The sequence below is a fragment of the Nocardiopsis sp. NPDC007018 genome (assembly GCF_040635075.1).
In the GTDB taxonomy this organism is placed as follows: domain Bacteria; phylum Actinomycetota; class Actinomycetes; order Streptosporangiales; family Streptosporangiaceae; genus Nocardiopsis.
Window position 1 is genome coordinate 1 of sequence record NZ_JBEYHA010000003.1, and the last position, 200,347, is coordinate 200,347.

Genomic DNA, 200,347 nt, shown 5'->3' on the forward strand with positions numbered 1-200,347 from the left:
CCACGGCTACAACGCCGCGACCGGCACCTACGGCGACCTGACCGCCGAGGGCCCGGGGGGCGCTACCAACCGCTCCAGGGCCAGCGGACCAGACCGCCCACGCTTCTCTGGAGGGCGAGCAGGCCGTCGAAGAAGGTGGTCAGGAGCTCCACGAGGTTGCCCTCCCGCCACCACCAGACCAGCGCCGCCCCCGCCGCGACCACGAGCAGGACGTGCAGGACGGTCCACGAGTTGCGGAACGTCCGGTAGACCAGCGGGACACCGTCTCTCATCCCCTTCACGCTCACTCCCCCTCTCCCGCCGACACGGACTCCCGTGTGGGCAGCACGGCCAGCTTCGGATCGGTGGCGCGCAGCGCCCAGTCGAAGACCCGGACCGGATGGGACGGGTCGAGTCCGTCCGCCGCGCCCAGCGAGTTCACCGCGAAGTAGTGCGCGGTCCGGAAGTCCTGGTCGATGCGCCGCACGAATCCGCGCGCACCGTTCTCCTTCAGCCAGGCCCGGACGGAGGCCCCGTCCTCCGGGTCGATCGCACCGGCGTCGGGAACCCGCCGCAGCACGTCCAGCTTGGTGAGGACGACCGCCAGACGCTTGGCCTCCAGCCCGATCCCCGAGGCCCGGAGCCGGTCGACCACGCTCGCGTAGGCGTCCTCCTGGTCTCCCTGGGCCAGCGGGACCGCGTCCCCCTCGTCGGCGCGCCGGAGGCGCTCGTTCACCTCCGGGAGCGCCAGGGGGTCCAGGACGAACAGCAGGGTGTCGGCGGTGTCGATGTAGCCCAGCGACTGCGACCGGTCCCAGCTGACGAAGTTCTCCCCCGCGGCGTCCATGACGTGGACCTCGACCTCGCGCCCCCGCAGGGACAGGACGAGCGGAACCCCTTCGGGCCGGTCCTCCCAGGCGGTCTTGGCCACCCTCCGGCCGTGGGAGACCGCGGTGGTGGCGGTCCGCACGAACCCCTCGGCCTCAGGGGAGATCGGTGTGAGCGAGCCGGACAGCGCCTCGGCCCGCTCACCGAGTTCGACCACCCCGGTGGCCAGGAACTGGGTCTTGCCCGCACTCACGGCACCGATGACCGGCAGCGGAAGGACCCGCCGGGTTCCGCTTCCGTCCGGGGCGTCTCCCAGGCAGAAGGGGCACAGGGCGGTGAGCTGGCGGGCCGCCTTGCTGACCGTGACCGGCATCCGGGTCCCGCACCCGCACCGGCGGTGGGTGACGCCGAGGGGGCCGGGGCGGACGTCGTGGTGGACCGTCCCGCAGTCGGGGTCGGCGCACCGGTAGCTCGGCATCGGTGTGGCCCGGTAGCACTTGACGCAGTGCAGCTCGGCCTTCCGGCGCCGCTGGGCCAGTCGGCCGGACCAGCGGTACAGGAGGATGCCGAACCACTGCACGAGGTGCACGGCGCCGCCGAGGACCCGCATGATGAGGTACCAGCTCAGGACCGAGAGCCACACGCCGAGGGCGTAGCCGATGACGCCGGGCAGGAGGAGGAGCCCGATGATCCACCCGTCGAAGAGGAAGCGGACGGCGTCGCCGCCGATCCGCCTCGACGCCGCCAGCACCGCGTTGGCGTCCCGCTTGGACTGGTACGGGATGTAGACGGGCCAGGCGTGGTCCCAGCCGGAGTGCTTGGCCTGACCGCGCGGCGCCTTGCCCAGCACCTGCCCCGCCACGACGGCGTCGGGTGAGGCGATCCTGGGTTCCTCCTCCTCGCGGCCCGCGAGCACGAACGGGGGCAGGACGACACCCCTGAGGATGCCCAGCACCAGCCCCAGCAGGGAAGAGCCCAGCCAGATGACCAGAATCCACGCGAAGATCCGCACGAGGAGGGCGACGATCGTCCACACCACGAACACGACCAGGAAGATGACGGCCACGATGGCGAGGAAGCCCAGGCCGAGCATCGCCAGGATGAAGATGAGCTGAGGCATCTACCGTCCCCTCCCCCAACCGAAGGGGTTGCCCGGTCTGCGACGGTCACCCGACCGGTCCGACCGCCCCTTGAGGTACTTGTCCAGTTCGCTGCGGAACCGGAATCGGCCCCTGACCTCGCGGATCAGCTCCGGCTGTGTCTCGGCGATCCGGGCCAGGGCCGCGTCCGCCGCCTCCGCCACCGACGCGTCGGAGTCGGAGAGCAGTCGCAGGGCGCGGTCGACCACGCTCGGGGACCGGCGCTGGTCCGCCTGGCGCACGAGGTGGACCTGGATGGCCGCCGGACCCCAGGGAGTGACCGCGCGCACCATTCTGGTCCGTCTGCCGCGGTCGGCCCTCTCCCGCTCGGACCGTTCGCGGTCGGCCCCCTCACTCTCGTCGCCGCCCCGGCCGGTCCTGGGGGAGTCGTCGGTGCGCAGGATCTGGGCGCCGATGTCGGCCAGCAGGAACGGCACCACCGGCCGCATCTGGAGCAGGTCCGTCTCCAGGGTCTGGTCGGCCTCGTCACGGTTCTTGGACCGTGCGGCCTCCAGGACCCCCCGGGCCCGGAGGTACTCCGCCGCAGCCTCGGCGAGCGCGCGGTCCGGGGCGTCCCCCAGGACCTCCAGGAGCGGACTCCAGTCCGTCGCCTCCGCCCGGGCTCCCCGGAAGGGCGAGCGGGCCCGCTCCAGAGCCGTCCGCACCCGGACCTGGAGGGAGTTGGTGTATCCGTGGCGGGAGACCCAGGCCGCCCACAGGGCGGGGTCGTCCCGTACCTCGGTGCCGGTCAGGGCCAGTTGCCACGCCTCGGCGGGCATGGTGAGGGAGCGGACGATCCGCTCGCGGCGTTCGGCCACGGGCAGACGGCTGATCCGGCCCGCCTCGACCCAGCCACGGAGCTCCGGGCTACCGGCCTCCGCCACGAGGAAGTCCCAGTCCCCCCGCAGCAGCGACTCCACGGCCCGCTCGTCGTTGGCGTGGAAGGCGTCGCCGAGGCGCCGCGCGGTGGCCGCCGCCACCTCCTTCCCTCCGAGCCACGACCGCCACCGGTCCCGGCCCAGGTCCGGGTCGGTGAGCCACAACGCGGAGAGGTTATCGGCCGCCTCCGCCCGCGCCTCCTCGGTGACCGGGGCTCCGACGGCCCCGGCCGCGCCGAAGAGGTCGGCCAGGCAGTCGGTGGGGGCCGAGGCCAGCACGGTGCCCAGGAACCCCCCGGCCGCCGCGCGCTCCTCCTCCGACTCCCACTCGAGCGGGGTCGCGGCCCCGGACAGCTCCCGGGCGAAGGCCCCGGCGTGCCCGGGGGCGGCGGCGAGCGCCTCCAGCGCGGGCAGGAGCACGCCGCGGGCCACGTCGTCGGCTCCGATGCCGTGCGCGTGGCGTACGGCCCCTCCCGCCAGGGTGAACTCCTCCGCCGTGGTCGGGCCGTAGGTGACGGAGGCCTCGCTGAGTTCCTCGCCGTACAGGGCCAGGTCGTCCTCCATCCCGGCCCGGGCGAGCCGGTCGATCGCCGAGACCGCGGTGCGCCACGCCCCGGCACCGTCGGTGTCGGGGTCCGGTACCGCGACCAGCCGGGCGGCGTCGTTGGCCAGCTCGGCGCCGAGGGTGGTCTCCCAGCGCCGTGCGACCTCCACCGCGGTGAGGGCGTCGGCCGCGTCGTGGTCGCGGAACAGGGCGGCGCGCGCCCGCGCGACCTCGCTGGGTTCGAGGTCCGGGACCGTGCGGTCGCGCAGGTCGAGGACGTTCGCGGAGCCGAGGTCGACGGCGCCGAACCCGGGGCTCACCCCCACCAGGACCGCGTCGGTCCGCCAGGGGTCGTCCACCAGGGCCCTGAACCCGAGGGTCCGGGCCCGCTCGGACTCCACGAAGAGCGTTCCCAGCGCGATCCACCGCATGACCTCGTCGAGGTCGTCGTGCAGCAGCACCGTCTTGGTCGGGGCGGGTCCGAGGGCCGCGTCGATCATCGTCAGGTAGTGCGGGAGGACGCGTGCCGCCCACTCGTCACCGGTGACCATGTCCTGGAGGGCGTCCACCTCGAACTCCGGTCGGACCTCCAGCGGGGTCACCCACGGTTCGGGGGCGGGTCCGGCGGCCTTCTCCAGATTCCACTGGAGGGCGCCGTAGAGCTGGGCCGGCCGGTAGGGGACGAAGTCGCCCGGGTCGGAGGTGGCGATGACCTGGGTGACCTGGTTGCCGGGACGGCCGCTGTTGGTGATACCGGTGGACCGGCCCCGGGAGAGGTAGCTGCGCCCGTCACGAACCTCGAAGGCGCACGTGGGCGGGTGGTCGAGCGGATCGTGCCCCAGGTCCCAGGAGGGAACCACCCGGTGGAGCAGCCCCTCCCGGATGCGCTGGCGGTCCACCCCGGTCAGCCCCGGGGAGACCGCCTGGAAGTTGAAGCCGTCGACGCCGTCGATCGCCTCGCCCGCCGTGACGTCGGTGTAGGTCGCTGTCTCGAAACCCATCTCACGCTCCCGTCGACGGAATGAAGCCGCGCGTGGCCATGAGCCACAGCAGTGGTTCGGCGATGCGGTGGGGCAGGAGGCCGCGCTGGTTCACGCGCTGGGAGGCGTAGTCCGGTTCCGCCCCCAGGGCCGAGGCTCCGAAGAGCCGGAAGGAGCCGTAGTTGTGCTCCAGCTTCCGGAGGAGGCCCGCGCCTCCCCACTGTTGGATGAGCAGCCCGACGTGGTCGTGCACGGTCTGCCCTTCGGACTCGTCGAACACCGGCCGCTTCGACGAGGGGCTGCGCAGCGGGTGGTCCTCGTCGATCTGGTCGAAGAAGGCGTCGATCTTGGACACCACCACCGCGATGGGCTGCCGGATCTTCTTCGTGCGCTTGACGCCTCCGGTCGAACGCAGGACGGAGGTGATGGCGTCGACCACCTCCTCGGGCCCGGTCTCCACGAACCCGGCTCCCCTGGCCTCCGCACGCGTGCGGTTCTCCGGGAAGCCGAAGGGGTCCAACAGCAGGATGACGCCCGAGGTGGCGCCCAGGTAGCGCTGGGTCAGGGCCGCGTCGGTGGTCGCGAAGTCCTCACCCGCGTTGTCGTAGAAGGAGAAGACCGTGGAGGCGGTCCGCGAGGTCCCCAGCGGGCCCTTCTTCGTGTACCGCCACGAGTAGACCGCGGGCTCCTTGCGTCCGCTGCGGTTCTCCTGGGTCTGTCCGGGGACGGTCCCGCCGCCCCCGCTCATGAGCTGGTGGTAGACCCGCAGGTCCCGGGTGAGCCCGGACTTGCCGCCCGGGGCGTCGATGGCCGCGTCGAAGCGGTCCGCGACGGAGGTCTGGAGTTCGGCGTCAAGGACCGAGAGCATGACGGTCTTGCCGGACCCGCGCACGCCGACCATGCCGAAGAGGGCCGAGTCGGCGCCGTACTCGGAGGGCAGCAGTGAGTGGCACTCGGGGCACACCGGCGGCCCGGGTTCGGACCCGCAGTTCTCGCAGTTGCCGGAGAGGGAGGGCCTGGGCACCCCGGGCAGGAGGTTGCCCTTCTCCTCCCCGATGACGGGCCAGTACCCGTTGGTGTCGTTGAAGTGCCTGCTGCGGGCGGGGTCGACCCGCTTCTCGCAGGGTGTCCGGCCGGCCGAGTGCCGTCCGGAGCACCGGTAGGCGAGCTTTCGTGGGTTGATCTCGGTGTAGCAGTACGGGCACGGGGCCGTCGTTGTGAAGAGCACTGCGCCTCAGCCTCGCATCTGGCTTGTCGGGGGATCTTGCAACCGGGCGCCGCTTCCCGGCTCGACGAAGACCCGCACCCAGAACGGTGACGCGACCCTGCCGAGCCGGAGTTCGTAGGAGAGCGAGTCGCGGTCGGTGAAGTCCAGCTCCCGGCGGTCGACCACGGTCCCGTCGGAGGCGTCGCCCGGCATGAACTTCGCCTCCTTGAGGACCGTGACGGCCGGGACCCTTCCTCGGAAGTCGGGGGACTCGGCGGTCACCCTCACCGAGCCCTTTCCGCCCATCCAGGAGCGCTTGACCTCCAGTGAGTAGCGGACCTTGGGGGCGGGACCGCTCAGCGGGACGGGGACGGCCGCGGACGACCACTCCCGGTCCCCGGCGCGCACCACGGTGGACAGGGTGATGTCGCTGATCGAGTCGGCGTCCGGGACGCGCACCCCGCCGCCGTCGTTGTAGGCGGTCCGCGAGACACGGCGGGTGACCGGTCGGCCGCCCGCCCGCCAGGCGACCTCGATCTGGTGGTCGCCCTCGGGCCACTCCCAGGAGAGCCTGAGCTCGCCGCCCAGTCTCTCGGCGGTCGGTGTGCGCACCTGCGGCGCGGAGCCGGTGATCCGCGCGGTACCCACCAGGCCGCCGTCACCGTCCACGGTCACGGGAACCAGCAGGCTGACCTCGGGCAGGAGGTCGAACGAGCACACGGTGCGCCCGTCGGCCCCGCCGTCCTGGCGCAGTGTGAGCCTTCGGCCGCCCATGCCGGTCAGCCGGGCCCGGGGCAGCCGGGTCCCGCGTTCGATCCGTGCGGTGGGCGGTAGGGCCCACACCTCGACCGGGTAACCAGTGACCGTTCCCCAACTGGCCTGGTGACCGTCCGGGGAGGAGTCGATCCGCAGGTCGTCCACCGCACGGATGGTGCCCCGGGGGGTGGCGTCCGCGGTGACGGCGACCGACTCGCGCTGTCGGCCGTCGTCGGCCAGGTAGACGGCCGCGACGGAGAACCGGTACCTGGTTCCCAGGGTGAGACCGGTGACGGTCGTCTGCCCGGGCGTCGTGGGGCGGTGCGTCGTGCGCGTGCCGTCGGGCGCCGTCTGGGTGACGACGACGCCCAGGGCCTCCGACGGCACCCCCCACGAGAGAGACACCTGTGAGGAACCGGCGGAGGCGTCCAGGTCGAAGGGCGGGGGCAGGACCTCACAGGTGTCCGTCGCCGGAGCCGAGTGGAGGACTCCGTCCCGGGTGGCGAACACCGAGTAGCGCACCCGGGTGCCGACCGGCACCCGCTCGTCCCTGAAGACGGTGCCGGTGTGGCCGTCGGCGAGGAGTTCGCCGTCCCGGGGGTTGGCCGGGACCCCGCCGGTGGTCCGGACCACGGCGTAGCGCGCCGTGCCCTCCCCGTCCGCGCTCCACGACGCGACGAGCGCGCGCCCGTCCGCCCTCAGCGACAGGTTCGTCGGGGGAAGCGGGGGCAACCGTTGGAGCCGGTTGCGCAGCTCCTCGTCGCGGGTGTCGACGGACAGGGCCTCGCGCAGGGCGGCCGCGGCGGCCGCGTAGTCGCCCTGCTTGACGGCGGCGTCGTAGCGGACGACGCTGCGCCCCTTCTTGCGCTCGGCCTCCTCGACCCGCCGGGCGAGGCGTTCCCGCTCGGCGCGTTCGTCCTCCTCCGGTTCGGGGAGGCTGTCGAGCAGTCGGCGCGCCTCGCCGAGGGCGCCGTCGGCCAGCCGTTCGGCGACGTCGTTCGCGCTGAGGACCTTCGTGGAGGCGGACAGCTTGGTGACCAATCGGGCGGCGTCGGTCTGGTCCAACCCCCGCCGGCACAGTTCCTCGTGGACGGTGACGCGTGGCTGACCGCGCCGCAGCAGGCCCTCCACGGTCTCCGCCAGGGAGGACAGGACCAGGGCGTGCAGGTCGGCGGGGGACGCGCACTCGGCCAAAGCCGCCAGGCCGTTCTGGGCCGCCTGGCGGGCCCCCTCCTCGACCCGGGCCTCCTGCTGCTGGAGCAGTCCCCGGGCCCGGGCGACGTCCTTCGGGCCCAGCACGCGCGCGGGTTCACCGAAGGAGAGCTCGTCGACGACCCTGATCCCCTCGGGCCGCTCGGGGCGGGTCACCACGTCCACCAGGGTCCGGAACTCCGGGTAGTCGGTCACCACGCGCACGGCGGCGGGCACCCGGACCCTGGGCACCTCGAAGTCGGCCGCGACCCGCACACCGTGGGCCGAGAGCGCGTCGGCGAGGTCGTCCTCGGACACCCCGCCCAGGCCGGTACCGGCCGCGAGCTCTCTCACCTGCTCGGGCAGAACCACCCGGAGCGGGTGCTCCTGGGCCACCGCCCGGGCGAAGCCGTCCAGCTGCGCGCGCACGGCCTCGGTCCTGGCCCGGGACATCCCGGACCAGAACGCGGGATCGGCGACGGCCGCACCGGACGTGCGCAGCAGTTCCAGCAGCTTCTTCAGCAGCTGCGCCGATCGCCTGTTCTTGATCGAGGGACTGTTGAAGGCCGCCTCGACGCTACCGAGGTGCCGCTCCAGTTCGGCCCCGGTCATCGAGGGTTCCACGGCGAACATCCCGGCCACGTCCAACCGGGCCAGGGCGGTCGCCCCGTCCTCTCCCTGGACGTCCCGGATGGCCTGTTGGAGCACCGCCATCCGGTCCTTGTCCTTCTCCAGCGGGATCAGGACCGTCTTCCTGTACTGCTTGGCGTCGAACGCCACCCCTGCCTCCCCGTCCCTCCGGTAACCGCTCTCCGGCCGCGTCAGGAACGCAGCGCGAGACCGGAGACCTGCTTGGCCGCCTGCTCGACCTCGGCCTCGGAGAGCACCGACACCTGGGCCTCGACGTCGATGGTCCGGTTGCCGGTGGGCTCGAAGGCCGTGACCCGGGCCAGGCCCTCGGCGGTCACCGTGAGGGTGATCTCGACCGGGGACTCCTTGGGCATCGGTGGGATCTCCAGTGACTTCTCCTGGAGGAGCTGGTTGTCCTCCGGCGAGGGGGACTCCAGTTCGCCGCCCTGCTCGAAGAGCGCGATGGAGACCTCCTTCTGCCGGTCCTGGAGCGTCAGGGCGGTGATGGGGTCGAGCCGCACGGGGATGGAGTCGTTGGCGTGCACGAGGAAGCTGATGTACTCCTCGTCCTTGTCCGGGTCCAGGAAGCGCACACCGAGGCCGCGCGAGAGCACGTTCGTGACGCTCAGGGCCTTGGCCCCGCCGAGGAAGTACTTCTGCTCCGCGTTCGGGGCGACCTCCACCTCCGAGCCGTCGGTGGACAGGACCTCGTCCACGGCGGCCTGCCCGTAGATGGCGGCGCCCTTGGCCACGGCCAGGTCGAAGTCGCTGCGGGCCGGGTCCCAGCCGAGCTGCTCGCGCAGAGCGGTCTCGATCATGGGCATCTTGGCCGAGCCGCCGACCAGCAGCACGCGGTCGATGGTCAGGCCCGGCGTCTTGCCCTGGGCGGTGGCCACGGTCCGCTGGGCGATCTCCAGGGTCTGCCCGACGAGGTGGCGCGTGACGGAGTCGAACTCGTCCCGCGTGACCTCGACCTTCTCGTCCTTGTCCTGGTAACGGCAGCGGACCGTCGCCTTCTCCCGCTTGGTCAGGGACCTCTTGGTCTCCTCGACCTGGCCGAGGAGTTCGGCCTCGAACTCCTCCTCCAGCATGGGGTCCTCCTCGCCCAGGCCGGCCGCCTGGACGAACTTCTCCACGATCAGCTGGGAGAGGGCGGTGTCCCAGTCCGCGCCGCCCAGGGACTTGTTGCCGTCGACGGCGACGACCTCGACCCGGCCCGCCTCCGCCCGCATGACCGTGGTGTCGAAGGTCCCGCCGCCGAGGTCGTAGACCAGGACGGTCTCGGCGCTCTCCCCGCGGATGCCCAGCGACAGAGCGGCGGCCACCGGCTCGGTCACGATGCCGACCACCTCCAGGCCCGCGATCTGCCCGGCCTGCCTGGTGGCCTCCTTCTCCTTGACCCCGAAGTAGGCGGGGACCGTGATGACGACCTTGGTGACGTCCTGGCCGCTCTCGCTGTTGGCCGTGGCGACCAGTTCCTTGAGGATCAGCGCGGAGACGCTCTCCGGCGTGTACCGCTCGCCGTGGAAGTCCAGCGGGTAGGGGGTACCCATGTGGCGCTTGATCAGGGAGCAGGCGTGGTCGGGCGCCGAACGCTGTACACGCTTGGCCTCCTCGCCGACGACGATGTTGTTGCCGTCCTCGAAGTAGACCACCGAGGGGGTCGTCGGGTTGCTGTCGACGTTGGGGACGACTTCGGCCTGCCCGAGATCATTGATCCGGGCAATGGCGGAGTACGTCGTACCCAGGTCGATTCCGTACACGCTGTCACTCAACGTGAGACTCCTTCTTCGGAATTGGTCGTATGACACCCGTCACGCCCGGTCCGCGGCCGGTGACCGGTCCGAACAATGACGGAAGCACCCTACTGGGGCGGCTGGTAACGGTAGACGCTCACCTGCGCGGGAAGGAACACACGGTCCGCGTCGACATAGGAGAATCCCTGCCGCAGAACACGCTGGACGCGCTTGTCCAATTCGACGTCCGCCGTGGGGACGACGCGGGCCGCGTGGTGTTTCTTGGGATCGAACTCGACGAGGGGCGCGGCCTCCACGGATTCGACGTCGATGAGACCGAGCGACTCCTCGATCGCGTCCATGAAGAAGTCGAAGTCCTTTTCGGATTTCTCTCCGCGCTCACGCGCCCGTTCCGCGGCCTCGGCCGCCTGGGCGTGCAGGCCCGCGAACCTGCGCAGCACGGGCTTGAGCAGGGCCTGGACCTGGTCGCCCTGGAGCTGTTCGATCCGGCTCTGCATCTGCCGGATGATCTGTTCCTGGTTCTCGCTGCGCGCGTGGAATTTGCGCACCTGTTCTTCCAGGCCGCCGACGGCCGCCACCACTTCCCCGGCCCCGGACGCGGCCTCGGGGGATTCGGTGGGCGGCCCGTCGAGTTCGGGGGCCGGGGGAACGTCGGGCCGTTCCCAGGGCGCGGGCGACGGCCGCTCCGGAACCCGGGTTTTCGGCCCCCGTTCCTCCGGGTGCGGGGAATCGGGTGCCGCGACGAAATCGTCGCCGTCGGAATCCGCCTTCGGAACCCCGAAATCCCCGGTCAACGATTCGTCCACGTCTACCTCCCGAAGTGCCCCGTCCAGATCCGCGCCAAGTATGGCAGACCTGGATTGGCCGTTTCGGACCATTCCTTGGCACTTCGGCGCCACCCGTCCCGGACCTGGGACGATCCGGCGGGTACGTGGGAGAAGGGCTCCCGACCCGGGTCAGGGGACGATGCCGGTCATGCTGTCGCGGACCTCGGGCAGGAGCACCCTGACGGGCGCCGGTGTCACGGGCAGGACGCTCACGGCGTCGCCCGAGCGCAACACGCGGGCGGCGTAGACCGGACCGGAGTCCTCCAACAGCTCCAGGCGGACCGCGTACCCGTCCCGGGGGTCGGCCCCGGAGGGAGCCCCCCACCCCTCGGTGTCGGTACCGAAGACGTGGGTGGTCCCTGCGGCGACCTCGGCTCGGACGGCATCGCCCATACTCCCGTCGGCCGCGATCGGGGTGGCCACCACCTGGGCGTCCTCCTCCAGGGCGCCCAGGACCAGTTCCACGTCGACGCCCTCGGGCATGTCCGGGATGACGGCGGTGGTGTCCAGCGGCCCGGAGAGCGGGTCGACCGCGGCGGTGTAGGCGGTCTCGACGACCTTCCCGTCGTCGACGGTCTCGACCGACACCCCGGCGACGACGGGGGCGTCGGCCTCGACGACGACCGTTCCGGGGGCCTCCGCGAGCGCCCCTTCGAGGGAGAGCCAGGCCGAGGCGGCGGGCGGCACGTTGAGGGCCAGGGGCTCGGCTTCGGTGGCGTCGTCGGCGTCGGCCCTCTCGGTCACCACGCGCACCAGGGCCCGTACCGGCTCGTCACCGGGGGCCGCCACGAACAGTCGGCGCGTGCCCTCTCCCCCGGGCACTCCCGGGACGACCTGGACGTCGTCCGGCGCGCGGGTGGGCGGCACCCAGTCGCTGTGACCCGAGGAGTGCTCGGCGAGCAGGGAGGCGGCCACCCGGCCGGTGCTGGTGCGCACGTGCACGCCCAGGGCCCCGGTGTTCTGGATGAGCTCGGTGACGTCCAGCTCGGTCGACTCCCCGGGGTCGAGGTGGATTCCCCTGCTGTCCGGCGAGTAGGAGGGCCCCTCCATCGTGTAGATGTCGACGCTCACGGTGGCCCGGAAGTCCTCCGGGTTGGCGAGGTGCGCGGTGAGGGCCTCCAGCTCGACGTCGTCCGGGTCCTCGGCCCCGGGCAGCGCGAACCAGGTGCCGATGGACGGCGCCGCGCAGCGCACCTCGGTGATGCCGTCGTCGGAGACGGTGGTCTGCGCGGCGTCGAGCCCGGAGGCCAGGGACCCCTCGGCGCGCAGTGAGGTGGGCCGGGTCGCGTCGGAGACGTCGGTGCGCCAGACCCGCCCGGGTTCGGTCAGCTCCTCGCCCAGGGTCTGGGCCCCGGGGTCGCCGTCGACCTCGGCCAGGGGGACGGCCCTCAGCTCGCCCTCGTCATCACGGCTGACCCGGGGAGCGAAGGCGGCGACGGCGCTCTCGGCGTCGTCGGAGGCCTCGTGCGGAGCGGGACACACGCGAGCGGCCAGGTCCGGGCGGAGGGTGTCGGGTGCGGACGCGCCGATCCGGGCGTTGATCGGCTGGATCGCGAACGCCACTCCGAAGAGGGCGAGCAGCGCCAGCGCGACCAACCCGAACAGGGCGAACCGGTTCTCCACGATCAGTCGCATGTCCTACCCCTCCTCCTCGGTGCCCGCCCGGCGTCTGCCGGCGGCCCTGCGGGTCCCGGCCCGGCGGGTGCCACGCGTCCCCCGGCGCCGTCCGCGGACGGCGGGGAGCGAACCGGTGGTGGCGGGCCCGGTGTCGGGTCCGGTGTCCGGTCGTTCCTCCGGCTCGGAGGGGGACTCGACCCCGGCCTCCTCTGTTGTCGGGGACTCGGATCTCGTGACCCCGGGCCCAGCCGCCGCCCGGCGCGACCTCGCGCGCGACGCCCGGCGGGGGCGCCGGGGCCGTGGCATCGGGGTGGCCGCGATGAGCCTGCGCTCCTCCTCGGTGCGCACGCCCGGGGCGGCCAGCACCGCGACGATCAGCAGGAGCGCCCCCTGGGTGACCCGCCACGCGGTGTGCACCAGGTCGGAGTGCCACACGCGCAGCTCACCGCCGTGTACGGGCAGTTCCCAGGCCTGGGTACCGTTCTCGGTGTCCACGGGGGCGAGCGCGTCGCCGTCGAGCGTGGCCCGCCAACCGCCGTCGGCGGGTTCGGCGAGGGCGAGACGGCGGCCGGGGTGGCCCTCGTCGACCTCGGCGGTGAGGTCGTCGGCGGCGCCGCGCACGCGCAGCGCCTCGGCGTCGAGCCCGTCCTCGGAGACGGCGCGCAGAACGCCGGTGGGTTCGACGATCCGCCAGAGCCCGTAGTGGTCGGACAACGACTGCCGCCCCAGGCCGGGGGTTCCGTCGAGGGTGTCGACCATGGTGGCGTCGGCGGGACCGCCGAGTTCGGGCCGGGGGTAGAGGACGAACTGGACGCCGTGGTCGAGCAGGGTGACCAGCTGGTCGCCGCCCTGTCCCGCGGCGAGTTCGGCGACGGCACGGTCCATGGCCGCGCGGGTGGCCGTCTCGGGCACGATCCGCTCCTCCCCCAACCGGGGTTCTCGGCCCCGGGCCACCACGTAGTCGACGCTGCCGTCGTCGGCGGGGGTGACGACGACCGTGCGGGGCTCGGTGCCGTCCGAACTCACGCTCTCCAGTGCGCCGGGCACGGACCGGGGGGCGTCGGCGGTGACCGGCCCGTCCACGCCCTCCCACATCCACAGGGCCGCCGCCGAGACCGGGGTGGCCAGCGCCAGCAGGGCCACGGCCAGCGCGAAGTACCGGCGCAGGCCGCCCAGGCGGATCATGTCCCCGAAGGCGCGGGCGGCGGTGGCGGCGGTGAGGAGCACGGCGGTGGCGGCGAAGGCCAGCGCGACGCCCGGCCAGACCAGGGCGGCCGGGCCGCCGAAGTAGGGCTCGATGACGATCCTGCTGGTCAGCACGGCCACGAGCATGCCGAACAGGGCCAGGCTCCAGCCCGCGGCGACCAGCATCCGGTTGCGGAGCAGCAGCAGGGAGCACAGGGCGGCGGCGATGAATCCCGCGGTCACCCAGTACGGGGGCGTTCCGGGGCCGCCCGGGGAGAGCATGAGCAACTCGGCGGGGGTCGCGCCGGGGTTGGACAGCTCCGGCCGGTGCAGCCCCGCCTCCAGCAGCCACAGGCTCGGATGCGCCAGGAGTTCGAGGGTCCAGGGCATGAGGAGCACGGCGGGGGTGCCCAGGCTGATCGCCACGCTGACGAAGAGACGACGGCCCAGGTGGCCGAAGGCGACCGCCACCAGCACCCCGGTGACCAGGCACAGGAGCCAGACGAGGGGGACGAGGGCGGTGGCCACCGTGAGGGCGAGTCCCAGGCCCCACGCGGCCCGGCGGGACGGCTTGGGCGGCAGGGAGACGAGCCGGACCAGCAGCAGCCCGAGGACCGGCAGCAGGGCGTGGACCAGGGCGGTGCCCAACCTTCCCTGGGCGACGGCCCCGGTGGCCATGGGGAGCAGGGCGTAGGCACCGGCCATCCACAGGCGGGCGGGGCGGAAGCGCAGCACCTCACGGGCGAGCAGGTAGGCGGTGAGCCCGGCCAGGGGTACGCAGCCCAGCAGGATCACCATGACCGCGATCCACGGCTGTCCGAGGGTGACGGTGGACAACAGGGCCAGCAGCCCGACGTAGGGCGGCGCCGCCACCGCCGAGCCCGCACCGCTGTCGGGGTGCCCGGCCAGGTAGAGGTTCCACAGGTCGAGGGCGTTGCCCGTGACCGGCGGCAGGGCCCCGCCCGCGATCATGCCCCCGCCCAGGAGGAGGGAGCGCTCGGCGACCAGGGTCACCACGGTGAGACCGATGACCAGCAGCACTCCCGGTTGGAGGACCACGCGGCGGAAGAAGGAGGTGGAGTCGTCGGCGACGCCGTCGTCCTCCTCTCCCGGAGGCGCGGTGACCGCCTGGTGGCGGCCCGCGGTGTCGGCCATCCGCTCGCCGGTGAGCAGCGCGGTGACCGCGTCGGCGAACTGCCGCATCGCCACCCCCCGGGCCAGGAACGGCCGGATGGCGCTGTAGGTGCGGCGGCGGTCGCGGCGGCGCCGGAACCGGGCCCGGGCCAGTCGGAGGGGCCGCCCGTAGACGAGGGTGATCGCGGCCGCCTCGTCCAGGGCGTTCGCGGGCTGCTTGATGAGCAGGTACATGAGTACGCGCAGTACGGAGCCCACGGAGTTGCGCAGCAGAGCGAACAGCATCCCGCCGAAGGGCAGGTTGGCCAACAGCACGAACACGGCGTGCCTGCGGTCGACCCGGCGGGGGTGGTTGCGGGTGGCGGTGATGCGCCTCCGGCGGCGGGCCGAGGCCTCCGCGTGGTAGGCGACGGCGTCGGTGACCAGGCGCACCCGCAGCCCGGCGCCGCCGACCCGCCAGCAGAAGTCGATGTCGTCGCGGAACAGCGGCAGTGCGGGGTCGAACCCGCCGAGGCGCTCCCACACGTCGCGGCGGACCAGCATGCCGGCGCTGGAGACGGCCAGGACCTGCCGGGTGCCGTCGTGCTGGCCGTGGTCGAACTCGCGCTGTTCGAGACCGGTCTCGCGGCGGCCCGCGCCGTCGATGGTGACCCCCGCCTCCACGAGCAGTCGGCGGTCGAACCAGTCGCGGAGCTTGGGGCCGAGGACGGCGCTGCGGGGGTCCTGGTCGGCTGCCGCTAGCAGGTGTTCGAGGGCGTCCCGCTCCGGGGTGAGGTCGTCGTGGACGAGCCAGATCCACTCGGTGGCGTCGTCCTCGAACCCGTGCACGTCGGTGCTGGACCTGGGCAGGTCCAGGGCGGCCCTGACCGCGTCGCCGTATCCGGTGCGGGCGGGGAGGTCGATGACGGCGTCGGCGGGCAGGTGGTCGGCGAGGAGGTCGGGACTGGCGTCGGTACTGCCGGTGTCGGCGGCCACGACCCGCTGGACGGCGCGGGTCTGGCCGCGGAGCGCGGACAGGGTTTCCGGCAGCCATCGTGCGCCGTCGTGGGACACGATGACCGCGGTGACGACGTGGCGGGCGGAATCCAGGTCAGGCACGGCTGTGGTCGGGTCTCTCCGGGAGAAGGGGCGGGCCCGTGCGCGGGTCCGGTGTGTGCCGGCCTGGACGGTCGGCGGGCGCCTGGGTGCGCCGGGGCGGCTCGCGGACGCGAACGCGGGACATCACGATACGCCACCCCGCACCAATACGGACCATTTTGGCCCGGGAGACGAGGGGGCCCATAGTGGCGCATTCAACTCTCAGCGGACCTCTCGAACCAATCCTGTCCAAGGGCCCGAACGGCTCGTAACATGAAAAAGGCGCACCCGGGCTCGTGGCCCGGGCGCGCCCGACGCGTACCCCTACAGCATGTCCGCCAGGAAATCGAAATCTCCCCCGGCGGCCTTCTTCAGCCTGCGGCGCTCGCGCTCGGAGAGTCCCCCCCAGATGCCGAAGCGTTCGTCATGCTCCAGCGCGTATTCCAGGCACTCCGCACGTACCTCGCACGACTGGCAGACCTTCTTCGCCTCCCGTGTCGAGCCGCCCTTCTCGGGGAAGAACGCCTCCGGGTCGGTCTGCGCGCACAGGGCACGTTCCTGCCAGCCCAGATCTTCGTCCGAGCCGTGCGCCAGCGGGATGACCTCGCTCATGCGCACCTCCTGTTGCCCCCCAATAGATGTCCCCGACCCTTTTCGTCCCCCAGGTCGGGTGGAAATCCCACAAGGGAATTACACGTGTGCGCGTCACTGTGAGTCAAGCGCACTGCGTGGTAATCCACTGAATATCATGTCACGAGCCTCCAACGGCAGGCCCGCGATGTCCGTTCTGTGGATTACCACGCAATTCACGTACCTTCCCCAGGCGCGGAGAGCGTGGCGGCCCGGGCCGGTTCAGCGCTGGCCGTCGTTGCCGTACCAGTTCTGCTGACCGTCGGCACCGCCCTGTCCTTGCTGGTCAGAGCCGTATCCGGTGCCGGAGCCGTACTGGCTGCCGTAGGTGCCACCGCTCTGGTCGGTCGCCTCGGCCCCATTGTTCTCACCGGAGTTAAAGAATGGTTCAACTCCGGGCTCGGACGGGGTGTCCTGGGCCTGCTGGCCCTGGTCCTGGTACCAACCGTTGGCGATGGCGTCCTGGGCCTGCTGGTCGGCGGCGGGCTGCGGAGCGTACTGCGACGGGTCGTAGGCCTGGCCGTAGGCGGCCTGCTGGGCGGCGGCGTCCTGACCGTAGGCCGCCTGCTGACCCGAGGCGTCGTAGTTGTACGCCTGCTGCTGGCCCGACGCGTCGTAGCCGTAGGCCTGCTGCTGGCCCGAGGCGTCCTGGCCGTAGGCGGCCTGCTGGGCGGCGGCGTCCTGACCGTAGGCCGCCTGCTGACCCGAGGCGTCGTAGTTGTACGCCTGCTGGGCGCCGGTCCCGTACGCCTGCTGCGCGGCGGGGTCCTGACCGTACGCGGCCTGCTGCTGCGCGGCGGGGTCGTAGCCGTACGCCTGCTGCTGCGCGGCCGCGTCCTGGCCGTAGGCCTGCTGGGCGCCGGTCCCGTACGCCTGCTGCTGGGCGGCGGCGTCCTGACCGTACGCGGCCTGCTGCGCGGCGGGGTCGTAGCCGTACGCCTGCTGCTGCGCGGCGGGGTCGGCGGCCGGGTAGGCGGCCTGGGCGAAGGACTGCTGCGCACCGGTGGCCGGCGGGAACTGCTGCTGGTTGTACACCTGCTGCTGCGGCTGCGCGCGCGGAACCACGGTCGGGTCGTTGAAGATCTTGATCAGGTAGAACCCGAAGAAACCGAGCACCGCGCCCTGCGCCAGACGGCCCAGGAACCCGGCGAAGGCGAGACCCCCCTGACCCGGACGGATGTCGAGGAAGCCGCTGATCAGCGCGATGAGGCAGAACAGCAGGCCGACGCCGACCAGGATCATCGCGGTGAGGATCACCGGGAACGAGTTGGGGCGGGTGCGCTGGCTGGTCAGCACCAGGGCGATCGCGGCCACGAGCAGGAAGGAGACGGAGAACCCGTAGAAGGACCCACCGCTCTCCACCATGGCCTCGGCAAAACTGGAGTCCCGGAGGCCGGAGCCGATGATCACCGAGATGAGACCGGCGAGCATGTGGACGCCCACGGCCCCCAGCAGGACCCAGGCCCCGGGAAGGCGCAGGCGGTCGAGTGTTTCGTTGTTCAAGAGAGGTTCCCCTCTTCTGCTTCGCCGTCGCGTCGGAGGAAGCTTGGCATATCGTCGGGCTGTCGGGTGAATCGGCCAGAGCGCGCTCGAACGAACGTCGGGGACACCGAACGCGGGGCCGATGAAGTGGGATGGCGACCGCCGCCCGATGGTTCACACACCGTCGGTACCGGAACGGTCACGCCGGATCGTACCCACGGAGGGGCAGACGACCCATACTCGCCCCCAGCCTGCCAGACTTGGGCGCATGCGGATAGTCGTACCGGCTGGCGGTATCGGCGGCGCGCGTTTCCTCCGCGGTCTCAAGGCCGCCCTGGGAATCGACGCCGCGGCCGAATCGGACCAGGCCACAGACCACCAGATCACCGTCATCGGCAACACCGGTGACGACATCACCCTCTTCGGCCTCCGGATCTGCCCCGATCTGGACACCGTCATGTACACCCTCGGCGGCGGGATCAACGAGGAACAGGGCTGGGGGCGCACCGACGAGACCTTCACGGTCAAGGAGGAACTCGCCGCCTACGGGATGAAGCCCACCTGGTTCGGGTTGGGCGACCGGGACACCGCCACCCACGTCGTGCGGTCGCAGATGATCGCCGCCGGGTACCCGCTCTCCTCCGTCACCACGGCGCTGTGCGACCGCTGGAAGCCCGGCGTGCGGCTCGTGCCCATGACCGACGACCAGGTCGAGACGCACGTGATCGTCGAGGACGCGGACGGCCGCCGGGCCATCCACTTCCAGGAGTGGTGGATCAGACACCGGGCCGCACTGCCCGCCCAGCAGATCATCAGCATGGGCGCGGAGAAGGCCGCGCCCGCTCCCGGCGTCATCCGTGCCATCCGCAACGCCGACGCGGTGATCATCCCGCCGTCCAACCCCGTGGTGAGCGTGGGCTCCATCCTCAACATCGGGGGTATCCGCGAGGCCATGGCGGAGAAGACCGTGGTCGGGGTCTCACCGATCATCGGCGGCGCCCCGGTGCGCGGGATGGCCGACGCGTGCCTGACCGCCGTCGGCGTGGAGACCGGGGCCGGGGCCGTGGCCGAGTACCTGGGCTCCGACCTGCTGGACGGCTGGTTGGTGGACGAGGCCGACGCCGACACCGCCGTGGAGGGCGTGGAGGTGCGCTCGCGCCCGCTGTACATGAGCGATCCGGAGTCCACGGAGGCGATCGCCCGGGCCGCCGTCGACCTCGCCCTGGAGCTGTCCGAGCGCGGGGCGGGGGCACGGTGAGCGTCCAGACGCGGACCGAGCCGGCTCCGGAGTGGTCGCGCGCGCACACGCTGACGGTGCGCGGGCTGCCCGGCATCCCCGAGGTGCGCGCGGGTGACGACCTCGCGGTGCTGGTCGCCGAGGCCGTGGCCGCTTCCGGCCAGCCCCTCACCGACGGCGACGTGCTGGTCGTCACCTCCAAGATCGTGAGCAAGGCCGAGGGGCGCTCCCAGCCCGGAGACGACCGTGAGGCGGCGATCGACGCCGAGACCGACCGGGTGGTGGCGCGCATGGGCCACATCCGGATCTCACAGCACCGGTCGGGCCTGGTCATGGCCGCGGCCGGGGTCGACGCCTCGAACGTCGAACCGGGGACGGTGCTCCTGCTCCCCGAGGACCCCGACGCCTCCGCGCGCGCCCTGAGGGCTCGTCTGGCGGAGTTGTCGGGCGTGCGCGTGGGCGTGGTGGTCTCGGACACCTTCGGCCGCCCCTGGCGGCTGGGCCAGACCGACGTGGCGATCGGTGCCGCGGGCATCGTCCCCGCGCAGGACCTGCGCGGCACCGCCGACAGCCACGGCACGGTCATGGAGGCCACCATCAACGCGGTCGCCGACGAGGTCGCGGCCGCCGGCGAACTGGTCAAGGGCAAGACCTCCGGGGTGCCGGTGGCCGTGGTCTCGGGCCTGGGCCCCCTGGTCACCGAGGAGGACGGCCCCGGGGCGGCGGCGCTCGTGCGCCCGGCCGACGAGGACCTGTTCCGGTACGGCTCCCGGGACGTGGTGGCGGCCCGGCGGACCGTGCGCTCCTTCACCGACCGCGCGGTCGACCCGGCGCTGGTGCGGCGGGCGGTGGCCACCGCGGTGACCGCCCCGGCCCCGCACCACACGACGCCCTGGCGGTTCGTGTCGGTGGAGTCCGGGGACACGCGTCGTCGGCTGCTGGACGCGATGCTCGCCGCCTGGGTCGAGGACCTGCGCGGCGACGGGTTCACCGAGGAGCAGATCGCCCGGCGGACCCGGCGCGGCGACGTGCTGCGCGGCGCCCCCTCCCTGGTGGTGCCGTTCCTGGTCGCGGACGGCGCGCACCCCTACCCGGACGAGCGCCGGGCCGACGCCGAACGGTCGATGTTCCTCGTGGCCATGGGAGCCGGTGTGCAGAGCCTGCTGGTGGGCCTGGCCATGGAGGGCCTGGGTTCGGCGTGGATCTCCTCGACGATGTTCTGCGCCGACGTGGTGCGCGAGGTCCTGGACGTGCCCGAGGACTGGCTGCCGATGGGAGCCGTGGCCGTGGGGTACGCGGCCGAGGCGCCCAGGGAGAGGCCTCCCCGGGACCCGGACGCCTTCCTCGTGGTGCGCTGACCCGGGTCCGTGGCGGCGCGTCCTGCGGCGCGGCCCGGCCCCGCCCCGGCATGCTGGGGCGGGGTCCGGGGCGTCGGAGGGGGCAGGGGTGTCCGTCGAGCATTACGTGGTCGCCACGCTGGTCGTGGTGGTGGCGGTCATCACGGGGCAGCTGATCGCCGGACGCGTGCGCCTGCCGGGCGCGGTGGTGCTGGTGGTGTTGGGCATGCTCCTCGGGGTGGTGCCGTGGATGCACTCGATGTCGATCACCCCCGAGATCATCCTCCTGGTGTTCCTCCCGCCGCTGATCTACAACGCGGCGTTCTTCTCCTCCCCCCGCGACATGCGCGAACTGGCGCGGCCCATCATCGTGATGTCGGTGGGGGTGACCCTGGCGACGGCGTTCGGCCTGGCCGCCGTCATCCACCTGCTGATCCCCGACGCGGGCTGGCCCGCCGCGATCGCGTTGGGAGCGGCCATCGCCCCCACCGACGCGGTGGCGGCGTCCGCGATCCTCAAGCGGGCGGGCACGCCGCGCCGGGTGCTGACGATCCTGGAGGGCGAGTCCCTGATCAACGACGGGGTCGCGCTGACCCTGTTCAGCCTGGCGGTGACCGCCATGCTGCGACCGCTCACCCCGGGAGACGCCCTCCTGGAGCTGGGCAAGGTGGTGGTGGGCGGCCTGCTCTACGGCGCCGTGGTGGCGGTGGTGATCGCCTGGGGGCGGAGCCGGGTCCAGGACCCGTCGCTCCAGCTGATGACGGTGCTGGTGACCCCGTTCGTGGCCTACGTCCCGTCCGAGATGGCGGGGTTCTCCGGTGTGCTCTCGGCGGTGGTGGCCGGGTTCTACCTGGGCACGCACGGCGAGGGCCTGCTGCCGCCCCGGGTCAGGGTGAGCGGCCAGACGATCTGGGGAACCCTGGTGAGCCTGTTGGAGGCGATGCTGTTCGTGCTGCTCGGGTTGCAGCTGGACGCGGTGCTGCGGGCGGTGCGGGCGCACTACTCGATCGTGGACCTGGTGGTGGCGGCGCTTCTGGTGACCGTCGCGGCGATCGTGCTGCGCATGGTGCTGATGTTGTTCCTGACCTCGCTACAGCGCTTCCTCTCGCGGTCACGCATGTCGGTGTCGAACTTCCGGGAACGGGTGGCGATCAGCTGGAGCGGGATGCGCGGGGCGGTCTCGCTCGCCATCGCGTTGTCCCTGCCCGCGACGCTGGGTGGACAGGAGTTCACGGACCGGGGCGCGCTGATCTTCATCGCGGGTGTGGTCGTGATGGGCACGCTGGTGGGGCAGGGCAGCTCTCTGCCGTGGCTGCTGCGCAAGCTGGGGCTGACCGACGAACGCACCCGTCACCGGGAGTTCCTGAGGGCCGAGTACGAGATGGACTGCGCCGCCGTGCGCAGGGTGGACGAGATGCTCACCGACGGCGACATCGACGACCGTACGGCGGACGTCGTCCGCGGGGGGTTCAGCAAGCGGATCGGCCACGTGAAGGGGCTGCTGGACGGGGACGGCGACGACCTCGACCGGGTGAAGGAGTTCGCCCGGGACCGCAGGACCACGCTCACCCAGATCAACCAGGCCCGCCGCGACGCGCTCATCTCCCTGTACCGCTCGGGGGAGATCGACCACGACGTGTTCACGAAGCTGGCACGGGGCATGGACATCCGGGACAGCGGGAGCGGCCACTACGGGGTGTGAGTGGTACCGGGTCCCCAAGAAAACCGCAAACTTTCCTAACCATTTCCGTTGACTGCCGCCGAACACAACTTTAAGGTTTCTTAACAATTACCGGCTCACAGAGCACGCCTTCGTCACCCCGCTCGACGAAAGGAGCACTCCCCATGCTCAGCACCCGGAAGACCAGGCTCGCGATCCTCAGCGGCCTCGCCGCGATCGCCACCGCGTTCGTCACCACCGGTGGCGCCCTGGCCCCCGAACCCGCCCAGGCCTCGACCACCCCCGAGACCGTCGAGGCGCAACAGAACGGCCAGTGGCTCACCGGCTACTGGCACAACTTCGACAACGGCTCCACCGTGATGCCGCTCTCCGCGATCCCCAGCGAGTACAACCTCGTCGCGATCGCCTTCGCTGACAACCACCCCCAGCTCGACGGCGGCATCACCTTCAACCTGGCCAGCGACGAGCTCGACGGTTACACCGACGCCCAGTTCCGCGAGGACGTCGCCGCCATCCAGGCCGAGGGCCGCAAGGTGATCATCTCCGTGGGCGGCGAGCTCGGCCACGTGAACGTCACCAACCCCACCCAGGCGAAGAACTTCGCCGACACCACCCACGAACTCATGACGGACTACGGGTTCGACGGCGTGGACATCGACCTGGAGCACGGCATCAACGCCGAGCACATGACCAACGCCCTGCGCGACCTCAGCGACAGGACGGGTCCCGAACTCATCATCACGATGGCGCCGCAGACCATCGACTTCCAGAGCCCCAGCGCCGCCTACTACCAGCTGGCCGACAACATCTCCGACATCCTCACCATCGTGAACATGCAGTACTACAACTCGGGCTCCATGCTCGGCTGTGACGGCAGCGTGTACACGCAGGGCTCCAGCGACTTCGTCGCCGCGCAGGCCTGTATCCAGCTGGAGATGGGCCTGAGCCCCGACCAGGTCGGCCTCGGCCTGCCCGCCGTCCCCTCCGCGGCCGGAGGCGGCTACCTCGCCCCCAGCGGCATCATCTCCGCCCTGGACTGCCTGGAGACCGGCACCAACTGCGGCTCCTACTCCCCCGACACCCCCTACGGGCCGATCGGCGGCGTGATGACCTGGTCCATCAACTGGGACGCCACGAACGACTACGCCTTCGCCAACGCCATCTCGGCCCGACTCCAGTAACCCCCCGAACCCGCGGGACCACTCCCACCCGCGGTCAGCGCCCCGTCGCCTCACTCCCATCCCCGACGGGCCGCCCCCAAGGGGCGGGACGCCACCCCCCGGCGCCCCGCCCCTTTCCCGTGCGCGGCCCTCGAGATCAGAGCCAGAAATGTGACGCGCGACACACCATCAGAGCGTCCCCTTTCGGCCCCCGATCCGCCACTCATTCATGGCGGAGGGATCGGTCTCCGACACGACCACCAAGAGGAGTGTTCCCATGCTGCGGTTCTAGGGGTTCGCACTCGCGTTCGGCACTGATTCATCGGGGGAGCCCTGTCCTGAAACGGACGGGTGCCCCGATCGGTCAGGCCCAAGCCGAATGCCGAAGGGTCACGGGGAGAATCCCCGTACCCGGGAACAGAGGAGAGCGACCCCCATGCAGCACGTCACCACACAGCGGGACCTCCCGGACACCCGCCCGGAACACACCCTCGACACGATGATTCGGACCGCCTCGCAGCTGGCCGTCGAGTTCACCGGACGCCCCGGCATGTCCCACGCCGACATCGACGACGCCACCGCGCACGCCGTCAAGGAGGCCCACAGGGCGACGGTCAACGGCACGGAGATCCGGTCGCTTCGCGCCTGGATGAGGACCGTCGCCGAACGCTTCCACGCCAGGCAGGTCGGCGACCGGGAACACGAGTCCCTGGTGGAGGAGGTCGACCGGGCGTCGATTCTCGCCCATGACCCACGGCAGCTACCCGAGGAGCAGCTCGACCTCGCGGAGGGCACCAGGCTCGTCCTCGAACTCCTGGCCGCGCTCCCCCCGCTCCAGCGGAAGGCGATGACCCTCCACGCCCTGGGCGGGCTGCGGGTCGTGGACGTGGCCCAGGAGCTGGGAATCCCCGCCAGCACCGCGCGCAAACGCATCGTCCGGGCCCGTGAGGCCCTGCTCGCCATGGGACACGAACGCCTGAGCGAGGCTCTGGGACTGACCGAGGTGACCTCGAACCCCGGCGCCCGTCAGGGGAACTCTCTGAAAGAAGGGGAAGCGTGAACGACGAAACGCCCTCGGAGCTGGAATCCGCACTCGACCGCCTGCTGGCCGAGGCCGCGGACGACCTCCAGCAGGCCTGGAGGCGCCGCCTGACCCGCCGTCTGCTCGTCGACGGGGAAACGGAGCACGCGGAGCCGGACACCGAAGCGGACCGCGAGAACGCCCCGTAGTACCGGAGCGTCCGGAGCGCGGGCCGGCCCCGAGCGTGACCGGCCCCTCCACCCTGCCCCCTGACCGGAGACACCGGAGGTACACGACCTTGGCCGGGAGCCAGAAGTCCCCGTCACCCCCGTCCGACCACCAGCCCGCCCGCGTCAGTACGCGCGTCGCCCTCCTGGCGTTGATCGCGCTGATCTGCGGAGCCGCCACCGTCCTGCTCAGCCTGCACTCCGGGGTTCCCACCGGGCTCGCCCTGATCGCGGGCGCGGGAGCGGCGGCCGGAGCGTGGAAGTTCGGCGACGGCGTCATCCGCTGAACCACGGCGGGCGGGACGCCACCCCGGCGCCCCGCCCCCTTCTCGTCCGCGCCGGTCAGGCCAGGGGGAGCTGGCGACGCAGGATGCTGGGAGCCACCCCGTCGCTGGCCTCGGCCACGCGGCGGCGCTCCTGCGACACCGCCCCGTAGGTGGTGGTGCGCTGGCGGACCGGGCGGCCGGTGGGCTCCACGAGCGCCCTGATGTCGCTGATGGTCTTGTACGAGCCCTGGCCCGAACCGGCCATCCGGCTGATGGTCTCCTCCATGAGGGTGCCGCCGACGTCGTTGACGCCGCCCCGCAGCAGCTGGCGGAAGGTGTCCTCCGCGAGCTTCACCCACGACCCCTGGATGTTGTCGATGCTCCCGTGCAGGAGCAGGCGGGCCAGGGCGTGCACCGCGCGGTTCTCCCGCACGGTGGGGCCCGTGCGGGCCAGCCCGGCGAGGTAGATCGGGGCGTTCGTGTGCACGAACGGCAGCGGCACGAACTCCGTGAAGCCGGGCCTGCCGTTGCGCTCCATGGAGCGCTCCTGGAGCGAGCGCAGCAGCTTGATGTGCGCCACCCAGTGGTGCGGCGAGTCCACGTGCCCGTACATCATCGTGGACGTGGTGGGGATGCCCAGGTCATGGGCGGTCGTGATGACCTCGATCCACTCGCTGGCGGGCAGCTTGCCCTTGGTGAGCACCCACCGGACCTCGTCGTCGAGGATCTCCGCGGCCGTCCCCGGGATCGACCCGAGACCGGCCTCGCGGGCGCGGGACAGCCACTCGCGCACCGACAGGTTGGTGCGCGCCGCTCCGTTGACCACCTCCATCGGGCTGAAGGCGTGGACGTGCAGGTCCGGGACGCGCTCGCGGACGGCGGCCGCGATGTCGAAGTAGGCGGTCCCGGGCAGGTCCGGGTGGATGCCGCCCTGCATGCACACCTCGGTGGCCCCGGCCTTCCAGGCCTCCTCGGCGCGGTCGGCGACCTGGTCGAGGGACAGCGTGTAGGCGTCGGCGTCGGTGCGCCGCTGGGCGAACGCGCAGAACCGGCAGCCGGTGTAGCAGACGTTGGTGAAGTTGATGTTCCTGGTCACGACGTAGGTGACGTCGTCGCCGACGGTGTCGCGGCGGACCCGGTCGGCCAGGTCGGTGAGCGCCTCCAGGGCGTCGCCGTCCGCGTGCAGCAGGGCGAGCGCCTCGGCGTCGTCGAGCCCGGCCGGGTCGTTCTCGGCGCTGCGCAGGGCGGCGGCGATCTCGGGGTCCAGGCGTCGGGGCACCGCGCCCCGGCGGTCCACACCCGGGGCGAGTTCGTCCCAGTCGCCGTAGACCGCGTCGAAGTCGCCGCGCCGGTCGTCGGTGCGGCCCTCGGTGTCGATCCCCGTGTGCAGGTCGGTGCGGCCCGAGGAGACCAGGACCGCCTCGGGCTCCTGCCAGGGGCGGCCCACCAGGGGCGCGTCCTCACGGGCCAGGCCGGTCCGCGGGTCCACCAGGGCGTCGACGTGCTCGCGCAGGCGCGGGTCCACCCACGGTTCCCCCGCCCGGATGTACTCGGGGTACACCGTGAGGCGCTCACGCAGGGTGAAGCCGCTTGCGGCGGTGCGGGCGGCCAGGTCGTCGATCTGCGGCCAGGGGCGCTCGGGGTTGACGTGGTCCGCGGTGAGCGGAGAGACCCCGCCCCAGTCGTCGATGCCCGCGCGGATCATCAGCGCGTACTCGTCCACACCGCCCTGGTCGGCGCCGATGAGGTTGGGTGGGGCCTGCACGTGCGCCCGGGGACCCATGACGAGGCGCGTGACGGCGATGGTGGCGGCCATCATGTCGCGTTCGGCGTCGGGGCGGTGCATCATCGCGGTGTCCGGTTTGGCACGGAAGTTCTGCACGATGACCTCCTGGACGCCGCCGTAGCGGCGGGAGACCCCGCGCATCGCGAAGATCGACTCGGCTCGGTCCGCGACCGTCTCGCCGATCCCCAGCAGGATGCCGGTGGTGAAGGGAACGCTGGAACGCCCGGCGTCCTCCAGGGCGCGCAGCCGCACCGCGGGGTCCTTGTCGGGGCTGCCGTAGTGGGGCTGGCCCTTCTCGGCGAACAGCCGCCGCGAGGTGGTCTCCAGCATCATCCCCATGGAGGGGGCGACCGGCTTGAGCCGTTGGAGGTCCGACCAGGTCAGGACGCCGGGGTTGAGGTGCGGGAGCAGACCGGTCTCCTCCAGGACCATGATCGCCATGGCCCGCACATAGGAGAGGGTGTCGTCGTATCCGCGCGAGTCGAGCCACTCCGCGGCCTGTTTCCACCGGTCCTCGGGCCGGTCCCCCAGGGTGATGAGGACCTCCTTGCAGCCCGTCTCCGCGCCCCGGCGGGCGATCTCCAGGACCTCGTCGGGCGACATGTAGGGCGCCTCGACCCGGCCGGGGACCGTGGCGAAGGTGCAGTAGTGGCAGCGGTCGCGGCACAGGCGGGTCAGAGGGACGAACACCTTGCGGCTGTAGGTGATGACGGCGGGGCGGCCCGCCGCCTCCAGACCCGCGTCACGGACCCGCCCCGCGTACTCCAGGAGCCGTTCGAGGTCCTCGTCCCGGGCGTGCAGCAGCACCTCCGCCTCGGTGACGTCGAGGGTCTTGCCGTCTCGGGCGCGGGCCAGGGCCCTGCGCATCGCGGATGTCGTCGGTGTGGGCATGGGGGCAGGGTCGTTCACACCACTCATAAGGGCCCAGCCTACGCTCCCGGTCCCCCGTGCCGACGGCCGCCACCCGACGGCCGTCCCCGGTTTCGCCCCTGTGGACCGCCGGGGCTGGCGGGGGCCCGCGACATAGGCTGGGACGGTGCTGACTCGGCTTCGAAGGAACCCCTGGGCGCGCCTGGCCCTGCTCGCGCTGGTGGGCGCGTGCGCGGGCGCGGCCCTGTACACCCACTGGACCCAGGCGCGGACCGCCGTGGCCGAGCTTCCCCTGTGGGTGCTGCCCGCCGCCGTCCTCGCCGGGATGCTGGGGCTGGCCGCGCAGATGATGGCCTGGCGCTCGCTGTTGGCCGGACTGGGGTCACCGCTGCCCCGAGGCGCCGCCGCCCGCGTGATGTTCGTGGGACAGCTGGGCAAGTACCTGCCGGGCTCGGTGTGGGCGTTCGTCGCCCAGGTGGAGCTGGCACGCGACTGGAAGGTGCCCAGATCACGGGGTGCGGCGGCCACCCTGCTGGCCGTGGCCGTGACAGTGGCGGTGAGTCTGGCGGTGGCCGCGGTGGCGCTGCCGCTGTCCTCCGCCGAGGCGGCCCGGCGCTGGTGGTGGGCGCTGGCGGCCGCGCCGGTGCTGCTGGCCTGCCTGCACCCGGGGGTGCTCGGGTGGGGGGTGCGGCTGGCGGCCCGCCCGTTCGCCCGGTTCCGTGAGGTGACCGAGGCCGGGCCGCTGGCGGTCGGCGGGCGCGCGGTCACGGCGTCGGTGCTCTGGACCCTGGTGGCGTGGGTACCCCTGGGCGCACACGTGTGGTTGCTGACCTGGGCCGTGGGCGGCGAGGCGCTGGGGTCGGTGGGCCCGGCGGTGGGAGCCTATGCCCTGGCCTGGGTGCTGGGGCTGCTGGTGGTGTTCGCCCCCGCCGGTCTGGGAGTGCGCGAGGTGGTGCTGGTGGTGGCGCTCGCCCCGGTCGTGGACGCGGGCGCCGCCCTGGTGGTGGCGGTGCTGTCGAGGCTGGTGATGACGGTGGCGGACCTGGGGTGGGCGGGGTTGTCGCTCCTGCTGTCCGGTCCGCCCAGAGCCGACGTCGCGGACGCGGACGTGCCCGATGCGCGGCCGGGTGCGGGTGCGGCTGTCGAGGGGGGACACGGCACCGGCACGGCGACCTGAGGGGTACGGGGGCGCGGGAACGCAGGAGCGGGGGAACGGGGCCCGGAGCGGGCCCGCCGTCGGCGCGGTCGTGGAGGACCGGGCCGGAACCCGCGCAACAAAACAGGAAAGAAACCTTCTATTTTGAGGGGGTGCGGCCTATGCTCATGCCGTATGAACTGGGCCCCCCGCTTCCCACGTGTCCTGTCCGCACTCGCCGCGACCCTCGTCCTGGTGCCGGTCGTGCTCGGAGCCGCCGCCCCCGCGGACGAACCCACGGACGAACCCACCCCCGACGGCCCCTCCCACGCCTACGTCAAACCCGCCGACGTGGCGTGTGACCAGGGCACCGGCACGCTCACCGTGATCGGACAGCTCTTCCCGGTCCTCAGCGACTCCCCCGACGGCCAGCCCGAACTCACACTCTCCCTGGCCGCGGAACTCGCCGCTGAGGAGAACGAGGAAGTCGGGGACGGCGAGGAGAGCCCGGAGGGGCCCGGGGCGACGGCCGAGGAGGGGTCCACGGACCTCGAACTCGTGGTCGTGCCGCATCCCGAACCCCTGCCCGGGATCACCGCCGAGGAGATGGGCGCCGCGGCGGACCGCGCCGGAACCCTCACCGCCACCCTCTCCGGCCCCGACGGCAGGCTGCTCACCGGCGACGCCCCGCCCACCCTCGCGTGGGAGGACTGGGAGCCGCCGCTGGGCTTCTACGAGGTGCGGGTGGCCACCGAGTCGTTCTCCCTGCCCGGGTTCGGTGACTGCGCGGTGACCGCCTCGACCCCGGTGAGCAGTGTCCAGGTGGGCACCGAGGAGGAGCTGGAGGGCCAGCGCGCCTCCGGTGCCGAGCAGGGTGCCTCCGGTCCGCGCGCCTACCTGCCCTGGATCGTCCTGGGGACCGGTGTGCTCGGCGCGGTCTTCCTGCTGGTGCCCGCCGTGCTCCACCTGCGTCGGCGTTCCGCCGGGGCTCAGACGGACAGCAGCCGGTCGGTGTAGGCCGACCAGTAGGGTCCGGCGTCCACCGGACGGACGCCCCCGCGCAGCCGCGCGGGCACGCCCGGCTCGTAGAAGGCGGACAGTGCCCGCGCGAGGTCGGTGGGGTCGCCGGGGGCGCAGAGCAGGCCGTCGACCCCGTCCCGCACGTGGTCGGCCAGGGTGCCCGCCCGGGTGGCGATCACCGGAACCCCGTGCTCGTGCGCCAGCCACACGTTCTGGGTGGCGGTCGCGGTGCGGTACGGCAGCACCAGGGCGTCCGCTCCCGCGAGCAGCCCGGGCAGCGCCTCGGCGGGCACGTACCCCTCGTGGAACCGGACCCGGTCGGCCACTCCCAGCTCCTTCGCCAGGGCCGTGAGGTCGCCGGAACCGCCCCAGAACTCGCCTGCCACGGTCAGGGTGACGTCCTCGGGCGCCCCCTCGGCCAGGGCGCGCAGCAGGACGTCCACGCCCTTGTAGGGGCGCACGATCCCGAAGAACAGCAGGTGGCGGCGTTCCCCGTTCGCGCCGGGCTCCGCCCCCTCCCCCACCGGTGCGCCGGTATCGGGCAGGTGCGGCGGCATCCGCGCGACCACGGGGCGCGGACGGTCGGGGCCGAGGAGCCCCTCGGCGAGGCGCCCCTGCTCGGCCGAGTGGGTGAGCACCCCGTCCACCCGCCGCAGCAGCGCCCGGACCAGGGACACGTCGACCGCTCGGCGTTCGTGCGGCAGGACGTTGTGGCACAGCGCCACCACCCGGGTCCCTCCCCCTCGCCGCGAACGGATACCGGCGAGCACGCCGAGGTAGGCGGGGACCTGCACCGGCGAGAACAGGGTGAGCACCACCAGGTCGCTGGTCGCGGCGAGCCGCCGCCCGGTGCGCCACCAGCCGTCCGGCCGGTACCAGGCCAGTTTGCGGCGGGTGTCGGGGAACGGCTCGCCCTCGGGATCGGCGATGGTCTGCTGTCCGGGGTAGAGCACCGCCGGGTACTGTGCCCGCCACGACTCGATCCCGGTCTCACGCCCCGAGGCGCTCAGCCGGTGCGCGAGTTCGGTCGTGTGCCGGGCCCCGCCGCCCTTGTAGGGGTGCGCGGGGCCCACGAGGGTGATCCGTCCGGTCACGGGTGCTCCCTGGATCGCACGATGAGGTCGGCCAGGAGCGCGATGGCCGCGATGATCAGCCCGGTCATGAGGATCATGACGGTGTTGTTGGGCATGTAGAGCGGGTTGCGCGCCTGGTCGTACACGAACTTGGCGGCGCCGATGCCCAGCAGCCACAGGGCGGGCGGCATGAGCACCTTGAGGGGGTTGAAGTACATGACCATGCGCAGCACCTGGAGGATGTACCGGTAGGCGTCGCGGACGAAGTGGAACTTGGACGTGCCCGCGCGCTTGGCGTACTCGATGGGCACGTACCTCACGGGGTGCTGGTTCGACAGGAACGCCAGCGTGATCGTGGTGACGCAGGAGAACCCGGGCGGCAGCAGCCGCAGGTAGGGGCGGGCCACGTCCCTACGGAACACCCGGAGCCCGGAGTTGAGGTCGGGGATGCGGGTGTTGGTGAGGCGCTCGGCGATCTTGCGGATCATCCACTTGGCGGGGACCCGCAGCGCCTTGTGCGATCCCATCTCCTGGGTGCGCGCGCCCACGACCTGGTCGATCTCGGGGTCCTGGTCGAGCATGGCGACGAGCTCGGGGATGCGCTCGTTCGGGTAGCTCATGTCGGCGTCGGTCCACACCACGTACTCGCCTCGGGCCCGCTGGCTGCCGATCCTGCGCACGGTTCCGGAGCCGCCGTTGTGCTCGAAGGCCACCACCCTCATCTGGGGGAAGAGGTCCTCCACCTCGCGCAGCCGGGCCAGTGTCCCGTCGGTGGAGGCGTCGTCGACGGCGAGCAGCTCGTACCCGTACCCGGAGGCGTCCATCGCCGAGCAGATCCGTTTGATCTCGTCGACGACGTGCTCCTCCTCGTTGTAGCAGGGGAGGACGATCGTGACCCGCACGGGCGGGTCGTCGCGCTCCGGGGCGCGGTCCTGGGCGTCTGGGTGACTCATGGTCCTTCTCAGCGGGATGGTCGGGGAGGCGTGGGACTCACGCCGGGTCGTCGGCTGCGGGCAGGACCGCGGTCCACACGCTGCCGTTGAAGGTCCAGTGTCCGGTCGGGGGCTCCATGAGGGTACTGGGGTCCATCTGGGCGACGACGTGGAAGTGCCGCTCCGGTTCCACCTCGGAGTCGGTGGCCGCGTCGATCAGTTGCCAGTCCGAGGCCGCGAGGACGGCGTCGCGCCCCCTCTGGTGGATCGCGGTGACGACCCTGTCGACGGCTTCGGGTGAGGCGTCGTCGAGGGCGGCGGTGGGCACCCCGCAGACGTTGCGCAGGAGCGGCATGTAGTTGCCCGCCATCCCCGAGTCGACCACGACGACGGAGGAGTCGGGTGGCAGCGACCCGCAGAGGCGTTCCGTCTCCGCGACGGTGCCCACGTCCTGCCGGTACCCCATGATTCCCCAGGCCGACGTGACGGCACCGGGTCCGAGCAGGGCCACGGCCGCCCCGGCCGCGACCACCACGGGGAGGTTCCGCACCAGAGACGCGGTGCGGGCACCGCGGACGGACCTCTCGCAGTAGCGGGTCAGCCAGGCCAGGAACCAGACCGCGAACAGCACGAACGCGGGGATCACCAGCACGATCAGGCGTCGGCTGGCCCACGGGTGGTCGGGGGTGATGGCGGGGCGCAGGAGCGTGGTGGCGACCGTCCACACGAGCAGCATGGCGGGCAGCAGCCACTGGAGGTCGCGGCGCTGGGTGAGGCGCCGCAGCACCAGCGCCACGCCGAGCGAGGCGAACAGGACGGTGCCCAGGCCCACGTACCAGCCCACCCAGTACAGGCTCATGTCGTAGTAGGTGCGGCTGCCCTCGATCGGCAGGCCCTCGATGTCCTGGACGGAGGCCACCCACTGGTCGGTGAAGTCGCTGCCGTGGCCGTAGTCCGGCCAGAGCAGCGGACGGACCGCGAAGCCGACCATGACCAGCAGTGCGACCGCCGCCATCGCGTTGGGGAGCCAGCGGACGCGTTCGGTGTGCGGGAGGCCGAAGCGCCACAGCGCGGCGGTGAGCGCCACAGTGGCGCCGATGACGGCGGCGCTGATGAGCAGGAGCGGGTTGAGGGAGTCGGACAGGTACTCCAGGTACGGCTGGGAGTAGCCGTACCCCGCGACCAGCCCGTAGCCCACACCCACGCCCAGCCCCGCGAGCAGGGGCAGCGCCTGCCCCCGCCGGGCGACCAACAGGAGGCCGACGAACCCCACGACCGGCAGGAGGTCGCGGATGGCGTCGATGCGTACCAGGACGCCCAGCCCGAACACCACTCCCGCCGCCAGCGCGAGGATCTGGGGGCCGCCCCAGCGGTCCCTGAGGGCGCTTCGGCTCGCGAGGGCGTCGTAGGCGATGACCATCCCGCCCAGGAGCAGGATCTGTGCGAGGGGTTCGCTGTAGGTGAAGCGGCTCACCCACTGCTGCGGCAGGCACACGGCCAGGATGAGGGCGGCCAGGGGGGCCCAGCGCGCACCGACCAGTCGGGCGGTGAGGCCGGCGAAGGTGAGGACGCCCAGCGCGCCCAGCACCGGGGTGGTCACCAGCATGCCGTCGAGCCCGCCGAGCCAGTGGCCGACGGCCAGGACCAGGGGCGCCCCGGCCATGAACTGCGGCCAGATGACCTCGTCGCGCTGGTAGTAGGCCAGGCTCTGGTAGCTCAGTGCCGGGTCGTCGCCCGCGATGAGCTCGCGCTGTTGCGGGATGGGCAGGAACCCGTTGTCGGCGATCCACGCGGTGTACATGGCGTAGGAGGCGGGGTCGCGCCGGATCACCAGGGCCTCGGCGTGGTAGGCGATCTGGACGGCGGCGAAGGCCACGGTCACCAGGAGCACGGCGACCACCGGCCACCAGGGCGTGTCCTCCCCCTCCGGCGGGTCCGGGACCAGGCGCGGCAGCAGGGCGCACGCGGCGAGCACGGCGGGGAGTCCGAGAACGAGCCCGGTCAGCGGGGTGAACTGGCCGAGGACCAGCAGGGGGAAGGCGACGAGGAGCCAGGCCGAGAGGGCGATCGCGGGGAGCGCGGTCACACGGGCGAGGAGCCGTCCGGGAAGCAGGCGCATGAGGCAACTCTGGCACTTCGCCCCCCGCTACGCACACTCCGTCCGCATTCACGGCGCGACCGTGACAAAGGGGTGGTCGGCCCGCTTCGTGGGGGTGCGGGTGCGCCTAGCATGGGCGCCATGTCCGACTCTCCCGCGCGGCTCTGGCGCGCCCTCGTCTCCGCCGATCCCTCACGCCCGTTCGTGACCGCCTACGACGACCTCGGCGACCGGATCGAACTGTCCCGGGCCACCCTCGACAACTGGGTGTCCAAGACCTCGAACATGCTCGTGGACGGCTTCGGCACGCAGCCCGGCGACCGGATCGCGCTCTCCCTGCCTCCGCACTGGCAGTCGTTGGCGTGGGCGCTGTCGTGCTGGTCGGTGGGGGCCCGCGCCGTACTCACCGGGGGCGGGGACGCCCCCGAGGTCGCGGTGGCGGGCCCGGACCAGTTGGCGGCCGCTCTGGACGGGGGCGCGGAGGAGGTCGTGGGGACGTCCCTGGACCCGCTGGGCCTGCCGTTGCGCGAGGTCCCGCCGATGGTCACCGACTACACCGTGGAGGTCCGCGGGCACGGGGACCACTTCCCCGCCTACCCGGTCGACGCCGCCGAGCCCGCGCTCGAGTCCGCCGACCGCGTCCTCAGCGGAGCCGAGGTGGTGGCGGCCGGGCGGGACCTGGTCAAGGCGTGGGACCTGGGCGAACGCGACCGGATCGCGGTGGTCGTCGCCCCCGGGGCTCCGCTGGCGGCCCTCGGCTCCGACCTGGCGGTGCTCACCGCCGCGATCGACTCGGGTACGCCCCTGGTGCTGACCCCGCCGCCCAGGGAGGGCGGCCTCCAGGCCTTCCTCGACCGGATGGGCTCCGAGGGCGTGACGGTCCTGTTCGGCGACGAACCCGAGGGCGGGCTGCCCTTCCGCCGGGTGTCCCTCTAGGCGCGGGGTCCTAGGGGCCCCACGCTCCGATGGTGAGGGGTCCCTCGTCTAGGCGCGGGGGCGCGAGGTCCTAGGCCCCGCGGGCGGTCTCCTGGGAGGCGCGCTCTCGGCGCGCCCCGCGTTCCCTGTCGGCCGCGCGCGCCGCCCTCTTGGCCTGGCGCGCGGCGCGCTCCTCTCGGGCGGTCCGCTCGGCCTCGGCTCGGTAGAGGTCGGCCGCCTGGGCGGCGAGGTCCGGGTGCATCGTGTTCCCCCTGGCTGGTGTCCGTTCCGCCGGGCGCTGCCCCGGCTGATTCCAGACTCCGGCTAAGGTCCCCCGCCGCACATCGGGAGAGTTCACGAAACGACGGCGCCGTGCCCCTCCTCAGGTGACGGGGGGCACGGCGTCGGGGCGTCTGAGGTACCTCAGAGCGACGAGGGGCCGGACTCACCGGCCGGGGATCAGGACTCCCGGTAGTAGGGGTCCGCGACGACCCCGGAACGCGTGGTCTCGTCGTAGGTGTACACCTCTTGGCCGTCGACGAACACGCGCACGGCGCGGCTCATGATGTCGAGCGGGTCGCCGGACCACACCACGACGTCGGCGTCCAGGCCGGGTCGCAGCGAGCCGACGCGGTCGTCGAGGCCCATGATCTCCGCGGGGTTCACGGTGAGGGCGCGGAGCGCGGAGTCGCGGTCCATGCCCTCCTTGACGCACAGGATGGCCTGGTAGACGAGGAACTCGATCGGGATGACCGGGGCGTCCGTCGTGAGCGCGACCTTCACGCCCGCACGGTCCAGGATGCCCGGGTTGGCCAGGGTCCGGTTGCCGACCTCCACCTTGGAGCGGCTGGTCATGAGCGGCCCGGTGATGACGGGGATACCGCGCTCGGCGATCTCGTCGGCCAGCAGGTGGCCCTCGGTGCAGTGGTTGATGATGAGCCGGTAGCCGAACTCGTCGGCCAGCCGCATGGCGGTGTGCATGTCGTCGGCGCGGTGCACGTGCTGGCACCACGGCACGTCGCCGTCGAGCACCTGGACGAGGGTCTCCAGGGTGTTGTCGCGGTCGAAGGGCGTCTCCTCCCGCGCCGCGTGGTCGCGCTTGGCCCGGTAGTCCTCGGCCTTGGTGAACGCGTCGCGGATGACCGCGGCGACGCCCTGGCGCGTGGAGGGGAGGGTGTCCTTCTTGCCGTAGACCCGCTTGGGGTTCTCGCCGAGCGCGCTCTTGACGCTGGCGGGCTCCTTGAGCAGGCGGTCCTCGACGCTGCGCCCCCACATCTTGAGGGCGACGGTGCGACCGCCGATGGGGTTGCCCGAGCCGGGCTTGATCACCGAGCTGGTGACGCCGCCGGACAACGCGTCGGCGAAGCCCTGGTCGGCGGGGTTGATGGCGTCGATCGCGCGCATACGGGCCGCGTTGGGGTCGGTCATCTCGTTGGTGTCGTCACCGGCCCAGCCGATGGTCTCCTCGTGGATGCCGACGTGGCCGTGGGCCTCGACGAATCCGGGGAGGACCCACTGTCCCGAAGCGTCCACGATCTGGGCGCCCTCGGGGACGGTGACCTCGGCCGCCGGTCCCACGGCCGTGATCTTTCCGTCGGAGATGAGGACCGTGCCGCCGTCGATGGGGTCGCCGTCGACGGGCACCACGTGTCCGGAAGTGATTGCGATATCCATGGCGGGCAACCTAGCCGATGGACGGTCACGTTCCCAAGGGTGTTCGGTGACCGATCCGCCAACGACCGCTCAGCGGTCCGGCCAGCGCGCGGTGAGCAGTTCCGACTCGGGGCTGAGGTCCACGCTGGCCTCCTCGATGGAGTCGCGCACCATCCGGCAGTGGCCGACGTCCTCACTGTCGCCGGTGAGTTCGCCGCCCTGGGCCGCGAAGGCGTAGACCATGCTGGGCCGGTCGTCGAACTCCATGATGCGGAACGCGCCGCCCAGGCCCGGGTGGTGCGGGGTCTCCTCGGGGATCACCGCGAGGCTGACGATGCCCGCCTTGACGAGGTCGGCGAGGAAGTCCCGCTGCCCGTTGAGGACGTCGGCGCCGCCCTGGGGGCGCTGGAGCACCGACTCGTTGAGGACCACGCGCAGCGCGGGGCCCCCGGGGCCCGTGGTCGCGGCGCGTTCGGCCATCTCGTCCTCCACCATCGCCTCGATCTCGTCGCGGTCGAGGTGGGGGTGGCGCGGTTCGAGGATGGCCCGCGAGTACTCCTGGGTGCGCAGGAAGACGGGGACCGCCATCGGCTGGTGCTCCCAGAGCCGGGCGGCGTGGGTGCCGAGCTCGCTCATGTCGCCGAACTCACTCGGGAACGCCTCGGCCTGGAGGGTGATGGCCCAGGCGTCGACGAGCTGGTGTTCGGTTCCCAGCGCGGTGTCGACCCGTTCGACCAGGGAGCGGGCCGGGCGGCAGTGCGCGTCCTCCACCTCGCGGAGTTTGTCGTCGGTGACCCCGACGTTCCTGGCGAGTTCCGCCCGCGACAGGCCCCGGTCGGAGCGGGCACGCAGCACCCGCGCACCGAAGGGGAGCCACATCGCCGACGGCAACACGGCGTTCACGCCCATAACCTCTCCCGTCCTCGGCCGGTCAGCACACACCTGTGGGGGGCGTACGGTGACGTACCCTCGGTGCGGCGCCCCAGCCCCCGTGGTTCGACCTTCTCCCGGGTCGGGGCGGCTGGTCAAGCGACCGGGCGGGTGCGGCCATCCGTGATAAGTCAGTACAAAGTCGATGATGTCGCACCAGCGCTGCCGAGTGTTTCCCCCGATTGGAAGGTCCGTTGGTCTACTTCGCCCTCTTCCTCGCCCTCTTGTCACTCGTTTTCTGGGTGTACGTGCTCTTCGACGTGATCGGCGCCGACACCGCGAGGGTGCGGCTGCTCCCCAAACCGGTGTGGGCCCTGATCGTCCTGTTCCTGCCCAAGGTGGGCGCGGCCCTGTGGTTCCTGCTGGGCCGTCCGCCCCGGGACCCGGCGCTCGCCCGGACCGAGGCCGGACCGGTCTCGCCGTTTCCCGAGTACGAGCACCCCGGACGCGCCCGCGCCGTCTCCCCGGAGGAGGACGAGGCGTTCCTGCGGCGCTGCCGTGAACGCGCCGAGGAACAGCGCCGTCGCGCACGTGAGATCCAGGAGCGGGAGTCCCGGGAGCGGAACGAGCGCGAGCACGGCGACCGCGGCGCTCCGGAGCGGGAGGAGCCGAGAGGGGAGGCCGGTGACCCGCGCCGCGACCGCGACGGCGACACCGACGGCGACCCGATCGGCCCCTCCTCCTGACGCCCGCCCCGACGTGCGCGGGCCGCCCGCGACGCCGGTTCGGCCAGCCCATGGGCCGGGCGCCGATCCGCCCGCAGTACTCTGTGTGCCGCCCCGCCGCGAACCTGACCCCGGAAGTGAACCGATGAACCGCTTGACCCTGCCGGTGGCGATCCTCGCCTCCACCGCCCTGCTGGCCACCGCCGCGTGCCAGAACGAGCCGGAGTCCCCGGAGGCGCCGGAGTCCCCCGCGAACACGGAGCCCACGGACGCGAACACGGAGTCCACGGAACCCACCGAGCCGACCGCCACGGACGTGGCGGTCCCCGACGTCGACGGTGCCACGCTGCACACCAGCGAGGGCGACGTCGAGGTGGAGCTGTTCGCCTCGGAGGCACCGCTGACCGTGACCAACTTCGTGGAACTGGCCGAGGGCGACGGCCCGGAGAACCCGCGCACGGGCGACGCCGAGTTCTACGACGGGACGGTGTTCCACCGCGTCATCGACGGTTTCATGATCCAGGGCGGCGACCCGGAGGGGACCGGGCGCGGCGGCCCCGGCTACAAGTTCGAGGACGAGTTCTCGTCCGGGCGGGGCTTCGACGAGCCGGGGCTGCTGGCCATGGCGAACTCGGGGCCGAACACGAACGGTTCGCAGTTCTTCATCACGGTGGCGCCCACCCCGCACCTGAACGGCCTGCACACCATCTTCGGCAAGGTCGCCGACGAGGAGTCGATGGCGGTCGTGGAGGCGATCTCGGTGGTCCCCACGGACGGCGGAGACCGCCCCAACAGCGACGTCGTCCTGGAGTCGGTCAGCATCAAGCACGCGGGAGAGTGATCCCGCTCCCCGGCAGCGGGGACGCGGACGGCGGTGGTGCCCCGGGGCGCCGCCGCCGTCGTCGTTCGCGCCCCGCCCGGCCTCCGAGCGCGCGGGCCCCGTGCGTCGCGGCCGCCCTCGTGGGACGAACGCGCGAGGCCGGTGCGGGGTCAGCGCCGCCGCTTGGCCATGGCGGCCCGGGCCCGTTCGACCGCCGGGCCGATCGCGTCGACCAGCCGGTCGACGTCCTCCGCCGTGGACGTACGCCCCAGGGACAGCCGCAGACTGCTCAGCGCCACGTCCGGGTCGGCCCCGGTGGCCAACAGCACGTGGCTGGGCTGGGCCACCCCCGCCGAGCAGGCCGAACCGGTGGAACAGGAGATGCCCCGGGCGTCGAGCAGCATCAGCAGGGCATCGCCCTCGCAGCCCGGGAACGACAGGTGCGCGATCCCCGGAAGCCGGAGTTCGGGGTCGCCGTTGACGACCACGTCGGGCACGACCTCGCGCACCCGTGACTCCAGTTCGTCGCGGAGCGCCGTCAGGTGCTTGGCGTGCTCCTCACGTCCCAGGACGGCGGCGTGCACGGCGGTCGCCAACCCGCGTGCGAGCGGCGCCGACAGGGTTCCGGAGCGGATGTCGCGCTCCTGCCCCCCTCCGTGCAGGACGGGGGTCGGGGCGAGTCCGCGGGCGACCACCAGGGCCGCGCTGCCGACCGGCCCCCCCAGCTTGTGGCCGCTGAGGGTGAGGGCGCTCACGCCGCTGGACGCGAAGTCGACCTCCAGCGCGCCCACCGCCTGGACCGCGTCCGTGTGGAAGGGGACGCCGTACTCGGCGGCGACGGCGGCCAGCTCGCGCACCGGTTGGACGGTGCCGATCTCGTTGTTGGCCCACATCACGGAGACCACGGCCACCGAGGCGGGGTCGCGTTCGATGGCCGCGCGCAGCACCTCGGGGCGCACCCGCCCCAAGGCGTCCACGGGCAGTTCCTCGTAGACGGCGCCCTGGTGGTCGGCGGTCCACCGGGCGGGGTCGAGCGCGGCGTGGTGCTCGACCGCGCTGACCAGCACGCGCGTGCGGGCGGGGTCGGCGGCCCTGCGCGACCAGTACAGGCCCTTGATCGCGATGTTGTTCGACTCGGTCCCCCCGGCGGTGAAGACCACTTCGTGCGGTGTGGCTCCCACCGCCTCGGCGACGCGTTCGCGCGACTCCTCGACGGTACGGCGGGCGGACCGCCCGTGTCCGTGCAGGGACGAGGGGTTTCCGAGGGCGCCGAGCTCGGCCGCCACGTCGGCGATCACCTCGGGGCGGACATCGGTCGTGGCTGCGTGATCGAGATACACCATGGCGCATTCCAGGATACGTCGGGCAACGTCCGCCCCCAGCCTCCGTCCCTCTCCCCCTTCGTCCACGGACGGAGCACGTGCCCGGCCCGCCTGCCCCCGCGCCCCGTGCGTCCCGTGTCCGTCCACAGGCTGACGGCGTCCTCCTCCGCCGCCGACCCCGGACCGATAACCTTGGACCATGCCTGACTCCGTGCCCACGCCGTCCGCCTCGCCCGCTGCCCCCGCCGGGGAGCACTGGCCCGCGCCCGTCGCGCGGCAGCCGGTGCGCGCCCGCGTCTGCCTGCCCGGTTCCAAGTCCGTCACCAACCGGGCGCTGATCCTGGCCGCGCTCTCCGAGACCCCGTGCGTGGTGCGCCGCCCGCTGGTGAGCCGGGACAGCGAACTCATGGTGGGCGCCCTGCGCGCCCTGGGCACCCAGGTGACCGAGGTCGACTCCGGCGACCCTGACGTCCCGGACCTGGCCGTCACGCCGGTCGCGCCGCGCGGCCCGGCACGTGTGGACGTCGGCAACGCGGGCACCGTCATGCGGTTCGTCCCGCCACTGGCGGCCCTGGCCTCCGGGGACGTGAGCTTCGACGGCGACCCGCGCGCCCGCGAGCGGCCGGTGGACGAGCTCCTCGGCGCCCTGCGCGCGCTGGGCGCCGACATCGACGACGGGGGGCGCGGCGCCCTGCCGATGACCATCCACGGGGTCGGCTCCGTGCGCGGGGGCGAGGTCACCCTGGACGCCTCGGGCTCCTCCCAGTTCGTCTCCGCGCTGCTGCTCAGCGGTGCCCGTTTCACCGAGGGCGTGCACGTGCGGCACGCGGGTCCGCCGGTCCCCTCCCAGCCGCACCTGGACATGACCGTGGAGATGCTGCGCGCCGCCGGGGTGCGCGTCACCACCGGCGAGAACTCCTGGCGGGTGGAGCCGGGTCCGGTCCGGGCCTCGGAGATCACCGTCGAGCCCGACCTCTCCAACGCGGCGCCGTTCCTGGCGGCGGCCCTGGTCAGCAAGGGTGAGGTGACCGTCCAGGGATGGCCCGAGCACACCACCCAGCCCGGCGACGCGCTGCGCGATCTCTTCACCCGCATGGGCGGCGAGGTCTCCCGCTCCGGTGAGGACCTCACCCTGCGCGGTACCGGCGAGATCCACGGGATCACCGCCGACCTGCGCGACGTGGGCGAACTCACCCCCACCATCGCCGCCGTGGCGGCCCTGGCCGACTCCCCCTCCCGCCTCACCGGGATCGCCCACCTGCGTCGGCACGAGACTGACCGCATCGCGGCGCTGGCCGCCGAGATCAACCGCCTGGGCGGGGACGTGGAGGAGCTGCCCGACGGGCTGCTCATCCGGCCCCGGGCCCTGCACGGCGGGGTCTTCCACTCCTACGACGACCACCGGATGGCCACGTCCGGCGCGGTGATCGGGCTCGCGGTGCCCGGGGTGGAGGTGGAGAACATCGCCACCACGCGCAAGACGCTGCCCGACTTCCCGGGTCTGTGGTCGGAGGTCCTGGCATGAGCCGCACGCGGGGCGGGGGCCGCCATCTGGACGAGGACGACATCCGTGTGCGCGCCCGAGGCGGCTCCAAGCCCCGCACCCGGAACCGGCCCAAGCACGAGAACGCCGTGGAGGGCCTGGTCACCGCCGTGGACCGGGGCCGGTACCGCTGCCTGGTGAGCGGTGTCCCCGTGGTGGCGATGAAGGCCCGTGAACTCGGCCGAGGATCGATCGTGGTGGGCGACAGGGTGGACGTGGTCGGCGACCTGTCCGGCCGACCCGACACCCTGGCCCGCGTGGTGCGGGTGCGCGAGCGGGCTTCCGTGCTCAGACGCACCGCCGACGACACCGACCCGGTCGAACGCGTGATCGTGGCCAACGCCGACCAGCTCGCCATTGTCTGCGCCCTCGCCGACCCGGCGCCGCAGCCGCGGTTCGTGGACCGGTGCCTGGTGGCCGCCTACGACGCCGGGCTCGAACCGCTGCTCTGCCTCACCAAGGCCGACCTCGCCGCGCCGGACGAGATGCTGAGCACCTACGAGCCCCTCGGGCTGCCCTACGAGGTGCTCGGCCCGGAGGGTGACCTGGACGAGCTGCGAGGCCGTCTCGCGGATCGCACCACGGTGTTCGTGGGTTCCTCGGGTGTGGGCAAGTCCACCCTGGTGAACAGACTGGTGCCGGGCACGGACCGGGCGGTGGGCCACGTGAACGCCGTCACCGGCCGTGGCCGCCACACCTCCACCTCTGCGCTCGCGCTGCGGTTCGACGGCGGGTGGCTGATCGACACCCCGGGGGTGCGCAGCTTCGGACTCGCGCACGTCTCCCCGGAGGAGATCGTGTCCGGCTTCCAGGACCTCGCCGAGCTCGCCGCCGACTGCCCGCCCGGCTGCACGCACCAGCAGGACGCGCCCGAGTGCGCCATCGGCGCGGCGCTGGAGAAGGGCGAGGCGGACCCCGAGCGGGTGGCCTCGCTCCGCAGGCTCCTCAGCAGCCGCGAGGGCGACGACGACACCGAGAACGCCCCGCCGCCCGGCCCGCACTCCTGACCCGGCACGGGCAGGTTGGGGCCCGGGAGGAACGGTGCGGAAGAACCCCCCGCATCACCCGGTGGCCCGCCGATGGCGGGCCACCGGGCCGGGACGCCCCTCAGGCGCTACGGGCCCCGGGGTAGTCCGCGGGTAGGCGGTGCTCGCGGCCCCACGCGCCCAGGGGCTCCAGCGCGCGGTTCAGACCGCGCCCGAGCTCGGTCAGCGAGTACTCCACCCGTGGCGGCACCTCGGCGAAGTCCTCACGCCGCACGATCCCGTCGTCCTCCAGCTCTCGCAGCTGCGCGGCGAGGACCTTCTCGGTGACCCCCGGCAGGGCCCGGCGCAGCTCTCCGAACCGGTACGGCCGCTGGTCGAGCGCCCACAGCACGAGCACCTTCCACTTGCCGCTCACCACGTCCATCGCGGCGTCGATCCCGCAGTGGTACCCCAGCTCCCCGCGTCTGACGGCCATGTCCCCCACCCACCTGCTCGCTTACCCCGTGGTGCGCGCCCACTTCCAAGTGCGTACTTGTCGCTCGGCGGGCACCGTCCCAGCCTAGACACATGACCAACGACACCAAGCCCCGCATCGTCCTGCTCGGACTCGGCGCCATGGGCACCGCCCTCGCCCGGGCCTGGCTCGCCGCCGGACACCCGCTGACCGTCTGGAACCGTACTCCGGCCCGCACCGAACCGCTACGCGCCCTCGGCGCCGACGTCGCCGCGACCGCCGCCGAGGCGGTCGCGTCGGGAACCCTCGTCGTCACCTGCCTGATGGACGACGCATCGGTCGGTACCGCGCTGGAGGAATCCGACCTCGTCGGCACGGACCTCGTGGACCTCACCACCGGCACGCCGAAGGAGGCCGACGCCCGCGCCGAGTGGGCGCACGCCAGGGGCGCGCGCTTTCTCAGCGGCGGCATCATGGCCAGCCCCTCGATGGTGGGGGTCCCCGAGGGCGGCGGCTACGTCTTCTACAGCGGTTCCCGCGAGGTCCTGGACGAGCACGAATCCGCTCTGGCGGCCGTCCTGGGCGTCCGCTACACGGGGACTCGCCCCGGTGCGGCCGCCCTGTACGACATCGCCCTGCTCAGCGCCATGTACGGCATGTTCGCGGGCGTCACCCACGCGTTCGCGCTGGTGCGGGAGGAGGAGATGCCGCTGAAGGAGTTCTCGGGGCTGCTCACCGCCTGGCTCACGGCGATGCTCCCCTCCAATGGCGCCATCGCCGACCAGCTCGACAGCGGTGACTACACGAAGGATGTGCAGGCCAACCTGGGCATGCTGGTCTCGGGCTTTCGCACCTTCGAGGTGGCCGCCCGGGAGCAGGGGGTGGACTTCCGCCTGCTCGCCCCCTACCTCGAGCTGCTGGAGGAACGCCTGGGCCAGGGGTACGCCGACGAGGGCACGGCGGGCGCTATCGGCCTGCTCTCGAAGGAGGCCCGGGCCGCCGCCTCGTAGTCGGCTCCCCTGCCCTGAGTCGGGGCGGCGTCGGGGAGGGTGAAGGTCCCTCCCCGGCGCGCTCGGCCCGCCCCGGCTCGACCCCTGGCACCAGCCTCACCGGTGCTCGGGCAGCATGCCGTGCACGACCCGTTCCACCCTGCGGGCCGCCAGGTCCGGTTCTTCGGGCTGGAGCGCGTACGACACGGTCAACCGCACGGTGACGTCCGACACGGCCTCGGCCGTGTCGGGGTCGGTCTGCGGGCAGCGCTCCCGGAGGGTCCCCGCGATGCGGTCCCGCAGCGCGTCCAGGAGCGGCGCCGACCGGGTGGTGAGCACCGGCAGGAGCCGGTCGTCCCCGGTGACCACGGCTCGCAGCAGGGGACGCTCCCGCACCGCGAGCAGGACCATCCGGGTCGCGCGGCCCACCGCGTGCGCGGGAGGGTGGCCGTCGGCCTCCAGCGTCTCCTCGACGGTGTCCAGGAGCGCACCGACCTCCCTCACCACGACGGCCTGGAGCAACCCCTCCTTGCTGCCGAACACGTTGTAGAGGGTCTGCCGGGAGACACCCGCGGTGGCGGCGACGTCGACCATCCGCCGTTCGCCCCAGCGCCCCGCCAGGACCTCGGCGCGGGCGGCGTCCATCAACCGTTCGCGAACCCCGCCGCCCTCGGGGGGCCTCTTCTGTGCGCTCACGCCCTGCATCCTCGCATCCGTGTCCCGACGCCCCGTCCCTCACGCTCCGGTCACGCCCGGGGAGCCGCTTTGGGCATGTCCCCGCCCGGGAGGGTAGCGTTGTCGGCCATGGTGTCCTATGACGATGATCTGCGGCTGGCCCACGTGCTCGCCGACGCTGCCGACGACATCGCGCTGAAGCGGTTCCGCGCGCTCGACCTGGTGGTCGACACCAAACCGGACCTGACGCCGGTGACCGAGGCCGACCGCATGGTCGAGGAGACGCTGCGCGGTGTGCTCTCCCGCGCGCGTCCGCGCGACGCGGTGGTCGGCGAGGAGTACGGGCGTACCGGCAACAGCAACCGGGTGTGGGTGATCGACCCCATCGACGGCACCAAGAACTACGTGCGCGGCGTTCCCGTGTGGGCCACGCTCATCGCACTGTTGGAGGGCGACCGCCCCGTGGTGGGCGTGGTGTCGGCCCCCGCCCTGCACCGACGCTGGTGGGCCTCGAAGGGCAGCGGCGCCTGGTCGGGGCGCAGCCTGTCCAAGGCCTCCCGCTGCCAGGTCTCCAAGGTCCAGGACCTCAAGGACGCCTCCCTCAGCTTCTCGTCGTTGACCGGTTGGGAGGAGCGGGGGCGTCTGGAGTCGTTCCTGGGGCTGACCCGGTCGGTGTGGCGCACGCGCGCCTACGGCGACTTCTGGTCGCACGTGATGGTCGCCGAGGGCACCGTGGACATCGCGGCCGAGCCGGAGCTCTCCCTGTGGGACGCGGCCCCGTTGCCGATCATCATGGAGGAGGCCGGGGGCCGCGCCACCAACCTGCGCGGTGACGGCTTCGAGGACGGCGGGCCCCTGGTGTGCACCAACGGCGCCGTCCACGACCAGGTGCTCACGTGGCTCAACGGCGGGCCCACACCGCTGCGGCGTCCGGAATAGCCACCAGAGGACAACAAAGAGCACCCAGGCGACTACTTTCAGTAGTAGCGTGCGCTGTGTGCTGACCACGACCACCCACCGACGGCGCGCGGTCGCGCTGTGCGGGGCGGCCCTCCTCCTGGCCACGGGGTGTGCCCAGGGCCACGGCCACACCCCGACGCAGCTCACCGAGATGATCGCCGACACCGTACGCGACCCCGCCCTGTCCGGCCCCGTCGGGCTGGGCGTGCCCGACACCCTGTTCGATCCCTCCCTCTACGCGTGCTCCCCCGCCGTGGACCCGGCCCACCCGGGCGGATGGCGCAGCGACGCACCGCGCAGGCCCGTGGAGGAAGGCGATCCGGTCGGGCTCGGGCTGTCCGACTCCGAGGGCGCCCACTCGGGGTCGGTCGCGGCCACCGTGACCGACCCGGAGGGGGAGGCTACCTCCGCCGAGGCCGAACTGTCCGGGGACGCCTGGGCGCGCCTGGACTACCCCGGTGACTTCGACGGCGCGGACGGGCCCGCCGTCGGCGTGTACACGGTGCTGTGGTCCGACTCCGGGACCGGAGCGCCCATCACCTGCGACGGCTTCACGGTCGAGTCGACGGATTAGGCCGCACCCCGAGTCGTGACCCCGTGTGTCCGGGAACGGTCGAGAGAATATTCTTCTCCCGCATGAACCAAAACCCTCCGTGATGGCGATGGGCCTGTTGACACCCCGCCCAACGCGGGGACGCCCGGCGCCGCCCGACGCCGCGCCGGGACCTACACACACGGGAAGGGGCTCCATGCTGCGTTCCCTCCAAGCCGGGATCGTGCTGGCCTTCGCCGGTTCCCGGGCCAACGTGGCCCGGACCATCCTGTCCTGCGCGGGCATCGTCGTCGGAGTCGGCGCCCTGATCATGGTGGTCACCGCGGGCGAACTCGGCCAGCGCTACGCCACCGCCTTCAGCGAGGCCAACGCCGGCCGCGCGGCGACCATGGACGTCACCGTCTTCGACGCCGTCTCCGACCTCGACGCGTTCGAGGAGGACCTGGGGCGGGCCGGTGCCCTGGAGGTCTCGGTCCACCAGCGCACCGACAACGCGCCGCCCCTGCGCCAGGGCGACCAGGTGTTCCGGGATATCGACCTGGTCGGCGTGGACGTCGCCCTCGGTGACATCCGCCGCATCAACCTGGTCCGGGGCCGCTGGTTCACCGAGGCCGACCTGGACTCGCGCGCTCCGGTCCTGGTGGTCAACGAGGCCCTCGCCAACGAGCTGGGCGACTTCTCCGACGTCCAGATCGGGTCGGACCAGTGGACGGACGTGCGGGTCGTCGGCGTCACCCAGAGCTCGGTGTACGAGCGCGGTTGGTACAGCGCCTATCTGCTGAACGCCCCCGTCTCGGGACCGATGCTCTTCGGCCCCGACTGGGACCCGGCCGACCGGACCGCCGCACAGGTCAGCTACGTCGCACGGATCGACCCCGGTGACTCGGCCGCGGCCGAGGAGGACTTCGGCGAGGAGTTCACCGATCGCCTCGCCTCCGCGAGCAGGCGCTGGGGCATCGAGAGCCGCGACAGCATCATGGCCTACCGCTCCGACAACTCGGAGATGACCGACGAGCTCATCGGCTACCTCTCCATGGGCCTGCTCGGCATCGCGGTGGTCACCCTCACCACGGGCCTGCTCGGCGTCCTCAACGTCGGTCTGGTCACCGTCCGGGAGCGGCGCCGGGAACTGGCGACCTACCGGGCGCTCGGAGCGAGCCGGTTCACACTGTTCGTCGCCGTCGTGATGGAGGCGGTGGTGGTCTCGATCGTCGCCGGTCTCATCGCCCTCGCCCTGTCCTGGCTGCTGGTCGCCGTGGCCGCGGCCGTCATCGGCAACCTCATGTGGCTGCCGCCCGACATCAGCATGACCGTTCCGCCCTCCGCCGCCCTGGTCGGACTGGGCAGCGCTGCTTTCGTCGGGCTGTTGGCCGGGATCATCCCCGCGATCCGGGCGCTGCGCGCGTCCGTCGTCGCCGGGCTGCGGGAATAGGAGACACAAGTGAAGAAGTGGATCATCATCGGAGCGGCCGTCACCCTGGTGCTCGGTCTGGTCGGTTCCGGTTACTTCCTGCTGAACAGCTTCGGCTCCGGCGGTGAGGACGAGTTCTTCGGAGAGTCCGCCCTGGACGTCGGCGGCGCGCCCGTCGAGGTCGAACTGGGCACGGTCACCTCCGTGCTCGTACTCGACGCGACCGTGCGCGCCGAGCCCGGCAAGGCGCTCAAGGCTCCCAAGGGCGGCACCGTCACCCACCTGTGGGTGAACAACGGCGACTCGGTGGAGAACGGCGCACCGGTCATCAACGTGAAGGTGCCCGCCGAGACGGCCGCCGGCACGGAAGAGGACGGCGAGGGGGCCGCTCCCGCGTTCAGCGAGGTCTCCCTGTACGCGCCCGCCGGCGGCACGCTCAAGGGCATGGGAGACGTACAGGTCGGCGACGTCCTGGAGCCCGGTGCCACCGTGGCGACCGTCGCCCCGGACCAGTTCCGCGCGGTGGCCACGGTTCCCGCCAACGACCTGTACCGGCTGTACGAGGACCCCGAGGACATCATGCTCCAGATCGACAAGGGGCCGCCCGCCGCGGAGTGCTCGTTCATCTCCCTGGGCGCGGGCGACGGCGGACCGCCGATCGCCGAGAGCCCGGAGGACGAGTTCTCGGACGGCTCCGAGGAGGGCGGAGGCGGTGGCGGAGCCGAGCTCTCCTGCCGTGTCCCCTCCTCCCTCCAGGTGTTCGACGGTGTCCAGGGCAAACTCTCGGTGAGCACCGGTGAGGCCGAGGACGTCGTGGTCATTCCGGTGACGGCCGTGCGCGGCACCTCCGAGGAGGGCGAGGTGTTGGTGGTGGCCGAGGACGGTTCCGAGGAGCCCCGCTCCGTCACCCTCGGCCTGTCCGACGGCCAGTTGGTGGAGGTCACCGAGGGCCTTGAGGTGGGCGACTCCATCCTGGACCCGGTGCCGCTGGACCCCCGCTTCGACGTTCCCGGCGCCGGGGACGAGGAGGAGTTCGACGACGAGTTCTACGGGATGGGGGGCTAGATGACCGCCGACGCTCCGTACCCCTCGGTGACGGCCCCGCGCCGCCCCGGTGCCCCGCTGCTCCGGGTCCGCGACCTGACCCGGCACTTCATGGTGTCGGGGTCCCGCATCGACGTGCTGCACGACTGCGCCTTCGACGTCGCCCGGGGCGAGGTCGTGGCCATCGTGGGTCAGTCCGGTTCGGGCAAGTCCACCCTGTTGAACGTGCTGGGTCTGCTCGACCGGCCGAGTTCGGGCTCGTACGTGTTCGACGGGGTGGAGACCACGCCCCTGCGCGAGGGGCGCAGGTCGCGGCTGCGCGGGTCCGGGATCGGTTTCGTGTTCCAGCAGTTCCACCTGTTGGAGCGGCGCACGGCCCTGGCCAACGTGGGGGTGCCGATGGTGCTCGGCGGAGTGCCGGTGTTGAGGCGCCGCAGCCGCGCCAAGGAGCTGTTGGAGTCGGTGGGGCTGGGGCACCGCCTGCACTCGCAGCCGCACCAGCTCTCCGGCGGTGAGCAGCAGCGTGTGGCCCTGGCGCGGGCGCTGAGCCGTGAACCCGCGCTGATCCTCGCCGACGAGCCCACGGGCGCCCTGGACGCCGCGAGCAGCACCATGATCATGGACCAGCTGATCGACCAGGCCCGTGTGCGTGACGCGGCGGTGGTCGTGGTGACGCACGACCCGAAGGTGGCCGAGCGGGCCGACCGCGTGGTGGAGCTGGTGGAGGGCCGCACCCGCTGAACCGGGCCCCGGTGCCGTCTCTTCCCCAGTCGGCACCGGGGCCGTCCGCGGTCCCGCCCCTCGGGGACGTCGCGGGATCACGCGCGTACACGAAGAAGCGCCGGGTGGATTTCTCCACCCGGCGCTTTTCCTTGGTAGCGGGGACAGGATTTGAACCTGCGACCTCTGGGTTATGAGCCCAGCGAGCTACCGAACTGCTCCACCCCGCGTCGTTGTGATCTCTACTTTAGGGCCTTTCGCCCCGGGTGGCAAATCGGCTTTTCGTGACACTCAACCGATCGGAGATCCACCCCGTGTCCGCCCTGATCGGTTTCCCGAACCGGACGTGGTCTACTCTACCAGGCGTTCCTCGCGGTCCGCACCGGCATTTCCACCGTGCGCGCACTCGACCGTGAATTCACCGCCGAAATACGCATTCGTTTCCCCCGAACGGGCCGAAGGAGCCGGAAAAGCGCCGGACCCGGGATTTCTCCCGGGTCCGGCCCTGGTAGCGGGGACAGGATTTGAACCTGCGACCTCTGGGTTATGAGCCCAGCGAGCTACCGAACTGCTCCACCCCGCGTCGTTGTGTCTTCAGATTAGCGCGCCCCGGCGCCAAAGCCAAATCGGCCCGCGCGGGGCCCCGTCCGTCCCTCCCCGCCCGGCCCGGGCACGCGGACGGGGCGGGACCCGGCGGGTCCCGCCCCGTGGCACGCGTCGGCCCGAGGGCCTTCCCGGTGGGGTCGCCGGCTAGTTGCCCGCGGCCTCCTCGACGGCCTCCAGAGCCTCACGCAGGCGCTCGTTGGCCTCCTCGTTCGCCTCCTGGGCCTCCTCCCAGGCCTCGACGGCCTCGTTGAGGGCCTCGGTGAGGTCGCTCGGCTCGCTGTCCCCGGAGCCCGCCTCGGAGGTCTCCTCCTCGGAACCCTCCTCGGCGTCCGGCTCGGGCAGCGGGCTCTCGCCGCCCTCGCCCTCGAACAGGTTGTTCAGGGCGTCCTGGAGGTTGCTGCCGATCGCGACCTCCTCACCGAAGCCGACCATGACCTGCTGGAGCAGCGGGAAGGACGCCGCTCCGCCGCCGCCGGCCTGCACGTAGAGGGGCTCCACGTACAGCAGACCGCCCGCGAAGGGCAGGGTCAGCAGGTTGCCCCGGGTCACCTCGGCGTTCGACTGCTCCAGCGGGAGCAGCACCTCACGCACGTCGGCGTCCGAGTCGAACGCGTTCTGCACCTGGCCGGGACCGAAGATCACCGTGCTCCTGGGCAGCTCCAGCAGCTTCAGCCTGCCGTAGTCGTCGGACTCCGGGTTGCTGTCCACCGCCATGAACGCGGCCAGGTTCTCACGGTTGTTCGGCACGAACGTGGTGGTCAGCGAGAAGCTGGGCTCGTCCGAACCGGGGTAGTTGATGGTCTGGCGGTACGGCGGCTCGGAGGTCTCGCCCTCCCGGGTCGGGTCGTTGGGGACCTCCCAGAAGTCCTGACCACCGTAGTAGGACGAGGCGTCCGTCACGTGGTACTCGCGCATGATCTCGCGCTGCACCTTGAACAGGTCGTCCGGGTAGCGCAGGTGCTGGACGAGCTCGTCGCTCATCTCGTCCTTGCTCACCACGGTGCCGGGGAAGGCGCCCTCCCAGGTCTTGAGGACGGGGTCCTCGTCGTCCCAGCCGTACAGGGTGACGGTGCCGTCGTAGGCGTCGACGGTGGCCTTCACCGAGTTGCGGATGTAGTTGACCTCGTTGCCGGGCAGGGCGCCGACCTGCTGCACCGAACCGTCGGTGAAGGTGTCGGACACCGCCTGGGTGAAGTCGATCCGCTTGGCGTACGGGTAGCCGTCCGACGTGGTGTACGCGTCGACGATCCAGACCACCTTGCCCTCGACGACCGCCGGGTAGGGGCGGCTGTCGACGGTGAGGAAGGGGGCGACCTTCTCGACGCGGTCCAGCGGGTCGCGCTCGTAGAGAATCCTCGAGTCGCTGGTGATCGCGCTGTTGAGCAGGATGCTCGTTTCCTGGTACTTGATCGCGTACAGGATGCGGTCGAAGAAGTTGTTCAGCGGCACGCCGCCGTCGCCGTCGTAGCGGTTGTAGGCCTGCGAACCACCGGCCGGGGTGTCCTCGTCCCCCTCCTCGGTGGCTTCGGCGCCCTCAGCACCCTCGGTGTCCTCGGCAGCCGGGGACTCCTCCGCGCCGTCGCTGGGGGCGCGGGCCTCGTCCGGGCTCGGGCTGGCCTCGACCGCGTCCTCCAGGGTGGGGACGTCCGGCTCCTCCGCGGCCGGGTCGAGGGGGTGGTCGTACTCCTCCTCGGCCTGGACGATGACGTAGTCCGCGCCCTCGCGGCCGTAGTAGATCCGCGGCTCGTACTCGCCGACGACGTCGCTCAGCTCGCCGCGCGGCGGGATGTTGTACTCGGTGAAGACCGGGCGGCCCTCGTCGTCGATCAGGTTGCCCGCGGCGGCGACCATGCCGAAGCCGTGGGTGTAGATCAGGTGGCGGTTGAGCCAGTTGTTCTGGTCGGCGGGCGGGCCGTCCAGCTCGCGCACGGCGACGATCGTGTCGATCAGGTTGCCGTCGGAGTCCGGGTAGCGGTCCACCTCCAGCACGTCCGGGAACTGGTAGAAGCCTCGGACCTGCTGCATCTGCTGGAAGGTCTGCGAGACCACGGCCGGGTCGGCCAGGCGGACGCTGGGAATGGTGTCGGCCTCGGCCGCCAGCTCCTGCGGGGTCAGCTCGGTGGTGGCGTCGTAGGTCTCCACCTCGGCGTCCGCGATCCCGTACGCCTCGCGCGTGCTCTCGATGTTGCGCTCGATGTAGGGGCTCTCCAGGCGCTGCTCGTTCGGGCTGACCTGGAAGCGCTGGACGATCTCGGGGTAGGCCACGCCGACGACCACGCCGGACAGCACCAGCAGCCCGAGGGAGGCCACCGGGATCATCGTGTTCTTGAAGACGATGTTGGCGAAGAACAGGACCGCGCAGATCACCGAGATGACCGTGAGGATGGTCAGGGCGGTCTTGACCGCGTTCACGTCCGTGTACGAGGCGCCGAAGGTGTAGCCGCGGTCGGAGAAGACCAGCCCGTAGCGGTCGAGCCAGTAGGAGCCCGCGCGCAGCAGTACGAACAGGCCCAGCAGGACCGACAGGTGCACGCGGGCGGCGGGGGTGGCGCGCTGCCCGGAGTCGTTCTGGAGGCGGACCCCGCCGTACAGGTAGTGCACGATCACGGCGGCGATGAACGCCAGGATCACCGCGGCGTAGAGGTAGCCGAGCAGGATGCGCAGGAACGGGTAGGTGAACGCGAAGAACGCGATGTCCATGCCGAACTCGGGGTCGTTCACCCCGAAGTCGACACCGTTGACGAACTGGAGGTAGGAGCGCCAGTCGCCGCTGGCGGCCGCGCCCGCGAGGAGCGCCAGGGCGCCGACCGCGATCCAGAAGAAGAGCTTGCGGTGCGGGTCGATGGACTGCCGGTAGCGGTCCAGGCCCTGCTGCTCCAGACTCATCGGTCTGTTGCGGGGCCTGGCCCGGTAGGCGAAGAAGATGCTCGCGCCGACGATGATCGCCATCACGAGCGCCGCTACGGCGAAGAGCAGGACCCGGGTCCACAGTTCGGTCAGGAAGACCGACGTGTAACCGATGGAGTTGAACCACTTGTAGTCGGTCCAGAAGTTCGCGGCGAACATCAACACCGCGATGATGACGACCACGGTCGCCGCGACTGGCGCGAGCAACCTTGATCGGCGAGGCATACGCGCAGGTGGTGCGCCGGGCGATCGGAAGCTCACGCCTCCCCCTCGTTCTGGCTTGGTAGGTGCGTTGGGTGCGCGTGTGGCGCCTTCATTACTGAAAACTTAATCGGTGGCCGTCGGGTTCCCGAAATCACCCTCCACCCGGTGACAAGGCTGCATCGTTGGTGTATCGGAGTCGCAACCGGAAGGCACCTTGCGACCCTACTGCCGCCGAACGGGCCCGGCGAGGTTCCCACATCGGCGACCATGGAAACGTGTCGAACATTCGCGAAGCAGTCATGGACCTGGAACGCCACGCCGCCGAGCAGGGGTGGGACCGCCCGTTGGGGCTGTACGCCCTGGTCCCCACCTCGGAGCTGCTGGCGGCGGAGCCCGCTCTGGCGAGCCTGCTGGGGATCGGCTCTCCGGCCGACCCCGACGAGCTGACCCCGGTCGAGCAGGAGGCGCTGTCTCCGGACGTGCCGTTGGAGCAGGCGCTGGGACGCATCCTGTGGCCCGAGGGCGTGGCCGGGTGCGCGCTGGTCATGGAGCGCCTGGTGGTGAAGGGTTCGGACGAGACCCTGGCCGCCGGGGAGGACCCCTCCGCCTCCGGCAAGGAGACCGAGGAGATCCGCATGGTCGCGGGTGTGCTGCGCGACGGTTCGCGCCACTGCGCGATGCGGATGCGCAGCCACGACAGCGAGTCCGAGGTGCTCAACGGCCCGGACCTGATCCCGGCGCTGACCTCCGCGCTCGCCCTCACCCTCGACCTGGACGAGGAGCTCCCCCCGAAGCAGGGCTGACCCCGAACGCACAGACCCCCGGACCACACGGTCCGGGGGTCCTCTCATGCCCAGTCCCTCAACAGGGTGCGAGAACTCCTCGACCCCAGCCATGTGACCCGCCTTGCGACCCCGGCAACAGCCGTGTGACCCGCCTGAGTCCCGTCACCACAAGGGGGTGCCCGTTCGAGCGCCGGAGAGGGTTCTGCAAGACGAGTCAAGCCGCCAGCGAGGAACGAGCGTCAGGCGCAGACGAGGATGCTGTGCCTGCCTCAACCCGAATCCCTCTGCAAAGGCACCGAACACGCACCGAAGCGAAGCGGAGGTGCAAAGAAACACACAACACTCCTACTCACACCGCGGCAGGTCCCCCTCGCCCTCCCGGATGACCTCCAGGGCGTCCATGGCGTCGGTGAGGGTCTCGATCCGTACGACCTCCAGCTGGCCGTAGGCGGCGGACTGGGCGACCTGGGAGCAGCTTTCGGCGGCCACGAAGAAGTACTCCGCGCCGTCGCGCTTCGCGCTGACCATCTTCTGCGGGATACCGCTGATGCCGCCGACCTGGCCGTCGGAGGTGATGGTGCCCGAACCCGCGATCCTGGCGCCGCCGGTGATGCTGTCCTCGCTGAGCCGGTCGATGATCCCGAGGGCGAACATCATTCCGGCGCTGGGGCCGCCGATCTCGCCCACGGAGATGGAGACGTCGACGGGGAAGTCCATGTCGTCGGCGATGAGCACGCCCACGGCGGCGTTGCCCTGGTCGCCCTCCACGGTGTCCATCTCGACCTCCACCTCGTCGCCGTCGCGGTCGAGGACGAGCGCGACCGTGTCGCCGGGGGCACGCTCACCGACCCGCTCGACCACGAAGGAGCTGCCGACGAGCTCCTCGGTGTCGGCTCCCGTGGTGTGGGTGGGTACCTTCTCGTCGTCCACCCGGATGATGCGGTCGCCCGGTTCCACGACCCCGTCCGCGGGCATGTCCGGGACGGTGTCGGCGACCAGCGGGATCGCCTCGTAGTCGATGTTGAGCTGGTTGAGGGCGGCGGCGGTGGCGTCGGTCTGCGAGTCGTTCATCTGGAGGGTCTGCCGTTCGGTGACCTCCTCCTGGGAGCGCCCGGCCGGGAACAGCAGTTCCTCGGGCAGGACCGCCTGGCTCGGCGAGAGCCACGCGGTCACGAGGGTGAAGAGGTTGAGCCTGTGGTCGGGGCCGCCCGCGTACTGGACGGTCACCATCGACAGCGACCCGTCGTGCTCGTAGTCGTCGGCCCCCTCGATACCGATGACGGGCTGGCCGTCCTCCTGCTGTGCCAGGGTGTCGACCGTGACCCCCGGGGCCGCGACGAGGTAGGGCATGGGCAGGTGGAGACTGCCGTACCCGAGCCCGGCAAGCAGGACGAGGGCGGCGACAAGGGTCATGACACGACGAACCATGCTGACACCTTAGGGCCCCCGGCCGACCGGCGGGGATTCGGTCAGGGCGAGCCGACCCACTCCGTGGCGCCGTCCTCGAACGACTGGTTCTTCCAGATGGGCACCTGGGCCTTGAGGTCGTCGATCAGCCTGCGGCAGGCGGCGAAGGCCTCTTCACGGTGGGCGGCGGAGGCGGCGACGACCACGGCGAGATCGCCGATCTCCAGGTCGCCGACGCGGTGTGCGGCGGCCATGCGTACGACGGGGCGCCCCGGGGCGGTGGTGTCGCCGAGGACCTTCTCCATGACGGCCCGCAGCTGGGCCTCCACGCTCGGGTGGGCCGAGTAGGAGAGGGCGGCGACGTCGCGTCCGTGGTCGTGGTCGCGCACGGTGCCGATGAAGACGGCGGTGCCGCCCGCGCGGGGGTCGGCCACGGCGGTGAGGACCTCGTCGACGGACAGGGGCGTGTCGCGTACGGCCGCGAGAGTGATCTGTTCCACGTGGGGAACCGTATCAAGCGCCCGGATCAGGACTTCCCGCGCTTGCGCAGATGGCGGATGGCGGCGGCGGTGCCGATGGCCGCGGCGGCCGCTCCGGCGGCGCCCGCCGCGGTGATGGTGACCTCCTTGCGGCCGAGGCTGCGACCGGCGATGGCGTGCTTGCCGCTCTTGGACTCCAGCAGGATGGCGAGCGCCGACACGTTGTCGTGCGCGGGCTTCCATCCGGAGTCGCGCAGGGCCGCGCAGTCCACCACGCAGGGGTAGACGAGGAACTTGATCTCCCCGGCGGCGGCCGGAGTGATCCGGGCCTGGTGCAGGCGCCGCACGGCGCCGAAGGCGAGGTTGGCGGGGACCTCGAAGTGCTTCATCCCGGCGATCTCCTCGACCTCCCCCTGGGTGAGCGATCCCTCGCTGGCCACGGCGACCACGCCGTCGGTGCCCGTCACCTCGCGCAGGGCGCAGTGGGCGAGGGCGGAGGCCAGGTCGTCCTCGTGGCAGAACTGCCAGTGCTGTTCGTGGCCCTTCACCGTGAGGAGCCGGGGCGCGGAGAAGTGGCGGCTGAGCAGGGTGTCGAGTTCGGGTCCCACGAGCGGGGCCGGGCGGACCACGGTGACGCTCAGGCCCGGGTGGGCCCTGCGGGCGCGTTCGGCCAGTTCCTCCACCTCGGCGAAGTCGCCCATGAGCCCCTCGCTGTTGTCCGAGACGCGGGTGGAGTTCTCCGGCAGCGGGACCGGGTTGTCGGGGGCGGCGCCGTAGACCATGGTGCTGGTGACGAGCAGGACGCGCGGCACCCCGGCCGCGGCGGCGGCGGTCAGGACGGTCTGGGCGGCGCGGATGTTGTGCGCCCGGCGTTCCGAGGGGCGCGTCTCCAGGGAGCGGTCGTCGGCGGTGTGCACGAGTACGTCGATCCCGTGCAGGCGGGAGACCAGGCCGGGGTCGCGGACGTCGGCGATACGCCACGTCACCCCCCGCAGGTCGGCGAACTCGTCGTCGATCGCCACGACCTCGCGCGCGCGGACGGAACCTTCTGGCGTGGCCAGGCGTTGCACGAGGAGTCGGCCCGTTCCGGAGGCGGCACCGGTGACCGCCACCACCATGCCCGCCCGATCCGGGGGGCTGTGCTGTGGGCGAACCTGGCTGCTTTCGGTATTCACTCCGGGCGACTCCCAGCTAACGTGACAGTGGAGACCAAACCTAATCCTGCCTGAGGTCTGATTGTGAGCGACCTGCCTTTCGGTTTCAGCATGCCGAACGATCCCGATGACGAGTCCGGACGCCGTTCAGGCGACTCCGGCTCGGGTGCCGGCAGCGGCGGCCCGGGCGGGGGGAACTCCGGAATGCCGGACGGCTTCCCGTTCGGCGACCCGCAACAGATGGCCAACATGCTTCGCCAGTTCGCGGACATGATGTCGTCCCAACCCGCCCCCGGTGCGCCGGAGGCCGGTCGGACGTCCCCGACGTCCGGCATCAACTGGGAGATGGCCAAGAACATCGCGCGGCACACGGTGTCCGAGAAGGGCGACCCGAGTGTGCCGCCCGCCGACTACGCACGGATCGAGGAGGCCCTTCGCCTCGCCGACCTGTGGCTCGACCAGGCTACCGACCTGCCCTCGGGGGTCCAGACCGCCCAGGCCTGGAGCCGGTCGGAGTGGATCGAGAAGACCATGGACTCGTGGGCGCAGCTGTGCGACCCGCTGACCGCCAAGACGGTCCAGGCCATGGGCCAGAACCTCCCTGAGGAGATGGCTTCCATGGCCGGTCCGCTGCTGGGCATGATCCAGCAGATGGGCGGCATGATGGTCGGCCAGCAGGCCGGTCAGGCCGTCGGCGAGCTGGCCCAGGAAGTGATCGGAACCACCGACATCGGTCTTCCGCTCGCGGGTGAGGGCAATGCCGCCCTGCTGCCCTCGGGGGTGGCCCGCTTCAGTGAGGGCCTGGAGATCCCCGACGACGAGGTGCGGCTCTACCTCGCCGCACGTGAGGCGGCCGTGCACCGGCTGTACGCGCACGTGCCGTGGCTGCGTTCCCACGTGTCCCGGCTCGTCGAGGAGTACGCGGCCGGGATGTCGTTCGACGTCAGCGGTCTGGAGGACCGGCTCGGCGGCATCGACCTGTCCAACCCGGAGGCGCTCCAGGAGGCCATGTCCGGCGGCCTGGGCGGCGAGGGCCTGCTCCAACCGGAGGACACCCCGCAGCAGAAGGCGGCGCTGGCGCGACTGGAGACCACCCTCGCGCTGATCGAGGGCTGGGTGGCGACCGTGGTGTCGTCGGCCGTGTCCGAGCGGCTGCCGCAGGCCGGGGCCCTGGCCGAGACCACCCGGCGCCGACGCGCCACCGGTGGCCCCGCCGAGCACACCTTCGCGGCGCTGGTCGGCCTCGAACTGCGGCCCCGCCGCCTTCGCGAGGCCGGTGCCCTGTGGGCGGCGCTGGAGGAGGCCCGGGGCGTGGAGGGGCGGGACGCCGTGTGGCAGCACCCGGACCTGATGCCCACCGGCGCCGACCTGGACAACCCGGACGCCTTCGTTAACGGGCGGAGCGAGTTCGAGGGGACTGACTTCGACATCTCGTCGCTGACCGACCCGGACGGCTCGGAGCGGCCCAGGCCCGGCGACGACCAGGACGAGGACGGCAAGTAGGTGGTCCTGCACGCGAACGCCCGGGCGGTCCTGGGCGCATGGACCGCGCCCGACGCCGGGCAGGAGGAGCTGCGCCGTTCCTACGTCGACCATCTGGACGCGCACGCCGACGCCATGTGGCGTTCGTGCCTGCCCGGGCACCTGACCGCGAGTTCGGCGATCGTGTCCGCCGACGGTTCCCGGGTGGCGCTGGTGCTGCACCGGGTCCACCGGATGTGGTTGCAGACCGGCGGGCACTGTGAGCCGGAGGACACCACGCTGGGCGGCGCCGCCCTGAGGGAGGCCGCCGAGGAGTCGGGGATCAGGGGTCTGACCCTGCTGCCCGACCCGGTGCGGCTGGACCGGCACGCGGTGCCGTGCGGCGGGGGGAGCTTCCACCTGGACGTGCAGTACGCGGCGCTGGCCCCGGCCGACGCCGTGCTGGTGCGCGACCCGGACGAGTCGGCCGGGCTGGACTGGTTCCCGGCGGGGTCGCTGCCCGAACCCACCGACGACTCGGTGCGGTCGCTGGTGGGGGCCGCCGTGCGTGCGGTCCGCGAGCACCAGGGGAACGCCACCGCCCGCTGACGCGCGTCGAGGGGCCCGGTCGGGGGACTCCGGCCGGGCCCCCTCGCGTGGAGTGCCAGACTGGGGCGGCGACCGCTGCGAGACGACGGAACGGAACAGGCCATGCACCCACGTCCAGACGTACCGGGGCCCGCGTCATGGGTCTGATCACCGTGGTCGGCATGGTGGGCGGGCTGGTCCTGGTCCTGCTGGCCCGACGGGTCCGCGCCGCCGCCGAGCGGCTGCTGGCCGACGAGCGCTCGGGAGTGGCCGGTCCGCGCGAGGCCGCCCGCGCCCGGGTGGAGCAGAGGCGGCGCTCCCTGCGGTTGTGCCAGGCGGTCTGCGGTTTCATGGGTGTGCTGCTGGTGGCGGTCCTGGGCCGGTCGGCGGTCTCCGGTGAGTGGGGCGGGACCAGCGCCTACTACGCGGCGGTGTTCGGTGTGCTGCTCGTGGTCAGCGCGGTCGTGCTGGTGCGCCTCACCACCGACCTGAGGGCCTCCGAGCGGGAGCTCGACGCGTCGGGTGAGTGAGCGACCGGGCCCCTCCCACCAGGCCGCCCGGCGAGACGTACAACATCCTGTACAACTCACAGACGAGATCTTCGCCCTGGCACCCAGGAGGAACCGTGACCGAGTAGCTCTACTCCTCGAAGGCGACCTCGTCGTGTTCGAGAGCCTCGGCGGGGTCCCCGTGGCCGCACTCGGAGCGGGTGCCCGCGCTGAACCCCTCCAGGTAGCCGCGCGCCCGGTCGGCCTTGGGAAAGCGCCGGACCAGTTCCCAGAAGTCCCGGCCGTGGTGCGGGATGCGCAGGTGGGCGAGTTCGTGGACCAGGACGTAGTCCACCACCCAGGAGGGCATCCCGGCGACACGGCGGGAGATCCGGATGGTGCGGGTGTCCGGCGTGCAGGAGCCCCAGCGGGAGTTCTGGTTGTCGACCCAGCGGACGCTGTCGGGCAGGTGCGTGCCGTCCAGGTAGCGTTCGGCGAGTTCCACCGCGCGTTCGTGGAGTTCGCGGTCTCCGGGGTGTCTGCGCTCCTCGCGGGCCTGGAGCTTTCGCAGCATCTGATCCACCCAGCGCCTTTCCTCGGCGCGGGAGAACGTCGCGGGCACGAGGACGACCGTGGTATCCCCGTCCCTGTAGGCCGACACGGTGCGGCGGCGACGAGGACTGCGTCGTACCTCGACTTTGGTGTTCGAGAGCACGAACTTTACGTTATCCGAGGGAAGCCCCCGCGAACAGGTGTGAGTTGTCCGGATATGTGATTTCTTTCGTGCCGTGTCCGCCCAGGGTCCGTGGAGCGGACAACGGGACCGCGTCACGGAATCACCCTGACCAGGGGGCTTCTGGCCTGCGAGGACGGCCCACAACGGGACTCGGTTCGGGCCTCCCCGGCACTTTTGGTTACACAAACGAGACCGGACGGCGCGCCTTCCACGCCCTCCGGTCCCGTCCGTTCACTCACTGGTCAGGCCGCGTCAACACAGCCTCGACCACGCGATTTCCATGATCGCCCGCTCCGCCCGACGCTCCTCGCGCTGCCGGGCCCGCAGCTGCCGGGCGCTGAGCCGTCTGACCTGCCGCTCGCGGGGCTCCTCCTCGGTACGCTCCACCATCCGCATGAGTTCCTGCATCATCGTCTTCGTCCTTCGGTGTCGTGGGTGCTTCGGGGTGTCGGGGGGTGATTCAGGCCGCGACGGGCGCGGGGTTCTTGCGGGGACGGCCACGCGGGCGCTTGCGCGCGACGACCTGACCGGAGACGAGCAGCTGCCCGCCCCAGACGCCCCACGGCTCACGCCGTTCGAGCGCGTCCGCCAGGCACTGCTCCCGGATGGGGCAGGCTTCGCAGATCGCCTTGGCCGCCTCGACCTCCGCGGGGGACTCCGCGAAGAACAGGTCCGGCTCCGTACGGCAGGGAATGTCGACCTCGCCCAGCTGGGGCGCTTCCAGGACCGACGCGAGCATCGGTGCCCTCCAAAGATCTTTGATCGTGTACAACGCGGTCGGTGTTCAGTCACCGGAACAGGTCCGGTGTGGGACCTGACTTGCGATGCCGCCGTCTTCTCCCACGTCCCTGGGGGACGTGGGAGAAGACGGAGATACAAAGAAAGCCGCGGCCCCTGATTCGGGGTCCGCGGCCACGGTCGAGGATCTCGGCCTGTGTGCTGCTCTAGGCCGGAATCTTCCGTGGACACTCCCCCGATGCGCCATAGCGCGGGGTTTCCTGCGATGCCTTGTTGATGCCACCGGTGAACCAGCCGCGATCAAGGGCGGGCTCGGACGCGTGGCGCGGGTTGCCGATCACGCCGGTTTCGGACACACCGGTCCCCTGGGACACGGAGCCAGATCCGATGAGCTGGACCATGCCAAGGGCCTGGAGGCCGTTCTCGGCGCTCAGACCGCCGCCGATGGTGCTACCGCTCAGGCCGATGCCCGACACGATTCCGCGCGGGAACAGTCGCAGAGCAGCTTCGAAACCGAGGGTCAACGTGGTCATCTGCTTCGTTTCCGTGGTGGTCATGAGATCGGGCACCTCCTTCGATGTCGGGTACAGGGTCTCGCACCTGTACCGAGAGCGGTTGGTTCGACGAGTACACACTACGGGCCGCCCACAAAGATCGGCAACCCATTTTTGACCTGGGAAAACGTCCGCATCCGGCCAGAACTTCCCGGGAATGCGCGAGGGCCCGGGAGCGTTGCCGCGCACGCTCCCGGGCCCTGTGCCGAGGATCTCTCCGGCCCCGGGAGGAACCCCCCGGTCCGCGTCCCCGACCTCTCAGGTCACCTAGGTCCAGCCCTCCGCGTCCACGACGCGGATCATCCCCTCCTGCACCACGGAGCAGACGAGCTTGCCGTCCCTCGTGTAGACCAGGCCGCGCGCCAGGCCGCGGGCGCCCTGGGCCGTGGGCGACTCCTGCGCGTACAGCAGCCACTCGTCGGCGCGGAACGGGCGGTGGAACCACATGGCGTGGTCGAGGCTGGCCATCGCGATGCCCGCGAACGAGCGGCCGTGCCGGAGCAGCACGGTGTCCAGCAGGGTCATGTCGGAGGCGTAGGTCATCAGGCACACCTGGGTGAGGCGGTCGTCGGGAAGACGGCCGTCGACCTTGAACCACACGGGGTTGGTCGCCGTGCGCAGTTCGGGGTCGCGCTCGGCCTCGAACGACATCGCCCCGACCGGACGCATCTCGATCGGGTGCCACTGCACGAAGTTGGGCACCTTTCCGAACGCCTCGCGCAGACGTTCCCGGGTGCTGAGCAGGTCCTCGGGCGGCGGGACGTCCGGCATGGGGATCTGGTGGTCCAGCCCCGGCTCCTCCTTGTGGAAGGAGGCGGAGAGCGTGAAGATCGGCTTGCCGTGCTGGACGGCCACCACCCGGCGGGTGGTGAACGAGCGCCCGTCCCTGACCCGGTCGACCTCGTAGACGATCGGGACGGTGGGGTCGCCGGGCCGTATGAAGTAGGCGTGCAACGAGTGCACGTACCGTTCGGCGGGCACGGTGCGCCCCGCCGCCACGAGCGCCTGGCCGGCGACCAGCCCGCCGAAGACCCGCTGCGGCCCCTCCGCCGGGCTGCTGCCCCGGAAGATGTTGACCTCGATGCGTTCCAGGTCCAGGACCCTCAGCAGGTCGGCCAGCGACTGGCCCCGGCGTTTGGCGTCGTGTTCACTCATCCTCGTCCTCTCCCTCACCGGTCTCCCCCGCCGGCTCCCTCCCCGCGACCAGTGCGAGCACCGCCTCACCGTAACGGTCGAGCTTGGCCGGTCCGACGCCGGACACCGCCGTGAGCTGGGAGACGCTGGAGGGCTCCTGCTCGGCGATGGCCTGGAGGGTGGCGTCGGTGAAGATGACGTAGGCGGGCACCTTCTGTTCCTGGGAGGTGCTCCTGCGCCAGTCGCGCAGGCGTTCCAGCAGGGCCTCGTCGTAGGTGGAAGGGCAGTCCAGGCAGCGGCCGAGCTTGCGCTCGGTGGTGTCGGAGAGCACGTCGGAGCAGACCCGGCAGCGCACCACCCCTCCCTTGCGGCGGTCCCGGCGGTTGGCGGTGGACGGTGAGGCCGGGCGCAGGCCGTCGAGGAAACGGGAGGGTTTGCGGGTCCTGCGGCCGCCGGGCGAGCGTGCGAGGGACCACGACATGGCCAGGTGCTCTCGGGCGCGGGTGACCCCCACGTAGAAGAGCCGCCGCTCCTCCTCGACCTCGTCGTCGGTCTCCGCGTAAATGATCGGGATCATGCCCTCGGTGAGACCCACGAGGAACACCGCGTCCCACTCCAGGCCCTTGGCGGCGTGCAGGGACGCGATGGTGACGCCCTCGAAACCGGGCGCGTGCTCGGTGGCCATGCGTGTCTCCAGCTCCTCGACGAACGCGCCCATGGTGGCGGGCCCGCCGTCCGGTCCGGGACGGGCCGCCATGTCCTCGGCGAGCTGCGCGAGCGCCGACAGCGACTCCCAACGCTCCCGGGCCTGGCGGCCCTCGGGGGCCGTGTCGGTGAGTCCCATCTGGGCCAGCAGGCTCCGCACGGTGGCGACGAGGGGTTCGGGCGCCTCGTCGGCGGCCCCGTGCCGGGCCCCGCGCAGGGTGTGCACGGCCTGTTTGATCTCGGGCCGCTCGAAGAAGCGGGTGGTACCGCGCACGGTGAAGGGCACGCCCTGGTCGGCCAGCGCCTGTTCGTAGGAGGCCGACTGGGAGTTGGTGCGCACGAGCACGGCGATCTGGCTGGCCGGGGTGCCGTCCTCCAGCAGCACGCTGATCTTGCGGGCGACCCCGGTGGCCTCGGCGGGCTCGTCGTCGTACTCCTGGTACAGGGGGTCCGGACCGTCGGGCCGCTGCGCCCGGAGGGTGAGGTGGTTGGCGGAGGTGGTGTCCCGCGCCTGCGCGATGACGTGGTTGGCCACCCGCACCACCTGGGGCGTGGAGCGGTAGTCGCGCACCAGCCGGACCACGGTGGCGTGCGGGTACCGGGCGCCGAACCCGGTGAGGTAGCTGGGGGTGGCCCCGGCGAAGGAGTAGATGGTCTGGCTGGGGTCGCCCACCACGCACAGGTCGTCGCGGTCGCCGAGCCAGGCGTCGAGGAGGAGCTTCTGGAGCGGGTTGACGTCCTGGAACTCGTCGACGACGAAGTAGCGGTACTGGTCGCGGACCCGTTGGGCGATGGCGGGGTACTCGGTGATCATCCCGGCGGTGAGTTCGAGCATCGACTCGAAGTCGAGGAGGTTGTGCTCGCGGCACAGCTCCTCGTAGGCCTCGAACACCCGGGCGACCTCACCGGCGTTCATCGGGGCCTGCCGCCCGGCCTTGGCCACCGCCTTGTCGTAGTCGCTGGGACGCACCTGGGTGACCTTGGCCCACTCGATCTCGCTGGCGAGGTCGCGGAGCCCGAGCCGGTCCGGCTGCTGGCCCACCGAGTTGGCCGCGCGGGCCACCACCGAGAGCTTGCTCTCGATGAGTGTGGGCTTCTCCCCGCCGATCACCTGTGGCCAGAAGAACCCGAGCTGGCGCAGGGCGGCCGCGTGGAAGGTGCGGGCCTGCACGCGGGGGGCGCCGAGGGAGCGGAGCCGACCGCGCATCTCCCCCGCCGCGCGGGCGGTGAAGGTGACCGCGAGGATCTGTTGTTCGGAGACGACCCCGCTGGCCACGGCGTGCGCGATCCGGTGCGTGATGGCCCTGGTCTTCCCCGTTCCGGCACCGGCCAGGATGCACACGGGGCCGCGCAGGGCGCGCGCCGCCTCGGTCTGTTCCGGGTCCAGTCCCTCCAGGACGCGGTCGGGGTCCATGGTGCTCCTGCATCTGGTCGGGGCGGCTGACTCGCCGTGGGCGCACAGTCTCTCAAGTATCGGTCGTCGCCGGGAGCGGATGGGCCCGCGAGGGCGGTGTCCGTGGCGCGGGTCGCGCGAGCTGCGCGAACGACCCGGCCGACACATTCCAGAACCAGGAGGCCGTGTGAGGCGTCCCACGTTGTGTCGAACGGTCATGGGAAGCGGCGGGACCCCCTTGGTGTTGGAATGGGCGTACTGATCCCCGAACATGACCGTCGACCAGGAAGACGTGAGCGAGATGACGAGTACGGGCACCGAACGATTCACGATGTACAGCACCCCCTGGTGCGGGTACTGCAAGCGCCTCAAGAGCCAGCTCTCCCGTGAGGGGATCGCGGTCCGCGAGGTGAACATCGAGGAGAATCCGGAGGCCGCGGAGTACGTCATGAAGGTCAACAACGGGAATCAGACGGTCCCCACGGTGGTCTTCAGCGACGAGACCGCGATGACCAACCCGTCGCTCGCTCAGGTGAAGAAGAAGCTGGCCGAACTGTCCTGAGGACGTACGGCGCGGGCCGCCCGGTGCGGCCCGCGCGGCGGGACCCCCTCCCCCCAGGGGGCGGACACCCCCGGCGTCCCCACGGCTGGGCGGCCGGCTCCATAGCCCGGACGATGACGGGAAGTGTTGAGTTGGGGGACGATATGAGGCCTCATGACGTGGCGGTCAGCGACACGGTGACCGTCGAGGTGGTGCGGCGCACCCCGAACGGGTGGCGCGTGGGCGGCGACCAGCACGGACACGAGGCGCCGGACCTGGTCAGCGCCATGGTGCTGGCGGACCTGCTCACCTCCGAGGCGGGGAGCGCGCGTCCCCGCACACAGGCGCCCGGCCGTGCCCCGGAGGGGGCCACCGAGGTGGAGCGCCTGCGGCACACGATCACGCAGCTGGAGCACGCGCTGCACTCGCGGGTCGTGGTGGAGCAGGCGATCGGTGTCCTGGCGGAGCGGCACACCATGCCGCCGCGCGAGGCGTTCGAGAGACTGCGTTCGTCGGCGAGGTCGCGGGGCCGCAAGGTCGCAGAGCTGGCGCAGGACGTGGTGGACAGCAGCACGAGTCCGCTGACCGTCCTGCCGGACGAGCTGACGGGAACCGCCTGAACAACCCTGAGAGCGCCTGACGAGTCGGGCCGCGAGCGTCCCGGTGGAGGGGCGGGCGGTCCGTGGTGGCGGTCCGCCCGGGAGAGGCGCCAGCGGTACGGCCGGGCGCGGGCGGACGCCTTGAGGGAGGCGGTGGCGGTTCTGTCCCCGCCGTTCACCAGCCTCCGGGCAGTTCCGCGCCGTACCAGTGTTCGATGAGCGTGCGGGCGATGGACACCCGGCCGGGGAGGACGACCTCCTCGGCGTGCACGGCCTCGGCCAGGGCCGCCCTGGTGAACCAGCGGGTCTCGGCGATCTCGTCGTCGGTGCGTTCGGTCTCGCCCACCGCGCGGGCGGTGTAGCCCATCATGAGGCTGCGCGGGAAGGGCCAGGGCTGCGAGGTCAGGTAGCGGGGCGACTCCACGACCACGCCCGCCTCCTCGGCCACCTCACGGATGACCGCCGCTTCGAGCGACTCCCCCGCGTCGACGAACCCGGCGAGTACGGAGAAGCGGCGCGCGTCCCAGTGGGGGTTGTTGCCGAGCAGGCACTCCTCGCGGCCGTCGCGTTCGCGGTGCACGAGCATGATGACGGCGGGGTCCATCCGCGGGAACTGTTCGGTCCCCTCCTCCTCACACACCCTGACGTGCCCGGCCTTCTCGATGCGTGTGCGGGAACCGCAGCGGGGACAGAACCCGTGGCTGGCGTTCCAGTTGGCGAGGGCGATGGCCCGGGTGAACAGACCGGTGTCGTGGTCGCTGAGGATCGCGCCGACCTCGCGCAGGGACGCGGGTTCGGCGACGGGGTTGTCGGCCAGCTCCCGGTGGGAGCGGACCGCGAAGTAGGCGCGTTCGCCGTCGCTGCCGAGGAGGTAGCGCTCTCCCGGGGGCGCGTGGTGGGGGTCGACCAGGACGAGTTCCCGGGTCTGTCCGGTGGTGACCAGCGCGCGTGACTGCTTGGCCATGAGCGCCTGCCAGCCGTAGCTGCCGGGTTCGCCGCCCTCCAGGACGAGGACCCGCGTCGCGGGATCGGCCCAGGCGGCCGCCAGCCAGTCGTCGTCACCGCGCCGGTGCCCGACGGGGTCGACGGTCGAGCGGGCGAGCAGGGGTGTGGCTTCGGTTTCCATGACACCTTCCGACGTGGTGGTCCTTCCCCAGGTGTAACGCCTTACGGGGCCTGGCGCACTCCCGTTGGGCAAACCCGTGGGGAGGCCGCGCGGCCGCCGCCCGGCGGGGGCGGCCGCGATCGGTACCGTCGGGGCGCCTGTGGGGCCGGGCTCAGCCGTCCTTGGCCGCGCCCAGCTCCTCCCACAGGTAGGCGACGCTCTCCGCGCCCTTGAGCAGGAGCGGGGTCTCCACCTTCTCGTTGGGAGCGTGGATGCGGTCCTCGTTGAGGCCCACGGCGACGAACACCAGCGGCGCGTCGAGGATGTCGGCGATGTCGGCCTCGGGACCGCTGCCGCCCTCGCGGGTGAAGAGGACCTCGGTGCCGAACGCGCGTCCCATGGCGGAGCGCGCGGCCCTGAGCGCGGTGGAGGACAGGTCGGAGGCGCACGCGCGAACGCCGGGGCCGCCGAACTCCAGTTCGGCGGTGACGCCTTCGGGGGTGTTGGCCTCCACGTAGGCGCGGACCCGGTCCTGGATCTCCAGGGGTTCCTGGCCGGGCACGAGGCGGAAGCTGATCTTGGCGTGCGCCGAGCGGGGGACGATGGTCTTGCCGCCCGCGCCGGTGTGGCCGCCCCACATGCCGTTGATCTCGGCGGTGGGCCGCAGCCAGACGCGCTCCAGGGTGCTGTACCCCTTCTCGCCGCGCGCGGCGGTGGAGGCGGCGGTGGCGAGCCACTCCTCCTCGTCGAAGGGCAGGCGGGCGATGAGTTCGCGCTCCTCGGCGCTGGCCTCGACGACACCGTCGTAGAAGCCGGGGATGGCGACCCGGTCGTCCGCGTCGTGCAGGCCGGAGAGGAGGTCGCTCATGACCTTGAGGGGGTTGGGGACGGCGCCGCCGAAGGAACCGCTGTGCAGGTCGCGCCCGGGACCGCGCAGGCTGATCTCGACGTCGGTGACGCCGCGCATGCCCACACACATCGAGGGGGTGTCCGCCGCCCACATGGTGGTGTCGGAGATGACGGCGACGTCGCAGTCCAGGCGGTCGCGGTTGGCCTTCATGAGCTCGGCGAAGTGGACGGAGCCGGACTCCTCCTCGCCCTCGACGAGGAGCTTGACGGTGACCGGCGGGGCCTGCTCGCCGGAGGCGGCCAGGGCGGCGCGGACGCCGAGGGCGTGGAAGAGGACCTGTCCCTTGTCGTCGGAGGCGCCCCGGGCGTAGAGGGAGGTGCCGCGCTCGGTGGGCACGAAGGGTTCGGTCTCCCACTCGTCGAGGGGGTCGACGGGCTGGACGTCGTGGTGGCCGTAGACGAGCACGGTGGGCGCGGCCGGGTCGGCGGCGGGCCACTCGGCGTACACGGCGGGCAGGCCCGGGGTCTCCCAGACCTCCACGGTGGGGAACCCGGTCGCGGTGAGGTGGTCGGCGAGCCAGCGGGCCGACCGGCGCACGTCGTCGTGGTGCTCGGGGTCGGCGGAGATCGAGGGGATCGCCAGCCACTCCTTGAGGGAGGCGAGGAACTCGTCCCGGTGGGCCTCGATGTAGGCGCGCGCGTCCATCTGTCGTCCTTGTCGTCCTAGACGTCCTTGTCAGGATCGACCTTAGAACCCGGACAAACCGTCCGTGACCTCGACGGGCCCTTGTCACGGTGTGCGAAACGCGCTAACGTACAACCAAATGGTTGTTCATGATGCGCCCCACGAGGACGAGAGCGTGGACCGGGTGTTCCACGCCCTCTCCGACGCCACCCGTCGCGACATCCTCCACCGCTCGGTGGAGGGCGAACTGTCCGTCTCGCGGTTGGCCGAGGACTACCCGATGAGTTTCGCGGCGGTACAGAAGCACGTCGCCGTGCTGGAACGGGCCGGGCTGGTCAGCAAGGAACGGCGGGGACGGGAGCAGCTGGTGCGCACCGAACCCGCCGCCCTGCGCCGGGCCCGGGCGGCCCTCGACCGGATCGAGGAGCTGTGGATCGGCCGGATGGGCCGCATGGCCCTGCTGGTCGCCGAGGAGCCCGAGACGGACCGCCGCGCGCGGGACGGGGCCCAGGCGCCGGGAGCCTGACCGGCGCCGACGCGGAGCGCACACGGCGGCCGAGGCCGCCGGGCCCGCGCGCATCGGCGCGAGCACCACCGAAAGGATCGACCCGATGACTGTCACCAGCGTCGACAAGGACTTCGAGAACCTGACTCTCACCATCACCTGTGACCTCCCGGCCACGGTCGGACGGGCCTGGGAGCTGTGGTCGGACCCGCGCCAGCTGGAGCGCTGGTGGGGTCCGCCGACCTACCCGGCCACCGTCGTCCGGCACGAGCTCGCCCCGGGCGGCGCCGTCACCTACTACATGACCGGCCCCGAGGGCGACCGTCACCACGGCTGGTGGCAGGTGGAGGGGGTGGACGCGCCGCGCTCACTGGAGTTCACGGACGGTTTCGGCGAGACGCCGGGTGAGGCGGGCGACCTACCGGTCGCCGCCGTCCGTGTGGAGATCGGCGAACGCGGCGACGGCTCCCGCATGGTCACGCGCACCACCTTCGCGTCCACGGAGGCGATGGAGAGGATGTTGGACATGGGCATGGCCGACGGTATGCGGGAGGCCATGGGCCAGATCGAGGCGGTCCTCGCCTCCTGACCCGGCCGACCCGCCCCGACGCGGACGCCCCCGCACCACCAGGAGGTGCGGGGGCGTCCGACGTCCGAAAAGGCAAGGGGGTGTCAGACCCGGACGGACTCGCGCTCGGCGAGCAGCGCGGGCAGGTCGGCGACCGCGCCCGGCACGCGCGTGGCCCCGGAACCGCGCAGGGTGTCGGCGTCGTGAGCGCCGCTCAGGACCCCGGTGACCGCACCGACCCCGGCGGAGCCGCCTCCGACACCAGGTCGCGCAGGGCCCGGCGCACGGTCTCGCGGTCCGCACCGAATCACTCGGAAATCTCACGCTCGGTGGGCATCGCGCTACCCTCGGACATGCCGTCCGCCAGTTCGGTCAGTCGCAACCGCACCGCGCCCGCCACCTGGGGGAATTCCGGCCGTCGACACGCGCGCCATGGTCCCCCACCCGTGTGAACAGGGAACCTTTCGTACCTCCCGGGACTCTGACGTCACGGGGCGGGACAGGCCGCCCCCACTCTCACAGGAGGCCCGCATGAGCAACCAACCCCAGATCACCGCGAGGTTCGGCGATCTCTTCGACGCCCTCGACACCGATGGCGACCAGACCCTGACCTGGACGGACTACCAGAGGCTCGTCGACCGGTACGTCTCCGGCTACGGCCTGGAGGCGTCGGCGCCCCGGGCCCTGGCCGTCCAGGAGGCGTACGAGTCCCTGTGGGAGATGCTGGTACGCGCCTCCGACGAGGTGCGCCTGGACCGTGAGCGGTTCGTGGGCGCCATGCAGGAGGCCTCGGAGGACCGGAGCCGGTCGAACACGGCCGAGGCCGTCGCGGAGGCCGTCTTCGACCTGTTGGACGGCGACGGCGACGGCACCATCAGCCAGGAGGAGTTCCTGGTGTACGCCAAGGCCCTAGGCGCCGACGAGGACGACGCCCGCACGCGGTTCGCGCACGTGGACACCGACGGCGACGGCGTCATGAGCCGCGAGGAGTTCGTGCTGTCCGCCCGCCGGTTCCTGTTCGGGGACGACCTCGACTCCCCCGGCGGCTTCGTCTTCGGCATGGTCTGAGGCGGTCCGGGCCTCACCGACGCGTTCACCGGTCGGACCCGCGCGGGTCCGGCCGGTGAACGGGCACCCGGCCGTCAGCCGGGCTCGGGGATGTCGGTGATCAGCGCCGCCAGCCCGTCCGCGTCCAGGAGGTCGGTGGGCCGCACCGTCTCCCCCGCCCGCACGTAGTGGAAAGCGGCGCGGACCTCGCCCAACTCCACACCGGCCAGGTCGGCCCAGGCCAGCCGGTAGGCGGCCAGCTGCACCCCGACGGCCCGGCGCTCCACGTCGTTGCCGGGCGGCCGACCGGTCTTCCAGTCCACGACGTCGTACCGACCGGTGTCGGCGTCGTGGAACACGGCGTCCATCCGCCCCCGGATCAGCCGGTCACCGATGACCGTCTCGAACGGCACCTCCACCTCGACGGGGACACGCGGCCCCCACTCGCTCTCCTCGAACCTGCGCTGGAGCTCGGCGAGGTCCTCGTCCTCCCCCGCCGTCTCGTCGGCCGCCCCGGGAAGCTCGTCCAGCAGGGTCGCGTGCTGCCCGAACCGCTGTTCCAGCCACGTGTGGAAGGCCGTTCCCCGCCGGGTGTGCGGTGCGGGCGGCCTGGGCAGCGGCCGCCGGATCTGCCGGGCCAGCGCCGCGGGGTCGCGCGCCAGCCAGACCATCGACGACACCGACAGGTGATCGGGCAACTCGACCTGCACCGGACCCTCCCTCGGCCCCGTGACAGCGCGGTCGCGGTGGGCGAGGAGCAGCTCGGTGTCCCGCTCCCAGCCCTGGAGTCTGCGCCGCAGCCCCTCGGGCGGCCTCCTCGGTCCGGCCGGTCTCCCGGCCCGCAGCTCGGCGCGGGCCCGTTCCACCAGCGCGGCCCCGGCCAGGATCTGGGCGCGCCGGGAGTCCGGTGCGGGCCGCTCACGGGCTCCCCCCGCCCCGGGCCCGGGCTCCGGTTCGGGCGGAGGCTCGTACCCGGGCTCCGGTTCGTACGCGTACTCCGGATCACCGTCGAGATTCGGTTCCGGCCCGAACTCGGGGTCGTGTTCCGGCTCGTACTCGAAGTCGGGTTCGGGACCGAACTCGAAATCCGGTACGGGTTCCGGCACGACCGGCGCCGGAACGGCCTCGGCGGCACCGGAGGAACCGGAGGCGGCCGGGATCTCCTCCGGCGGCCACACCGCCGACGACTCCTCCTCGTCGTGCGGGTTGGTGTCCTCGGGGTCCGGCGGAGGGTCCCAGCGCTCCACGCTCCCGGCCCCCCGCTCACAGGCCTCCCGGATCTCCTCCAGGAACTCCGAGGGCCCGCGCGGCGTGCTGCCCGTGCGCCCCCACCAGTGGCCGGTGCACACCAGCTCGTAGGAGGCACGGGTGACCGCCACGTACGCCAGCCGCCGCTCCTCCATGAGGTGGCGGGCCTCCTCCGCCTCCTTGAAGGCGGTGATGTCCTCCTTCTCCACCCCGCGCAGCGCGGGCAGGCTGGAGCGGTCGCCCCGCAGCGGGTACGGCAGCTGGTGATCGGCCTTCACCCAGGCGTGCGAGTCGCGCGCCTTGGCCGGGAAGAGCGGTGCGCGTGCGCCCGCGCTCACCCCGGGCACGATCACCACGGGCCACTCCAGGCCCTTGGCACCGTGCATGGTCATGAGCTTCACGCTGTCGGAGCCGCCCACGCGCTCCCCCGGGCTGAGGGCGCTCTCGTTCTCCTCGGCCGCGTTGAGGTAGCCGAGGAAGCTCCCGAGGGTGGGGTCCTCGGAGTTGCCGACGAAGCGCACCGCGTGGTCCACGAAGGCGTCCAGGTCGGCGCGGGCCGAGAGGGGGTCGCGGTGCGTGCGCGCGCCCACCTCGATGTCCAGGCCCAGCACGCGCTCGACCTCGGTGACCAGGTCCGGCAGCGGCTGGCCCACGAGCTTGCGCAGGGCGCGCAGCTCCTCGGCGAGGCGCCCGAGGCGCTCGTAGGCCGCCTCGGAGTAGTTCTCGGCGTCACCGGGGTCGTCGACGGCGTCCACGAGGCTGCCGCTCTCGGCGGTCAGGTCCAGGACCGTACGGCGCAGCAGGTCGTCCGGTTCCCGCGACTCCCCCTCCTCGGCCGCCGCTCCGGTGAGGTCGCGGCGGGTGTCGCGGGCCAGTTCTGCGGCGCGGGCGCCGAGGGCGGCGAGGTCGCGCGGGCCCATCCGCCAGCGCGGGCCCGTGAGCAGGCGGGCCAGTTCGTTCCCGGCGGAGGCGTCGTGCACCACGCGCAGGGTGGCGATGATGTCGCGGACCTCGGGCACGAGCATGAGCCCGCCCAGGCCGACGACCTCCACCGGGATTCCGTGCGCCTCCAGGGCCTCGCGGAGCGGCGGGAACTGGGAGCGCTTGCGGCACAGGACCGCGACGTCGCCGGGGCTGATCCCGCCGTCCGGCCCACCTCCGGTCTCACCCTCCGGCCAGACCAGCCCGTCCGGGGCGAACACCTGGCCGCCCGGACTCCCGGCGTCCGCCCTGAGCAGGTCCCGCACGTGGTCGGCGATCCACGCGGCCTCCTCCGTCTCCGTAGTGAACAGGCCCGCCCGCGCCGTGCCGCGCCCCTGCCGCACCGGGGCCGGGTGCAGCACGGGGACATCCGCCGCCTCGGCCCGCAGCGGCTCCGAGACGCGCTCGGCCACCCGCAGGACCCGTTCCCCGTTGCGGAAGCTCAACGTGAGGCGGCGCACCGGGGCGGGCCGCCCGGGGGCGACCGGGAAGTCGGTGGGGAAGCTGGTGAGGTTGGCGGCGATCGCCCCGCGCCACCCGTAGATGGACTGGCAGGGGTCGCCCACCGCGGTCACCGCGTGCCCCTCGCCGAACAGCGCGCGCAACAGCACGAGCTGGGCGTGGCTGGTGTCCTGGTACTCGTCGAGGAGCACCACGCGGAACCGGCCGCGCTCGATCAGCCCGACCTCGGCGTGGTTCTGGGCGATGCGGGCCGCCAGCGCCATCTGGTCGCCGAAGTCCATCGCCTCCCGGGTGTGCTTGGCGTGGTTGTAGCGGTCCACCAGGGGCAGCAACTGCTCGCGGCGGCGCTGGGTGTCGACCAGGTCCCTGGTGGGTTGCGTGGGCCTGCGCGTCATCGCGTCCACCCCGGCCTGAATCCAGCGGCCGACGCCCCGCACCTGGTCGGTGGTGGTGAGGTGGTCGGAGATCTGCCCGGACAGGTCCAGGACGCGGCGGGTGACGGTGTCCGCCCCGACGTTCACGCGGTCCATGGGACCGTCGTACTCGCCGACGATCCGGGCGGCCAGCTGCCAGGCCTGACCCTCGCTGAGCAGGCGGGACGTGGGTTCGACCGCCTCCCTCAGCGCGTGGTCGGCGACGATCCGCCCCGCGTAGGAGTTGTACGTGGAGATGGTGGGTTCGCCGTCCAGGAGCTCGTCCGGCAGCTGCTCGGTGGCGCGCAGCTGCTCCAACCGTTTGCGCACGCGCTCGGCCAGCTCGGCGGTGGCCTTGCGGGTGAACGTCAGTCCGAGCACCTGCTCGGGGCGCACGTGGCCGTTGGCGACCAGCCACACCACGCGCGCCGCCATCGTCTCGCTCTTGCCCGACCCGGCACCGGCGATCACCACCCCCGGCTCCAGCGGTGCCGCGATGACCCGGGCCTGCTCGGCCGTGGGTTCGGGGCGCTTGAGCAGCCGGGCCAGTTCGGCCGGGCCGAACCGGGGTCTGTGGACGTCGGAGGTCCCGGAGGCGGCGGTCGCCCCGGGGAAGGGTTCAGACATGTCGGCCCTCGTCCTGGACCGGGCAGCAGGCGCGCACGGCGCACGCGTTGCACCCGGTGTTGCGGGTGGCGGCGAACCGGGACCCGCCCATACCGGTGGCGACCTCGCGCACGAGAGCGTGCGCCCATCCGGGGTCGGGGTCCTCGCCCAGCGGGGGCTGGACCTGTTCGCGGTAGCTCTTGATTTTCTCTCCGACCTGGACGAGGGCGGCGCCGCCGGGCTCGGCCAGGCCGAGCTTGGCGAAGGCGCCCCGGAGCACGGCCATCTGGTAGACCCCGAGCTGCGGGTGGCGGGCCAGGTCGTCGGCCTTGCTGCCGCCGGTCTTGATGTCCACGACCACGGCGCGGCCCTCGCCGTCGCGTTCGAGGCGGTCGACCCGGCCGGTGATCTCGATCCCGCCCACGTCCACCTTGAAGCCCTCCTCCGTGACGACCAGTTCGCGGTCGTTGGCCGCGTCCCAGGAGACGAACTTGCGGACCATCTCGTCGGCGCGCTCGCGCTGTTTGTCGGCCTGCCAGGGGCCGCCGAAGTCGAGGTCCGACCAGATCTCGTCCATGCGCGCGCCCACCTCCTCGGCGCTGCCGCCCTCGGCGACCAGCACGGCGACGGCGTGCACGACGGTGCCGAGCGCGGAGGCGGAGCCCCCGGAGGAGGCCCCCGCGGCGCGTTCCAGCAGCCACCGCAGTTGGCAGTTGGTGAAGCTCTCCACCTGGGAGGGCGACACCCGCACGGTGTCCTCGGGGTCGGCCAGGGGCCGGTCGTCGGTGAAGGGCGTGAGGGCGTACCACTCCGCCGGGTCGGCGCCCCGCACGCCCTCCTCGGCCAGGCGTGCCAGGTGGGCGGCGGCCGCGGTGCGCAGCGGGTCGGGAGCCTCGGGGTCGGTGACCACCGAGCGCAGGTCGGCGACGAGCGCGGGCAGGGAGAGCCAGCGCCGTCCGGTGCTGACCGGTTCCGGGTCGCCCAGGCCCATCTCGTTGAGGAAGCGGGAGGGGCGTTCGTCGGAGTCCTCGCCGCCCACGCAGGTGACGTACAGGGACCGGCGGGCCCGGGTGAGGGCGACGTAGAACAGACGGCGTTCCTCGTCGAGGAGTTTGGAGGCCAGGGCCGCGCCGAAGGAGTCGGCGGCGTGGCTGCCCGCGTCCACGAGCTCCTCCACACCGAGCAGGGAGCCGCGCAGGCGCAGGTCCGGCCACTCCCCCTCCTGGGCTCCGGCCACGACGACCAGACCCCACTCCAGGCCCTTGGAGCGGTGGGCGGTGAGGATGCGCACGGCCTCGCCCTCGGGGGCGCGCTCGGCGAGGCTGTCGCCGGGGATCTCCTGAGCGGCGAGGTCCTCGAGGAAGCCGTCCGGGGTGCCGGGCGGGAGGCGGTCGCAGTAGCGGGCGGCGCTCTCGAAGAGGGCCACGACGGCGTCCAGGTCACGGTCGGCGGCGGCGCCCCGTCGGCCTCCGGCCAGGCTGGCGCGCATGAGGCGGTCGGTGAGGCCGCTCTCACGCCAGAGCTCCCAGAGCACCTGTTCCGCGTCGGCTCCCCGGGCGGTCAGCTCCCGGACGGTGCTCAGCGCCTGGGCGACGCGCACGGCCGGTGCGGCCACGGCGGGGTCGACGAGGGTGAGCTCGCCCGGATCGCGCAGGGCGTCCACGAGCAGCCGGGAGGAGGGCCGGTATCCGGTGTCCGCGGCCTCCTCGTCGGACGCGTCGGAGGCGTCGGAGGCGTCGGATGACGTCGCGCCGTCGCGAACCCGGTCCAGGTCCAGCCGCCGCAGGGCGCGCACCAGCCGCCGCAGCCGCACCGAGTCCGCCTCCCCGAAGGGGCTCATGAGGAGCTCGCGGGCCGCGTCCTCGTCCAACTCCTGCGGCCGCAGCCCGTAACGGATCAGGCCCAGCAGCGGCCGCACGATCGGTTCGGCGGCCACGGGCAGGTCGTCGGAGCCCACGACCACCGGCACCGACGCGGCCGTGAGCGCGCGGCGCAGCACCGGCAGCTGTCGGCTCGACGAGCGCACCAGCACCGCCATGTCCGACCACGGCACGCCGTCCACCAGGTGGGCGCGGCGCAGGGTGTCGGCGACGACCGCCGCCTCCTGGGTGGTGCTGTCCGCCATCAGCACCTGGACCTCACCGTCGGGTACGCCCTCTGCGGGGACCAGGTCCCGGTGCGCGTTGACCCAGCCATGCGCCGGCGCGACGGCGGGCAGCCTGCGCGTGACACCGCGCGAGGCGGCCAGCAGCACGGCCCCGCTGCGACGACAGGTGCGCAGGGCCACGACCGGTGCGTCGGTACGGCGCGCTGTGGGGAAGCGGCGCGGGAAGTCGAGGATGTTGTCCACCTCGGCACCGCGGAAGGCGTAGATCGACTGGTCCGGATCGCCCACCGCGACGAGGTCGCGGCCGTCGCCCGCCAGGGCGCGCAGCAGCTCCTCCTGGGCCGGGTCGGTGTCCTGGTACTCGTCGACGAAGACCACCTCGTGTGCGGCCCGCTCGCGTGCTTGCACCTCGGGGTCGGAGAGCATGTTGGCGGCGACGCGCACCAGCTCGGCGTAGTTCAGCGTGGGCACGGGCGCGACGTCGAAGCGCCCGTTCATCCGGGACAGGAACCCGGCGGCGGCCGCCCAGTCGTCGCGGTCGCGCTCGGCGGCGACCCGGGCCAGCTCGGCCGGGCCCAGACCGCGCTCCTGGGCGCGCATCAGGAAGTCGCGCAGCTCCTCGGCGAACCCGCGCGTCTCCAGGGCCGGGCGCAGTCGCTCGGGCCACGCCTCGGCGCCGTCCCCGAACTCCCACCTGAGCAGTTCGCGGACCTCCATGAGCTGTTCGGGGCCGGAGAGCAGGCGCGGGGGGAGGTCGCCCATCCGCTGGAACTCGCGCCGGATCAACGCGTAGGCGTAGCTGTGGAACGTCAGCGCCAGCGGCTCACGGGTGGTGCGCCGCAGTCGCGCGGTGATGCGCTCACGCAGTTCCTGGGCGGCCTTACGGCTGAAGGTGAGCACCAGGACGCGGGAGGGGTCAACGCCGCGGTTGTCGATCCGATCCACCACGGCCTCGACGACGGTGGTGGTCTTGCCGGTCCCGGGGCCCGCCAGGACCAGGAGCGGCCCACCGGGGTGGTCGACCACCCGCTGCTGGTTCTCGTCCAGCACCGGAGGCGGCAGCACCTGGTGGGCGCGCCGCACAAGACGGTACGGGGATGTCTTCACGCCTCCAGTTCACCAGAGGTCGACGACCATCGTGGACGCGACGGCGGCGCTCCGGAGCCCCGTCAGTCCCCGCTCGCCCCGTCCCATCGGGCTTGTCGCATGTCGACGCGATCCGCGCCGGGACGCATCGGGGTGGCCTCCTCGGCGTAGTGCGACCGGGCCCGTACGAGGTGGCCCTCGGCGGGTCTGCCGTCCGAGCGCACGACACGCCACCAGGGCACCCCTCCGCCCCAGCGGGACATCACCGCCCCCACCTGGCGGGGCCCGCCCCTGCCGACGTACTCGGCGACGTCCCCGTAGCTCATCACCCGGCCGGGCGGGATGCGCTCGACCACCGAGAGGACCTCCTCGGTGTACTCGTCGACCGGGCCGTCGTCGACTCGCGGGGCAGGGGGCTCGACCATGCGCCGAGCCTATCCGCCCCCGCCGACACTCGCGCGACGTCCGGCGCGGGACGGCCTACTCGGACACCACGTTCATGTGCTGCCCCCAGGCCAGCTCGGGGTCGCGCCTGCGCGCCGCCCGGGCCTGGACCAGACCGTTCACGCCCAGGGCGGCGATCACCACGCCACCGACCCACGCCGTCACCGCGGCGGGCAGGACGTGAACGTAGTCCAGCACCCAGGGCAGGACGAACAGCAGCACCCCGGCGGCCGTCACGGCGAGCTCGGTCACCAGCGCGCCGGGCCGAGTCAGGGACATCACGCCCATGACGATGACCGCCAGCCCCACCAGGAGGAACGTCGCTCCGGAAAAGCCGTACATCCCGTGCCCGATCCAGCTCAGCCCCACGGCCAGTCCGACGACGACCGTGGCCACGTCCGCCCAGCGTCCCTTCTCACGCATCACGCCACCTCCTCGCGGCGGGGGCCCGCACCGGAGGTCGGTACCGCGCCCCGTGGGTGATGGGTACCCACTGGTCCGCTTGGGTAGGGGTGCGGAACTCGGAAAAACTCCACCACGAGACGCGAGGGGGCGGCGCCGGGTCCGTCCCGGCGCCGCCCCTCGGTGGTACGCGTACGGGCTAGTACTCGGGCAGGCTCGGGTCGACCTGGTTGATCCAGGCCAGCACTCCGCCGCCCACGTGCACGGCGTCGGCGAACCCGGCGGCCTTGACCGCGGCCAGGGCCTCCGCCGAACGCACGCCGGACTTGCAGTGCAGGACCACGCGCCGGTCCTGCGGCAGCTGCTCGAACGCCTTGCCGTTCAGGAACTCGCCCTTGGGGATCAGCGTGGAACCCGGGATGCGGACGATCTCGAACTCGTTCTTCTCGCGCACGTCCACGAGGAAGATCTCGTCGGGCTTGTTGTCCAGCAGGTCCTTGAGCTCCGGCGCGGTGATGGTGGAACCCGCGGCGGCCTCGGTGGCCTCGTCCGACACCACGCCGCAGAAGGCCTCGTAGTCGATGAGCTCCGTGACGGGCTCGGTGTCGGGGTCCTTGCGGACCTTCACCTCGCGCCAGGTCATCTCCAGGGCGTCGAAGATGAGCAGGCGGCCGACCAGCGGGTCACCGATCCCGGTGATCAGCTTGATCGCCTCGTTGACCATCACCGAGCCGATGGACGCGCACAGCACGCCGAGGACGCCGCCCTCGGCGCAGGAGGGCACCATGCCGGGCGGCGGGGGCTCGGGGTAGAGGTCGCGGTACTGCGGCCCGTACTCGTTCCAGAAGACGCTGACCTGGCCGTCGAACCGGTAGATGGAACCCCACACGTAGGGCTTGTTCAGGATGACGGCGGCGTCGTTGACCAGGTACCGGGTGGCGAAGTTGTCGGTGCCGTCCAGGATCAGGTCGTACGGGGCGAAGATCTCCAGCGCGTTGTCGGAGTCCAGCCGGTCCTGGTGCAGGACGACCTCGACGTTGGGGTTCACCTCCTTGATGCTGTCCCGGGCGGACTCGGCCTTGGGGCGGCCGACGTCGCTCTGCCCGTGGATGACCTGGCGCTGGAGGTTGGACTCGTCGACGACGTCGAAGTCGATGATGCCGAGCGTGCCCACACCGGCGGCGGCCAGGTACAGCAGCGCCGGGGAGCCGAGGCCGCCCGCGCCGACGACCAGCACCTTGGCGTTCTTCAGGCGCTTCTGGCCGTCCATACCCACGTCGGGGATGATCAGGTGGCGCGAGTAGCGGCGCACCTCGTCCACGGTCAGCTCGGCGGCTGGTTCGACCAGCGGCGGCAGCGACACGGTGACTCCTCATGACTGTTCGGGTCGCTTCGCATCCACCCGTGCCGAGGGGCCCACGGGACGGGGAGCGGTGCGCGAAGCTGCTTGCACTTATACCCAACCTAACGGGTGGGGTATTGCATTCCCACCCCGGGGAGGCGTGGTGCTCGTCGCTCCCCCGGCACCGTCCGGCTCTCCCCTGACCTCCCTCAACCGCCGCGCGGCTCGCGCTGTTCCGACGGGCGGCGCGGGTAGTGTCACTCGTACGTTCCGCGACGATGTTGGGAGGACCCGGTGACAACGTCCGACGACAGTGGGAACCGGCGGCGCACCGCCCCTGTGGACGAGGACCCCGCGACGGCCGTGCCGGAGGCGGACGCCGCCGAGCAGCGCGCGCGGGCCGACGGCGACGCCGACGGCCGTGACGACTGGACCGAGGGAGCCGCCCGGGAGAGCTTCGACCAGGCCGACGAGGCGGACGTGATCGAGCAGGCCCGGGAGGTCGGGCAGGACGAGGACGAACGCCGCTGATACGGCGTGACCGGGCACGACGCCGCCCGGCCCGGTGCGAGGGGGCACGACGCCGCCCGGCCCGGTGCGAGGGGGCGTCCGCACCGCCCACACCGAACCTACGCCGGAGTAGGATGGGCGAAAAGCTGCGGGCCGCGTCACGGAGCCGAGACCGCGCCCGGCAGCACAAGCCACGCAGATGTCCGGTGAACGGCGCTCATCTGCCATGCCGAGTTCGGAGGGTGTGGGTGTGACAGCTCCATCAGACGCCCGCGCCCGGGGCACTCGTCTGCCCCGGGTCCGGCGCCGCCGCCAACTCCTGGCAGCGGCTCAGGAGGTCTTCGTCGCCCGCGGTTACCACGCCGCGGCGATGGACGAGATCGCGGACCGCGCGGGAGTCAGCAAGCCGGTCCTGTACCAGCACTTCCCCGGGAAGCTGGAGCTCTACCTGGCCCTCCTGGAGGAACACTCCGAGGCGCTGGTCGAGAAGCAGCGGGAGGCCCTGGAGAGCACCGACGACAACCGTCAACGCGTCACCGCGAGCTTCCAGGCCTACTTCGACTTCGTCGCGGGCGACGGCGAGGCGTTCCGTCTGGTCTTCGAGTCCGACCTGCGCAACCTCCCGGCCGTACGGGAGAAGAGCGAGCAGACGTTCCAGCGCTGCGCGGAGCTGATCGGCGAGGTCATCCGCCAGGACACCAGCATCTCCGACGACGAGGCGCACCTGCTGAGCATCGCGCTGGTCGGCATGGCCGAGACCAGCGCCCGGTACTGGTTGAACAACCACGGCGCGATCCCCAAGGACGCCGCCGAACAACTGGTGGCGCGACTGGCCTGGCGCGGGATCAGCGGTTGGGACCTGACCCGGTCCGGCGAAGAGGCGGAGTCCGGCTCGGGGGGCTGACCCCCGCGGCACCTACGAGGGAGGGCTCCGGAACACCGTGGTGTTCCGGAGCCCTCCCTTTTCGCGCGCGATTTGCGGCGGCGTATTGTCGCCTCCTTTCCAATGAAAGAAAACCATAGAACGGCCATTTCTCCCACAAGGCGGGGCAATCAACTCGACACCGGCATTCGGAACGGTTCAATTATCCTGCGCCGGGTATCGCGGAACTGAGAAGTAACGCGCTTCTCTTCGCCGTATCCGTCCGGAACCGACCTCCGGCACCCCGGACGGAACCAGCGATTCGGGGGTGAGGACGTATGGACATCGGTCAGGGCCTGACCAGCGCCTGGCAGGCGATCGCGGGCTTCGTGCCGCTGCTGCTGGGCTTCCTGGTGATCCTGGTGGTGGGCTGGATCATCGCCTGGCTCGTGGGCAAGGGAGTGGCCAAGGGCCTGCACGGCGTCGGCCTGGACCGCGCCCTCCACCGGGGCGGCGTGGGCGAGTACTTCGAGCGCAGCCGCTGGACCGCCAGCGAGCTGTGCGGGAAGATCATCTACTACGTCGCCCTGCTGTTCGTGCTGACGCTCGCGTTCAACGTCTTCGGACCGAACCCGATCAGCACACTGCTCAACGACGTCATCGCCTGGATTCCGCGGGGCATCGTCGCGCTGGTGATCGTCGTGGTCGCGGGCATGATCGCCAAGGCCGTCCGCGACCTCATCACCGGGGCCCTGGGCGGGCTGTCGTACGGCCGCTTCCTGGCCAATGTGGCGGCCGTGGCCGTGATGGCCCTGGGAATCATCGCCGCGCTCAACCAGATCGGCGTGGCCACGACCGTCACCCTGCCGGTGCTGGTCGCCGTGCTCGCCACCGTCGGCGGCATCCTGGTCGTCGGTGTCGGCGGCGGGCTCATCGGGCCGATGCAGTCCCGGTGGGCGCACTGGCTGGACGTGGCCGAGCGGGAGACCGCGCGCCTGGGCGGAGGCGAGAGCAGCTACCAGGCCGGCCACGAGGCGGCCATGAGCCGCCCGGGTGCCAGGGCCACCGAGGGCGGGGCCGCCAGGGAGGAGGCCTCCAGCCTGCCGGGACAGCGCGGGAGGGGGGAGGGGCCCTCCTCGTGACGGAGGGACCGCACGTCCGGGGTGATCCCGGGGACGGGATCACCCGGTAGACACAGGTGAGGGCGGGGCCGGTGGCCTCGCCCTCGTCGTGTGCGCCGTCCGCGCGGCGCCCCCGTCACAGGAACTCGGAGTCCCGCAGTTCCTGCCGGGAGAGGTTCTCGATACGCCGCCACGCCAGGACGCCCGTGGCGATCAACGGCAGGAACGCCAGCCAGAAGACGACGCTTCCGGGCCCGGAGAACACCATCGACGCGAGCGCGACGACGAAGATCAGTGCGAAAAGCGCGAAGTCGACGCGATCCTGCTGGATCAGGACGCCGACCGGTGGGCGCGCCGCCCCATGCCGACCGCTCCTCATTCGCTTTCCTTTCTCGCGGCTGTTTCGGGCCGCTCCGCCGGTCACGGTGCCCGGGAACCGCCTCGACCCTGGAACACCGTGAATACCACGTTGCATTCCGCAGGTCACTGGTTCCGGCTCGGTGAACCGAACCGTGTCGGACCGCCGTGGCCCCACCGGTGTCTTTTCAGCGTACGCGCAGGAGGCGCGTTACGCGGAAGAACCGGCAAGGGCGACGACCGCGAGAGGAATCGCGTCGCAGATCACATCCGCCTGCGGACGTCACCAACCTAGCGGACGAAACCACGGTCCTTCGCCAGTCGGCAGATCGCGAGAATGCGCAGCGTCTCCCAGTCGTAGCTGGAGTCCTCGGAGTCCCAGCCCCGTTCGAGGCAGCCGTCGAGGAACCCGTGGAGGTACGTTCCGAGCGTGCCGGCGGTGAGCTCGGCGCCGCCGGCGCCGATGCCTTCGCACACCTGTGCGGCGTGCTGGTCCAGCTCAGCGCTCATCCAGGGCGGCACAGGACCGTCAAGGGGGCCGATCTTGTGGAAGTCACGGGTGAGTCCGGCCAGAGGATGGCGCACGGAGGTCCCACGGGGCATGGAAGTACCTACTCGCGTGGTCAGGAGACGGGAAACTCCATCGACTCTATGTGCGCCGCGCCAATGGATCGTCACGAATGTGGTGGAAATTACCCGCCCTTGACCAAGAGGGGTCAAGCATCGGCAAACACCCTCGAAGGCCGAAAACGGTACGAGAAGGGCGGGCCGGACTCCTAGTCCGCCAGGCCCATGGCGGAGAGTCGAGCGGCGTGACCCTCGGTGAGGGAGGCGAACATTCGACTGACGGCGGCGAGGTCGCCCAGGCCGGAGTCCCCGGCCCGCTCGGCGTCCGCGTCCCGACCCGGCCGACCGGCGACCCTGGGGTCGCGCGCCAGCAGCGCGGCCAGTTCCGGGCGGTCCACCGCCACCGCCTGCGCCTGGCTCAGCGCCTCGCCCACCAGGCGACGGGCCCACAGGGACAGGCGACCGGCCAGCTTGGGGTCGTCCTCCAGAGCGGCGCGGACCTGGCCGGCCACGAACTCCCCCCGCTCGGTCTCGGCGAGCACGTCCTCCACGAGGGCGCGGGTGTCGCCATCGGCCAGCTCGGCGACCCTGCGGTAGAAGTCACCGGCGATGCCGTCGCCGACGTAGGTCTTGACCAGGCTCTCCAGCCAGCTCTGCGGTTCGGTGCGCGCGTGCCAGCCGTCCAGGGGGCCCACGAACGGGGCCATGGCCTCCTCGGGGTCCGCCCCGAGCTCCGTCAGACGGCGGTGCAGCGCCTGGTAGTGCTGCTGCTCCGTGGCCGCCAGACCGGCGAGCTGCCCCTTGGTCCGCAGCGAGGGCGCCAGACCGGCGTCGTCGGCGAGGCGGAAGAAGGAACCGAGCTCGGCGTAGGCGAGGAGGCCGAGCAGATCGATCACGCCGGGGTCGGCAGAGGAGCCTTGGGTCATGACCGTCAGGGTATCGTCCGGCCGGCCCGGCACCCAATCGGGGACTTTTCGGGGACTAAACGGCCCCGGGGAACGGTTGCACCGGCTGGGAGCGGGTACGGTCTCGGCCGTCGGAGCCCCGTGCCCAGCGGGGTCCACAGGACAGTGACCAGCTATGTGCACCGGGCTCACCAGCGGCTAGACTCAGCGTGATGACCGGCGCGCACATCGCGGCGCCGCGTCCCGCACCCCCGCGACGCGGGCCCTCCCGCGCGCCCTTCCGGCGCCGCGGACGCGGGCGCCCAGCGACGTGCGGACCGGACACCACGACGTGTCCTCACGAGCAGTGCGGCGTGAGGGAGCGACGGCCCACGCGCCCAGCTACGCACCGCACACGACAACCCAGCGGATGGAACCGAGAACATCGCGACCAGGGAACCCCCCCGGCCGCGCGGGTCCAGTCGGCAGCGCCACCGGAGCTCCCTCGCCTCAGCGGGAACCGGTGAGCCGCGCCCTCCGCGGCGGCCCGAAGCCGCCCGCGACCGCACCCCGCCGCGGCCACGAACAACGCTGCGGCCCGCCTAGATGGAGGCTTGAGCCCTGAGCAGCACAGAAGAAGCAACGACAGAAGCAACGACACCCGCGACGACCTTCCGCGACCTGGGCGTCAGCCCGGAGATCGCCGACGCCCTGGAGGCGGAGGGGATCGTCTCCCCGTTCCCGATCCAGGAACTGGCCCTGCCCATCGCGCTCAACGGCAGCGACATCATCGGCCAGGCGCGCACCGGAACCGGCAAGACCCTCGCCTTCGGTCTGCCGCTCCTCCAGCGCGCGCAGGACCAGCCGGGCACGCCCAAGCGACCGCGCGCCCTGGTGGTCGTGCCCACCCGCGAGCTGGCCATCCAGGTGGCCGCCGACCTCACCACCGCCAGCAAGCGCAGTGGCGGCCGTATCCTCACCGTCTACGGCGGGCGCTCCTACGAGCCGCAGATCAACGGGCTCAAGGAGGGCGTCGACGTCGTCGTCGGCACCCCGGGCCGCCTGCTGGACCTGGAGAACCAGAAGCACCTTCGGCTGGACCAGGTCGCCGCCGTGGTCCTGGACGAGGCCGACAAGATGCTCGACCTCGGCTTCCTTCCCGACATCGAGCGCATCCTCAAGAAGATCCCGGCCGAGCGCCAGGTGATGCTCTTCTCGGCCACCATGCCGAGCGAGATCGTCACGCTCTCCCGGAACTACCTGCGCCAGCCCACCCACGTGCGGGCGGGCGACGACAACGAGATCGACGGCTCCGCCATCACCAAGCGGATCGCGCAGCACGCCTTCCGCACGCACCAGATGGACAAGCCCGAGATGCTGGCCCGCCTCCTCCAGTCCGAGGAGCACGGCCAGAGCATGGTGTTCTGCCAGACCAAGCGGGCCTGTGACCGGGTCGCCGGCGAGCTCAAGGACCGGGGCTTCGCGGCCGCGGCGGTCCACGGAGACCTCGGCCAGAGCCAGCGCGAGCGCGCCCTTCGGGCCTTCCGCAACGGCAAGATCAACATCCTGGTCGCCACCGACGTGGCCGCGCGCGGTCTGGACGTCGACGACGTGACCCACGTGGTCAACTACGAGACGCCCGAGGACGAGAAGACCTACACGCACCGCATCGGCCGTACCGGCCGCGCGGGGCGCACAGGCACCGCCGTCACGTTCGTGGACTGGCAGGAGATGCCGCGCTGGAAGCTGATCAACGGCGCGCTCGACCTGGACTTCCACGAGCCGGTGGAGACCTACTCCACCTCGCCGCACTTCTTCGAGGCGCTGCGCATCCCCAAGGGCACCAAGGGCAAGCTGGCCCTGGACAAGCGCGGGGAGCACGCGGGCCTGGAGGCCGAGGAGGTCGAGGACATCGGCGACACCGGGCAGCCGCGCGGCGGTGACCGGGGTGGCCGGGGAGGCGGCCGGGGCGCCCGCAAGGGCCGCGGCGAGCGGAGCGAGGGCGGCGAGCAGGGCGGCCGCAAGAGCTCCGGCGGCCGCAACCGTTCGCGTCGGCGCACGCGCGGCGGGGAGACCTCCGTCCGGGCCGAGGGCGCCGCCGACCAGGGCGCGGTGAAGGCCACCGTCCGGGCCGACGCTCCCACGGGCGGCCCCGAGCGGTCGGCCGAGGGAGACGGGGCCCGCACGGTCCGCCGTCGCCGCCGTACCCGGGGTGCGGTCCGCCGCGACCCCGAGAACACCTGAACCACCTGAGAAGCACCTGATCGAAGAGGACTCGATTCCGCGTCGGGTGTCCCCGGACCGGTGGTCCCATCGTCTAGGGTGGCCCGACGTGAGTACACCTGAGTTCCTCGATCCGCCGCCGGGTGTGCGGCGCACGGACCTGCGTCTTTCGTACGGTCCGGTGGCCGCACTCCGGGCACGGCCCACCTCCGGCGCCACCGTCCTGGCCCCCGCTGTCCTGGTGCACGGATTCACCGGCAGCAAGGAGGACTTCATCGCCCTCCTCCAGAGCCTGGCCCGGCCCGGCCGGGAGGTGGTCGCGATCGACCTGCCCGGCACCCACGGGTCACCGGGCCCCGAGACCCTCACCCCGCCGCCCGGGGTCGAGCTGCCCGACTACCGCCTGTCCTCGTTGGGCGCGGTGGTCGGCGAGGTGCTCGACCTGGTCGGCGACGGCGGCCCCGTGCACCTGGTGGGGCACTCCTTCGGCGGGTTGGTCTCCCAGGAGGCGGCCCTGGCCGAACACACCCCCGTGGCCTCCCTCACCCTGATGTGCTCCGGTCCCGGCGCCCTGAGCGGCCCCGGCGCGGACCGGGCCCGCAACCTCATCGCCGCGCTGTCGATGGACCCCTCCCCGGAGCGGCTGCGGGTGCTGTGGGACGAGCGCTTCGCCGCCGAGGCCCGCGCCCGCACCGCCAAGCCGGAGGTCGTGGACTTCCTGCGGGAGCGGTTCCTGAACACCAGTGCGCTGGCGCTGATCCGGATGGCCGAGGACCTGCTGGGTGCCCGCGACCGGATCGACGAGCTGGTGGAGGTGGACGTCCCCTCCCTGGTCCTGTACGGCGAGAACGACGACGCCTGGCCGCTGGCCGAGCAGGACGCGATGGCCGAGCGTCTGGGCGCGCGCCGACTGGTGGTTCCCGGCGCGGGCCACTCCCCCAACGTGGAGGCCCCCGAGACCACGTCGAGCGCCCTCACCGACTTCTGGAACGAGACCGAGTCCGTGGGGCGCCGCTGAGGCTCCCCCGACGGAGAACGGCCGCGCCCCCGCTCCCATGAGGGGCGGCGGCGCGGCCGTCGTGGGTGTGGGGGTCAGACCCAGGAGTCGAAGTTGCGGCCCTCGGCCTCGACCGTCGTGGACGGTCCGCGGTCCGGGAGGATGCGGGTGTCCGGCGGCAGGGAGAGCAGGTTCTCGCCGATGGAGGCGAGCTGGGTGGTGTAGTCGATGTAGGTGTTGCCGACCATGCCCGGCTCGCCCTTGCGGAGGGTGTCACCGCTGAACACGGCGCCGAGTTCGCTCACGTAGAAGCCCACGGTGCCGTTGGTGGTGCCGGGGAGTGCCAGGACGTCGATGTGGAGGTCGCCGATGTCCAGGGCGCCCTCGCCCTCGACGTCGATCTCGGGGCGGCGCTCCGCCCCGTGCAGGCGGCGCCAGGCCCGCATCTCACGGGGGTGCAGGGCGATGTCGGCCTCGGTCTCCTCGGCGATCTTGAGGGCCGACTCGATGTGGGGGCTGTAGCCGTTGGTGCAGGCCACCAGGTAGACCTCTCGGTCGCCGACGGCCTCCAGGATCGCCTCGGCGTCGTGGGCGGGGTCGATGACGACGACACCGTCCTTGTCGGCCTCGATGATCCAGGTGTTGCTGATGATCTCGTACTTCTCACCGTCGAACTCGAAGGTCCCGGCGGTGCGGACGCGGGTGATGCCATCGGAGTCGGGGCCGGTGACGCCGACCTCCTCCACCTCGTCGTCCTCGTCGGACGTCGCGGCGGGCTCCTCGGCCTTCTCCTCCGCGTCCTTGGCGGTCTCGGCGTCGTCGGCGTCGTCGGAGGTGTCGGAGGTGTCGGTCTCAGCGGCGTCGTCCGGCTCGTCGGACGTCGCGGCGTCGGTCCCGTCGGAGTCGTTCCCAGCCTCGGCGTCGTCCTTCGCCTCCGCCTTCTCACCGGAACCGGCCGCGCCCTCGGTCCCGGCCCCGTCGGCGACCTCGCCCTTGGTCTCCTCGGTGGTGTCCTCCGCGACCTCCGCAGCGGAATCGGTGGCCTCCTGGCCGTCCTGCTTCTTCGGCTTCCGCTTCCAGAACACGGCTACTGACCTCTCGTCCAGGGGTGGGTACTACAACGCTGCGACCATTGTCGCGTCCCCGCGCAGTGGTCCGTACCGTACCGAACCGCCGCTCGCGGCGACGGGTCACCCCACGATCAGCGGCACTCCGGTCGCGGGGGCCGTGAGCTCCTCGAAAGCCTCCGGTGCGGTCGTGCGGCAGCCCAGACGGTGGCCGGTGAGCGCGCCATGGTCGTCACTGGAACCGGTGACCACCACGCCCAGGTCCGCGGCCACGCCCCGCCAGAACTTGCGCTGGGTCCGGTTGTGCGAGGGGTGGTCGGCCTCGATGCCGCCGAGCCCAGCCGCCGCCATGCGCTCGGCGAGCTCCACCGGGACCGACCCGTTGGTGGCTCCCTCCGCCCGCCCGGGGTGCGCCAGTGAGCACACCCCGCCCGCCTGGCGCACCAGCTCGACGGCGCGCACGGGGTCGATCGCGTAGCGGGAGGCGTAGGCCGGGCCGCCCGAGCCGATCCACCGGTCGAAGGCGTCCTGCACGTCACGGGCCGCACCCGCCTCCACGATCGCCCGCGCCAGGTGGGGTCGGCCGATGGTGTTGGCGTCGGCGTACTCCGGTTCCCCGGCCCCCGCGATCTCCAGGACCCGCTCCCAGGTCACGTCGACCCCGTGCGCCTGGAGTCTGCCGACCATCTCCTCCGCACGGGACGCCCGGTCCGAGCGGACCCGGCGCAGCTCGGCGTCCAGGCCCGGGGAGGCCGGATCGAACAGGTAGGAGACCAGGTGGACGCTGGAACCCTGGTAGGCGCAGGACAGTTCCATGCCGGGTACGAGGGTGAACCCGGGGGGCAGGTGCGCCGCGGCCTCCTCGATCCCGCCCACCGTGTCGTGGTCGGTGAGGGCCAGGACGTCGAGCTTCGCGGCGACCGCGTACCCGATGACCTCGGCCGGGGTGTCGGTCCCGTCGGAGACCGAGCTGTGGGAGTGCAGGTCGATTCGTGTCACCGGGCGATTGTACGTAACCGGGTGGGTCCCCGCTCGGGACGCCGGGATCAGTCCTGGTCGGGCCGGGGCGCCAGGACACGCGCCAGGAAGGGGCTGGGCGCCCCGAACGGCGGTGCGAGGGCGACGCCGCCGTCACGGAGGTCGCGCAGGTCCCGGAGGGAGGCGACCTCGCACATCAGTAGACCGGTGTCGGCGGTGGCGAAGGCCAGCCACAGCCAGTGGGAGAGCGCCTCGCCCGCGTAGGCCGCGCGCTCGCGGCCCAGGTCGAGGTTCCACAGCGCGATCTCGTGCCCGTCGAAGCGGACCTTGGCGTCGGGCGCCCCCGTGTCGAACCCCTGACCGGGATCGGGGCCCTTCAGACCGGCGACCCGCGCGCCCAGGCCGATCCCCGGGTCCTCCGCGACGATGACGGCCTCGCCGACGCCGCCGAGTGGGCCGGGACCGGACAGGGCCACGGCCACCGCGAGCGCGCCGCTGCGTTCGTCGCCCACCTCGGCGAACCCGGTGACCACCCAGCCGGTCGGTAGCGGCCACGGTACCCACACGGGTACCTGCGCGCGCGGAAGGAGGGTGTCGAGTGCCGAGGTGCCGGGCGCCCGTACCTCCTGGAGGGGGGCCACCGCCCCGTGGGCGTCACATCGCCACGCGCTGGTCCACAACCCCGGGGGCTGTACCGCGCGCCCGCACCGTGGACACGTGGGCTGGGCTTTCATGTCCTACCGGTGTACCCGAGTGGTGACCTGTGAAAACGCGGAGCGGGCGGGGTGCCCTCGCACTCCGCCCGCTCTTGGTCCGACGGGGCGCGGGGCCCCGTGGGACCTCTACTGCTGCTGGCGCTTACGGTTCGCGGTGATCCGGCCGCGCTCCTTCTGGTCGAGGATGACCTTGCGGATGCGGACGTTCTCCGGCGTCACCTCGACGCACTCGTCCTCACGGCAGAACTCCAGGGCCTGCTCGAGGGAGAGCTTGCGCGGCGGCACCAGGCGGACGAGCTCGTCGCCGGTGGCCGAACGCATGTTGGTGAGCTTCTTCTCCTTGGTGATGTTGACGTCCATGTCGTCGGAGCGCGAGTTCTCGCCGACGATCATGCCCTCGTACACCTCGGTGGTCGGCTCGACGAAGAGCGTGCCGCGCTCCTGGAGGTTGAACATCGCGAACGCGACGGCCACGCCGGCGCGGTCCGCGACCAGGGAGCCGTTGGGCCGGGAGCGGATGTCGCCGAACCAGGGCTCGAACTTCTCGAAGACGTGGTTGGCGATACCGGTGCCGCGCGTCTCGGTGAGGAACTCGGTACGGAAGCCGATCAGACCACGGGACGGGACCAGCCAGTCCATGCGCACCCAGCCGGTGCCGTGGTTGACCATGTTCTCCATGCGGCCCTTGCGGACGCTCAGGAGCTGGGTGATGGCGCCCATGTACTCCTCGGGCGCGTCCACGGTGAGGCGCTCGACCGGCTCGTGCACCTTGCCGTCGATGTTCTTGGTGACCACCTGCGGCTTGCCGACGGTCAGCTCGTAGCCCTCACGGCGCATCTGCTCGACCAGGATGGCCAGCGCCAGCTCGCCTCGGCCCTGCACCTCCCAGGCGTCGGGGCGCTCGGTCGGGAGCACCCGCAGGGAGACGTTGCCGACGAGCTCCTTCTCCAGACGGTCCTTGACCAGGCGGGCCGTGACCTTGGCGCCCTTGACCCGGCCGACCAGCGGCGAGGTGTTGGTGCCGATGGTCATGGAGATGGCGGGCTCGTCGACCTTGATGAGCGGCAGCGCCACCGGGTTCTCGGGATCGGCGAGGGTCTCGCCGATCATGATCTCCTCGATACCGGCGATGGCCGCGATGTCACCGGGGCCGGCCTTCTCGGCGGGCTTGCGCTCCAGGCCGTCGGTCATGAGCAGCTCGGTGATCTTGACCTGCTGGGTGGTGCCGTCGGTGCGAATCCACGCGACCTGCTGGCCCTTGCGGAGCTCGCCCTGCTGGACGCGGACCAGGGCCAGGCGGCCGAGGAAGGGGGAGGCGTCCAGGTTGGTGACGTGGGCCTGGAGGGGGGCGTCGGGGACGTACTCGGGGGCCGGGATGGTGTCCAGGATGGTGGAGAACAGCGGGACGAGGTTGTCGTTCTCGGGCACGGTGCCGTTGTCCGGGCGCTCCAGGGAGGCCTTGCCGTCGCGGGCGCACGTGTAGACGATCGGGAACTCGATCTGCGACTCGTCCGCGTCCAGGTCCATGAACAGCTCGTAGGTGTCGTCGACGACCTCGGAGATCCGGCTGTCGGGCCGGTCGACCTTGTTGATCACCAGGATGACGGGGAGCTTGGCCTGGAGGGCCTTGCGGAGCACGAAGCGGGTCTGCGGGAGCGGGCCCTCACTGGCGTCGACGAGCAGGACGACGCCGTCCACCATCGACAGGCCGCGCTCGACCTCACCGCCGAAGTCGGCGTGACCGGGGGTGTCGATGATGTTGATGACCACGTCCTCGCCCTCGGGCGTGGTGTAGTGCACCGCGGTGTTCTTCGCGAGAATGGTGATGCCCTTCTCGCGCTCCAGGTCGTTGGAGTCCATCACGCGGTCGTCGACATCCTGGTTCTCCCGGAAGACTCCGGACTGCCAGAGCATGGCGTCAACGAGGGTCGTCTTGCCGTGGTCGACGTGAGCCACGATGGCGACGTTGCGCAGGTCACTGCGGCGGGCGGAGCCCTCGACGGGCGTAGCGCTGGACATGCTTAAGTCTCGATCTCCTGTACTGGGTAGAGACCGCAGAGTGCCACGGCCCGTCACCAGTTTATGCGGTCACGACGAACTGGTTGGGAATCACCGGGGACGCCCCGGTTAGTTTCGTCACCCGGGGGACCGCCCTCGACCTGGGCCGGAGAGGGCCCGCAATTCCTGGCGGCACGGGCTTTCGCGCGTTCACAGGAGAGGCGTGAGAGCGGCCAGGAAGGGGATGTCGGCGGGCATCCAATCGAGTTCCGCGAGGCCCTCGGCGGCCACCCAGCGGACCTCGGCGTGCTCCAGCGCGCGCGGCTCCCCGTCGAGGAGTTCGGCCCGCAGCAGGCGCAGGACGGCGGGGCGCGTGCGGCCCGCGGAAGGGGCGGGGAAGGGCACGTCGGAGCCGATCTGGGCCCCCGCGCGCACGGTGACGCCCAGTTCCTCCCGGCACTCGCGGACCAGCGCCCGGCCCGGGGTCTCCCCCGGTTCGACCTTGCCTCCGGGGAACTCCCACAGCCCGCGCAGGGATGCGGGTTCGGCGCGTTGGGCGGCCAGGACGCGTCCGTCGCGAATGATGGCCGCGCCCACCACGATCAGTGTCTCTCGCACGGTGCACCAGCCTAGAGCCCGCGCAGCCGGTGGGCGAGTGAGGTGTGCCTGCGACCGGAGGAGGCGTTGGCGACGGCCCGGGCCAGGGCCCGGCGCGAACCCACCAGCACCACCAGTCTCTTGGCGCGGGTGATCCCGGTGTAGAGCAGGTTGCGTTGGAGCATCATCCACGCCGAGGTGGTGACGGGGACGACCACCGCCGGGTACTCGCTGCCCTGGGAGCGGTGCACGGTGACGGCGTAGGCGTGGGCGAGCTCGTCGAGTTCGGTGAAGTCGTAGGCGACCTCCTCGTCCTCGTCCGTGCGCACGGTGAGTTCCTGGGCCACCGGGTCGACCCCGGTGACCACCCCCATCGTTCCGTTGAAGACCCCGTTGGCCCCCTTGTCGTAGTTGTTGCGCACCTGGGTGACCTTGTCCCCCACCCGGTACACCCGGCCGCCCAGTCGGCGTTCGGGGACGTGGTCCGCGGGCGGGGTGAGTTCGGCCTGGAGCGCGGCGTTGAGGTTGACCGCACCGGCCGGGCCGCCCTTCATGGGTGCCAGGACCTGCACGTCGCGACGGGGGTCCAGGCCGAAGCGGCGCGGGATGCGCCGGGCGACCACGTCGACCACCGTCTCCGCGGCCTCCTCCGCCTCCTCGCAGGGGAACAGGAAGAAGTCGGACATGCCCTGGAACTCGGGGGTCTCCCCCCGGTTGATCCGGTGCGCGTTGGTCACCACTCCGGACTGCTGGGCCTGGCGGAACACGTGGGTCAGGCGCACGCTGGGAACGGGTGAGCCCTCCTCCAGCAGGTCGCGTAGGACCTGCCCGGCGCCCACGGACGGCAGCTGGTCCACGTCGCCGACGAACACCAGGTGCGCTCCGGGCGGGACCGCCTTGACCAGCTTGTTGGCCAGCACGAGGTCGAGCATCGAGGCCTCGTCCACCACGACCAGGTCGGCGTCCAGCGGATGGTCGCGGTCGTGCGCGGCCTCGCCGCCGGGGCGGAGTTCGAGGAGCCGGTGGACCGTGGAGGCCTCGTGCCCGGTGAGTTCCGTGAGCCGCTTGGCCGCGCGCCCGGTGGGGGCGGCCAGGACGATCTTCGCGCCCTTGACCGACGCCATCGTGACGATGGCCGACACCGTGTACGACTTGCCGCAGCCCGGGCCGCCGGTGAGGACGCACACCTTCCGGGTGAGGGCCTCCCTGACCGCGTCGCGCTGGGCGTCGGCGAGGGCGGACGCGGAGCGGCGGTCGAGCCAGGCGAAGGCCCGGTCCCAGTCCACACCGACGAAGCCGGGCAGGCGTTCGAGCGGCGACTCCAACAGGGTGCGCAGCCCGGAGGCGAGACCGATCTCGGCCCGGTGGAAGGGCAGCAGGTAGACCGCCCGCACCGGTTCGCCCTCGGGCCCGGGCACGGTCTCGCGGGCCACCCCCTCGGCGGCGACCAGTTCGGCCAGGCATTCGATGACCAGGCCCGTCTCCACCTGGAGGATCTTCACGGCGGCGGAGATGAGCCGTTCCTCGGGCAGGTAGCAGTGGCCGTCGCCGCTGGACTCCGAGAGGGTGAACTGGAGGCCCGCCATCACCCGCTGCGGGCTGTCGTGCGGGATGCCCACCGCCTGGGCGATGGTGTCGGCGGTGCGGAACCCGATCCCCCACACGTCGGCCGCCAGCCGGTAGGGCTCCTCCTGGACCACCCGGATGGAGTCGTCCCCGTACCTCTTGTACACGCGGACCGCCAGTGAGGTGCTCACCTGGACGCCCTGGAGGAAGACCATGACCTCCTTGATGGCCTTCTGCTCCTCCCAGGCGTCGGTGATGAGTCCGGTGCGCTTGGGGCCCAGGCCGGGTACCTCGACGAGCCGGGCGGGGGTCTGTTCGATGACGTCGAGGGCGTCGGTGCCGAAGTGGTCGACGATGCGTTCGGCCATGCGGGGTCCGATGCCCTTGATCAGCCCGGAGCCCAGGTAGCGGCGGATGCCCTGCACCGTGGCGGGGAGCACGGTGGTGACGTCGTCCACGTGGAACTGGCGACCGTACTGCGGGTGCGACCCCCAGCGGCCGTACATGCGCAGTGACTCGCCGGGCTGCACGCCCGGCAGGTTGCCCACCACGGTGAGCAGGTCGTGACCGCCCCGTCCGGTGTCGACCTTGGCGACGGTGTATCCGTTCTCCTCGTTGGCGAAGGTGATCCGTTCCAGGACCCCCTGGACCATCGCGCGTGCGGGTGCTGACACGGCGTTCCTCCGCTCCTCTCAGCTGCCGTCGGTGCCCGGGAGCGGCGGCGCGTCGTCGCCCAGGACGGCGAGCACGCGGTCCCGGTCCGCCCGGCGCAGGCCCTCGGCCACCCGGGTGTAGGAGTGCGTCAGCATCTCCACCAGCTCGTCGTCGGGGACGGTGCCGTCCAGGAGCACCGAGTTCCAGTGCCGCTTGTCCATGTGCCAGCCGGGAGTGACCGCCGGGAACCTCTGGCGCAGCTCCAGGGCGAGCTCGGGGTCGCACTTGAGGTTGACCGTGGCGGGAGCACCGCCGCCGCCCCCGGTGAGCAGCGCGAACATCTTCCGTCCGGCCACCTTGTACACGAGCGCCCCCGGCCCGAAGGGCTCGCTCTCCCCGGCCTCGGGAAACCACAGGGCGGCGTCGATGAACTGCTCCGGTGTCATGCTCTCTCCCCCGTACCGGTCGACCCGGTGTCCGTTCCGAGCCTGCCAGAGGGAAGCGACCTTCGGCAGCCCCTCCCCCCGGCCTGTGGACGACGTGTGGTGGCTCCGGCCGGGACCGCGCGGGGAACCGTACGCGTCGGGGGCCCGCGGGTAAGATCCGCCTCGAAGCTGCCCACGGCCGGTTGGAGTGCCCATGAAGGCGCGCGGTGTACGCAGGCTCGCCCCGCTCGAACCCGGGGACCCCTCCGAGGTGGGCGGACACCGGGTGCGGGGGCGGGTCGGCGCGGGCGGCATGGGCACCGTGTACGCCGTCGACTCCCCCGGCGGCCGCGGGTACCTGGCCGTCAAGGTGGCCCACCCCGGGCTCGTTCGCGACCACCGTGTCCGCGAACGGTTCGCCCACGAGGCCCGCCTGCTGGCCCGGGTCGACAGCCACTGCGTGGCGCGGTTCGTCAGCGCGGACGTGGAGGCCGACCCCCCGTGGCTGATCACCGAGTACGCTCCCGGACCGACCCTGCGGCACCAGGTGGAGCGGTTCGGCCGACTGCGCGGCGGGATGCTGCTGGGTCTGGCCGCGGGGGTGGCCGAGGCGCTGCGCGCGGTGCACGCGGCGGGGGTGGTGCACCGCGACCTCAAACCCGGCAACGTGGTGGTGTCGGTGGCGGGGCCCAAGCTCCTGGACTTCGGGATCGCGCACGCGGCCGAGGAACCCGACCCCACCAAGTGGCGGCGGCTGCGCCGGATGCGGCGGGCCTTCCGAACGCTCGGACTGCCCTCTCCGGAGGCCCTGGCCGACGCGCGGGTGGCCCGTTCACTCGACCGGCGGGGCACCCCGGGATGGATCAGCCCGGAGCAGTACCGCCGCCAGCCCACCACGCACGCGTCGGACGTGTTCCTGTGGGGTGCGACCGTGGCCTTCGCGGCGGCGGGGCACGACCCGTTCGGGACGGCGCCGCCCCGGGAGATGGCCCGACGCGTCACCTCCGAGGAGCCGGACCTGCGGTACCTGCCGCCGGGGTTGGAGAAGCTCGTGGTGGCCGCGATGAGCGTCGAGCCCGCCGACCGGCCCGGCTCCGGCGAACTGCTGCGCGCCGTGCTGGCGCTGGAGGGGCCGGAGGGCGGGGTGCGTACCCCGCCGGAGGCGGGCGAAGGGGGCGTGCGCGGGCTGCTGGAGCGGCACTGGACCAGGGTGGCCGTCCGGCCTCCGCTGCCGCCGCGCGAGGGCGGCGGCCTCCTGGGCCGGCTGCCCTCCCCCCGGCTCCCTCAGGGAGGGGCCGGGGTGGGCGGGGTCCCCGCTCAGAGGAGACCGAAGTAGGCCCGGCTCTCCTTGGACCAGAGGAAGGCGAGCATGGCCGCGGCGAACCCCAGCGGGACGGCGGCGAGGAGCCCGCCGGACAGGAGCGACCACAGCAGGATGCCCCCGGCGGCGCCCTGGAACAGCAGGGCGCTCCAGAAGACGCCCACGGTCCGGCGGCGCAGTCGGCTCGCGATGAGGACCGACAGCGTTCCGTAGACGCCCGTGACCAGGGCCATGAGGCCCATGTAGGAGCGCATGGCCTCGACGTCGATGGACAGCGCCACGCCCTGTTCGGCGGCGATCGCGGCCTGTTCGTCCAGGGCTTCCCGCATCACCGCGTCGGGGGCGGAGAGCCCCATGAGGAAGAGTGTGAGGAGCAGGAGGCCGCTGACACCGCCGACGAACATCAGCGTCCGGACGGTCACCACCTTGCGGGGCATCGGGGCGTCGGGGCGCAGGGCCTCCAGGTGGGGGGCGTCGAAGTCGGGCAGCCCCCGTTGCGAGGGCACGCCACCGCGTCCGGTGTCGGGGTCGTACGGGTCCTGGCCAGAGGGAAACACGGACGTCCTCCGAGGGGTCGAGTCGACTTTCCCCACCATGGTAGGCGGGTACCCCCACGAGGGCGCGGACGGAGCCTCCCCCAGCACCACGAGCTGGGCCGAAACCGGCCACGGAACGCGACCGCAATCGTCCCGAAACGACGGTGAGCGATCGCATAGAGTCGAGAACCCGCACGCACACGGGAGATTCTGCAAATCGTAACCCCCCGGCCCGTGCCCGAACACCCGTCCCCATCTAGGGTGAAAAAACTCCGACCCCTCCCGCCCCCGGGGCGGCACCCCCGCACAGTCCCCCAAAGGAGTCACAGCAGACATGTCCAGACTCGTGCGCGCGACCGGCGCACTGATCCTGACCGGTGCCCTGGTGGTGCCCCTGGCCCCCGCGGCCAGCGCGTACGCGCCCATGGACACCCCCGACGGCGATCCCGCCTTCACCCTCACCCTCCTGCACGGCAACGACCCCGAGTCGGCCCTCCTGCACGCGTCGGGCGAGGCCGGGTACGGCGGAGCCGCGCGCTACGCGACCCTGCTCGACCAGCTGCGCGCGGACGAGAACGCGGGCACCGGCGCCGACGAGGGCGAGGCCGAGCTCCGGGGCGTCGTGGCCGTCAACTCCGGCGACCTGTACCTGCCCGGGCCGGAGTTCGCCGCCTCCCGGGTGGAGGGCGCGCCCTTCTACGACGCGGTCGCCACGTCGATCATCGACTACGACGCGATCTCCATGGGCAACCACGAGTTCGACTTCGGACCCGACGTGTACGCCGAGTTCATCGGCGCCCTCGAGGACACCCCGGTGGTCGCCGCCAACGTCGACGTGTCCGGTGAGGCCGCCCTGGCCGCGCTGGAGGCACAGGGCCGCATCGCCCCGAGCACGGTCGCGGAGGTCCAGGGCGAGAAGGTCGGCATCGTCGGCGCGCTCTACCCGCCGCTGGCCTCCATCTCCAGCCCGCGCGACGTCGTGGTCGACGAGGTCGTCGGCCCGGTCCAGGCCGAGGTCGACCGCCTCACCGGTGAGGGCGTCGACAAGATCATCCTCATCTCGCACCTCCAGAACATCACCTACGAGGAGCGGGTCGCCAAGGAGCTCACCGGTGTGGACGCCATGGTGGCCGGAGGAGGCCACGAGGTCATGGCCAACCCCGGTGACGCCCTGGTCCCCGGTGACTCCGTCACCGACCACCCGGGCACCGGCGAACCCCTCTCCTACCCGCTGCTGGTGAACAACGCCGACGGCGTCGAGGTACCCATCGTCACCGCGGGCTCCAACTACAAGTACGTGGGCCGCCTGGTCCTCAACTTCGACGCCGACGGCGGTCTCCACTCGGTGGGCGAGCGCTCCGGCCCGGTCCGGGTCTCCGGCACCGGCGCCGACGCGGTGGAGCCCCACCCCGAGGTCGAGGCCCAGGTGACCAAGCCGGTCGCAGACCACGTGGCCGAACTCGCCGAGACCGACGTGGCCAGCAGTGAGGTGGCCCTGGACGGCACGCAGAACCCGGGCGTGCGCACCCAGGAGACCAACCTGGGCAGCCTGATGGCCGACGCCCTGCTGGACACCGGCAAGCGCAACGCCGAGGAGTACGGCGTTCCCCAGCCGCAGATCGGCATCCAGAACGGCGGCGGCATCCGCAACGCCTCGGTGATCCCGGCCGGACCGCTGACCGTACTGGACACGTACTCGATCGCGCCCTTCGCCAACCAGGTGGCCGTGGTCCCGGAGATCCCGCGCGCCCAGGTCAAGGAGCTCCTGGAGCGCGGCGTGGCCTCCGCCCCCGCCGCCGACGGCGGGTTCATGCAGGTCGCCGGGGTCAACTTCGCCTACGACCCGGACCGCACCGCCCAGGTCGTGAACGAGGACGGCGACGTACTCACCCCGGGTGAGCGCGTGCGCAACGCGATCCTGCACGACGGCACGGTGATCGTGGAGGACGGCGAGGTCGTGGAGGGCGACGCCATCACGGTCGTCACCAACGACTTCTCCGCCGGCGGCGGCGACATGTACCCGTTCCGGGGCGCCGACTACACCGTGGTGGGCTCCACCTACCAGGCCGCTCTGGAGCGCCACCTCACCGACACCCTCGAGGGTGAGGTGAAGGCCGCCGACTACCCCGAGGGCGGCGCCGGTCGCATCGTGGTCGGTGACAAGGCCACCGTTCCTCCCGGCGGCGGTGACGACGACGGCGACGGGAAGCCCCACCCGACGGAGCCGCCCGCGTCGCCGAGCCCCAGCCCGAGCCCGTCGCCGAGCCCGTCGCCGAGCGGCGCTCCCTCGGACGGTCCCGGCACGCCCAAGCCGGGTGCTCCCGACGACAAGAAGGGCGGCTCCCTGCCGGTCACCGGCGGGGCCCTGACCGGCCTGGTCATCGCGGCGCTGGTCGCCGTGGGCGCCGGTGGCGCCGCGATGTACCTGAGCCGCAGGCGCCGACCGGCCGCGGGCACCGGGGAGATCGAGGGCTGATCCCACCCCGGCCGCGCCCCGCGGGGGCGTCCGCACCGTGAACGCGGGCCCGTCCGAGTACCTACTCGGGCGGGCCCGCGTCGTCGTGGACGGCCGGTCCGCCGGTTCAGCAGCGCGGTAGTCCCTCGACCGGCTGCCAGGGCTGGCTGCCCCGAAGGGCGGTGGCGCTGACGAAGACGTCGCGGTTGCCGGTGTCGTCGTCGGTCAGGACCCACCAGGTGGAGTAGCCGTCCTCCCCGTCGGAGTGCGGTTCGCCCTCCGCCTGGCAGAAGAAGTAGTGGCGTCCGGACCAGAGCCAGCCGCCCGTGGGGTAGCGGCTGTCCTGAGACCAGTAGGTGCGGGCGTCGCGCCAGGTCGTGTAGTAGTGCCGGTGGGAGAAGGCGCTGGCGGCGGTGCCCGTCGACGCCTCCGCCGGTTCGTCGGCCAGGGCCGGGGCCGCGAGCGCGATCGGTAGGGCGACCGCGACGGCCAGGGCCGCCGTCAACGCCGCCGGTGCGCCCCGGGCGCCCCCGCGTCGTCTCCACCGTCTGGGCCGGGTCGGGCCCTTGGGGCCGCCGGGTCGGGTCCCCGCGCTGTCGTCGCGCCGCACCATCCACACTCCTCGCGTGTCCCGGACCGGGGTCCGGGAGGGGTGAGGGGTCCCGGTGGGGACGCGGGCCGCCAGGGGCCGTCAATCACCACCAACACCACCATTGCCACCCCTATCATTACTCAGAGTGCCCAAAGGGACGCGTTACGACGCGGCGAAGGCCCGAGGACGACCACCCCCGGCCACACCTTCCCCTTTTCACCAAGAAAGCACAAAGAAAGCGCTCCAGGCAGCCATTCGCACTATTTGACCGGTATGTGAATAGCGTATTTTCGGCCAACCTTGGGCCATCCGGCGCGCATAATAGGGAAATGCGCCACCCTGGACCTACGATCGGCTCCATGACCTGCGTTTTGCTGGCCGAAGACGATGTCTCGATCTCCGAGCCTCTCGCGCGCGCACTCCGACGCGAGGGTTACACGGTAGACGTGACCGTCAACGGCATTGAGACACTCGACCGCGCCCGTGCGGGAGACATCGACCTCATGGTCCTGGATCTCGGGCTCCCAGAAATGGACGGCCTTGAGGTGGCACGTCGGCTCCGCGCCGAGGGTCACGGAACGCCGATCCTCATCCTGACCGCCCGCGCGGACGAGGTCGACACCGTCGTCGGCCTCGACGCCGGGGCCGACGACTACGTGACCAAGCCGTTCCGGCTCGCCGAACTCCTCGCCCGCGTCCGAGCCCTGCTGCGGCGCGGCGGGGCCGAGGTCCCGGTCGTCCATGGCGTCCGCATCGACAACGACTCGCGCCGCGCCTGGCTCGGCGACCGCGAACTCCAGCTCACCACCAAGGAGTTCGACCTGCTGCGCGTCCTCGTACGCGACGCCGGAAAGGTCGTCACCCGCGAACAGATCATGCGGGAGGTGTGGGACACCAACTGGTGGGGGTCGACCAAGACCCTCGACATGCACATCTCCTGGCTGCGCCGCAAACTCGGCGACGACGCCAACCAGCCTTCCTACATCACGACCGTCCGCGGCGTCGGGTTCCGGTTCGAACGAGACTGACACGGCCCTGGGAACGACGCGCTTGCCCGTCGACCGCCCAGGGGGTCGGACGGACGTGAGGTGACATGCGCAGGCGGATGGTTTTCTCCACCCTGGTGGTGACCGTCATCGCCGTCATGCTGCTCGGACTGCCCCTGGGGGCGCTCACCTACAAACTGGTGCACGACGAGGCCAGTCGGCAGCTTGAGGGCGAGGCCGAACTCATCGGCGCCGAGAGCGACAACATGCTGGAGCTCCACGGCGAACTGGACCTGGCGGAGTTGGATCGGGAACACCCGAACCGGTTCGTCCGCATCACGCCCGCGGACGGACCGACCGCCGTGACCGCGGGGGACCCCGCGCTCAACCCCGACGCCGCGGACTCCCCGCGCCTGCTCAAAGCCACCGTCACCACCAACCGCGGCACCAGGGTCGACGTGTGGAGCGACGGCGAGGACGTCCAGGAGAGCGTGGTCCGGGCCTGGCTCGGCATCGCCTCGCTCTCGCTCCTCGCCATCGGCGTCGCGGTCGGCCTGTCCATGTTCCAGGCCCGCCGCCTCACCCTGCCACTGGTCGACCTCGCCGCCACCGCCGAACGGCTCGGCTCCGGCGTCACCACACCGTGGGGGCACCGCTACGGCATCCCCGAAGCCGACCGCGTCGCCGAGGTACTCGACCGCAGCGCCGAACGCATCGCCGGGCTCATCGCCACCGAACGCCACTTCGCGACCGACGCCTCACACCAGCTCCGCACACCACTGACCGCGCTCACCATGCGGCTCGAGGAGATCATCGCCGAATCCGGCAACCCGCAGGTCGTCCGCGAGGAGGGCGAAGCCGCCCTCGCCCAGACCGAACGCCTCGTCGAGACCGTCGAAAGCCTCCTCGGCCGCGCCCGCAAGAGCCAGAACCCCGAAGTCGAGGCCGTCGAACTCGACCCCGTCCTCAACCACCTCCAAGCCGAGTGGTCGCCCGTCTTCCAGCAGGAGAAACGCCGACTCCTCGTCACCGGCGACCCCGGACTGACCGCCATGACGGTTCCCACCGACCTCGCCCAGATCCTCGCGACCCTGGTGGAGAACGCCTACAAACACGGCGCGGGGACGGTGACCATCCGCCGCCTCGACACCGGCCAGTCCGTCCGCGTCGAGGTCAGCGACGAAGGCGAAGGCGTCCCCGAACACCTCTCCAGCCGCATCTTCGAACGCGAGGTCAGCGGAGGCGGAGGCACCGGTCTCGGACTCGCCCTCGCCCGTCACATCGCCGAATCCGAAGGCGCCCGGGTCGAACTCGTCCAGACCCGACCCACCACCTTCGCGCTCTTCCTCCCCGCGGGGGCCGGAGGGCTTTCGAAGATGTCGGGGCCCTTCTGACCGGGCCGAAGCGAAGCGCAGGCCCCAAAAAGAACACACCCACCCACCTCAACCACCAGGGGGGTGCTGTCCGTTCGAGCGCCGGAGAGGGTTCTGCAAGACGAGTCAAGCCGCCAGCGAGGAACGAGCGTCAGGCGCAGACGAGGATGCTGTGCCTGCCTCAACCCGAATCCCTCTGCAAAGGCGCCGAACCCGGGCCGAAGCGAAGCGGAGGCCCCAAAAAGAACAGGCCCCAGGACGGGGGTCCTGGGGCCGCGCGGCTACTGGGCGCTGACCTGGGGAGCGGACCCCTGACCGGCGGGGACCTCGCCCCGGACCACCAGGTCGCTCCACAGGGCGCGCACCCGCTCCAGGCCGTAGACCCCGACCACCTCGGCGCGGGCCCGCTCGCTCTCCTCGCCGAACCGGCCCTCGGAGACGGTGGCGTGGATGGACTCGGCCATCGCCACCGGGTCGTCGTGAATCCAGTGCGGGTCGTAGATGGTGTCCGATCCGGGCCAGGCCAGGAGCGCCGGGACACCGCCGGAGGCCGCGCACTCGGCGGGCGCCAGGTGGAACGACTCGTCGTCGCTGGTGGACAGCACGAACCCCACCCGGCGCAGCCAGGTCGCCACGTCCGGGCCGAAGCCGTCGAAGACCACCCCGGCCGCCAGGCCCTCGTCACGCTGGATACGCCGGTACACCCGCTCGAAGTAGGCGCGTTCCTCCGGCCGGTTCCAGATCCACCAGTACTCCCACGGCTGCTTCGTCTTCACCGACAGCGTGTACCGGGGGTCCATCCTGCGCAGCTCCGAGAGGACGTCCAGCCCCCGGTCCAAGCGCTTGCGGGACGGCGCGATGCCGATCATGCCCAACGAGTACCGCGCTCCCGCCAGCTTGGGGCGGTCCAGCTGGCGGTCGTCCACCCAGTTGGGCAGCACCACGACCTTCTCTGCGGGCCACCCCGTGATCTCCCTGGTGAGGTCGGCGTAGTGCGGGCTCACGCAGACCACCGCGTCGACCTTGGAGACGTCCAGGCGGCGCGGCCACTCCGCGTACAGCTCGAACCGGTGCAGGCGCACGATCAGCCGCTGACCCGGGCGCTTCCACTTGGCGTAGAAGAGCGCGTTGGGGCCGCACCACTCGCAGATCACCACGTCGGCCCAGGCGGCGAGCTCCCGCGACCGGTACTGGTCGTGGGTGCTCAGCCCCTCCCACTCGTCGATGCGCACGTCGAGGCCGGGCAGCGAGTCCAGGTACTCGGCCAGTCGCGTGAAGAACTTGAGGTCGTGCCCGGCGATGACCACCTTGAGCGGACGCTCCGGGTCGGCCCCCTCGGGCGCGGCCGGGATCGCCTCCGCGAGGTAGCCGCGCAGGCGTTCGGCGGCCCGCTCCAGGGTGTGGTCGGCGGCGGCCGCGCGGCAGCGTTCGGCGGCCTCGGCGTACACGGCCCGGTCGTGGTAGGCGCGGGCGATCACCGCGGCCACCGAGGCGGTGTCCTCCCCCGCGAAAAGCGGGTAGTCCGCGCCGAGCAGGGCCTCGTGCATGGGGGTGCGGTTGAGGACCACCGGCAGCCCCAGCGCCCCCAGCTCCAGGACCTTGGTCGACAGCTCCAGGCTGGCGTCCATGTCGGGGTCGCGCCAGGACAGGCCGAAGTCGCACTCGGCGGACTGGCGCAGGGCGTCGGCCCGCGCCATGCCGCCGCGCCAGTCCACGTTCGGGGTGCTCTCCAGGGCCCTGCGCATGCGCTTGGCCCAGTCGGCGGGTTCGGCGTGGACCTTGTCGCCGATCATCACGAGTTCGGAGTCCACCCCGAGGCGCGCCAGCTCCTCGGGGAGCTCGGTCATCTCCAGGGTGTTCCAGCGGGGCGCGAACTTGCCGGTGTAGGCCAGGCGGGTGCGCGCGTGCGTCTGGCCGGTCGCCGCGACCCCCTCGGGGACCGCGGCGACCGGCGGGAACAGGACGGAGCGACCGCAGGCGGCGGGCACCGTGGACTCCAGGAACGCCCGCAGCTCCTCGGTCTGGCAGAGCACGAACCGGGAGGCCAGCGCGATGTCGGTGAGTTCGGCGATCGCGGACGCGGTGAGTTCGGCGACGCCGTGCGGGAAGTCCGTGAGGTAGGTCCACAGCTTCCCGGCCAGGCTCTCCTCCTGGGCGGCCAGCCCGGCGAGTCGGCGCCCCCGGACGACGACCAGGTCGAAGGGCCTGCGGGCGTGCAGACCGCCCATGAGTTCCACGGCCTGCTCGGGCGTGAGGCCGCGCGGCCCGAGGTCGGGCAGCGAGCGGTCCTCGTAGGGGCGGACCAGTCGTACGGCGGGGTTCTCGGTGAGCGGCGCCGTGAGCCGGTCAGTGCGGATCTGGGCCTTGAGCAGCAGGGTGACCTCGCAGCCGGCCGCCGCCAGGGCCTGCGCCATCGACTGCGCCCAGATCGCCGAGCCGTCGATGATGTTCAGGTCCACGTCCCCGTACAAGAGTGCGCGCGGAGGAGCTGTGCTCACGTTCTTCCCTTCGAAAGCTGGTGGGTGGCGGTCTCTCGGACCGCCGCGCCGTGGACGTCCTTCGGGGGCCGAACGGACGGCGGGTGGTCGGGCGGGGCGGCGGTGGTCAACCGACCGCACCCGTCGAGGCGTCGGCGTGGGTGGGGCCCTCATTGTCCCCGTCCGCGCCGGAACCGTGGTCCGGGCCCAGGGCCAGGAGGCGGGTCCCGCGCTGGTTCCACTCCGCCGGGAGCCAGCCCCGGCGCAGGAGGTCGGTCCGGGCCAGTTCCGGGGCGACCGAGGTGACGAACACGTACTGGCGGCCGCCGGTGTCGCGGTCGAAGTAGCCGCGTTCTCCCAGCCCCCGGGTGTGCGGTTCGCCGCTGTCGGGCGTGTCGGGGGTGCCCACGGCGTCGGCTCCCGAGCATTCGGCGGCGCCGACGAGGTCGGCGAGCCGGTGTCGGCCGACCGGGCCGGTCCACAGGTGCGCCCACGGGGCCGTGGCGCGTTCGGCCAGGGCCGCCCAGTGCTCGGGTTCGAACCCGCCGCCCCGGGCGCGGTCGCCCTGGCGGGTGAGTTCCTCCGGTGTGTCGGGGGCGGTGGCCCGGGCGGTGCGGACAGTCACGCCCTCGGCGCGCAGGGTCTGGACTCCGGGCATCCGGGCGGCGGTGTTGGGAACGACCACCTCGGCCGGGCGCAGCCGGGACCCGAGGAGGTCGTCGGCCAGGCGGGCGGCGTCGGCCTCGGTGGCCGGGTCGGCCAGGACCGCGACCCCCCGCCCGCTGAGCGGAAGCTCGGTCGCGGGGGTGCCCGACGCGAAGTCGAGGCCCTCCAGGAGCGCGGCCAGGCGGACCGGGGCCGCCTCGTCGAGGAACACCTGCCGCAGCATGGCCCGTACCTCGCGTGGCGTCGGCGTCTCGGCGCGCAGCCGTGGCACGGTGACGGCGAGGTCCTCGGCGTCCGGTGCGGGTACGGCCGGGTGGCTGATCACGCGAGTGCCGCAGGCCCAGGCCCGGCGGCGCAGGCGCAGGTCGCCGGGGCCGGACTCCGGGATGACGGCGACGTTGGCGGCGCGCAGGGCGTCGGCCAGGCGCGGGGAGTCGGCGTCCACCACTCCCACGCCGAGGTCCACCAGGACGTCGGGGACCTGTTGGTCCGGGCCGGTCCGGACGAAGACCGCCTCGGGGCCGTCGACGAGTTCGGCGGCCACCGGGTTGAACCGGTGCAGCGGCACCCCGGCGTCACCTCTGTGCACGCGGTCGAAGCCGAGCTGGCGCAGGGCGGGCGGGGCGGGCGCGTCGTCGAGCAGGACGGTGGGGATGCCGCGCGCCGACGCGGACTCCAGTACCCAGTGCAGGGCACGGGTACGGTCGACGGCGGCGGGGTCTCCCACGTGCGCCCACGGGGACCCGGGGGCGGCCGCCGAGGCCGACACCAGGAGCAGGTCGACGTCGACGGCGTCCATGACGATCTGGGCGTCGTGCGGGCGCAACGGCACCGAACGCAGGTAGGGGTCGACCGCCTTCTGGACGTCCGGTCCGAGAACGGTGGCGACCACCAGCAGGTCCTCGCGCCCGCCGCTCAGACCGGTGAGGAGGCGGGCCTCCTGGCGGTCGGCGTCGAAGGAGCGGACCGGTTCGACCCGGCGCCGTTCGGCGTGGTTGGTGCTGCCGCTGCGCCGCCACAACCGGTACAGGTCGCGCGGGAGTCTGACCAGGGACCGGCCCGGGCGTTTGGCGGCGGCCGTGAGCGCCCGGCCCACCTGGAGGGAGGTCGAACCCTCCAGCGAGGCCAGGCGGGCCTGCGCCTCCTGAAGCTGGGCCTCGCGCTCGGCCAGGGCTTGCCGAAGCTGTTCGGTCTGGCTCTGTTCACGCCGTTTCACGGTCTGCCACCTTGTGCTCGGTTCGGGAAGCCTCGGGTCGGGACACCGGTGTGCCCGTGGTGCGGTCCGGGTGCCGTGCGCCGCACGGACGGATGGGGATCACGGCCGTTCACCGCGACCACTGGGTGAGGACGGAGGCGATGCGCTCGCCCGCGTGGCCGTCCCACAGCGGCGGGACGTCGCCGATGCGCTCGACCGCGTGTCCGTCCAGGACCTTGCCGAGCGCCTGGAGCAGGTCAGCCTCGGTGACGAGCTGGTTGGTGCCGTGGGTGAGGGTGATCGGGCGCTCGGTGTTGGGGCGCAGGGTGAGGCAGGGGACGCCGAGGATGGTGGTCTCCTCCTGCACGCCCCCGGAGTCGGTGACGACGGCGTCGGCACCCCGGGTGAGGGCGACGAAGTCGAGGTAGCCGAGGGGTTCGAGCAGGCGCACGCGCGGGTGGTCGCCCAGCCCGGCGCGGTCGAAGGCGGCCTTGCCGCGCGGGTGCACCGGCATGACGACGTCGGTGAGGTCGGCGATCTCGTGGAGCCGCTCGGTGAGGAGCGCGACGTTGGCCGGGTCGTCGACGTTGGCGGGCCGGTGCAGGGTGGCGGCCACGTAGCGTTCGGGAAGGTCGAGACGGGCGCGCAGGGCGTCCGCGTCGAACCGGTCGAGGTTGCCCAGGAGCGTGTCGATCATCGGGTTGCCGACGAGGTGGACGCGGTCCGGGAAGATCCCCTCGGCGGCCAGGTGGCCCACGGCCTCGGGGCTGGTCGCGAAGAGGAGGTCGCTGAGCTGGTCGGTGACCCGCCGGTTGACCTCCTCCGGCATGGTGTTGTCGAAGGAGCGCAGGCCCGCCTCGACGTGCGCGACGGGGATGCCGAGTTTGGCGGCGACCAGCGCGGCGGCGATCGTGGAGTTCACGTCTCCGTACACGACGACCATGCCGGGCGTGTTCGCGGTGAACTCGCGCTCCAGGCCCACCATGAGCGCGGCGGTCTGCGCGGCGTGCGAGCCGGAGCCGACCCCGAGGTCGACGTCGGGTGTGGGCAGGCCGAGGTCGCGGAAGAAGACGGCGGACATGCGGTCGTCGTAGTGCTGACCGGTGTGCAGGACCGTCTGGTGCGCGCCCCGCCCGCGCAGGGCGGAGACGACCGGAGCGGCCTTGACGAAGTTGGGGCGCGCCCCTACCACGTGGACGATCCCGGTGTCCTGGCTGCCAAGAGGGGCACTCGTTGCCACGGCTGTTTCCTTCTGCTTCTGGTGGGGGTGACTGCTGTGCTGGTGTGGGCCGGGGTCCGGCCGGGCCGGACGGTCGGTCCGGTCACGGTCCGGGTGACGGAGTTCTTTGCCCCAGCCGTCCCGTCCGTGTCGCCGTGTTGTCACCATCCGGCCACGTCCACGTGGTTGTGTGACTGACCGTGCATGACTCCCAGATTCCCGAACCCCGTGTTCCGCGTTCGCGCGTCCTCTGGCCGCGGGCGGTGACCTTCACCGCGACGTTGGCGTGGCGGCACCTGCGCTCCGATCCGGCGCGTCTGCCGCTGCTGGCGCTGCGGCTGATGCCCGGCCCGGTGCGGACCTCGGCGCGTGCCGTGTCGGCCCGATCGGGCGCCCTGCCGCGCGCCTACTCCCTGTGGGACCAGGGTCGGCGCGGCGAGGCGCGCGAGGTGGTGTTGGCAGCCGCCACGGACGCCCCGCCCCGCAGGGTGGGCCGCCTGGTCGCGGCCGCGCTGGCCGCCGGGGACGCCGACACCGCTCGTGAGCTGGTCGCACGCATTCCTCCGGGGCCGCATCGGACCTCGGCGGAGTACCGGACGGCGCTGGCCACGGGGCGTGCCGTCCCCGCGTCCCCGTCCGTTTCGCCTGACCGTCACGGGTTCACGTTAACCCGCGGTGCGCCAACGCGGCCCGACGACACGGTGAACGCTCAGCGACCGGACCCCGGCGCGGATGACCGCGGTTCCTGGCGGGTCGCGGCGGACCCGGGCCGTCCGGGAGCGGGGGTGCGGGTGCTGCACCTGGTCACCAACGCGCTTCCGCACACCAACGCGGGCTACACCCAGCGAACGCACCGGATCGCGGTGGCGCAGCGTGAGGCGGGGATGGACGTGCACGTGGCCACCCGTGCGGGTTACCCGCTGACGAAGGGGGTGCCGGACCCGCGCACGCTGGTCCGCGTGGACGGGGTCGCCTACCACCGTCTGCTTCCGTGGACCGCTCCGCGTGACCACGCCGAGGAGCTGGAGTCCGGGTTGCGTCTGGCCTCCGACCTGGTGGAGGCGGTGCGGCCGGACGTGCTGCACGCGGCCAGCAACCACCACAACGCGCGGTTGGCGTTGGAGCTGGGCCGCCGGTTCGGGCTTCCGGTGGTCTACGAGGTGCGGGGGTTCCTGGAGGAGTCGTGGCTGTCGCGCGACCCCTCTCGCAGCGTGGACGACGCGTTCTACCGGGCGGAGCGGGCGAGTGAGACCGAGTGCATGCTCGCCGCCGACCTGGTGGTGACGCTGGGCGAGGCCATGCGCGCCGACATCGAGGCGCGCGGGGTGCCCCGGGAGCGGCTGTTGGTGGTGCCCAACGCGGTGGACGCGTCGTTCCTGGAGCCGCTGCCGTCGGGGGACGAGGTCCGCCGGCGGTTGGGGATCGGACCGGACGAGTTCGTGGTGGGCACCACGACGAGCTGCTTCGGCTACGAGGGGCTCGACGTGTTGCTGGACGCGGTGGCGTCCATGCGGGAGAGGGGTGAGCGGGCGCACGCCCTGGTGGTCGGGGACGGCCCGGAGTTGGCCACGTTGCGTGACCGTGCGGGGAGGCTGGGGTTGGAGGGGGCCGCGCACTTCCCGGGCCGGGTGCCCGCCGACCGGGTCCGTCACCACCACGCCGCACTGGACGTGTTCGCCGTGCCACGACTTGATGAACGGGTGTGCCGCTTGGTGACACCGTTGAAGCCGGTGGAGGCGATGGCCGGCGGGCTGCCAGTTGTCGCGAGTGATCTTCCCGCGTTGCGAGAGATCGTGGAACCGGGGGTGTCCGGCGAGTTAATTCCGGCGGGCGAATCGGCACGTCTAGCTGATGTCCTCACAAATCTCGCCTACAGTCATCAAAAGCGGACGACCTACGGTCGAGCTGGTCAGGAGCGTGTCGGAGCCAACCGAACGTGGACCGAGGCCGCATACCGCTATAACCAGGCGTATCGGGTTCTTTTGCGGAAAATGTCCGGACCAGGCCAGAACCCGTAACCGAGGACCGCGTCTGCCTACACTCGGACGTCCCGCACTCCGAATGGTGTACCCAGGGCAGTTCTCGACTCTTTGCGCCCGTTCACGAAATGAATGCGAGTGTGACCGCGAAGTGGATGCCGCAGCCTCCAACCCAGCCCATGTCCCCGAGCAGAGCTCCGGTTCGGCCAGCGACCTCGTCGTCCTCGGCCTCGGTTACGTCGGTCTCCCGCTGGCGGCGGAAGCCGTCTCGGCGGGACTGAGAGTGACCGGATTCGACGTCAGCACGCGCGTGGTCGACGGTCTCAACAGATCCGAGTCGCACGTCGACGACCTGTCGGCGGACGACGTCGCCGCGATGCTGTCCCAGGGGTTCCACGCGACCAGCGACCCGGCGTGCCTCTCGGCGGCGCGCACGATCGTCATCTGCGTGCCCACGCCGCTCTCCCCTGAGGGCGGCCCGGATCTGGGCGCGGTCACCTCCGCTTCCAGGGCCATCGCCGAGCACCTGACTCCGGGCACCCTGGTGATCCTGGAGTCCACCACGTACCCGGGGACGACCGAGGAGGTCGTCCGGCCGCTGCTGGAGGAGTCCGGCCTGGTCGCCGGGGCCGACTTCCACCTGGCCTTCTCGCCCGAGCGCATCGACCCCGGCAACCCGGTCTTCGGCGTCGCCAACACCCCGAAGGTCGTCGGCGGCCTCACGGAGGAGTGCGGCGAGGCGGCCGCGGCCTTCTACGGGAACTTCGTGAACACCGTGGTGCGGGCACGGGGTACCCGTGAGGCCGAGATGGCCAAGCTGCTGGAGAACACCTACCGGCACGTGAACATCGCCCTGGTGAACGAGATGGCCGTCTTCTGCCAGGAGCTGGGCATCGACCTGTGGGACTCGATCTCGGCGGCCGCCACCAAGCCCTTCGGCTTCCAGGCGTTCTACCCGGGTCCGGGGGTGGGCGGCCACTGCATCCCGATCGACCCGAACTACCTCTCCTACAAGGTCAAGACCCTCGGCTACCCGTTCCGGTTCGTCGAGCTGGCCCAGGAGATCAACGGCCGGATGCCCGCGTACGTGGCCCAGCGCGCCCAGGAGCTGCTCAACGAGTCCGGGCTCGCGCTGTCCCGGTCCAAGGTGCTCCTGCTCGGCGTCACCTACAAGGCCGACATCGCCGACCAGCGGGAGTCGCCCGCCCGTCCGGTGGCCCGCAAGTTGGCCGCCAAGGGCGCCACACTGACCTACCACGACCCGCACGTGGACTCCTGGCAGGTGGACGGCGTGGACGTCCCGCGCTCCACCGACCTGGAGCGGGCGATGGCCGAGGCCGACCTGACCGTTCTGCTCACCGACCACGCCGCCTACCGGCCCAAGCTGCTCACCGAGTACGCGCGGCTGCTGCTGGACACCCGCGGCGTCCTGCGCCGTTCGGAGAACGAGGCCGAGGCGGAGGCCGTGGGCGAGGTCCCCTCGCAGGTGCGCCGCCGCGTGCAGCGCGAGGGAGTCCAGGTCCTCTGAGACCGGCCCGCACGGGACTCACGGGGGCACGTCGTCCCGGACGCCACTCGGCGTTCGACGGCGTGCCCTCGCGCGTTCACGGTGACCCCACCAAGGGTTCACCGGATGCACCCCACGTGTCCACTCGGCTTTCCACAGTGTGTTTCCGCAGGTGACTACCGTGTCGCACAGCTGATACCGCACCTTCACAGCGGATCATCGAACACGGAGCAGTCATACCAAACGGTGACATACGTAGGTGATCTCGATGCACGCGCTTGTGGCCACGATTGTGCACCACCCCGAGGACGCCCGGATTCTGCACCGGCAGATCCGCGCCCTCGTGGACGCCGGACACACCGTGACGTACGTGGCCCCGTTCCGGGAGTGCGGGGTGACGCCGTGGGACCGGGTCCGTTCGGTGGACGTCCCCCGCGCCTCGGGCCGCGACCGGCTGCCCTCCCTGAGGGCGGCGCGGTCCGCGCTGGCACGGCTGGCTCCGGAGGCCGATCTCCTCCTCATCCACGACCCCGAGCTGCTGCTGGTCCTGCCGTCCAGGCGCCCGGTGACGGTGTGGGACGTCCACGAGGACACCCCCGCCGCGCTCCTCACCAAGCCGTGGATTCCGGAGCCGCTGCGCCGCCCGCTGGGTGCGGTGGTGCGCGGGTTCGAGCGCCGCGCCGAACGCCGGATGCGGCTGCTGCTGGCCGAGGAGGGGTACCGCCCGCGGTTCAGGGGCGCCCACCCGGTCGTCCCCAACACCACCGAGGTCCCCGACGTCCCGCTGCGTCCGCCCGGTGACGACCGCGTCGTCTACCTGGGGCAGCTCTCCCGGGCCCGGGGCGCCCACGACCTGATCGAGATGGGGCGCCAGCTCCGGGACCACGGCGTGCGCCTGGAGGTCATCGGGGGCGCCGACCACGTGGTGCGGCCACTGCTGCGCGACGCCCACCAGGAGAACGCCCTGCACTGGTACGGGTTCGTGCCCAACGACCGGGCGCTGCGCATGGCGGCCGGGGCGCTGGCCGGGATCAGCCTGCTGCACGACACCGACAACTACCGCCACTCCCTGCCCACCAAGGTCGTGGAGTACATGGCCCACGGGCTCCCGGTGATCACCTCGCCGAACCCGATGGCCGAGGCCCTGGTCACCGGGCGACCGGAGGGCGAGGCGGGCCTCGTCGTGCCGTTCCAGGACCCGACCGCCGCCGCCCGTGCCGTACTCGAACTCCGCGACGACCGGGCCCTGCGCGAGGAGTACGCGCGCACCGGGCACCGGATCGCCCGGACCTCGTTCCACTGGCCGGTCCAGGCGCGCCTGTTCGTGAAGCAGCTGGAGGAGTGGGTGGCCGAGGCGAACGGGCCGCGCCCGTCGATTCCCCGACCGCGCCTGCCCCGCCAGGGCAACCGCCGCCCCGCGCCGCTCCGGGAGTGAGCTCGGCAACAGTTCGCCAGCGAAATATCTTCCCGGCAAGCGATGTTGTGCTCGTTGGTCGCCCCCAGCCGACCAGCCCTGCACTCGCACTAGCCAGCTGAGGTATCGCATGAGTGACGCTCTCGCCCTGACCAAGGACGCACAGGACCTGCTGTTCCGCGCCGCCCGCACCGCCAACTCGTTCACTGACGAGCCGGTGACCGACGAGCAGCTGCGCGCCGTCTACGACCTGGTCAAGTTCGGTCCCACGGCGATGAACAACCAGCCGCTCAGGGTGACCGCGGTCCGCTCCCCCGAGGCCCGTGAGCGCCTGGTCCGGCACATGGCCGGCAACAACGCCCCCAAGACCGCCAAGGCCCCCCTGGCCCTGGTGCTGTCGGCCGACAGCTCCTTCCACGAGCACTTCCCCACGACCTTCCCGGTGCTGCCCACCGCCCGCGAGGACTTCTCCGGGATGCCGGTCGAGGCCCGTGAGGACATGGCGCTGCGCAACGCGTTCCTCCAGGTCGCCTACCTCATCGTGGGCGTGCGCGCCGCCGGTCTGGCCGCTGGTCCGATGACCGGTTTCGACGCCGAGGGCCTGCGCAAGGAGCTCTTCGGCGAGGACTCCACCCAGACCCCGCTCGTCGTGATGAACATCGGCCGGCCGGGCCCCGACGCCTGGTTCGACCGCCTCCCCCGCCTCGACTACGAGTCGGTCGTCACCGAGATCTGATCCCGGACCCGACACGGAAGGGGGCGGGGCGCCAGTACGGCGCCCCGCCCCCTTCGTTCGCCCGCCTCAGGGCCAGGTGAGCCGGGTCCGGTCGCGGCTGGGATCAGTCCCGTTCCCGCCGCAGGGCGGCTTCCAACCGCAGGACGGCTCTGCGCCGCTCCAACGCGACGACGTCCGCCGCCACCACGGCGAAGAACACCACGAACCCGATGATCAGCAAGGCGATGCCCATGGGGGGCCTCCTCGGCGTCAGATGACCGGTGGCCGACCGGCACGCGTCATCCGCCAGGCGGTCCGCCAGCTGATCGGCGTGCGGCGGCCCGCGTCCTCCCGCCATCCCTCACGGAAACCGGAGAACCACGAGCGCAGGGCCTCGCGGTTCCGCTCCCGCAGGACGGTGAGCCCCACCCAGGTGCCCAGGTAGGCGAAGGCCAGGGGCCAGGGCAGGTTGCGTCGGGCCAGCCACACCCGGTTACGGGCGTTGAGCCGGTAGAAGTTCTCGTGCCGGGTCGGAGCCACGGCCGGGTGGTACATCACGGCGTCGGCATCGTACTCGATGGAGTAACCGGCGTCCATGATCCGCCAGGCGAGGTCGGTCTCCTCGTGGGCGTAGAAGAACTCGCCCGGCAGGCCGCCGCCCTCGTCGAAGGCGGTGCGGCGCACGGCGCTGGCCCCGCCCAGGAACGTGGTGACCACGCTCGACCTGCGGGAGTCGCCCACTCTCAGCCGGGGCACGTGGCGGCGCTGGTCGGGGCCGCCGTCCGGGTCGGCGATCCGGAAGGAGAGCGCGCCCAGCGTGGGGTCGGCGGCGAAGCGGTCGCGCACGTGGCGGGCCAGGTCCATGGACCGGTACCAGCCGTCGTCGTCGAGGAACAGCACCACGTCGCCGCTGGTGGCCCGCACGCCCTCGTTGCGTCCGGCGGGGATGCCCACGTTCTCGGGCAGGCGCACCGTGGTGACGCCCTCGGGCAGCTCGGGCAGGTCCGCGCCGTTGCCGACCACGACCACCTCGACGTCGGCGCCCTCCTGCTCGAACACGCTCGTGATCGCACGCCGCAGCTCGGCCGGGCGGTTGCCCATGGTGAGCAGCACGCAGGACAGTGTGGGCTTTCCGGTTGCGGGCACCTGGGAACTGCTCCGTTCCGCTCGGGGCGCACGGTGGTCGTGCGCCGTGGGCGCCTCGGAGCCTGACGAGGGAGGGATCACGGGTGTGGCCATGGTTGCGACCGTTCAGTGGACGACGTGCGGCTGACAGGTGGACACATGTCAACGTTCGCAGAAACAGACTAACGAAAGAATAAAAGCGACGTGTACGGAGCCGTGGACGGGGTAGCGTCCACGGCTCCGCTCGTCGTGTCGGAGCGCCGTCGCCTCGCTACTCCAGGCGACGGGAGGCGAGCACGCTCACGAAGTGCGCGAAGCTCATCAGCACCGCGACCGCGGCGCAGGCCACGACCAGCACCCGGGTGGCCAGCAGGTCCCCGAGGAAGAGGTCGGCCACGGCCGCCACCACCACGATCAGGGACAGCTCGACCGCCTGGATGAGGCGGTGCACCTTCAGCGCCGAGGCCAGACGGCGGGCCAGGCTCAGCCCCGAGGACTTCGGCCGCATGGCCTCCTCGGTGATCTTCTCCGGCAGGCCCGCCTTGGCCCGGGCGACCACCACGTTGTCGGTCTCGGCCTTGATCAGGACGACACCGAGCGCGGCGGCCATGCCCAGGATCACCCAGCCACCCGCCTCGAACTCGCCCTGGGCGCGGATGCCCAGGCCGACGAGCAGGGCCACCTCGGACACGTAGTGCCCGATGCGGTCCAGGTAGATCCCGGCCACGCTGGTGCGGCCGGTGTACCGGGCCACCTCACCGTCGGAGCAGTCCAACAGCAGGTAGACCTGCACGAACACGGCCGCGAGGATCGCCGACCACAGGCCGCCGAAGGCCACGATCACCCCGGCGAGCACGCCGAACACCATCATCAGGTACGTGATGGGGTTCGGCGGCACGCGGAGCCGCACGAAGACGGTCGACAGGTACGGGGAGAGGTCCCTCATGTAGAGGCGGCCCGCCCAGTGCTCCTCGTTGACGCGCTCCTTGATCCCCGCGGGCTGGCCGCCCGCGCGGACCTCAGCGACCGACGGCTTCGACATAGTCCGCGACACTCCGCCCGATCTCGTCCTCGGAGAGGTTCAGGTGTTCAAGGATGGTGAACCGGCCCGGGCGGGTGCCCGGGGCGTGGGCCACCGCGCGCGCGAACGAGGCCTGGTCGAGACCGACGTCCGCGGGGACGATCGGCAGGTCGTGGCGGAGCAGGCAGGACCGGATCTCCTCCAGGCGCGCCTGTGGCCAGTCCAGGTGCCGCACCCGCAGGAAGGACGCGTACAGCGCGCCCAGACCGGCCAGCTCGCCATGGTTGCTGGTACCCGGGTAGAGCTGCGTGACCGCGTGCAGGATCTCGTGGCAGGCACCGCTGGCCGGACGGCTGGAACCGGCGACCACCATGGCCATGCCGGAGAGCACCAGTCCCTCCGCCAGGACCTTGAGGAACCCGTCGGACTCGATCGAGTCGGGGCGGTGCAGGACCGCCTCGGCCGCGACACGGGCGAAGGTGACGGCCATGCTGTCGACCGGCTCGTCGTTCAGCTTCCCGGCCAGCTCCCAGTCCTCGATGGCCGAGATGTTGCTGACCACGTCGCCGATGCCCGACCGGACCAGGTGCGAGGGCGCCGCCTGGACGTAGTCGACGTCGATCACCACGGCGATGGGCATGGTGACGCCGATCGACGGCTTGCCGCCCTCGTGCTCCAGGGAGCTGACGGGGGAGGCGATGCCGTCGTGCGCCAGGTTGGTGGCCACGGCCACCATGGGGATACCCGCCATGGTCGCGGCGAACTTGGTGACGTCGATGGTCTTGCCGCCACCGATCCCGGCCACGGCCTCGTAGGCGCCGGACCGGAGCTTCTTGCCCAGCTCGGTGGCGGCGTCGACGGTGCCTTCCTCGACCTGGAAGACCTCGCACTGCGGCAGGTCCAGGTCAGCGGCGATCTGCGCGCCCTGACCGGGGCCCACGGCGACGGCGATGCGGCCCTCGGTGGCGATGCGGCGGTCGGCCAGCACCGACCCCAGAGAGGCGATGGCTCCCCGGCGGACGTCGATCGCCAGCGGGGAGGGGAGCATTCGGGCTAGTAGTGGCACGCGATCTCCCTCGCCTTGGCCAGGTCGTCGTGGTTGTCGACCTCGACCCAGTCGACCTTGCCGATGGGGGCGACGGAGATCTTCTCGCCACGGCGGACGAGCTCCTGGTAGCCGTCCTCGTAGTACAGCTGGGGGTCGCGCTCCCAGGTGGCCTTGAGGGCGTCGGCCAGACGCGGGGCCAGCGAACCCTCGATGAGGGTGGCACCGATGTACTCGCCGGCGGCGGTGGCCGGGTCCATGAGCTTGGTGATGGTGCTGAGGTGACCGTCGTCGTCGAGGGTCACCTTCATCTCCTCGTCGGCCAGGTTTTTCACGTTGTCCACCGCGAGGAGCAGTTCCGGACCCCTGGCGGCGAGTAGCGTTTCCTCGACACTGACGGGGTGGACGGTGTCGCCGTTCACGAGGAGGACGCCCTCGGAGAAGAACTCACGCGCGGTCCACAGGGAGTAGGCGTTGTTCCACTCCTCGGCCTTGTCGTTGTAGCTGAGGGTGAGCTTGACGCCGTGGCGCTCCTCCAGCGCCTCCTTGCGCCGCTCCACGGCCTCCGCGCGGTAGCCGACCACGACGACCACGTCGGTGAGCCCGGCGGCGGCCAGGTTGCGCAGCGAGATGTCCATGATGGTCGTCTCGCCGTCGACGGGCACCAGGGCCTTGGGCAGGGTGTCGGTGTAGGGGCGCAGACGGCGCCCCGCGCCTGCGGCGAGAACCATTCCGAGCATGAGGGCGTGTTCCTCCTTGTAGCGAGGAGGCGCTCACGCCTCCCCGTTCGTTCCGGCGGCCGGTTGGCCCCCGTCTCCCTGGCGGGTGATCGGGTGATCCCCCAGGACGTCGGCGCCGTCGCCGTCTTCCGTCTCGGTGCCGACACGCACGTCGGACACCGGTGTGCCGCTCCAGGTGCGCGTGGCCTCGCGGACGAGCAGGACCGCCAGGTATCCGGCGAGTATGCCGTAGGCGGCGGTGGGGGCGGACAACGCGCCCCCCGCGGCGACGACGAGCATCCGTCCGTCCCAGCCGAGCGCGGCGCGCCGTACCCACACCGGTCGGCTCACACCGACCGAGGGACGTGCGACGTCGTCGCGGTGGTGACAGACGACCGTCACCAAGAGTACGAACACCAGGAGACCGGGCACACCGGACGCGAGCCCGACGACCGCCAGGAAGCTGTACTCGGTGACGCGCAGGAGCGGAGGTACGAGCCAGTCGTACCGTCCGTCGTGGGGGTGGCCCGAGGCCAGACCGGACAGTAGCAGGGCAGCGACCGGTGCGAACAGGGTAATGCCTGTGGGCCGTCCCCCGTCCGCCGCGATGAGCACCAGGACGACGACGGCCCCGGCGAACGCCGTGAGCAGCGGCGGGGCCAGTCCCGGCACCAGCCGTCCGAGCAGCAGGCCCATGTGACTGTCATCACGGAGGCGGCGCAGGTCGGGGACGGCGGGGCGGAACCTCGCGCGGGCCTCCCCGGCCCCCGTGCGGGGCGTCTCGTGTTCGGCCCCGCTCATGGACGGGCCTCCCGCGCGGAGGGGTCGACGAGCTCGCCGGTGATCGCCACCGCGCATCCCACAACGAGGCTGAGGAAGGCGATCCGGGCGTCGACGGCGATGGTGGCGACGGCGATCACGAGGAAGCGCGTGGGCTGGCCGAACACCATGACCCTGCGGGCCAGGTGGGCCAGGGACGGGGCGGGGGCGGGTCCGCCGTCGGGCGCCCCGGGGCGCGTGCCCCCGGTCTCGGGGCGCGTCCGCGTGACGGTCTCGGCGGGCGCACCGGCCTCACCCCTCGGCCGCGGCACCCGGGGTTCGGGGAGCCGGAGGCCCTCAGGGCGCCGCTGGGAGGGCGGGGCGGGGCGTTTCGGGTGTGCGGGCGCGACGGGGGCCGAGCGGGCCACCAGGAGCGCGTCACGCAGGGCCAGGGCGATCAGGGCCCCGGCGGCCCACCCCCACGCGCTGGCGAACCCGGCGGCGGCCGCTCCGAAGGCGAGGCCCACGTAGACCACGTACTCGCGGAGCTGCGCCACCATGGACACGGTCCAGACGGTGAGGGCGTCCCTGCGGTGGGCGCGCATCCGGGAGCGCACGGCGTCGCAGCACAGGGCCAGCCCGAGCAGGGCCGACCCGGCCACCGCGCCGACGAGGTCGGCCCGGCTGAACCAGACCGCCGCGCCGACCGTCACCACGAGGCTGATCCGGGTCACCCCCGATCGGGTGACGTGCCTGCGCTCCAACATGCGCGCGGTTCCCCGCGCCACCGTGCCAGTCATGTCCGTGCCCTCCCAGTTTCAACTGAGAGTCACCGTCACCCACGCTCTGTGCGCAATCAACCACTGACACGCGTATGACGGCGGTCGTCCCTTCTTCGCCCCCGTGGGGGCTTTACGGACAGTTACGGACACGAAAGAGCGCACCACCGGAACAGTCCGAGATGCGCCTTTCGCGGGTGTGCGACCTGGTTCAGGCGGCCTGTCCGCCGTCCTTGCCCTCGCCGCCCTCGGGCTGGTCCGGAGCGGGGTCGGCGGCCTTCTCCTCCGCCTCCACCTTCTTCTCCGCGGCCTCCGCGCGCTTCTTCTTCGCGGCGTCCTTCTTCTTGCGCTCCTCGATCTCCGCCTTGGTGTCCTCGTTGTAGGCGGCCAGCGCGGCGTCGATGTCGGTGTCCAGGGCGAGCGCGCCGCCCTTGATGTACAGGCCCCGGTTGCAGAACCGGCGCAGGTCCTTCTCGTTGTGCGAGACCAGGACCATGGTGCGCTCGTTGGCGAGCATGCGGTCGATGGCCTCGTAGCACTTGCGCTTGAAGGCCTTGTCGCCCACCGCGAGCACCTCGTCCACCAGCATGATGGGGTGCTCCAGCTGCGAGATGAGCGCGAAGCCGAGCCGCACCTTCATGCCGCTGGAGTAGTGGCGCACCGGGGTGTCGATGAACTTGGGCTTGACCTCGGCGAAGTCGACGATGTCGTCGAAACGCTCGTCGATCTCCTTCTCGCTCATGCCGTGCAGGGAACCGACCAGGTACACGTTCTCGCGTCCGGTCAGGTTGTCGTTGAACCCGGCGCGCAGCTCCAGCAGGGGTGCCACCTTGCCGTGCACGCTGACCTTGCCCTCGTCGGGCAGGAGCACCCCGGCGATCATCTTGAGCAGGGTTGACTTGCCGGTGCCGTTCTTGCCGACGATCCCCACGCAGTCGCCCTTGGCGATCTCGAAGGACACCCCGCGCAGCGGCCAGAACTCGTTGCCCTCGGCGTTGGGGTCGCGCTTGTTGCCGTGGATGAACATCTCACGGAGGCTGCGCTTGCGGCGGCGGTTCACGGCGAACTTCACACCGAGGCCCTCGGCCTCGATGACCGGACCGCTCGCGACCGCGGCCTCGTAGGTGGACGCCATCACAACTCCTTCAGTACGGACATCTCCAGGCGCCGGAACGTCCAGTACCCGATGACGAGCATCAGGATCGAACCGACCACCGCGGAGGTCAACGCGAGAGGACTGGGCGTGAGTTCCTCGAATCCGGCGAACCACACCGTACGGTGCATTTGGAAGATACCCATCAGCGGGTTGAGCTGGTAGAGCGTCTTCGCCCATTCGGGGGCGCCCGAGCTCAGGACCATCGTGGCCGGGAACAGGATCGCCGACCCGTAGAACAGAATCCGGGTCAGGATACGCGTGAGTCGTTCCACGTCACGGAGCAACACGTTGACCGCGGACAGGAACAGGGTCACCCCCAGGCCGAACATGAAGGTCAGCACGATGGCGAGGGGCAGCCAGAGGAACATGCCCTCCCAGCTGAAACGCCCGCCCAGGGCGAAGACGAAGACCAGCAGGACCGGCCAGGTCAGCAGGTACTCGACGAACTTGGTGCCCACCGTGGCCATGGGGAAGATCTCACGGGGGACCTTCATCGTGGTGATCAGCTTCGAGTGCGTGATCATCGCGCGGGGGGCCTCGCTGAGGATCGCCCCGAAGGTGGTCCAGGGGAGGATGCCCGCGACCAGGAAGAGGATGTAGCCGCCCTGGCTCTTGGCGTCCTCCGGGATACCGCGGTCGGCCTGGAGCACGTAACCGAAGATGAAGAAGTACACCAACGTCAGTGCGAGGGGTTCCAACATCGTCCAGGCGTATCCCAGCACGGACTGCTGGTACTTGACCTTCAGGTCGCGCCGGACCAGGAGGCCGACGACCTTCCGGTTCTCCCAGACGGCCAGCGTCCTTGACGCCACCGCCACCTCCAAGGTTTGAGATCGTCCGGTCACGATGTGCCGGACTGTCGCGTCTACGAACTCGCCTGCGCGCACCGACCGTCGACACGGCCGGTTCCTCACCGGGCCGGAAGAGGGGGCATCCGGGCGACCGGGGGACGTCGCGCGCCTTGCCCGTCTCCACGACCGAATCAGAGGAGGTATGGACCGGGCACGCCCGACAGGCGTCCATAGGTTACCGCTGCATGGGACAGACCGTGCCAACCACGTGCCGCGTCCGGCCGATCCGGCCACCGGTCGAGTCACCCGCCCGCCTCGGGCACCATGGGTGGGCCCGCCCGCCACCGCGACGAACGCGGGTCGGCGGGCGCGGACGAGGAACCCTCCGTGAGGGCACCGCCCCCGGGCCGCGTCACACCGCGGGCCCGCAGGAACACAGATTGGCATCCATGGACGAGAAGCGCAGGCCCAGAGTGATCGCCGCGGTCCTGGCCGGAGGGGTCGGTTCCCGCATGGGCGCCTCCTCCCCCAAGCAGCTGCTGGAGCTGGAGGGGAGGCCCATCATCGAGCGTTCGATCGCGGCCTTCGACTCCTGTCCCGCCGTGGACGAGGTGGTGGTGCTGATGGTGGAGGAGTACGTGCCCAGGGTCGAGCGGATCGTGGCCGACGCGGGGTTCGCGAAGGTGTCCCGCGTGCTGCCGGGCGGGGCCACGCGGACCGACACCTCGTTCGTGGCGCTCTCCGCGCTGGCGGACGCGGACGACGCGGACCTGGTCCTGCTGCACGACGCCGCCCGCCCCCTGGTGCGCCCGGAGACGATCACGGCCTGCGTGGAGGCGCTCGGTGCGGCCGGTGCCGTGGGGGTGGCCGTCCCGAGCGCCGACACGGTGGTCGAGGTGGCGTCCGGAGACGACGGGAGCGAGGTGGTCCTGCGGACCCCGGACCGTTCCCGGCTGCGCCGGATGCAGACGCCGCAGGGGTTCCGGCTGGGTGTGGCCCGACGCGCCTACGAACGGGCGATGGCCGACCCGGAGCTGGTCGCCACGGACGACTGCGGGGTGGTGTTGCGCTACCTGCCCGAGGTGGGGGTGCGGATCGTGCCCGGCGACGCGTCGAACGTCAAGGTCACCAACCCGGGAGACGTGGAGGTCGCCGAGGCCCTGCTGCGTCGGTCCCGCGCCACCGGGACGGAGGGGGCCGCGTGAGCCGGGTGTTCGAGGCGACCGCGGTGATCGGTCACCGGGGCGCGGGCCGGGGCGTCGTGGAGGGGGCCGTGGAGAACACGCCCGCCTCGTTCGAGCTGGCGGCCCGGACCGGCGCGGACTGGATCGAGATCGACGTGCGCCGCACGGCCGACGACCGGTTGGTGCTGTTCCACAACGCCGCGCTGGACGACGGTCGGGCGGTCGTGGACCTCACAGAGGCGCAGTGCCGGGCGCAGGGCCTGGCCGGTCTCGAGGAGGGGCTGGCCGCCATCCCGTCCGACCTGGGGCTGGACGTGGACGTGAAGACGGTGATGGAGGACGGGGTGGACGCGCCCTCGCGGCGGACGCTCTCCCTGGTGCTGCCGTTCCTGCGCCGGGAGGCCGCGCGTCGCAGGGTGTTCGTGTGCTCGTTCGACCCCGGGCTACTGGCGGGGGTGCGTGAGGGCGCTCCGGGGGTGGCGACGGCGTGGATGCCGTTCGTGCGCAACCCGGCGGACACCGCGATCCCGGGCGCCGTGGGCCTGGGCTGCCCGATCGTCGCGCTGGACGCCCGCGCCCTGGGCGTGGCGGACGACGCGGCTCCGCGTGCGGGGCGACGCCCGTTGGAGTACACGGTGGAGACGGCGCACCGGGCCGGGCTGGAGATGATCTCCTGGTGCCCGGACCCGGCGGACGCGGCGCGGTTCGCGGCCGCCGGGATGGACGCGGTGGTGGTGGACGACGTCCCCGGGGCGGTGGCCGCGCTGCGCCCGTCCGCGGACGGGCCGTCCGGGGGATAGCGCCCGGTACCGGCGCCACCGCCCCGGCCGCCCCGCTGCCACCCGGAGTACTCAGATGCGGCCGAGGAGTTCGGCCTTCTTCTCGCTGAACTCCTCGTCGGTGAGCAGGCCCTTGGCGTGCAGGTCTCCCAGGCGTTCGATCTGCTCGAAGATCCAGGTGGTGTCGGTGCCCCCCGGCTCCCGCGCGTCTCCCCCGGCGCTCGTCGGGGCGGGGGCCCCGGTCTCCGGCGTCGGGGCCGCCCCGGTCGGGAACGGCGGCCCGGCGCCCTCCCCCGGGACCGCCTCCTGGTCCGTGCCGCCCCAGGGGTTGGCGACCCCGGGGAGGTTCACCGTGAGGTTCGGGCCGCGCACGGCCTCCATGGCGCTGCGGGCGGCGTTCTTCCACCATTCGGGGTCGTCGAATCCGGGTTCGGCGTCCTCCGGTCCGGCCTCCGGGTCGACCTCCGGCGCGGTCTCCCCCGAGCCCAGCGCGCGCCGCCCGGCCCCGCCCCGGGCCCAACGGTGGGCGGTGACGGCGGCGGCGAGCAGGAAGACCTGGTGGATCTCGTTGCCCTCCTCGCCGGCGCGCAGCAGGTTGAGGTCGTTCTTGGGCTTGGCCGACGCCTCCTTGGAGCTTCGATTGGTGACGAACCGGACGAACCCCCAGCCCCAGTCGTCGAGGGGCGCCCACTCCACGCCGGTGATGTCCTTGATGTCGTACTCGCGGCGCTGCTTCTTCTTCTTGTAGCTGCTCGCGTAGGTGCCCGACCAGACCAGGGTGAGACGGCCGTCCTCCAGGCGCGCGGTGCCCTCGCAGGTCATGATGTGCAGGGGAAGGGTGGGGACCAGCCGGGTGGGGGTCGCGGGGTCGGGTGCCCCGGCCTGGCTCGCGGCGAAGCGCATCTGATCGGCCAGGTACTCGGCGACCAGCTCGGTCTTGGCGGGACCGGTGAGCCGGAAGGGCTGGGCCTTCTCGTCGAGCATCGCGCCGACCGCCTGGTAGGGGTCCATGCGCTCGCGCAGTCTCAGCTGCATCACCCAGCCGTTCTTGCGTCCGGCTCCGGGACGGAACTCGACGTCCTGGATCGCCGACACCGGTACCTCCAGGCTCCCGAGGAGCTTGAGCAGAGGGCTCTTGAACCAGCCCTTCGTCTCGTACCGGATGGAGACCGACTCACCGTCGAACACCCAGGCCGCCTGGTCTCCACGCAACTCGTCCATTGCCACCTTCTCCACTTCGCTGCCGCCCTGCTGACCCCTGCCTAGCAGAACGTCCGCCCCCGATCGAGGGCGGACGTCGTCCACTTGTGGCCGTAGGGGCCGGGCCGTGGGGGGTGGGGGCGGTCCGCCCCACGGCCGCTGGCGGCGGTCTGACGGGTCAGGCGCCCCCGGTGCCGCTCGCGGTACCGCTGTTGGCGCGGGCGGTGCGGGAGTCCGCGCCGAGCCCGGGCGGGCTCGTGATGAAGCCGGTGCCCCACGACATGTGCATGGTGGCGAGCGCGACCGGGATGAGCGGCCACGAGGACGCGGGCAGGCCCCGGGTGAGGGGCGCCGACGCGGCGGTGATGAGGGCGAGGTAGGCGGCGGGCACCAGCCACAGCGGCCAGAGGAACACGCCACCGACCAGACCGGCGGCGACTCCGGCCACGGCCACCGGCGGGGCCAGGTAGCGGAGGTTGATGGTGCCCCGGTGCTGGCGGGCGACCACGCGCCGCCAGCGGCCGTAGTGGAAGTACTGCTTGGCGAGCAGCCGGACGTTGCGGCGCGGACGGTAGGACACCCGCATACGGGGCTGGAACCAGACGGTCCCGCCGGTGGTGCGGATGCGGTGGTTCATCTCCCAGTCCTGCGCGCGCAGGAAGGCCTCGTCGTACCCGCCGACCCGTTCCAGCGCCGAGCGGCGGAAGACACCGAGGTAGACGGTGTCGGCGGGGCCGCCCTCGCCGCCGGTGTGGAAGCGCGCGTTGCCCACGCCCACCTTGGAGGTCATCGCGGCCGCCACGGCGCGCTCCCAGGGGGTGGTGCCCTCGGCGGCCATGATGCCGCCGACGTTGTCGGCGCCGGTCTCCTGGAGGGTCTCCACCGCCACCCGGAGGTAGTCGGAGGGCATCATGGCGTGGCCGTCGATCCGGGCCACGACGTCGTGGGTGGAGGCGCCGATGGCGGCGTTGAGCGCGGCGGGCGTCTTCCCCGTGGGGTTGTCCACCACCTTCACGCGCGGGTCGGCCGCGGCGAGGCCGTCGGCGACCTCGCGGGTGCGGTCCGAGGACGGCCCCACTCCCAGAACGACCTCCAGCTCGCCCGGGTACTCCTGGGCGAGGACGTGCTCCACCGCTGCGGCGAGGTGGCGCTCTTCGTTCAGTACGGGCATGACGACGGAGACAGGCGGCCAGGACACGGGCACTTCCCAAGGTCAAGACTGTCGGGACTGCGTGGCACCGTGAGGGCGGGGCGCGGGCCCCGGGCGCGCTCGACGGTGACGCGCGCTCAACGGTACTGCACACCGGCCCGCCGAACATCCGGGCCGATCGGGTGTGCGCGCGCCGACCGGGGGAAGGGGTGACGCGACGTGCGGGCGCCGGGGAACCCGGCCGCCGATCTCGGCGTCCCACCCAAAGGGGCGAACAACACGCCGAGGGCTGACATCCCGCGCCCTTCGGCCGATCGGGTGACAACCTAGATACCCGGGTACCGGATACCAGGGCACCGTGGAACGGGTGGGACGGGGACGTCGATGAGCGACGAGGACGCCGGACGGCGGAGGGCGACGGGCGAGTTCCGACGGGAGCGTTCACAGCCCCAGCCGCCCGGCGGGCGACGTTCTGCCAGGTCGGGACGGTTCACTGTGCCGCACCCGCGTGTGCGGCGCCACCGCAACGGCCTGGTGCTGATGAGTGTGCTCTCGGTGCTGGTGCTGTTGGCCTCCGGCACCTCGTGGGCGATCACCGGCTGGATGTCGGGAGCGCTGAACCGGTTCGACGTGTTCGGCGGGCTCGCCGAGGGCGACCGCCCGGAGGAGACCGGCGGCCTCACCTTCCTCGTCATCGGTTCCGACAGCCGGGACGAGATGAGCCGGGAGGACCAGAACGCGCTCAGTGTGGGGTCCACCCCCGGGCAGCGTTCGGACAGCATGATGCTGGTCCGGCTCAACCACGAACGCGACCACCTCACCGTGGTGGGCCTGCCCCGCGACCTGTGGGTGGACATCCCCGGCGAGGGCGACGACAAGATCAACGCGGCCTACGCCTACGGGGGGCCGCAACTGGCGGTCCAGACCGTGGAGTCGGTCACGGACGTGCGCATCGACCACTACGTCGAGGTGGACTTCACCGGGTTCGTGGACGTGGTCGACGCCCTGGACGGCATCGACGTGTGCCTGCCCGAGGCGATCAACGACCCCAAGGCGCACCTGGACATGCAGGCCGGGACGCACCGGGTGGACGGCACCGAGGCGCTGGCGTTCGCCCGCACCCGCGCCACCGCGCGCGGCGACCTCGACCGCATCGACCGCCAGCAGCAGGTGCTGTCGGCCATGCTCGACCGGGCCATGAGCACCGAGACCCTCTCCGACCCGCGCAAGCTCACCGCGTTCCTGGACAGCGCGCTGTCGTCGGTGACGGTGGACGAGGGGCTGGACACCAGCACCATCAACGACCTCGCGTACCAGATGCGCGACGTCGACATGGAGAACGTCACCTTCGCCCAGGTGCCCATCGCCGACATGGACCACTGGACCCCGCGCGGCGACGTCGCCCTGCTGTGGGACGAGGCCGCCGCCCGCGAGATGTTCGCGGCGATCAACGCCGACCGCCCGCTCACGGAACCCGAGGAGAAGCCCGAGGAGGAGTCCGGTGACGACGCGGAGCCGACGCCCTCCGAGGTCAGCCTGCGGGTGTTCAACGGCACCGCCACCCCGGGGCTGGGCGCGCAGCTCGACTCCCAGCTGGAGACGGCCGGCTTCGACGTCACGGACGTGGCCGAGAACTGGAGCAGCCGCGACGTGCCCACCACGGAGGTCCGCTTCGGTCCCGGCCGGGAGCGCGACGCCGAGTACCTGGCGACGACCCTGCCCGGTGCGCGCACGGTGGAGGACCCCACCCTGGACGACGACCTCCAGGTCGTGATCGGATTCGACTACACGACGTTCGAGGCCCCCCGGGTCGAGGCGACCGCGACGGAACCGGAGGAGTCGCCCTCCACCGGCGCCGAACCGGCCACCACGACCGCGAAGGACAACATCTGCGGGTAGACCCCGCGAAGGAAGGGACACGTGCTCCGCCACCTGGTCGGACTGCTCGCCGGAATCGCCCTCGCCCCCGTCCTCTGGGTGGCGGTGGCGTGGTCGGCCCAGACCCTGCCCGAGCTGATCCGTGGAGACGTGGGCTTCGCCACCGTCTGTTCCGTGGTGGTGCTGTGCGCGGTGGGGGTCGTCGGCGCGTACCTGGTGGCCTCACGGCTCTCGCCGCTCGCCGCCGGGTCCAGCGGTCTCCTCCTGGCGTCGCTGTGCCTGTGGCCGGTGGTCGCCCCCGCCACGGTGGGCCCCGCCCTGTACTGGCTCAACGAGGAGAGCTTCCTCTACCCCAACGACGCGGGGCTCGGTGTGGGACTGCCCCTGGGCGTGCTGCTGCTGGTCTCCGCGACCCTGCCGACCCGGTGGCGCGCCGCCCACGACCTCGGCCCGACGGGCGGCCTCCCCTCCCGCGAGCGTGTGGTGGCCAGCCACAGCAGGGAGGACTTCCGGCGCGGCGGCGCCGCGCCGGACCCCGCGTTCGACGGCGGGTCGGTGACGCTGGTCGACCCGGACCGCGTCTGGAACGACGGCGGGCCGGTGGGCGACACCGTGCCGGACGTGCCGCCGCCCTCCTCGCCCGTGCGCGGACGTGACGATCCGAACAAGACCACGACACCGTTCCGTCGCGGTGAGACCGGCGCGGTGTGGACCCCGGTGGACGACGAACCCGGTCACGGGCACTCGTTCGACGACGGACGCTACTAGCCCGCCCGACCCGTGCGGGTTCGCGCGTTTGCGCACACTCCTCCCCCGGTGCGAACGCCCTCCCACGCGCCGGTAACCTGACCGCCTGACTGTTCACGTGTTGTTCGGTCACGCGCCAGACCCCGACGCGTAGGGTGATGCACCGTCCCCCCACGGACTACCCGTCGGCCGAACCATGTCCGTTTTCTGCCCTCATGCGGGATGTGGGCCGCCACGAGCGGGCATAACCAGCAGACGAGGCGCGTGCGGAAGCGAGGAAGGAACACCAGTGGTCGAAGCGGAACGTATGCGGGTCTCCGTCATCGGAACCGGCTACCTGGGCGCCACCACGGCCGCCTGTCTGGCCGAGATGGGCTTCGAGGTCATCGGCCTCGACGTCGACGAGGCCAAGATCAGCACGCTCCGCTCCGGCAGGGTGCCCTTCTTCGAGCCCGGTCTCGACGAGCTGCTGACCGCCAACCTCGAGACGGGGCGGCTGCGGTTCACCACTGACGTCGCCGAGGTCGCCGAGTTCGCCGACCTGCACCTGATCTGCGTGGGCACCCCGCAGCGCGACGACTCCGGCGCCGCCGACCTGCGCTACGTGAACTCGGCCGTGGACCAGCTGGCCCCGCACCTGACCCGGCCGACCGTGGTCGTGGGCCGCTCCACCGTGCCGGTGGGCACCGCCGCCACCCTGGCCGCCCGGCTGTCCGCGCTCGCGCCGGTCGGCGCCGAGGCGGAGCTGGGCTGGAGCCCGGAGTTCCTGCGTGAGGGCTTCGGCGTGGAGGACACGCTGCGCCCCAACCGGATCGTGATCGGCACCGACTCCCCGCGCGTGGAGAAGGCGGTGCGCGCGCTCTGGCAGCGGCAGGTGGACGACGGCACCCCGTTCCTGGTGACCGACCTCCAGACCGCCGAGCTGGTCAAGGTGTCGGCCAACGCGTTCCTGGCCACCAAGATCTCCTTCATCAACGCGATGGCGGAGGTGTCGGAGGTCGCGGGCGCCGACGTCATCCAGCTGGCCGAGGCCCTGTCCTACGACGACCGGATCGGCGGCAAGTTCCTCGGGCCCGGTCTGGGCTTCGGCGGCGGTTGCCTGCCCAAGGACATCCGCGCGTTCATGGCCCGCGCCGACGAGCTGGGTGTGGAGCCCGCGCTGTCGTTCCTGCGCGAGGTGGACGCGATCAACCAGCGCCGCCGGGCGCGCACGATCGACATCGCCCGCCAGCTGATCGGCGGGAACTTCGCCGGTCGCACCGTGACGGTGCTGGGTGCGGCGTTCAAGCCGAACTCGGACGACATCCGCGACTCCCCCGCTCTGGACGTGGCCTCCACGATCGCGTCCCTGGGGGCGCGCGTGACGGTGTACGACCCGGCCGCCCTGGAGCGGGCACGTGAGGCACACCCACAGCTGAACTACGCGGACTCGATGCTGGAGGCCGCGCAGGGCGCCGACGTGGTGCTGCTGCTCACCGAGTGGCCGGAGTTCCGGGAGGCCAACCCGGAGGAGCTGGCCTCGGTTGTGGCGCAGAAGCGGATCGTGGACGGGCGCAACGCCCTGGACCCGACCTACTGGCGCGCCTCCGGCTGGACCTACCGGGCGCTGGGCCGCCAGTAACCCCCTGCTTCTCGTCGTCGAACGGCCGCTCCCTCCGGGGTGCGGCCGTTCGTCGTGTGGGGGCCGCCCATGGTTGACTTCGTTCCGTAGTTTTCCAGTGACCCTTGGTGTCGCCCGGGGGTCCGGTCGAACGGAGTCCGATGTCGAAGTTCCCCCTGCTGGTCGGTGCGGCCCTCGCCCTGGCCATGACCGCCGCCTCGCCCGCCGCCGCCGAGGTGTCGGGGTGTCCGGTGCTGTCACCGCCGCCCAGCGCCGACGACCTGGACCGCTACCTGTGCGGCGACAGCCGCCTGGGCCCGTCCGAGCTGCCCGAGGACGGCCCCGTGGGAGAACTGGTGGAGGAGTACGACCGGCTCGGGGGGCTGTCGCCGGTCGAGTTCCTGGACCGCTGGTGGACGGTCGACGGCAGCTGGGACTACCCCGAGCACGACGGGTTCGTGGTCGTCGACGGCCAGCCGTTGAAGGAGCTCCAGGAGCTGCCCTCCGGGTGGATGCTGGACCGGTTCGGCTCCCCGTGGGGGTCGTTCCTCGCCCCGGCGGGCGCGCCCTACTCCCAGCGGGCGCTGCCGCCGAACTCGCTCAACACCTGGCCGGACGGGCCCGAGCACAACTACAACTGCTACGAGGTGACCGAGCCGGTCCACGCCTGGGTGGGTCCGATCGCCCCGCACTTCGAGCAGCCCGGCGGCGGCGAGCAACTGTTGGTGCCCGCCGAGGAGGTGCCGGAGGCCGAGGGAGATGGGAACGTGCCCGTCAACGACCTGCTGGAGTGGGGCTACCTGGAGCAGCGCCCCGCCGAGGAGTGCGTCCCCGCCGAGGGGTACGAGCTGAACGCCTAGGACCTATCCACACTGAACGACCCGTCGACGGTGGCTGATCGGTCACCGTCGACGCTGATCCGGTTCGCCAGTCACCTGGTCTCTGTTCTTGACCTCCCTGAACTTGGCGAAGAGCCAGGAGGGAATGTGTTCCCTCTCCCTGGGGAACCGGAAATAGTCATTCGCGAAGCGTTCGGGGTCCAGAGGGTAGGGGAAGGGGGGCTCGTCGTCATAGTTGAAATCGACGTGAAAGCTTCCCGGTCGAGTGATGGTGTAGTGCAACGAGAACCAGGTTCCCCTTGTGGGTTCGTGCATGAGATCTCTGAGATCGCGAAGCTCCCCACTCGCCTGGAGGGACAGTTCACCCGTTGTCCTCTCGCCGTCTTCGGTCACGATCACCACGGAGGCGGCCGACAGCTCGGAGAGGCAGGAGAAGATCACCTCGATTCGCTTCCACCCCTCTGGCGCCTCCGCCAGGACGAGCCTTCCGATATCCACGAGTTTCCGCTGTTGCTCTGAGGATTCCACCCGAGCACCCTACTGCTCGATGCGCCGACATCCGCCGGGGGCATTGGCCGTCGGACAGGGGTCCCACCGGATTTCCTGGGCCTGCCACTGTCGGTTCCGGTCCGACGGGTCGGAACCGGCGTGATCGACGACCAGGAGCCGGACCACGCGCCCACGTCCTCCTGGCACATCTCCACGCGAAGGTCCACGAGCAGGCGTTCGACGCCACACCCCACGATCGCCCTGACTCTCAGCGGGAAGGATTCCAGGTGTCGCTCAGCATCCCGTCAGGAAGCAGCGGCGAACGCACAGAGAACGTGAAGTCCTCGTCCCACTGATCCATGTCCCGGGCCCGACAGGCAAGAGCCATCAACTCCAACGGGAACTCGGGAACACGCGCACCGGGGTCGCCCGCGCGGCGCTTCTCCCGGAAGTCCGTGAATTCGGTCAGCGCCCGCACCAGGTGCTCTTCCACACCTTCGGGGTCGTAGCACTCCAACTCGAACAGCAGGCGCATGACCGAGAGCAGGTTGCCCGCATGGTCGTGCCGCCTCAGCAGGGGGTCGTCTCCCCAAGGGGTCCCGATGAGGAACTCCAGGGATTGGACGAGACCGGGCAGGTCGAGGACGTAGGACTGGAGGGAGTCGATCCAGTTCCGGGTGCGTACGCTGCCGCGTGGGGTGCCGTCCCGGGCCACGTGCGCGACGATTCCGGGGGGGATGTCGCACAGGTCCCGGCACCGGGCCCGGTCCCGCAGGACCATGGTGAGGTAGAAGGCCCTCGACCAGTCCTCGGGAAGGGTTTCGGAGCCGTCGGGTGCGGGGCCCCTCAACCTCACCCGGGCGTCCGGCAGGACGTCGTAGTCCGAACCGATCGCGTCGGCCACACGGCGCACCCCGGCGTAGGAAGCCAGCATCGCCCGCTCCCAGGCCCGCCGTGTCTCCGGCAGGGCCGCTTCCCGGTCCAGGGCCAGCTGTTCCTGTGCTCTCTGGTAGTAGTGTTCGGCCTCGATAGCGCGTACCTCCTGATTCTCCGCGCACCGCGCTCCCGCGAAGGCGGTGCTCCCCCCGACCGGGTCCGGTCGACGGTCTTCGCACGGGCGTCCCATGAGTCATGACGGGGGCGCGACCCGATCCGGCTCGACCCCGGGGAGAGGTCTCGAGCGGGCCACCGCATCGCCTAGAGGGGAAACGCACCGACCCAGTCACGCTCCAGGATGTGTTTCGGCAGGTACCCGGACTCCACCTCGAACCGGAAGTCGGGATCGACGAGAGCGGAGTCGTATCCCCAGCACGCGAGAGCGAAAAGGCTCAGTGGGCCCCCTCCTTCGGCCTCTCGGGTTCTTCGGACGCGATGGTGACCGTTGTCGCGTCTCCAGATCGTAGCCCCCGCCTTCGGGCGGAGAATCCGCACCCGGCCGTTCGAGGAAAGGGCACGACGTACCGGAGTGGGGCTATCTGGAGCGGCGCCCCGCCGAGGAGTGCGTCCCCGCCGAGGGGTACGGGCTGAACGCCTAGCGCCCGCTTCCCGGATCATTCCGCCCGCCCGTCGCCCTCCGGGTTCCGGGGCGTCGTGGCACCGCGAACGCCCCCGGGGCTGCGAGGCTGGCATCGACCGATCGACCGACACACACGAGGAGCATGCTCATGGCGACCACACGCAACGCGACCGCGCACTGGGAGGGGGCGCTCCTGGACGGGGCGGGACAGGTGTCCCTGGACTCCTCCGGGCTCGGCACCTTCGACGTCACGTGGGCGTCCCGGGCCAACGACCCCGACGGGCGCACCAGCCCGGAGGAACTCATCGGCGCCGCGCACGCCACCTGCTACTCGATGGCGTTCTCCCACGCCCTCGCGGGTGAGGACACCCCGCCGCGCAGCGTGGACACCAAGGCGTCGGTGACCTTCCAGCCGGGTGAGGGGATCACCGGCATCCACCTCGACATGGAGGCCGACATCCCGGGGATCTCCGAGGCGGACTTCCAGCGGATCGCCGAGGACGCCAAGGCCAACTGCCCGGTCAGCCAGGCGCTCAAGGGCACGACCATCACGCTCACCGCCACCCTGCGCTGAGGCCCCGCCGTCCCGGAGTTCGGGGGGGCGTACGCGGAAGCCCCGCGGCGACGGAGGATCGTCGCCGCGGGGCTTCGGCGTGTCGGAGGGTGCTGCGGCCCGCTACCGGAGGGCGGTGGTGAGGAAGGACGTCCATTCGACCTTGGGGAAGGGCAGGTGACCGGCGTCCGGATGCTTGGAGTCCCGCATCGCCGCACCACACGGCAACGACCCCACCTCCACACAGTCCTGGCCCCGGCCGCTGTGCGTGCTCTTCCGGAAGTCAGGGGGCAGGTGCGCGACCTCGACGCACTCTTGCCCCTGGGCACTGTGCGTGCTCTTCCGGAATGTCGTGGGGATGCAAGCGACTTCCACGCAGTTCTGGCCCTGCGCGCTGTAGGTGCTCTTACGGAACTCCAGGATCATCAGCTACCGCCTTCTGCCGACGCTTCGACTCGTGAGGGGCTTCCGGACCCGCTACCCGAGCGCGGTCGAGAGGAACGAGGTCCACTCAGCCCCGGGGAAGGGCAGGTGACCAGCATCCGGGTGCTTGGAGTCCCGCATCGCCGCACCACACGGCAACGACCCCACCTCCACACAGTCCTGGTCCTGGGCACTGTGCGTGCTCTTCCGGAAGTCAGAGGGCAGGTGCGCGACCTCCACACAGTTCTGGCCCCGGCCGCTGTAACTGCTCTTACGGAACTCAAGCCGGTGACTCATGTCTGCCTCTCCAGAGCTGTGACGGCTTCGTCGATGAACGTGGCGGACAGGGACGTGGAAAGCGCCACTCCCTGGACGTTGCTGAAAGCAAGGTTATACGCGTCAAGCTCCTCGGGAGTTTCGAGGGCGAGTCCCGTCGTCGCTGTCTCCACGAACACGATGGGAGTGTCCCGAGGCTCGGAGAACTCCAGAATGGTGAAGGCTCCTTCCATCCCCAGGTGCTCACCAGCCGCATAGGGGAGGACCTGGACGTCGATGTTGTGCCGAACTGCGAGATGGCTCAGGTGCACCAGCTGTTCCTTCATCACCTCCCGGCCGCCGACGAGGCGGTGGAGCGCTGCCTCGTCGATGACCGCCGTCATACGGGGCGGGTGAATGCGGTTGAGGATCTGCTGGCGGTTCACCCTGGCCTCGACCAGGCGCTCGATGTTCTCGTCCGCCGTGACACGACCGCCACGGAAGATCGCCGCCGCGTAGCGCGGAGTCTGGAAGAGCCCCGGGATGAGCTGGGGTTCGAAGGTTCGGATAGCCGTGGCCTCGGCTTCCCAGTCGGGGAGGGCGCGCTCACCGAAGACATCCTTGTACTTGGACCACCAGCCGCGTTCCTTCGCCTCACGGGCCAGGCCGTGCATTCCCTCGCGTGTCTCCGAGCTGACCTGGTAGAAGTCCGCGAGAGCGTTCAGGTCCGAGTTGCGCAGACGACGAGCCTCAGCGGTCTCCATGCGCCCCAGTGTGGAGCGGGGGACCCCGGCCCCCTTGGCCGCCGCGTCGAGTGTGAGCCCGGCTTCTTCCCGTAGGCCACGCAATACGTGACCGAGTCGGCGTCGACGGATGTTCGGGCTCTTCTGTGTCATTTGGGACCCCTCATCGGACATAACGGGAGTCTTGCAAGAACCGCTTGACTCACGGGAATCTCATTCTAGGATGGAATCTAACTGGAGGCTCACTTCCTGATCCACGAGCCGAAGGCTATGTCGAGCCCGTTCCGCGCGTCATGCATTCATGAAACTTCCAACGGGCGACCTTCCCCAACCCCTGTTCGTGCTTCGCCATGCCAAGGAGTGTGTTCGTCATGCCCGTGCTCGCCCCCGTACCCCCGATGGCCCAGGTGACCATCGCCCTCAACGAGCTGGTCCCGCCCGCCTACCGGCACTACTTCAACGGCCAGGCCGAGTGCTCCTACAAGGTCCGCCGGTACGACTTCGGCCCCTCCGGCGTCTTCCTCCCCCTGGTCCGGGCGTTCCTGGACACCTGCGCGGCGGAGCGGAGCGCCGACTACCGCTACCTCTTCACCCTGATGGGCGGCGAACTGGCCAGCAACGCCCTCAAGCACTCCCGGTCCGGCCTGCCCGGCAACTCCTACTCGCTGCTCTGTGAACGCCGCCGCGACGGACTGCGCCTCCTCTGCCGCGATGACGGCGTGCGCGACCGCCCCTTCAGTTCGCGTGAGCGCGAGTACCTCGCGGCGGACCCGGGCGGGCTGGACCCCAACGCCGAGGCCGGGCGCGGACTGGCCATGATCGACGCCCTGTCCACCCGGTGGGGCGACAACGGCCGCCCGCACTACCGGGGCGTCTGGTTCTTCCTCGCCTACGACCTGAGCGAAAGCCGCTGGAACTCGCTCTAGCGAACCCCGTGCACGCGAAAGGGCTCAGAAGGCGCGCCAACGCCCTCTGAGCCCCCAACACGATCCCTGAATTCCAGACTCGCGAAAGCAAGAAAGCAGGATCAACGATGAATCCTATCTCCATCACCCCGGCCGTACGGGGAAACCGGGTCTCCGGTGCCGCCTGCCCCTCCTGCGAGCACCGTTCCTGCCGCTCCTGCCGGGCGCAGCACCTGCCACGTCTGGGCGGCCACCGGGCGGAGTTCACCGCCGAGCACGCCCGCGCCGCGCTCCTCCAGCAGCGGCACCGGGACCTGGTCATCTACTTCGGTGAGTCCACCCAGTCGTACTGGGTCGCCTCCGCCACCGGCCTGCACGAGGCTGGCGACTGGGACCACCTCCTCGCCCACCTGTGGGGCCGCGACCGGCTCCGCCGCTCCATGAGCTGACCGACGGCCGGGGCTCTCGGGACGGGCCCGCCCCGCACCCCGTGCCGAGCGCCCCGGCCTCCTACTCCTCGTAGGCCCGGGCGAGTTCCTCCCGAAGCCAGGCGGGGACGTGTTCCGGGGTCCGGGGAAACGTCCTGAGATCCTCCGCGAACTCCTGCGGGCCCGGTGGGAGGGTACCGCCGGGCCTCCGGTCGTAGTCGAAGTCGATCCTGAACCTGCCGGGAGGGAGGACGTGCAGGCGCAGGGAGAACCAGGTACCGACCCCCTCCCGGTACATTCCCCGGCGCAGACGGATCACGTCACCGTTCACGCTGTGGGGAAAGGTCTCCCTGGCCGGAGGGGCCCCGTCCCGGGTGACCCGGTTGCCGATCGTCGTGAGCCGGGCCAGGGAGGTCACCTCGAACGTGATCTCGGACCACCCCGGAGGGCACGCGCCGACCAGCGCGCGCACGACGCCGTCGACGAGTTCGCGCTGTTGTACGGGGTCGAGGGTGTCGTCAGGGTCGACGGGGGAGCTGTTCACGGCTGTGACCTTCCGTTGGGTCTGCAAGGGAAACGTCGACGATGACGACACGGGCGGCCGACCCGGGCCGGTTCGGCGACCGTTCCGGGCCGGGTATCTCGGTGCGGGGGCCGGAGCACCCGGAGGGGTCACGCCTCCCCCGCTTCGTAGCGGCGCAGCTTCTCCCGAAGCCACTCGGGAACCCGCTCCGGGTTCCGGGGGAACCGTTCCGCGTCCCTCCAGTAGTCACCGAGGGCGAGCTCGAACCCGAAGTCAGGCTCGGCGTCGTACGCGTAGTCCACGTGGAATCGACGGTCGTGGGTGATCACGTACCGGAGGCCGAACCAGGTTCCGGTCCCCTCCCGGTACATCCCCTCCCGCAGTTCACGCAGGGACGAGACCGCGGAGCCCGGGAGGTCTGGGTACGTGACCGCCCCATCCCCACCCGTCACGACGACGGTGGACACGCTCACCCGGTGACAGGCGTGGAAGTCGACGACGATCTCGTGCCAACCGTGGGGGAGGCGGTCCACCACGGCGCGACCGGTCTCCCGAAGCACGACGTCCTGTTTCTCCGGTTCCATGCGCATGGGTGAGCCGCCCGTGTTCGGTCTTGGCATCGTGTGGGGGCCGGAGTGCGCCTGGCGCGGCCGTGCCGACCGACTCTCTCCGACTCCCGGACATCCTTCCACACGGGTACGACGCCTCCGGAGGCCACCGACGGGCCCACGAGGCCCGGACCGGTCCTCCTACCCGCTCCGAACGAGCTCTCCCCGATCCGGGCGGCGGTCGGTTCAGGTCCGGGCGGCGTCGTGCCCGGTCGCCTCGGTTCCTGCGGGCAGACGCCGGAGCGCGACCAGCGTCAGGAGCGTCACCGCCGCCATCACGGCGGCCCCGGTGAGAGCGGCGGCGGTGACGCCCGAGGAGAAGGCGTCGAAGGCGGCGCCGAGGAGTGCCCCGGCCTCGTCGTCGGGCAGCGCTCCGGCGACCTCCGCCGCGCCCGCGACGGTCTCCCCGGCGGCACCGTCCGCCCCGGGGACCCCGCCCATCCCGGCCTGGTAGACCGATGTGGCGATCGTGCCCAGGGTGGCGATGCCCAGCGCCGCGCCCAGTTCCGTGCTGGTCTCGGACACGCCCGCCGCCGATCCGGCCCGCTCGGGCGGGGCGGTGGCCATGACCAGCGTGTTCGCCAGAGTGCCCACCATCCCCACCCCGAGGGTCACCACGACGTACCCGGCGAGGAAGGCGACGACGCCGTCGCTGAGCCCGACGATGGTGAAGCCGCCCGCGCCGACGGCCAGCCCCGCGCCCATGAGCACGGCGGGGCGCACCCGCTCAGCGAGCAGCCCGGCGGCGGTGGCCCCCGCCACGGCGCCGAGGATGGTCGGCAGGGCGTACAGGGCCGCCATCAGGGGGCTGAGCCCGTGCACGACCTGGAGGTAGGTGAAGGTCAGCACGCCGAGCCCGGCCGCGGCGAAGGAGACCACCGCGTTACCGGTCACCGAGGCGGTGAAGGCGGGACGGGCGAACAGGGAGAGGTCGACGAGTGGGTCGAGGGCCCGGCGCTGACGGGTGACGAAGGCCGCCAGGGCCAGCAGTCCGACGACGAGCGCGACCAGGACGGTGAGGTCGGGTCCGTGGGCGACCACGCGCTTGGCCGCGTGCACCAGGACGAGGATCGCGATCAGGGAGGTGGCCGCCCCGGCCAGGTCGAACGCGGTGCGCGAGGGCTCGCGCGACTCCGGGAGCAGGAACGGCGCGGCCGCGAGCAGCAGTGCCATGAACGGCAGGTTGATCAGGAAGACCGACCCCCAGGGGAAGAACTCCAGCAGCACCCCGCCGATGATCGGGCCGACGACGGCGCCCCCGGTGAACGCGACGGTCCACAGTCCGATGGCGGCCCGGCGCTGCGCGGGGTCGGCGAACATGGCGCGGATCAGCGAGAACGTGGACGGGGCGAGGGTGGCGCCGCCGACGCCGAGCAGGGCGCGCCCGAGGACGAACAGTTCGGGGGTGGGTGCCAGGGCCAGGAGGGCCGAGGCCGCGCCGAAGGCGACGGCCCCGCAGAGCAGGAGCCGCCTGCGGCCGATCCGGTCACCGAGCGCCCCCATCGTGATGAGCAGCCCGGCCAGGACGAACCCGTAGACGTCCATCATCCACAGCCACTGGGTTCCGGTGGGGTCGAGGTCGCGGGCGATGGCGGGTGCGGCGACGAAGAGCACCGAGAGGTCCATGGAGACCAGGAGCGCGGGGACGAGGAGCAGCGCGAGCCCGGCCCAGGTGCGGCGGGTGGCGCGTGTGTTGGTGGGAAGGGTGGTCATGGCGACTGATCGTACGTGCGTTCAAATCGGCCGTCAATATGTACGTACGTCAAAAGTGCTAGGGTCGGGGCATGAGCCAACGTGAGGACCTGCTGGCGGGCGCGAAGAAGTGCCTGGCGGAGAAGGGCTACGCCAAGACCACCGCCCGCGACATCGCCGCCGCCTCCGGTGCGCACCTGGCGTCCATCGGATACCACTTCGGGTCCAAGGACCAGCTCATGAACACCGCCGTCCTCGAAGCCACCGGCGAGTGGGGCGACGTCTTCGAGGCCGCCATCACGAGGGCGCGGCCGGAGACCGCCAAGGACCGGGCCCGCCTGATCGTCAGCACGCTGTTCGAGACCCTCCCCGCCCACCGCGACCTCATGGTCTCCAGCGTGCAGGTCTTCGGACAGGCCCAGTTCGACGCCACCATGCGGGCCCAGCTCGCCGAGGGCGTGGCCGAGGCCCGCCGGGAGTTCAGCGCCCTCGTCCTGGGTGTGCCCCCCGAGGAGGTCGACCCCGGCACCGTCGCGGGCCTGGGGTCGATGGTCTACAACACGGTCACCGGGTACGTGCTCCAGTACCTGGTCGACCCCGAGTCGCTGCCCACGGTCGACCAGGCGATGGCCGGGCTGCGCGCCCTCCTGCCCGAGGAGTGAGGCCGGGCCCCGCGCCACCAGGGCCCGCGCCCCGGGGCCCCACGGGACGGCGGGACCTTCGGGGCCCACTGCTCCGGGGAACGGGGGACCGGGCCCCGGGGCCCCTACAGGCCGAAGCCCATCGTCCGGCCGCCGTCGGCCACCTCGCGGCGCAGCCGCTCCCCCTTGGCGTGCGCCTGCTCCTTCAGCTGCTCCTGGAACGTCGCCATGCGCTCGGCCAGCTCCGGGTCGTGCGCGGCCAGCTGCCGCACGGCCAGCAGACCGGCGTTGCGCGCCGCTCCCACCGCCACCGTCGCCACCGGCACCCCGGCGGGCATCTGCACGATGGACAGCAGCGAGTCCATGCCGTCCAGGTACTTGAGCGGCACCGGGACGCCGATCACCGGCAGCGTGGTCACCGAGGCCAACATGCCCGGCAGGTGGGCGGCGCCACCCGCACCGGCGATGATCGCCTTCAACCCGCGACCGGCCGCCTCCGCCCCGTAGGAGATCATCTCGTGCGGCATCCGGTGCGCCGAGACCACGTCGGCCTCGAAGGGCACGCCGAACTCCGAGAGCGCCTCGGCGGCCTCGCGCATCACCGGCCAGTCGGAGTCGGAGCCCATCACGATGCCCACCACGGGCTTGCTGTCGGTCACTTCTGGTCTCCTCGCAGGTAGGAAGCGGCGTCGCGGGCGCGCTCCAGCAGGTCCTCGTAGTCGTCGCCCATCACGGTGACGTGCCCGATCTTGCGGCCCGGACGCACGTCCTTGCCGTAGAAGTGCACCTTCACCTCGGGGTCCTTGGCCATCACGTGCAGGTAGCGGCGGTACACCTCCGGGTCCTCGCCGCCCAGCAGGTTGGCCATGACGGTGTAGGGGGCGTTGGTGCGCGGCGAACCCAGGGGCAGGTTCAGGACCGCGCGCAGGTGCTGCTCGAACTGGGAGGTGCGGGCGCCCTCGATGCTCCAGTGCCCGGAGTTGTGCGGGCGCATGGCCAGCTCGTTGACGACGACGTCGTCAGCGGTCTCGAACAGCTCCACCGCGAGCACCCCGGTGACGTCCAGGGCGTGCGCGATCTCGATCGCCAGCTTCTGGGCGCGCAGGGCCCGGTCCTCGTCGAGCCCCGGAGCGGGAGCGATCACCTCGTGGCAGATACCGCCGCGCTGGACGGTCTCCACGACCGGGTAGACGGCGACCTGCCCGTGCGGGGAGCGGGCCACCTGCACGGCCAGCTCGCGGGAGAAGTCCACCTTCTCCTCCACGAGCAGGTGGACGTCCTCGGCGGCGGCGCGGTCGACGACCTCCCGGGCCTCCTCGGGGCCGTCCACGACCCACACGCCCTTGCCGTCGTAGCCGCCGCGCGCGGCCTTCAACACGACCGGCCAGCCGGTGCCGCCGTTCCGGGCTCCCGCCCCGCCGGAGGCACCGTCCCCGGTGCCCTCGGCGAACCCGGTGACGTGCTCCAGGGTGGTCACCGCCCGCCAGCGCGGGCAGGGCGCGCCCAGCTCCGCCATGCGGGTGCGCATACGCAGCTTGTCCTGCGCGAACCGGAGGGCGTCGCGGCCGGGCCGCAGCAGCCCGCCCGCCTCCTCCACGGCCCGCAGGACCGGCTCGGGCACGTGCTCGTGGTCGAAGGTGACGACGTCGTGGGCCTTGGCGAAGGCCAGGACGTCGTCCAGACCCTTGTCGTCGCCCAGGGTGACGTCGCCGCAGACCAGGGCCGCGCTGTCGGCGGGGTCGGCGGCCAGGACCGAGAAGTCCACCCCGAGTCCGATGCCCGCCTGGTGGGTCATCCGGGACAGTTGGCCTCCGCCCACCATTCCCACACGGGGGACGATGCGGTTACGCTCGCTCACAGTTCCTCAACTCAATGCTCGTCAACCGCGGATGCGGGGCGGCCCCGCGCACGGCGGAACCTGGCCGATCGGCTCGGAACCCGCGGCCGGGGTGTCTGTCGAAGGCCCCGGATAGAGTCTAGGGCGTGCGGGTACGCCGCCCCAGGGCCCACTCCCCTGCCACCGTGACCCCCACCAGGACCCGGAGGCCGCTGGCCATGCGCGCGTTCCTCTCCCGCCGTCCCCGACTGGCCCGGCTCGCCTCCGAGGTCGGCAAGTTCGGCTCTGTGGGCGCGCTCGCCTACGTCGTCCAGCTGGCCGCCACCAATCTGCTGTGGGCCGCCGGGATGGGCCCGATGACCGGCCAGGTCGCGGGCACCTCGTGCGCCATCGCGGTGGCCTTCGTGGGCAACCGGTACTGGACCTTCGGCGACCGGGCCCGCACCGGCCTGGGCCGGGAGACCCTCCTGTTCCTGGCGATGAACGGCGTGGGCATGCTCATCCAGGTGGGCTGCCAGGCCTTCTCGCTGTACGTACTGGGCCTGGACAGCACCCTGGCGCAGAACGTCTCCGGCAACGTGGTGGGCGTGGGGCTGGGCACGCTGTTCCGCTTCTTCGCCTACCGCACCTGGGTGTTCCCGCCCGTCCCGGAGCCGGAGGCCTCACGGGTGGGTCCCGAAGGGGAACACCGGCCTCACGGAGACGACGCCCCGGGGAGCCCGGCGGGGCGGGGGCACCCAGAGGAGACCGCCGAGGTCGCGCAGGAGCGCTCCACGGAGACGTCCGGGGGCCGCTCCGCCGAGGACGACGGGGCGACGCGGACCCGCCCCTGAACCGCGCCCCGCACCGACCTCAGGCCGGGACGGGAGCGCTGCGGCGCGCCACCCCGTGGCGGCGGGCCAGCGCGCTCACCAGCAGCAGGTACAGACCCACCTGCACCACCGCCAGGACCAGCGTCATCGGGGTGTTGGTGCCCAGGGGAAGACCCCCGCCGAGCACCACACCGGTGCCCACCTCGTCCAGGCGGCCCTCCACGGCGCACACGCCGAACTGGATCAGGCTGTTGACCACGTGCAGACCGATCGCGGCCTCCAGGCCACCGGTGCGCCAGGTCGCCCAGGCCATACCCAGGCCGAGCACGGCCAGCGCCGCTGTGTTCCACGCGTCGCCGGGGTGGGTGGCCGCGTACAGGGCGGCGAACAGGGTGCCACCCGCCAGGATCGCGGGCCATGGCGAGCGCAGCACCCGGGAGAACGCGCTCCTCCCGGTGGGCGACCCCAGCGAACCGACGAGCTGCATGACCATCCCGCGCAGCGTCATCTCCTCGGCCACGGACTGGAGCGGCACCAGCAGCGCGATCACGAGCAGCGCCGCGGCGAGGACCTCCACGCTCCCGTAGCCGACGGTGACCGGCAGGTCCGACGGCCCCTCCCCGGACACCACCAGTACCAGCGCCGCCACGGCAGTGGCCGGGATCGCCCCCGCGCACACGCAGCGGGCCAACCAGCCCCAGCGCACGCGCCCGGTGACCGACAACAGCGAGCCCGGTCTGCGCCACTGCACCACCCGGGCGACGAAGAGTGTGACGGGTGCGAGCAGGGCGATCGCCGCCAGCCCGAAGGCCAGCCCCGCGATCTCCCCCACCCGGACCGAGTCGGGCGCCAGACCGCTGCCACCGAGGATCGCGACGATCGTCATCACGACCAGCACGCCGACCCACAGGAAGAACAGCAGGACGGCGAAGACCAGGAGCGCCAGCGGCGGGACCCACCAGCGGAACCTCGGGGTTCGGGCGAGTCTGTGATACGACTCACCCCCGGGGATCTCCGCGCACGCGAAGAGACTGGTCCGCACCGGACGCGGGGGCGGCCACGCCCACACCGCCGGGTCGGGTGTCAGGGCGGGGTGCCCGCCGGGCGGGGTCTGCCTCGCGCCACCCGGCGGCCAGGCCCAGGTCTGCTCCTGGGTGTGGCCACCGGAAGCCTGGCCCTCCGGCCCCTCAGGCGCGGCGGGCCAGGACGAACCAGGCGGTGGCGGCACATTTCCCATCGTGCGCTGAGACTACTATCCGGGCATGTATCGCCTGCGTTAAGGCCACGCCGTTATGGCCTGGTCACAGTGCGGAACACCAGCCCCCACCGCCCCTCCCGACGGAATAGCGGACCGCCCCTCCCCTGTTGCACGGGATGGTCCTGCGGACGGTCACGCGAGCGACGCCACAGGCCAACCACCCCGTCCCGCTGACCTACGATTGAGTACATGTCCTCCACAGCAACCACCGAGCAGGTCCACGCAGCCCTGGCCACGGTGCAAGACCCGGAGATCCGCCGCCCCATCACCGACCTCGGCATGGTCAAGAGCGTCGAGATCGGCGACGACGGCGCCGTGCACGTCGGCATCTACCTCACGGTGGCCGGCTGCCCGATGAAGGGTCGCATCGAGAAGGACGTGACCGAAGCGGTGACCAAGGTCGCCGGGGTCACGAAGGTCACGGTCGAGCTCGACGTCATGAACGAGGAGCAGCGCAAGGAGCTCCAGACCAAGCTCCGCGGCGGCCAGGCGGAGAAGGAGATCCCCTTCGCCAAGCCGAACTCCCTCACCAAGGTCTACGCGGTCGCCTCCGGCAAGGGCGGTGTCGGCAAGTCGTCCGTCACCGTGAACCTGGCCGCCGCGCTCGCGGCCCAGGGCCACAAGGTCGGCGTCGTCGACGCCGACATCTACGGCCACTCGGTGCCGCGCATGCTCGGCGCGTCGGGCTTCCCGACCAAGGTCGAGGACATGATCCTCCCGCCGACCGCGCACGACATCAAGGTCATCTCGGTGGGCATGTTCACCGAGGGCAACACCCCGGTGGTGTGGCGCGGACCCATGCTGCACCGCGCCCTCCAGCAGTTCCTCTCCGACGTGTTCTGGGGCGACCTGGACGTCCTCCTGATGGACCTGCCCCCGGGCACCGGCGACATCGCGATCTCCGTCGCCCAGCTCCTCCCGGCCGCCGAGCTGATCGTGGTCACCACGCCGCAGCAGGCCGCCGCCGAGGTCGCCGAGCGCGCGGGCGCGATCACCGCCCAGACGCACCAGCGCATCGCGGGCGTCATCGAGAACATGTCCTACTACCAGCCGGAGGACGGCGGCGAGCCGGTCCACCTCTTCGGCCAGGGCGGCGGCCAGACGGTCGCCGACGCGCTGACCAAGACCCTCGGCGCCGAGATCCCGCTCATGGGCCAGGTGCCGCTCGACACCCGCCTGCGCGAGGGCGGCGACGAGGGCCAGCCGCTCGTGCTGACCCACCCCGACGTCGAGGCCAGCAAGGTGATCACCTCGATCGCCGAGAAGCTGGTGGGCAAGCCGCGCGGCCTGGCCGGGATGCAGCTGGGCATCTCGCCCGCCGGTCGCTGACCTCGGGCCGACGGTTCGGCCGGAGGACACGCGTACGGCCCCCGGGTCCCGCTGGGACCCGGGGGCCGTCGTGTGCCCGGGGGCGGGACGGTCAGTCGCTGGCGCCGAGGGTGACGGTGACGGCCTCGCGGTCGCCGTCGCGCTCGTACTCCAGCTCGACCTCCTCGCCCGGGGAGCGGTCGCGCACCATCGCCTGGAGTTCCCCTGCGGAGTTGACCCTGCGGCCGTCGAAGGAGACGATCACGTCGCCCGGCTCCAGCCCGGCCTCGTCGGCGGGCCCGCCCCGCTCGACCGCCTGGGGGTCGTCGTCGATGGCCGCGCCGATCACCGGGTTCCGGGAGTCGAAGACGACGCCGAGGTCGGCGTAGCTGGTCTCACCGTGGTCGATCATCCGGTTGACGACCTCCTCCGCCTCCGTGGACGGGATGGCGAAGCCCAGGCCGATGCTGCCGCCCGGCTGTTCGCCCATGAAACCGCCGCCCATGGTGACGATCATGGAGTTGACGCCGATGACCCGGCCCTGGACGTCGACGAGCGGGCCGCCCGAGTTGCCGGGGTTGATCGCCGCGTCGGTCTGGAGGGCGAAGAACTGGCTCTCACCCTCGTCGGAGCTGACCGGCCGGTCCTTGGCGCTGATGATGCCCTGGGTGACCGTGCCGTCCAGGCCCAGCGGCGCGCCGATCGCGATGACCTCGTCTCCCACGACCGCCTCGTCGGAGTCACCGAACTCCAGCGGCTCGACCTCGTTGGGGTCCTCCAGTTCGAGGACGGCCAGGTCGGAGCTGGGGTCCGAGCCCACGACGGTGGCCAGGCTGTTGCTGCCGTCGCTGTACTCGATCACGATGCCGTCCTCCTCCAGGGGGGCGGAGACGTGGTCGTTGGTGACGACGTAGTCGTCGGCGATGACGAAGCCGGAGCCGGTCGCTCCGACCCGTCCGCCCGCGCTGCGCAGCGAGACGACGCTCGGGCTGACCCTCTGCGCCACTCCCGCGATGGTGTCGGCCGCGCGTTCGGGCGCCTCGGGCGGGGGCTCGTTGATGGTGGGCCCCGTCTTGTTCTCGGGGGCCGCCTGCTGGTCGGGGCCGAGGAGCCCTCCGGCGAGCCCGCCCGCGCCACCCGCGATGAGGCCGATCACCAGCATGCCGCTCAGGGCCGCCCAGAGGGGGACTCCGCGCTTGCCGCGACGCGGCGGCTGCTCGGGAGCGGTCGGGGGGTGGGAGGCCGTGGCTCCGGGCGGGGCGGCGAAGTGCCCGTGCGTGGCCGCGCCCTGGGAGGACTGCGCGAAGGGGTTCTGCTGCGTCTGGCGGGCGTAGGCCTGCTGGGCGGTGTACGCCTGCTGCGTGGCCTGGGCCTGCTGGGACGCGTTGGGCTGGAGCCACTGAGCGTTGTGCGCCTGCTGGGACGCGTGCGCCTGCTCGCCGCCAGGGGACTGCTGCGCCCCGAAGGCTGCCGGAGTCTGCTGCCCCGCCTGCCCCTGTTGGGCCGCCTGAGCCTGCTGGGCGGCCAGGGACTGCTGGGACGTCTGTGCCTGCTGCGCCGCGTGTGACTGGGGTTGCTGCGCGCCGTGCGCCTGCTGGGCCCCCGTGGACTGCTGATTCTGCTGCGCACCGAAGGATGCCGGAGTCTGCTGCCCCGCCTGCCCCTGTTGGGCCGCCCGGGCCTGCTGGGCGGCGCGCTCCTGCTGGCCTTCGTGAGGCTGCTGGGCGCCCTGAGACTGCTGTGACACCGGGGCCTGCGGGTACTCGTGCGACTGCGGCTGCCCGAGAGCCTGACCATCATGGGGCCGCTGTGCTCCCGAGGCCTGCTGGGGCTGGAGCGGCTGCTGCGGGTCCTCGGTCCCTCCCGCCTGGGGGCGGTCTCCGTGAGGGGGCTGGTGGGGGTGCATGGGGCCTCCGCCGCCGGGAGTCGGCGAGGTCGGGGGAGGCTGGGCTCCCTGCGGATGGGGCGGGGCGGTCCACGCACCGGCGGACCCCTGCCCCGGGTCTGGCGCGTCCGACGCTCCCGGATGTGGCGCGCCGCCGTTCGGCGAGGGCCGGGTACGCCCCTCGACGGGTTCCGAACGGTCGTTGTCCTGGCTCAAGACCTGCTCCGTTGGTCGCTCGGCTTCGGTCCCGGCACGCGCCCCGTGCCGGGCGGCGGGGCCCTAGAGCAGGCCCAGCCGGGACAGACCTCGCAGCACCCTGGCCCAGAAGCCGGAGTCCTCGGGTCCTGGCAACGCGGCCACCGCCGAGGAGGCCAGGTCCGCGGGGGCGTCGGCCAGCACCGTGTAGACGAATCCGTTCGCCTGCCACACGCTCTGGTACTGACCCACGTCACCGCCGAAGATCGTGTCGTTTCCTGGTGTGACGCCACCACCCCCCGTCCCGGTTCCGGCGTATCCGTTACCAAGTGTGGAGGGATGTTCCGTTCCCAGCTTCCCGCGCTGGGCGAAGACCGACACCTGGGAGAGTCCGTCCGAGTAGACGGCGTGCACGACCCGTTCCCCCGCGTAGCGCTTGGAGCGGGTGTCGACCAATCGCAGGTCCCAGGTCAGGTGCTCGGGCAGCACCCATCCCGCCTCGCGTAGCCGCTGCCGTTCCCCGGGGTCGAGGGCGTCGCCCCAGGGCGAGTCACCCGAGACCCCGTCCGGCCAGGCGCCCTCCCCCGGGCTGAGGTCGGTGAGGTGGCTGCTGAACGCCTCTGCGCCCGAGCGGTCGTACACGGTGTGCCCCAGCAGGAGGTGGGTCTCGGTGTCCACCCAGAACCGCCCCGCCACCGTGGAGTCCGCCCGCAGCGCCTCCACCAGCCGCGCGGACCTCCCGTCGAGGGTGTCCGGGCCCGCGTCCACCACCCGGTAGGTCTCCTCCAGCACCACCAGCAGGCGCTCGTCGAGGGACTCCAGGGCCGGGGAGGCCAGCACGACGAAGGCCGACTGCGCGTCCTCCTCCCCCAGCGGCGACATGGCCAGCCCCGAACCGGGCCGGTGGACCACACGCACGTCGACCCCGTCCCGTGGGGTTCCCTCGGGTCCGCGCACCTCGCGCACGGCCGTGTAGGGCACGCGGCCGTGGGCCTCGGAGGCGCGTTCCAGCACGGCCATGCCGTGGTCCTCCCCCTCGGCCGGGACCGCTGTCGCGTCCGGATGCACCGCACCGGTGAGCACCAGGGCGCACAGGAGCGCGGCGGCCACCACTGGGCCGGGGGCGGTGTTCGGGCCGGAAGAGGGTCTGCCAGACCTCACCGGGTCGTTTCGGTCGAGCCCGAGGGGGCGCCCTCCGCCGCGACGGGGAGCGGCTCGAACGGCGGCTGGTCGGCGGGCAGCGGCTCCACCACCGGGATCTGGCGGCTCGTCACCGCGTGCTCGACCGCGAAGTCGGCGAGGCGGGGCTCGACCACTGGCGCGTCGTCACCCTCACCACCCGCCACGAACGCGCTCCCCAGCAGGGCCGTCGCCACCGCCAGACCGGCGACGGCGTAGCGTCCGCCGGAGAAGTGCGGCAGCAGGTGGGAGAACCGGTCTCCGCCACCCCGGGGTTCGGGGCTCGGCGGCACGTACCGCTCCGGCCGGGTCCGCGGCTGCTTCCGCCGGTCCTCGGACGTCGCGGTGCCCGGGCGGGTGCGCGCGGACTCGGGCACCGGTTCGCTCGGGTACGACGGCCGGTCCGCCCCCGACATGAGGGGGCCGCCGGTGGGGAAGCCCCCCAGCGGGCGGGTGTGCCCCAGCGGAGGGCTGGAGCCGAAAGGGCCGGTCGGCGGCGGGTCCGAGGGACCGCGATCACCCCGATCACGTGTCCCGGTGACCGGCCCTCCCAGGCCCGGCTGGGACATCAGGCGCCCCATGAAGTCCATGCTGGGTTCGGGTTCGCCGAGCCCGGTGAGCCTGCGCTTGAGTCTGCGCATCATGTCGGCCTCGAAGCGGCACGACTCGCACTTGGCCAGGTGGATGAGGGCGCGCTCGTGCTCGGCCGCCCCCAGCTCTCCGTCGATGAGCGCCGACAGGCGCTCCCCGAGGTGGTCCTTGCTCACTCCGCCTCCCCGAGCTTGACGTTGGCGGTGCCGCCGTCGGCCCCCTCGGCGCCGGCCGCGGCCGCCAGGGACCTGCGGTGCTCCAGGGCGCGGCGCAGCTGGGCGCGCCCCCGGTGGATACGGCTGCGTACGGTGCCCAGCTTGACGCCGAGCGTCGCCGCGATCTCCTCGTAGGAGAGGCCCTCGATGTCGCACAGCACGACGGGGGCGCGGAACTCGGCGGGCAGGGCGTCCAGCGCGCTCTGGACGTCGGCGTCGAAGTGCCGGTCGTCGTAGCGCTGGGCCGGTGAGGGCTCGCGGCCCTCCAGCCGTTCGTCGGCGTTGTCGGCCAGCCCCTCGAAGCGGATGCGGGCCTTACGCCGGGCCATGTCGAGGAAGAGGTTGGTGGTGATGCGGTGCAGCCACCCCTCGAAGGTGCCGGGGGTGTAGTTGGCGAGGGAGCGGAACACACGGATGAAGACCTCCTGGGTGAGGTCCTCGGCGTCGTGCTTGTTCCCGGTGAGGCGATAGGCCAGTCGGTAGACGCGCGGCGAGTGGACGCGCACGACCTCTTCCCAGCTCGGGGGTTCCCATGCCTCGAACTCGACGGCAGGGCCGGTCTCTGGCACCGCTGCTCCCTTCATCCCGCTGATGTGCCACGCGAGGGCTGGGTCGGGGGGCGTTCACTTCGTGGCGATCAACGTGCGTTCATCCCGATTCAACGTCGGAGGGGTCGATGAAGTTCCCGCCGCCACACTCGGAGTTGCGGCCTGATCAGGCTAGTCTTCTGCACAGGGACATACCTGGCCGCTACCACCATTCTACGGTGGGTGACGATCCCCCGGTCAGAGCGCCTGGCCATGACATTCAGCAGTGCTTGGGAGGCCGTCATCAGCGCAGAAGAGAGCGTGGCCCGGACCGCGTGGGTCCGGACCGAGCAGGCTCGGTTCGAGGAGTCCGCCATGGGGGACGGGCCGCTGGCGGACGCCTACGACGCCGGGGTGCGCGCCGCCGCCTCGCCCGTGGACGCCGCCACCGGGGCCGCGCTGCGGTTCCTCACCGCGGCCATCGGGGCGCGCGCGGTGGTGGAGATCGGCACCGGGTGCGGCACGTCGGGCCTGTGGCTGCTCAGGGGGATGATCCCCGAGGGCATCCTGACGACCGTCGACGTCAACGCCGCCTACCTGGACTACGCGCGTTCGGCGTTCTCCCGGGCGGGGTTCGGAGCGGGCCGGGCCCGGTTGATCCGAGGAGCGGCGCTGGAGGTGCTGCCCCGGCTGACGGACGGCGGGTACGACATGGTGTCGGTCGACGCCGACCCGGAGTCGTACCCGGCCTACCTGGAGGAGGCGCTGCGGCTGCTGCGCCCGGGCGGGGTGGTGGTGTTCAACGCCGTGCTGGCCACGCCCCCCGAACCGGACAGCCCGCTGCGGGTTCCGGGCGCGGCGGAGGTCGCGGTACGCGAGGTGATGCAGCGCATGCGGGAGGACGAGGCGTTCATCCCGCTGCTGGTACCGGTCGGCGAGGGCCTGCTCGCCGCCATCCGCCCGTAGGGGCCGCGCAGCGCGGGACCCGGGGCCCGCCTCCCGGAACGGGCCCGGCGCGGCCCCTCATGCGGCGGGCCCGTGCGGAGGGGTGGTCCACACGGGCCCGCGGCCGGGTCGTCGCCGACCGGAGGCGCTACCGCTGGGCGAGCCAGCGCAGCAGGGTGCGGGTGGCGAAGGCCGTACCGCCCTTGGTGAGCAGCCCGCTCTCCTGCATGGACCGGCCCGGACCGGCGATGTCCAGGTGGGCCCAGGGCAGGCCGCCGGTGAACTCACGCAGGAACAGGGCCGCGTCGGTGGCCCCGGCCGGACCGAAGTCGCCGCCGCGCGTGCCGATGTTGGCCAGGTCGGCCACCCGTGACCGGGTGGTCGGGAGGTACTCCTCAGTGAGCGGCATGCGCCACAGCGGCTCGCCCGCCTCGGCCCCGGCCGCCTCGATCTGGGCGGCGACCGCGTCGTCGGTGCTGTACAGCGCGCCCGTGCCGGTGCCCAGGGCGAGCTTGGCCGCGCCGGTCAGGGTGGCCACGTCCACCAGGACGTCCGGGACGAGTCGGGTGCTGGCGTAGCCCATGGCGTCGGCCAGGACCAGGCGCCCCTCGGCGTCGGAGTTGAGCACCTCCACGGTGCGGCCGGTGTAGGTGGTCAGCACGTCGCCGATGCGGGTGGCGTCACCCGACAGGGCGTTCTCGGCCAGTGCCAGCAGACCGGTGACCCGGACCCCCGCGCCCACCGAGGACAGCGCCGACAGGACGGCCAGCACGATCGCCGCACCGCTCATGTCGGTCTTCATGAGCTTCATGTTGTCGTTGGGCTTGAGCGAGAGCCCGCCGGTGTCGAAGGTGATGCCCTTGCCGACCAGCACCACGTGCGCGGTGGGGTTCTCCGGCGTGTAGGACAGCTCCACCAGCCGGGGCGGCCGCGACGAGCCCTGGCCGACGCCGAGGATGGCGCCGAAGCCCTCCTCCTCCAGCTCCCGCTCGTCCCACACCCGCACGCCGAGCCCGGACCCGTCGGCGGTCTCACGCGCGCGGGCGGCCATCCACTCGGGGTCCTTGGTCAACGAGGGGGTGTTGATCAGGTCCCGTGCCAGGGCGGTCGCCGCGGCCAGGGTGGTGCCCAGACCCAGCGGCCCGGAGAGGGCGGAGACGTCGCCGACCACGTCGATCGCGGGTGCGGGGCGCTGCGACCTCGGGGGCGCCGTGGTCTTGTACGTGAAGGTGTAGGAGGCGAGCAGGGCGCCCTCGGCGAACGCCGTGGCGGCCGCGTCGTCCGCGCCGGGCCAGGCCACGGCGACGCGCTCGTTGCCCCGTGCGGCCCGGGAGAGGGCGGCACCGGCCTTCCGGAGGTCGTCGGGGGCACCCGATCCGACTCCGAGAAGGGCCAGGCGCACCAGGCCCCCGTCCCGGGACACCGGGAACTGGCAGAGCTCACCGGGTTTGCCGGTGAGTGCGTAGTGCGTGAACAGGTCCGCGAGCGAGGACGGAAGGACCTGTGTCAGTCCGCCGTCGGTGACCCCGTCGACCGCCTCGGGGCCTTCCTCGCCCGCGGGTACGGGGAGGACCAGCAGGTCCGCGGTGGAATCGGCGAGGGTCCCCGGTACGGGGTGGATCTCCGTGGCGAATGGCACAGGCCGCTCACAATCGTTCACTCGGGGAGGTTCACGCGGGTGGGAGGTGTGGAACCTCGGGGGTCGTCAGGGCGTTCCGGCCCAGGTGGGGGACGAGTGGTACCGGACTAACCGACGACACCCTGGAGCGCGTCCCGGAGCTCGGTCGCCTCGTCCGGCGTGAGCTCCACGACCAGACGGCCGCCGCCCTCGAGCGGGACCCGCATGATGATGCCGCGACCCTCCTTGGTGACCTCCATCGGCCCGTCGCTGGTCCTCGGCTTCATCGCCGCCATGCCATTCCCCTTTCTAGGTGTTCCTCGCAGGTGGCCGGAGCCGACCCACAGCACCGACGCCGATCCGCGGGTACGTCTCGACTCCGAAACCGTCCGCCGGTTCCGTGTGACTCGCGCCCGCGTGGCTCGGGGGTCGGGAATCACTCCTGGCCATTATCTCGGAGATTGACCCCTGGGTGTGCGCCAGGCGACAGCCCGGCGCTCTCGTGCGCGCCCACCGGCGTGGAATCTTTGGTCAGTAAGGTTATATCGGTCTTGACCGAAACCCGCGCGGTGCGCGCGTCCGTGCGGTCCCGTCACCCCGAGGAAGGGGGGCGCTCCGGGGCCGTCCCGCCCCCGCGCCTTCGCGGCGACCGGGTCAGTCCAGGATTCCCGTGGAGACCATCCGGGTCCCCTCACGGGTGACGGAGGACCACTCCGCGTTGATCCGCCCGTCCGGGCCGGGCCACAGGGTCAGTTCCGACTCGTCGACGCACCGGTCCTGCGGGTCGGCGGTCTCGGTGTAGGCGTACACCAGGCGGTCGCCGTCGCGCGCCGACAGGTCCAGGGTCCCTGAGCAGGAGAAGGTGGTCCAGGCGGTGCTGCCGCGTTGGGCCCCGTCCTCGATCCGCACCTCGGCGTCCCACTCGGCGACCGGCGTGCCGTCCGTGTCGACCTGGCTCATCCGCCCGGACCAGGCGCCCACGAACGCCTCGGGGTCGGACATGGTGGTGACGGTGTCCTCGCGGGCGCCGTCCAGGTGGGACCAGGCCGCGTAACCGCCGCCGCCGAGCAGCACCAGCGCGGCCAGGGCCACGGCGGTCCGCGCGACCTGGCGGCGGCGCCTGCCGGTGTGCCGGTTCGAGCGGGGCGGCGGCCACAGGGACATCTGGCGCACCGGGGTGGAGGGGTTCCCCGGGGCGGGGTCGTCCCCCGGGTCGCTCACGGAGCCCGCCCGGAGTTCGGGTGCTGAGTCCATCCTCGCCATCCTCACGACGATCCACCCGCTCCGGCGGAGCAGGGGGTACGCATGTACAGCGACCGAGAATAGAACACCCGAACGCACCACATCCGACCAAGAAGGACGAGGCGGATGTGATGCACGGCATAGCCGGCCCGGGCGTGCCGGGACGCCACGGGCTCCTCGGAGCGGGTCAGGGGCGGTCGTCGCCGCGCCCGCCCACCGGGGTGTCACCCGCCTCCGGAGCGGCCCCGGCGACCGACTCCGCGGCGGACTCCCACCCCGCCTCGGGGGTGGTTTCGGACAGATATTCGGGGGAGGTTTCGGCGGTCGCCACGCGGTGGTCGGCGGCACCGACCTCCGGGGCGTGATCCGGCGCGTAGTCCGACGCGCGGTGCGCCACGGGGGCCGGGACCAGCCTCACACCCTCCGCCACCTCCCCCTCCGGAGAGCCGTCGAGCTCGTCCTGGCCGGGCAGGTACGCGCCCGGACGCGGTCCCGTGCCCCGGGGCACGTAGGACGGGTCCAGCCGGGCCAGCCGCCACTCCAGGTCCTCGATCCGCTCCTCGCGTTCGCGCAGGGTCGCGGTGAGCCGCACCAGCAGTTCGTCGACCGCCCGCACGTGGTACCCCCACATCGACAGGGGGACCAGGAGACCGGCCAGGTCGCGGGAGCCCACCGGGCGCCCCTCGGGCAGGTCGAGCGGGGGGAAGTCGGCCTCGAACCGGGCGAGCTGACCGCCCTTGCCGAGCACGACGAAGACCACTCCGACGAGGACGGCGAGAGCGGCTGCGGCGACCAGGATCATGATGAAGAAAGGCACGGGACCGATCGTGCCACACCGCCGCGCTCCCCAGGGAGCGCCGGGCGTGGGAGACTCTGCGGGTGTCGAACGCACCCTTCCGAGTCCTAACGCCCCCGGAGGCGCCCGCCGCAGGGGACGCCCCCTGCGCTCCCCCCGCCGGAGACGGCGCGCCCGCGACACCGTGGACGGTCGACGCCGGTCACCGTCCGCCCGTCGCCCGGGTCGAGGAGCTGGCGGCCGAGGGCCACTCCGTCCTGGTCCGCTGCACGCCGCCGGACGGCGGGGAGCCGCGAACGGACCTGCCCACGGCACCGCCGGGCATCGCGGGCGCGGTCCCGGTCGCGGCGGCCGAGGAGGTGGCCCTGGCGAGCCTGTACGCCTGGGCGGGAGCGCGCGTGTTCGTCACCGCCCACCCCGAGCGGGTCGGGCGGGCCCTGGACATGGTCGCGTCGGTGCGCGGCGAACGTCCGCCCGCCGCCGCGCGCAGGGGCTTGGCCTGAGGCGCGCCGGGGGCCGGGGCGCGGCGGCGCGGGTTCCGGACCGCCCTCCGGTCCGGGGGGCCGGACCCACGGGACCGGTCCGGGTCCCGTTCGGGTCTAGCTGGCCGGTCCGGGCTCGTCGCGCTCGAACCGGTTCTCCAGGTGCAGGTGCGCCTGCTGCACGATGTGCACCGCCTCGTCGGGATCGTCGGTCACGTACAACAGCTCCATGTCGTGGTCCGCGATCAGGCCGTGCTTGAGCAGGCTGTCCTCCACCCAGCTCCGCATACCGCCCCAGAACTCGGTACCGATCAGCACCACCGGGAACCGGGTGATCTTCTTGGTCTGCACGAGAGTGATCGCCTCGAACAGCTCGTCGAGGGTGCCGAACCCGCCCGGCAGCACCACGAAGGCCTGCGAGTACTTCACGAACATCGTCTTGCGGACGAAGAAGTACCGGAAGGTCATCCCCATGTCGATGTAGGGGTTGAGCGACTGCTCGAAGGGGAGCTCGATGCCCAGGCCCACCGAGAGCCCGCCGCCCTGCTGGGCGCCCTTGTTGGCCGCCTCCATCATCCCGGGGCCGCCGCCGGTGATCGTCGCGTACCCGGCTTCGGCCAGCTTGGCACCCACCCGCACGCCCAGCTCGTAGAACTCGGTGCCCGGCCTGATCCGCGCCGAACCGAACACGCTCACGGCGGAAGGAAGCTCGGACAGCAGGCCGAAGCCCTCGACGAACTCCGACTGGATGCGCAGCACGCGCCAGGGGTCGGTGTGCACCCAGTCGGCGGGGCCGCGCCGGTCGAGGAGCCGTTGGTCCGTGGTGGTGTCGGGGATCGCGCGGCCGCGGTAGGTGAGCGGTCCGGCACGCCTCACGTTCTCTTCTTCCGTCATGTCGTAAAGCTATCCACCCGTGGCCGCCCCACACCCGAACGACGCGTGTCGGCCCGGTGACCGGTAGCGGACACGGAACCGCCCACCAGGGCGGAAACTCCTGGTGGGCGGTGCGCGGTGCGCGGCGTCACCCCTTCGGGCCCCCTCGGTCAGCGTCGACCGGTGAGCCAGGCCACCATGCGCTCCTCGGCCTCGCGGATCTGCGCGATGCTCGCGTACTCGTCGCGCGTGTGGGCCAGCATGGGGTCGCCGGGCCCGTAGTTCACGGCGGGCACGCCCAGCTCCGAGAAGCGGGACACGTCAGTCCAGCCCAGCTTGGCGCGCGCCCGCCCCTCCCCCACCGCGGTGACGAACGCCGCCGCCGAGGGGTCGTCCAGGCCGGGGCGGGCCGGGGCGGAGGAGTCGGTGACCGTCACCTCGAAGCCCGCGAACACCTCGCGCAGGTGCGCCTCGGCGTCGGCCGGGGACCGGTCCGGCGCGTACCGGTAGTTCACCCGCACCACGCACTCGTCCGGAATGACGTTTCCGGCCACGCCGCCCTCGACGTACACGGCGTTGAGCCCCTCGTGGAAGGTCAGACCCTCGACCTCGGGCTGGCGGGGGGTGTAGGCGCGCAGCACGTCCAGGATCGCGCCCGCCTTGTGGATGGCGTTCTCGCCCTTCCACGACCGCGCGCTGTGGGCCCGCTTGCCGTAGGCGGTGACGTCCACGCGCATGGTGCCCTGGCAGCCGCCCTCGATGACGCCGTCGGTGGGCTCCATGAGGATCGCGAAGTCCCCGGCCAGCCACTCCGGGTGGTTCCGGCTCAGGCGCAGGAGGCCGTTGCGGACCGCGTCGACCTCCTCGTTGTCGTAGAAGACGTACGTGACGTCGTGGACCGGCTCGGTGACCAGCGCGGCCAGCTTGAGCTGGACGGCCACACCCGACTTCATGTCGGTGGTGCCGCAGCCGTACAGGCGGTCGCCGTCCACGTGGGAGGGGACGTTGTCCACGATCGGGACGGTGTCGAGGTGTCCGGCGACCACGACGCGGCGGCCTCGGCCCAGGTCCGTGCGGGCCACGACGGCGTCGCCGTCCCGGGTCACGGTCAGGTGGGTCAGGGCGGACAGGGCGTTCTCGACCGCGTCGGCGAGGGCCGTCTCGTCCCCGCTCTCGGAACGGATGTCCACGAGGGCGGCGGTCAGGTCCGCCACGTCCGAGGTCAGGTCCAGCATGGTGTCGCCCCGTTTCGGTGAGGTGGGTGGGTGGTCTCGCGCATGGCCACCCTAGAACAACGGCGGGGCGCCCTCCCGGACGGGAGGACGCCCCGCCCGCGTCGGTGCGCGGGCGCGCGCGCCGTCGCCGGTGCGCGCTCGGGTACGGAGCCTAGGCGTTGACGCCGTGCTCGCGCAGGAGGTCGTTCAGGGCGAGCTTGTCGTGCTCCTGCCCCTCCTCCAGACGCTTGAGCACCAGCAGGACGGGCATGCCGAAGTCGCCGCCGGGGAAGCTCTTGGTGCGGTTGGCGGTCACGCACACCGACCACGCCGGGGCCTCGCCGCGTGCCAGTTCCTCGCCCGTCTCGGCGTCGAAGACGCGCGTGGACGAGGTGAGGATGGTGCCGGCGCCGAGCTTGGCGCCCTTGCGCACGCGGGCGCCCTCGACGACCATGCTGCGCGAGCCCAGGAAGGCGTCGTCCTCGATGATCACCGGGGAGGCCTGCGGGGGCTCCAGGACACCGCCGACACCCACGCCGCCGGACAGGTGGACGTTCTCGCCGATCTGCGCGCAGGAGCCGACCGTGGCCCAGGTGTCGACCATGGTGCCGGAACCGACGTAGGCGCCGATGTTGGTGAAGGACGGCATGAGCACGACGCCCGGGGCCAGGAACGAGCCCCAGCGGGCGATGGCGCCCGCGACGACGCGGACCCCGTCGAAACGGGTCTTCAGCGGCATGCGGTCGTGGTGGTAGAAGTCGCCGACGTGCGACTCCTTCATGTCCAGGACCTTGAAGCCGAGGAGGATGGAGCGCTTGGCGCGCTCGTCGACCACCACGTCGTCGGTGGCCGGGTCGACGAAGGCCACGCGGGCCTTGCCCTCGTCGATCTGGTCGATGGCGCCGGTGATGACGGCGCGCGCCTCGGAGTGGTCGGGGGTCAGTTCGGAGCGCCGCTCCCAGAGTTCGTCGATCTGGTCGGGCAGCGGGCTGGTGTACGAGCTGGTCATGTGAACCCACGTTAGCCGCTCGCCCGGGGTGGGTCGTCTGCGCCCCGCCCGCTCCGCGTGAGCCGTTGGCCACTCGCTGCCGACCACGCGCAGCGGCCCCGAACAGCCCTGGAACACACGCCCCGGGCGGCGTTCCCAGGAGTGATCGCGGCGCAGACTACACTTTCGCCGAGGCCCGTCCGGGGACCGCCTCCGCAAGGGGCCCGGCGCGCCCAGCACACCGCCTCGGACCTCCCCTCGAGTCCGCGACCGGTGCGCTCCACCCGTCGCCGACCCTTGGTTCGCCCGTGCCCAGTAAACGCAGGACGTTCTCCGCGTTCGCCAAGATCCTCCTCATCCTCACCTTCGTCTGCGGACTGTTCGTGGCCGGGGGCTACTACGTGATGACCACGTTCGAGCCGCTGGACACACGCGAGCGGCCCGACCCGGGCTGCCGCCTCCAGCTGGCCGAGGGCCGCTACGACATGGAGATCACCCAGGCGGCGAACGCGGCCACCGTGGGCGGTGTCGCCTTCAGCCGCGATCTGCCCGAGGAGGCGGTGACGGTGGCGTTCGCGACGGTGTGGCAGGAGTCCACGTTCTACAACGTGGAGTACGGCGACCGCGACTCCCTCGGCCTGTTCCAGCAGCGCCCCTCGCAGGAGTGGGGTGAGCCGGAGGAGATCCTGGACCCCGTCTACTCCAGCCGTTCGTTCTACGACGAGCTGGTGGAGGTCGGAGGGTGGGAGGACCTGCCCGTCTACGAGGCCGCTCAGAGCGTCCAGCGCAGCGCCCACGGATTCGCCTACGACCAGCACGAGGACCTGTCCGCCGACATGGCCGAGGCCTTCGGCGGTCGCGGCGGGGGCATGGTGACCTGCTGGTTCGACGAGGAGACCGTGGAGGCGTTGCGTACCGGGGAGGCCGACGTCGCCGGGGCCCAGGAGGAGATGGCCCGGGTCTTTGGCACCGACCCGGCCGAGCTGCCCGTCCCCGAGGGGGACCAACCCCGGACCGGCGACCTCGGCTGGGCGATGGCCCAGTGGGCGGTCGTGCACGCCGAGGAGTACGGGATCACGTCGGTGACGTACGGGGACCAGCGGTGGCGCGCCTCGGACGGGATGGACGGGGCCCAGGCGTGGACCGAGATCGCGGACCGCGACCAGGACACCGGCGGCCGCGTCGTCCTGAGGTAGGTCGCGGCCCGGGCGTGCTCGTCCGGGACGCGTCACGGCGGGGGAGCGCGCCCCTCGGGGACGCGCTCGCCCACACCAGGGGGTGCGGCCGACCGGCCGCCCCCCTCTTCCGTCACTCGGCCAGGCGGGCGACCGCGGCGCCGACCCGTTCGTCGGTGGCGGTGAAGGCCACCCGGACGTGGCGCTCGCCGGTCGGACCGTAGAAGGCTCCGGGAGCCACCAGCACACCGCGCTCGGCCAGCGCCGCGACCGCGCCCCACGCGTCGTGGTCGGGGTGGCTGGCCCACAGGTACAGACCCGCGTCGGAGTGCTCCACGCTCCAGCCCGCGCCCTCGAACGCCGCGCGCAGCCGCGTGCGGCGGGCCCGGTAGCGCTCCTTCTGCTCGGCGGCGTGGGCGTCGTCGTCCAACGCCGCCCGCATGGCCGCCTGCACGGGAGCGGGGACGATCATGCCCGCGTGCTTGCGCACCGCGAGCAGCTCGGCCACCAGGTCGGGGTCGCCCGCGACGAAGGCGCCCCGGTACCCGGCCAGGTTCGAGCGCTTGGACAGCGAGTGCACCGCGAGCAGGTTCGCGTGGGAGCCGCCGCACACGTCCGGGTGCAGGATCGAGACGGGCTCGGCGTCATCCCAGCCCAGGTCCAGGTAGCACTCGTCGGACGCCACGATCGTGTCGCGCTCGCGCGCCCACTCGACCACCTTGCGCAGGTGGTCCCTGCCGAGAACCCGGCCGGTGGGGTTGGCGGGCGAGTTGACCCACAGGAGCTTGACGTCGGCCGGGCCGAGAGCGGTGAGGCTGTCCGAGGCGACCGGGGTGGCGCCCGCGACGCGCGCGCCCGCGTCGTAGGTCGGGTACGCCAGCTCGGGGTGGACGACGGTGTCGCCGGGGCCCAGACCCAACAGGGTCGGCAGCCAAGCCACCAGTTCCTTGGAGCCGACCGTGGGCAGCACCGCTCCGTCCGCGACCCGCACGTCGTGGCGGCGCTCCAACCAGTCCTGGATGGACGCGCGCAGTTCGGGCGTGCCCCAGGTCAGCGGATAGCCGGGCGAGTCGGAGGCGTCGGCCAGAGCCGCGCGCAGGTTCGGGGGCACCGGGTCGACGGGGGTACCGACCGACAGGTCGACGATCCCGTCCGGATGGGCGGCGGCCGTTCTCTTGTAGGGCGCCAGTCGGTCCCACGGGAAGGTCGGAAGCCGATCGGTCACCGGTCGACGTTCACCCATCGGTGCACTCTCCATTCGGTTCTCGGGCCGTTCAGGTCTGGGGAGGCCCCACACGACAGCGTCGCGCCGACCCCGAGGGGTCGGCGCGACGCGTCACTTCTGCCACGCGACCTCTGCGCCAAGGGGTCGCGCGAGGCTCACTCGGCCTGCGGGGGCAGCTTGGCGACGATCGGGTGGTCGCGGTCGATCTTGCCGACCTTGGAGGCGCCGCCCGGGGAGCCCAGGTCGTCGAAGAAGTCGACGTTGGCCTTGTAGAACTCGGACCACTGCTCGGGCAGGTCGTCCTCGTAGTAGATGGCCTCCACCGGGCAGACCGGCTCGCACGCACCGCAGTCCACACACTCGTCCGGATGGATGTAGAGCATGCGGTCACCCTCGTAGATGCAGTCCACGGGGCACTCGTCAATGCACGCCTTGTCCAGCACATCAACACAGGGCTGCGCGATGACGTAGGTCACGTCGTACTCCTTGTCTCACCCCCGCTGACCCGCGGGGAGGCGGGGACCTTCAGGGCTCTCCGGCGCCGGGTCCGACGTGCGGGCGTCGGGTGCGGTCCGGGCTCTGTAAAGCGATTGGCACAGATGTCGTACTCCTAGTATGGCGTCGGAGAACACCCATCGCACACTCGGGGGGCGGAAACCATGCACCTGGGCGGACGACTCGTCCACCGGATCACGCCGCGGGACCTCGGCTCGCGGGTCTCCGTGCGAATCACCCGCGCGGAGGGAGGCTTCACCGATATCGTCGGTGTCGTGGAGTCCTGGGCCGAGGGCGTGCTCACGCTGCGCAGGAGGGACGGCTCGACGGTAGACGTCGCGGAGGCCGACGTCGTCGCGAGCCGCGTCGTCCCGCCGGTACCCCCGCGCCGCCCCCGGCAGTAGCGGCCCGGAAGCCCACAAGCTGGAATTCTTCGGCCTTTCCGGGGTAGGACAGCCACGACCCGAGGCGGTGGCCCCCACCGGGCCCTCGGCGGACAACGAAGCACCGTACCCGGCCGTCCCACCCCCGGACGGTCCGGGCACGAGGTACGCGGGGAGGTGGTGCCCATCATGAGGGAGGCAGTCGCGTCCGCGCTCGCCGAGCTGGCCCGGCGGGACGAACGGGCGGCCGACCTGGCACGACTGGCTCTGGACACGCTCGCCCCCGACCAGGACATCCAACGGCTCAACCAGCACACCGTGCAGCGCTTCTGCTGGTACGAGCTGCCCGTGCGCTTCCAGGACTCCTCCGACGACCGGCTGTTCGCGGTGCGCTCCCTGGGCCACCTCTTCCAGCTCCTGAAGCTGAACCGGTACGCGGACGTGTGCCGGGCCTCGGAGACCGCCACCCTCCTGACCCTGTACGACGCCGACCACACCGCGGGCCTGGCCATGTACGAGCGGCTCATGTGGGAGTCCGGTGTGGAACCGCCGGACCTGCCCGAACTCACCTGGGGCACCGCCGTGGGCGACGTGGAGCTGCACTCGCGCCGGGAGACCGCCGCCGCCCTCGAACTGGCCATCACCCTGGGCGACATCTGCCCCGGCAAGAGCGGCTGGCGGCCCGCCCAGGAACGGTTCGCCCGCTCCTTCCTGACCCAGCCCGACCACCGGGGCCTCAGCCACCTGGACCGGATTCGCGAGGAGCGGGTCCGCGCCTGGATCTCCTCGTCGGCCCACCCGCACCGGCAGCGGCTGTGGCCGCTGGTGGGACAGATCATCGCGGGGGCGGACGTGCCGCGCGGGTCGACCGCGGCGATGGCACCGCTGCAACGGATGCTGGACCTGGCAGCGGACGGGATCGCCCTCACCCAGATCGGGTACATCTCGCCCGGCGTGGTGCGCCAGCTGTGCGAGGACTTCGGCTGGACCACCACCCCGGAGCCGCCCCGCAGCGAGACCGACGCGACCCAGATCATCGCCCTGCACCAGGTACTGCGCACGATGCGCGCCGTGCGCCGATCGGGGCGTCGGCTCGAACTCACCCGCCGCGGCCAACAGCTGCGCGAGGACCCCGAGGCGCTGTGGCAGGCCGCCACGGAGACGATGTGCCGCACCGGCGGCATCCAGCAGGCCGCCGCCGAGACCCTCCTGGGCCAACTGCTGGCCCGATCCCCACAGGGGTTGGGGTCGCACGCCCGGCCCGGCACCTCCGACGCGGAGGAGGCCGAACGCACGCTGACCGAGTCCGGGTGGCGGCCCGTTGACCCCCCGGTGGCGGCCGGTCGGCACGCCGCCGCGCACCGGCGCACCGCCGAGACCGGCTCCGACCGGGTCCGGGCCATGGTGATGGCGGTCGGGTGGCTGCTGGAAGCACTCGGGCTGGTCACCGGCGACGACCACGACGGCCGCCGGGAGCTCACCCGGGCCGGTCGGGCGTTCGCGGTGGCGTCGCTGCACAAGTCGGCGGTCGCGCCCCGCGCGGTCGTCTGAGGCCCGGCGACTCCCGGGTCCCTCGGGCCGGTCGGGGTCGGCCGCCCCGGCGGAGGCGGCTCCCGAACCCAGTGGCATACTTCCCTCGGTCAGCGGCCCGAACAGGGACGGGGGCGTCGAACCGGGGAGGGACCGCATGTCACGTCAGGTCACCGTCGTCACCGGCGGCAGCCGCGGCATCGGCGCCGCCACGTGTGTCCGACTGGCCCGGGACGGCCACGACGTGGTGCTCGGGTACGCGAGTGACACGGCCTCGGCCCAGCGGGTCGCCGACGACGTGCGCGCCGCCGGGGGCCGGTGCGCTACCGTGCGCGCCGACACCTCCGACGAGGCGGGCGTGGAGCGGATCTTCGACACCGCCCTGACCGAGTTCGGCACGGTGGACGGGCTGGTGAACAACGCCGGGGTCACCGGCCCCCTGGGGGCCTTCGCGGACGTCAGCACGCGGGACCTGCGCCGCGTGGTCGACGTGAACCTGCTGGGCTACCTGCTGTGCTGCCGACGCGCCGTACGGGAGATGAGCGCGAGCGGCGGCGCGATCGTCAACGTCTCCTCGGCGGCCGCGACCCTGGGCAGCCCCGGCGAGTACGTGCACTACGCCGCGACCAAGGCCGCCGTCGACACGCTCACCGTGGGGCTGGCCAAGGAACTCGGGCCGGTCGGGGTACGGGTCAACGCGGTCTCTCCCGGCATCACCGACACCGACATGCACGCCGCGATGGGCGATCCCGACCGCCCCGTCCGAGCGGCGTCGCGCATCCCGCTGGGCCGTGCGGCGCGCCCGGAGGAGATCTCCGGGGCGATCTCCTGGCTCCTCTCGGCCGACGCCTCGTACACGACCGGTACCGTCCTCCGGGTCGCCGGCGGCATGTAACGCGAGGTCGGAACGGGCGCCGGGCCCGCACGGCACCCGCTGCGGACGGGTGCCGACCAGGGCCTAATCTGGAGCGCGAACCACTCGCGACCAGCAGGAGCACCATGCCCACGCCCGAGCCGCCGCAGACACAGGCGGATTCCGACGCCGTGACCGTCCCCGACAGCGGGGCGGAACCCGGCGAGCAGGCGCGCGCCGCCGACCCGTGGGCGCAGATGCCCGACGACGCACTGAACACCTCGAGTGTCGGCGCCGACCGGGCTCCCCGCGACGCCGAGGGCGAGACGGAGGGCTCCGAGGACGAGGCGGAGGGCGCCGGGGGCCGGGCTTCCGAAGACGCCGCCGCTGGGGTCGACGCGGAAGCCGACCGCACCGCGACGGCGCGGGCCGAGAGCTGGGCGGACTTCCTGCCCAGCCCGGTGTTCCTGCTCCTGCTCGGCCTGGCCGGATTCGCCGGGTGGCTGTCCTGGACCCACGCCGAGCTGGACTGGGCCGCCGAGGGCACCTCGGTCACCCCGCTCATCCCGCCGCTGCTGATCCTCTTCGGGTGGATCGTCTCGACCGCCGTGCACGAGTTCGCGCACGCGCTGGCCGCCTACCTCGCCGGTGACCGCTCCCTGCGCGGCAGCGCCTACCTCAGGCTGAACCCCTTCGCGTACCAGCAGGCCTTCGGCGGTCTGGTCCTGCCGGCCGTCTACCTGGGGCTGGGCGGGTTCGGACTGAACGGACCGCCCGCCTACGTGGACTGGGACCGCGTGCCGACCCGGGGGCGGCGGGTCGTGGTGGCACTCGCGGGACCGGTGGCCAGCCTGCTGCTGTCCGCCGTACTGGCCCTCACCGTGTCCCTGCTCGTCCCGGTCGGCCAGGACACCACCAACTGGGCGATCTCCTCACTGGCCTTCCTCGCGATGGCCAACCTCACCAGCGCCCTGGTGAACCTGCTACCGATCCCCGGCCTGGACGGCTACCACGTACTGGCCGCCTTCCGGGGCGCCCGGTGGACGGAGTTCGTCCGGGTCAACGGCCTGTTCTGCTCGATCGCGGTGTTCGCCCTGCTGTGGCTGCCGGTGGTCCGGGACCTGTTCGAGAAGTCGGTCTACGCGCTCTTCGACCTGCTCCTGCCCAACCCGACCATCCCCGGGATGATGTTCCACGGCAAGCTTCTGCTCCAGTTCTGGGCCTAGCCCGGCACCCGGCCCGGGCCTACGGGTGACCGGGCGGCCGGTGCGCCTCGCGGCCGCCCGTGTCTATCGATCCAGGTCGGTGTACTTGGCCGCCGTGCCGTAGGCCCGGTCGACGGGGTACCTGGTCGTGTTGAGGTCGACCTTGTCCCTCAGCGCCTGTTCGAGGTCCACCTCCAGGACGTCCGCCAGGCGCAGCAGGTAGGAGAACACGTCGGCCATCTCCTGGCGGACGGCCTCGGCCTTGGCGGGGTCCTCCATGACGGCCCGGGACTGCTCGGGGGTGAGCCACTGGAACTCGGCGGTGAGCTCACCCGCCTCGCCCGCCAGGGCCATGGCGAGGTTCTTGGGGGTGTGGAACTGTTCCCAGTCCCGCTCTCGGGCGAAGTCGGCCAGAGCGAGCTGAAGCGAGGAGATGGACATGTCCGAGGGATATCACGTCCGAGGGTGAACGGACCTCCACGACCGGACCGTCAGCGTCCCGGTGCCCGTAGGGGCACCCCTACCCGGTGACGGCGGGGACGCCACGCGGCGGCAGGACCATGCTGCGCATCACCCCTACCGCCAGGGCGATCATCGACCCGAACAGGAAGACGTAGTTGACCAGCTTGGTGGTGAACACGATGTTCCCGCCGGTCACGTAGCCGATCATCACCATCATGACCGCGACGTAGCCGATCGCGAAACCCACGGCGCCGGACATGCGGCGGCTCCCCCAGCCCGCCAGACGGCACAGCGCGTACAGCGCCACGAGGAAGACGACCACCGCCGTGACCCCCGCGCCCTGCTGGACGGGGCCCAGGTCCCAGAAGTGGGACACCCACCCCATGCCGAAGCCGGACAGCACCCCCACGGCCAGGCCCGCGACGAGCAGGAGCGCGAAGGACAGCACGGTCAGCGCCGACGACACGAACGGGTGCGGGCGGCGCTCCGGCGCGGGGGCCGGGGCCGCGCCGGGGTTCTCGGGAGTCTCAGGAGTGGTCACGGAAGTCGAGGGTAGGCGCTCCCGGGCCGACCGGGGCCCACTCCGGTCGGATCGACCGCCGCCCCGCCCTCACAGCCCGGCGAACAGGTCCGTCTCGAAACCGTCCGCGCCCGCCCTGGGCGGCGGACCCATCAGCAGGGTGAAGTACTCGACGGCGTCGATCTCCTGCGCGATGTCGTTGGAGAGCGCGAACCGCTCGCCGTCCACGGTGATCTGGGTGGCGTGCGCGCGCATCGCCAGCGCCTTGGCCGCCCAGTGGTCGGAGGCGTCGATCCGCGTGGTGACGATCGCGTCCGGGGTACCGCGGGCGATGTCGGAGACCCGCGCGGGCGGGGTGAAGGGCCCCGGCTCCTCGTTGAGCCGCGCGATGGACGCCTCGATCCTCGACACCGGCTGGGCGATCGCGTAGAGCTTGGCGACCTGCCACGGCGAGCCCGGCATGGCCCGCTCGTTGGCCTTGGCACAGGCCCTCCGGGTGACCCGGTGGGCCTGGACGTGGTCCGGGTGACCGTAGCCGCCGTGCTCGTCGTAACTGACCAGCACGTGCGGGCGGACCTCGCGGATGACCTCGGCAAGGCGGCGCGCGGCCTCCTCGACGTCGGCGCCCCAGAAGGCCCTCGGGTGCTCGTTGGTGGGGCCGCCCATCATCCCGGAGTCCCGGTAGTGGCCGGGGCCGCCGAGGAAGCGGTGGTCGCGCACGCCCAGGGCCACACAGGCCCTGTCGAGCTCGCCGACCCGGTACTCACCGAGGGTGTCCTCGCGGTCGGAGGTCAGACGGGCCAGGTCCTCGGGGATGACCTCGCCCTCCTCGCCCAGTGTGCAAGTCACCAGGGTGACCCCGGCGCCCTCCGCCGCGTACTTCGCCAGGGTGGCACCGGTGACGATGCTCTCGTCGTCCGGGTGCGCGTGCACCATCATCAGTCGCCTGTCCATCACGGAGCGAACGATACCGGGCGGATCAGTGCTTCCCGACCCAAACTCCACGGTCGGAGCACCGGTACGGGCTCCGGGGCCTCGGTCCGGGGGCGCGGGCCGCAGGGCGGGCGGCACGTGGAATGGGACACAATCGGCGTATGAGCTTTCCTCGCCAACAGGCCAGAACCCAGCGCTTCACCATCGGAGTCCCGCGCGCGTTCCAGATCTCCCCGGACGGCGAACGCGTCACCTTCCTGCGCGGGCGCGACGGCACCGACCGGGCGACCTGCCTGTGGTCGTACACCGTGGAGACCGGTGCCGAGTCGGTGCTCGCCGACCCCCGCGAGCTCGGCGCCGACGACGAGAACCTGCCCCCCGAGGAGCGGGCCCGCCGTGAGCGGATGCGCGAACACGGCGGCGGCATCGTCTCGTACAGCGTGGACGACGCGTACACGCGGGCGGTGTTCACTCTGTCCGGGCGGGTGTTCTACGTCGACCTCGTCGGGGACGACACCTCCCCGCGCGAACTCCCCGTGGCCAGCCCCGCCGTCGACCCCCGGATCTCCCCCGCGGGCGACCGGGTGGCCTACGTGCACCGAGGCGCGGTCCGCGTGGTCGACATCGCCGACGACGGCGACACGGACCGCGACCGCGTGCTCGTGGAGCCGGACGGCGAGAACGTCACGTGGGGCCTGGCCGACCTGGTCTCGGCCGAGGAGATGCACCGGACGCGCGGCTTCTGGTGGTCGCCGGACGGGCGCTCGCTGGCGGTCAGCCGCGTGGACGAGTCCGAGGTGAACCGCTGGTTCGTCGGCGACCCCAACCACCCGGGTCGGGAGCCGCAGCCGCTGCGTTACCCGGCGGCCGGGACCGCCAACCCCGACGTGCGGCTGGCGGTACTCCCGGTGCCGTCCGCGAGCGCCTACCGACGCGACGGGCGCCCCGTGCCCGCCCCGATCGAGTGGGACCGCGAGACCCTGCCGTACCTGCCCACCGTGGGGTGGACGACCGGCCCGGACGGCAACCCCGTGCTGGTGTTCACCGCGCAGAGCCGCGACCAGCGCACCCTCACCCTGTTCAGCTCCGACCCCGCCACCGGGCTCGTTTCCGAGGTGCGCACCGAGAGCGACGACGTGTGGGTCGAGATCATGCCGGGCGTGCCCGCGTTCACCTCCTCCGGTGAGCTGGTGTGGATCGGCCGTGACGGCACACGGGGCGAACGCCGGGTGTTCGTGGGCGATCGGACGGTCAGCGCCGAGGGCGTGTACGTGCGCGGCGTGGTGGACGTGGATGGCGACCGGGTGCTGTTCAGCGGCTCACCCGCCGGGCGGCCCGGGGACGTGTCGCTGTGGCTGGCCGACACCCGGCTGGGCACCTGCGTCCCGCTGGAACTGCCCGGTGGTGACGACGACGGTCACGGCGGCGTCCGCTCCGGCCAGCTGCGCGGCGACACCCTCGTGGCACAGCACCGTTCGATGGACTTCACCGGGGTGCGGACCCTGGTGGTGCGGGACGCCGCGCGCGAGACGCGCCGCACGCACGGGGAGATCGAGAGCCTGGCGCAGACCCCCGACCTGCCGGACGTACGGGTCACCACCTGGAGGTCCGGGGAGCACGGCGTGCCCACCGCGCTGATCCTGCCGTCCTGGTACCGGGAGGGCGGGGACCCGCTGCCGGTACTGGTCGCCCCGTACGGCGGCCCGCACGCACAGCGGGTCCTCAACGCGCGCGGCGCGCACCTGGCCTCCCAGTGGTTCGCCGAGCAGGGGTTCGCGGTGCTCGTCGCGGACGGGCGCGGCACACCCGGTATCGGGATGGACTACGAGCAGGCGGTCCACCACGACCTCGCCGTCCCCGTCCTGGAGGACCAGGTGGCGGCGCTGGAGGACGCGGCGGAGCGGTTCGACTGCCTGGACCTGACCCGGGTGGGCATCCACGGTTGGTCGTTCGGCGGGTACCTGGCGGCGCTGGCCGTGCTGCGCCGCCCGGACGTGTTCCACGCGGCGGTGGCGGGCGCCCCGGTGATCGACTGGTCCCTGTACGACACGCACTACACCGAGCGCTACCTGGGCACACCCCAGGACCAGGCGGAGGTGTACGCGCGGTCGTCGCTGATGGCCGACGCCGCCAAGCTGGAGCGGCCGCTGATGTTCGTGCACGGCCTGATCGACGACAACGTGGTGTTCGCGCACTCACAGCGGATGTCGGAGGCGCTGCTCGCCGCCGGCCGACCGCACACGGTGCTGCCGCTGTCGGGCGTGACCCACAGCCCGGCGGACCCGGTGACGGCGGAGAACCTGCTGCTGTTGCAGGTGGACTTCCTGAAGGAGAACCTGCGGGGCTCGTAGGCACGGATAGGCGCGGGTAGGGCGGGTCGGGAGGGTCGCCGGACCCGGTGCGCGGCCCGGTTCCGGCTCCCTCCTGCGGGGAGGTCGGGGCCGGGGCCGCGCCGTGTTCTTCCGGGTTCAGGGGGTGTCCTCGATCTCGTCCTCGGTCGGGACCTCGATCGTGACCGGTTCGTCGAAGCTGACCACGAAGACCTCCCAGGCGTCCACGCCGCCGAACTCGTCCTCCTCCCCGGGAGCCCGATCGGCGGAGTGCTGAAACCGCTGGAACCGACCGTCCACACCGATCCACAGGTCGAACTCGTAGTCCCGGAGAACGGGACCCTCCGCGGAGGAGGCCTCACTCGTGTAGGTGCCCGCGTAGTGGTGGGCCGGGCCGTGGTCCGGCTCCGTCTCGAACAGTGTCTGGTTCATCACGGTGTTCTGGACCTCGTCGGTGACCCCCAGGTAGGTCACCCGGGGGTCGGCCTCCGGAGTGAGCAGCCGGGAGGGGAACCACAGGAAGGGCCACTGCTCGGAGCCGAACTCCGCGTACTGCGCATCCCTGCTGACCGGCTCGGTGTTACGGGAGTAGGGCCCGCGGACCAGTTCCTCCCAGGTGGGGGCCTCCGACACCAACCGGCTCAGACGGTCCGCGCCCTCTCCGGTCACGGGGTTCCCGCCGACCGCGAGCGTCTCCGGGATCACCGGTCCCCCGTACCGCGCGCTGTAGACCGCCGAACGCGGTGTGTCCGTGTACCGGTGGACCACGAACAGGCCGTGCGCCGAGGCCCCCATGAGGCGCTGGTAGGCCTCGAAGCTCCCCACCTCGTTGGCGAGGGCGATCGCCTCGGTGAGCACCCCCTCCCAGTCCTCCGGGTCCTCGTCGACGGCCGGGACCGTGCTGGTGACGTCCACAGCGTCGAGGTCGGCGTCGTCCGCGCCGGAGTCTCCCGGACCCGCTCCCAGCCCCGGGAGCCCGAGGGCGGGGACGCCGCCGCCCGGCCACACGAAGACCGCCCCGGCGACCAGGGACAGGGCCAGGACCGCGCCCCCGGCCGCGACCAGGGCGCCCCTCGGCCGACGGCGCACCCGCCGGGGCCTCGGAGCGGAGATACCGCGCCACTCGGTCGCGAGCAACCCCGGAACGACCTGGGTGGGGTCGGCCGGATCGACCGCGGAGACACGGGTCGCGGCCCAGGTTCCGCTGAGCGCGGACAGTGCCTCGGCGGCCGTGGGCCGCTCGTCCGGGTCCTTCGACAGGGCGCGGCGCACGGGGTCCAACAGTGACGCGGGCAACCGGGTCAGGTCGGGGTCCTCGGTGCGGACACGGTGGGACAGCACGTCCGGCTGACCGGTACCGAAGGGGTTCTCCCCCGTGGCGGCGAACAGCACCAGCGCACCCCAGGCGAACAGGTCCGAGCGCTCGCTGGCCTCCTGGCCCAGGTACTGCTCGGGAGCCACCCAGCCGGGGGTGCCGAGCAGCCCCCCGGTCGCTGTGAGCGCGGTGCCGTCCGCGGCACGGGCGATACCGAAGTCCAGCACCTTCGGACCGTCCGGCGCCATGATCACGTTGCCCGGCTTGAGGTCCCGGTGCACCACCCCCGCCGCGTGGATCGCCGCCAACGCCTCGGCCAGGCCCACGGCGAGCGCCGTGAGCACCCCGCCGGTGAGCGGACCGTGCTCGCGGACGTACTGGCGCAGGGTCAGGCCCGGAACGTACTCGGTGGCCAACCACGGCGTGACCGCCTGGGTGTCCGCCCCGAGGAAGGCCGGAGTACAGGTGGCCCGCACCCTGGCGACCAGCCCCACCTCACGAGCGAACCGGGCACGGAACTCGGCGTCGGCAGCGAACTGGGGGTGCACCACCTTGACCGCCGCAGGGGAGCCGTCCCCCGCCAGCCCGGCGTAGACGGCGCCCATGCCGCCCGCGCCGATTCGGCCCACCACCCGGTAGGCGCCGAGCTGGTCGGGGTCGCCCTCGGCGGGCCGCTCGACGCCCGGTGGGAGGTGGTGTCGGGTGAAGGGCGGGCGCGTCTGGGCGTGGGGGCTCACGTCTGCTCCGGTTGGTCGGTGAAGGCACAGCTGGCGGTCAGGGCGCCGTCGGTCATCGTGGTGTCGTGCGGCTCGACACTGCCCGCGCCCTGGTCGGCACCACCACCGTCCGGGGTGACACACAGGCCCCCCGCGTACCGCAGGTCCTCCGGGGCCGTACCCCTGATCGAGGCGGGGACGTGGTAGACCACCCGGACATCGGTGAACACCACCCGCACCCGCGACGTGGGCTCCTCCGGATCGAGGTCGGCGAGGACACCGGTGGTGACGGCGTCCCGGAAGTCGAGGCCATCATCCCCGGCGCGGATGTGCCGCACCCCGACGAACTCGTCACTGTGCACGAGCAGGGAGCCGTGGTCGGGCAGGTACTCCAGGTCGATGGTCAGTCGGACGTCGCCCAACTCCGCGTACTGGACGGCACCGAAGGTCAGACGCAGTACGTCCAGACCCTCCCCCTCACCGGAGGCGGGTTCGATGCGGCGGACCAGCGCGGATTCGGTTCCGGGTTCCGGCTCCACCACGACGTTCCCGGACTGGTAGAGCTCGCGGTACTCCTCGGGGATGCCATCCGGGGGCTCACCCGGCTCGCCCTGCCCTCCGCCGATCCCCGCGTCATCGGTCCCGTTCCCCGCCACCGAGGTGGTGGGGTCATCGGCTCCGCCCTCGGTCGTCGGAGGAGAGCCCTCTCCGGGGAGGGCGCGCAGACCGATCCCGACGACCAGGGCGAGGGCCGTCACCCCCGCGACCGCGACGAGGGCACCCCGGTGCCGACGCGCCCAGCCCCGCCGGGGCGGGGCGCCCCGCGACCACTCGTCCTCGTCCAACGCCGGTTCGGGCACGGGGCCGGTCTCCCACACCCGTTCCAACACCCGGGTGGCGTCGGGTTCACCCCCGGCTCCGAGCACCCCCGCCAGGGTGTGCCGGAGCTCGATCGCGCTCGGACGCGCATCCGGGTCCTTGGCCAGGGCCCGCGCCACCACACCGCGCAGGGGCTCGGGGACCCCGCTCAGGGAAGGCGGTTCGGAGAGGATGCGCGCGACGACGACGTCTGAGGTACCCGCACCGAAGGGCCCCTGCCCGGTGGCGGCGTGGGCGACGAGCCCGCCCCACGCGAAGACGTCCGAGAGCTCCGTGGCCGGGGCGCCTCGGTACTGCTCGGGCGAGATCCAACCGGGCGTTCCCACCAGGCCGCCCGTCCGGGTCAGGGCCGTGCCGTCGGTGGCCCGCGCGATCCCGAAGTCCAACACCTTCGGTCCGCCCGGGGCCAGGATCACGTTGCCCGGTTTGAGGTCCCGATGCACCACCCCCGCGGCGTGGATGGCCGTCAACGCCTCGGCGACCCCGAACGCGAAGCCGGTCAGCGCGCTCCCGGACAACGGCCCCCGCGTACCCACGGACTCGGCCAGGGTGGGGCCCGGCACGTACTCGGTGGCCAGCCACGGCACCTCGGCCCGGGTGTCCGCTCCGAGGAACTCCGGGACACAGGTGGCGCGTACGCGACGGACCAGACCCACCTCGCGCGCGAACCGGTCCCGGAAGTCGGCGTCCGAGGCCAGGACCCGGTGGACGCACTTGACCGCCACCCGTCGGTCCCGGTCGTCCAGGGCCGCGTACACCACGCCCATCCCGCCCGTCCCCAACCTGCCCACCAGACGGTACGGACCGAGGTATCGGGGGTCGACGGGGTCGAGGGGAGTGACACCGGTGTGGGTTCCGGCCGAGGAGTCCATGGGGTTCCTGGTTGGGGGTGGGCGGCGGGTCGATCGGAGCGCGTCACGGGCGACGGCGTTCCCTGGTGTACGTGGAAGGACTTCGAGGATCTGGGACCGGGCGGCCCGAGTTCGACCCGGTGCCGTACACAGATGAGACGCCACCGCGGACGGCCCGGTTCACCCACCTTCGGTGACCGGACCATGCGGGTGGACCGCTCCGGTTGGCCGTAGACAGTTCAGGGGCCGGTGTCCGCGAAGTCCGTGGTCAGTACATCTAGGGCGTGTTCCGCGGATCATTCCGGGCTCGCGACCACCAGGCTGCCTCTCGCTGCGCCGACTTCGTTCGGACAGCCAAACCCGGGCTGACCTTCGCTCCTCGTCTTGCGAGAGATTGCCTGGAGGCCGCTCGCGTCGATCGGCGCGAGCGCCGAACCAACCGAAAGCATCCACGGAACACGCCCTAGGTGTACTGACCATGGAGGTTGAGTACAGCCCGGCAGTGATTTGACAGCAAGAGAGGGCCTCCGACATAGGTGTGGATTGTCTAGATCAACACCTGCAAGGTCAGGAGGCCCTCCATGGCCCACATTACCCATGCCAACGCCCGTTTGACTCCCGCGGGGCGCCTGGCCCTGGCTCGCTGCGTGACCGAGGACGGCTGGCCGCTGCGCCGAGCCGCCGAACGCTTCCAGGTCGCAGTCACCACCGCCAAACGCTGGGCCGACCGCTACCGGTCCTTGGGCGAGGCCGGGATGGTCGATGCCTCCAGCCGACCCCACCACTCACCCCGGCGCACCCCCACCCGCCGCGAGCGCCGGATCATCAAACTCCGTTACCTCAAACACTGGGGACCGGCCCGTATCGGCGGCCACCTGGGTATGTGTGCCTCGACCGTGCACCGGATCCTGACCCGCTACAAGTGTGCCCGCCTGACCCACACCGACCGGGCCACAAGGCGCGCGGTGCGCCGCTACGAACGTTGCCGCCCTGGTGAGCTGGTGCACGTGGACATCAAAAAGCTCGGCAACGTCCCCGACGGCGGTGGCCACAAGACCCTGGGACGTTCCCAGGGCCGCAAGAACCGCTCCAGGGCCGGGTACGCCTACCTGCACAACGCCGTGGACGATCACTCACGCCTGGCCTACACCGAGATCCTCGCCGACGAGAAGAAAGACACCGCGACCGGGTTCTGGCAGCGTGCCCAGGCCTTCTTCGCCTCGGCGGGGATCATTGTGGAGCGGGTGATGACCGACAACGGGTCCTGCTACAAGTCCCACCTGTGGCGTGACCTGCTCGCTGCGCAGGGCATCAAGCACAAGCGCATCCGCCCTTACCGGCCCCAGACCAACGGCAAGGTGGAGCGGTTCAACCGGACACTGACCGAGGAGTGGGCCTACGCCCGCCCCTACCGGTCAGAGGCTGACAAGCGGGAGGCGTTCACCGGATGGTTGCACCACTACAATCACCACCGGTTCCACACCGCCATTGGCGGCCCTCCCGCCTCCCGCCTCCCGCCTCCCGCCTCCCGCCTCCCGCGTACCTAACCTCTCAGGTCAGTACACCTAGGACCCTTCGAGGATCTCACTGTCGATCTCGATCACCTGGTTGAAGTTGTAGAAATACGCCGTACGCGAGAAGGTGAGCACGTCGCCGGGGTACTCCCCGGGTTCGTCGGTCACCGCTTCCAGGTCAATGGCGAGTGGGTACCCTTCGTCGGAGATCCAGATCTCGAACTCCGTCCCGTAAACCCGGGCACCGAGATAGTTCAGGCTGTGATCATGGGTCACGGTACCGGTGTAGCGGTGCCCCTCCCGAACGACCTCCGCCCCCTGGTCCAACTGCTGCCGAAGCTCCTCGTCGAGCAGCTCCCGGTTGACGAACTGTTCTTCGGAGTCGGCCAGACCCGTGTACTCGATCTCCACCCCCTGGTCCAGGATGTCCTCGATGACCCTGAACAGGCCCTCCCACTCGGCCCGCAGGTCGGCTTCGATGTCGTCGGGTTGGGGCTGCCTGCCGAAGTCGCGTCCGATGATCTGTTCGAAGTTGCTGGGGTCCCTGACGTCCTGCCAGTAACGGCGCTCGTCCAGATCCTCCCCCGTGAGGATGATTCCCGTACTCCCCGGTCCGACGAGTTGGCCCCGCAGCAGCACCGGTTCGGGCTCCAGTGTGTACATGTAGCTGCGCGTGATCGAGGACCCCGGCACGTTGTCCCACCTGGTCTCCTCGGAGGTGAAGCTGTCGGCCTCCAGCGCGAGGGTCATGGCCTCGGCCAGGACCGCCGCTCCGTCCGACGGATCGGCCTCGATGGCGGGGGTGTCGTCCTCCTCGACGGCCACCGTCTCCTCGACCGGGGCATCGTCCCGGAAATACAGGACCCCGGCCGTCGCCGCGCCGCCGACCAGCGTCAGCGTGCCCAGTACCGCCACGACACCCTTGACCCCGGACAGGGCACCGATCACCCCGCCGGTACCCGCCGCACCACCGGCGGCTCCAGCGCTCCCGGCCGCGCCACCCGCCGTGCCCATGGCACCGGCCGAGGCCGCACCGCCCACAGCACCAGCACCAGCACCAGCACCAGCACCAGCACCAGCACCAGCACCAGCACCAGCACCAGCCGAGGCTACTCCCCCGGCCCCGCCAACAGACGCCCCCGCAGCACCCCCGGCACCTCCCGCACCACCAGCAACACCTGACCCCAGCGTGCCAGCGCCCACCGCACCCAGCCCCACCGCCGAAGCGGTACCCAACGCCGCCGCCCAACGCGCCGGATCGTGACCGGCCGCGTCCACACCACGCCAGTAATCGGTCAACATCCCCCGCAACGCACGCTGCGTCCGCGTACGATCCGGAACATGCGCGTCCGCCTCCACCGGAGCAGGCAACAACGCGGTCAACAGGTCCACCGCCGTCGGCCGGTCGGACGCGGCAACCGACAACGCCCGCTCCACCCAAGGCAACAGGTCCTCAGGAACCCCCTCCGTGTCATGGGCTCCGCTCTTGACCCGCCCGGCCAACTCCGACGCGTTCCCCGTCCCGAACGGGTTCCGGCCCGTCGCGGCCAACACCACCAGGCCACCCCACGCGAACACGTCCGCCGCCGGATCGGCCACCGCCCCCGCATACCGCTCCGGCGCCGTCCATCCAGGAGTCCCATACGACGCCGACGCGTCCACGGCCGGATCAGTGCCGATCTCCACCGCGATACCGAAGTCCACGATCTTCGGCCCCTCCGGAGCCAGAATCACGTTCCCCGGCTTGATGTCACGATGCGCCACACCCGCCGAGTGCAGCGACGCCAAACCCTCCGCCATACCCAAAGCGAACGTACGCAGCATGTCGCCATCAAGGGGCCCGAACTCACGCACATGGCGCCGCAGATCACGCCCCGGCACATAGTCGAACGCCAACCACGGCACCGGCGCCGACGGGTCCGCACCGTGCACCCGCGCCGTGCTCACACCGTCGACCTGACGCAACATCCGCACCTCACGCGCGAACGCCTCCCGATGCCCGGGCCGATCCGCGAACCGCGCGTGCACCGTCTTGACCGCGACACACACACCACGAGAATCCAGCGCCGCGTACACCACACCCATACCACCAGCACCGATCCGCCCCACCAGACGGAACGGACCCATCTGACGCGGATCGGACCCGGCCAACGGGTCAAGACCAGCAGGAAGACCCTGAAGGGAAGAACCCTGCGAAGGAACCGGCCCCGAGGCCGGATCGGGGAACGTACTCATCGTTTCCTTTCACGATGACAAGAGCCGAGCGTAGCGACCGGGGAACGGGCGGGGTACCGGGGCCTGCGGACGGAGCCCGAAGGTATCCGGGAGTCGGTTCCCGGTGGGGGTTCGGAGCGGGACGACGGGTCTTCCGTCACCCCGGGTTCAGGGGCGGGGGCGGGTCGCGTGGATCTCCGACTCGTCTGGAAACCCCACGTCGACCGACTGATTGAAGCGGAGGAAGTCCACTTCCAGGGTGAGGGTGTGGACGTCACCGGAGTCGGTTTCCGGATCACCCGCCGGAACACCCTCCACCACGAACCGAGAGGGATACCCCTCGTCGGTGACCCAGAGGTCGAAGCCCGCCTCTACCGGATCGTCATAGAACCGGAAGTCCTGGACGAGTGTCCCGGTGTATTGGTGCCCCACCCGGTCGGAGTCCTCGTCACCCAGCAGCTCCAAGGGCAGGAACTCGGTCCGCACCGCGCCACGGCCCTCGTAGACGACCGGCGTGGTCGCGTCGAGGACCCCCTCCACCGAGCGGACCAGGTCCTCCCACTCCGCACGCGGGTCCCCGAGCGGGTCCGTGCCCGGACCGGGGTCGCGGTAGAAGACCCGCTCCATCCCCTCGCCCGTCGTGGCGGGGTGGTCCTGGAAGTGCACGACGTCCTCGGCGGCCTCCAGCGGGAAGAGGACGCCAATCCCGGTGGGGCCCAGGTAGCGGGCTCGGCTGATCACCGGTCTGGGGTCCTCGGAGTACAGGTAGTGCGTTGGCAGGAAGTCACCGCCGGAGTTCGCGTAGGCGAACTCATAGGTGGTGAAACTGGTGGCTGCCAGGGCGAGCTCCACAGCGTCCCGCACGACCGCGTCGACGTCCTCGGGGTCAACGGCGACAGTCGGGGTGAAGGGCTCCTCCGTTCCTTCCTCGGACACCGGGGCGTCGTCCCGCAGGAACCAAGCGCCGGTCGCCGCCCCGCCACCGATCAGCGTCAGCGTCCCCAACACCGCAACGACACCCTTGACCCCGGACAGGGCACCGATCACCCCGCCGACACCCGCCGCACCACCGGCCGCCCCGGAAGCGCCACCGGCCGCGCCCATCGCTCCAGCCGAGGCCAGCCCGCCACCAGCACCGGCACCGGCACCGGCACCGGCACCGGCGGCACCCGACCCCACCGAGCCAGCGCCCACCACACCCCTACCACCAGCACCGATCCGCCCCACCAGACGGAACGGACTTATCTGACGCGGATCGGACCCGGCCAACGGGACAAGGCCAGGAGGAAGACCCTGCGGGGAAGAGCCCTGCGAAGGAACCGGCCCCAAGGCCGGGTCGGGGAACGTACTCATCGTTTCCTTTCACGATGACGGGGGCACGGTACGAATCGTGGGGGAAGACGCTGGAGCGGGTCACTCCGGCTGGGCTTCGGGGGAAGGTCCCGAACGAAGGATCGCAGGTGGGTCGGGTCGTGCGGCGGGCGGCCTGCCCGGGCGGGGGTCGGAGCCGCTCAGGGGCGCGCCGCGAGGATCTCGGATTCGTCGGGAACCTCGACCTCCACGGGAAGACCGAACCGGAGGAAGTCCAGTTGGTGGGTGAAGGTCAGCTGTTCGCCCTGCTCCGTCATGGCCTCCGGGTCGGGCACACCCACCACGGCGAGCCGGACCGGGTACCCCTCGTCGGAGATCCAGAGTTCGAAGTCCATGGTCACCGGCTCGAACTCCGTGACGTCCACGAACTGGTGCTCGAACGCTCCCGTGTAGTGGTGGCCACCGCGTTCCAGGGGGTCGACGTCTCCCAGTAGTTCCTCGGGGATGTCGGCGTCACCGATCGTGCCCTGGCCCTGGTAGTCGACCCGGGCACCCTCGGCGGTGAGGCCCTCCAGTGAGCGCAGGTGTTCCTCCCACACGGTCCTGGGCTCCTCGGTGTCGTCGGAGCCCGGACCGGGGTCGCGGAAGTACTGGCGTGCGCCCTCTCCGAGCACGGGGGTCGTCTCGGGAGCGAAGTGCACGAGTTCGGCCAGATCCTCGCCGAACGACACCTCTCCGGCCGAGCTGGGGCCGAAGTGCATCGTCCGGGACATGGCAGGCTGCGGTTCCTCCGTGTACCGGAAGTGGGTCTGTGCCCGGCTGCCGACGTCGTTCGTGTGCAGGAAGGTGTAGGTGGTGAAGCTCTCGGCCTCCAGAGCGAGCCGCACCGCGTCCGCCACCACCGCGTCGATGTCCTCCGGGTCCTCGGCCACGGCGGGGCCGGTGCGCTCCTCCTGGGAGGCGCCCTCCCCCGGCTCCTCCTTCGCGCCCGTACCACCGTCCCCTGCCGGGGCTCCCGCCTCTCTGGCCAGGGCCCAACCGCCCAGGAGGGCCACGACGAGGACGGCCGCGGTCCCCGCGAACAGGGCGGGGCGTCCCACGCGTGCGCGGGTGCGTGTGCGGGTGGTACTCGGTTCGGGGACGCTCATCCCGGTCCACTCGGAGGCGAGGAGTGCGGTCACCGCCGCGGCCGGTTCCTCCCCCGCCGTGAGTTCCTGAAGGAGTTCGAGTGCGGTGGGGCGCTGATCGGGTGCCTCCGCCAGGGCCCGGCGGACCAGCGCTGCCAGGTGCGCGGGAAGAGCGCCGGGCTCGGGATCGGGTCCGGCCTCCCCCGGCTCCCTTCCGGTGGCCGCGAACCGGACCAGCGCGCCCCAGGCGTACACGTCGGCGTACCCGGTGACCGCGCCGGGGCCGGGTTCGGGGGTGTCCGGTCCTCGCGTGGACGCGGTGGCGCGCTGTTCGGGCGCGGCCCACTGCCGCGAGTGGATCGGGAGTCCGGTGGCCTGGACGATCCCGAGGTCCACGACTCGGGGTCCTTCCGGTGACATGACCACCCGGCCCGGGTCCAGTGCCAGGTGCTGGGCGCCGACGGCGTGCCCGGCCGCCAGGGTCTCGGCGACCCCTGCCGCGAGGGCGGTGAGCACGCCGCCGGTCAACGGTCCGTGTGCGGCCACGTGCTCGGCGAGCGTCGATCCGGGTGTGTACGCGGTGGCCAGCCACGGTGCGGTGCTCCGAGCGTCGGCGGCCCGGTGGGCCGCCGCGCACAGGGAGCGCACCTGGGCCAGGCGGGAGATCCCGGCCTCCAGCCGGGCTCTTGCTCCGGGGGCGTCGGCCAGGTCCGCCGGGACGACGCGGACCGCGCGGGCCGTGCCCGCGCCGTCCAGACCGAGCAGGACCGTGCCCGCCGCGTCGTGGGTGATCCGGCCGACGACGCGGTGGTCGCCCACCGTCTCGGGGTCTCCCTTGGCCGGGGGCCGCACGCCCGCCGGCAGGTGGTCGCGGTCCACGGGGGTGGTCGCGCTGGGACGGGACGCGCTGGTGGGGCCGTTGGGGGGAACGTTCATGGGGGGCGTTCTTCCGATTCGAGGGGGCGGAGTGGGGTTCCTGCCGTCCGGGGCCTCGGGACGCGGTCCGCCGGTGTGATGCCGCCGTCCGCGTCCGGGTTCACCCCGGGTCACGGGTTCCGTACGCGGTCGGACGGGGGCCGTGGCGCCACACCCGGCTGATCAGGGCGGCGCATCGGGGCTAGCCTGGGGGTATGCGCTCGTACACCCCATTCCTGGCTCTGGCGGCCGACCTGCTCTGCGTGCTGGTGTTCGTCGTGGTGGGCAAGGCCGACCACGCGACCGGCCTGGGCCCGGCCGCCGTCGCCTCGACCGCGTGGCCGTTCCTGGTGGCGCTGGCTCTGGGGTGGGCCGTCACCCTGGCCTGGCGCTCCCCTGGCCGGATCTGGCCGACCGGGGCCCTGGTGTGGGCGGTGACCGTCGCGGGCGCCATGGTGTTGCGCCTGCTCAGCGGGGAGGGAGCACCCTGGTCCTTCGTCGTGGTGACCTCGCTGTTCCTCGCCGCGACCATGCTGGGCTGGCGCTCCGTGGCCCTGTTGGTGTCGCGGAGGAAGCGACAGGCGGCGGCCTGAGGGGCAAGACTGGGGGCGTACGCCCCCGGCTTCCGTCCCAAGGAGGACCCCCATGGCCGACCCCGTCACCGCCGCCATCGTCGCCGCTCTCGCCACCGCCTCGGCCACCAAGTTGGGAGACGGGCTCGGAGAGGGCGCGGTGGCCACCTTCAAGTCCCTGTACAGAGCGGTCGCCCAGCGGTTCCGTTCGGAGCCCGAGGCGCAGGAGGCGCTGGACGACCTGCGTTTGGAGGAGGACGGAGCCGCGGCCGTGGAGACCGTCGCGGCGCACCTGGAGCGCGCGGGGAGCGAGGACCCCGAGATCGGTCGGCTCCTGGCGGAGCTGCGCAGCCGAGTGGGGGAGGTCGCCCAGGAGGGCACGGGATCGGTCGTCAACCAGGTCCACGGGAACGTGAGCGCGTCGGCCCGGGTGATCCAGGGCCGCGACTTCCACGGCAGCATCCACCTGTAGGGACGGCGGCCGGGCCCGGACGGGCCCGGTACGGTCGGCGGCGGTCGGTTCGTAAGCTGGAGTCGATGAACGAGCACGCCGCCGCCGAGGCCACCACCGCGATCCCCGTCGAGACCTCCACCGGGGAGGACAAGGCGCGGGAGGTCGGGGTGGGGCCGTGGTCCGGCCCCTGGCCGGAGGGAGACCACTACGATCCCGAGCTGCTGGCCCACGGCGACCGGCGCAACGTCGTCGACCACTACCGGTACTGGCGCCGTGAGGCGATCGTGGCCGACCTCGACACGGTTCGGCACGGGTTCCACGTGGCGGTGGAGAACTGGTCGCACGACTTCAACATCGGTTCGGTGGTGCGCACCGCCAACGCGTTCGGCTGCGCGGCGGTGCACATCGTCGGCAAACGGCGGTGGAACCGCCGGGGCGCGATGGTGACCGACCGCTACCAGCACGTCCACCACCATCCTGACACCGGGTCGCTGGTGGCCTGGGCGGCCGAGCGAGGCCTCGCGCTGATCGGTGTGGACAACCTGCCGGGGGCGGTCCCCCTGGAGACCTACCCGCTGCCCCGCGACGCCGTGCTGGTGTTCGGGCAGGAGGGGCCGGGGTTGTCGGAGGAGGTGCGCGAGGTGTGCTCGGCGGTGCTGTCGATCGCCCAGTTCGGGTCGACGAGGTCGATCAACGCGGGCGCCGCCGCGGCGGTGGCCATGCACGCCTGGGTGCGGGCGCACGTGTTCGACCAGCCGGTGTCCGACGGCGCGGCCGCCGCTCGTTCGTGATGGTCCCGTGATCTAACATGAGCGGGTCGCCCCCTACCAGGAAGTAGCCAGGATGAGTTCGACCGTCACCTCCACCGCCCGCCCCGCCACCCTCGACGACGTGCCCGGGGTGGCCCGGGTGCTCAGCCGCTCGCTGCACGACGACCCGCTGTTCCGGTGGTTGTTCCCCGACGACGAGCAGCGCATGGCCCGGGTCCGCAGGTTCTTCGCCCTGACCACGGGGTTCGGCTACGTGCCCGCGGGCGACACCCGGGTGACCGAGCTGGCCGAGGGGCCCGGCTCCGCGCCCGTCACGCGGGCGGCCGCGCTGTGGGCCCAACCCACCAGCAACCCGGAGGGTCCGATGCTGTCCGTGCGCACCTGGCCGCACTGGGGCCCGCTGATCGGCCGCGCCCGTCTGGCGGCGTTCGTCCGGATCTTCGCGGAGTGGAAGATGTCCTCCCCCCAGGAACCCCACCTGTACCTGGCCGCCCTGGGAGTGGACCCGAGTTTCGTCGGTACCGGGCTGGCGGGCGGCCTGATCACCTCCGGCCTGGACCGGGCCGACTCCGAGGGGCTGCCGGTCTTCACCCAGACCCTGAACGACAAGAGCATCGGCTTCTACGAGCACTTCGGTTTCCGCTGCGTGCACCAGGTCCCGCACGACGGTGTGGGCACCAGCTACTTCCTGCTCCGGCCCTCCTCCTGACCCTGCGGTCACACCCGTCGGGCCCTTCCCGGAAAACGGCCCACCGGTGGTGTTCGCGCGATCTAGCATGGGCGGTGACGACCCCGGGAAGAGGGAGACTGCTCCGATGAGCCCCATGGCCGCCACGGTCGAGTCGGTCCGTACCGCCACCATGAACGACGTGTCCGGGGTGGCCCGGGTCCTCGGTCGGGCCTTCTACCACGACCCCTTCTTCCGCTGGGTCTTCCCCGACGACAACCGCAGGATGGCCCAGACCACCCGGGCCTTCGCGCTGATCGCGGGGTTCGGCGGCGTCCCGGAGGGCCGGGCCACGGTGTGCGAGGCCCGGGAGCGGCCGGGGGACGCGCCCGTGGTGTGCGGGGCCGCCCTGTGGACCCCGCCGGGAGAACCCGGTGAGCGCCCGTCCGTGATGCTGCGGTCGCTGCCGCACTGGATCACGCTGGTCGGCCTCGCGCGCCTGCCCGAGATGCTGCGGTACATGATGGAGTTGCGCGCCTCCTCCCCCGAGGAGGCGCACTGGTACCTGTCGTCGTTGGGCACCGCCCCGGCGGCGCGGGGCACCGGCGTGGGGTCCCGGCTGCTGCGCGCGGGTCTGGCGCAGGCCGACGCCGACGGGGTCCCGGTGTACCTGGAGACCATGAACTCGGCCAACATCGGCTACTACGAGCGGTACGACTTCCGGGTGGTCCGCGCCATCAACGACCCGGCATTCCCGTCGACCTACTGCATGCTCCGCCCCGCCGTCTGATCCGATACCCCCCTGTGGTGGTATCACTGATTGACTCCATCAGTGAACGAACATGCGCCTGCGGCTTCCGGACGAGATCCACGAGTGGCTCAGGCAAGCCGCCGAGGCGGACGGAAACAGCGTGAACAGCGAAGCGGTCACCGACTACCCCGCGCGTCGTCAGACTGACAAGGTGCGCGACATCGCCCGAAGAATCGCGCAGGAGGACGCCGACCTCCTGGCGAGGCTGGGCGAGTGCCCCCCGACACTGACTCCGCCTACGACTTCGTGATCACCGTGACCACTGGAGAACTGGTGGACGTACCGGAGATCGCCACACACTTGAGAGCACTGCTCCAGAACTGACCCGAACTCGCGGAGGGGCCGTCTCCCGACGGGAGACGGCCCCTCATGCGACCGGGGTCGCGGCGCGGACGCGGTGGTCCGGGCTGCGGTGGTCCTAGCCGACGCCCTTGCTGAGCGAGCCCAGCAGGTCGCGGTTGAGCTGCGAGATCGTGTCCAGCGGGATGCCCTTGGGGCAGACCGCGGCGCACTCACCGATGTTGGTGCAGCCGCCGAAGTCCTCGTGGTCGTGCTGGTTGATCATCTTCACCACGCGCGAGGCCCGCTCCGGCTGCCCCTGCGGGAGCATGCCGAGGTGGGTGACCTTCGCGGCGGTGAACAGCATGCCGGAGGCGTTCGGGCAGGCCGCCACGCAGGCACCGCAGCCGATGCAGGTCGCGGCGTCGAACGCGCGGTCGGCGTCCGGCTTCGGGATCGGGTTGGCGTGGGCGTCCGGCGCGGTACCCGTGGGGGCGCTGATGAAGCCGCCCGCCTGGATGATGCGGTCGAACGACCCGCGGTCCACGACCAGGTCCTTCACGACGGGGAAGGCCTTGGCCCGCCACGGCTCCACCGTGATGGTGTCGCCGTCGTTGAAGCTGCGCATGTGCAGCTGGCAGGTGGTGGTGACCTCCGGGCCGTGGGCCTCGCCGTCGATGACGACGCCACAGGCACCACAGATGCCCTCGCGGCAGTCGTGGTCGAAGGCGACCGGGTCCTCGTTCTCGAGCGTGAGCTTCTCGTTGAGGACGTCGAGCATCTCCAGGAAGGACATGTCCGGCGAGACGTCCGTGAGCTTGTACGTGACCATGCGGCCCTCGTCGTCACGGCCCTTCTGGCGCCACACGCGCAGGGTGATGTTCACTTGTAGCTCCGCTGCTTCATCTCGACGTACTCGTACTCCAGGGCTTCCTTGTGGAGCACGGGCTTGCTGTCAGTGCCACCGAACTCCCAGGCGGCGACGTAGGCGAACTCGTCGTCGTGGCGCAGGGCCTCGCCGTCCTCCGTCTGGCTCTCGGAACGGAAGTGACCGCCGCAGGACTCACGGCGGTGCAGGGCGTCGATGCACATGAGCTCGCCCAGCTCGAGGAAGTCGGCCACGCGGTTGGCCTTCTCCAGCGCCTGGTTGAGTTCCTCGTTCGTGCCCAGCACCTTGACGTCGCGCCAGAACTCGGCGCGCAGCTCGCGGATGAGCCCGATCGCCTTGCGCAGGCCCTCCTCGTTGCGCTCCATGCCGCAGTAGTCCCACATGATGTGCCCGAGCTCCTTGTGGAAGGAGTCGACGGTGCGGGAACCGTTGATGGAGAGCAGCTTGTCGATGCGGGAGGTGACCTCCTCCTTGGCCTTGACGGCGTCGGGGTGGCTCTCGTCCAGCTTCTCGAACGGCCCTTCGGCCAGGTAGTCGTTGATGGTGTTCGGGAGGACGAAGTAGCCGTCCGCCAGACCCTGCATCAGCGCGCTGGCGCCCAGGCGGTTGGCGCCGTGGTCGGAGAAGTTGGCCTCACCGGTCACGAACAGGCCCGGGATGGTGCTCTGGAGGTCGTAGTCGACCCACAGGCCACCCATGGTGTAGTGCACCGCCGGGTAGATGCGCATCGGAACCTCGTACGGGTTCTCGCCGGTGATGCGCTGGTACATGTCGAACAGGTTGCCGTACTTGGCCTCGACGGCGTCGCGGCCCAGCCGCGCGATCGCGTCCGCGAAGTCCAGGTACACGCCCAGGCCGCCGGGGCCGACGCCGCGACCCTCGTCGCAGACGTTCTTGGCGGCGCGGGAGGCGATGTCACGCGGCACCAGGTTGCCGAAGGACGGGTAGATGCGCTCCAGGTAGTAGTCGCGCTCGTCCTCGGGGATCTGACGCGGGTCGCGCGTGTCGCCGCCCTCCTTGGGCACCCAGATCCGACCGTCGTTGCGCAGCGACTCGCTCATCAGGGTCAGCTTGGACTGGTAGTCGCCGCTGACCGGGATGCAGGTCGGGTGGATCTGCGTGTAGCAGGGGTTCGCGAAGTGCGCGCCCTTGCGGTGGGCGCGCCACGCGGCGGTGACGTTGGAGCCCATGGCGTTGGTCGACAGGAAGAACACGTTGCCGTAGCCGCCGGTGGCCAGGACCACGGCGTCGGCGAAGTGCGTCTCGATCTCGCCGGTGACCATGTCGCGGGCGATGATGCCGCGCGCCTTGCCGTCCACGACGATGACCTCGAGCATCTCGTGGCGGGTGTTCATCTTGACGGTCCCGGCCGCGATCTGCCGCTCCTGCGCCTGGTAGGCGCCGATCAGCAACTGCTGGCCCGTCTGGCCGCGGGCGTAGAACGTGCGGGAGACCTGGACGCCGCCGAAGGAGCGGTTGTCGAGCAGACCGCCGTACTCGCGCGCGAACGGCACGCCCTGGGCCACGCACTGGTCGATGATCTCGACGCTGGTCTGGGCCAGGCGGTACACGTTCGACTCACGGGAGCGGAAGTCGCCGCCCTTGACCGTGTCGTAGAACAGGCGGTGGATGCTGTCGCCGTCGTTGCGGTAGTTCTTCGCGGCGTTGATGCCGCCCTGCGCGGCGATGGAGTGCGCGCGGCGGGGGCTGTCCTGGTAACAGAACGAGATGACGTTGTAGCCCGCCTCGCCCATGGTCGCCGCGGCGGCCGCGCCGGCCAGGCCCGTGCCGACGATGATGACGGAGAGCTTGCGCCGGTTCGCGGGGTTGACCAGCTTGGCCGAGAAACGGCGCTGGTCCCAGCGCTCGTTGATCGGGCCTTCGGGCGCCTTCTCGTCGCGGATCGGGGCGCCCTCGATGTAGAGGTCGTTCTCAGACATTTACTTCACCAGTCCAAAGGTGACCGCCAGGGGCGGAAGCAGGAAACCGACCGTCACGACCAGCGCGATCGCCACGGCGACCGCGTTGATCTTGCCCTGGCGGCTCGCCTTGTTGACGCCGAGGGTGGCCATGCCGCTCCAGATGCCGTGCCGCAGGTGGAAGCCCACGGCGATGACGGCGAGGACGTAGAAGAGCGTCACGTACCAGAACTCGGGCTGGAAGCCGTGTACGAGCCGGACGAAGGGGCTGTCGGACTTGCCGCCGGGGGCGATGACGTTCACCGTGAGGTGGAGGATGTGGAAGACCACGAAGAGCGCGATCAGCACACCGCCCCAGCGCATGGTGTAGGAGGCGTAGGTCCGCTGGACCCGCTTCTTCACCACGTAGCGCTGCTCACGTGCGTTGCGCGCGCGGATCGTCAGAACCGCGGCGGAGTAGATGTGGATCAGGATGCTCGCGAGGAGCACGATCCGGAAGACCCAGAGGAAGCCGCTTTCGGGAAGGAGCGGGTATCCGATCTCGCGCAGGGCGTGCGCGTAGCCGTCGAAGGCCTCCTGGCCCGCGAAGACCTTCAGGTTGCCGTACATATGCGCGATCAAATACAGCACGAGGATCGCACCGGAGGCAGCCATTGCTGACTTGAGCGCCACCGTGGACCCGTAGGCCGTAGACCGCTTCTTGGTCAAGGTACTGTTCGCCACAGCCTGCCACTCTAAATTCGAGGTAAGTCCGACGTCCAAGTCATCGGGACCCTGGTGTCGATAGCCATAGGCTATGGACCATGCAGTTCCAACAGCTGGCCTACTTCGTCGCTGTCGCCCGCACGCGCCATTTCACCCGTGCAGCCGAGCTTTCCCGCGTCGCCCAGCCGAGCTTGAGCAAACAGATCCGCAGCCTTGAGCGCGAGCTGGGCGCGCCGTTATTCAGTCGTGCTCGGGGAAACATCACACTCACTCCGGCCGGCGAGGCCCTGCTTCCGCTCGCCCAGCGCATCCTCACCGACCTGGAGACGGCCCGGCGGGAGGTCGCCGAACTCGCCGGTGTCCGGCGGGGGCGGGTGCGTCTGGGCGCGACCCCGTCGCTGTGCGCGGGGTTGCTCGCGGACGTGCTGTCGGACTTCCACGCACGTTACCCGGGGATCGAGCTGCGGGTGGAGGAGAGCGGCTCCCGCGACCTCATCCGGGACCTAGGCCGGGGGGAGCTGGACCTCGCCTTCATCATCCTGCCGCTCCAGAGCAGTGACCCCGACTTCTCCACCACCCCCATCCTGCGGGAGAACCTGGTGGTGGCCAGCCCGACCTCCCGCCCCTCGCCGAACGGACGCGCGTCGATCCGCATCACGGAGCTGGAGGGGCGGCCGCTGGTGATGTTCCGGCGCGGGTACGACGTCCGCGAGGCGACCCTGCGGGCCTGCCGCGCCGCCGGGTTCGAGCCGCACCTCGCGGTCGAGGGCGGGGAGATGGACGCGGTACTGCGGTTCGTGGAGGCGGGCCTGGGGCTGGCGGTGGTGCCCAGTATGGTGCTGCGCAACCGGCCCGGCCTGCGCGGAACGCCGCTGGCCCGGCCGAGGCTGCTGCGCACGGTCGCCCTGGCCCGGAGGAAGGACGTGGAGCCCTCGCACTCGGCGGAGGCCTTCCGCCGCCACCTCAACGCGTACCTGCTGGCGATGTCGCCCGAGGACCTGGGGCCGGACCTGGAGGTGCTGATCTCGGCGGCGGACGCGGGCGACCCCGACCACGAGCGGGGCTGGCACGGCGCGGGCACCCGGGAGGACGGGGCCCCCTGATCGGCGGATTCCAGGGGGCTCTCCCCCACCCGCGGACCCGCCTTCGACACGCTCCCCCGCCGCCCGCTTCGCCCCGTTCTGTCACCGACGCTCCCCCGAACCGGGGTTCCTTCTCCGGACCGCCTCCCTGGGTGAACCTTGAGGCCACCCGCCACCACCGGCCGTCTCCCGCCGGGACCGCGCGGGAGCCAACCGTCCCCTACCCCGAACGTGGTCCCGTCATGAGGTTCAGTTCCTTCTCCCGTCCCCAGGTCGTGTCGGTCGCCGTCGTGGCGGTCACCGCGGCCGTCGCCCTCAGCCCGCCCAGGCTGGCCCTGGCGCTGGTCTTCGCCGGGCTCGCCGTACTCGCGCTCGCGGTGGCCTTCTCCGTGGACAGAGAGCGCAGAACCCTCTCCGGGAAACTGGAGGAGGTCCGCGTGCAGCTCGACGAGATGGCCCGCGAGCACCGCGACGAGCTCGGCGCCGCGCGCGACTGCGACGTGCGGGTGCGCCAGACCATCCAGGAGGCCGCGGACGCCTGCGCGGACCGCACCGTCGAGGGCTGGGCCCGGTACGAGCGGCAACGGCCGCGCGGCCCGGAGGGGCGGATCGCGGAGGCCGCGCGCGGCCGCCGTGGAACCGGCGGGGACGGCGCCGAGGCCGACTCCGAGTCGGCTCGGACCCCGGCGGAGCGGAGCCTGCGCCACGCCCAGGACCTGCTCTGGAACGGGTACAGCTCCCTGGGGCTCGAGCGCCTGCGCACGCTGGGAGCCGACACCGAAGCCAGCCCGGGCCTGCGCGCCGAGGCACACAAGACCCTGTCCAACTGGCACCGCGCGACCGGGCAGCCCGACTCGGCGCGTGACCACGCCCACCTGGCCGACCTCGCGGCCCCGCGCGCGGCGCGGGGGGCGTCCGGGGTCCCGTCGCTGCTGACCGCGCGCATCCGGGCCCCGCGCACCGCCCGCCACTTCGACGTGGTGCTCATGTCGGACTTCCGCCTGCCCGGCGGCAGCACCGGCAGCAACCTCCAGGAGATCGCCGCCCAGCGCGGCGCCGGTCTCACCACCGGTCTCGTGCACCACCCCGTGCTGCGCGCGGACCAGTCCCGAGGGGTCAACCCCAGGGTCCTGGCCGCCGTCGACAACGACCGCGTCCGGTTCGTGGCCCCCGACGAACGGGTCACCTGCGACCTTCTGGTGGTGCGGTTCCCGCTCATCGGCCAGCACCCGATGGACGTACTCCCCTCCGTGGAGGCGGCGCGGAGCGTCGTGGTCCTCAACCAGACCCCGGACCGCAGGTACGGGACGGCGGAGGATCGGGGTCTACGGCGGGCGGAGCGCAACGAGGCGTGGAACGTCGCGCGCTGCGTGGAGGGGTTCACCGCCATGCTGGGCGAACACTCCTGGTACCCGATCAGCCCCCGGGTGCGTGAGGCGATGCTCCTGCACCACGCGCCGGAGATGGCGGGGGTGCCGCTGGCGGACGAGGACTGGGCCAACATCATCGACCTCGACGCGTGGCGGCGGGGCGGGCGGCGCAACCCCGACGGCCGGGTGCTGCTCGGCCGCCACTCGCGGGACGACCGGGACAAGTGGCCGGAGGACCCGGCGGTGCTGGCGGCCGCCCACCCGGCGCTGCCCGGCTGGGAGACCCACGTGCTCGGCGGCACGAGGTACGCCGAGCGCGCGCTCGGCCAGGAGGGACTGCCGGAGCACTGGACGTCGCACCCGTTCGACTCGATGGACGTGCGGGAGTTCCTGCACGGCCTGGACGTGTACGTGTACTTCACCGGCCGCGGGCACCTGGAGCCGTTCGGCCGGTCCCCGCTGGAGGCCGTGGCGGTCGGGCTGCCGACCCTCCTGCCGCCCTCCTTCGCCCCGGTGTTCGGTGACGCCGCGGTGTACACGGAGCCCGAGGGCGTCCGCGCGGAGGTGGAGGCGCTGATGGGCGACGAGGAGCGGTACGCGCACCAGGTGCGGATCGGGCACGAGGTGCTGCGTGACCGGTTCAGCCACCAGACGCACCTGCGCAGGCTGGCGGGGCTGGGGGTGCGGGTTCCGGCGGACGTGCTGGAGGCGCGCAGCGCGCTGCTGGTCCCCTGAGGCCCGCGTGTCCTCGACTTCACCGGCGGCACGGTATAGCTTGACCGTTCCGCCGCCGGTGCAGCCCCTCCCCGAGCCCCGGCCGGGCGGGCGGCGACCGGATCGGGGTGCGGGCGAAGGACGTGCCATGGCCGGGGAGTACAGCCTCAAGCACCACCTCGACGGCGCGAGCGCGCGGGTCCTCGGCGCGTCGGTCCGGCGGGTGTACCCCGGCTTCGACGTCGACGACTACGCGGCGGAGGTCGAGAGCCTGGTCCCGCCGTTGGAGCTCAAGGACCGTGTGCTGGTCATGGCCCGGGGACTGCGCGACCGTCTGCCCGACGACTATCCGAAGGCCGTCGGGGTACTGGTGGCCTCCCTCGACGAGGAGGTCCTCGGCGAGGGGGCGGGCATGTTCAACGAGGGCTTCCACCTGATGCCGGTGGCCCGCTTCGTCGAGGAGTACGGGCTGGAGCACCCCGATGCCTCGCTCCCGGCGCTGGTGGAGATCACCAAGCGTCACACGAGCGAGTTCGCCGTGCGCCCGTACGTGCTCCGGCACTACGACGCCACCATGGAGCTCATGCGCCGCTGCGCGCTCGACCCGGACCCGAACGTGCGCCGGTTCGCCAGCGAGGGGATCAGGCCCCGGCTGCCCTGGGCGCGCAGGCTGACCGGGTTCGTCGAGGACCCGTCCCCGGTGCTGGCGGTGTTGGAGGCCCTGAGGTCGGACCCGTCGAAGTTCGTGCGCACCTCGGTCGCCAACAACCTGAACGACGTGTCGCGGGAACACCCCGGGCTGGTCCTTGACGTGGTGGAGCGGTGGACCCGCGAGAGCCCGACCCCGGAGACCGCGTGGACCGTGCGGCACGCCCTGCGCACCCTGGTGAAGCGGGGGGACCAACGGGCGCTGGCCCTGTTGGGGGCGACCGGTGGCGCGCGGGTGACGGCGACGGGGCTGGTGCTCTCTCCCACGGCGCTGGAGCTGGGCGGTGTGCTGGAGGTACGGGTGGACCTGGAGAACGGGGACGGCCGACCGCACACGGTGATCGTGGACTACGTGGTGCACCACGTGCGCGCCAACGGGGAGCGCGGCCCCAAGGTGTTCAAGTGGACGACCCTGGAACTGGGCGCCGGTGAGAGGCGGACCCTGGAGAAGAGGCACCCGGTGCGCCCCGTCACGACCCGGACCTACCACGCGGGGACGCACCTGGTGGAGATCCAGGTCAACGGCCTCGTCAAGGCGAGGGCCGAGTTCGACCTGCGGCTCTGAGGGGCGGCGGGGCTCCCCGGGGGCGGGTCAGAAGCCCCGGGCGGTCCACTCCTCCAGGCGGGTGGCGACCTCAGCGACGGTGGTGGACTCCCCGTGGCCCGGGTGGACGACCGTGTCACCCGGCAGGGTCACGAGGTGGTCCCGGATCGAACCGATGATCGTGGGGAAGTCCGAGGACGGCTGGCCGGTCGCCCCGGGCCCGTCGGGGAACAGCGTGTCGCCGCCGAAGACCACGCCGAGTTCGGGGGAGTACAGGCAGACGCCGCCCGGGGTGTGGCCCGGGGTGTGCAGGACGTGCAGTTCCACGTCGCCGGCGCGCAGGACCTCGCCGTGCAGCAGAGGGGCATCGGGCTCACGGTAGGGGTGCACCTGGTGCCACAGTTCGGAGTCGTCCGGGTGGAGCAGGATCGGGCAGTCCGTGAGGTCGGCCAGGGCCACCGCGGCGTTGACGTGGTCCGCGTGCCCGTGGGTGCACACGATCGCCATGAGCTCGCGGTCGCCCAGCCCCCGGGCGATGCGCTCGTGGTCGTGCGCGGCGTCGATCACGACCGCGCTGTCGTCGTTGCCGACGATCCACACGTTGTTCTCGACGTCGGACTCCGCGCCCTCGACGCTGAAGACTCCGGAGGTACGCAGTCGCTGGACCTGCTGGACGGGGGACGGACTCACTGGCTCACCACCTGACGTTGGAGCTTCGAGCCTATCCTTCTCCGTCGGTCGGCACACGTTGTTGGTCGAAGTCGCGACGCAGCGCGTAGGGCTGGATGAGTCCGAGCCCGTGGGCGTGTCGCGCACGGACCCGCACCACCTGGAGCCCCTCCTCGTCGGCCAGGCTCTCCGCCAGGGCCTCGTCGATGAGGACGGTGCCGGGGCGGGCGAAGGACGTGAGTCTGCTGGACCGGTTCACGGTGGTGCCGAAGACGTCCCCGTGCAGGGTGAGGACCGGCCCGTAGGCCACGCCGACGCGGACGTCGGGCACCTCCACGTGGGTCTTCACCCCGGAGGCCAAGCGCAGGGCGATGTCCGCCGCCTGGAGCGGGGAGTCGGCGACGTAGAGCACCTCGTCGCCGAGGGTCTTGACGACGCGTCCGCCGCCGGAGGCCACGATGTCGGCGGCGGTGGCCTCGAAGCCCTCCACGACCCCGGCGAGTTCCATCTCGTCGAGTTCGCGGCTCAACGTGGTGAAGGAGACCAGGTCGGCGAAGCCCACGATCAGCGGGTAGTAGTTCGGGACGATGTCGTTGTTGTTGGACATCACCGCCAGGGTGCGGGCCGTGGAGGCCGCGAGCTGGCGCCGCCAGATGTGCAGGAGGAGGCGCTCCACGTCGGGGAGCAGTTCCTTGACCTGGTTCATCAGGGGGCTGGGCGACTCCTCGTTCTGGAAGACGAGGGTGCTCAGGATGCTGGTCTGCCAGTCGGCCAGCCGGGCCATGGTCTGCCCCATGGCGCGGGCGAAGCGGACCACGCCCTCCTCGTCGAGCAGCCCCTCCTCCAGGAGGGAGTGGGTGATGCGCAACGCCTCGACGTCGCTCTCGGCGAAGATCGCCGAGTCGTCGTCCAGGGTGGGGAAGCCCAGGGCGCGCCAGACGCGCCCGGCCAGTTCGGGGTCGGCACCGGCGAGCTCGACCGCCTGCTCCCTGGTGTAGACCGCCTCTCCGCCGAGCAGGACGGACTCGATCGCTTTCGGATCAGGACGCGACGGCATACGTTCTCTTTCACGGTGTGGGGTGCGTCTCCAGCTTACGCGTCACCCGGTCGGCCTCTGGGCCGCGTTGACCTGGCGGTAGATCTCCGCCTGGAACCACTGGGGCCGGGGCACGCGCTGGAGGACCATGCCCTCCTGCTCGGACGCCGACTGGATGGACAACGTTCCGTACCGCATGATCCGTTCCCACAGGGAGATGCTGAAGGAGACGTCGTTGACCCTGGTGAGCGGCATGTCCCGGCCCTGCTTGGAGATGATGCCGTCCCGCATCATGAGGCGCCGGTTGGTGAGGATGTAGACGGTGGTCGCCCACTTGAGCATGGGGACGAACCAGAAGGTGAGGGCCGCGACGACACCGACCGCGACGACCACGCCGGCCGCGATCAGGCTCCAGTCCTCGTTCCAGGGGATGAAGAACAGGGCCGTGCCGACGACTCCGACGATGAGGAGGAGCGCGACGAACTCCCCGGCGAGGAGGGTCCAGTGCTGCCGAGCGACGTAGACGAGTTCTTCGTCATCGGAGAGATAACGGTCCGCGATAGCCATGAAAGTGATAATGGCACACGATCACACGCCAGGCCGGACGTGCACGACATCCCCGGCGCTCAGGGCCCGGTCGGCGACGAGGAGCCTCCCCTGGGAGTCGACCCCGGTGGCGGTGCCGTCGAGGAACGTCCCCCCGGGCAGGTGCACACGGACCGCGCGGCCCAGGGTGACGCACACCCCCCGGTACTCGTCGGCGAGGCCGCTGGCCTCGGCGTCGCCCCGGTGACGCGTCCACGCGGTGTAGCGCCGCCCGAACTCCTCCAGGACGGCCAGGAGCAGGGTCTCCCGGGGCACCTCGCTGGAGTGGGCCCGCAGCGAGGTGGCGGTCTCGACGGGGAGTTCGTCGGCGCTCTGGGAGACGTTCAGCCCCATGCCCACCACGACGCCCGGGTGCTCGGGGTCGGAGAAGTCGGCCTCCGCGAGGATTCCGGCGAGCTTGCCCTCCCCCACGAGGAGGTCGTTGGGCCACTTGAGCCGGGCCTCCAGGCCGGTGGTGGCCCGGACGGCGGCCACGGCGGCCACGCCCATGAGGGGCGGCACCCAGCCGAGCTGCCCGCCCGGCACGTCGGGCCGGGTGAGCACCGAGAAGGTCAGGGCGACGCGGGGCGGCGTGGTGAAGCCGCGCCCCAGCCTCCCCTTCCCCGCGGTCTGGTGCTCGGTGACCAGCACGCTCCCCTCGGGAGCCCCCTCTCGGGAGCGGGCGACCAGCTCGGTGTTGGTGGAACCGGCCTCGGGGAGCACCTCGACCCGCTGCCAGAGGCCCCCGGGCCGCAGGTCCGGGCCCAGGGGCGGGATGTCGTCGTCTCGGGTCATCGCACCATTACATCAGCCGGTGTTCTGGAGCCCCGCGGCCACACCGTTCACGGACAGCAGGAGCAGCCGTTCCAGGTGCTCGCCGTCCTCCTCCGACAGGGAGTCGGCCTCCTCGCCGCGCAGCGCCTCCAGGGCGCGGAGCTGGAGGTGGCTGAGCGCGTCCACGTAGGGGTTGCGCAGGTCCACGGCACGCGACAGGACCGCGCGGTTCTCCAGGAGGCGTTCGTGGCCGGTCACCCGCAGGACGAGTTCGCGGGTGAGGTCGTACTCCCGCAGGACGGTCTCGCTGAGCTCGGGCCGGCCGCCCAGGGCGAGGTAGCGCTCGGCGATGGTCCGGTCGGTCTTGGCCAGGCTCATCTCGGCGTTGTCCAGCAGTGAACCGAACATGGGCCACTCACGGTAGGCCGCCTGGAGCACGGGCAGGTCGGCAACGGCGGCCAGGCCGGTGCCGAGGCCGTACCAGCCGGGCAGGTTCACCCGGGTCTGGGTCCACGCGAACACCCACGGGATCGCCCTGAGGTCGCCCAGGCCCTTGGCGGCGCCCCGCCGGGAGGGGCGGGAGCCCAGACGGAGTTCGCCGAGCTCCTCCAGCGGGCTGACCCGCGAGAACCAGACCGCGAAGTCGTCGGTGTTGATGAGGGCGAGGTAGGCCTCCTGGGCGGCGGCCGCGACGGCGTCGGCGTGGTGCCGGTAGCGCTCGGCGGCCTCGCGCTCGTGCTCCTGGACGGCGTCGGTGGAGGCCATGAGGACGGCGTGGCCGACCTGTTCGATGTGGCGGCGGCCGATCGCGGCCTGGCCGTAGCGGGCGAAGATGACCTCCCCCTGCTCGGTGACCTTGAACCGGCCGTCGACGGAGCCGGGCGCCTGCGCGAGCAGGGCGCGGCTGGCCGGGCCGCCTCCCCGGCCGAGGGAGCCGCCCCGACCGTGGAACAGGGTGAGGCGGATGTCGTGCTCGCGGGCCCACGCGGACAACCGCGCCTGGGCGTCGTACAAACGCAGGGTGGCGCTGACCGGCCCCACGTCCTTGGCGGAGTCGCTGTAGCCGAGCATCACCTCCAGGCGGCGGTCGTTGTCGGCCAGTCGGCGGCGCACGGGCGGGAGGTCGAGCATCCCGGCGAGCACGCGGGGCGAAGCCTCCAGGTCGGCACCGGTCTCGAAGAGCGGGATGACGTCCAGGACCGGCACGCGCTTGGGCGGCAGGGCGTGCGTGGCGAGCTTGTGGACGGCCTCGACGTCCTCGGCGGAGCGGGTGAAGCTCACGATGTAGCGGCGGCAGGCCTCCACCCCGAACCGCTCCTGAATCCAGGAGATGGTCCGGATGGTGTCGAGAACCTCCTCGGTGCGCTCGGAGAGGGGACCGCCGGACTCGATCTCCTTGAGGGCGGCCGCGTGGACCTCGCTGTGCTGGCGGATCTCCAGCTCGGCCAGGTGGAAGCCGAACGTCTCGGCCTGCCAGACCAGGTGCTGGAGTTCGCCGTAGGCCTGGCGGGCCGCACCGGCGGCGGCGAGGGAGTCCTGGACCAGGCGCAGGTCGGCGAGGAACTCCCCGGGGTCCGCATAGGCGAGGTCGGCGTCGCGTTCGCGGGTGGCGCGCAGCCGCGCGGTGGCCAGCAGGAGGAGCTGGCGGTGGGGCTCGTTGGGCGAGCGCTGGCTGATCTCGCCCATGAGCGCGGGCTGCCCGGCCCTGGCCTCGGCGAGCGTGTCCAGGAGCACGGGGCCGGCGGGGGTGAGGTTGGAGTAGACGGTGAGGGAGCGGGCGATCCGGCCGCAGGCGGTCTCCAGGCCGCGCAGGACGTGCTCGGACTGGATGCTCATGGCCTCGCGGGTCACCTCGTGGGTGACGAAGGGGTTGCCGTCCCGGTCTCCGCCGATCCAGCTGCCGTACCGCACGAAGGGTGTGGCGCGGGGCGGCCGGGTGCCGGTGCCCTCGGGGTCGATGGCGGTGTCCAGGGTGCGGTACACCTGCGGGACGATCGCGAAGATCGTCTCGTCGAAGGCGGCCAGGGCCGTGCGCACCTCGTCCAACGGGTCGAGCTTGGTGTAGCGCAGCTGGGAGGTGCGCCACAGGAGGTCGATCTCCTCCAGGAGTCGGCGGTGCGCCTCGGCGGCGGCGCCGCTGCCCTCGTGGGCGGCGTGCCAGGCCTCCAGTTGGGAGCTGACGCGCAGGATGGAGGTGGAGACGGCGCGGCGCCGGGCCTCGGTGGGGTGGGCGGTGAGGACCGGGTGGAACTCCATGCCCTCGACCAGCTCGGTGAGGCGCTCCTCGCCGCCCTCGCTCTCGCGGATGGCGCGCACGGCGGCGGCCAGGGACTCGCGGGGCGGGTTGGCGGCGTCGTCGCGGGCGCGCAGGGCGCGCATGCGCTGGTGTTCCTCGGCGAGGTTGGCGAGGTGGAAGTAGACGGTGAAGGCACGGGCGACCTGCTTGGCGCGCTCCAGCGGCCAGGCGGCGACGATCCGGGTGATCTCGTCGGTCGTGACGGTGCCGTCGCGGGCCCCGATCACGGCGTGTCGGAGTTTCTCGACATCGGCGAGCAGGTCCGCGCCGCCGCTTTCGGCGAGGACCGTTCCGAGCATCTCGCCGAGCAGCTTGACGTCATTCCTGAGCTGTTCGGGGACTTCCTGGCGGGCACTGTCGCGTTCTGCGCTAACCGCTGTCATAGGGCCGACCCTACAGAGATCAGCCCCGGCGACCCGTGCTCGGGGGTCGGCTTTTCGGGGTTTTGCCCAGGCGTTAATCAGTGTTCCGATAACTGCGCAATTCACAATTACTCACGCTTTTCCGGGCGGCTTTTACACCCCGCGGACACCGGGCTCCGCTCCTCGACACCGGAGCCCCCGGGGACCACTCCTACTGACGAGTAACCCGGGCCGAGTGACGGCGAACCAGACCCCCGGAGCTAACCTGGGCTGTTATGGCCACCGAAGCCCCTGAACCGCTGTCCGCGGCTGAGATCGACATCCACACGACCGCGGGCAAGCTCGCCGACCTGCGACGGCGCAGGTACGAAGCCGTGCACGCCGGGTCCGAGCGCGCTGTCGAGAAGCAGCACGCCAAAGGCAAGATGACCGCACGCGAGCGGATCGACGCCCTCGTCGACCCCGGCTCCTTCGTCGAGTTCGACGCGCTGGCCCGGCACCGCTCCACCAACTTCGGCCTCGACGCCAACCGCCCCTACGGGGACGGTGTGGTCACCGGCCACGGCACCGTCGACGGCCGCCCCGTCGCGATCTTCAGCCAGGACGTCACCGTCTTCGGCGGATCGCTGGGCGAGGTCTACGGCGAGAAGATCTGCAAGGTCCTGGACCACGCCCTCACCAACGGCTACCCGGTCGTCGGCATCAACGAGGGCGGCGGGGCCCGCATCCAGGAGGGCGTGGTGGCGCTCGGCCTGTACGCCGAGATCTTCAAGCGCAACACCCACGCCTCCGGGGTCGTCCCGCAGATCTCCCTGATCATGGGCGCCACCGCGGGCGGGCACGTCTACTCCCCCGCCCTCACGGACTTCGTGGTCATGGTCGACGAGACCTCCCAGATGTTCATCACCGGCCCCGACGTCATCAAGACGGTCACCGGCGAGGACGTCTCCATGGAGGAGCTCGGCGGCGCCACCGCGCACTCCACCAAGTCGGGGGTGGCCCACTACCGGGGCGCCGACGAGCACGACGCCATCGACTACGTCCGTTCGCTGCTGTCGCACCTGCCGGACAACAACCTCGAAGAGGCGCCCCGCCTGGCCCCCGAGAACGACCCCGGAGACGAGCTCACCGAGACCGACCTCGCCCTGGACGCCTTCGTCCCGGACTCCGCCAACCAGCCCTACGACATGCGGCGGGTCATCGAGTCCGTCCTGGACGACGGCGACTTCCTGGAAGTCCACTCCCAGTTCGCCACCAACATCGTGGTGGGCTTCGGACGGGTCGACGGCCAGTCCGTGGGCATCGTCGCCAACCAGCCCATGAGCTTCGCGGGCTGCCTGGACATCGACGCCTCCGAGAAGGCGGCGCGCTTCGTGCGCACCTGCGACGCGTTCAATGTCCCCGTCCTCACCTTCGTCGACGTCCCCGGCTTCCTGCCCGGCACCGACCAGGAGTGGGACGGCATCATCCGCCGGGGCGCGAAACTGCTGTACGCCTACGCCGAGGCCACCGTCCCGCTGATCACCGTCATCACCCGCAAGGCCTTCGGCGGCGCCTACGACGTGATGGGCTCCAAGCACCTGGGCGCCGACGTCAACCTCGCCTGGCCCACCGCGCAGATCGCCGTCATGGGCGCGCAGGGGGCGGTCAACATCCTGCACCGCCGGACCCTGGCAGCCGCCGACGACGTCGAGTCCGAGCGGGCCCGGCTGGTCGGCGAGTACGAGGACACCCTGCTCAACCCGTACTCGGCGGCCGAGCGCGGCTACGTGGACGGGGTCATCCTGCCCTCCGAGACCCGCGTCCAGGTCACCAAGGCGCTGCGGGCCCTGCGCAACAAGCGCAAACAGCTGCCGCCCAAGAAGCACGGGAACATCCCGCTGTGAGCGCCCGCGAGAAGCCGACCCCGCCCCACCTGGTCGTCGTGCGCGGCGAGCCCACCGACGAGGAACTCGCCGCCCTCACCGCCGTGCTCGCCGCCCGCGCGGCGGCGGCCCGCGCCTCCGCCGGGGCGACCGTGCCCGAGCGGCCCGTCTCCGGCTGGCGGGACCGCGCGCGCGGCGTGCGCGCCCCGCTGCGCCCCGGCCCCGGCGCGTGGCGCCTCAGCACCAGGTGACCGCCGTCGTGCCCATCCCCGAGCGGTCGGCGTGTGACCCGCTCCGTGCTCCATCTGGAGGATTTCCACCGTGCGTAAAGTTCTGATCGCCAACCGAGGCGAGATCGCCGTGCGGATCGCCCGCGCCTGCCGCGACTCCGGCATCGCCAGCGTGGCCGTCTACGCCGAACCCGACCTGGACGCCCTGCACGTCAAGGTCGCCGAGGAGGCGCACAGCCTGGGCGGTTCCACCCCCGCCGACTCCTACCTGGACATCGGCAAGCTCCTGGCCGTCGCCGCCGCCACCGGCGCGGACGCCGTCCACCCCGGCTACGGGTTCCTGGCGGAGAACGCCGACTTCGCCCAGGCCGTGATCGACGCCGGGCTGACCTGGATCGGCCCGCCGCCGTCCGCGATCACCGCGCTCGGCGACAAGGTGCAGGCCCGCCACATCGCACAGAAGGTCGGCGCCCCGCTCGTCGCGGGCACCCCCGATCCGGTGGAGTCCGCCGACGAGGTCGTGGCCTTCGCCGAGGAGCACGGGCTGCCGATCGCCATCAAGGCCGCCTTCGGCGGCGGCGGCCGCGGTCTGAAGGTGGCGTACACCCTGGACGAGGTCGCCGACGCCTACGAGTCGGCGGTGCGCGAGGCGGTGACCGCGTTCGGTCGCGGCGAGTGCTTCGTGGAGCGCTACCTCGACAAGCCGCGCCACGTGGAGACCCAGTGCCTGGCCGACACCCACGGCAACGTCGTGGTCGTGTCCACGCGTGACTGCTCCCTCCAGCGCCGCCACCAGAAGCTGGTGGAGGAGGCGCCCGCCCCGTTCCTGTCCCCGGACCAGACGGACCGGCTGTACTCCGCCTCCAAGGCCATCCTGCGGGAGGCCGGGTACGTGGGCGCGGGCACCTGTGAGTTCCTCGTGGGAGTGGACGGCACCATCTCCTTCCTCGAGGTCAACACCCGGCTCCAGGTCGAGCACCCGGTCACCGAGGAGGTCACCGGCATCGACCTCGTCCGGGAGATGTTCCGCGTCGCCGACGGCGAGGAGCTCGGCTACGACGACCCCCCGGTGCGCGGGCACTCCTTCGAGTTCCGGATCAACGCCGAGGACCCGGGCCGGGGCTTCATGCCCGCGCCCGGCACCATCACCGCCCTGGACCTGCCCGGCGGGCCCGGTGTGCGCGTCGACACCGGCTGCGAGGCCGGGTTCACCGTGCCGCAGGCCTTCGACTCCATGGTCGCGAAGCTGATCGTCACCGGCCGCACCCGCACCGAGGCGCTCCAGCGCTCCCGGCGGGCGCTCGCCGAGTTCACGGTCGGAGGGATGCCCACGGTCATCCCCTTCCACCAGGCCGTCGTCACCGACCCGGCCTTCGCCCCCGCCGACCCCGACCAGCCGTTCGGCGTGTACACGCGGTGGATCGAGACCGAGTTCGAGAACAGCATCGAACCGTGGTCGGGTGAGCCCGGCACCGCCGACGCGCCCGAGCGGGAGACCGTGACCGTGGAGGTCGGCGGCAGGCGTCTCGACGTCGTCCTGCCCGCCTCACTGGGAACGGTCGCCGCCGCAGGGAACGACGGCGGGAGGCGCAGGCGCGCCTCCCGTGGCGGCGGCACGACCGCCGTTCCCGACGGCGACTCGCTGGTCTCACCGATGCAGGGCACCGTGGTCAAGATCGTGGCCCAAGAGGGCCAGCGCGTCGCCGAGGGAGAGACCGTGGTGGTCATCGAGGCCATGAAGATGGAGCAGCCGCTGACCGCCCACCGAGCCGGGGTCGTGACCAGCCTCAAGGTCACCCCCGGCGAGACCGTCGGCAACGGCGCCGTGGTCTGCGACATCAAGGACGCCTGATCCTGCCGCGCCTCTGTGCCAAGCGGCACCCCCGACCAGCGGCGGTTGTCCACCCACATGCGCAGCGCGAAGAAGGTCTCCGAGGTGGAGTCGGGCCGCACCCCCTCCGTGTCCAGGT

The 200,347-nt window shown here is 71.9% G+C and carries 178 protein-coding genes, 2 tRNA genes and 3 pseudogenes; 75 read left to right on the top strand and 108 right to left on the bottom strand.

What is annotated here, in order from left to right; all coding sequences use genetic code 11:
* Positions 1-62: 62 nt before the first annotated feature.
* From ABZ635_RS01985 to ABZ635_RS02035, 11 genes are all read right to left on the bottom strand, one after another.
* A complete protein-coding gene (locus ABZ635_RS01985) occupies positions 63-272 on the bottom strand; it encodes a hypothetical protein (protein ID WP_357757886.1) in 210 nt (69 codons plus the stop codon).
* Between the two features lie 11 nt (positions 273-283).
* Positions 284-1,927 (bottom strand): hypothetical protein, encoded by a 1,644-nt coding sequence (locus ABZ635_RS01990; protein ID WP_357757433.1) that lies wholly within the window; start codon positions 1,925-1,927, stop codon positions 284-286.
* Positions 1,928-4,369, bottom strand: coding sequence for a hypothetical protein (locus ABZ635_RS01995; protein WP_357757436.1), 2,442 nt, complete (start codon positions 4,367-4,369; stop codon positions 1,928-1,930). It abuts the gene before it with no gap.
* 1 nt (position 4,370) lies between these two features.
* A complete protein-coding gene (locus tag ABZ635_RS02000; RefSeq protein WP_357757438.1) occupies positions 4,371-5,576 on the bottom strand; it encodes a hypothetical protein in 1,206 nt (401 codons plus the stop codon).
* Between the two features lie 6 nt (positions 5,577-5,582).
* On the bottom strand, positions 5,583-8,282 hold the full coding sequence (locus ABZ635_RS02005) for a fibronectin type III domain-containing protein (RefSeq protein WP_357757441.1): 2,700 nt from the start codon (positions 8,280-8,282) through the stop codon (positions 5,583-5,585).
* 41 nt (positions 8,283-8,323) lie between these two features.
* A complete protein-coding gene (locus ABZ635_RS02010; protein WP_357757444.1) occupies positions 8,324-9,907 on the bottom strand; it encodes an Hsp70 family protein in 1,584 nt (527 codons plus the stop codon).
* A gap of 89 nt (positions 9,908-9,996) precedes the next feature.
* Positions 9,997-10,767 (bottom strand): nucleotide exchange factor GrpE, encoded by a 771-nt coding sequence (gene grpE, locus ABZ635_RS02015; protein WP_357757447.1) that lies wholly within the window; start codon positions 10,765-10,767, stop codon positions 9,997-9,999.
* Between the two features lie 78 nt (positions 10,768-10,845).
* Positions 10,846-12,351, bottom strand: a complete 1,506-nt coding sequence (locus ABZ635_RS02020) for a DUF5719 family protein (protein ID WP_357757450.1) — start codon at positions 12,349-12,351, stop codon at positions 10,846-10,848.
* A gap of 3 nt (positions 12,352-12,354) precedes the next feature.
* A complete protein-coding gene (locus ABZ635_RS02025; RefSeq protein WP_357757452.1) occupies positions 12,355-15,750 on the bottom strand; it encodes a glycosyltransferase family 2 protein in 3,396 nt (1,131 codons plus the stop codon).
* Positions 15,751-16,053: 303 nt separating this feature from the next.
* Positions 16,054-16,341: a WhiB family transcriptional regulator gene (locus ABZ635_RS02030; RefSeq protein WP_014908913.1), complete on the bottom strand. Its 288-nt coding sequence runs from the start codon at positions 16,339-16,341 to the stop codon at positions 16,054-16,056.
* 240 nt (positions 16,342-16,581) lie between these two features.
* Positions 16,582-17,862 carry a hypothetical protein gene (locus tag ABZ635_RS02035; protein ID WP_357757455.1) on the bottom strand — a complete coding sequence of 427 codons (1,281 nt, stop codon included), beginning with the start codon at positions 17,860-17,862 and terminating at the stop codon, positions 16,582-16,584.
* Between the two features lie 247 nt (positions 17,863-18,109).
* Between ABZ635_RS02035 and cofD the strand changes: the two genes are divergently transcribed.
* The 7 genes from cofD to ABZ635_RS02070 all read left to right on the top strand — a co-directional run bounded on the left by cofD (position 18,110) and on the right by ABZ635_RS02070 (position 24,791).
* Positions 18,110-19,099, top strand: a complete 990-nt coding sequence (cofD, locus tag ABZ635_RS02040; RefSeq protein WP_357757457.1) for a 2-phospho-L-lactate transferase — start codon at positions 18,110-18,112, stop codon at positions 19,097-19,099.
* Complete coding sequence (locus ABZ635_RS02045) at positions 19,096-20,436, top strand: coenzyme F420-0:L-glutamate ligase (protein WP_357757460.1); 1,341 nt, start codon at positions 19,096-19,098, stop codon at positions 20,434-20,436. The genes cofD and ABZ635_RS02045 overlap by 4 nt, the downstream gene beginning before the upstream one ends.
* An 88-nt stretch (positions 20,437-20,524) precedes the next feature.
* Entirely contained in the window at positions 20,525-22,117 is a 1,593-nt protein-coding gene (locus tag ABZ635_RS02050; protein WP_357757463.1) for a Na+/H+ antiporter, read from the top strand.
* A gap of 143 nt (positions 22,118-22,260) precedes the next feature.
* Positions 22,261-23,277, top strand: coding sequence for a chitinase (locus ABZ635_RS02055; RefSeq protein ID WP_357757467.1), 1,017 nt, complete (start codon positions 22,261-22,263; stop codon positions 23,275-23,277).
* A gap of 415 nt (positions 23,278-23,692) precedes the next feature.
* Positions 23,693-24,316, top strand: a complete 624-nt coding sequence (locus tag ABZ635_RS02060; protein ID WP_357757470.1) for a sigma-70 family RNA polymerase sigma factor — start codon at positions 23,693-23,695, stop codon at positions 24,314-24,316.
* On the top strand, positions 24,313-24,486 hold the full coding sequence (locus ABZ635_RS02065; protein WP_357757473.1) for a hypothetical protein: 174 nt from the start codon (positions 24,313-24,315) through the stop codon (positions 24,484-24,486). Before ABZ635_RS02060 ends, ABZ635_RS02065 begins: the two co-directional genes overlap by 4 nt.
* 89 nt (positions 24,487-24,575) lie before the next feature.
* Positions 24,576-24,791, top strand: coding sequence for a hypothetical protein (locus ABZ635_RS02070; RefSeq protein WP_357757476.1), 216 nt, complete (start codon positions 24,576-24,578; stop codon positions 24,789-24,791).
* A gap of 55 nt (positions 24,792-24,846) precedes the next feature.
* Here ABZ635_RS02070 and ABZ635_RS02075 read toward each other — a convergent pair whose 3' ends face one another.
* On the bottom strand, positions 24,847-27,474 hold the full coding sequence (locus ABZ635_RS02075) for a bifunctional FO biosynthesis protein CofGH (protein ID WP_357757478.1): 2,628 nt from the start codon (positions 27,472-27,474) through the stop codon (positions 24,847-24,849).
* Between the two features lie 118 nt (positions 27,475-27,592).
* Here ABZ635_RS02075 and ABZ635_RS02080 point away from each other — a divergent pair, with 118 nt between their 5' ends.
* The gene (locus ABZ635_RS02080; protein WP_357757481.1) at positions 27,593-28,603 is read left to right on the top strand and encodes a lysylphosphatidylglycerol synthase domain-containing protein; all 1,011 of its coding nucleotides are present in this window, start codon (positions 27,593-27,595) and stop codon (positions 28,601-28,603) included.
* A 153-nt stretch (positions 28,604-28,756) separates the two neighbouring features.
* Positions 28,757-29,578, top strand: a complete 822-nt coding sequence (locus tag ABZ635_RS02085; RefSeq protein ID WP_357757484.1) for a hypothetical protein — start codon at positions 28,757-28,759, stop codon at positions 29,576-29,578.
* On the opposite strand, the gene ABZ635_RS02090 is transcribed toward ABZ635_RS02085, so the two are convergent.
* Genes ABZ635_RS02090 through ABZ635_RS02100 form a run of 3 tightly spaced genes read right to left on the bottom strand, consistent with a single transcriptional unit; the run spans position 29,551 to position 33,705 of the window.
* A complete protein-coding gene (locus tag ABZ635_RS02090; RefSeq protein WP_357757487.1) occupies positions 29,551-30,675 on the bottom strand; it encodes a glycosyltransferase family 4 protein in 1,125 nt (374 codons plus the stop codon). The genes ABZ635_RS02085 and ABZ635_RS02090 overlap by 28 nt on opposite strands.
* The gene (locus tag ABZ635_RS02095; RefSeq protein ID WP_357757490.1) at positions 30,672-31,607 is read right to left on the bottom strand and encodes a glycosyltransferase family 2 protein; all 936 of its coding nucleotides are present in this window, start codon (positions 31,605-31,607) and stop codon (positions 30,672-30,674) included. Before ABZ635_RS02095 ends, ABZ635_RS02090 begins: the two co-directional genes overlap by 4 nt.
* A 37-nt stretch (positions 31,608-31,644) precedes the next feature.
* Complete coding sequence (locus ABZ635_RS02100; protein WP_357757492.1) at positions 31,645-33,705, bottom strand: hypothetical protein; 2,061 nt, start codon at positions 33,703-33,705, stop codon at positions 31,645-31,647.
* Between the two features lie 120 nt (positions 33,706-33,825).
* Here ABZ635_RS02100 and ABZ635_RS02105 point away from each other — a divergent pair, with 120 nt between their 5' ends.
* Positions 33,826-34,620 carry a TIGR03089 family protein gene (locus ABZ635_RS02105; protein WP_357757495.1) on the top strand — a complete coding sequence of 265 codons (795 nt, stop codon included), beginning with the start codon at positions 33,826-33,828 and terminating at the stop codon, positions 34,618-34,620.
* A gap of 70 nt (positions 34,621-34,690) precedes the next feature.
* Here ABZ635_RS02105 and ABZ635_RS02110 read toward each other — a convergent pair whose 3' ends face one another.
* The 3 genes from ABZ635_RS02110 to ABZ635_RS02120 all read right to left on the bottom strand — a co-directional run bounded on the left by ABZ635_RS02110 (position 34,691) and on the right by ABZ635_RS02120 (position 37,161).
* On the bottom strand, positions 34,691-34,861 hold the full coding sequence (locus tag ABZ635_RS02110) for a hypothetical protein (RefSeq protein ID WP_357757498.1): 171 nt from the start codon (positions 34,859-34,861) through the stop codon (positions 34,691-34,693).
* Positions 34,862-35,058: 197 nt separating this feature from the next.
* On the bottom strand, positions 35,059-36,273 hold the full coding sequence (locus ABZ635_RS02115) for an amidohydrolase (RefSeq protein WP_357757501.1): 1,215 nt from the start codon (positions 36,271-36,273) through the stop codon (positions 35,059-35,061).
* Positions 36,274-36,342: 69 nt separating this feature from the next.
* Positions 36,343-37,161, bottom strand: coding sequence for a helix-turn-helix transcriptional regulator (locus ABZ635_RS02120; protein WP_357757504.1), 819 nt, complete (start codon positions 37,159-37,161; stop codon positions 36,343-36,345).
* A 215-nt stretch (positions 37,162-37,376) separates the two neighbouring features.
* Between ABZ635_RS02120 and ABZ635_RS02125 the strand changes: the two genes are divergently transcribed.
* Both ABZ635_RS02125 and ABZ635_RS02130 read left to right on the top strand, forming a co-directional pair.
* Positions 37,377-37,868, top strand: coding sequence for a PLD nuclease N-terminal domain-containing protein (locus tag ABZ635_RS02125; protein ID WP_357757506.1), 492 nt, complete (start codon positions 37,377-37,379; stop codon positions 37,866-37,868).
* 124 nt (positions 37,869-37,992) lie between these two features.
* Entirely contained in the window at positions 37,993-38,688 is a 696-nt protein-coding gene (locus tag ABZ635_RS02130; RefSeq protein WP_357757509.1) for a peptidylprolyl isomerase, read from the top strand.
* 149 nt (positions 38,689-38,837) lie between these two features.
* Here ABZ635_RS02130 and ABZ635_RS02135 read toward each other — a convergent pair whose 3' ends face one another.
* Positions 38,838-40,010, bottom strand: coding sequence for a cysteine desulfurase family protein (locus tag ABZ635_RS02135; protein WP_357757512.1), 1,173 nt, complete (start codon positions 40,008-40,010; stop codon positions 38,838-38,840).
* 178 nt (positions 40,011-40,188) lie between these two features.
* On the opposite strand from ABZ635_RS02135, the gene aroA reads away from it, so the two are divergent.
* Together aroA and rsgA are read left to right on the top strand one after the other, a co-directional pair.
* Entirely contained in the window at positions 40,189-41,514 is a 1,326-nt protein-coding gene (aroA, locus tag ABZ635_RS02140) for a 3-phosphoshikimate 1-carboxyvinyltransferase (protein WP_357757514.1), read from the top strand.
* Positions 41,511-42,539, top strand: a complete 1,029-nt coding sequence (gene rsgA, locus ABZ635_RS02145) for a ribosome small subunit-dependent GTPase A (RefSeq protein ID WP_357757517.1) — start codon at positions 41,511-41,513, stop codon at positions 42,537-42,539. Before aroA ends, rsgA begins: the two co-directional genes overlap by 4 nt.
* Positions 42,540-42,639: 100 nt before the next feature.
* Here rsgA and ABZ635_RS02150 read toward each other — a convergent pair whose 3' ends face one another.
* Positions 42,640-42,993, bottom strand: coding sequence for a helix-turn-helix domain-containing protein (locus ABZ635_RS02150; protein ID WP_357757520.1), 354 nt, complete (start codon positions 42,991-42,993; stop codon positions 42,640-42,642).
* Positions 42,994-43,085: 92 nt separating this feature from the next.
* On the opposite strand from ABZ635_RS02150, the gene ABZ635_RS02155 reads away from it, so the two are divergent.
* Entirely contained in the window at positions 43,086-43,982 is an 897-nt protein-coding gene (locus ABZ635_RS02155; RefSeq protein ID WP_357757523.1) for an NAD(P)-binding domain-containing protein, read from the top strand.
* 96 nt (positions 43,983-44,078) lie between these two features.
* Here ABZ635_RS02155 and ABZ635_RS02160 read toward each other — a convergent pair whose 3' ends face one another.
* Positions 44,079-44,666, bottom strand: coding sequence for a TetR family transcriptional regulator (locus ABZ635_RS02160; protein ID WP_357757526.1), 588 nt, complete (start codon positions 44,664-44,666; stop codon positions 44,079-44,081).
* A 99-nt stretch (positions 44,667-44,765) separates the two neighbouring features.
* Between ABZ635_RS02160 and hisN the strand changes: the two genes are divergently transcribed.
* The 5 genes from hisN to ABZ635_RS02185 all read left to right on the top strand — a co-directional run bounded on the left by hisN (position 44,766) and on the right by ABZ635_RS02185 (position 49,345).
* Positions 44,766-45,575 carry a histidinol-phosphatase gene (gene hisN / locus ABZ635_RS02165; RefSeq protein WP_357757529.1) on the top strand — a complete coding sequence of 270 codons (810 nt, stop codon included), beginning with the start codon at positions 44,766-44,768 and terminating at the stop codon, positions 45,573-45,575.
* Positions 45,576-45,633: 58 nt separating this feature from the next.
* Positions 45,634-46,170: a hypothetical protein gene (locus tag ABZ635_RS02170; protein ID WP_357757532.1), complete on the top strand. Its 537-nt coding sequence runs from the start codon at positions 45,634-45,636 to the stop codon at positions 46,168-46,170.
* A gap of 175 nt (positions 46,171-46,345) precedes the next feature.
* Complete coding sequence (locus ABZ635_RS02175; protein ID WP_357757535.1) at positions 46,346-47,581, top strand: ABC transporter permease; 1,236 nt, start codon at positions 46,346-46,348, stop codon at positions 47,579-47,581.
* Between the two features lie 9 nt (positions 47,582-47,590).
* Entirely contained in the window at positions 47,591-48,625 is a 1,035-nt protein-coding gene (locus ABZ635_RS02180) for an efflux RND transporter periplasmic adaptor subunit (RefSeq protein ID WP_357757538.1), read from the top strand.
* Positions 48,626-49,345 carry an ABC transporter ATP-binding protein gene (locus ABZ635_RS02185; RefSeq protein WP_357757541.1) on the top strand — a complete coding sequence of 240 codons (720 nt, stop codon included), beginning with the start codon at positions 48,626-48,628 and terminating at the stop codon, positions 49,343-49,345.
* Between the two features lie 132 nt (positions 49,346-49,477).
* On the opposite strand, the gene ABZ635_RS02190 is transcribed toward ABZ635_RS02185, so the two are convergent.
* The 3 genes from ABZ635_RS02190 to ABZ635_RS02200 all read right to left on the bottom strand — a co-directional run bounded on the left by ABZ635_RS02190 (position 49,478) and on the right by ABZ635_RS02200 (position 53,062).
* Positions 49,478-49,554: transfer RNA gene (locus tag ABZ635_RS02190), tRNA-Met, on the bottom strand.
* Positions 49,555-49,830: 276 nt separating this feature from the next.
* Positions 49,831-49,907 (bottom strand) — tRNA-Met (locus ABZ635_RS02195).
* A gap of 167 nt (positions 49,908-50,074) precedes the next feature.
* Positions 50,075-53,062 carry a UPF0182 family protein gene (locus ABZ635_RS02200; protein WP_357757544.1) on the bottom strand — a complete coding sequence of 996 codons (2,988 nt, stop codon included), beginning with the start codon at positions 53,060-53,062 and terminating at the stop codon, positions 50,075-50,077.
* 254 nt (positions 53,063-53,316) lie between these two features.
* Here ABZ635_RS02200 and ABZ635_RS02205 point away from each other — a divergent pair, with 254 nt between their 5' ends.
* Positions 53,317-53,844: a PPA1309 family protein gene (locus ABZ635_RS02205; protein WP_357757548.1), complete on the top strand. Its 528-nt coding sequence runs from the start codon at positions 53,317-53,319 to the stop codon at positions 53,842-53,844.
* A 327-nt stretch (positions 53,845-54,171) separates the two neighbouring features.
* Here the strand turns inward: ABZ635_RS02205 and ABZ635_RS02210 are convergent, their stop codons facing one another.
* Genes ABZ635_RS02210 through ABZ635_RS02220 form a run of 3 tightly spaced genes read right to left on the bottom strand, consistent with a single transcriptional unit; the run spans position 54,172 to position 56,827 of the window.
* A complete protein-coding gene (locus ABZ635_RS02210) occupies positions 54,172-55,239 on the bottom strand; it encodes a S16 family serine protease (RefSeq protein WP_357757889.1) in 1,068 nt (355 codons plus the stop codon).
* A 56-nt stretch (positions 55,240-55,295) separates the two neighbouring features.
* Positions 55,296-55,733 (bottom strand): molybdenum cofactor biosynthesis protein MoaE, encoded by a 438-nt coding sequence (locus tag ABZ635_RS02215; RefSeq protein ID WP_357757551.1) that lies wholly within the window; start codon positions 55,731-55,733, stop codon positions 55,296-55,298.
* A 26-nt stretch (positions 55,734-55,759) separates the two neighbouring features.
* The gene (locus ABZ635_RS02220) at positions 55,760-56,827 is read right to left on the bottom strand and encodes an NAD-dependent epimerase/dehydratase family protein (RefSeq protein WP_357757892.1); all 1,068 of its coding nucleotides are present in this window, start codon (positions 56,825-56,827) and stop codon (positions 55,760-55,762) included.
* A gap of 123 nt (positions 56,828-56,950) precedes the next feature.
* On the opposite strand from ABZ635_RS02220, the gene ABZ635_RS02225 reads away from it, so the two are divergent.
* The 3 genes from ABZ635_RS02225 (at position 56,951) to ABZ635_RS02235 (ending at position 59,445) form a co-directional block, all read left to right on the top strand.
* Entirely contained in the window at positions 56,951-58,369 is a 1,419-nt protein-coding gene (locus tag ABZ635_RS02225) for a zinc-dependent metalloprotease (protein ID WP_357757554.1), read from the top strand.
* Positions 58,370-58,936, top strand: a complete 567-nt coding sequence (locus ABZ635_RS02230; protein WP_357757557.1) for an NUDIX hydrolase — start codon at positions 58,370-58,372, stop codon at positions 58,934-58,936.
* A 137-nt stretch (positions 58,937-59,073) separates the two neighbouring features.
* On the top strand, positions 59,074-59,445 hold the full coding sequence (locus ABZ635_RS02235) for a hypothetical protein (RefSeq protein ID WP_357757560.1): 372 nt from the start codon (positions 59,074-59,076) through the stop codon (positions 59,443-59,445).
* A gap of 109 nt (positions 59,446-59,554) precedes the next feature.
* Here ABZ635_RS02235 and ABZ635_RS02240 read toward each other — a convergent pair whose 3' ends face one another.
* The 6 genes from ABZ635_RS02240 to ABZ635_RS02265 all read right to left on the bottom strand — a co-directional run bounded on the left by ABZ635_RS02240 (position 59,555) and on the right by ABZ635_RS02265 (position 64,684).
* On the bottom strand, positions 59,555-60,118 hold the full coding sequence (locus tag ABZ635_RS02240) for a M48 family metallopeptidase (RefSeq protein ID WP_357757563.1): 564 nt from the start codon (positions 60,116-60,118) through the stop codon (positions 59,555-59,557).
* Positions 60,119-60,391: 273 nt separating this feature from the next.
* Positions 60,392-60,550 carry a hypothetical protein gene (locus tag ABZ635_RS02245; RefSeq protein WP_357757565.1) on the bottom strand — a complete coding sequence of 53 codons (159 nt, stop codon included), beginning with the start codon at positions 60,548-60,550 and terminating at the stop codon, positions 60,392-60,394.
* 49 nt (positions 60,551-60,599) lie between these two features.
* Positions 60,600-60,878 carry a WhiB family transcriptional regulator gene (locus ABZ635_RS02250; RefSeq protein WP_357757568.1) on the bottom strand — a complete coding sequence of 93 codons (279 nt, stop codon included), beginning with the start codon at positions 60,876-60,878 and terminating at the stop codon, positions 60,600-60,602.
* Between the two features lie 205 nt (positions 60,879-61,083).
* Positions 61,084-61,434 carry a hypothetical protein gene (locus tag ABZ635_RS02255; RefSeq protein WP_357757571.1) on the bottom strand — a complete coding sequence of 117 codons (351 nt, stop codon included), beginning with the start codon at positions 61,432-61,434 and terminating at the stop codon, positions 61,084-61,086.
* 264 nt (positions 61,435-61,698) lie between these two features.
* Entirely contained in the window at positions 61,699-62,586 is an 888-nt protein-coding gene (tesB, locus tag ABZ635_RS02260; protein ID WP_357757573.1) for an acyl-CoA thioesterase II, read from the bottom strand.
* Positions 62,579-64,684 (bottom strand): ATP-dependent DNA helicase UvrD2, encoded by a 2,106-nt coding sequence (locus ABZ635_RS02265; protein WP_357757576.1) that lies wholly within the window; start codon positions 64,682-64,684, stop codon positions 62,579-62,581. The genes tesB and ABZ635_RS02265 overlap by 8 nt, the downstream gene beginning before the upstream one ends.
* 250 nt (positions 64,685-64,934) lie before the next feature.
* On the opposite strand from ABZ635_RS02265, the gene ABZ635_RS02270 reads away from it, so the two are divergent.
* Positions 64,935-65,225 (top strand): mycoredoxin, encoded by a 291-nt coding sequence (locus tag ABZ635_RS02270; protein ID WP_017542395.1) that lies wholly within the window; start codon positions 64,935-64,937, stop codon positions 65,223-65,225.
* A 143-nt stretch (positions 65,226-65,368) separates the two neighbouring features.
* The gene (locus tag ABZ635_RS02275) at positions 65,369-65,824 is read left to right on the top strand and encodes an ANTAR domain-containing protein (protein ID WP_357757580.1); all 456 of its coding nucleotides are present in this window, start codon (positions 65,369-65,371) and stop codon (positions 65,822-65,824) included.
* A 154-nt stretch (positions 65,825-65,978) separates the two neighbouring features.
* Here ABZ635_RS02275 and nudC read toward each other — a convergent pair whose 3' ends face one another.
* Together nudC and ABZ635_RS02285 are read right to left on the bottom strand one after the other, a co-directional pair.
* Positions 65,979-66,929, bottom strand: coding sequence for an NAD(+) diphosphatase (gene nudC, locus ABZ635_RS02280; RefSeq protein WP_357757582.1), 951 nt, complete (start codon positions 66,927-66,929; stop codon positions 65,979-65,981).
* A gap of 151 nt (positions 66,930-67,080) precedes the next feature.
* A complete protein-coding gene (locus ABZ635_RS02285; RefSeq protein WP_357757585.1) occupies positions 67,081-68,463 on the bottom strand; it encodes a dipeptidase in 1,383 nt (460 codons plus the stop codon).
* A gap of 118 nt (positions 68,464-68,581) precedes the next feature.
* Here ABZ635_RS02285 and ABZ635_RS02290 point away from each other — a divergent pair, with 118 nt between their 5' ends.
* Both ABZ635_RS02290 and ABZ635_RS02295 read left to right on the top strand, forming a co-directional pair.
* Positions 68,582-68,968, top strand: a complete 387-nt coding sequence (locus tag ABZ635_RS02290; protein WP_357757588.1) for a metalloregulator ArsR/SmtB family transcription factor — start codon at positions 68,582-68,584, stop codon at positions 68,966-68,968.
* 85 nt (positions 68,969-69,053) lie between these two features.
* Entirely contained in the window at positions 69,054-69,536 is a 483-nt protein-coding gene (locus ABZ635_RS02295) for an SRPBCC domain-containing protein (protein ID WP_357757591.1), read from the top strand.
* Between the two features lie 83 nt (positions 69,537-69,619).
* Here ABZ635_RS02295 and ABZ635_RS02300 read toward each other — a convergent pair whose 3' ends face one another.
* Positions 69,620-69,826, bottom strand: a complete 207-nt coding sequence (locus tag ABZ635_RS02300; protein WP_357757594.1) for a hypothetical protein — start codon at positions 69,824-69,826, stop codon at positions 69,620-69,622.
* Between the two features lie 220 nt (positions 69,827-70,046).
* On the opposite strand from ABZ635_RS02300, the gene ABZ635_RS02305 reads away from it, so the two are divergent.
* On the top strand, positions 70,047-70,583 hold the full coding sequence (locus ABZ635_RS02305) for an EF-hand domain-containing protein (protein WP_357757597.1): 537 nt from the start codon (positions 70,047-70,049) through the stop codon (positions 70,581-70,583).
* A 74-nt stretch (positions 70,584-70,657) separates the two neighbouring features.
* Here the strand turns inward: ABZ635_RS02305 and ABZ635_RS02310 are convergent, their stop codons facing one another.
* The 5 genes from ABZ635_RS02310 to moeZ all read right to left on the bottom strand — a co-directional run bounded on the left by ABZ635_RS02310 (position 70,658) and on the right by moeZ (position 79,674).
* Positions 70,658-74,293, bottom strand: a complete 3,636-nt coding sequence (locus ABZ635_RS02310) for a UvrD-helicase domain-containing protein (RefSeq protein ID WP_357757600.1) — start codon at positions 74,291-74,293, stop codon at positions 70,658-70,660.
* On the bottom strand, positions 74,286-77,462 hold the full coding sequence (locus ABZ635_RS02315; RefSeq protein ID WP_357757895.1) for an ATP-dependent DNA helicase: 3,177 nt from the start codon (positions 77,460-77,462) through the stop codon (positions 74,286-74,288). Before ABZ635_RS02315 ends, ABZ635_RS02310 begins: the two co-directional genes overlap by 8 nt.
* An 86-nt stretch (positions 77,463-77,548) precedes the next feature.
* Entirely contained in the window at positions 77,549-77,890 is a 342-nt protein-coding gene (locus ABZ635_RS02320) for an MGMT family protein (RefSeq protein WP_357757603.1), read from the bottom strand.
* A gap of 55 nt (positions 77,891-77,945) precedes the next feature.
* Positions 77,946-78,332, bottom strand: coding sequence for a hypothetical protein (locus ABZ635_RS02325; RefSeq protein ID WP_357757606.1), 387 nt, complete (start codon positions 78,330-78,332; stop codon positions 77,946-77,948).
* Between the two features lie 178 nt (positions 78,333-78,510).
* Positions 78,511-79,674: an adenylyltransferase/sulfurtransferase MoeZ gene (gene moeZ / locus ABZ635_RS02330; RefSeq protein WP_357757609.1), complete on the bottom strand. Its 1,164-nt coding sequence runs from the start codon at positions 79,672-79,674 to the stop codon at positions 78,511-78,513.
* A 273-nt stretch (positions 79,675-79,947) separates the two neighbouring features.
* On the opposite strand from moeZ, the gene ABZ635_RS02335 reads away from it, so the two are divergent.
* The 3 genes from ABZ635_RS02335 (at position 79,948) to ABZ635_RS02345 (ending at position 82,167) form a co-directional block, all read left to right on the top strand.
* A complete protein-coding gene (locus ABZ635_RS02335; protein WP_357757612.1) occupies positions 79,948-80,184 on the top strand; it encodes a hypothetical protein in 237 nt (78 codons plus the stop codon).
* A gap of 229 nt (positions 80,185-80,413) precedes the next feature.
* Positions 80,414-81,067: a TetR/AcrR family transcriptional regulator gene (locus ABZ635_RS02340; protein ID WP_357757615.1), complete on the top strand. Its 654-nt coding sequence runs from the start codon at positions 80,414-80,416 to the stop codon at positions 81,065-81,067.
* 296 nt (positions 81,068-81,363) lie between these two features.
* Positions 81,364-82,167 (top strand): hypothetical protein, encoded by an 804-nt coding sequence (locus tag ABZ635_RS02345; RefSeq protein WP_357757618.1) that lies wholly within the window; start codon positions 81,364-81,366, stop codon positions 82,165-82,167.
* A gap of 115 nt (positions 82,168-82,282) precedes the next feature.
* Here the strand turns inward: ABZ635_RS02345 and ABZ635_RS02350 are convergent, their stop codons facing one another.
* From ABZ635_RS02350 to ABZ635_RS02360, 3 genes are all read right to left on the bottom strand, one after another.
* The gene (locus ABZ635_RS02350; RefSeq protein WP_357757621.1) at positions 82,283-82,525 is read right to left on the bottom strand and encodes a hypothetical protein; all 243 of its coding nucleotides are present in this window, start codon (positions 82,523-82,525) and stop codon (positions 82,283-82,285) included.
* A 269-nt stretch (positions 82,526-82,794) separates the two neighbouring features.
* The gene (locus tag ABZ635_RS02355; protein WP_357757624.1) at positions 82,795-83,106 is read right to left on the bottom strand and encodes a DUF6401 family natural product biosynthesis protein; all 312 of its coding nucleotides are present in this window, start codon (positions 83,104-83,106) and stop codon (positions 82,795-82,797) included.
* Positions 83,107-83,279: 173 nt separating this feature from the next.
* Positions 83,280-83,996 carry a ferritin-like fold-containing protein gene (locus ABZ635_RS02360; protein WP_357757627.1) on the bottom strand — a complete coding sequence of 239 codons (717 nt, stop codon included), beginning with the start codon at positions 83,994-83,996 and terminating at the stop codon, positions 83,280-83,282.
* 669 nt (positions 83,997-84,665) lie between these two features.
* On the opposite strand from ABZ635_RS02360, the gene ABZ635_RS02365 reads away from it, so the two are divergent.
* Both ABZ635_RS02365 and ABZ635_RS02370 read left to right on the top strand, forming a co-directional pair.
* Positions 84,666-86,198 carry a DEAD/DEAH box helicase gene (locus ABZ635_RS02365; RefSeq protein WP_357757898.1) on the top strand — a complete coding sequence of 511 codons (1,533 nt, stop codon included), beginning with the start codon at positions 84,666-84,668 and terminating at the stop codon, positions 86,196-86,198.
* An 88-nt stretch (positions 86,199-86,286) separates the two neighbouring features.
* Positions 86,287-87,195: an alpha/beta hydrolase gene (locus ABZ635_RS02370; RefSeq protein WP_357757630.1), complete on the top strand. Its 909-nt coding sequence runs from the start codon at positions 86,287-86,289 to the stop codon at positions 87,193-87,195.
* 74 nt (positions 87,196-87,269) lie between these two features.
* On the opposite strand, the gene ABZ635_RS02375 is transcribed toward ABZ635_RS02370, so the two are convergent.
* The 7 genes from ABZ635_RS02375 to ABZ635_RS02405 all read right to left on the bottom strand — a co-directional run bounded on the left by ABZ635_RS02375 (position 87,270) and on the right by ABZ635_RS02405 (position 95,196).
* Entirely contained in the window at positions 87,270-88,259 is a 990-nt protein-coding gene (locus ABZ635_RS02375) for an MBL fold metallo-hydrolase (RefSeq protein WP_357757633.1), read from the bottom strand.
* A 105-nt stretch (positions 88,260-88,364) separates the two neighbouring features.
* Positions 88,365-89,240 (bottom strand): PHP domain-containing protein, encoded by an 876-nt coding sequence (locus ABZ635_RS02380; protein ID WP_357757636.1) that lies wholly within the window; start codon positions 89,238-89,240, stop codon positions 88,365-88,367.
* A 47-nt stretch (positions 89,241-89,287) separates the two neighbouring features.
* Positions 89,288-89,953 carry a DUF6758 family protein gene (locus ABZ635_RS02385; RefSeq protein WP_357757639.1) on the bottom strand — a complete coding sequence of 222 codons (666 nt, stop codon included), beginning with the start codon at positions 89,951-89,953 and terminating at the stop codon, positions 89,288-89,290.
* Between the two features lie 108 nt (positions 89,954-90,061).
* Positions 90,062-91,954 carry a translational GTPase TypA gene (typA, locus tag ABZ635_RS02390; protein ID WP_357757642.1) on the bottom strand — a complete coding sequence of 631 codons (1,893 nt, stop codon included), beginning with the start codon at positions 91,952-91,954 and terminating at the stop codon, positions 90,062-90,064.
* A gap of 189 nt (positions 91,955-92,143) precedes the next feature.
* Positions 92,144-92,551 carry a (deoxy)nucleoside triphosphate pyrophosphohydrolase gene (locus tag ABZ635_RS02395; protein WP_357757645.1) on the bottom strand — a complete coding sequence of 136 codons (408 nt, stop codon included), beginning with the start codon at positions 92,549-92,551 and terminating at the stop codon, positions 92,144-92,146.
* Between the two features lie 11 nt (positions 92,552-92,562).
* Complete coding sequence (locus tag ABZ635_RS02400) at positions 92,563-94,749, bottom strand: ATP-dependent RecD-like DNA helicase (protein WP_357757901.1); 2,187 nt, start codon at positions 94,747-94,749, stop codon at positions 92,563-92,565.
* A gap of 39 nt (positions 94,750-94,788) precedes the next feature.
* Positions 94,789-95,196, bottom strand: a complete 408-nt coding sequence (locus ABZ635_RS02405) for an MmcQ/YjbR family DNA-binding protein (protein ID WP_357757648.1) — start codon at positions 95,194-95,196, stop codon at positions 94,789-94,791.
* Positions 95,197-95,389: 193 nt separating this feature from the next.
* Between ABZ635_RS02405 and ABZ635_RS02410 the strand changes: the two genes are divergently transcribed.
* Positions 95,390-96,511, top strand: a complete 1,122-nt coding sequence (locus ABZ635_RS02410; RefSeq protein ID WP_357757651.1) for a serine/threonine-protein kinase — start codon at positions 95,390-95,392, stop codon at positions 96,509-96,511.
* Here ABZ635_RS02410 and ABZ635_RS02415 read toward each other — a convergent pair.
* Positions 96,493-97,053, bottom strand: coding sequence for a hypothetical protein (locus ABZ635_RS02415; protein WP_357757654.1), 561 nt, complete (start codon positions 97,051-97,053; stop codon positions 96,493-96,495). The two genes, ABZ635_RS02410 and ABZ635_RS02415, sit on opposite strands and share 19 nt — an antisense overlap.
* A gap of 313 nt (positions 97,054-97,366) precedes the next feature.
* Here ABZ635_RS02415 and ABZ635_RS02420 point away from each other — a divergent pair, with 313 nt between their 5' ends.
* On the top strand, positions 97,367-99,508 hold the full coding sequence (locus ABZ635_RS02420) for a 5'-nucleotidase C-terminal domain-containing protein (RefSeq protein WP_357757657.1): 2,142 nt from the start codon (positions 97,367-97,369) through the stop codon (positions 99,506-99,508).
* Between the two features lie 106 nt (positions 99,509-99,614).
* Here ABZ635_RS02420 and ABZ635_RS02425 read toward each other — a convergent pair whose 3' ends face one another.
* Entirely contained in the window at positions 99,615-100,100 is a 486-nt protein-coding gene (locus tag ABZ635_RS02425) for a hypothetical protein (protein ID WP_357757660.1), read from the bottom strand.
* 338 nt (positions 100,101-100,438) lie between these two features.
* On the opposite strand from ABZ635_RS02425, the gene ABZ635_RS02430 reads away from it, so the two are divergent.
* Positions 100,439-101,107, top strand: coding sequence for a response regulator transcription factor (locus ABZ635_RS02430; protein ID WP_026128827.1), 669 nt, complete (start codon positions 100,439-100,441; stop codon positions 101,105-101,107).
* A 65-nt stretch (positions 101,108-101,172) separates the two neighbouring features.
* Positions 101,173-102,459: a HAMP domain-containing sensor histidine kinase gene (locus ABZ635_RS02435; RefSeq protein WP_357757663.1), complete on the top strand. Its 1,287-nt coding sequence runs from the start codon at positions 101,173-101,175 to the stop codon at positions 102,457-102,459.
* 260 nt (positions 102,460-102,719) lie between these two features.
* Here ABZ635_RS02435 and ABZ635_RS02440 read toward each other — a convergent pair whose 3' ends face one another.
* From ABZ635_RS02440 to wecB, 3 genes are all read right to left on the bottom strand, one after another.
* Entirely contained in the window at positions 102,720-104,909 is a 2,190-nt protein-coding gene (locus ABZ635_RS02440) for a glycosyltransferase (protein ID WP_357757903.1), read from the bottom strand.
* A gap of 133 nt (positions 104,910-105,042) precedes the next feature.
* A complete protein-coding gene (locus ABZ635_RS02445; RefSeq protein WP_357757666.1) occupies positions 105,043-106,797 on the bottom strand; it encodes a hypothetical protein in 1,755 nt (584 codons plus the stop codon).
* 109 nt (positions 106,798-106,906) lie between these two features.
* Positions 106,907-108,016, bottom strand: a complete 1,110-nt coding sequence (gene wecB / locus ABZ635_RS02450) for a UDP-N-acetylglucosamine 2-epimerase (non-hydrolyzing) (protein ID WP_357757669.1) — start codon at positions 108,014-108,016, stop codon at positions 106,907-106,909.
* A 179-nt stretch (positions 108,017-108,195) separates the two neighbouring features.
* On the opposite strand from wecB, the gene ABZ635_RS02455 reads away from it, so the two are divergent.
* From ABZ635_RS02455 to ABZ635_RS02470, 4 genes are all read left to right on the top strand, one after another.
* Positions 108,196-110,013, top strand: coding sequence for a glycosyltransferase family 4 protein (locus tag ABZ635_RS02455; RefSeq protein WP_357757672.1), 1,818 nt, complete (start codon positions 108,196-108,198; stop codon positions 110,011-110,013).
* 112 nt (positions 110,014-110,125) lie between these two features.
* Positions 110,126-111,502, top strand: a complete 1,377-nt coding sequence (locus ABZ635_RS02460; protein ID WP_357757675.1) for a nucleotide sugar dehydrogenase — start codon at positions 110,126-110,128, stop codon at positions 111,500-111,502.
* Between the two features lie 247 nt (positions 111,503-111,749).
* Positions 111,750-112,916: a glycosyltransferase gene (locus tag ABZ635_RS02465; protein ID WP_357757678.1), complete on the top strand. Its 1,167-nt coding sequence runs from the start codon at positions 111,750-111,752 to the stop codon at positions 112,914-112,916.
* Positions 112,917-113,025: 109 nt separating this feature from the next.
* The gene (locus ABZ635_RS02470; protein WP_357757681.1) at positions 113,026-113,631 is read left to right on the top strand and encodes a malonic semialdehyde reductase; all 606 of its coding nucleotides are present in this window, start codon (positions 113,026-113,028) and stop codon (positions 113,629-113,631) included.
* Between the two features lie 103 nt (positions 113,632-113,734).
* Here ABZ635_RS02470 and ABZ635_RS02475 read toward each other — a convergent pair whose 3' ends face one another.
* From ABZ635_RS02475 to ABZ635_RS02515, 9 genes are all read right to left on the bottom strand, one after another.
* On the bottom strand, positions 113,735-113,863 hold the full coding sequence (locus ABZ635_RS02475) for a hypothetical protein (RefSeq protein ID WP_357757684.1): 129 nt from the start codon (positions 113,861-113,863) through the stop codon (positions 113,735-113,737).
* 17 nt (positions 113,864-113,880) lie between these two features.
* A complete protein-coding gene (locus tag ABZ635_RS02480; RefSeq protein ID WP_357757906.1) occupies positions 113,881-114,711 on the bottom strand; it encodes a glycosyltransferase in 831 nt (276 codons plus the stop codon).
* Between the two features lie 295 nt (positions 114,712-115,006).
* Positions 115,007-115,777 (bottom strand): CDP-alcohol phosphatidyltransferase family protein, encoded by a 771-nt coding sequence (locus ABZ635_RS02485; protein ID WP_357757686.1) that lies wholly within the window; start codon positions 115,775-115,777, stop codon positions 115,007-115,009.
* Positions 115,755-116,804, bottom strand: coding sequence for an iron-containing alcohol dehydrogenase family protein (locus ABZ635_RS02490; RefSeq protein WP_357757909.1), 1,050 nt, complete (start codon positions 116,802-116,804; stop codon positions 115,755-115,757). The genes ABZ635_RS02485 and ABZ635_RS02490 overlap by 23 nt, the downstream gene beginning before the upstream one ends.
* Before the next feature lie 5 nt (positions 116,805-116,809).
* Entirely contained in the window at positions 116,810-117,541 is a 732-nt protein-coding gene (locus ABZ635_RS02495; protein ID WP_357757689.1) for a phosphocholine cytidylyltransferase family protein, read from the bottom strand.
* A 33-nt stretch (positions 117,542-117,574) separates the two neighbouring features.
* Positions 117,575-118,321, bottom strand: a complete 747-nt coding sequence (locus ABZ635_RS02500) for a DUF5941 domain-containing protein (RefSeq protein WP_357757692.1) — start codon at positions 118,319-118,321, stop codon at positions 117,575-117,577.
* A complete protein-coding gene (locus ABZ635_RS02505; RefSeq protein WP_357757695.1) occupies positions 118,318-119,079 on the bottom strand; it encodes a hypothetical protein in 762 nt (253 codons plus the stop codon). Before ABZ635_RS02505 ends, ABZ635_RS02500 begins: the two co-directional genes overlap by 4 nt.
* Positions 119,080-119,269: 190 nt before the next feature.
* Positions 119,270-120,193 (bottom strand): ABC transporter ATP-binding protein, encoded by a 924-nt coding sequence (locus ABZ635_RS02510; RefSeq protein ID WP_357757698.1) that lies wholly within the window; start codon positions 120,191-120,193, stop codon positions 119,270-119,272.
* A complete protein-coding gene (locus ABZ635_RS02515) occupies positions 120,193-121,038 on the bottom strand; it encodes an ABC transporter permease (RefSeq protein ID WP_357757912.1) in 846 nt (281 codons plus the stop codon). The genes ABZ635_RS02510 and ABZ635_RS02515 overlap by 1 nt, the downstream gene beginning before the upstream one ends.
* A gap of 416 nt (positions 121,039-121,454) precedes the next feature.
* Here ABZ635_RS02515 and ABZ635_RS02520 point away from each other — a divergent pair, with 416 nt between their 5' ends.
* Positions 121,455-122,210, top strand: coding sequence for an IspD/TarI family cytidylyltransferase (locus tag ABZ635_RS02520; protein ID WP_357757915.1), 756 nt, complete (start codon positions 121,455-121,457; stop codon positions 122,208-122,210).
* Positions 122,207-122,989 (top strand): glycerophosphodiester phosphodiesterase, encoded by a 783-nt coding sequence (locus tag ABZ635_RS02525; protein ID WP_357757701.1) that lies wholly within the window; start codon positions 122,207-122,209, stop codon positions 122,987-122,989. Before ABZ635_RS02520 ends, ABZ635_RS02525 begins: the two co-directional genes overlap by 4 nt.
* Before the next feature lie 51 nt (positions 122,990-123,040).
* On the opposite strand, the gene ABZ635_RS02530 is transcribed toward ABZ635_RS02525, so the two are convergent.
* Complete coding sequence (locus ABZ635_RS02530) at positions 123,041-124,189, bottom strand: DUF4429 domain-containing protein (protein ID WP_357757704.1); 1,149 nt, start codon at positions 124,187-124,189, stop codon at positions 123,041-123,043.
* Between the two features lie 157 nt (positions 124,190-124,346).
* Positions 124,347-125,366 (bottom strand): glycosyltransferase family 2 protein, encoded by a 1,020-nt coding sequence (locus ABZ635_RS02535; protein ID WP_357757706.1) that lies wholly within the window; start codon positions 125,364-125,366, stop codon positions 124,347-124,349.
* Positions 125,367-125,702: 336 nt separating this feature from the next.
* Between ABZ635_RS02535 and ABZ635_RS02540 the strand changes: the two genes are divergently transcribed.
* The 4 genes from ABZ635_RS02540 (at position 125,703) to ABZ635_RS02555 (ending at position 130,403) form a co-directional block, all read left to right on the top strand.
* Entirely contained in the window at positions 125,703-127,217 is a 1,515-nt protein-coding gene (locus ABZ635_RS02540) for an LCP family protein (protein WP_357757708.1), read from the top strand.
* A gap of 21 nt (positions 127,218-127,238) precedes the next feature.
* Entirely contained in the window at positions 127,239-127,964 is a 726-nt protein-coding gene (locus ABZ635_RS02545) for a YIP1 family protein (protein ID WP_357757711.1), read from the top strand.
* Between the two features lie 268 nt (positions 127,965-128,232).
* Positions 128,233-129,564, top strand: a complete 1,332-nt coding sequence (locus ABZ635_RS02550) for a UDP-glucose/GDP-mannose dehydrogenase family protein (protein ID WP_357757714.1) — start codon at positions 128,233-128,235, stop codon at positions 129,562-129,564.
* Positions 129,565-129,704: 140 nt separating this feature from the next.
* Positions 129,705-130,403: a TNT domain-containing protein gene (locus ABZ635_RS02555; protein WP_357757717.1), complete on the top strand. Its 699-nt coding sequence runs from the start codon at positions 129,705-129,707 to the stop codon at positions 130,401-130,403.
* Between the two features lie 42 nt (positions 130,404-130,445).
* Here ABZ635_RS02555 and ABZ635_RS02560 read toward each other — a convergent pair whose 3' ends face one another.
* Both ABZ635_RS02560 and ABZ635_RS02565 read right to left on the bottom strand, forming a co-directional pair.
* Positions 130,446-130,910, bottom strand: coding sequence for a hypothetical protein (locus ABZ635_RS02560; protein ID WP_357757720.1), 465 nt, complete (start codon positions 130,908-130,910; stop codon positions 130,446-130,448).
* Positions 130,911-131,139: 229 nt separating this feature from the next.
* Positions 131,140-131,997 (bottom strand): immunity 49 family protein, encoded by an 858-nt coding sequence (locus tag ABZ635_RS02565; RefSeq protein ID WP_357757722.1) that lies wholly within the window; start codon positions 131,995-131,997, stop codon positions 131,140-131,142.
* A 538-nt stretch (positions 131,998-132,535) separates the two neighbouring features.
* Between ABZ635_RS02565 and ABZ635_RS02570 the strand changes: the two genes are divergently transcribed.
* Positions 132,536-132,961 (top strand): OsmC family protein, encoded by a 426-nt coding sequence (locus ABZ635_RS02570; protein WP_357757725.1) that lies wholly within the window; start codon positions 132,536-132,538, stop codon positions 132,959-132,961.
* Positions 132,962-133,063: 102 nt separating this feature from the next.
* On the opposite strand, the gene ABZ635_RS02575 is transcribed toward ABZ635_RS02570, so the two are convergent.
* From ABZ635_RS02575 to ABZ635_RS02585, 3 genes are read right to left on the bottom strand one after another with little or no spacing between them, the layout of a single operon-like run.
* Positions 133,064-133,366, bottom strand: coding sequence for a DUF397 domain-containing protein (locus tag ABZ635_RS02575; RefSeq protein ID WP_357757729.1), 303 nt, complete (start codon positions 133,364-133,366; stop codon positions 133,064-133,066).
* Positions 133,367-133,417: 51 nt separating this feature from the next.
* Positions 133,418-133,660, bottom strand: a complete 243-nt coding sequence (locus tag ABZ635_RS02580) for a DUF397 domain-containing protein (RefSeq protein WP_357757733.1) — start codon at positions 133,658-133,660, stop codon at positions 133,418-133,420.
* Positions 133,657-134,514, bottom strand: a complete 858-nt coding sequence (locus ABZ635_RS02585; protein ID WP_357757736.1) for a helix-turn-helix transcriptional regulator — start codon at positions 134,512-134,514, stop codon at positions 133,657-133,659. The genes ABZ635_RS02580 and ABZ635_RS02585 overlap by 4 nt, the downstream gene beginning before the upstream one ends.
* A gap of 218 nt (positions 134,515-134,732) precedes the next feature.
* On the opposite strand from ABZ635_RS02585, the gene ABZ635_RS02590 reads away from it, so the two are divergent.
* Positions 134,733-135,287, top strand: coding sequence for an ATP-binding protein (locus tag ABZ635_RS02590; RefSeq protein ID WP_357757739.1), 555 nt, complete (start codon positions 134,733-134,735; stop codon positions 135,285-135,287).
* A gap of 107 nt (positions 135,288-135,394) precedes the next feature.
* Positions 135,395-135,715: a hypothetical protein gene (locus ABZ635_RS02595; protein WP_357757741.1), complete on the top strand. Its 321-nt coding sequence runs from the start codon at positions 135,395-135,397 to the stop codon at positions 135,713-135,715.
* A gap of 61 nt (positions 135,716-135,776) precedes the next feature.
* On the opposite strand, the gene ABZ635_RS02600 is transcribed toward ABZ635_RS02595, so the two are convergent.
* The 3 genes from ABZ635_RS02600 to ABZ635_RS02610 form a co-directional block, all read right to left on the bottom strand.
* The gene (locus tag ABZ635_RS02600; RefSeq protein WP_357757744.1) at positions 135,777-136,238 is read right to left on the bottom strand and encodes a hypothetical protein; all 462 of its coding nucleotides are present in this window, start codon (positions 136,236-136,238) and stop codon (positions 135,777-135,779) included.
* A 128-nt stretch (positions 136,239-136,366) separates the two neighbouring features.
* A complete protein-coding gene (locus ABZ635_RS02605) occupies positions 136,367-136,801 on the bottom strand; it encodes a hypothetical protein (RefSeq protein WP_357757746.1) in 435 nt (144 codons plus the stop codon).
* 210 nt (positions 136,802-137,011) lie between these two features.
* Positions 137,012-138,538, bottom strand: coding sequence for an MFS transporter (locus ABZ635_RS02610; RefSeq protein ID WP_357757749.1), 1,527 nt, complete (start codon positions 138,536-138,538; stop codon positions 137,012-137,014).
* Between the two features lie 71 nt (positions 138,539-138,609).
* Between ABZ635_RS02610 and ABZ635_RS02615 the strand changes: the two genes are divergently transcribed.
* Positions 138,610-139,179, top strand: a complete 570-nt coding sequence (locus ABZ635_RS02615) for a TetR/AcrR family transcriptional regulator (protein WP_357757752.1) — start codon at positions 138,610-138,612, stop codon at positions 139,177-139,179.
* 104 nt (positions 139,180-139,283) lie between these two features.
* Here the strand turns inward: ABZ635_RS02615 and purE are convergent, their stop codons facing one another.
* Positions 139,284-139,817 carry a 5-(carboxyamino)imidazole ribonucleotide mutase gene (gene purE, locus ABZ635_RS02620; RefSeq protein ID WP_357757755.1) on the bottom strand — a complete coding sequence of 178 codons (534 nt, stop codon included), beginning with the start codon at positions 139,815-139,817 and terminating at the stop codon, positions 139,284-139,286.
* On the bottom strand, positions 139,814-141,016 hold the full coding sequence (locus ABZ635_RS02625) for a 5-(carboxyamino)imidazole ribonucleotide synthase (RefSeq protein ID WP_357757758.1): 1,203 nt from the start codon (positions 141,014-141,016) through the stop codon (positions 139,814-139,816). The genes purE and ABZ635_RS02625 overlap by 4 nt, the downstream gene beginning before the upstream one ends.
* A gap of 197 nt (positions 141,017-141,213) precedes the next feature.
* Here ABZ635_RS02625 and ABZ635_RS02630 point away from each other — a divergent pair.
* A pseudogene (locus ABZ635_RS02630) lies at positions 141,214-141,636 on the top strand (GtrA family protein); the annotation flags it as partial.
* Between the two features lie 211 nt (positions 141,637-141,847).
* On the opposite strand, the gene ABZ635_RS02635 reads toward ABZ635_RS02630, so the two are convergent.
* Entirely contained in the window at positions 141,848-142,849 is a 1,002-nt protein-coding gene (locus tag ABZ635_RS02635; RefSeq protein ID WP_357757918.1) for a type II CAAX endopeptidase family protein, read from the bottom strand.
* Positions 142,850-143,254: 405 nt separating this feature from the next.
* Between ABZ635_RS02635 and ABZ635_RS02640 the strand changes: the two genes are divergently transcribed.
* Positions 143,255-144,394 carry an Mrp/NBP35 family ATP-binding protein gene (locus tag ABZ635_RS02640; protein ID WP_357757761.1) on the top strand — a complete coding sequence of 380 codons (1,140 nt, stop codon included), beginning with the start codon at positions 143,255-143,257 and terminating at the stop codon, positions 144,392-144,394.
* Between the two features lie 91 nt (positions 144,395-144,485).
* On the opposite strand, the gene ABZ635_RS02645 is transcribed toward ABZ635_RS02640, so the two are convergent.
* The 4 genes from ABZ635_RS02645 to sigE all read right to left on the bottom strand — a co-directional run bounded on the left by ABZ635_RS02645 (position 144,486) and on the right by sigE (position 149,022).
* Positions 144,486-146,279: a trypsin-like peptidase domain-containing protein gene (locus tag ABZ635_RS02645; RefSeq protein ID WP_357757764.1), complete on the bottom strand. Its 1,794-nt coding sequence runs from the start codon at positions 146,277-146,279 to the stop codon at positions 144,486-144,488.
* Positions 146,280-146,537: 258 nt separating this feature from the next.
* Positions 146,538-147,563 carry a transcriptional regulator gene (locus ABZ635_RS02650; RefSeq protein ID WP_357757767.1) on the bottom strand — a complete coding sequence of 342 codons (1,026 nt, stop codon included), beginning with the start codon at positions 147,561-147,563 and terminating at the stop codon, positions 146,538-146,540.
* Between the two features lie 47 nt (positions 147,564-147,610).
* Entirely contained in the window at positions 147,611-148,399 is a 789-nt protein-coding gene (locus ABZ635_RS02655) for a zf-HC2 domain-containing protein (RefSeq protein WP_357757769.1), read from the bottom strand.
* A complete protein-coding gene (gene sigE, locus ABZ635_RS02660) occupies positions 148,396-149,022 on the bottom strand; it encodes an RNA polymerase sigma factor SigE (RefSeq protein WP_357757771.1) in 627 nt (208 codons plus the stop codon). The genes ABZ635_RS02655 and sigE overlap by 4 nt, the downstream gene beginning before the upstream one ends.
* 318 nt (positions 149,023-149,340) lie before the next feature.
* Between sigE and ABZ635_RS02665 the strand changes: the two genes are divergently transcribed.
* Positions 149,341-149,931 (top strand): O-methyltransferase, encoded by a 591-nt coding sequence (locus ABZ635_RS02665; RefSeq protein ID WP_357757921.1) that lies wholly within the window; start codon positions 149,341-149,343, stop codon positions 149,929-149,931.
* Between the two features lie 127 nt (positions 149,932-150,058).
* On the opposite strand, the gene ABZ635_RS02670 is transcribed toward ABZ635_RS02665, so the two are convergent.
* The 4 genes from ABZ635_RS02670 to ABZ635_RS02685 form a co-directional block, all read right to left on the bottom strand.
* Positions 150,059-151,549 carry a leucyl aminopeptidase gene (locus ABZ635_RS02670; RefSeq protein WP_357757774.1) on the bottom strand — a complete coding sequence of 497 codons (1,491 nt, stop codon included), beginning with the start codon at positions 151,547-151,549 and terminating at the stop codon, positions 150,059-150,061.
* 107 nt (positions 151,550-151,656) lie between these two features.
* Complete coding sequence (locus ABZ635_RS02675) at positions 151,657-151,824, bottom strand: DUF3117 domain-containing protein (protein ID WP_014909697.1); 168 nt, start codon at positions 151,822-151,824, stop codon at positions 151,657-151,659.
* Between the two features lie 358 nt (positions 151,825-152,182).
* Complete coding sequence (locus ABZ635_RS02680) at positions 152,183-152,782, bottom strand: hypothetical protein (protein ID WP_357757777.1); 600 nt, start codon at positions 152,780-152,782, stop codon at positions 152,183-152,185.
* 175 nt (positions 152,783-152,957) lie between these two features.
* Complete coding sequence (locus tag ABZ635_RS02685) at positions 152,958-153,587, bottom strand: hypothetical protein (RefSeq protein WP_357757780.1); 630 nt, start codon at positions 153,585-153,587, stop codon at positions 152,958-152,960.
* Positions 153,588-153,649: 62 nt separating this feature from the next.
* Between ABZ635_RS02685 and ABZ635_RS02690 the strand changes: the two genes are divergently transcribed.
* On the top strand, positions 153,650-154,069 hold the full coding sequence (locus ABZ635_RS02690) for a hypothetical protein (protein ID WP_357757782.1): 420 nt from the start codon (positions 153,650-153,652) through the stop codon (positions 154,067-154,069).
* Between the two features lie 96 nt (positions 154,070-154,165).
* On the opposite strand, the gene ABZ635_RS02695 is transcribed toward ABZ635_RS02690, so the two are convergent.
* The 3 genes from ABZ635_RS02695 to ABZ635_RS02705 form a co-directional block, all read right to left on the bottom strand.
* Positions 154,166-154,942 (bottom strand): TIGR00730 family Rossman fold protein, encoded by a 777-nt coding sequence (locus ABZ635_RS02695; RefSeq protein ID WP_357757784.1) that lies wholly within the window; start codon positions 154,940-154,942, stop codon positions 154,166-154,168.
* 149 nt (positions 154,943-155,091) lie between these two features.
* A complete protein-coding gene (dapE, locus tag ABZ635_RS02700) occupies positions 155,092-156,156 on the bottom strand; it encodes a succinyl-diaminopimelate desuccinylase (protein WP_357757787.1) in 1,065 nt (354 codons plus the stop codon).
* 151 nt (positions 156,157-156,307) lie between these two features.
* The gene (locus tag ABZ635_RS02705) at positions 156,308-157,144 is read right to left on the bottom strand and encodes a 2,3,4,5-tetrahydropyridine-2,6-dicarboxylate N-succinyltransferase (RefSeq protein ID WP_357757789.1); all 837 of its coding nucleotides are present in this window, start codon (positions 157,142-157,144) and stop codon (positions 156,308-156,310) included.
* Between the two features lie 287 nt (positions 157,145-157,431).
* Between ABZ635_RS02705 and ABZ635_RS02710 the strand changes: the two genes are divergently transcribed.
* The gene (locus tag ABZ635_RS02710; protein ID WP_357757793.1) at positions 157,432-158,319 is read left to right on the top strand and encodes a hypothetical protein; all 888 of its coding nucleotides are present in this window, start codon (positions 157,432-157,434) and stop codon (positions 158,317-158,319) included.
* 112 nt (positions 158,320-158,431) lie between these two features.
* Here the strand turns inward: ABZ635_RS02710 and dapC are convergent, their stop codons facing one another.
* Positions 158,432-159,541 (bottom strand): succinyldiaminopimelate transaminase, encoded by a 1,110-nt coding sequence (gene dapC / locus ABZ635_RS02715; protein ID WP_357757795.1) that lies wholly within the window; start codon positions 159,539-159,541, stop codon positions 158,432-158,434.
* Positions 159,542-159,678: 137 nt separating this feature from the next.
* Positions 159,679-159,999, bottom strand: coding sequence for a ferredoxin (gene fdxA / locus ABZ635_RS02720; protein ID WP_014908468.1), 321 nt, complete (start codon positions 159,997-159,999; stop codon positions 159,679-159,681).
* A 183-nt stretch (positions 160,000-160,182) separates the two neighbouring features.
* Between fdxA and ABZ635_RS02725 the strand changes: the two genes are divergently transcribed.
* The 4 genes from ABZ635_RS02725 (at position 160,183) to ABZ635_RS02740 (ending at position 164,010) form a co-directional block, all read left to right on the top strand.
* Positions 160,183-160,422, top strand: a complete 240-nt coding sequence (locus ABZ635_RS02725; RefSeq protein WP_357757798.1) for a hypothetical protein — start codon at positions 160,183-160,185, stop codon at positions 160,420-160,422.
* A 168-nt stretch (positions 160,423-160,590) separates the two neighbouring features.
* Positions 160,591-161,952: a hypothetical protein gene (locus ABZ635_RS02730; protein ID WP_357757801.1), complete on the top strand. Its 1,362-nt coding sequence runs from the start codon at positions 160,591-160,593 to the stop codon at positions 161,950-161,952.
* A gap of 136 nt (positions 161,953-162,088) precedes the next feature.
* Positions 162,089-162,826: an SDR family oxidoreductase gene (locus ABZ635_RS02735; RefSeq protein ID WP_357757804.1), complete on the top strand. Its 738-nt coding sequence runs from the start codon at positions 162,089-162,091 to the stop codon at positions 162,824-162,826.
* A 104-nt stretch (positions 162,827-162,930) separates the two neighbouring features.
* Positions 162,931-164,010 carry a site-2 protease family protein gene (locus ABZ635_RS02740; protein WP_357757807.1) on the top strand — a complete coding sequence of 360 codons (1,080 nt, stop codon included), beginning with the start codon at positions 162,931-162,933 and terminating at the stop codon, positions 164,008-164,010.
* A gap of 63 nt (positions 164,011-164,073) precedes the next feature.
* Here ABZ635_RS02740 and ABZ635_RS02745 read toward each other — a convergent pair whose 3' ends face one another.
* The 3 genes from ABZ635_RS02745 to mshB all read right to left on the bottom strand — a co-directional run bounded on the left by ABZ635_RS02745 (position 164,074) and on the right by mshB (position 165,928).
* Complete coding sequence (locus ABZ635_RS02745; RefSeq protein ID WP_357757809.1) at positions 164,074-164,430, bottom strand: nucleotide pyrophosphohydrolase; 357 nt, start codon at positions 164,428-164,430, stop codon at positions 164,074-164,076.
* A 79-nt stretch (positions 164,431-164,509) separates the two neighbouring features.
* Complete coding sequence (locus tag ABZ635_RS02750) at positions 164,510-164,992, bottom strand: hypothetical protein (protein WP_357757812.1); 483 nt, start codon at positions 164,990-164,992, stop codon at positions 164,510-164,512.
* 69 nt (positions 164,993-165,061) lie between these two features.
* Complete coding sequence (gene mshB, locus ABZ635_RS02755) at positions 165,062-165,928, bottom strand: N-acetyl-1-D-myo-inositol-2-amino-2-deoxy-alpha-D-glucopyranoside deacetylase (RefSeq protein WP_357757815.1); 867 nt, start codon at positions 165,926-165,928, stop codon at positions 165,062-165,064.
* 137 nt (positions 165,929-166,065) lie between these two features.
* Between mshB and ABZ635_RS02760 the strand changes: the two genes are divergently transcribed.
* The gene (locus ABZ635_RS02760; RefSeq protein WP_357757818.1) at positions 166,066-168,255 is read left to right on the top strand and encodes a prolyl oligopeptidase family serine peptidase; all 2,190 of its coding nucleotides are present in this window, start codon (positions 166,066-166,068) and stop codon (positions 168,253-168,255) included.
* A 117-nt stretch (positions 168,256-168,372) separates the two neighbouring features.
* On the opposite strand, the gene ABZ635_RS02765 is transcribed toward ABZ635_RS02760, so the two are convergent.
* On the bottom strand, positions 168,373-170,286 hold the full coding sequence (locus ABZ635_RS02765; RefSeq protein WP_357757821.1) for a serine/threonine-protein kinase: 1,914 nt from the start codon (positions 170,284-170,286) through the stop codon (positions 168,373-168,375).
* Positions 170,283-172,016 (bottom strand): serine/threonine-protein kinase, encoded by a 1,734-nt coding sequence (locus ABZ635_RS02770; protein ID WP_357757824.1) that lies wholly within the window; start codon positions 172,014-172,016, stop codon positions 170,283-170,285. Before ABZ635_RS02770 ends, ABZ635_RS02765 begins: the two co-directional genes overlap by 4 nt.
* A 569-nt stretch (positions 172,017-172,585) precedes the next feature.
* Between ABZ635_RS02770 and ABZ635_RS02775 the strand changes: the two are divergent.
* Positions 172,586-173,564 (top strand): annotated as a pseudogene (locus ABZ635_RS02775) (IS481 family transposase).
* Here ABZ635_RS02775 and ABZ635_RS02780 read toward each other — a convergent pair.
* The 3 genes from ABZ635_RS02780 to ABZ635_RS02790 all read right to left on the bottom strand — a co-directional run bounded on the left by ABZ635_RS02780 (position 173,561) and on the right by ABZ635_RS02790 (position 179,097).
* Positions 173,561-175,744 (bottom strand): serine/threonine-protein kinase, encoded by a 2,184-nt coding sequence (locus ABZ635_RS02780; protein ID WP_357757827.1) that lies wholly within the window; start codon positions 175,742-175,744, stop codon positions 173,561-173,563. The pseudogene ABZ635_RS02775 and the gene ABZ635_RS02780 overlap by 4 nt on opposite strands.
* A 147-nt stretch (positions 175,745-175,891) precedes the next feature.
* Positions 175,892-176,920, bottom strand: a complete 1,029-nt coding sequence (locus ABZ635_RS02785) for a hypothetical protein (protein WP_357757830.1) — start codon at positions 176,918-176,920, stop codon at positions 175,892-175,894.
* 314 nt (positions 176,921-177,234) lie between these two features.
* Positions 177,235-179,097, bottom strand: a complete 1,863-nt coding sequence (locus tag ABZ635_RS02790; protein ID WP_357757832.1) for a kinase — start codon at positions 179,095-179,097, stop codon at positions 177,235-177,237.
* 194 nt (positions 179,098-179,291) lie between these two features.
* Here ABZ635_RS02790 and ABZ635_RS02795 point away from each other — a divergent pair, with 194 nt between their 5' ends.
* From ABZ635_RS02795 to ABZ635_RS02820, 6 genes are all read left to right on the top strand, one after another.
* Positions 179,292-179,669: a DUF3054 domain-containing protein gene (locus tag ABZ635_RS02795; RefSeq protein WP_357757835.1), complete on the top strand. Its 378-nt coding sequence runs from the start codon at positions 179,292-179,294 to the stop codon at positions 179,667-179,669.
* Positions 179,670-179,721: 52 nt separating this feature from the next.
* Positions 179,722-180,120 carry a hypothetical protein gene (locus tag ABZ635_RS02800; protein WP_357757838.1) on the top strand — a complete coding sequence of 133 codons (399 nt, stop codon included), beginning with the start codon at positions 179,722-179,724 and terminating at the stop codon, positions 180,118-180,120.
* 65 nt (positions 180,121-180,185) lie between these two features.
* Positions 180,186-180,893, top strand: a complete 708-nt coding sequence (locus tag ABZ635_RS02805; RefSeq protein WP_357757841.1) for a TrmH family RNA methyltransferase — start codon at positions 180,186-180,188, stop codon at positions 180,891-180,893.
* 52 nt (positions 180,894-180,945) lie between these two features.
* Complete coding sequence (locus tag ABZ635_RS02810) at positions 180,946-181,581, top strand: GNAT family N-acetyltransferase (protein WP_357757844.1); 636 nt, start codon at positions 180,946-180,948, stop codon at positions 181,579-181,581.
* A gap of 106 nt (positions 181,582-181,687) precedes the next feature.
* Entirely contained in the window at positions 181,688-182,329 is a 642-nt protein-coding gene (locus ABZ635_RS02815) for a GNAT family N-acetyltransferase (protein ID WP_357757847.1), read from the top strand.
* Positions 182,330-182,381: 52 nt separating this feature from the next.
* The gene (locus tag ABZ635_RS02820) at positions 182,382-182,600 is read left to right on the top strand and encodes an Arc family DNA-binding protein (RefSeq protein WP_357757849.1); all 219 of its coding nucleotides are present in this window, start codon (positions 182,382-182,384) and stop codon (positions 182,598-182,600) included.
* Positions 182,601-182,768: 168 nt separating this feature from the next.
* Here ABZ635_RS02820 and ABZ635_RS02825 read toward each other — a convergent pair whose 3' ends face one another.
* The 3 genes from ABZ635_RS02825 to ABZ635_RS02835 are packed head-to-tail and all read right to left on the bottom strand — an operon-like array spanning position 182,769 to position 186,109.
* A complete protein-coding gene (locus ABZ635_RS02825; RefSeq protein WP_017542195.1) occupies positions 182,769-183,515 on the bottom strand; it encodes a succinate dehydrogenase/fumarate reductase iron-sulfur subunit in 747 nt (248 codons plus the stop codon).
* Positions 183,512-185,458, bottom strand: coding sequence for a fumarate reductase/succinate dehydrogenase flavoprotein subunit (locus ABZ635_RS02830; protein ID WP_357757852.1), 1,947 nt, complete (start codon positions 185,456-185,458; stop codon positions 183,512-183,514). Before ABZ635_RS02830 ends, ABZ635_RS02825 begins: the two co-directional genes overlap by 4 nt.
* Complete coding sequence (locus ABZ635_RS02835) at positions 185,459-186,109, bottom strand: succinate dehydrogenase cytochrome b subunit (RefSeq protein WP_357757924.1); 651 nt, start codon at positions 186,107-186,109, stop codon at positions 185,459-185,461. It lies immediately after the preceding gene.
* 131 nt (positions 186,110-186,240) lie between these two features.
* On the opposite strand from ABZ635_RS02835, the gene ABZ635_RS02840 reads away from it, so the two are divergent.
* The 3 genes from ABZ635_RS02840 (at position 186,241) to ABZ635_RS02850 (ending at position 190,581) form a co-directional block, all read left to right on the top strand.
* Complete coding sequence (locus ABZ635_RS02840) at positions 186,241-187,245, top strand: LysR substrate-binding domain-containing protein (RefSeq protein WP_357757855.1); 1,005 nt, start codon at positions 186,241-186,243, stop codon at positions 187,243-187,245.
* A gap of 221 nt (positions 187,246-187,466) precedes the next feature.
* Entirely contained in the window at positions 187,467-189,329 is a 1,863-nt protein-coding gene (locus ABZ635_RS02845; protein ID WP_357757858.1) for a glycosyltransferase family 1 protein, read from the top strand.
* 127 nt (positions 189,330-189,456) lie between these two features.
* Positions 189,457-190,581, top strand: coding sequence for a DNA alkylation repair protein (locus ABZ635_RS02850; protein ID WP_357757861.1), 1,125 nt, complete (start codon positions 189,457-189,459; stop codon positions 190,579-190,581).
* A 27-nt stretch (positions 190,582-190,608) separates the two neighbouring features.
* Here the strand turns inward: ABZ635_RS02850 and ABZ635_RS02855 are convergent, their stop codons facing one another.
* Genes ABZ635_RS02855 through ABZ635_RS02875 form a run of 5 tightly spaced genes read right to left on the bottom strand, consistent with a single transcriptional unit; the run spans position 190,609 to position 196,303 of the window.
* Positions 190,609-191,250: an MBL fold metallo-hydrolase gene (locus tag ABZ635_RS02855; RefSeq protein ID WP_357757864.1), complete on the bottom strand. Its 642-nt coding sequence runs from the start codon at positions 191,248-191,250 to the stop codon at positions 190,609-190,611.
* Positions 191,251-191,281: 31 nt separating this feature from the next.
* A complete protein-coding gene (locus ABZ635_RS02860; RefSeq protein ID WP_357757867.1) occupies positions 191,282-192,286 on the bottom strand; it encodes an adenylate/guanylate cyclase domain-containing protein in 1,005 nt (334 codons plus the stop codon).
* A 42-nt stretch (positions 192,287-192,328) separates the two neighbouring features.
* Complete coding sequence (locus tag ABZ635_RS02865; protein WP_357757870.1) at positions 192,329-192,832, bottom strand: PH domain-containing protein; 504 nt, start codon at positions 192,830-192,832, stop codon at positions 192,329-192,331.
* Between the two features lie 21 nt (positions 192,833-192,853).
* Complete coding sequence (locus ABZ635_RS02870) at positions 192,854-193,645, bottom strand: biotin--[acetyl-CoA-carboxylase] ligase (RefSeq protein WP_357757873.1); 792 nt, start codon at positions 193,643-193,645, stop codon at positions 192,854-192,856.
* 12 nt (positions 193,646-193,657) lie between these two features.
* Positions 193,658-196,303 carry a phosphoenolpyruvate carboxylase gene (locus tag ABZ635_RS02875; protein WP_357757875.1) on the bottom strand — a complete coding sequence of 882 codons (2,646 nt, stop codon included), beginning with the start codon at positions 196,301-196,303 and terminating at the stop codon, positions 193,658-193,660.
* 254 nt (positions 196,304-196,557) lie between these two features.
* Between ABZ635_RS02875 and ABZ635_RS02880 the strand changes: the two genes are divergently transcribed.
* The 3 genes from ABZ635_RS02880 to ABZ635_RS02890 all read left to right on the top strand — a co-directional run bounded on the left by ABZ635_RS02880 (position 196,558) and on the right by ABZ635_RS02890 (position 200,229).
* A complete protein-coding gene (locus ABZ635_RS02880) occupies positions 196,558-198,168 on the top strand; it encodes an acyl-CoA carboxylase subunit beta (protein ID WP_357757877.1) in 1,611 nt (536 codons plus the stop codon).
* The gene (locus ABZ635_RS02885; RefSeq protein ID WP_357757880.1) at positions 198,165-198,398 is read left to right on the top strand and encodes an acyl-CoA carboxylase subunit epsilon; all 234 of its coding nucleotides are present in this window, start codon (positions 198,165-198,167) and stop codon (positions 198,396-198,398) included. The genes ABZ635_RS02880 and ABZ635_RS02885 overlap by 4 nt, the downstream gene beginning before the upstream one ends.
* 70 nt (positions 198,399-198,468) lie before the next feature.
* Positions 198,469-200,229, top strand: a complete 1,761-nt coding sequence (locus ABZ635_RS02890) for a biotin carboxylase N-terminal domain-containing protein (RefSeq protein ID WP_357757883.1) — start codon at positions 198,469-198,471, stop codon at positions 200,227-200,229.
* Between the two features lie 32 nt (positions 200,230-200,261).
* On the opposite strand, the pseudogene ABZ635_RS02895 reads toward ABZ635_RS02890, so the two are convergent.
* Positions 200,262-200,330, bottom strand: a pseudogene (locus ABZ635_RS02895) (hypothetical protein); the annotation flags it as partial.
* Between the last annotated feature and the right edge of the window lie 17 nt (positions 200,331-200,347).

What these genes read in the sequence shown, in the direction of transcription:
- ABZ635_RS01985 (WP_357757886.1), bottom strand. Translation starts at nt 272, where the DNA reads ATGAGAGACGGTGTCCCGCTGGTCTACCGGACGTTCCGCAACTCGTGG.
- ABZ635_RS01990 (WP_357757433.1), bottom strand. Translation starts at nt 1,927, where the DNA reads ATGCCTCAGCTCATCTTCATCCTGGCGATGCTCGGCCTGGGCTTCCTC.
- ABZ635_RS01995 (WP_357757436.1), bottom strand. Translation starts at nt 4,369, where the DNA reads ATGGGTTTCGAGACAGCGACCTACACCGACGTCACGGCGGGCGAGGCG.
- grpE (WP_357757447.1), bottom strand. Translation starts at nt 10,767, where the DNA reads ATGGTCCGAAACGGCCAATCCAGGTCTGCCATACTTGGCGCGGATCTG.
- ABZ635_RS02020 (WP_357757450.1), bottom strand. Translation starts at nt 12,351, where the DNA reads ATGCGACTGATCGTGGAGAACCGGTTCGCCCTGTTCGGGTTGGTCGCG.
- ABZ635_RS02030 (WP_014908913.1), bottom strand. Translation starts at nt 16,341, where the DNA reads ATGAGCGAGGTCATCCCGCTGGCGCACGGCTCGGACGAAGATCTGGGC.
- cofD (WP_357757457.1), top strand. Translation starts at nt 18,110, where the DNA reads ATGCGGATAGTCGTACCGGCTGGCGGTATCGGCGGCGCGCGTTTCCTC.
- ABZ635_RS02055 (WP_357757467.1), top strand. Translation starts at nt 22,261, where the DNA reads ATGCTCAGCACCCGGAAGACCAGGCTCGCGATCCTCAGCGGCCTCGCC.
- ABZ635_RS02060 (WP_357757470.1), top strand. Translation starts at nt 23,693, where the DNA reads ATGCAGCACGTCACCACACAGCGGGACCTCCCGGACACCCGCCCGGAA.
- ABZ635_RS02075 (WP_357757478.1), bottom strand. Translation starts at nt 27,474, where the DNA reads ATGAGTGGTGTGAACGACCCTGCCCCCATGCCCACACCGACGACATCC.
- ABZ635_RS02085 (WP_357757484.1), top strand. Translation starts at nt 28,757, where the DNA reads ATGAACTGGGCCCCCCGCTTCCCACGTGTCCTGTCCGCACTCGCCGCG.
- ABZ635_RS02095 (WP_357757490.1), bottom strand. Translation starts at nt 31,607, where the DNA reads ATGAGTCACCCAGACGCCCAGGACCGCGCCCCGGAGCGCGACGACCCG.
- ABZ635_RS02100 (WP_357757492.1), bottom strand. Translation starts at nt 33,705, where the DNA reads ATGCGCCTGCTTCCCGGACGGCTCCTCGCCCGTGTGACCGCGCTCCCC.
- ABZ635_RS02105 (WP_357757495.1), top strand. Translation starts at nt 33,826, where the DNA reads ATGTCCGACTCTCCCGCGCGGCTCTGGCGCGCCCTCGTCTCCGCCGAT.
- ABZ635_RS02110 (WP_357757498.1), bottom strand. Translation starts at nt 34,861, where the DNA reads ATGCACCCGGACCTCGCCGCCCAGGCGGCCGACCTCTACCGAGCCGAG.
- ABZ635_RS02115 (WP_357757501.1), bottom strand. Translation starts at nt 36,273, where the DNA reads ATGGATATCGCAATCACTTCCGGACACGTGGTGCCCGTCGACGGCGAC.
- ABZ635_RS02120 (WP_357757504.1), bottom strand. Translation starts at nt 37,161, where the DNA reads ATGGGCGTGAACGCCGTGTTGCCGTCGGCGATGTGGCTCCCCTTCGGT.
- ABZ635_RS02130 (WP_357757509.1), top strand. Translation starts at nt 37,993, where the DNA reads ATGAACCGCTTGACCCTGCCGGTGGCGATCCTCGCCTCCACCGCCCTG.
- ABZ635_RS02135 (WP_357757512.1), bottom strand. Translation starts at nt 40,010, where the DNA reads ATGGTGTATCTCGATCACGCAGCCACGACCGATGTCCGCCCCGAGGTG.
- aroA (WP_357757514.1), top strand. Translation starts at nt 40,189, where the DNA reads ATGCCTGACTCCGTGCCCACGCCGTCCGCCTCGCCCGCTGCCCCCGCC.
- rsgA (WP_357757517.1), top strand. Translation starts at nt 41,511, where the DNA reads ATGAGCCGCACGCGGGGCGGGGGCCGCCATCTGGACGAGGACGACATC.
- ABZ635_RS02150 (WP_357757520.1), bottom strand. Translation starts at nt 42,993, where the DNA reads ATGGCCGTCAGACGCGGGGAGCTGGGGTACCACTGCGGGATCGACGCC.
- ABZ635_RS02155 (WP_357757523.1), top strand. Translation starts at nt 43,086, where the DNA reads ATGACCAACGACACCAAGCCCCGCATCGTCCTGCTCGGACTCGGCGCC.
- ABZ635_RS02160 (WP_357757526.1), bottom strand. Translation starts at nt 44,666, where the DNA reads ATGCAGGGCGTGAGCGCACAGAAGAGGCCCCCCGAGGGCGGCGGGGTT.
- hisN (WP_357757529.1), top strand. Translation starts at nt 44,766, where the DNA reads ATGGTGTCCTATGACGATGATCTGCGGCTGGCCCACGTGCTCGCCGAC.
- ABZ635_RS02175 (WP_357757535.1), top strand. Translation starts at nt 46,346, where the DNA reads ATGCTGCGTTCCCTCCAAGCCGGGATCGTGCTGGCCTTCGCCGGTTCC.
- ABZ635_RS02185 (WP_357757541.1), top strand. Translation starts at nt 48,626, where the DNA reads ATGACCGCCGACGCTCCGTACCCCTCGGTGACGGCCCCGCGCCGCCCC.
- ABZ635_RS02200 (WP_357757544.1), bottom strand. Translation starts at nt 53,062, where the DNA reads ATGCCTCGCCGATCAAGGTTGCTCGCGCCAGTCGCGGCGACCGTGGTC.
- ABZ635_RS02210 (WP_357757889.1), bottom strand. Translation starts at nt 55,239, where the DNA reads ATGACCCTTGTCGCCGCCCTCGTCCTGCTTGCCGGGCTCGGGTACGGC.
- ABZ635_RS02235 (WP_357757560.1), top strand. Translation starts at nt 59,074, where the DNA reads ATGGGTCTGATCACCGTGGTCGGCATGGTGGGCGGGCTGGTCCTGGTC.
- ABZ635_RS02245 (WP_357757565.1), bottom strand. Translation starts at nt 60,550, where the DNA reads ATGATGCAGGAACTCATGCGGATGGTGGAGCGTACCGAGGAGGAGCCC.
- ABZ635_RS02250 (WP_357757568.1), bottom strand. Translation starts at nt 60,878, where the DNA reads ATGCTCGCGTCGGTCCTGGAAGCGCCCCAGCTGGGCGAGGTCGACATT.
- ABZ635_RS02255 (WP_357757571.1), bottom strand. Translation starts at nt 61,434, where the DNA reads ATGACCACCACGGAAACGAAGCAGATGACCACGTTGACCCTCGGTTTC.
- tesB (WP_357757573.1), bottom strand. Translation starts at nt 62,586, where the DNA reads ATGAGTGAACACGACGCCAAACGCCGGGGCCAGTCGCTGGCCGACCTG.
- ABZ635_RS02265 (WP_357757576.1), bottom strand. Translation starts at nt 64,684, where the DNA reads ATGGACCCCGACCGCGTCCTGGAGGGACTGGACCCGGAACAGACCGAG.
- ABZ635_RS02270 (WP_017542395.1), top strand. Translation starts at nt 64,935, where the DNA reads ATGACCGTCGACCAGGAAGACGTGAGCGAGATGACGAGTACGGGCACC.
- ABZ635_RS02275 (WP_357757580.1), top strand. Translation starts at nt 65,369, where the DNA reads ATGAGGCCTCATGACGTGGCGGTCAGCGACACGGTGACCGTCGAGGTG.
- nudC (WP_357757582.1), bottom strand. Translation starts at nt 66,929, where the DNA reads ATGGAAACCGAAGCCACACCCCTGCTCGCCCGCTCGACCGTCGACCCC.
- ABZ635_RS02285 (WP_357757585.1), bottom strand. Translation starts at nt 68,463, where the DNA reads ATGGACGCGCGCGCCTACATCGAGGCCCACCGGGACGAGTTCCTCGCC.
- ABZ635_RS02290 (WP_357757588.1), top strand. Translation starts at nt 68,582, where the DNA reads ATGGTTGTTCATGATGCGCCCCACGAGGACGAGAGCGTGGACCGGGTG.
- ABZ635_RS02295 (WP_357757591.1), top strand. Translation starts at nt 69,054, where the DNA reads ATGACTGTCACCAGCGTCGACAAGGACTTCGAGAACCTGACTCTCACC.
- ABZ635_RS02305 (WP_357757597.1), top strand. Translation starts at nt 70,047, where the DNA reads ATGAGCAACCAACCCCAGATCACCGCGAGGTTCGGCGATCTCTTCGAC.
- ABZ635_RS02310 (WP_357757600.1), bottom strand. Translation starts at nt 74,293, where the DNA reads ATGTCTGAACCCTTCCCCGGGGCGACCGCCGCCTCCGGGACCTCCGAC.
- ABZ635_RS02320 (WP_357757603.1), bottom strand. Translation starts at nt 77,890, where the DNA reads ATGGTCGAGCCCCCTGCCCCGCGAGTCGACGACGGCCCGGTCGACGAG.
- ABZ635_RS02325 (WP_357757606.1), bottom strand. Translation starts at nt 78,332, where the DNA reads ATGCGTGAGAAGGGACGCTGGGCGGACGTGGCCACGGTCGTCGTCGGA.
- ABZ635_RS02345 (WP_357757618.1), top strand. Translation starts at nt 81,364, where the DNA reads ATGGACATCGGTCAGGGCCTGACCAGCGCCTGGCAGGCGATCGCGGGC.
- ABZ635_RS02350 (WP_357757621.1), bottom strand. Translation starts at nt 82,525, where the DNA reads ATGAGGAGCGGTCGGCATGGGGCGGCGCGCCCACCGGTCGGCGTCCTG.
- ABZ635_RS02355 (WP_357757624.1), bottom strand. Translation starts at nt 83,106, where the DNA reads ATGCCCCGTGGGACCTCCGTGCGCCATCCTCTGGCCGGACTCACCCGT.
- ABZ635_RS02360 (WP_357757627.1), bottom strand. Translation starts at nt 83,996, where the DNA reads ATGACCCAAGGCTCCTCTGCCGACCCCGGCGTGATCGATCTGCTCGGC.
- ABZ635_RS02385 (WP_357757639.1), bottom strand. Translation starts at nt 89,953, where the DNA reads ATGAAAGCCCAGCCCACGTGTCCACGGTGCGGGCGCGCGGTACAGCCC.
- typA (WP_357757642.1), bottom strand. Translation starts at nt 91,954, where the DNA reads ATGTCCAGCGCTACGCCCGTCGAGGGCTCCGCCCGCCGCAGTGACCTG.
- ABZ635_RS02400 (WP_357757901.1), bottom strand. Translation starts at nt 94,749, where the DNA reads ATGGTCCAGGGGGTCCTGGAACGGATCACCTTCGCCAACGAGGAGAAC.
- ABZ635_RS02405 (WP_357757648.1), bottom strand. Translation starts at nt 95,196, where the DNA reads ATGACACCGGAGCAGTTCATCGACGCCGCCCTGTGGTTTCCCGAGGCC.
- ABZ635_RS02410 (WP_357757651.1), top strand. Translation starts at nt 95,390, where the DNA reads ATGAAGGCGCGCGGTGTACGCAGGCTCGCCCCGCTCGAACCCGGGGAC.
- ABZ635_RS02420 (WP_357757657.1), top strand. Translation starts at nt 97,367, where the DNA reads ATGTCCAGACTCGTGCGCGCGACCGGCGCACTGATCCTGACCGGTGCC.
- ABZ635_RS02425 (WP_357757660.1), bottom strand. Translation starts at nt 100,100, where the DNA reads ATGGTGCGGCGCGACGACAGCGCGGGGACCCGACCCGGCGGCCCCAAG.
- ABZ635_RS02430 (WP_026128827.1), top strand. Translation starts at nt 100,439, where the DNA reads ATGACCTGCGTTTTGCTGGCCGAAGACGATGTCTCGATCTCCGAGCCT.
- ABZ635_RS02435 (WP_357757663.1), top strand. Translation starts at nt 101,173, where the DNA reads ATGCGCAGGCGGATGGTTTTCTCCACCCTGGTGGTGACCGTCATCGCC.
- ABZ635_RS02465 (WP_357757678.1), top strand. Translation starts at nt 111,750, where the DNA reads ATGCACGCGCTTGTGGCCACGATTGTGCACCACCCCGAGGACGCCCGG.
- ABZ635_RS02470 (WP_357757681.1), top strand. Translation starts at nt 113,026, where the DNA reads ATGAGTGACGCTCTCGCCCTGACCAAGGACGCACAGGACCTGCTGTTC.
- ABZ635_RS02475 (WP_357757684.1), bottom strand. Translation starts at nt 113,863, where the DNA reads ATGGGCATCGCCTTGCTGATCATCGGGTTCGTGGTGTTCTTCGCCGTG.
- ABZ635_RS02480 (WP_357757906.1), bottom strand. Translation starts at nt 114,711, where the DNA reads ATGGGCAACCGCCCGGCCGAGCTGCGGCGTGCGATCACGAGCGTGTTC.
- ABZ635_RS02485 (WP_357757686.1), bottom strand. Translation starts at nt 115,777, where the DNA reads ATGTCGAAGCCGTCGGTCGCTGAGGTCCGCGCGGGCGGCCAGCCCGCG.
- ABZ635_RS02490 (WP_357757909.1), bottom strand. Translation starts at nt 116,804, where the DNA reads ATGCTCCCCTCCCCGCTGGCGATCGACGTCCGCCGGGGAGCCATCGCC.
- ABZ635_RS02495 (WP_357757689.1), bottom strand. Translation starts at nt 117,541, where the DNA reads ATGCTCGGAATGGTTCTCGCCGCAGGCGCGGGGCGCCGTCTGCGCCCC.
- ABZ635_RS02500 (WP_357757692.1), bottom strand. Translation starts at nt 118,321, where the DNA reads ATGAGCGGGGCCGAACACGAGACGCCCCGCACGGGGGCCGGGGAGGCC.
- ABZ635_RS02505 (WP_357757695.1), bottom strand. Translation starts at nt 119,079, where the DNA reads ATGACTGGCACGGTGGCGCGGGGAACCGCGCGCATGTTGGAGCGCAGG.
- ABZ635_RS02510 (WP_357757698.1), bottom strand. Translation starts at nt 120,193, where the DNA reads ATGGCGTCCACCTACGAGGCCGCGGTCGCGAGCGGTCCGGTCATCGAG.
- ABZ635_RS02520 (WP_357757915.1), top strand. Translation starts at nt 121,455, where the DNA reads ATGGACGAGAAGCGCAGGCCCAGAGTGATCGCCGCGGTCCTGGCCGGA.
- ABZ635_RS02530 (WP_357757704.1), bottom strand. Translation starts at nt 124,189, where the DNA reads ATGGACGAGTTGCGTGGAGACCAGGCGGCCTGGGTGTTCGACGGTGAG.
- ABZ635_RS02540 (WP_357757708.1), top strand. Translation starts at nt 125,703, where the DNA reads ATGAGCGACGAGGACGCCGGACGGCGGAGGGCGACGGGCGAGTTCCGA.
- ABZ635_RS02555 (WP_357757717.1), top strand. Translation starts at nt 129,705, where the DNA reads ATGTCGAAGTTCCCCCTGCTGGTCGGTGCGGCCCTCGCCCTGGCCATG.
- ABZ635_RS02565 (WP_357757722.1), bottom strand. Translation starts at nt 131,997, where the DNA reads ATGGGACGCCCGTGCGAAGACCGTCGACCGGACCCGGTCGGGGGGAGC.
- ABZ635_RS02570 (WP_357757725.1), top strand. Translation starts at nt 132,536, where the DNA reads ATGGCGACCACACGCAACGCGACCGCGCACTGGGAGGGGGCGCTCCTG.
- ABZ635_RS02575 (WP_357757729.1), bottom strand. Translation starts at nt 133,366, where the DNA reads ATGATCCTGGAGTTCCGTAAGAGCACCTACAGCGCGCAGGGCCAGAAC.
- ABZ635_RS02580 (WP_357757733.1), bottom strand. Translation starts at nt 133,660, where the DNA reads ATGAGTCACCGGCTTGAGTTCCGTAAGAGCAGTTACAGCGGCCGGGGC.
- ABZ635_RS02585 (WP_357757736.1), bottom strand. Translation starts at nt 134,514, where the DNA reads ATGACACAGAAGAGCCCGAACATCCGTCGACGCCGACTCGGTCACGTA.
- ABZ635_RS02590 (WP_357757739.1), top strand. Translation starts at nt 134,733, where the DNA reads ATGCCCGTGCTCGCCCCCGTACCCCCGATGGCCCAGGTGACCATCGCC.
- ABZ635_RS02595 (WP_357757741.1), top strand. Translation starts at nt 135,395, where the DNA reads ATGAATCCTATCTCCATCACCCCGGCCGTACGGGGAAACCGGGTCTCC.
- ABZ635_RS02605 (WP_357757746.1), bottom strand. Translation starts at nt 136,801, where the DNA reads ATGGAACCGGAGAAACAGGACGTCGTGCTTCGGGAGACCGGTCGCGCC.
- ABZ635_RS02610 (WP_357757749.1), bottom strand. Translation starts at nt 138,538, where the DNA reads ATGACCACCCTTCCCACCAACACACGCGCCACCCGCCGCACCTGGGCC.
- ABZ635_RS02615 (WP_357757752.1), top strand. Translation starts at nt 138,610, where the DNA reads ATGAGCCAACGTGAGGACCTGCTGGCGGGCGCGAAGAAGTGCCTGGCG.
- ABZ635_RS02640 (WP_357757761.1), top strand. Translation starts at nt 143,255, where the DNA reads ATGTCCTCCACAGCAACCACCGAGCAGGTCCACGCAGCCCTGGCCACG.
- ABZ635_RS02645 (WP_357757764.1), bottom strand. Translation starts at nt 146,279, where the DNA reads ATGCACCCCCACCAGCCCCCTCACGGAGACCGCCCCCAGGCGGGAGGG.
- sigE (WP_357757771.1), bottom strand. Translation starts at nt 149,022, where the DNA reads ATGAAGGGAGCAGCGGTGCCAGAGACCGGCCCTGCCGTCGAGTTCGAG.
- ABZ635_RS02665 (WP_357757921.1), top strand. Translation starts at nt 149,341, where the DNA reads ATGGGGGACGGGCCGCTGGCGGACGCCTACGACGCCGGGGTGCGCGCC.
- ABZ635_RS02675 (WP_014909697.1), bottom strand. Translation starts at nt 151,824, where the DNA reads ATGGCGGCGATGAAGCCGAGGACCAGCGACGGGCCGATGGAGGTCACC.
- ABZ635_RS02680 (WP_357757777.1), bottom strand. Translation starts at nt 152,782, where the DNA reads ATGGACTCAGCACCCGAACTCCGGGCGGGCTCCGTGAGCGACCCGGGG.
- ABZ635_RS02695 (WP_357757784.1), bottom strand. Translation starts at nt 154,942, where the DNA reads ATGACGGAAGAAGAGAACGTGAGGCGTGCCGGACCGCTCACCTACCGC.
- dapE (WP_357757787.1), bottom strand. Translation starts at nt 156,156, where the DNA reads ATGCTGGACCTGACCTCGGACGTGGCGGACCTGACCGCCGCCCTCGTG.
- ABZ635_RS02705 (WP_357757789.1), bottom strand. Translation starts at nt 157,144, where the DNA reads ATGACCAGCTCGTACACCAGCCCGCTGCCCGACCAGATCGACGAACTC.
- dapC (WP_357757795.1), bottom strand. Translation starts at nt 159,541, where the DNA reads ATGGGTGAACGTCGACCGGTGACCGATCGGCTTCCGACCTTCCCGTGG.
- ABZ635_RS02725 (WP_357757798.1), top strand. Translation starts at nt 160,183, where the DNA reads ATGCACCTGGGCGGACGACTCGTCCACCGGATCACGCCGCGGGACCTC.
- ABZ635_RS02730 (WP_357757801.1), top strand. Translation starts at nt 160,591, where the DNA reads ATGAGGGAGGCAGTCGCGTCCGCGCTCGCCGAGCTGGCCCGGCGGGAC.
- ABZ635_RS02735 (WP_357757804.1), top strand. Translation starts at nt 162,089, where the DNA reads ATGTCACGTCAGGTCACCGTCGTCACCGGCGGCAGCCGCGGCATCGGC.
- ABZ635_RS02740 (WP_357757807.1), top strand. Translation starts at nt 162,931, where the DNA reads ATGCCCACGCCCGAGCCGCCGCAGACACAGGCGGATTCCGACGCCGTG.
- ABZ635_RS02745 (WP_357757809.1), bottom strand. Translation starts at nt 164,430, where the DNA reads ATGTCCATCTCCTCGCTTCAGCTCGCTCTGGCCGACTTCGCCCGAGAG.
- ABZ635_RS02760 (WP_357757818.1), top strand. Translation starts at nt 166,066, where the DNA reads ATGAGCTTTCCTCGCCAACAGGCCAGAACCCAGCGCTTCACCATCGGA.
- ABZ635_RS02770 (WP_357757824.1), bottom strand. Translation starts at nt 172,016, where the DNA reads ATGGACTCCTCGGCCGGAACCCACACCGGTGTCACTCCCCTCGACCCC.
- ABZ635_RS02780 (WP_357757827.1), bottom strand. Translation starts at nt 175,744, where the DNA reads ATGAGTACGTTCCCCGATCCGGCCTCGGGGCCGGTTCCTTCGCAGGGT.
- ABZ635_RS02790 (WP_357757832.1), bottom strand. Translation starts at nt 179,097, where the DNA reads ATGAACGTTCCCCCCAACGGCCCCACCAGCGCGTCCCGTCCCAGCGCG.
- ABZ635_RS02795 (WP_357757835.1), top strand. Translation starts at nt 179,292, where the DNA reads ATGCGCTCGTACACCCCATTCCTGGCTCTGGCGGCCGACCTGCTCTGC.
- ABZ635_RS02800 (WP_357757838.1), top strand. Translation starts at nt 179,722, where the DNA reads ATGGCCGACCCCGTCACCGCCGCCATCGTCGCCGCTCTCGCCACCGCC.
- ABZ635_RS02805 (WP_357757841.1), top strand. Translation starts at nt 180,186, where the DNA reads ATGAACGAGCACGCCGCCGCCGAGGCCACCACCGCGATCCCCGTCGAG.
- ABZ635_RS02810 (WP_357757844.1), top strand. Translation starts at nt 180,946, where the DNA reads ATGAGTTCGACCGTCACCTCCACCGCCCGCCCCGCCACCCTCGACGAC.
- ABZ635_RS02815 (WP_357757847.1), top strand. Translation starts at nt 181,688, where the DNA reads ATGAGCCCCATGGCCGCCACGGTCGAGTCGGTCCGTACCGCCACCATG.
- ABZ635_RS02820 (WP_357757849.1), top strand. Translation starts at nt 182,382, where the DNA reads ATGCGCCTGCGGCTTCCGGACGAGATCCACGAGTGGCTCAGGCAAGCC.
- ABZ635_RS02830 (WP_357757852.1), bottom strand. Translation starts at nt 185,458, where the DNA reads ATGTCTGAGAACGACCTCTACATCGAGGGCGCCCCGATCCGCGACGAG.
- ABZ635_RS02840 (WP_357757855.1), top strand. Translation starts at nt 186,241, where the DNA reads ATGCAGTTCCAACAGCTGGCCTACTTCGTCGCTGTCGCCCGCACGCGC.
- ABZ635_RS02845 (WP_357757858.1), top strand. Translation starts at nt 187,467, where the DNA reads ATGAGGTTCAGTTCCTTCTCCCGTCCCCAGGTCGTGTCGGTCGCCGTC.
- ABZ635_RS02850 (WP_357757861.1), top strand. Translation starts at nt 189,457, where the DNA reads ATGGCCGGGGAGTACAGCCTCAAGCACCACCTCGACGGCGCGAGCGCG.
- ABZ635_RS02860 (WP_357757867.1), bottom strand. Translation starts at nt 192,286, where the DNA reads ATGCCGTCGCGTCCTGATCCGAAAGCGATCGAGTCCGTCCTGCTCGGC.
- ABZ635_RS02865 (WP_357757870.1), bottom strand. Translation starts at nt 192,832, where the DNA reads ATGGCTATCGCGGACCGTTATCTCTCCGATGACGAAGAACTCGTCTAC.
- ABZ635_RS02870 (WP_357757873.1), bottom strand. Translation starts at nt 193,645, where the DNA reads ATGACCCGAGACGACGACATCCCGCCCCTGGGCCCGGACCTGCGGCCC.
- ABZ635_RS02875 (WP_357757875.1), bottom strand. Translation starts at nt 196,303, where the DNA reads ATGACAGCGGTTAGCGCAGAACGCGACAGTGCCCGCCAGGAAGTCCCC.
- ABZ635_RS02880 (WP_357757877.1), top strand. Translation starts at nt 196,558, where the DNA reads ATGGCCACCGAAGCCCCTGAACCGCTGTCCGCGGCTGAGATCGACATC.